164 protein-coding genes, 10 tRNA genes, 2 riboswitches and 1 other annotated feature (1 of these 177 only partly in view) are annotated in these 164,603 nt (G+C 46.9%); of the genes, 89 read left to right on the top strand and 85 right to left on the bottom strand.

Translation table 11 applies throughout. The features are described 5' to 3' along the window. From N179_RS11095 to N179_RS11110, 4 genes are all read left to right on the top strand, one after another. Positions 1 to 124, top strand: the final stretch of a protein-coding gene (locus N179_RS11095) for a DUF975 family protein (RefSeq protein ID WP_023469784.1). 515 nt of this gene lie to the left of the window's left edge; only the last 124 of its 639 coding nucleotides appear in the window; its start codon lies beyond the left edge, outside the window; its stop codon occupies positions 122 to 124. A 113-nt stretch (positions 125 to 237) separates the two neighbouring features. Next, positions 238 to 340, top strand: a riboswitch (SAM riboswitch). Between the two features lie 74 nt (positions 341 to 414). After that, positions 415 to 1,473: an LLM class flavin-dependent oxidoreductase gene (locus N179_RS11100; protein ID WP_023469783.1), complete on the top strand. Its 1,059-nt coding sequence runs from the start codon at positions 415 to 417 to the stop codon at positions 1,471 to 1,473. Next, positions 1,470 to 2,417, top strand: a complete 948-nt coding sequence (locus N179_RS11105) for an ATP-grasp domain-containing protein (RefSeq protein ID WP_023469782.1) — start codon at positions 1,470 to 1,472, stop codon at positions 2,415 to 2,417. Before N179_RS11100 ends, N179_RS11105 begins: the two co-directional genes overlap by 4 nt. Positions 2,418 to 2,494: 77 nt before the next feature. Continuing rightward, entirely contained in the window at positions 2,495 to 2,962 is a 468-nt protein-coding gene (locus N179_RS11110; protein WP_023469781.1) for an SRPBCC family protein, read from the top strand. A 40-nt stretch (positions 2,963 to 3,002) separates the two neighbouring features. Here the strand turns inward: N179_RS11110 and N179_RS11115 are convergent, their stop codons facing one another. The 3 genes from N179_RS11115 to N179_RS11125 form a co-directional block, all read right to left on the bottom strand. Beyond that, positions 3,003 to 4,883, bottom strand: coding sequence for a PhoX family protein (locus N179_RS11115; protein WP_035395534.1), 1,881 nt, complete (start codon positions 4,881 to 4,883; stop codon positions 3,003 to 3,005). 114 nt (positions 4,884 to 4,997) lie between these two features. Further along, positions 4,998 to 5,378 (bottom strand): NUDIX domain-containing protein, encoded by a 381-nt coding sequence (locus N179_RS11120; RefSeq protein ID WP_075642888.1) that lies wholly within the window; start codon positions 5,376 to 5,378, stop codon positions 4,998 to 5,000. A 64-nt stretch (positions 5,379 to 5,442) separates the two neighbouring features. Next, positions 5,443 to 7,065 carry an ABC-F family ATP-binding cassette domain-containing protein gene (locus tag N179_RS11125; protein ID WP_023469778.1) on the bottom strand — a complete coding sequence of 541 codons (1,623 nt, stop codon included), beginning with the start codon at positions 7,063 to 7,065 and terminating at the stop codon, positions 5,443 to 5,445. Between the two features lie 299 nt (positions 7,066 to 7,364). On the opposite strand from N179_RS11125, the gene N179_RS11130 reads away from it, so the two are divergent. From N179_RS11130 to N179_RS11145, 4 genes are all read left to right on the top strand, one after another. After that, positions 7,365 to 8,234, top strand: coding sequence for a prohibitin family protein (locus N179_RS11130; protein ID WP_035395536.1), 870 nt, complete (start codon positions 7,365 to 7,367; stop codon positions 8,232 to 8,234). A gap of 220 nt (positions 8,235 to 8,454) precedes the next feature. Continuing rightward, complete coding sequence (locus tag N179_RS11135; RefSeq protein WP_075642889.1) at positions 8,455 to 9,987, top strand: hypothetical protein; 1,533 nt, start codon at positions 8,455 to 8,457, stop codon at positions 9,985 to 9,987. Positions 9,988 to 10,003: 16 nt separating this feature from the next. After that, complete coding sequence (locus tag N179_RS11140; protein WP_023469774.1) at positions 10,004 to 10,699, top strand: WxL domain-containing protein; 696 nt, start codon at positions 10,004 to 10,006, stop codon at positions 10,697 to 10,699. A 21-nt stretch (positions 10,700 to 10,720) separates the two neighbouring features. After that, a complete protein-coding gene (locus tag N179_RS11145) occupies positions 10,721 to 11,740 on the top strand; it encodes a WxLIP family cell surface protein (RefSeq protein WP_023469773.1) in 1,020 nt (339 codons plus the stop codon). A gap of 38 nt (positions 11,741 to 11,778) precedes the next feature. Here the strand turns inward: N179_RS11145 and pepT are convergent, their stop codons facing one another. Next, positions 11,779 to 13,014 carry a peptidase T gene (pepT, locus tag N179_RS11150; protein ID WP_075642890.1) on the bottom strand — a complete coding sequence of 412 codons (1,236 nt, stop codon included), beginning with the start codon at positions 13,012 to 13,014 and terminating at the stop codon, positions 11,779 to 11,781. A gap of 109 nt (positions 13,015 to 13,123) precedes the next feature. On the opposite strand from pepT, the gene N179_RS11155 reads away from it, so the two are divergent. Continuing rightward, on the top strand, positions 13,124 to 14,122 hold the full coding sequence (locus N179_RS11155; protein ID WP_023469771.1) for a zinc-binding dehydrogenase: 999 nt from the start codon (positions 13,124 to 13,126) through the stop codon (positions 14,120 to 14,122). Positions 14,123 to 14,206: 84 nt separating this feature from the next. Here the strand turns inward: N179_RS11155 and N179_RS11160 are convergent, their stop codons facing one another. Further along, positions 14,207 to 15,391 (bottom strand): class I SAM-dependent rRNA methyltransferase, encoded by a 1,185-nt coding sequence (locus N179_RS11160; protein ID WP_075642891.1) that lies wholly within the window; start codon positions 15,389 to 15,391, stop codon positions 14,207 to 14,209. 183 nt (positions 15,392 to 15,574) lie between these two features. Here N179_RS11160 and mutT point away from each other — a divergent pair, with 183 nt between their 5' ends. Next, positions 15,575 to 15,979, top strand: a complete 405-nt coding sequence (gene mutT / locus N179_RS11165; RefSeq protein WP_023469769.1) for an 8-oxo-dGTP diphosphatase MutT — start codon at positions 15,575 to 15,577, stop codon at positions 15,977 to 15,979. On the opposite strand, the gene N179_RS11170 is transcribed toward mutT, so the two are convergent. The 5 genes from N179_RS11170 to N179_RS11190 all read right to left on the bottom strand — a co-directional run bounded on the left by N179_RS11170 (position 15,954) and on the right by N179_RS11190 (position 22,186). Beyond that, entirely contained in the window at positions 15,954 to 19,118 is a 3,165-nt protein-coding gene (locus tag N179_RS11170) for a DEAD/DEAH box helicase (protein WP_075642892.1), read from the bottom strand. The two genes, mutT and N179_RS11170, sit on opposite strands and share 26 nt — an antisense overlap. Before the next feature lie 126 nt (positions 19,119 to 19,244). Next, positions 19,245 to 19,694 carry an OsmC family protein gene (locus tag N179_RS11175; protein ID WP_075642893.1) on the bottom strand — a complete coding sequence of 150 codons (450 nt, stop codon included), beginning with the start codon at positions 19,692 to 19,694 and terminating at the stop codon, positions 19,245 to 19,247. Between the two features lie 83 nt (positions 19,695 to 19,777). After that, the gene (locus tag N179_RS11180) at positions 19,778 to 20,710 is read right to left on the bottom strand and encodes an aldo/keto reductase (RefSeq protein ID WP_023469766.1); all 933 of its coding nucleotides are present in this window, start codon (positions 20,708 to 20,710) and stop codon (positions 19,778 to 19,780) included. A gap of 13 nt (positions 20,711 to 20,723) precedes the next feature. Continuing rightward, positions 20,724 to 21,614, bottom strand: a complete 891-nt coding sequence (locus N179_RS11185; protein WP_075642894.1) for an aldo/keto reductase — start codon at positions 21,612 to 21,614, stop codon at positions 20,724 to 20,726. Between the two features lie 86 nt (positions 21,615 to 21,700). Then, positions 21,701 to 22,186 carry a cupin domain-containing protein gene (locus N179_RS11190; RefSeq protein ID WP_023469764.1) on the bottom strand — a complete coding sequence of 162 codons (486 nt, stop codon included), beginning with the start codon at positions 22,184 to 22,186 and terminating at the stop codon, positions 21,701 to 21,703. Between the two features lie 156 nt (positions 22,187 to 22,342). Between N179_RS11190 and N179_RS11195 the strand changes: the two genes are divergently transcribed. The 3 genes from N179_RS11195 to N179_RS11205 all read left to right on the top strand — a co-directional run bounded on the left by N179_RS11195 (position 22,343) and on the right by N179_RS11205 (position 25,168). Next, on the top strand, positions 22,343 to 22,624 hold the full coding sequence (locus tag N179_RS11195) for a putative quinol monooxygenase (protein ID WP_023469763.1): 282 nt from the start codon (positions 22,343 to 22,345) through the stop codon (positions 22,622 to 22,624). A 219-nt stretch (positions 22,625 to 22,843) separates the two neighbouring features. Next, a complete protein-coding gene (locus tag N179_RS11200; RefSeq protein WP_075642895.1) occupies positions 22,844 to 24,247 on the top strand; it encodes a YfcC family protein in 1,404 nt (467 codons plus the stop codon). Positions 24,248 to 24,346: 99 nt separating this feature from the next. Then, a complete protein-coding gene (locus N179_RS11205; RefSeq protein ID WP_023469761.1) occupies positions 24,347 to 25,168 on the top strand; it encodes a DUF1028 domain-containing protein in 822 nt (273 codons plus the stop codon). A 40-nt stretch (positions 25,169 to 25,208) separates the two neighbouring features. Here the strand turns inward: N179_RS11205 and N179_RS11210 are convergent, their stop codons facing one another. Continuing rightward, the gene (locus N179_RS11210; protein WP_075642896.1) at positions 25,209 to 26,846 is read right to left on the bottom strand and encodes a glycosyl hydrolase family 28-related protein; all 1,638 of its coding nucleotides are present in this window, start codon (positions 26,844 to 26,846) and stop codon (positions 25,209 to 25,211) included. 141 nt (positions 26,847 to 26,987) lie between these two features. Here N179_RS11210 and N179_RS11215 point away from each other — a divergent pair, with 141 nt between their 5' ends. The 3 genes from N179_RS11215 (at position 26,988) to N179_RS11225 (ending at position 29,802) form a co-directional block, all read left to right on the top strand. Next, complete coding sequence (locus N179_RS11215; RefSeq protein ID WP_075642897.1) at positions 26,988 to 27,755, top strand: hypothetical protein; 768 nt, start codon at positions 26,988 to 26,990, stop codon at positions 27,753 to 27,755. A gap of 128 nt (positions 27,756 to 27,883) precedes the next feature. Further along, positions 27,884 to 28,867, top strand: a complete 984-nt coding sequence (locus tag N179_RS11220) for a YhdH/YhfP family quinone oxidoreductase (RefSeq protein WP_075642898.1) — start codon at positions 27,884 to 27,886, stop codon at positions 28,865 to 28,867. Positions 28,868 to 28,935: 68 nt separating this feature from the next. Next, entirely contained in the window at positions 28,936 to 29,802 is an 867-nt protein-coding gene (locus tag N179_RS11225; protein WP_035395562.1) for an SH3 domain-containing protein, read from the top strand. Positions 29,803 to 29,907: 105 nt separating this feature from the next. Here the strand turns inward: N179_RS11225 and N179_RS11230 are convergent, their stop codons facing one another. The 3 genes from N179_RS11230 to N179_RS11240 form a co-directional block, all read right to left on the bottom strand. Continuing rightward, the gene (locus N179_RS11230) at positions 29,908 to 31,404 is read right to left on the bottom strand and encodes a M4 family metallopeptidase (RefSeq protein WP_023469756.1); all 1,497 of its coding nucleotides are present in this window, start codon (positions 31,402 to 31,404) and stop codon (positions 29,908 to 29,910) included. 173 nt (positions 31,405 to 31,577) lie between these two features. After that, positions 31,578 to 32,009, bottom strand: a complete 432-nt coding sequence (locus N179_RS11235; RefSeq protein WP_023469755.1) for a GyrI-like domain-containing protein — start codon at positions 32,007 to 32,009, stop codon at positions 31,578 to 31,580. A gap of 19 nt (positions 32,010 to 32,028) precedes the next feature. Continuing rightward, the gene (locus tag N179_RS11240) at positions 32,029 to 33,516 is read right to left on the bottom strand and encodes an HD-GYP domain-containing protein (protein ID WP_055969624.1); all 1,488 of its coding nucleotides are present in this window, start codon (positions 33,514 to 33,516) and stop codon (positions 32,029 to 32,031) included. Positions 33,517 to 33,772: 256 nt separating this feature from the next. Here N179_RS11240 and N179_RS11245 point away from each other — a divergent pair, with 256 nt between their 5' ends. The 5 genes from N179_RS11245 to N179_RS11265 all read left to right on the top strand — a co-directional run bounded on the left by N179_RS11245 (position 33,773) and on the right by N179_RS11265 (position 39,437). Next, complete coding sequence (locus tag N179_RS11245) at positions 33,773 to 36,163, top strand: immune inhibitor A domain-containing protein (protein WP_035395567.1); 2,391 nt, start codon at positions 33,773 to 33,775, stop codon at positions 36,161 to 36,163. Between the two features lie 273 nt (positions 36,164 to 36,436). Next, positions 36,437 to 36,637: a cold-shock protein gene (locus tag N179_RS11250; RefSeq protein ID WP_023469752.1), complete on the top strand. Its 201-nt coding sequence runs from the start codon at positions 36,437 to 36,439 to the stop codon at positions 36,635 to 36,637. A 119-nt stretch (positions 36,638 to 36,756) separates the two neighbouring features. Then, on the top strand, positions 36,757 to 37,722 hold the full coding sequence (locus N179_RS11255) for a ring-cleaving dioxygenase (RefSeq protein WP_023469751.1): 966 nt from the start codon (positions 36,757 to 36,759) through the stop codon (positions 37,720 to 37,722). A gap of 78 nt (positions 37,723 to 37,800) precedes the next feature. After that, positions 37,801 to 38,100 (top strand): DUF3817 domain-containing protein, encoded by a 300-nt coding sequence (locus tag N179_RS11260; protein WP_023469750.1) that lies wholly within the window; start codon positions 37,801 to 37,803, stop codon positions 38,098 to 38,100. A 104-nt stretch (positions 38,101 to 38,204) separates the two neighbouring features. After that, complete coding sequence (locus tag N179_RS11265; RefSeq protein WP_023469749.1) at positions 38,205 to 39,437, top strand: DEAD/DEAH box helicase; 1,233 nt, start codon at positions 38,205 to 38,207, stop codon at positions 39,435 to 39,437. A gap of 66 nt (positions 39,438 to 39,503) precedes the next feature. Here the strand turns inward: N179_RS11265 and N179_RS11270 are convergent, their stop codons facing one another. The 3 genes from N179_RS11270 to N179_RS11280 all read right to left on the bottom strand — a co-directional run bounded on the left by N179_RS11270 (position 39,504) and on the right by N179_RS11280 (position 41,836). Then, positions 39,504 to 39,917: a DUF2231 domain-containing protein gene (locus N179_RS11270; RefSeq protein WP_023469748.1), complete on the bottom strand. Its 414-nt coding sequence runs from the start codon at positions 39,915 to 39,917 to the stop codon at positions 39,504 to 39,506. Between the two features lie 79 nt (positions 39,918 to 39,996). Beyond that, positions 39,997 to 41,166 (bottom strand): sensor histidine kinase, encoded by a 1,170-nt coding sequence (locus N179_RS11275; protein ID WP_075642899.1) that lies wholly within the window; start codon positions 41,164 to 41,166, stop codon positions 39,997 to 39,999. Further along, on the bottom strand, positions 41,159 to 41,836 hold the full coding sequence (locus tag N179_RS11280; RefSeq protein ID WP_075642900.1) for a response regulator transcription factor: 678 nt from the start codon (positions 41,834 to 41,836) through the stop codon (positions 41,159 to 41,161). Before N179_RS11280 ends, N179_RS11275 begins: the two co-directional genes overlap by 8 nt. 101 nt (positions 41,837 to 41,937) lie before the next feature. Between N179_RS11280 and N179_RS11285 the strand changes: the two genes are divergently transcribed. Genes N179_RS11285 through N179_RS11295 form a run of 3 tightly spaced genes read left to right on the top strand, consistent with a single transcriptional unit; the run spans position 41,938 to position 43,714 of the window. Further along, positions 41,938 to 42,246 (top strand): hypothetical protein, encoded by a 309-nt coding sequence (locus N179_RS11285; RefSeq protein ID WP_075642901.1) that lies wholly within the window; start codon positions 41,938 to 41,940, stop codon positions 42,244 to 42,246. Between the two features lie 11 nt (positions 42,247 to 42,257). After that, positions 42,258 to 43,148, top strand: coding sequence for an FAD:protein FMN transferase (locus N179_RS11290; protein WP_035395574.1), 891 nt, complete (start codon positions 42,258 to 42,260; stop codon positions 43,146 to 43,148). Continuing rightward, positions 43,136 to 43,714 carry a ferric reductase-like transmembrane domain-containing protein gene (locus N179_RS11295; RefSeq protein ID WP_075642902.1) on the top strand — a complete coding sequence of 193 codons (579 nt, stop codon included), beginning with the start codon at positions 43,136 to 43,138 and terminating at the stop codon, positions 43,712 to 43,714. Before N179_RS11290 ends, N179_RS11295 begins: the two co-directional genes overlap by 13 nt. A 9-nt stretch (positions 43,715 to 43,723) precedes the next feature. On the opposite strand, the gene N179_RS11300 is transcribed toward N179_RS11295, so the two are convergent. The 4 genes from N179_RS11300 to N179_RS11310 all read right to left on the bottom strand — a co-directional run bounded on the left by N179_RS11300 (position 43,724) and on the right by N179_RS11310 (position 46,933). Further along, the gene (locus tag N179_RS11300) at positions 43,724 to 44,509 is read right to left on the bottom strand and encodes an alpha/beta hydrolase family protein (protein WP_035395579.1); all 786 of its coding nucleotides are present in this window, start codon (positions 44,507 to 44,509) and stop codon (positions 43,724 to 43,726) included. A 132-nt stretch (positions 44,510 to 44,641) separates the two neighbouring features. After that, complete coding sequence (locus tag N179_RS11305) at positions 44,642 to 46,198, bottom strand: ABC-F family ATP-binding cassette domain-containing protein (RefSeq protein ID WP_023469741.1); 1,557 nt, start codon at positions 46,196 to 46,198, stop codon at positions 44,642 to 44,644. A 31-nt stretch (positions 46,199 to 46,229) separates the two neighbouring features. Then, the gene (locus N179_RS17055; RefSeq protein WP_023469740.1) at positions 46,230 to 46,403 is read right to left on the bottom strand and encodes a hypothetical protein; all 174 of its coding nucleotides are present in this window, start codon (positions 46,401 to 46,403) and stop codon (positions 46,230 to 46,232) included. An 86-nt stretch (positions 46,404 to 46,489) separates the two neighbouring features. Then, positions 46,490 to 46,933 carry a hypothetical protein gene (locus tag N179_RS11310; protein ID WP_023469739.1) on the bottom strand — a complete coding sequence of 148 codons (444 nt, stop codon included), beginning with the start codon at positions 46,931 to 46,933 and terminating at the stop codon, positions 46,490 to 46,492. A gap of 147 nt (positions 46,934 to 47,080) precedes the next feature. Here N179_RS11310 and N179_RS11315 point away from each other — a divergent pair, with 147 nt between their 5' ends. The 4 genes from N179_RS11315 (at position 47,081) to N179_RS11330 (ending at position 50,995) form a co-directional block, all read left to right on the top strand. Next, positions 47,081 to 47,410: a hypothetical protein gene (locus tag N179_RS11315; protein ID WP_035395686.1), complete on the top strand. Its 330-nt coding sequence runs from the start codon at positions 47,081 to 47,083 to the stop codon at positions 47,408 to 47,410. Continuing rightward, positions 47,407 to 48,630, top strand: coding sequence for a glutathionylspermidine synthase family protein (locus N179_RS11320; RefSeq protein WP_075642903.1), 1,224 nt, complete (start codon positions 47,407 to 47,409; stop codon positions 48,628 to 48,630). Before N179_RS11315 ends, N179_RS11320 begins: the two co-directional genes overlap by 4 nt. Then, positions 48,627 to 49,262, top strand: coding sequence for a Rossmann-fold NAD(P)-binding domain-containing protein (locus N179_RS11325; RefSeq protein ID WP_023469736.1), 636 nt, complete (start codon positions 48,627 to 48,629; stop codon positions 49,260 to 49,262). Before N179_RS11320 ends, N179_RS11325 begins: the two co-directional genes overlap by 4 nt. A 239-nt stretch (positions 49,263 to 49,501) precedes the next feature. Beyond that, on the top strand, positions 49,502 to 50,995 hold the full coding sequence (locus N179_RS11330) for a peptide MFS transporter (RefSeq protein WP_023469735.1): 1,494 nt from the start codon (positions 49,502 to 49,504) through the stop codon (positions 50,993 to 50,995). Between the two features lie 44 nt (positions 50,996 to 51,039). On the opposite strand, the gene N179_RS11335 is transcribed toward N179_RS11330, so the two are convergent. Next, on the bottom strand, positions 51,040 to 52,311 hold the full coding sequence (locus N179_RS11335) for a purine/pyrimidine permease (protein WP_023469734.1): 1,272 nt from the start codon (positions 52,309 to 52,311) through the stop codon (positions 51,040 to 51,042). 158 nt (positions 52,312 to 52,469) lie between these two features. Between N179_RS11335 and N179_RS11340 the strand changes: the two genes are divergently transcribed. Further along, entirely contained in the window at positions 52,470 to 53,165 is a 696-nt protein-coding gene (locus N179_RS11340; RefSeq protein WP_023469733.1) for an alpha/beta hydrolase, read from the top strand. 107 nt (positions 53,166 to 53,272) lie between these two features. Here N179_RS11340 and N179_RS11345 read toward each other — a convergent pair whose 3' ends face one another. The 5 genes from N179_RS11345 to N179_RS11365 all read right to left on the bottom strand — a co-directional run bounded on the left by N179_RS11345 (position 53,273) and on the right by N179_RS11365 (position 59,247). Next, entirely contained in the window at positions 53,273 to 54,208 is a 936-nt protein-coding gene (locus N179_RS11345; RefSeq protein ID WP_035395581.1) for a carbohydrate kinase family protein, read from the bottom strand. Further along, positions 54,195 to 55,088 (bottom strand): PRD domain-containing protein, encoded by an 894-nt coding sequence (locus N179_RS11350; RefSeq protein ID WP_323679827.1) that lies wholly within the window; start codon positions 55,086 to 55,088, stop codon positions 54,195 to 54,197. Before N179_RS11350 ends, N179_RS11345 begins: the two co-directional genes overlap by 14 nt. A 76-nt stretch (positions 55,089 to 55,164) precedes the next feature. After that, positions 55,165 to 56,577: a sucrose-specific PTS transporter subunit IIBC gene (locus N179_RS11355; RefSeq protein WP_023469730.1), complete on the bottom strand. Its 1,413-nt coding sequence runs from the start codon at positions 56,575 to 56,577 to the stop codon at positions 55,165 to 55,167. 169 nt (positions 56,578 to 56,746) lie between these two features. Beyond that, the gene (locus N179_RS11360; protein ID WP_035395584.1) at positions 56,747 to 57,550 is read right to left on the bottom strand and encodes an endonuclease/exonuclease/phosphatase family protein; all 804 of its coding nucleotides are present in this window, start codon (positions 57,548 to 57,550) and stop codon (positions 56,747 to 56,749) included. 86 nt (positions 57,551 to 57,636) lie between these two features. Then, positions 57,637 to 59,247, bottom strand: coding sequence for a PTS transporter subunit IIBC (locus N179_RS11365; RefSeq protein WP_244150235.1), 1,611 nt, complete (start codon positions 59,245 to 59,247; stop codon positions 57,637 to 57,639). Positions 59,248 to 59,561: 314 nt separating this feature from the next. Between N179_RS11365 and N179_RS11370 the strand changes: the two genes are divergently transcribed. Next, entirely contained in the window at positions 59,562 to 59,843 is a 282-nt protein-coding gene (locus N179_RS11370) for a helix-turn-helix domain-containing protein (protein WP_075642904.1), read from the top strand. A 434-nt stretch (positions 59,844 to 60,277) separates the two neighbouring features. On the opposite strand, the gene queF is transcribed toward N179_RS11370, so the two are convergent. The 9 genes from queF to N179_RS11415 all read right to left on the bottom strand — a co-directional run bounded on the left by queF (position 60,278) and on the right by N179_RS11415 (position 66,435). Continuing rightward, entirely contained in the window at positions 60,278 to 60,766 is a 489-nt protein-coding gene (gene queF / locus N179_RS11375; protein WP_023469726.1) for a preQ(1) synthase, read from the bottom strand. 13 nt (positions 60,767 to 60,779) lie between these two features. Continuing rightward, complete coding sequence (gene queE, locus N179_RS11380; protein WP_023469725.1) at positions 60,780 to 61,496, bottom strand: 7-carboxy-7-deazaguanine synthase QueE; 717 nt, start codon at positions 61,494 to 61,496, stop codon at positions 60,780 to 60,782. After that, positions 61,493 to 61,948, bottom strand: a complete 456-nt coding sequence (gene queD, locus N179_RS11385) for a 6-carboxytetrahydropterin synthase QueD (protein ID WP_023469724.1) — start codon at positions 61,946 to 61,948, stop codon at positions 61,493 to 61,495. The genes queE and queD overlap by 4 nt, the downstream gene beginning before the upstream one ends. Next, a complete protein-coding gene (gene queC / locus N179_RS11390) occupies positions 61,945 to 62,601 on the bottom strand; it encodes a 7-cyano-7-deazaguanine synthase QueC (RefSeq protein WP_023469723.1) in 657 nt (218 codons plus the stop codon). Before queC ends, queD begins: the two co-directional genes overlap by 4 nt. 171 nt (positions 62,602 to 62,772) lie before the next feature. Next, positions 62,773 to 63,423, bottom strand: a complete 651-nt coding sequence (gene bshB2 / locus N179_RS11395) for a bacillithiol biosynthesis deacetylase BshB2 (RefSeq protein ID WP_075642905.1) — start codon at positions 63,421 to 63,423, stop codon at positions 62,773 to 62,775. Next, positions 63,420 to 63,788 carry a YojF family protein gene (locus N179_RS11400; protein ID WP_023469721.1) on the bottom strand — a complete coding sequence of 123 codons (369 nt, stop codon included), beginning with the start codon at positions 63,786 to 63,788 and terminating at the stop codon, positions 63,420 to 63,422. The genes bshB2 and N179_RS11400 overlap by 4 nt, the downstream gene beginning before the upstream one ends. Before the next feature lie 61 nt (positions 63,789 to 63,849). Continuing rightward, on the bottom strand, positions 63,850 to 64,665 hold the full coding sequence (gene pdxK, locus N179_RS11405; protein ID WP_023469720.1) for a pyridoxine/pyridoxal/pyridoxamine kinase: 816 nt from the start codon (positions 64,663 to 64,665) through the stop codon (positions 63,850 to 63,852). A gap of 131 nt (positions 64,666 to 64,796) precedes the next feature. Then, positions 64,797 to 65,801 carry an inorganic phosphate transporter gene (locus tag N179_RS11410; RefSeq protein WP_023469719.1) on the bottom strand — a complete coding sequence of 335 codons (1,005 nt, stop codon included), beginning with the start codon at positions 65,799 to 65,801 and terminating at the stop codon, positions 64,797 to 64,799. A 16-nt stretch (positions 65,802 to 65,817) separates the two neighbouring features. Further along, complete coding sequence (locus N179_RS11415) at positions 65,818 to 66,435, bottom strand: DUF47 domain-containing protein (RefSeq protein ID WP_023469718.1); 618 nt, start codon at positions 66,433 to 66,435, stop codon at positions 65,818 to 65,820. A 341-nt stretch (positions 66,436 to 66,776) separates the two neighbouring features. Between N179_RS11415 and cbpA the strand changes: the two genes are divergently transcribed. The 5 genes from cbpA to N179_RS11440 all read left to right on the top strand — a co-directional run bounded on the left by cbpA (position 66,777) and on the right by N179_RS11440 (position 73,143). Further along, positions 66,777 to 67,415, top strand: coding sequence for a cyclic di-AMP binding protein CbpA (gene cbpA, locus N179_RS11420; protein ID WP_023469717.1), 639 nt, complete (start codon positions 66,777 to 66,779; stop codon positions 67,413 to 67,415). Positions 67,416 to 67,475: 60 nt separating this feature from the next. After that, positions 67,476 to 68,246, top strand: a complete 771-nt coding sequence (locus N179_RS11425) for a pyrroline-5-carboxylate reductase family protein (RefSeq protein WP_023469716.1) — start codon at positions 67,476 to 67,478, stop codon at positions 68,244 to 68,246. A 209-nt stretch (positions 68,247 to 68,455) separates the two neighbouring features. Then, positions 68,456 to 69,013: a TetR/AcrR family transcriptional regulator gene (locus N179_RS11430; protein ID WP_075642906.1), complete on the top strand. Its 558-nt coding sequence runs from the start codon at positions 68,456 to 68,458 to the stop codon at positions 69,011 to 69,013. Between the two features lie 14 nt (positions 69,014 to 69,027). Further along, positions 69,028 to 72,270 carry an efflux RND transporter permease subunit gene (locus tag N179_RS11435; RefSeq protein ID WP_075642907.1) on the top strand — a complete coding sequence of 1,081 codons (3,243 nt, stop codon included), beginning with the start codon at positions 69,028 to 69,030 and terminating at the stop codon, positions 72,268 to 72,270. A 219-nt stretch (positions 72,271 to 72,489) separates the two neighbouring features. Next, the gene (locus tag N179_RS11440) at positions 72,490 to 73,143 is read left to right on the top strand and encodes a C40 family peptidase (RefSeq protein ID WP_050678422.1); all 654 of its coding nucleotides are present in this window, start codon (positions 72,490 to 72,492) and stop codon (positions 73,141 to 73,143) included. A gap of 54 nt (positions 73,144 to 73,197) precedes the next feature. Here N179_RS11440 and N179_RS11445 read toward each other — a convergent pair whose 3' ends face one another. Next, positions 73,198 to 74,151 carry a LacI family DNA-binding transcriptional regulator gene (locus tag N179_RS11445; RefSeq protein ID WP_075642908.1) on the bottom strand — a complete coding sequence of 318 codons (954 nt, stop codon included), beginning with the start codon at positions 74,149 to 74,151 and terminating at the stop codon, positions 73,198 to 73,200. Between the two features lie 17 nt (positions 74,152 to 74,168). Further along, positions 74,169 to 74,429 carry a hypothetical protein gene (locus N179_RS11450; RefSeq protein WP_023469711.1) on the bottom strand — a complete coding sequence of 87 codons (261 nt, stop codon included), beginning with the start codon at positions 74,427 to 74,429 and terminating at the stop codon, positions 74,169 to 74,171. 171 nt (positions 74,430 to 74,600) lie between these two features. On the opposite strand from N179_RS11450, the gene N179_RS11455 reads away from it, so the two are divergent. Continuing rightward, positions 74,601 to 75,059, top strand: coding sequence for a MarR family winged helix-turn-helix transcriptional regulator (locus N179_RS11455; RefSeq protein WP_023469710.1), 459 nt, complete (start codon positions 74,601 to 74,603; stop codon positions 75,057 to 75,059). A gap of 145 nt (positions 75,060 to 75,204) precedes the next feature. Further along, positions 75,205 to 75,837 carry an NAD(P)H-dependent oxidoreductase gene (locus tag N179_RS11460; protein ID WP_023469709.1) on the top strand — a complete coding sequence of 211 codons (633 nt, stop codon included), beginning with the start codon at positions 75,205 to 75,207 and terminating at the stop codon, positions 75,835 to 75,837. Between the two features lie 403 nt (positions 75,838 to 76,240). Here the strand turns inward: N179_RS11460 and N179_RS11465 are convergent, their stop codons facing one another. Further along, a complete protein-coding gene (locus N179_RS11465) occupies positions 76,241 to 76,966 on the bottom strand; it encodes a WecB/TagA/CpsF family glycosyltransferase (protein ID WP_075642909.1) in 726 nt (241 codons plus the stop codon). An 80-nt stretch (positions 76,967 to 77,046) separates the two neighbouring features. Here N179_RS11465 and N179_RS11470 point away from each other — a divergent pair, with 80 nt between their 5' ends. Then, on the top strand, positions 77,047 to 77,706 hold the full coding sequence (locus N179_RS11470) for a uracil-DNA glycosylase (RefSeq protein ID WP_174316705.1): 660 nt from the start codon (positions 77,047 to 77,049) through the stop codon (positions 77,704 to 77,706). 50 nt (positions 77,707 to 77,756) lie between these two features. Here the strand turns inward: N179_RS11470 and N179_RS11475 are convergent, their stop codons facing one another. Further along, positions 77,757 to 78,587: a Cof-type HAD-IIB family hydrolase gene (locus N179_RS11475; protein WP_058265670.1), complete on the bottom strand. Its 831-nt coding sequence runs from the start codon at positions 78,585 to 78,587 to the stop codon at positions 77,757 to 77,759. A gap of 124 nt (positions 78,588 to 78,711) precedes the next feature. On the opposite strand from N179_RS11475, the gene N179_RS11480 reads away from it, so the two are divergent. The 6 genes from N179_RS11480 (at position 78,712) to N179_RS11505 (ending at position 84,498) form a co-directional block, all read left to right on the top strand. Continuing rightward, complete coding sequence (locus N179_RS11480) at positions 78,712 to 79,971, top strand: hypothetical protein (RefSeq protein ID WP_244150233.1); 1,260 nt, start codon at positions 78,712 to 78,714, stop codon at positions 79,969 to 79,971. Between the two features lie 20 nt (positions 79,972 to 79,991). After that, positions 79,992 to 80,684 carry a response regulator transcription factor gene (locus N179_RS11485; protein WP_075642911.1) on the top strand — a complete coding sequence of 231 codons (693 nt, stop codon included), beginning with the start codon at positions 79,992 to 79,994 and terminating at the stop codon, positions 80,682 to 80,684. Beyond that, positions 80,681 to 82,066 (top strand): sensor histidine kinase, encoded by a 1,386-nt coding sequence (locus tag N179_RS11490; protein ID WP_023469703.1) that lies wholly within the window; start codon positions 80,681 to 80,683, stop codon positions 82,064 to 82,066. The genes N179_RS11485 and N179_RS11490 overlap by 4 nt, the downstream gene beginning before the upstream one ends. 93 nt (positions 82,067 to 82,159) lie before the next feature. Next, positions 82,160 to 82,537 (top strand): DUF1499 domain-containing protein, encoded by a 378-nt coding sequence (locus N179_RS11495; RefSeq protein WP_023469702.1) that lies wholly within the window; start codon positions 82,160 to 82,162, stop codon positions 82,535 to 82,537. Continuing rightward, the gene (locus N179_RS11500; RefSeq protein WP_029342906.1) at positions 82,534 to 83,961 is read left to right on the top strand and encodes a dihydrolipoyl dehydrogenase family protein; all 1,428 of its coding nucleotides are present in this window, start codon (positions 82,534 to 82,536) and stop codon (positions 83,959 to 83,961) included. The genes N179_RS11495 and N179_RS11500 overlap by 4 nt, the downstream gene beginning before the upstream one ends. A 3-nt stretch (positions 83,962 to 83,964) precedes the next feature. Then, positions 83,965 to 84,498, top strand: coding sequence for a DUF420 domain-containing protein (locus N179_RS11505; RefSeq protein ID WP_075642912.1), 534 nt, complete (start codon positions 83,965 to 83,967; stop codon positions 84,496 to 84,498). A gap of 42 nt (positions 84,499 to 84,540) precedes the next feature. Here N179_RS11505 and motB read toward each other — a convergent pair whose 3' ends face one another. From motB to N179_RS11520, 3 genes are all read right to left on the bottom strand, one after another. Continuing rightward, positions 84,541 to 85,308 (bottom strand): flagellar motor protein MotB, encoded by a 768-nt coding sequence (gene motB / locus N179_RS11510; RefSeq protein ID WP_075642913.1) that lies wholly within the window; start codon positions 85,306 to 85,308, stop codon positions 84,541 to 84,543. Next, on the bottom strand, positions 85,283 to 86,068 hold the full coding sequence (motA, locus tag N179_RS11515; protein ID WP_023469698.1) for a flagellar motor stator protein MotA: 786 nt from the start codon (positions 86,066 to 86,068) through the stop codon (positions 85,283 to 85,285). Before motA ends, motB begins: the two co-directional genes overlap by 26 nt. A 98-nt stretch (positions 86,069 to 86,166) precedes the next feature. Continuing rightward, positions 86,167 to 86,406, bottom strand: a complete 240-nt coding sequence (locus N179_RS11520; protein WP_023469697.1) for a hypothetical protein — start codon at positions 86,404 to 86,406, stop codon at positions 86,167 to 86,169. A 160-nt stretch (positions 86,407 to 86,566) separates the two neighbouring features. Here N179_RS11520 and N179_RS11525 point away from each other — a divergent pair, with 160 nt between their 5' ends. After that, positions 86,567 to 87,958: a TrkH family potassium uptake protein gene (locus N179_RS11525; RefSeq protein ID WP_035395598.1), complete on the top strand. Its 1,392-nt coding sequence runs from the start codon at positions 86,567 to 86,569 to the stop codon at positions 87,956 to 87,958. Positions 87,959 to 88,010: 52 nt separating this feature from the next. On the opposite strand, the gene N179_RS11530 is transcribed toward N179_RS11525, so the two are convergent. Then, positions 88,011 to 89,075, bottom strand: coding sequence for an SDR family oxidoreductase (locus N179_RS11530; protein WP_075642914.1), 1,065 nt, complete (start codon positions 89,073 to 89,075; stop codon positions 88,011 to 88,013). Then, the gene (locus tag N179_RS11535; protein ID WP_058265673.1) at positions 89,075 to 91,210 is read right to left on the bottom strand and encodes an ATP-binding protein; all 2,136 of its coding nucleotides are present in this window, start codon (positions 91,208 to 91,210) and stop codon (positions 89,075 to 89,077) included. Before N179_RS11535 ends, N179_RS11530 begins: the two co-directional genes overlap by 1 nt. A gap of 159 nt (positions 91,211 to 91,369) precedes the next feature. Between N179_RS11535 and N179_RS11540 the strand changes: the two genes are divergently transcribed. Continuing rightward, a complete protein-coding gene (locus N179_RS11540) occupies positions 91,370 to 91,897 on the top strand; it encodes a restriction endonuclease (RefSeq protein WP_023469692.1) in 528 nt (175 codons plus the stop codon). A gap of 171 nt (positions 91,898 to 92,068) precedes the next feature. Further along, positions 92,069 to 92,545 carry an LURP-one-related family protein gene (locus N179_RS11545; RefSeq protein WP_023469691.1) on the top strand — a complete coding sequence of 159 codons (477 nt, stop codon included), beginning with the start codon at positions 92,069 to 92,071 and terminating at the stop codon, positions 92,543 to 92,545. 45 nt (positions 92,546 to 92,590) lie between these two features. On the opposite strand, the gene N179_RS11550 is transcribed toward N179_RS11545, so the two are convergent. Then, positions 92,591 to 93,214, bottom strand: coding sequence for a DUF1836 domain-containing protein (locus N179_RS11550; RefSeq protein ID WP_023469690.1), 624 nt, complete (start codon positions 93,212 to 93,214; stop codon positions 92,591 to 92,593). Positions 93,215 to 93,329: 115 nt separating this feature from the next. On the opposite strand from N179_RS11550, the gene N179_RS11555 reads away from it, so the two are divergent. Continuing rightward, positions 93,330 to 93,977, top strand: coding sequence for a diacylglycerol/polyprenol kinase family protein (locus N179_RS11555; protein WP_075642915.1), 648 nt, complete (start codon positions 93,330 to 93,332; stop codon positions 93,975 to 93,977). 3 nt (positions 93,978 to 93,980) lie between these two features. Here the strand turns inward: N179_RS11555 and N179_RS11560 are convergent, their stop codons facing one another. From N179_RS11560 to N179_RS11570, 3 genes are all read right to left on the bottom strand, one after another. Next, positions 93,981 to 94,841 (bottom strand): tetratricopeptide repeat protein, encoded by an 861-nt coding sequence (locus N179_RS11560; protein ID WP_075642916.1) that lies wholly within the window; start codon positions 94,839 to 94,841, stop codon positions 93,981 to 93,983. A gap of 141 nt (positions 94,842 to 94,982) precedes the next feature. After that, on the bottom strand, positions 94,983 to 96,107 hold the full coding sequence (gene ald, locus N179_RS11565) for an alanine dehydrogenase (RefSeq protein ID WP_029342897.1): 1,125 nt from the start codon (positions 96,105 to 96,107) through the stop codon (positions 94,983 to 94,985). A gap of 121 nt (positions 96,108 to 96,228) precedes the next feature. Continuing rightward, the gene (locus tag N179_RS11570) at positions 96,229 to 97,446 is read right to left on the bottom strand and encodes a PucR family transcriptional regulator (RefSeq protein ID WP_035395605.1); all 1,218 of its coding nucleotides are present in this window, start codon (positions 97,444 to 97,446) and stop codon (positions 96,229 to 96,231) included. 144 nt (positions 97,447 to 97,590) lie between these two features. Between N179_RS11570 and N179_RS11575 the strand changes: the two genes are divergently transcribed. Continuing rightward, positions 97,591 to 98,967 (top strand): alanine/glycine:cation symporter family protein, encoded by a 1,377-nt coding sequence (locus tag N179_RS11575; RefSeq protein ID WP_075642917.1) that lies wholly within the window; start codon positions 97,591 to 97,593, stop codon positions 98,965 to 98,967. A gap of 268 nt (positions 98,968 to 99,235) precedes the next feature. On the opposite strand, the gene N179_RS11580 is transcribed toward N179_RS11575, so the two are convergent. The 4 genes from N179_RS11580 to N179_RS11595 form a co-directional block, all read right to left on the bottom strand. After that, positions 99,236 to 100,093 (bottom strand): sulfite exporter TauE/SafE family protein, encoded by an 858-nt coding sequence (locus N179_RS11580; protein ID WP_075642918.1) that lies wholly within the window; start codon positions 100,091 to 100,093, stop codon positions 99,236 to 99,238. A gap of 114 nt (positions 100,094 to 100,207) precedes the next feature. Then, the gene (locus N179_RS11585) at positions 100,208 to 101,764 is read right to left on the bottom strand and encodes a solute symporter family protein (protein ID WP_075642919.1); all 1,557 of its coding nucleotides are present in this window, start codon (positions 101,762 to 101,764) and stop codon (positions 100,208 to 100,210) included. Continuing rightward, the gene (locus N179_RS11590) at positions 101,761 to 102,087 is read right to left on the bottom strand and encodes a DUF485 domain-containing protein (RefSeq protein WP_023469682.1); all 327 of its coding nucleotides are present in this window, start codon (positions 102,085 to 102,087) and stop codon (positions 101,761 to 101,763) included. Before N179_RS11590 ends, N179_RS11585 begins: the two co-directional genes overlap by 4 nt. Positions 102,088 to 102,350: 263 nt before the next feature. Next, positions 102,351 to 102,998: a TVP38/TMEM64 family protein gene (locus N179_RS11595; protein WP_023469681.1), complete on the bottom strand. Its 648-nt coding sequence runs from the start codon at positions 102,996 to 102,998 to the stop codon at positions 102,351 to 102,353. A gap of 238 nt (positions 102,999 to 103,236) precedes the next feature. Between N179_RS11595 and trhO the strand changes: the two genes are divergently transcribed. Then, positions 103,237 to 104,151: an oxygen-dependent tRNA uridine(34) hydroxylase TrhO gene (gene trhO, locus N179_RS11600; protein WP_082663183.1), complete on the top strand. Its 915-nt coding sequence runs from the start codon at positions 103,237 to 103,239 to the stop codon at positions 104,149 to 104,151. 58 nt (positions 104,152 to 104,209) lie between these two features. Here trhO and N179_RS11605 read toward each other — a convergent pair whose 3' ends face one another. Together N179_RS11605 and N179_RS11610 are read right to left on the bottom strand one after the other, a co-directional pair. Then, positions 104,210 to 104,992: an alpha/beta hydrolase gene (locus N179_RS11605; protein ID WP_075642920.1), complete on the bottom strand. Its 783-nt coding sequence runs from the start codon at positions 104,990 to 104,992 to the stop codon at positions 104,210 to 104,212. A 15-nt stretch (positions 104,993 to 105,007) separates the two neighbouring features. After that, positions 105,008 to 106,684: a GGDEF domain-containing protein gene (locus tag N179_RS11610; protein WP_075642921.1), complete on the bottom strand. Its 1,677-nt coding sequence runs from the start codon at positions 106,682 to 106,684 to the stop codon at positions 105,008 to 105,010. 129 nt (positions 106,685 to 106,813) lie between these two features. Beyond that, positions 106,814 to 107,032 (top strand) — a binding site (T-box leader). Positions 107,033 to 107,092: 60 nt separating this feature from the next. Here N179_RS11610 and argS point away from each other — a divergent pair. Both argS and N179_RS11620 read left to right on the top strand, forming a co-directional pair. Beyond that, on the top strand, positions 107,093 to 108,775 hold the full coding sequence (gene argS / locus N179_RS11615) for an arginine--tRNA ligase (protein ID WP_075642922.1): 1,683 nt from the start codon (positions 107,093 to 107,095) through the stop codon (positions 108,773 to 108,775). A gap of 30 nt (positions 108,776 to 108,805) precedes the next feature. Then, complete coding sequence (locus N179_RS11620) at positions 108,806 to 109,411, top strand: hypothetical protein (protein WP_050678446.1); 606 nt, start codon at positions 108,806 to 108,808, stop codon at positions 109,409 to 109,411. A 62-nt stretch (positions 109,412 to 109,473) separates the two neighbouring features. Here N179_RS11620 and N179_RS11625 read toward each other — a convergent pair whose 3' ends face one another. The 3 genes from N179_RS11625 to N179_RS11635 all read right to left on the bottom strand — a co-directional run bounded on the left by N179_RS11625 (position 109,474) and on the right by N179_RS11635 (position 111,527). Beyond that, positions 109,474 to 110,067, bottom strand: coding sequence for a metallophosphoesterase family protein (locus N179_RS11625; RefSeq protein WP_058713925.1), 594 nt, complete (start codon positions 110,065 to 110,067; stop codon positions 109,474 to 109,476). Between the two features lie 76 nt (positions 110,068 to 110,143). Continuing rightward, positions 110,144 to 110,557, bottom strand: coding sequence for a carboxymuconolactone decarboxylase family protein (locus N179_RS11630; RefSeq protein ID WP_023469674.1), 414 nt, complete (start codon positions 110,555 to 110,557; stop codon positions 110,144 to 110,146). A 91-nt stretch (positions 110,558 to 110,648) separates the two neighbouring features. After that, complete coding sequence (locus tag N179_RS11635) at positions 110,649 to 111,527, bottom strand: LysR family transcriptional regulator (protein WP_058713924.1); 879 nt, start codon at positions 111,525 to 111,527, stop codon at positions 110,649 to 110,651. Positions 111,528 to 111,648: 121 nt separating this feature from the next. Between N179_RS11635 and N179_RS11640 the strand changes: the two genes are divergently transcribed. Beyond that, positions 111,649 to 112,434 (top strand): 3-hydroxybutyrate dehydrogenase, encoded by a 786-nt coding sequence (locus tag N179_RS11640; protein WP_023469672.1) that lies wholly within the window; start codon positions 111,649 to 111,651, stop codon positions 112,432 to 112,434. Between the two features lie 109 nt (positions 112,435 to 112,543). On the opposite strand, the gene N179_RS11645 is transcribed toward N179_RS11640, so the two are convergent. Beyond that, a complete protein-coding gene (locus N179_RS11645; protein ID WP_023469671.1) occupies positions 112,544 to 113,038 on the bottom strand; it encodes a YajQ family cyclic di-GMP-binding protein in 495 nt (164 codons plus the stop codon). Positions 113,039 to 113,149: 111 nt separating this feature from the next. Between N179_RS11645 and pulA the strand changes: the two genes are divergently transcribed. Together pulA and N179_RS11655 are read left to right on the top strand one after the other, a co-directional pair. After that, on the top strand, positions 113,150 to 115,156 hold the full coding sequence (pulA, locus tag N179_RS11650) for a type I pullulanase (protein ID WP_244150234.1): 2,007 nt from the start codon (positions 113,150 to 113,152) through the stop codon (positions 115,154 to 115,156). 180 nt (positions 115,157 to 115,336) lie between these two features. Continuing rightward, complete coding sequence (locus N179_RS11655; RefSeq protein WP_058265683.1) at positions 115,337 to 115,819, top strand: site-2 protease family protein; 483 nt, start codon at positions 115,337 to 115,339, stop codon at positions 115,817 to 115,819. 46 nt (positions 115,820 to 115,865) lie between these two features. Here N179_RS11655 and N179_RS11660 read toward each other — a convergent pair whose 3' ends face one another. Further along, a complete protein-coding gene (locus N179_RS11660; protein ID WP_075642923.1) occupies positions 115,866 to 116,039 on the bottom strand; it encodes a YycC family protein in 174 nt (57 codons plus the stop codon). A 115-nt stretch (positions 116,040 to 116,154) separates the two neighbouring features. On the opposite strand from N179_RS11660, the gene N179_RS11665 reads away from it, so the two are divergent. The 3 genes from N179_RS11665 (at position 116,155) to N179_RS11675 (ending at position 120,317) form a co-directional block, all read left to right on the top strand. Beyond that, the gene (locus tag N179_RS11665; protein ID WP_082663182.1) at positions 116,155 to 116,949 is read left to right on the top strand and encodes a hypothetical protein; all 795 of its coding nucleotides are present in this window, start codon (positions 116,155 to 116,157) and stop codon (positions 116,947 to 116,949) included. Positions 116,950 to 117,018: 69 nt separating this feature from the next. Continuing rightward, a complete protein-coding gene (locus N179_RS11670) occupies positions 117,019 to 119,109 on the top strand; it encodes an MMPL family transporter (protein ID WP_075642924.1) in 2,091 nt (696 codons plus the stop codon). 92 nt (positions 119,110 to 119,201) lie between these two features. Continuing rightward, positions 119,202 to 120,317 (top strand): NADH-dependent flavin oxidoreductase, encoded by a 1,116-nt coding sequence (locus N179_RS11675; protein WP_023469665.1) that lies wholly within the window; start codon positions 119,202 to 119,204, stop codon positions 120,315 to 120,317. Between the two features lie 419 nt (positions 120,318 to 120,736). Here the strand turns inward: N179_RS11675 and N179_RS11680 are convergent, their stop codons facing one another. From N179_RS11680 to N179_RS11715, 8 genes are all read right to left on the bottom strand, one after another. Beyond that, positions 120,737 to 121,303, bottom strand: a complete 567-nt coding sequence (locus N179_RS11680) for a 3'-5' exonuclease (RefSeq protein WP_035395622.1) — start codon at positions 121,301 to 121,303, stop codon at positions 120,737 to 120,739. Positions 121,304 to 121,411: 108 nt separating this feature from the next. Continuing rightward, the gene (locus N179_RS11685; protein ID WP_058265687.1) at positions 121,412 to 122,800 is read right to left on the bottom strand and encodes an MATE family efflux transporter; all 1,389 of its coding nucleotides are present in this window, start codon (positions 122,798 to 122,800) and stop codon (positions 121,412 to 121,414) included. Between the two features lie 150 nt (positions 122,801 to 122,950). Then, positions 122,951 to 124,024: a site-2 protease family protein gene (locus tag N179_RS11690; RefSeq protein ID WP_075642925.1), complete on the bottom strand. Its 1,074-nt coding sequence runs from the start codon at positions 124,022 to 124,024 to the stop codon at positions 122,951 to 122,953. Positions 124,025 to 124,091: 67 nt separating this feature from the next. Continuing rightward, entirely contained in the window at positions 124,092 to 125,363 is a 1,272-nt protein-coding gene (locus N179_RS11695; protein WP_035395628.1) for a sensor histidine kinase, read from the bottom strand. Next, positions 125,360 to 126,043, bottom strand: a complete 684-nt coding sequence (locus N179_RS11700) for a response regulator transcription factor (protein ID WP_035395630.1) — start codon at positions 126,041 to 126,043, stop codon at positions 125,360 to 125,362. Before N179_RS11700 ends, N179_RS11695 begins: the two co-directional genes overlap by 4 nt. A 19-nt stretch (positions 126,044 to 126,062) precedes the next feature. Then, positions 126,063 to 126,947 (bottom strand): hypothetical protein, encoded by an 885-nt coding sequence (locus N179_RS11705; RefSeq protein ID WP_035395632.1) that lies wholly within the window; start codon positions 126,945 to 126,947, stop codon positions 126,063 to 126,065. A gap of 97 nt (positions 126,948 to 127,044) precedes the next feature. Next, positions 127,045 to 127,596 carry a maltose acetyltransferase domain-containing protein gene (locus N179_RS11710; RefSeq protein ID WP_035395634.1) on the bottom strand — a complete coding sequence of 184 codons (552 nt, stop codon included), beginning with the start codon at positions 127,594 to 127,596 and terminating at the stop codon, positions 127,045 to 127,047. A 122-nt stretch (positions 127,597 to 127,718) separates the two neighbouring features. After that, the gene (locus N179_RS11715) at positions 127,719 to 128,603 is read right to left on the bottom strand and encodes an SDR family oxidoreductase (RefSeq protein WP_055969577.1); all 885 of its coding nucleotides are present in this window, start codon (positions 128,601 to 128,603) and stop codon (positions 127,719 to 127,721) included. A gap of 131 nt (positions 128,604 to 128,734) precedes the next feature. Here N179_RS11715 and N179_RS11720 point away from each other — a divergent pair, with 131 nt between their 5' ends. After that, on the top strand, positions 128,735 to 129,217 hold the full coding sequence (locus tag N179_RS11720; RefSeq protein WP_055969574.1) for a VOC family protein: 483 nt from the start codon (positions 128,735 to 128,737) through the stop codon (positions 129,215 to 129,217). A gap of 210 nt (positions 129,218 to 129,427) precedes the next feature. Here the strand turns inward: N179_RS11720 and N179_RS11725 are convergent, their stop codons facing one another. Further along, entirely contained in the window at positions 129,428 to 130,777 is a 1,350-nt protein-coding gene (locus N179_RS11725) for an FAD-dependent oxidoreductase (RefSeq protein WP_075642926.1), read from the bottom strand. Positions 130,778 to 131,187: 410 nt separating this feature from the next. Here N179_RS11725 and N179_RS11730 point away from each other — a divergent pair, with 410 nt between their 5' ends. After that, positions 131,188 to 131,805, top strand: coding sequence for a YitT family protein (locus N179_RS11730; RefSeq protein WP_058265694.1), 618 nt, complete (start codon positions 131,188 to 131,190; stop codon positions 131,803 to 131,805). A 99-nt stretch (positions 131,806 to 131,904) separates the two neighbouring features. Further along, positions 131,905 to 132,471, top strand: a complete 567-nt coding sequence (locus N179_RS11735) for a GNAT family N-acetyltransferase (RefSeq protein ID WP_058713916.1) — start codon at positions 131,905 to 131,907, stop codon at positions 132,469 to 132,471. Positions 132,472 to 132,543: 72 nt separating this feature from the next. Here the strand turns inward: N179_RS11735 and N179_RS11740 are convergent, their stop codons facing one another. From N179_RS11740 to N179_RS11780, 9 genes are all read right to left on the bottom strand, one after another. Continuing rightward, positions 132,544 to 133,920: a hypothetical protein gene (locus N179_RS11740; protein ID WP_075642927.1), complete on the bottom strand. Its 1,377-nt coding sequence runs from the start codon at positions 133,918 to 133,920 to the stop codon at positions 132,544 to 132,546. Next, complete coding sequence (locus tag N179_RS11745) at positions 133,917 to 134,834, bottom strand: FTR1 family iron permease (protein WP_075642928.1); 918 nt, start codon at positions 134,832 to 134,834, stop codon at positions 133,917 to 133,919. The genes N179_RS11740 and N179_RS11745 overlap by 4 nt, the downstream gene beginning before the upstream one ends. Positions 134,835 to 134,846: 12 nt before the next feature. Further along, a complete protein-coding gene (locus N179_RS11750; protein WP_235515952.1) occupies positions 134,847 to 135,581 on the bottom strand; it encodes a hypothetical protein in 735 nt (244 codons plus the stop codon). After that, positions 135,578 to 136,306, bottom strand: coding sequence for a glycosyltransferase family 2 protein (locus tag N179_RS11755; RefSeq protein WP_075642929.1), 729 nt, complete (start codon positions 136,304 to 136,306; stop codon positions 135,578 to 135,580). The genes N179_RS11750 and N179_RS11755 overlap by 4 nt, the downstream gene beginning before the upstream one ends. Continuing rightward, on the bottom strand, positions 136,303 to 137,739 hold the full coding sequence (locus tag N179_RS11760) for an alkaline phosphatase family protein (RefSeq protein ID WP_075642930.1): 1,437 nt from the start codon (positions 137,737 to 137,739) through the stop codon (positions 136,303 to 136,305). The genes N179_RS11755 and N179_RS11760 overlap by 4 nt, the downstream gene beginning before the upstream one ends. Next, positions 137,736 to 138,590: a lysylphosphatidylglycerol synthase transmembrane domain-containing protein gene (locus N179_RS11765; RefSeq protein WP_058265699.1), complete on the bottom strand. Its 855-nt coding sequence runs from the start codon at positions 138,588 to 138,590 to the stop codon at positions 137,736 to 137,738. Before N179_RS11765 ends, N179_RS11760 begins: the two co-directional genes overlap by 4 nt. Next, complete coding sequence (locus tag N179_RS11770) at positions 138,572 to 139,483, bottom strand: NAD-dependent epimerase/dehydratase family protein (protein WP_075642931.1); 912 nt, start codon at positions 139,481 to 139,483, stop codon at positions 138,572 to 138,574. Before N179_RS11770 ends, N179_RS11765 begins: the two co-directional genes overlap by 19 nt. 26 nt (positions 139,484 to 139,509) lie before the next feature. Beyond that, the gene (locus N179_RS11775) at positions 139,510 to 140,694 is read right to left on the bottom strand and encodes a hypothetical protein (protein WP_035395649.1); all 1,185 of its coding nucleotides are present in this window, start codon (positions 140,692 to 140,694) and stop codon (positions 139,510 to 139,512) included. Positions 140,695 to 140,850: 156 nt separating this feature from the next. Then, positions 140,851 to 141,378 carry a type III secretion system chaperone family protein gene (locus N179_RS11780; protein ID WP_023469644.1) on the bottom strand — a complete coding sequence of 176 codons (528 nt, stop codon included), beginning with the start codon at positions 141,376 to 141,378 and terminating at the stop codon, positions 140,851 to 140,853. Positions 141,379 to 141,578: 200 nt separating this feature from the next. On the opposite strand from N179_RS11780, the gene N179_RS11785 reads away from it, so the two are divergent. From N179_RS11785 to N179_RS11795, 3 genes are all read left to right on the top strand, one after another. Then, positions 141,579 to 144,032: a CoA-disulfide reductase gene (locus N179_RS11785; RefSeq protein ID WP_075642932.1), complete on the top strand. Its 2,454-nt coding sequence runs from the start codon at positions 141,579 to 141,581 to the stop codon at positions 144,030 to 144,032. A 181-nt stretch (positions 144,033 to 144,213) separates the two neighbouring features. Further along, the gene (locus N179_RS11790; protein ID WP_023469642.1) at positions 144,214 to 145,659 is read left to right on the top strand and encodes an alanine/glycine:cation symporter family protein; all 1,446 of its coding nucleotides are present in this window, start codon (positions 144,214 to 144,216) and stop codon (positions 145,657 to 145,659) included. 85 nt (positions 145,660 to 145,744) lie between these two features. Continuing rightward, positions 145,745 to 146,206 carry a hypothetical protein gene (locus N179_RS11795; protein WP_023469641.1) on the top strand — a complete coding sequence of 154 codons (462 nt, stop codon included), beginning with the start codon at positions 145,745 to 145,747 and terminating at the stop codon, positions 146,204 to 146,206. 124 nt (positions 146,207 to 146,330) lie between these two features. On the opposite strand, the gene N179_RS11800 is transcribed toward N179_RS11795, so the two are convergent. The 3 genes from N179_RS11800 to N179_RS11815 form a co-directional block, all read right to left on the bottom strand. Further along, positions 146,331 to 147,143, bottom strand: a complete 813-nt coding sequence (locus tag N179_RS11800) for an aldo/keto reductase (protein ID WP_029342855.1) — start codon at positions 147,141 to 147,143, stop codon at positions 146,331 to 146,333. Between the two features lie 402 nt (positions 147,144 to 147,545). Continuing rightward, positions 147,546 to 148,856 carry a Na+/H+ antiporter NhaC family protein gene (locus N179_RS11810; RefSeq protein WP_075642934.1) on the bottom strand — a complete coding sequence of 437 codons (1,311 nt, stop codon included), beginning with the start codon at positions 148,854 to 148,856 and terminating at the stop codon, positions 147,546 to 147,548. A gap of 81 nt (positions 148,857 to 148,937) precedes the next feature. Continuing rightward, positions 148,938 to 149,042, bottom strand: a riboswitch (SAM riboswitch). 69 nt (positions 149,043 to 149,111) lie between these two features. Next, on the bottom strand, positions 149,112 to 150,125 hold the full coding sequence (locus N179_RS11815; protein ID WP_075642935.1) for a metal ABC transporter solute-binding protein, Zn/Mn family: 1,014 nt from the start codon (positions 150,123 to 150,125) through the stop codon (positions 149,112 to 149,114). Positions 150,126 to 150,295: 170 nt separating this feature from the next. Here N179_RS11815 and N179_RS11820 point away from each other — a divergent pair, with 170 nt between their 5' ends. Together N179_RS11820 and N179_RS11825 are read left to right on the top strand one after the other, a co-directional pair. After that, the gene (locus N179_RS11820) at positions 150,296 to 151,285 is read left to right on the top strand and encodes an alpha/beta hydrolase (protein ID WP_051353637.1); all 990 of its coding nucleotides are present in this window, start codon (positions 150,296 to 150,298) and stop codon (positions 151,283 to 151,285) included. Between the two features lie 17 nt (positions 151,286 to 151,302). Then, a complete protein-coding gene (locus N179_RS11825) occupies positions 151,303 to 151,893 on the top strand; it encodes a histidine phosphatase family protein (RefSeq protein WP_075642936.1) in 591 nt (196 codons plus the stop codon). On the opposite strand, the gene N179_RS11830 is transcribed toward N179_RS11825, so the two are convergent. Continuing rightward, positions 151,890 to 152,381: a YwpF family protein gene (locus N179_RS11830; RefSeq protein WP_023469634.1), complete on the bottom strand. Its 492-nt coding sequence runs from the start codon at positions 152,379 to 152,381 to the stop codon at positions 151,890 to 151,892. The two genes, N179_RS11825 and N179_RS11830, sit on opposite strands and share 4 nt — an antisense overlap. Before the next feature lie 142 nt (positions 152,382 to 152,523). Here N179_RS11830 and N179_RS11835 point away from each other — a divergent pair, with 142 nt between their 5' ends. Further along, positions 152,524 to 152,850: a hypothetical protein gene (locus N179_RS11835; RefSeq protein ID WP_029342848.1), complete on the top strand. Its 327-nt coding sequence runs from the start codon at positions 152,524 to 152,526 to the stop codon at positions 152,848 to 152,850. Between the two features lie 49 nt (positions 152,851 to 152,899). Here N179_RS11835 and N179_RS11840 read toward each other — a convergent pair whose 3' ends face one another. Both N179_RS11840 and N179_RS11845 read right to left on the bottom strand, forming a co-directional pair. Continuing rightward, positions 152,900 to 154,351, bottom strand: a complete 1,452-nt coding sequence (locus N179_RS11840) for a nicotinate phosphoribosyltransferase (protein WP_029342847.1) — start codon at positions 154,349 to 154,351, stop codon at positions 152,900 to 152,902. A 17-nt stretch (positions 154,352 to 154,368) separates the two neighbouring features. Next, complete coding sequence (locus N179_RS11845; protein WP_064300647.1) at positions 154,369 to 154,902, bottom strand: cysteine hydrolase family protein; 534 nt, start codon at positions 154,900 to 154,902, stop codon at positions 154,369 to 154,371. A 163-nt stretch (positions 154,903 to 155,065) separates the two neighbouring features. Here N179_RS11845 and N179_RS11850 point away from each other — a divergent pair, with 163 nt between their 5' ends. From N179_RS11850 to N179_RS11860, 3 genes are read left to right on the top strand one after another with little or no spacing between them, the layout of a single operon-like run. Next, positions 155,066 to 155,341, top strand: a complete 276-nt coding sequence (locus N179_RS11850) for a 4a-hydroxytetrahydrobiopterin dehydratase (protein ID WP_023469630.1) — start codon at positions 155,066 to 155,068, stop codon at positions 155,339 to 155,341. After that, positions 155,331 to 155,831, top strand: a complete 501-nt coding sequence (locus N179_RS11855) for a hypothetical protein (protein WP_023469629.1) — start codon at positions 155,331 to 155,333, stop codon at positions 155,829 to 155,831. The genes N179_RS11850 and N179_RS11855 overlap by 11 nt, the downstream gene beginning before the upstream one ends. Before the next feature lie 19 nt (positions 155,832 to 155,850). Further along, positions 155,851 to 156,114 (top strand): hypothetical protein, encoded by a 264-nt coding sequence (locus N179_RS11860; RefSeq protein WP_023469628.1) that lies wholly within the window; start codon positions 155,851 to 155,853, stop codon positions 156,112 to 156,114. 48 nt (positions 156,115 to 156,162) lie between these two features. Here N179_RS11860 and N179_RS11865 read toward each other — a convergent pair whose 3' ends face one another. After that, on the bottom strand, positions 156,163 to 156,903 hold the full coding sequence (locus N179_RS11865) for a rhomboid family intramembrane serine protease (protein ID WP_023469627.1): 741 nt from the start codon (positions 156,901 to 156,903) through the stop codon (positions 156,163 to 156,165). 68 nt (positions 156,904 to 156,971) lie between these two features. Between N179_RS11865 and acpS the strand changes: the two genes are divergently transcribed. From acpS to N179_RS11960, 19 genes are all read left to right on the top strand, one after another. Beyond that, the gene (gene acpS, locus N179_RS11870) at positions 156,972 to 157,352 is read left to right on the top strand and encodes a holo-ACP synthase (protein WP_055969547.1); all 381 of its coding nucleotides are present in this window, start codon (positions 156,972 to 156,974) and stop codon (positions 157,350 to 157,352) included. Then, positions 157,330 to 158,403, top strand: coding sequence for an alanine racemase (gene alr, locus N179_RS11875; protein ID WP_058713905.1), 1,074 nt, complete (start codon positions 157,330 to 157,332; stop codon positions 158,401 to 158,403). The genes acpS and alr overlap by 23 nt, the downstream gene beginning before the upstream one ends. Before the next feature lie 139 nt (positions 158,404 to 158,542). Beyond that, positions 158,543 to 158,767 (top strand): hypothetical protein, encoded by a 225-nt coding sequence (locus tag N179_RS11880; RefSeq protein ID WP_023469624.1) that lies wholly within the window; start codon positions 158,543 to 158,545, stop codon positions 158,765 to 158,767. A 3-nt stretch (positions 158,768 to 158,770) separates the two neighbouring features. After that, positions 158,771 to 159,121 (top strand): type II toxin-antitoxin system PemK/MazF family toxin, encoded by a 351-nt coding sequence (locus N179_RS11885; protein WP_023469623.1) that lies wholly within the window; start codon positions 158,771 to 158,773, stop codon positions 159,119 to 159,121. 194 nt (positions 159,122 to 159,315) lie between these two features. Beyond that, positions 159,316 to 159,642 carry an STAS domain-containing protein gene (locus N179_RS11890; RefSeq protein ID WP_023469622.1) on the top strand — a complete coding sequence of 109 codons (327 nt, stop codon included), beginning with the start codon at positions 159,316 to 159,318 and terminating at the stop codon, positions 159,640 to 159,642. After that, the gene (gene rsbW / locus N179_RS11895; protein WP_023469621.1) at positions 159,639 to 160,121 is read left to right on the top strand and encodes an anti-sigma B factor RsbW; all 483 of its coding nucleotides are present in this window, start codon (positions 159,639 to 159,641) and stop codon (positions 160,119 to 160,121) included. The genes N179_RS11890 and rsbW overlap by 4 nt, the downstream gene beginning before the upstream one ends. Beyond that, positions 160,087 to 160,884: an RNA polymerase sigma factor SigB gene (gene sigB, locus N179_RS11900; protein ID WP_023469620.1), complete on the top strand. Its 798-nt coding sequence runs from the start codon at positions 160,087 to 160,089 to the stop codon at positions 160,882 to 160,884. Before rsbW ends, sigB begins: the two co-directional genes overlap by 35 nt. Positions 160,885 to 160,947: 63 nt before the next feature. Then, on the top strand, positions 160,948 to 163,068 hold the full coding sequence (locus N179_RS11905; protein WP_058713904.1) for a Tex family protein: 2,121 nt from the start codon (positions 160,948 to 160,950) through the stop codon (positions 163,066 to 163,068). Then, positions 163,065 to 163,505: a SprT family protein gene (locus N179_RS11910; protein ID WP_023469618.1), complete on the top strand. Its 441-nt coding sequence runs from the start codon at positions 163,065 to 163,067 to the stop codon at positions 163,503 to 163,505. Before N179_RS11905 ends, N179_RS11910 begins: the two co-directional genes overlap by 4 nt. A gap of 149 nt (positions 163,506 to 163,654) precedes the next feature. Next, a tRNA-Asn gene (locus N179_RS11915) sits at positions 163,655 to 163,729 on the top strand. A 7-nt stretch (positions 163,730 to 163,736) separates the two neighbouring features. After that, positions 163,737 to 163,828: transfer RNA gene (locus N179_RS11920), tRNA-Ser, on the top strand. A 49-nt stretch (positions 163,829 to 163,877) separates the two neighbouring features. Then, positions 163,878 to 163,952, top strand: a tRNA-Glu gene (locus tag N179_RS11925). Positions 163,953 to 163,955: 3 nt separating this feature from the next. Next, positions 163,956 to 164,031: transfer RNA gene (locus N179_RS11930), tRNA-Val, on the top strand. Positions 164,032 to 164,067: 36 nt separating this feature from the next. Continuing rightward, a tRNA-Asp gene (locus N179_RS11935) sits at positions 164,068 to 164,143 on the top strand. A 4-nt stretch (positions 164,144 to 164,147) separates the two neighbouring features. Continuing rightward, positions 164,148 to 164,219 (top strand) — tRNA-Gln (locus tag N179_RS11940). A 7-nt stretch (positions 164,220 to 164,226) separates the two neighbouring features. Then, positions 164,227 to 164,302, top strand: a tRNA-Lys gene (locus N179_RS11945). Positions 164,303 to 164,319: 17 nt separating this feature from the next. Then, positions 164,320 to 164,406 (top strand) — tRNA-Leu (locus N179_RS11950). A 4-nt stretch (positions 164,407 to 164,410) separates the two neighbouring features. After that, positions 164,411 to 164,487, top strand: a tRNA-Arg gene (locus tag N179_RS11955). 18 nt (positions 164,488 to 164,505) lie between these two features. Continuing rightward, positions 164,506 to 164,582, top strand: a tRNA-Ile gene (locus N179_RS11960). The last annotated feature ends 21 nt before the right edge of the window (positions 164,583 to 164,603 follow it).

The following is a 164,603-nucleotide window of genomic DNA, read 5'->3' on the forward strand; positions in this document are numbered from 1 at the left end:
TACCCTCGGCCTAGCATTCTTGTGGATTACACCATATTTCAGTGTTACCTTTGCAAAATTTTATGATCGTGTTCGTGGTGAACAAACGCCAGAGCCAACATCAGATTTCGTCGCACCATATTAATACCGGATCCCGACACTACGTCGGGATTTTTTTATGTGTGAAATAATTCCGATGGGAAAAGACGGTTTAATAGTTGCTTTAGTTCAGTGAATTTTGTACGATGAATGCAACACATCTTATCTAGAGAAGTCGAGGGACTGGCCCGAAGACACTTCAGCAACCCCGCCGTGGCGGAAGGTGCTACTTCCAGGAAGGGATACCTTCCGAAGATAAGAGCGGACAGGACAAGATACCGTCGCTCTTTTCGAACTTCGAAAAGAGCGTTTTTTTATGATAAGGGGGACGATGGAGTGGAGTATGGTTTTTGGTTACCGATTTTTGGGGGATGGTTACGTAATGTCGAGGATGAACAGATGCCACCGACCTTCGATTATGCGAAACAAGTCGCACAAACAGCAGAACGGATCGGCTTCTCGACGACGTTGATCGCGGAACTGAACTTGAACGATATTAAAGGCATCAAGGAACCGAGTCTTGAGGCATGGACGACGGCAGCAGCGATTGCTGCAACGACGGAACGCCTTGAGATCATGACAGCGGTTCGTCCCGGGTTCCATAATCCAGCGACGACAGCGAAGATGGCGGCAAACATCGATCAGTTGAGTGGTGGACGCTTTACGCTCAACGTCGTTTCAGCGTGGTGGGCAGAGGAAGCGAAACAATACAACGGTATCTTCACAGCGCACGATGAACGCTATGCTCGGACGGAAGAGTTCGTCACGGTCATGAAAGGACTATGGGCAGATGCGTCACCGTATAGCTTCTCCGGTCATCACTACACGATCGAGCAGGCGGAACTCCATCCGAAGCCAGTCCAGCGTCCAGGCATCAAGCTCTACGCTGGTGGAGAGAGTGAAGCTGGAAAACGAACGATCGTCGAACACTGTGATGCTTATGTCATGCATGGGGGTACTGTTGAAGAAGTAGCCCATAAAATCAATGATATGAAAGTACGCCGGGAAACGACGGGACAAACGCCGCTCGAGAGCTTCGGTCTTGCGGCCTACATCATTTGTCGGGATACGGAAGAAGAAGCACTTCTTGAATGGCAACGCATCACGGACGTTAAGGAAGACAGCGCCGGTTATGCCGGTTATCAGGATTTCATCAGTAAATCGCAACTGGAGCAACAGGTCGAACGAAACGATTATTCCGTCTCGAACCGTGGTCTACGTCCGAATTTAATCGGAACACCAGAACAAATCGCTGAACGGATTCTAGCATTCGAAGCTGTTGGTGTCACGTTACTCTTATTACAATTCTCACCACAACTCGAAGAAATGGAACGCTTTGCTCGTGACGTAATGCCACTGGTCGAAGCGAAACGAAAGGTAGGTCAACAATCATGACAAAAATTCATATTCTCCACGAAAATCAAGAATGGACGGACCATCTCATCAAACGTCTCGAAGAACTCGAGTTACCGTATGAAGAGTGGCACTTGAATGAAGGGATCGTTCCGCTGGACGAACTGCCGCCAGAAGGCGTCTTTTACAGCCGCATGAGTGCCTCTTCGCATACGCGGGGGCATCGTTACGCGCCGGAGTTGACGGAAGGGGTCCTCGCTTGGTTAGAAGAGCATGACCGGACTGTCTTTAATGGAACGCGTGCGCTTCGTTTAGAAGTCAGCAAAGTCAATCAATACACGGCGTTGCGTAAGGCTGGGATTCGTGTACCGAAGACGACGGCTGCCGTCGGACGCGATCAAATCGTACAAGCAGCAAAAGAAATTGGCGTTTCGTCATTCATCACGAAACATAACCGGGCTGGGAAAGGTCTCGGCGTCCAGCTGTTCCACTCGATTGAAGCACTTGAAGCTTATCTCGACGGTCCGACATTCGACGAACCAGTCGATGGCATCACGTTGATTCAAGAGTATATTCAAGCACCAGAACCGTACATCACACGTTGTGAGTTCGTAGGTGGAAAGTTCGTCTACGCGGTTCGAGTCGATACATCAGAAGGTTTTGAGCTTTGCCCAGCGGATGCATGTGTAATCGACGACTTGTTCTGCCCAGTTGGTGAAGAAGCACCGCAAACACCGATGAAGTTCCAAATCGTTGAAGGCTTCGATGACCCAATCATTGAAAAATATGAAGCATTCCTCCAAGCGAACCAAATCGCGGTCGCCGGTATCGAGTTCATTAAGGATACGTCAGGTACGATCTATACGTATGACGTCAATACGAATACGAACTATAATTCGGATGCTGAGGCAGCTGCAGGACGCTACGGTATGCTCGAACTAGCGAAGTTCCTCGGTGCAGCCCTTGAAACAAGCACAGTAAAATAAGAATCTGCTCTCGCCCTGTCGCCGGACGTTACAAGACCGGATGACAGGGTATTTCTATAGAAAAAGGGGGCAGGTGTATGATTACGTGGAGAGAAGAACGACAGCTCGATATTCCGATTGAAGAAGCATGGCACTTGTTTGATCACACGCGACTGCAGCGTTTGATTCCAAATGTCGTCCAGCACGAGGTGATTGAACGAAAACCGGGTGTCGTCGGTTCGACCTATCGCCAAACGTATATGCAGGGCAATCGACTCGAAACCTATATCGTGACCGATTTAGCCTATACGAACGAGCCGGACTTCAAGCAAAATACGATTGGATTCACATTGGCTAAAATATTCAAGATCGAGATGACCTTTACGCTCAAACCGATCGACCATGATCGCTGTCTGTTGATCTATACGGGAAAAAATGAGGGGGCGAACTTTGTTGGAAAAAGTCTCTTGTCACTCGGTGGCGAGCGGGAGAACGAGAAAATCGTTCATGGACTGCTGCAACGTGTGGAAGAAGAGGCAGCAAAACAAAAGAAGAACAACGCATAAAAAAACGGATTCCCGCGCTTGGGAATCCGTTTTTAGTATCTTATCGATGCGTATACGATTTATGACCGCTCGGTAAACCAGAGAGGTAACCGACACCACCTGTTTTTTGAATCCCGATGCCGTCTTTCATCGCTTGTTCGAGCGCTTTTGGATCGACGGCCGTGATTTGTTTCCCTGTCAATGCTTCACCTGGGTGCTGGTAGTTGCTCAAGAGATAGCTATACCCACCAACATGATCGAGTGAACGGAGACCAGTTGCTTCCGCTCCGACTGGAACGGACAGAATCCGTGAAAGCTTCTTCGTCTTCAGATTATAGGCCCAAACGAAGTTATTCGTATGCAAGGAGCTATCTTCACCGATAAAGAGCGTATTAGATGTCGCGGAATAAGCGAGGTTATCTGGATTCGCGACGAGATCCGGATTCGCTGTGTTGCCGTAAGCATCCGGCTTCTTCAAATCTTCACCAATGACGAGTGCCTGCATATTCGTTGGTACGTAACGGCTGTCGATGCCTGTTGCACGGCCAAGATCGATTTCGAATGTTGCACCCGATTCGCGTTTTTCAAGCTGGATGTCGTCTTGGACAGCACCTTCTTGTTTTTCGGTACTGCCTGACACATAAGACAAGGCGATGTAGGCTTTTTTGTCTTGCTCGTTGACCGTGATGCCTTCCATCTTGTTGAATTCTGATGTTGCGCCAAGCAACGCACCATAACGGCGTGATTCAAGGAAGGCAGCTTCTTTTTCCTTACCAGGCTTGAGCTTCAAGTATTCGACTTTTTTGCTAGCAGCTGTTTTGACCGCTTTAAAGCCCGGAGTTGGCGCATCGGCTGTCTCAAAGATGTCGCTGAACTTCGTCCCTTTATCAATCAAGCGTTTGACTTCTTTATCGGAAGCATGACCAAGCTTGATCCATTCGATATCACCCGCTCCGCCTTCTGTTGCGCGTGTTTGTTTGAACTTCGCCGCGTAAAGTGTTCCTTTTGAGAAATCACGTTTTTTGTCCGCGACGTACATGAACATCATCGTATTGTTTCCGTCGTCACCGAAGATCGCTGTCTTTTGATCCGGCAGAATCTGCATCATCTCGTGCGAGAAACGACCTGTACTGTAGTGTTTGACTGCTGTCGCTTTCCCTTTTCGGTCGACCGAGATTTCCGGTGTGAAGCCGTAGAAGTAAGGATTTGCTTTTTCGGTCGTTCCGAAATAGTGCTCAGCGAAGGCATTTACTTCTTTATAAGCAGCTGACGTTTTGTCTGACTCAAACGCACGAGCATCTGGTTCATATTCCTCTGACCCAAGGTGCGTTCCCCATGGCGTCGTCGAACCGTTACATGGTGTCCAGAGTCCATTGACGTTCTCAAAATCAATCTTGCTGGCTTTTTTGACAGCAAGTTTCCCTGTCTTTTTATCTTGTACGACTTCTGTTAATGTCATCGATGCTGGAAGTCCCTTGACTTCATTACCAGCGTTGTCGATCGAGTCATACTCGAAGTGAGAAACCATGTATTTTTTTCCGTGGACTTCAAGCAGACTGTTCGAGTCGGGTGCATCTGAGACGAAAGCTTCCGGTTTGTCCGGTACACTGCGGTCGATGATCGGATTACCTTTAGCATCGATTGGTGTACCTGCTGCAATCATCTCTCCTTTGTTTTCGACGATTTTATCTTGCGACAGGAACAGTTGATTATAGTTCAACGGTTTCACTTCTGTTTTACCATTCGTATACGTGACTTTAACTTTTGCTTCTGTATAGGTTTTTACCATCTGATCGATTTTCGTCGGTGCATCCATCGACAAGAATTCGACCTTCTTAATGTTGCGTGTACTATGAGAAGAACTATGGGCATCCGCGAACATCGGGACCATACTTGATGACAAGACCGCTGCTGATAGACCAACCATGAGTGTTCGTTTCATTTTTGTTTCCCCCAAATGAGTTTGTGTTGTTACTACATTTCCATTTAATCAGTCGATTATGTAGAGGGTGTAAAGAAACCTAGTCAGTTATATCTCAGTTAGTTAATCTTTCCTTTACAGTAAGGTCAGCAAACGAGCAATCTGTGGATCATCGTGAAGTTCCTTTAATGGTCGGAAACGGACGGTTCGTAATTCTTGTTGGTCAAATGGGAGTTCGGGATTAATCCCGAGTCGAGGTGCAGAACTGCCTAAGGCACGTCGGACGAGAAAGCATGTCTCTGTTCCTTGATCAATTGAAATCTCGTAGAGTTGTCGTTCAATCGTGACGTGAAGGTTTGTCTCCTCTAATACTTCCCGCATGACGGCTTGTTCTTTTGTTTCGCCACTCTCGACACCTCCGCCCGGTAACGTCCAAAATGTCCGGGAAGGCGTGTGTAATTCGACCATTAGGATCTGTTTCTCTTCGATCAACGCAGCGCATACGCGGTGCCTCATGTCGCATTCCTCCTTCAACGTGTTCAAAAAAGAGACCGAAACGACAGTTCCGGTCTCCTCAAAATCATTGCGCGTATAACGCTGTTAGTTGCTGTTGGATCGTATCATTGTTCAAGTACTCATCGTATGTCGTTTCTTTATCGACGATACCGTTCGGCGTCAACTCGATGATCCGGTTCGCGATTGTTTCGACGAACTGATGGTCATGCGAGCTGAAGAGCATCGCGCCTTTGTAAGCAATCAAGCCATCGTTGAGTGCTGTGATCGATTCGAGATCCAAGTGGTTCGTTGGATCGTCGAGGACGAGGACGTTAGCACCACTGAGCATTGCTTTTGAAAGCATACAACGGACTTTTTCGCCCCCAGATAAGACAGAAGCTTTTTTCATGACTTCTTCTCCTGAGAAGAGCATCCGACCGAGGAATCCACGGAGGAACGTATCGCTCTCATCTGCCGGTGAGTACTGACGGAGCCAATCGAGGATCGTCTTGTCCGAGCCTTCGAAGAATTCCGAGTTATCTTTTGGCAAGTACGACTGCGAAGTTGTTACGCCCCATTTGAACGTACCGCTATCCGGTTCCATCTCACCCATAAGGATCTTGAAGAGAGTCGTGATTGCGATATCGCTCTGACTGATGAACGCGACTTTATCCGTCTTGTTCAACGAGAAGCGGACGTTATCAAGGACTTTGACACCATCGATCGTCTTCGAGATGCCGTCGACCATCAAGAGGTCATTTCCGATTTCACGTTCCGGTGTGAAACCAACGAACGGATAACGGCGTGACGATGGACGAATGTCGTCGAGTGTGATTTTATCAAGCAATTTCTTCCGCGACGTCGCTTGTTTCGCTTTTGAAGCGTTTGAGCTGAAACGCGCGATGAAGGCTTGAAGTTCTTTGATTTTCTCTTCTTTTTTCTTGTTTTGGTCACTTGCCATACGCGAAGCAAGCTGACTTGACTCGTACCAGAAATCGTAGTTTCCGATATACAGTTGAATCTTACCGTAATCGAGATCCGCCATGTGCGTACAGACGTTGTTCAAGAAGTGACGGTCGTGGGAAATGACAATGACCGTGTTCTCGAATCCGATCAAGAATTCTTCGAGCCATTTGACGGCTTTCAAATCAAGTCCGTTCGTCGGCTCATCGAGTAAGAGAATGTCTGGTTTACCGAACAACGCTTGCGCAAGCAAAACTTTGACCTTTTCCGATCCTGTCAGCTCAGCCATCGTCTTCGAGTGAAGGTCTTCCTTGATGCCGAGTCCTTGAAGAAGCATTGCGGCTTCCGACTCCGCTTCCCAACCATTCATCTCAGCGAATTCACCTTCGAGTTCAGCAGCACGCATGCCGTCTTCGTCCGAGAAATCTTCTTTCATATAGATGGCATCTTTTTCTTTCATGACTTCATAGAGACGTTTGTGTCCCATCATGACCGTTTCGATGACTTGGAATTCTTCGTATTCGTAATGGTTCTGACGGAGAACGCCTAAACGTTCGCCTGGTGTGATGATGACATCGCCTTGTTGTGCTTCGATGTCACCAGCGAGAATTTTCAAGAATGTCGATTTACCAGCGCCATTTGCACCGATCAGACCGTAACAGTTACCTGGTGTGAACTTAATGTTGACGTCTTCGAATAATTTTCGATCTGCAAAGCGAAGACCGACGTTTTGTACTGTAATCATATAGAGATGAACCCTCGTTTCTAGTAAGTGATGTGCTCATTCGAGTGTACCACAAATCGTGATCTGTCGTAGAGCAGGCAAAGTTCCCTCCATATTAGGACAGAAATTAAAAATAAGCAACCGGACATTTAAAAAAATGAAACATTTTCCAGATGGATACGTAGAACAAAGTAAGGAATTCGTTAGAGGAGGGGTTAGATGGCCATCTTTTTCACATTATTGTTTTTCGCCCTCATCGTTTTGCTTGGCATGGAACTCTACCGCTATATCCAAGAAAAGATCGATAAAGGAGATTCAGAATGAGAGAAATCAAACCGAAGAAAAAAATTCGCCCATCGATGATCATCGCAGGTGTGCTCGTACTAGCGTTGCTCGCTACGACGCCATTCATCGTCGAACAAATCGAACCTGGACAAGTCGGTGTCGTCTATACACCGTCAAGCGGTGTCAAAGATGAGACGTTATCGCAAGGTTGGCATGTCGTTTCACCGATCACACGGGTGACAGAGTATCCGATTCGGACACAGACAAAAGCGCTTGAGAACATGACGCTTGCGACCAAGGACGGAAAGAACATCGTCGTCGACTTTACATACAGCTTCTCCGTCTCACCGGATAAGGTGACGAAAGTCTTCAATAAGTTCGGACCGATCGAAATCGATGAGATCGCAAAAGGATATCTGAAACAACGTCTCTATGATGCATCGCGTGAGCAAATCTCGAAAGTCACCGTCCTTGAACTATTCGGTGAAAAATCAGGGAATGTCTCAACGAGCATTCAAACGCAGTTTGCAGAAGACGTCAAGGACATCGGTTTCATCATCGAGGATGTCGCACTCGGTGCACCGAAACCAGATGAAAAGACACAGGAAGCGATCGATGCGCGTGTCAAAGCGTCGCAGGAACTCGATAAAAAGAAGACGGATCTTGAAATCGCTAAAGCAGAAGCAGAGCGTCTTCGCGTAGAAGCAAAAGGAGCAGCTGATGCCCGTTTGATCGAAGCTCAAGGGTTGGCAAAAGCTCAAAAAGAACTACAGAAGACATTGACGGAAGAAATGATTCAATACGAAGCCGTCAAGAAGTGGGATGGGAAGTCACCACTCGTCAGTGGATCGGGGAGTATGGTTCAATTACCGATTCCAGATGCTACAACAGAAGAAAAGAAATAAAGTAGACCTAATTTATAGGTCTATTTTTTATGCTGTAATAATAAATCAGTAGATTAAAGATAGATGTATTATTTAATTTTAGTATAGAGATAAAAAAACTTTTATTTTATATCTTTTAAATGTAAAATTTATAGTTTAATTCCCTTATTTAGAAGGGAAACGAACGTAAAAGAGGATTATTCAATTGAAAATAAGTATCAAAAAATAGGGGGGATAATTTTTGTATAAAAATCGATCACCAAATACATTTATTATCTTCATGATTCTATTTGCGCCAAGTTTTTCGATTCCGCACAGTCATGCGACGACCGACGAGCTAGAAATACCAGACCCTTTGACGTCATCGTTTTGTGAAGAGACGTTGAATGATCCAACGAAAGAGGACTTGCTAAAAAAAGAAGAACGGATACAATGCGAAGAACTCTTGGAACTAGAGCAGACAACCCCACCTGAGAGCGAAAATCCACTAACATCCGAGACAACCCCACCTGAGAGCGAAAATCCACTAACATCCGAGACAACCCCACCTGAGAGCGAAAATCCACTAACATCCGAGACAACCCCACCTGAGAGCGAAAATCCACTAACATCCGAGACAACCCTACCTGAGAGCGAAAATCCACTAACATCCGAGACAACTCCCCCTGAGAGTGAAGACCCACCAACATCCGAGACAACCCCACCTGAGAGTGAAGATCCACCGACATCTGAGACAACCCCACCTGAGAGTGAAGATCCACCGACATCTGAGACTTCGTCAACTGAAGAAGATGAAACAATAGTAATTGAGCAACCTCAGTCAGATGATAACGAAGAAAGTACACCTAATTCTGAAACATCGAAGTCAGACAAAGGAAAAAATACAGCAGTTCCTAACTTACTTTCCATAAGCTTATTAGGTACTTCAAGCTTAAGTGCAAGTTATCAAGAGGTTCAAATTGAAAATGACGGTACTAGAAAAACGATTGAATTAACGAATCGATTTTCCGCATTTCTAGGATTGGGGCTTTCTAATAAACAATATATTGTTTTTATCATTCCACCAAGTATCATGGATAAAATTAAAGCAGAGAGTGTTTATTTAGAATATTCCAAGTCGGGAAATATTGTTAAAAAGGAAAGTGTTACCATTGATAAAACAAATAATTTGATTTATTGGAATACGTCTTCGATTATTTCAGTAGGGTTGCTAGGGTTATTAAACAATATCGAATATAAACTTGTTTTCGAAATAAATAATTTACCTATCAATTCTACAAATCAATACACTTTCAAAAGTGCTGTCATCGATGAAGCGATTGATTTAAATATTTTAAGTAATAGTACAGCATCAGCAGATTTAATGATTGGCTCAACACTTCGTTTGACGACTCCGACCACTCTTGATTTTGGTAGTCATGAGTTGACGGGGCGAGAGAAGATTATTCCTCGTGTATCCCCAATGACGATTGCGATTTCTCACGAAAATGCCACAGGATATAACTGGAAGTTACAAGCGAGTCTCAGTCGCCCTTTGACGAGTACGACAGGTGATGTCTTAACCGATGTTCTTTATTTTAAGACCGCTTCGAAAACCCAATTACTGCAAACAACCGCAATTGAAGTGGCTACGGGAACGATGTCGGCGAGTTCAAATCAGACACCGTTGACGTACGCTGAAAATGAAGGCATCGTTCTCGATTTAACAGGAAAATATCCGAAACCTTTATCGTATAGCGCAGACATTCAATGGAGTTTAGTCGATGCACCGTGAAAAGGGGAGAACAAAGATGAAAAAACGCTTTGCTTTTTCAACGATCTTGATAAGTACTGCTTTAATATTAGGAACGACCTCTGCGTGGGCTGCGAATACCTCAACGGGAACATCCAAGGCTGAAATCACATTTACGACGAATGCAGCACCGATCATCGTCGATCCAGACTCACCTAATCCGAATACTCCCTATAGACCTCAGGATAACGGAGGAAATACGCCAACCGGAAACACTGGACCACTCACACTCGATTATGCACCTAACTTCAATTTTGGCTCGAACGAAGTACTTGTTAATAAAGCACTCTTCAAAGCAAAAGATCAAAAGCCCTTTTTACAAGTAACGGATCGACGTATTCTCCCTACGAAATGGGATGTTAAAGTAAAACTCAGTACCTTTAAAGATAGCGGTGGGAAAGATTCCTTGGCTGGATCCACGTTGACGATCGATGCGGGTGATGTACAAACCTTGATTGGATTACCAATTAATGCAGCACCTACGACAGGAAATGTTACCTTAACACCTGGAAATCCGGGAGATGCAAAAGTTATTTTAGCATCAGCTGCTGGAACGTTTTCAACGTGGCAAATTTATTGGAAGGGAAACGGGACAGATAACGATCGCATTACGCTGAACGTTCCTGTCGGTGTTCAAGTCGAAGGAAAACATACCGCTACGCTCGATTGGACGCTCTCTGACGTCGTGAATTGATGAGAAAATGGGGGGAGAGAGATGAAACGATGGGGAGTCGGTTGTCTAATCGTTTTGCTTTATGGATTACTTGTCTGGATGACACCTTCAGACAGTTTTGCAGAAGATCGTGTTAATTTTTCGGTCGAAGCGGTTCCGAATGCGTATCAGGTCGATTCCGGTGTAACCTATTTCGATTTAAGGATGCCAGCGCAACAAAAGACGAATCTTCAAGTTCGAATCTATAATCACGGACCCGCTGATCATACGTTTTTAACTTCAATCCGAAATGCCACAACGAATAATAACGGTTTGATCGTCTATGATCAGAAAAAATCCGTTCCATTAGCGTCGACTTCGTTGACGGATCTCATTAAACCGAATACGCAATCAACATTCATTAAAGGCGGAGAGTCGAAAATCGTTTCTTTACCACTTGAAGTGTCAAATGAGTTGGATGGGACATTGCTTGCCGGTATTCGGATTGAGAGCAAGCCGGAAGGTGAAACGACTAACGACAATACCATCGGCATTCAAAATCGTCATGCCTACGTCATTGGATTAAAAGTTCGTTCTTCAATCAAAGAGACTGCACCCGTCATCACATATGAGGGGGTGCAGGCAAAGTCCTCTTTTTCAAGACCTACTGTTTTCGTTAAATTAGCAAATCAAGCACCGACCATTAGTAAAACGATGAAATTCGAAGCGATCGTCACGAAAGGAAAAAAAGTCGTGGTTCGAAAACAAATGGACGTTCGATTCGCACCATCGATTTATATGAAAACACCGATTGAAACGACAGGAATCTTAGAACCCGGCACGTATCACATTAAGATCCGCGTTAAGGGAGAAGGCAAGACGTGGAAGTGGAAAGACAGCTTTAAGATTACGAAGCGTCAAGCGAATCAGATGAAAGAGCAGATACCCAATCGGGATATCGAAAAAAATTCGAACTCCTTTGTCGGAGAATGGTCAAAGGAACTTATGATGGCATCGACCTTAATCATCTTTTTATTAATCGGTTATATCTACCGTTTGAAAAAACAGCAACGCCAAGCATAAAAAAAGCAGATTCTCAGCGCTGAGAATCTGCTTTTTGATTAGCGAGCGGCTTGTTCAAACCCTTGAACAATAGCGATGATGACTTGCGTCGCTTTTACCATGTTATCAACGGAGATGAATTCAAACTTGCCGTGATAGTTCTCGCCACCTGTAAAGATGTTCGGTGTCGGAAGACCCATGTACGAAAGTTGTGATCCATCCGTTCCACCACGGATCGGCTTAATGATTGGCTGGATATCAAGAGATTCCATCGCGGCATGAGCGATATCAACGATGTGCATGTGAGGTTCGATTTTTTCACGCATGTTGTAGTACTGGTCATGCAAGTCGATTTCAACGCTGCCTGCTCCATACTTTTTGTTCCACTCCTCAACGAGAGCAGATAAGAAGTGTTTCCGTCCTTCAAATGCTTCACGATCGAAATCACGAATGATGTAGTCGAGCGTCGTTTTTTCAACAGAACCGTCAAACGAAATCAGATGGAAGAATCCTTCAAAACCATCTGTGAATTCAGGAGACTCTTCTCCAGGAAGACGATCGTGAAATGCCATCGCATGTTTCTGCGAATTGACCATCTTGTCTTTTGCTGTTCCCGGGTGAACGTTCGTTCCGTGGAAAACGATTTTAGCAGCCGCTGCATTGAAACTCTCGTATTCGAGTTCACCCAGCGGACCGCCGTCGACTGTATAAGCATACGTTGCATCGAATGCTTCGACATTGAAGTGATGTGGTCCACGACCAATTTCTTCATCTGGCGTAAAGGCAACACGAATGCGACCATGTTTGATTTCCGGATGCGAAATCAAATGGTGCATGGCTGTCATGATTTCTGCGATTCCGGCTTTATTGTCGGCACCGAGTAATGTCGCACCATCCGTCGTCATCAATGTGTGACCGACATAGTTGTGAAGTGCAGGAAAATCAGTAGGCGATAGGATGACAGACGGTGCTTCACGCAACGTGATCGGATTTCCGTCATATGCTTCCACGAGTTGCGGACGGACATTCGTGCCCGTGAAATCCGTCGCTGTATCCAGGTGAGCAAGGAAACCAATTGTCGGAATGTCTGCATCTGTATTAGCAGGTAACGTCGCCATGACATACCCATTGTCATCGACTGTGACTTCCTCCATACCGATTGCATTTAATTCTTCTACGAGCAAACGAGCCAGTGTCCATTGTCCTTCAGTTGTTGGAACAGTCGTACTCTCGTAGTTCGATTGTGTATCGATTTTCACGTATGTAGTTAGACGATCAATCAATTCTTGTTTCAAATCAAAAACGTCCCTTCTCGTCATAAGATACCTTCATCATAGCATGAAGACCTAATGTGAGAGAATTCTGAATCATGATAGACTAATAATGAAAAAGGGGGAATTCTTCATGAGAGCATTCGTAGTCGATCAATACGGAAAAGACGCATCACTTATAGAAAAAGACGTCACACCTGAAAAAGCGGGGAAGTACGAATTACGCATTCAAGTCGAGGGGTCGAGCATCAATCCACTTGATACGAAGATGTTCTTCGGACACGTGGCAGCAGCATCGACGACTGGAATTCTCCAGGGCGATGTAACAGGGAGAGTCATTGAAATCGGCGAGGGTGTGACGTCTTTTTCTATCGGCGATCGCATCGTCGCATTCGGCGGTGGGCTTGGAACACGTGCCGGTGCGCTAGCGGAGGAAATGCTTGTGCCCGAACAGATGGCAGTCTTACGACCAAAAGAGGTCTCAGCTGAGATTGCTGGTTGTTTACCGGTGATCGGGTTAACGGCGATGGAGATTTTAAAAGAACGGATCGTAATTACACCAGGAATCCGTGTGTATGTAGCAGGTGGAACGGGCGGAGTGGGACACCTGACTGTTCAACTCGCGCGTCATTATGGGTGCGACGTCACAGCGAGCGCCTCTTCGGACGAGAAGGCAGCTTGGTTAGAAGCGAGAGGGATTCGCGTTCATCGGTATAAGGAAGAATCAGCTGAAGCATTGCTCAAACGACTGGATTTTGACGGATTCGATGTCATCATTGATACGGTGGGTGGCGATCATTTACAAGAATCGTTCATACTCGCTAAAGAACGCGGACGCATCATTTCGATCGCGACACGGACGACACAAGATTTAACGATGATGCATAGTAAAGCCTTATCACTTGAGGCTGTGTTCGTCGCACTTCCTTTGCTAAAAGGAAAAGTAGATGAGATGAAGCGACAGCAACATCACTTAGCAGAACTTATTCATTTAGTGAAAGAAGGCACAATCGAGATTCGGATCGAAGAGCAGATTCCTTATGAGCGCGATGTGTTAAATGATCTCTACCAACGATTTGATCAAACATCACATTTTGGTAAAGTGAGTGTGCGTCCAAGTCTTAAAAAATGATTCTTCATTTATTTTACATTTCCTGTTAAAAACATAAAAAATCCGCTACTGAAATTTTCGGTAGCGGATTTTTTAGATAACAGATCATTTACGGCGAACAAGAATACTTTTTTGAGCGAGTTGCGGCATAGAAGGAGGAGTCGGGAAATCTTTCTGCTCCGGTTGCTCCCATACGACTTCAAATTTTTGACGCAATTTGTTGAAGGCCTGCTCGATAGCTTTTTTCAATTGTGACGCATCAAGAGCAGGACTATCTGTCGTAATCGCAAGCAATCCTCCGCGATTCGTCAGATGAATGACTTTTTGGATCCAAGGAGAAAGATCCTGTTCCGTTCGAAACTGACGCGTCCGTGTATTCACTTGTACGGGCGGATGGAACAAGACAACGTCAAAACGAGTCTTCTTATCCGCTTGTTCGATATAGTCGAACGCATCTTGAACCAAAAGTATCTGTTCTTCAGGAGTAAAATGGTTCAACGTAAGATTATCTGTCGTCTTATTTCGACTACGTGTCGAGAAATCAACGCTCGTCGTGTGAGTAGCATGACCATGAAGTGCAGATACTGTCAAAGTTCCTGTATCAGAAAAGAGATTCAGTACGTTCTTTTCTTTAACTGAATCCATCAGAACTTTACGAAGTGCGCGTTGCGCGATATCGAAGCCAGTCCGCATGCCAGCGTCAAGGTCGTATGCATACCGTGCACCATGTTCCTGCAGCATTTCTGGAAAATCACCGCGTTCACCCATTAAAAAATCGTCGCCTTTGACGGGTTGAAGATCGATAAGAAAATCTCGTTTTTCATAAATGCTCTTATAGTGAACGAGCGATTCAAGCGCCTCGAGAATCATCGGGCGAAAAGTATAGATGCCTTCATTTTCGAAGAGGATGAGGTAATGATGGTCATAACAATCAATCGTCAGTCCACCAATACCATCACCTGCACCATTAAAAATACGGAAAGCTTCGGACTCTTCTTCAAAAAAGTCGTTTCTTTTGTCTAGAGCTTGTTCGAAAAGGCGTTTGAAGAAAGCAACATCGATCGTGTCTTGTTCATCCATCGAGAGTGTCCAACCGACACCCTTTTCTTGCTTGCCAAAATAGCCAGTTGCAAGGTATTCTTTATGTTCTGTCATCAGATGAAGCAGTCCACCTGCTTCTTTAATATGTTGCAAGGATTCAAACATTTCTTTACGTAACGCGGGATAACCGCTTCGAATCAATTCAATCCATTCGGATTTGACGACGATCGGATAGAGTTCACGGGGCATCTAATTTCCTCATTTCTACTTGTGGATAAGTGTGATTAGTATATCATAAACAGAGTTATCCACATGTGGATAACTTGATACAAATAAAACCGTTAATCCTTATGTAAGTAAAAGGACTAACGGTTTTTGTTATGATAAGCAAAGAACTGAAAAATCTACAGTGATTTGGAGTGAAACATAAAAATGAAAAAACATATTCAAGTCGTAGGGGCTGTCATTCGCAATGATCATAATGAAATATTGTGTGCACTTCGTAGTAGCCAAATGTCATTGCCCAACTTATGGGAGTTTCCTGGGGGGAAAATTGAGCTACATGAAACGCCTTCACAGTCTTTAGTTCGCGAGATCAATGAAGAATTAAAATGTAACATTAAGGTCAAACAACCAATCGAAAAAACGACGTACGAGTACGATGCTATTATTGTTACACTGCATACGTTTGAAGCTGAAATCGTAACAGGAGAACCGATTGCCGTAGAACATGCAGAGCTTCGCTGGGTATCTGTTTCAGACCTTGATCAGCTTGAATGGGCTCCTGCTGATATTCCTGCAGTTGAGTACATTAAGAAAGAGTTTGCCACTCCTTAAACAGTTCAATTGATAGTGGAGAATGAAGTGACCAAGTCACACTAATCGGTTTAGAACCTGTACTTTGAAGATGCTTTAACTGGCCAAAGTATGTGAACGGTAGCGCTCTTCCTTGTTCTTTATCTGCTTTGCGCATGAACAAATGAATACGAATTCCTTCGCTCTCATGGTTTTGATATAAAGTACCCGCTTTACCTGTAGCGGTTGCATTGCTTTGAGACTGCCAGTGGAAACGATATTGATCTAAGAAATAATCGTTATATTTTAGTTGCTCATCAATGGCTTCATCTTTGTGTAAATTCACGAATAAAATGTAGTCGTCACCAGCTTGAGCTACGCCTTCACGCCAAGAACCTTCCTGACTTGATGAACATAGGAGACGTTGGATAACAGAACGATTGTATGTTTGATGTAATAGAAACGCCTGATCTTCGATCAACCAATTAATTCGATCTGGTAGTTGGTGAAATGCAAGTAGACCTGCTTGGATAAAATGCATCATATATGAACGTAATTCAGTTAATTGTTGAAGTGCTTGAACGACTGTATTTGAAAAGCGATAGCGTTCTTCTGATACAGCATCTAGCAATTGAATACGATCATTTTTAAACGCAGTAGACCAGCGTTTAAAAAGATGATGAATAATTGGTCGCTTTGAAAAAGAGTGATTCGGTGATAAGGCGAATTCTTTGAAAACTTCTTGTTCAATATCTTGTACTGAAGCAGAGGGGTGATGCAGTAAATGTTTTAAAATTAGTAAGCTGAAGGGCTCACGAATTGGAAATAGTCCTTCGAGCTGTTCAACAATTTTGCGTGTAGTGTCATCGAGCAATAAACGTAGTTCTTCATCGGTAGCATGTTTTTCAAGTTGTTTAAGACGTAATGTACTTCTCCATTGCTGAACAATACTTTCAACAGCTGGCGCCTCTTTATGTGCAACTAAATCATTTAAACTCGGAGGATTTCCGATCATGCGTGTCAGCCTTTGATAACTTTCACGGAGCTGTTTGCTAGCTGAAAACTCTATTTTTTTCATTTGTTCAATAATAAATCTTTCTGTAATTGAATCTAGAATGGCTAAAGAACCTTCCGGTAAAATCGGAAAATGCTGTTTTACAGCAGTAGCAATTTTATAACGATCAATAGAATGAAACGATTGTTGACCAGACAACACAAGCGGTGCAACAAAAGCCTTTTGACTATTTCCGATAAAATCTAAAATCGTAACAAATTCTTTTGAGCTATGTTTACGTAAGCCTCTCCCCAATTGTTGAATAAAAATTGTAGGAGACTCCGTTGGACGTAAAAATAGCATTAGATTGACTTTTGGAATATCGACTCCTTCGTTAAACAAGTCAACTGTAAAAATATATTGCAGTGGATCTTGATCGTCCTCTAGTCGGCGAATGGCCTCTTCGCGTTCATCTTCGGACTGTTTACTTGTAACGGCCATTGCTTCAATCTGATGTCGTTTAAATTCTTGCTCCATAAACTCTGCATGATTGATATTGACGCAGAATCCTAATCCAACAGCCTGATTACCACTAAACCCAAATTTACGAATCATTTCAACAATATAATCTGTTCGTGTTGATCGTTCGAGTGCAACAACAAGATCTTGTTCTACATAAAAGCCGTTTTGCTGAGGAATAAGAGAATAATCAATCGATTCATCATCTTGAATCCCAAAATAATGGAATGGTGAAAGTAAATCTTGTGCTAAGGCATCATACAGACGAACTTCGTAAGCGACATTATAGTCAACAAGCTGGAAGATATTTTGACCATCCATTCGTTCTGGTGTTGCCGTTACGCCAAGCAAAAATTGAGGTGTAAAATAGTTAAGAATGTTTTGGTAAGAAGCAGATGAAGCGTGATGGAATTCATCAATAATGATGTAGTCAAACGTATCCTGTAAAAATTGATTAAGATGAACCTCTTTTGAAAGTGTTTGAACGGTAGCGAAGGTAAATTGTGCATCTTGAATTTGTTGTGATCCTGAATATCTACCAAATGTATAACTTTCATTTGAAAAAACTTGCCTAAATGTATGCTCAGCTTGTGATAGTAGCTTTCCACGATGTGCAACAAATAATACTTTTTTAGCGTGAGCTTGACGGACATCAAATGCTGCTAAATACGTTTTCCCTGTTCCTGTTGCCGCAATGACCATTGCTTTTGTTTCTTTTCGCTCGCGCAAACGATTCAGTTCTTCTAAAGCTGGAATCTGCATGAGGTTTGGTTCAATAACGGTGTAATCGACAGCGGGTTCGGCAACTGTATCGCGGATAGAAAATGATCTTATAGGTGGTGTTTCTTGTTGGTACTGTTCGTATTGAACTAATAATTCTTCTGTACATATAGTCGCTTCGTGGCTGTTCCAAAGCTGTTCAAATAAGTTTTTCGCTTGAGTGACTAATGTTGTGACGGGTGTAGAAGGTATACGAATATTCCATTCCATGCCGTTCGTTAAAGCTGATTTTGATAAATTAGAAGATCCAACAATAGCACTATCCAACTGATCAGGACGAGAAAATAAATAGGCTTTCGGATGAAACGCATGATTTTTTTTAATCGGTTCATAAATTTTTACTTCGATATTGCTGAATTCCATCAACTGTCGGATAGCCTTCGCTTCTGTAATATTCATATAGAATGAAGTCAATATACGAATTGGTTTGTTTTGAGCTTCTGCTTCTTTTAAGGCTGGGACAAGCGTCTGAATTCCAGAATGTCGTGTAAAACTCACCATCCAATCAGCAGCAGATGCTGTCCATAATTCTTGATTGATGTGATGCAATAACTGTTCTTGTTCAAGTTGGCCAGGAGCAATGAGTTCCCAAGCACGCAAAGAATTTTTATATTGTGTAGGTAAAGCATGAGTTGTGCTAGTAGTGAGTTCACGATGAAGCGGCGAGTCGATCGGAGGTTGATTTAAATGCAGGAGCCATTCATTGACCGTTTCAACCATTTGATCAGGTTTATCTTGTTTTTGTAAATGGTCTAAAGATTGATATAGTACTTGATTAAGGTGCGTAAGTAATTCTGTTGTGTAGTCATGTGCTGGTACAGAGACACTTGTTGTATCGGATTGTGAGTTAGCTTCAGTTGAAGAACGTAGTGTTTCATAATAAGACATGGTTATCCTCCGAATGATATTAAATGGTATTTATAATAAGTAAATCATCAATAATATACCAATAAATAGCTAAATAAAGTAAAAAATCATCATTTAACTAAAAAGTTAAACGATGATTTTAGTTTGTTAATTTGAGACTCGCTCCACAACAGCCTCAAGCGATACTTTAACATTACCAGCCAGTGCCCGCGTAATCATACACGAACTTTCCGCTTTTTCAGCAAGACGTTGCACCTTCTCCAGATCACGATCCGACAGATCGGATGGCAATAAGAGTTTCGGACGATGAATGATCGCGTCGTATGTGAAGACACCGTTCGTGACATCGACGATGCCTTCAGATTCCATCGTTAACGAGACTTTTGGAATGTGACTACGCTCAAGCATCGCGGCGAGCGTGATGATATAGCACGTAGCAGCAGCCCCAAGTAACATCTCATCTGGGTTCGTACCAACCCCTGGACCATCCATGGCGTCCGGAATTGAGATTTTTGTTTTTAGTTCACCTGTCTCGATTTGACCGACATCATTGCGATTGCCCGGCCAGTCTGCGGTTAAATGAAAATGGTGCTTCATGATCAATCGCCTCCATGCTTCCATCATACGAAGTTCAGCATGATTTTTCGCCTATTCTGCTCATGTACATACGAAGAGAACAATTAGCTAAAAATCTGGTCGATTTTTTCGATATCCTCTTGTGACAACTGAACATCTAACGTACGCAACGTATCCGTCACCTGATCCGGTCGTTTCGCACCAGGGATGATGGCATCGATGCCGTCTTGTGCCAAATACCACGCGAGTACGATGTGTGCGACTTCCGCATCATGTGCTTCTGCGATCGGACGTAGTTGATCGACTTTTGCGAGGTTTTCCTCGAAGACATCTTTTTGGAACAAAGGATCGTTTTTTCGTAAATCATCAAACGTCGTCTCTTTTGTATATTTCCCTGCCAATAATCCAGCAGCGAGTGGGAAGTACGGGACGAACGACATGCCGTTCTCAACGATATACGGGAGTAATTCTTTTTCCGCATCCCGTTTGAATAGGTTGTATTCCCCTTGATAGACGTCGACATGTCCGTCTTTGTTCGCTTCCTTCAGTTGTTCAAGTGAGAAATTCGAGACACCGATTGCGCGAATCTTTCCTTCTTTCTTCAGTTCTGCGAGTGCTGCGACGGCTTCATCCTTTGGTGTTGATTCATCCGGAAAATGAATGTAATACAAATCGATATAGTCTGTCTGAAGACGTTTTAAACTCTCTTCGACCGATTGACGGAGAAAGTCTGGTGAATTGTTCATGACGACATTTCCGTCAACGAACTGATGCGCACCTTTCGTCGCGAGGACGACATCTTCTCGAGCGACCGTATCGTTCCAGACCTCACCGACGAGTTCCTCCGAACGTTCTGGTCCGTAGATAAAAGCTGTGTCGAGGAAATTGATTCCTTGCTTCAAAGCGACACGAACGAGATCGCGTCCGGCTTGCTCATCGAGATTCGGATACAAGTTGTGTCCACCGACAGCATTCGTACCGAGACCGATTGGGTGAACGAATAAGTTAGATTGACCGAGTTGAACATGTTTTGTCATGAAAATGACCTCCTTAAACGATATCGAGCGGTTCTTTTTTTGTTGGTGCTGGGAACGCTTGATCAAGTGCAGCGAGCTCTTCCTCTGTTAAATTCAGAAGCGCAGCGCGACCATTGGCTTCGACATGATGTGCCTGACCAGCCTTAGGAATCGCGATGACATCACCTTCACGAATCGCCCATGCAAGTAGAATCTGTGCCGGATCCACACCGTGTGTCTCAGCGAGTTCTTCGACAGTCGGATGATTCAGAAGTTGATCGCGTAATGAACCACCTTCTGCTAGTGGGCAATACGCCATCACTGGAATATTATGCTCACGTAGTAACGGTAATAGTTCATACTCGATTCCGCGTGATCCAAGATGATAGAGTACCTGATTGACAGCGCATTGATCACCACCTGGCAGTGCTAACAGTTCCTTCATGTCTGATACGTCAAAGTTCGATACACCCCAACGGCGAATCTTGCCTTCTTGTTTTAAAGCTTCCAGCCCTTCGACCGTTTCTTTGAGTGGAATATCACCACGCCAGTGAAGGAGGTACAAATCGAGATAATCGGTGCCGAGGCGTTCAAGTGTGTTGGAACAAGCCTGCTTTAATGCTTCTCCGCCAGCATGATGCGGATACACTTTCGAGACGAGAAAGACTTCCTCTCGTCGATCTGCAATCGCGTCGCGAATCAATTCTTCAGAAGCACCTTCCCCGTACATCTCTGCCGTATCGATGAGCTCCATTCCACTATCGAGACCTACACGGAGTGCTTCGATTTCTGCTTCGTGCTTTTCCGACTCTTCTCCCATTCGCCATGTGCCTTGTCCGAGTGCCCGAACATGCGTCTGATCGGGAAACGTCACCGTTTTTTGCTTTAATGCAGCAAGTATCAACGTCTTTTCTGTTGCGTTCATCGTTCTTCCTCCTTTAGTAGAGAGACAATAGTAGGGTTTACCACGCGAACTCCGAACAAAAACGTCTTCTTCAATAGAAGGAGACGTCACCAATGCTCAAACAAAGGACCGTGATCACCGAATACAGGATCTTGAGTTGGGCGCATCACCTGACGAATACGTTGAAGATTTTCCGGGCGTTCACTTGTTTGACCTGTCAGCGTATCGTAGTCTTGACCATCCGGATAGGCACCGATCACTCGAAAGTGTCGACTTGTATCAAGTGCTTTATGTCCCGTACCTGCAGGAAGTAAAAGAATATCTCCGCTCGTCAAAGTGAAGGTCTTACCGAGCGGACCACCCAGCTGAACGGTTGCATGCCCTTCAAGAATCCCGATCACTTCATGAGCGATACTATGATAATGATGAAAGTCAAAAATCCCATCCACCCAGCTGTTACGCCAGTCATGTGCATGGAAGGTCTGTTCGATGTGTGATGGCTCTGCAAATGCGTGCCGATAAATCAACACGGGGAATGTCGGGTTGTTCGGAATGTGCCCGTCATCCTCAAAATAAAATACCTCAACGCGCATCTTCGTTGCTCCTTTCTCTGGTGTGGCACAAAGTAATAATTACATCTGTAATTACCCGTAATTAAATATCATCAATCGTCCGAGCATCTTTATGGCGTAACGAATTCGGAGGTGCTAAGATGCTTAAGTTAACGAAATTACAGAGGAGGCTTTCCGATGATCGCCATCGAAGCAAAATTAGAAGTACAACCCGCAAAACGAGAAGAATTTTTAGCAGCAACTAAAACACTAGTGGCAGGATCACGTGCTGAAGCAGGAAACATCAGCTATGACTTGTTCCAAAGCACAGAAGACGAAAATGTCTTCATGATGATTGAAAAATGGGAAGACCAAGCTGCAATCGAAGCACACAACACAAGTGCTCATTTCGGACAGTTCGTTGCGTTTGCACAAACGGCTCTCGCTAAACCATTAGACGTTCAATCGTTCCAAGCATAATCATAAGCGATTGACATGACACATAAGGAAGGTATTCTAGGTTCATGACCTAGCATATCTTCCTTTTTTGTTTCATGCGATATGATCGATTAAAGCCTCTATTTAAGTTAGAAGTATTCCACTTTTCTTTTACAATCGTATGACATTTCATTGAAACTGTTAGTTTTTCCCTGATTAGGGCATTATTCTTATAATGACACAAAAAAGGAGGCCTTTATCATGAATGAACGAACGAATGCACCAGAGTCGAAGCGATCATTCTTCAAGATGCCTCATACATATGCCATCATCATGGCGATTCTCATCATCTCAGTCATCTTGACGTATACACTTCCAGCAGGGCAATTCGACCGTGAAAAACAAGACGGACAAACCGTCGTCATCGATGGCACATATCGCGCGGTAGAGTCTGCACCTGTCAATCTCTTTGGTTTATTTGAAGCAATCCCGCAAGGCATGGAAGCGGGTGCTGCGATCATCTTCTATATCTTTCTTGTCGGTGGTGTCTTCGGCATCATTCGTCAAACCGGCGCCATTGAAGCAGGAATCAATCAATTGATTCGCCGATTCGGTCAAAAAGGGCACATCATGATTCCGATGACGATGTTCGTCTTTTCGATTGCCGGGGCGACGATCGGGATGGCAGAGGAAACGATCATCTTCGTGCCGATTGGGATCATGTTAGCGCGTGCCCTTGGATATGATGCGATGACAGGAGCCGCGATCGTCAGTCTAGGGGCGGCGGTTGGTTTTGCCGGCGGGATGTTGAATCCGTTTACGGTAGGTGTCGCTCAATCAATTGCGGAAGTACCGCTCTTTAGTGGTCTTGGGTACCGAACGGCTGTGTATATCGTATTTTTAGCAGTGACGATTCTTTATGTCATGAACTACGCACGGAAAGTCAAACATGATCCGGCGCGCAGTCTGGTTTATGATCTTGAACAACGTCGCTCGGAAGAAGCAGCGACGACGATTTCACGCTTTTCGAAACGTCATGCTTTCGTCTTACTGGTTTTAATCGGTGGAATTACGCTCAATGTAATCGGAATCTTTGAATGGGGATGGTATTTGACGGAATTAACCGCATCCTTCTTGATCATCGGGATGATTGCGGGAATCGTTACGCTTGGTGTAAACGGAACGTTCGAGAGTTTGATTGACGGTGCGAAAGCTGTGACGTTCGGCGCCTTGATTGTTGGGTTTGCTCGAGCAATCGTCGTCATTCTCGAAGAAGGACGTGTTATCGATACGGTCATTTACGGCTTATCGAATGCCGTAGGACATTTACCGACGTTCTTTGCTGTCATCGGGATGTACGCCGTGCAATTGATTACGAATTTCTTCATTCCATCCGGGAGTGGACAAGCGGCAACGACGATGCCCATCATGGCACCATTGTCCGATTTATTAGGGATCGAGCGTCAGGTGGCTGTCTTAGCATTCCAATATGGAGATGGACTGACGAACATGATTTTCCCGACGAGCGCGCATTTGATGGCATTTCTCGCAATTGCAGGCATTCCGTATGAGCAATGGTTACGCTTCGTCTGGAAACTCTTCGCGATCTGGATTGCCTTGGCATGTGCTGCCTTATTACTCGCTGTGACACTTGGTATTCAATGAAGTCGACCTTCCGGACAGGTGTCCGGAAGGTTTTTCAGTTGCAGGAATCGGGAAGCGTTATCACGAACGGAATAGGTAATGACTAAAGGGGGAACTGAAGTGACATATTCAATCGTTGGGTATTGTGAAAAAGAACAAGCATGGGGCGTTGCCGTTCAGTCGAAGTTTTTAGCGGTCGGGAGTGCTGTTCCGTTTGCGAAGGCAGGAGTGGGTGCGGTAGCGACACAGTCGTTTGCAAACACGACGTATGGTCCTGAAGGATTGCGGATGATCGAACAAGGCGCTTCAGCGGACGAAGTAATACGTCGATTAACGGAAGCAGATGAAGGACGAGCGGATCGCCAGGTCGGTATTATCGATGCGAATGGCAAGAGTGCGACATTCACGGGTGAGGGATGTAACGACTGGGCAGGCGGTATTGCCGGTAAACACTTTGCAGCGCAAGGGAATATTCTTGTAGACGGCAATACGGTGAAAGAGATGGCACGCGTCTTTGAATCGACGCAAGGTCCGCTTGCAGAACGTTTGTTGCGTGCGTTAGCAGCTGGTCAAGCAGCAGGCGGGGACTCACGCGGAATGCAATCAGCGGCACTGCTCGTCGTCAAGGAGGGTGGCGGATACGGTGGATTCAACGACCGCTATATTGATTTACGCGTTGACGATCATCCGAGTCCGATTGAGGAGCTCGAACGTATCTATCAACTGCATACACTGTATCTGCAACCGAGTAAGCCGGAAGAAATCAAGCCGATTGATGATGTCTTAGAGTCAGAGTTGATGGATAAATTATTAGCGCTCGGCTACCGGGGTGATTTCGAAGACGCGTTCCGGACATATCTGCATACGGAAAACTTCGAGATGCGCGAACAAGCGGATCGTGCGATTGATACACGTGTTCTCGCGTATATTCGATCCCAATGAAAAATGACAGGATGGACCGCGGTCCATCCTGTCATTTTGTTCATACTTGTGTCGACTGGGCGCGAATCGGTACTTTGAATCCGGTCGCGATGAATCGTTCCATTTCCGGTTCCGATTTAGCGTTTAAGCCAACTGTTCCGTCTCCTTTTAATGCCACGTTCGTCAGCTTGACATGCGTGATGTCTGGACCGATCGTAATTCCGTGTTTAGCGGAATCCTCGATCCGAATATCACGAAGGCGTATATCCTCAGCCCCGTTTTCTCCACCAAAGATTTGGATGTCCGTTTTCGCTTGACGGAATCCGCTCATCTTCAACTGACTGAGCGTGACGTTTCGTGCCTTATATTGAATTCCGATCATCGGTTGTTCTTGATAGTCATAATACGGATCACCGAGCACCGTAAAATCATGTATGACGACGTTACGGTAAGCGGAAACGACGAGTGCGCGCGGTTTTGAATTCGCATATAACTCCGTATACTGAGGAGTTTGAGCGATCAAGCGCGTTGCGATGATATTGTAAGCCGTCTGAGACGTCGGATCACTTGCTTGATGGTGTCCGATATGTCGGAAGTTAAAGGCACGATGATCATCAATCGATAGGTGACCGACGATTTTGACGGTTGAGGCAGCAGAAGAGGTCGCATGTGCCTTGATTTCGAGTCCACCGAAACACCGACTTGTTGCGTTGTTGAACAACCAGACGTCGCGTGATCCGTCATCGATCTCGATTCCATTTGAATTGGAGAAGCCTTCTGCATGGGCACGTCCACTTGGGTCATGCATGAAGCAGTTCGAGATGAAAAGATGGTCACTGTGGTGCGTCGTGATTCCGTCATCGCCGAATCCGGAACCGGTCAATCCGTCGAACCAGATGAATGAACTACTTAAGTTCGCGCGGGCGCCGTCCCCGTTGTAATTGTAATAGGGCGTCGAGATATCGAAACAGTGAAGCCCCGGGTTGACGGCCTCGACATCAAAGACCCAGGCATAGGTGACATGCGCATATGTGAGACAACTGGAGTGGTTGCCCCATGTGCTACTTTTTTTCGCGTCACCGATGCGTTTGATGTTCCAATCGAGCGTCATTTTCTCGACAAGAAGATGATGATTGCCGAGAAGATAATTTTGATTCGTCACGAGACGACGGCCTTTTGGTGCCTTATCGTGCATCTTTAAGATTGTCTTCCCTTTGCCTGCCCCCGTTAAGATCGTGTAACTAGGTAAGCGAATCCCCTGAACGACGTACGTACCGACCGGGACATGGACTTGTCGATGTCCATCACCAAGCGCGTCGATGAACGCTTGTGTATCATCCGTCTGTCCATCACCGACTGCGCCAAAAGCAGTAACATCGACGGTTTCGACATCGCTGATCAAACGTTCGAACTCATGATTGAGACGACCGAACCAACTTGGTCGAACCTCATCGCTTGGTGTTACGAAAGCGGGTGTCAGCGGTAGAATATGTTTATCACGGTTCGTCAAAAATAATGGTGAAATCATCGAACGAAGCGTTCGACTGAGGTTAGGATTGCGTCGTGGTGCAATGAATGCACTATCGTGTAGCAGTTGCTCCGCTTGTCGAACTGCTTGTTCGTTGGTTGACGTTTCAACGTATTCCTGAATCAACGCCGCATTTTGATACGGATCATGCGTGTGATCGAGTTTTAACATGAAATGGTTCCCCTCTCTGAATAGGTCTGTCTACCTTTTCCCCTCTCCTTACACAATCATTCCTCGTTTCAAGACATCCATAAAAATACACAAAAATTTTTAATATGGATTATAATGGTATTTAAAAGAGGGGGTCTTCTGATGTCACTTCGAAAACGACTCGTAATTGGTATCGGACTGATTTTGCTAATCTTAGGAATCGGTAAGCCACTGACAGAAGCGGCTTTTCAAGCAATGAAGCCAAAAGCGGTTCAGACGTCTGGAATCGAAATGAATAGATCATGTAAACCGAACTGCAATAAAAATGGAAAATTGTTAAACATTCCTTTTCTTTCGTGGTTGCCGAAAAAGAAGATAAAAAATGATGAAGATTTGCGTGTTTGGGACACGAACGAAAAGCCGAAAAAGCAGAAAGATCTTAAACCGAAAAAGAGTAAGGTGGTCGTTGTAGGGGTTAAAAATGCTAAGAGAGGTATGAATGGAAAAGGGGGAGCGCCCTCATCGATGTTACTGGTGAGCTTGCTTGTTCTCCCTCTATTCATCATAAGCTATATCGTTTGGCGGAAACGTCGAAAGACCAAGAAGCACAATGAAGAACTGATAAAAACTGACCTCCAAGTACAGCCTCCCCATAATGACTTTATTTTGACAGAGGAACAAATCGATCTACCAGATGCCTGGATTCGCAAACAGCTCATCCAGTTCAATCAGATCCTACCGGTCCGTTTACAGCGGCATGATACAGAGACGTTTCAGGAATGGTTCCTGCGTATCGGATTTCAACCTTCTCATCTCTTAATAAAAGCCTATCTCTTAGAACGATACACAGAAAAAGCTACTACGTTATCGGAGAGGGACAAGCAAACGATTCAGGGAGAATTCGGAGCATTTATGCATCAGTTTGATTGAAAACGCTCGAGACTTGCTGTTGTATATGATCCTCAATCCCTGTCGCTTCTTTGAAAAACGGCAGGGATTTTTAGTGTGTCGATGGAAACAACAGGGTATAGAGAAGCACAAGCGAAAGGAGAGAGATCATGGAACACACTTTTTCAGCATTCGTCGTCCGAGAAGTCGACGGATCGTATGAGGGGAACATCGAGACAAAGAACGTCGATGATTTACCAGAAGGAGACGTCCTGATTCGTGTCACGCACTCATGCGTCAACTATAAGGATGCTTTATCGATGTCGGGTAATCGTGGGGTGACGAAATCCTATCCGCATACACCGGGCGTTGACGCAGCAGGATACATCGAACAAACGACAGATGAACGATTTCAAACCGGTCAAGCCGTCGTCGTCAATGGCTTTGATTTCGGGATGAACACTTCGGGCGGATTTCAAGAATACATACGTGTACCAGCCGATTGGGTGACGCGACTTCCAGAATCCATTCATCCATTAGAAGCGATGCAATATGGAACGGCTGGATTGACGGCAGCGCAATCGGTTGATGAATTATCGCGAATCGTCTCGAAGGATGCAGGACCGATCCTCGTGACGGGAGCGACGGGTGGCGTTAGTACGATTGCGATTGCTTTACTGATTCGCTTAGGGTACACGGTACATGCCGTGACCGGAAAACGAGTAGAACAAGAACGGTTGCTTGAAAAGGGAGTGGCTGAGGTACTAGATCGTGCTACGTTCCTAGAAGAAACCGATCGTCCTCTAAAAAAGGGGCTTTATGCCGGTGTCATTGATACGGTAGGGGGACCATTGCTCGCGTCCGTCATTCGCTTCGTACAATATGGTGGTGTCGTCACGACGTGTGGGAACGTCGGTGGGGCAGAAATGACGTTGACAGTTTATCCTTTCATCCTACGTGGCGTCCGCTTGATCGGAATCGATGCGGTGCAAACACCAATTACCTATCGCGAAGAGCTATGGCAACGTTTAGCGAGTGACTGGCAGGTCGATCTTGCGTCAGAAGTCGACGTCAAAACACTAAACGACTTACCTGAAGTCGCAGAAGCCTTGCTGACTTCACGTCATCGTGGTCGAACTGTCATCGAAATTTAAATATTTCGAGTAAACATTGGTGGTATAGTGGGGAAAAACTGTGTCGACTTTTTCAGGAGGAACCATACATGAGTGAACACCAACAAGAACAAGAACGACAGTCGCGTCGAGAAAGACGGAAACAAAAACGAAATCGTCGAGGGATTGCCTTTGGTGGTATTCTCGCGACGGTATTCATCGTCGGTGGTTGGTTATATATGTTGACGAACAACGACGCCTCTCAAGCAACATCGACGCTCGAGAAGCCGAAAACGACCGATCAAGCAACGAAAAACGATGAGTCGAAGAAAGAAACAGCAGCGTCGAAAGATAAAAAAGAAGCGAAAAAAGAAAAGAAAAAATCAAAGAAAAAAGCAGCAGAGTATGCGCAAGCGGCTTGGGTGACACGTCCGTTCGCGAATGTCTATAGCGATGCGAGTCGTAGTAGTGTCATCTACAAAGCAGATTTAGGTGATGTCTATGAGGTGTTAGATGCGAAGGACGGCATGGTTCATCTCAAACTCAATGACAGTATCGAAGGGTACTTACCGGAAAGTGAAGTTCGTTTAGAAGCACCAAAAGGGACATCAGACAAAGCCGTTCTTGCGGCGCTCTCACAAGCAGTCGCCAACCAACCGATCGACAAGCCGGAGCAGTATCTCGGAAAACCGATCGCTGAATTCGAAAAGAAGTACGGTGCCGTCGGTAATACACAAAAGGATGCCGTCAATACGTACTACTTCTCGAATGCTGGATATCTGCTCGTTGTCTCGGACGGAATCATTGAAGCAATCGACTGGACGAATGCGTCGACTGGTGGATTATCGACACTAGGTGAACCCGTCGTCGATACGAGCTATGGTACATGGTACGAGGGAGAATCCTTACAACTAAAAGTGTTCCCGGACAACGGCAAGATGCGTCTACGTCTTGCGCGTGATCCTGGACAAGAATGAATGAACGGCGGATTCGCTTCAAGCGAATCCGTCTTTTTTGCGCAAAAAACCTCCCGAGTCCGACACTCGGGAGGAAATATGAAAATCCTTTGGGAGGAGATTTTCTTAGTAGACGCCTACTGCATCAAATGATTTCGCTGCAGCTGTTGCTTCCGCACTTGTTGAACCGTAGAGGTCTTTTGCCGATTGAATGACTGCTGCACGGAGTGAGCTGAAGTTCGAGTTCGGAGTCAAGTACGTGTTGAGGGCACGGTAGTAGATCGCACCGAGTTTCGGTACACCGATTCCTGTGACAGATACGTTGTAGAACGTTCCACCGTTACCGAGGAGGTAAGCAGCTTTGTTGATGATACCAGAGTTGATATGGACACCACCGTTATCTTGTGTACCTGTGTAACGTTTTGAGTAGTGATCAGGATCGCCGTAAGCAGCTGGGTTCGACATCGAACGGAGTGCGTCACCGCTAACTCCAGGTGTGTAGATGTCTTCTCCTACGAGCCAGTCGAAGTTCGATCCGACTGTATACTCAGCTACTGTACCCATGATATCTGAAACGGCTTCGTTGATCGCACCAGATTCGTTTTGGTACACGAGACCAGCTGTGTATTCTGTGACAGCGTGTGTCAATTCGTGAGCGACGACGTCAAGTGCGCCCGAGAGTGCGACGAATGTCGTGCCATCTCCGTCACCATAGACCATCTTCGTGCCATCCCAGAATGCGTTGTTGTAGTTCGTTGAATAGTGAACTGTTGAGTTCAAGCGTGCACCAGCGTTGTCGTAACTGTTACGACCATATGTGTTTTTATAGAAATCATATGTTTTTGCAGCGTTGACGTGTGCACTGACAGCAGCGCGGTCATATGTCGCGTTAAAGACGTTATCTGCATCTGCCCAGAGTGTTCCTGGGAGTGATGTCCGGTTTTTCGCGTCGTATGTGTAGACACCTTTACCACGCGTCGTATCTTGAAGATAGTACGTTGAACCGCTCAACGTCGTATTGAATGTTGCGCTTGTACCAAGTACTGTCGTACCTGTTGCGTGAGCGAGTTGGTCAAACTTGTTAAGTACTTTACCTGAGTTCGCATCGATGAAGTATGTCCAACGTGATGGCTCTTTGCCCGCGAGGACAGTCGATGTGACTTTGTATGCATACACAGCATCATCTTTTACTGGATAGATGACGAGTTCTGCTTTTGGAGCGACTTCGAATTTAGAAGCCTTGATTGCTTTTTGATAAAGCTTGATCGCTTTCTTTTCAGAGAGCGTTGCTTTTTTCGCGAGACCTGGTTTTCCTTTAACGTTGATCGCATCGTTTACGACTGCTTTCAAAGTACCGTCTTTCGCGACGTTCCCGACGACGACACTACCAAAGACAGGGACGCCATCCACTTCTTGTTGGAGACGTACGATCTGTGAAGATCCGTCTTTTTCGACGTTCTGAACAGCAAAGTCACCTTTTTTGTTCACGAAATCTTTAACGATCGTTGCAGCTGGTTCTGACGAAGCTTTCGTGAGTTTACCAGACTGAAGACCTTCTGCACCTACGACTGTAGGAACAACAAGTACACTTGCGACAAGCGATGTAGCGAGAAACTTTTTCAAAATAAATCGCCTCCTTGTTTGGGTTGAGTCTAACTATGCCAAAGAATGAAGAAAGCGAGAATAAGTCATTCGAATTAAATCGAATTTTCTGAATATAGTCCGTAGTACCTGGACTGAATTATTAACTGTAAAAGATATTTCAAGACGAAAAAAGAACCATTCAAGAGAATGGTTCAGCGAATGCGTTGGTAGAGATGGTGGACGTCATCTCGGGTCTCATCAATTTTAAAATCATGTGGATCAAGCTCGATTCCTTGCTTTGAAGCAAAGCGTTGGATTTTCTCGAATGATTTCCAAATTTCGATATCCGGTCCTTCGTGCTTCCAGAAGACATAACGCGCAGCTGGAATCCGGTGACCTTTCATTCCTTTTGGGATGCCATCGAGTGAGGAGACGGGATACCCGACACATTGGGAGTATTTGGTTCCATTTCGTTCGAGTGAGATATCAAGCGGATAGCTATCTGGCTTTGCAGGAATCTCATGTGAACGTCTTGAAAATTCACGCCAGAGTTCCGGCATCAACGTATGCAGTTCGTTTTCTTCGCAAGTCAGTCCAAGACCAACAAAATAAAATTCATGACGTTCCACGATTTTCGGATGCATGAGAATCTCCTTTCCGTATTTATGACACGTCTTTGATTAGCGAACGTTTCAAGTCTAGAAAAAGACGCGTAAAGGTAGCATCCCATTGTGTACCCATGCCTTCTTCTAAGATAGATAAAGCTTTCTCAACAGGCATTCCCTTACGATAGGGACGATCGGATGTCATCGCATCGTAGGCATCGGCAATGGCCATGATTCGACCGAACAGTGGAATGTCTTCTCCTACGAGACCTTCCGGATACCCCTTTCCGTCGTAGCGTTCGTGATGGTACTTTACCCCAGGAAGAATCGGTTGTAACGTCTTTGGGAGCTGAACTTGCGATAGAATGTGCACACCGATGACAGGATGTTGTTGGATGATCTGAAATTCTTCGTCAGTCAAGCGTCCTTCTTTCAACAACACATCATCTCGAATCCCAATCTTTCCGATATCATGTAATAGCGCTGATTTACGTAACAACTCGATTTGTTCGTGCGGCAGGTTTGCAGCAGTAGCGATTTCGACGGAATAGGCAGCAACGCGAAGCGAGTGTCCGGCCGTGTAAGGATCCCGGGCATCGAGTGTTGCCGCAAATAACGTAAACAGACTATCGAGCAATTGCTCATTTTGTTCATCGCGTTTTTTGATTCCTTCCATCATCAGGTTAAAGCCGGAGACGAGATGAGAAAATTCATCAGAATAGGGATTCGGTAACGAGATGAGTCGATTATTTTCGACATCTTGAATCCCTTGCTGGAGAATCGCAATCGGCTTTCGGATGTTTTCATAAAGAAGAAGACTACAAAACGTCGCGACGGACAAGATGACGACTAAGATGAGTGTCGCCCAACTCCAGTAGGAACGAAGGCTCTCATTTTCCGTTAGTTGTACAGCTGAGGCGAGAACGAACAGCATGACCGGAAAAACGCCGATGATCAAGGTGCTGATGAGCATCTTGTGTCTTAACGTGACAACCGTCGTTTTTTTCGGAACATCGAATCTGCGATCAAGAGCATGTTTCTCTAAAGTAAGTAGCATCTGCTCCGTGACACGATAAGTCAGAAAAAACTCGATCAAAGCGTGGAGAATTGCGACGAGGACAGCACCAAAACAGGCGAGACCGATCAAATAGTACGGCATTCGTAACCATCCTTGAGAGATCGCGAGTGCCGTTAAAAGTGACGAAGGAACCGAGAGACCTAAGAAGTGTGGTCCCATGATTCGCTGAACTGTCAGAACCGGAAACCGATGCGCTGTCCGATAAGCATTTTGAAAAGAAGACAGCGAAGGAAAGTCAGTTTGAAAGAAGTATCGTAAAGAGCGAACATGCTTTGAGTAGACGAGATATTCTAATAAAACCATTAAACTAACAGAAAAAAACATGATACCAATTAGAATGAGTTGTTCTGTACCGGTAAAAGTCAGTGTCTCAAAAATAAATAGACATCCGACGCCGAACACAGCGACAAATGAACCAATTAAATAGTTTCTAAGCAAATGACGTTCAAAACGTTTTATAGCGCTCATTGTATCCTCCTTATGTAATCATCAGAGTGATTTCAGCGTACCGTGAAACAAAAGAAGAAATCCGGTCATTTTTACAAAAAAGGAGAGTGATTTTTAAAATAACCGATTAATTTAAATTCCAAAAAATAGGTATGGTCGAAAAGAACTAATTATCTTAAAAGCGATTGATTAACGAAATAAAATAACCTATGATTTGAATATTCAGAAAAGTATAGTAATCACATGCTTTTCACTACTACATAGGGGGTCAATTCACGTGGGGAAAAAGAAACAGCTTAGTCTAGCCGTTCTATCTGGAATTACGGCAGCTGCTTTTGCTGTTGGTCCGGTGTTACCTGGTGGGCAGGTAACGTCCGTACAAGCAGCCGAAAAAGTAGCACCTGGTGCACCGATGGATTTAAACACGGTCGATCAGGATCGATTAGCAAAAGTGCTTGAAAAACGTGGGGTCATTTCAAAAGCAGCTTCAACAGAAGCAAAACAACAAGCCGTTCAAAAGTATCTGGACAAAAAGGCGAACGGAAAACCGGCTGCTGATCACGATCATGATCATGAATCCAGTAAAGAAGCAGCATTTGATAAGAAGACAAAAGACTTCTTAACAAAGCAAAAGGAAAAACTTGCTAAACAATTGAAGAAAAAACACGGAAACTACAAAAAAGGCAATCCAAACGGCTTCGTCAAAGTAGATAAAGCGAAACAGGCAGCCTATAACGGTGCAACACGGACGGATAAAGTCCTTGTCCTCCTCGTCGAGTACAGCGACTTCAAGCACAACAACGTCGTTCAAGAACCTGGATATATGTACTCAGATGACTTCAATCAAAAACATTACCAAGATTTAATGTTTGGTGATAAAGAATTCGAACTTTTCAATGGTGACAAAGTAAAGACGTTCAAACAATACTATGAAGAACAATCAGGTGGTAGTTATTCAGTCGATGGTACGGTATCGAACTGGTTGACGGTTCCTGGTACAGCGAAGGATTACGGTTCAGATAATCCTGCTGGTGGAAACGATAACTTACCGGGATCAAAAGGACCACGTGGTCTCGTCAAGGATTCGTTAGCGGCAGCTGTTAAAGCTGGCATTAACTTAGCAGATTACGATAAGTTCGACCAGTACGATATGGATGGAGACGGTGACTTGAACGAACCAGATGGTCTCGTCGATCACTTGATGATCATTCATGCGGGTACGGGACAAGAAGCAGGTGGCGGTACTCTTGGTGACGATGCAATCTGGTCACACCGCTGGACGTTAGATGGTGTTCATCCGGTAGCAAATACGACAGCAAGTGTTGATTACTGGGGTGGAAAAATGGCTGCTTATGATTACACGGTGCAGCCTGAAGATGGTGCGGTTGGTGTCTTCGCGCACGAATTTGGTCATGATCTTGGACTTCCTGATGAGTACGATACGAAGTACACGGGTCAAGGTGAACCAGTCGCTTCATGGTCCATCATGAGTGGTGGTAGCTGGAACGGAAATATCGCCGGAACAGAACCAACAAGTTTCTCACCACAAAACAAAGAGTTCTTCCAAAATGTGATGGGTGGAAACTGGGCGAATATCCAACAAGTTGATTTTGATTCCTTAGATAAGCTAGGAACAGCTTCGTACCTCGATCAGAGCGTCACGAAATCGAAAAATCCAGGAATCATCAAAGTCAACTTACCGAAAAAACCGGTAAAAGGCATCGCACCGGCATTTGGTAAAAAGTATTACTACAGCACAAAAGGGAACGACTTGCATACATCCATGACATCCCCGGAGTTTGATTTGACGAATGCGAAAGAAGCGAAGTTCGACTTCAAAACATTGTATGATATTGAATATAACTACGACTTCTTGACTGTTACAGCGACGGCGGATGGACAATCAAAAGTCATCGATACAATCGGTGATGAAGATACAGATGGAGATCAGCGCGCTGATTCTACTAAAGGAGCATGGGTAGATAAATCGTACGATCTCAGCGAATTCGCGGGTAAAAAAGTGACATTGAAATTTGATTACGTCGGAGACGCTGGTCTTGCGCTAGATGGATTCGCACTTGATAACGCGAAGCTAACGGTTGACGGTAAAGTCGTCTTTGAAGATGATGCAGAAGGTACGCCGAAATTCACGCTTGACGGTTTCGTCGCATCAGACGGTTTCTCTTACGCAGATAACGCATACTACCTCGAATGGCGTAACTATGCAGGCTCGGATAAAGCACTCGAGCATGCACGCGGCGTGAAGTATAACACAGGGCTTGTCGTCTGGTACGGTGATTCGAGCTTTGACGATAACTGGGTAGGTGTTCACCCAGGTGAAGGATTCCTTGGAGTCGTTGACTCACATCCTGAAGCAATTGTCGGAACACTCAATGGTAAACCGGTCACGACAGGAAGCACACGTTACCAAATCGCAGATGCTGCGTTTAGCTTTGATAAAGCACCTGCATGGTTGATTGATTCGCCATCACGTGGAACATACGATTATAAAGGTCTCCCAGGTGTGACAAAGTTCGATGATTCGAAATCGTATATCAACCAGTTGATTCCGGATGCAGGGAAACTACTCCCGAACAATGGTTTGAAGATTGAAGTCATCGGTGAAGCAAAAGATAACTCTGCTGGAGCTGTCTGGATCCACCGTTAAAACAGAAGAACAGGTTCAGTTTCGGCTGAACCTGTTTTTTGTTTTAGTTATGTAGAAGAAGTGGAATCAATTGGAAAAACATTGGTCTGACAACTTGACTTTTAAAGCGCATCCATTCTATACTTACGTTAGCTTAATATTGTTATTGTCATTACGGATTCACATCGTGTCACGAACAATCTTTTCGTTGCTCCATGTATTTCGGGACAATAATGAATTCTTTTCATATGCCCAGCATATGTATTAAGTAATTTATTTTTGGAGGTTGTTCCCATGAACACAGGTAAAGTAAAATGGTTTAACGCAGAAAAAGGTTTCGGTTTCATCGAAGTTGAAGGCGGAGAAGACGTATTCGTACATTTCTCAGCAATCACTGGTGAAGGCTTCAAAACTCTTGACGAAGGTCAAGAAGTTGAGTTCGAAATCACTGAAGGCGCACGTGGAGCACAAGCTGCTAACGTCGTAAAACTTTAATTTCAACTATTCAATCGTCCCTTTTCGGAGGGGCGGTTTTTTATTAGACTAATATCTTGAATTCAAGATAAATGTGAGATATACTCCAATTACCAAATCATTGACAAGGAGTGAGGAAGATGGAATTACTCGGAATTCATCATGTATCGATCTTAACAGGCATGGCGGAACGCAATTATCAATTCTACACACAAATACTTGGCATGCGTCTGATCAAAAAGACTGTCAATCAAGATGACACGACATCGTATCATTTGTTTTATGGAGATGCGGAAGGGAATCCAGGAACGGACTTGACGTTTTTTGATATTCCGCATCTTGGAACGGGCGTACCGGGGGCATCGAGTATCTCTTCGACATCGCTTCGTGTCAAAACAACGGCTGCACTTCATTTTTGGAAACAACGTTTTGAAGCGAAAGGTGTGGATCACGATGAAATCGTCGAGCGAGCAGGGCGTCGAACACTCGCCTTTCGTGATCAGGAAGGAACACGTTTGATTCTCGTCGCAGAAGATGGTGAGGTAGGTGTCACAGGTGGTGTACCATGGCCGCAAGAAGAAATTCCATCGGAGCATGCAATCGTTGGACTAGGAGCCGTCACATTGACGGTCAACGATCCGACGTTGACGATCCGTGTACTGACGGAAGTCATGGGATTCCGAAAAGTAGGTTCTTATCCATCTTTAGCAGGTGACTTTGCACCGATTGAAGTCTATGCAACGGGAGAAGGTGGTATCGGAGCAGAGGTTCATATCGAGGCACGTCCAGATCTCGACCGAGAACGTCTTGGTCGTGGTGGCGTCCATCACGTCGCGTTCCGAGTACCGAACAGTGATGAATATGAAAAGTGGGTCGAACGCCTGAATGCCTATCACTTACCGAACTCTGGTAAAGTCGATCGTCACTATTTCCAAGCTCTTTACTTCCGGGAACCGAACCATATCTTATTCGAACTCTCGACAGATACACCGGGATTCGCGACGGATGAGTCGGTTGAAACGTTAGGGGAGACGCTTGCGTTACCACCATTTCTTGAACCAAAGCGAGCTGCCATCGAAGCGCGGTTACGTCCACTTGAAATCTGACAATCCTGTGACACAGGTCACAGAAGGATCGTCCATCCCGTATACTAAGAACAGGAATCAAGAAAAAGGAGTGACGGGATGTTAAGAACTACGCTTGGGCAATTCCGAATGATTGCGATACTAGAAGGAATCTCGTTTTTAGTCTTACTGTTGATTGCGATGCCGTTGAAGTATATGGCGGATATTCCGCAAGCTGTTTCGGTCGTGGGTGCACTTCACGGTGTCTTGTTCGTCATGTATGCACTCTGGCTCGCGGTCGTGAAATTCAAATACGATTGGTCGATCGTCAAAGCGGGGATTGCGTTCATCGCATCATTCATCCCGTTTGGTACGTTCGTGCTCGACTGGAAGCTAAAACAGGAAGCAACAAACGCGTAAATTGTGTATACTGAATAGAGCACGGCTGTGGATAACTGTTTTTGTCTATGCGAAGCAGGTTATCCACAGCTTTTTTCTGTGGATAATTTTTAGGAGGATATATCATGTCAACATTTGAAACATTACACATCAGTGACCTGTGGATAAAAAAATTACAAAAACAAGGCATCAAGGAACCAACACCGATTCAAGAACAGGCGATTCCGTCATTACTCGACGGACGCGACTTGATTGGTCAAGCGCAAACGGGAACAGGGAAGACATTAGCGTTTCTCTTGCCAATCCTTGAGCAAATCGATGTCGAATCACAAACAGTACAAGCATTGATCGTCGCACCGACACGCGAACTTGCGCGTCAAATTGCCGATGAGACGCATAAACTGATTCGGAACACGGAACAGTACCGTGCGCTTGCTGTATACGGTGGACAAGACGTCTTTAAACAGATTCAACGCCTCGGTCGGATGCCACAAATCATCATCGGGACACCAGGACGAATTCTTGACCACGTCGGTCGCGGTACACTTGATTTAAGTGAATTACGGACGCTTGTCTTGGATGAGGCGGACCAAATGCTGCAAATCGGTTTCTTGCCAGAAATTGAAGACATCATCGAAGCAGCACCGGTTGATCGTCAATTCGTCATGTTATCTGCAACGATGCCACCGAAAGTAGAGGAACTGGCGAAAACGTATTTGCGTAATCCAGTCGAAGTACAGGTGGAGGCGGAAAGCATTACTGTTGAAGCGATCGAACAGTTCGTCGTCGAAACAACGGATCGCCGCAAGCAAGCGACACTGCGGACGATGCTTGACGAGATGCGTCCGTACGCAGCCATTATTTTCTGCCGTACACAACGTCGCGTTAGTAAATTGAACGAAGAAATGCAGATGCAAGGGTATCCGACGGATGAATTGCACGGTGGACTAACGCAAGGGAAACGTGAAAAAGCGATGGCGAAGTTCTATCAAGGAAAAACACAATTCCTGATCGCAACAGATGTTGCTTCGCGTGGACTTGATGTGACAGGTGTGACACACGTCTTTAACTATGATTTACCGGATGATGCGGAAAGCTACGTTCACCGGATTGGTCGGACAGGACGTGCTGGGAACGACGGAATTGCCGTTTCCATCGTAACACCAAAAGATGGTCGGACGTTCCGTGATATGGAACGGGAATTGAACATCTCGGTCACGCCGATCGTCGTCGAATTGTCTGAAGAAGCGATTCGCGCACAGCACGATCAAAGTAAAGGATCACGGAAGACGACAGAAGGACGTGGAAACACACGTCGTTCGAATAACCGTCGCCCGGGACGTGCACATCGTAAATAAACAGAAACAAGATAAAAAAGCCGGTCTACTTCTCTTATCAAAAGAGAAAATAGACCGGCTCTTGTTTTATTTGGCGTAGACCATCTGACCACCGAGATGACCAGTATAAGCAAGTAGTCCGCTACCGACGATGGCAACAACGAAACTGAGTAATAAAAACATTTTTTTGTTCGAGCGGTAACCTAACAAAAGAAATAACAGCGAGACACCAAAGGCAACAAGACTGAACAGTGCAAAATGCTCATGATTTTCGATGGCAGCATGGGTAACGCTGCTTAAATTCGCTTCCGCATACTCTTCTGCTCCGTCTCCAGACAAATAGGCAGCGACTCCGGAAATCAGACCGACGACTAACGTAAAAAGGGCAAACAGTTTGAATTGTGTCCACTTCAGACTGATGAGTAATAGGATCGTCGCAAATAATAAAAGTGCAATCGGTGCATGGACAAGAAGTGGATGAAGCGGTACGTTCCCCAACATATCAAAAACCTCCTTGGATAAGTATGGTAAAGCATAATTTCACTTTACCCTGCTTATCTGACAGTTAACTGACACCGTTTTAAAGAGTTGGGAAATGAATGATGAACCGTGTACCTTCACCTAATGTGGAATCAATGGAAATCGTTCCGCCATGTTGCTCCGCAATGGATTGAGCGATTGATAACCCAAGACCGGTTCCTGTTCCGTGACGCGAATGGTCCCCCCGGTAAAAACGCTCGAATATTTTAGTTTGTTGATTGGAAGCGATACCGATTCCGCGGTCCTGTATCGTCAACTGGCGTTCTGTAGTAGTTTCTTCGAGAGAGACATCAATGACGTCATCGCTGTAGACAAGAGCATTCTCAAGAAAGACCGTCAATAAGCGGTTCAATTGATGGGTATCTCCCTTCATGCGTAAGTCAGGCATTATCGAAGCGTGGATGACGCGATTCGAGTAGGCGTGCTGAAAACGTTCGACGGTCTTTTGAACGAGCGAACTAAGGTCAACTTCCTGTTTCGGTGAAGGTTGTCCTTCTCGCGCAAGCAATAATAAATCAGAGACTAAATACTGCATGCCTGCCGTTTCTGCTTTAACGTCCTCTAGAATCGTACGCCCTTCATTCGAAAGTGATTCCGCTTCTAGCAATTCAATCCCGCTGTAGACGATTGTCAGAGGTGTCCGTAGTTCATGTGAAGCATCGGACGTAAAACGACGTTGACGATCGAATGCTTGTTGCACCGGAATGACGGCTCGACCAGCAAGGATATATCCGACTAGCGTCAGGACAATCGTTGCGAGCACCGCGATCCCCGCCAGAACGGCAATCAATCGCTGTAAGGTGTCTTCGGTCGGAGAGATGTCCTTCATCAGTAGTAGCCGTCCTTCTTCGGTACTCCGTTGATACAGCAAGAAGTGTCGATCATCCCATTCCACTTGTTGCGTCGTATCATTCGAGCTTAAAAAACGGCGCAGTGTTTTGGACTCGACGTCTGGCGGCAGACTTGCATAGCGTTCGTTTCCTGAACCATCGAGTAACTGGAAGTAGATCGGATTTCGAATGAAGTGATCCTCCCCATGCTCGATCCGTTCGAAGATATCTCGATCAGATACGCTCTTCAATTGATTCAATTCCATTCGATTCAGCAATTGAGCGTTCGTGACATACACACCAATCAGGATAAGGACTAGTACAAGAAAAAACGAGCCACTGAATAACAAGGTCAGTCGTTTTCGAATCGATTCAAGCATGCGGATCACCTAAACGATAACCGAATCCGCGAACTGTCCGAATCAAATTAGGAGCACCGACCGCATCTAATTTTTTTCGAACGAGTCGGACGAGCGCATCGAGCGCGTTATCCGTAATATCCGCCCTGATCCCCCACACGACTTCGATGATCAATTCACGACTCATCACCTGTTCAGGTCGTCTTAACAGTAAGGAAAGGAATTCAAATTCACGTCGTGTTAAATCGATTGGATGTCGCTCGTAAGAAATCGTTTGTGAGGACAGATCGAGGAGTAGTCCATTGAAAGAAACCGTCGACACGAATGCCTTTTGTTGACGACGACTGAGCGCGCGCAGTCGTGCCAGTAATTCATTCGATTGAAACGGTTTAACGAGATAGTCATCGGCTCCACTATCGAGACCATGAACGAGATCGATTTCCGTATCGCGAGCAGTCAGCATCAAGATGCCGCCTTCAAACTGTTCTTGCCGTAAGGTAGCGGCGACTTCGACTCCGCTCTTACGAGGCATCATCCAATCGAGAACGAGTAAGTCATAGCGATACGTCTGACATTGGAGGAGCGCTTCCACTCCATCCTGCGCAACATCTACCTGATATCCTGCCCGCTCCAAATGGAGGCGTAACATCTTCGCAAGACGCTGATCATCTTCTGCTACCAAAACGCGCATGCACATCGCTCCTCTTTTTTTCTCATTATCCCATAGTTGCCGTCAGTTAGTTGTCAGTTTTTTTCGATACAGTAAACGTAACAAGAAGGGAGAGGAAACAGATGAAACCAAAACCATTTGCGAAATGGCTCGTCGGGCTTAGTAGTTCCGTCTTCATCGGACTTGCGATTGGTCAGTTGAGTGTCAGTTCGAACGATTCCTCTACGACACCTGTTTCGACAGGCGATACGTATTCGAACGATACGACGCTACCATCTCAAGGGAATCAGTATAGCGATGATGATGGCGAATACGAAGGGGATGATGGATATTACGAAGATGACGATGATGATCAATGGCAAGGTGATGAATCGTCTGGCTTCAGTCAACCCGGTGGATCAAGTGACGGTCAGTCTAGCCATTCGAGGTAAGGAGGAGGAAGATGGAGCGACAATTGTATGCGATGCATAATCAGGTGCGGTTCGTGACGGATCAGCCGATCGATGAAGCAGAATGGGAGGAACTTGTCCGATTCTTTCATTATGTGGATCGGCAGTGGTCACGCTTTGATAAGCAAAGTGAAGTCAGTCGATTGAATCGCTTACGGATCGGCGACACGTTATCTGTGTCCTTACCGTTAGCCCGCTTACTGGCCCGCGCCACGCGATACTTCGAGCAGACCGAACGTTATTTTTCCCCATTCCTGCTGGCGCAACAACAAGCCAATGGCTATCGCCAATCATTTCCCTTCACACAAGCTGTCGCTTATGAAGAGGTTGCTCCACCAGAGATCGCCCCGTTCATCATTGAAGGATGTGACGTGACGCGAGTCGGAGGCGGTTTTATCGACCTAGGTGGAATCGGAAAAGGAGCTGCCGCGATGATCGCAGCGCAGCGACTACGAAAAAGCTGGAGTCGTGGATTGATTGAAGCGGGAGGTGACGTCATCGTCTGGTCCGAGGAGGAACCATGGAATATCACGATCACGCATCCCGAGACCGAACAACGCGTCGCTGACATGCAATTACGACAAGGTGCGATTGCGACATCGAACCGTGTCTATCGATCGTGGAAGACGGACGGACAGACGCATCATCATTTGTTAGATGGACGAACAGGACGTCCGACGAGAAGTCCGATTCTTCAAGTGACGGCATCTGCGCCACAACTCTATGAAGCCGAAGTCATGACGAAGCTTGCCTTTCAGATGACAGAGACAGAACGTCAAGAAAAGCTGTTTCGTTGGTTTCCAAAAGGACGATTATTGATTTTGGATACTGCTGGGGAATGGCGAAGTGAACAGAAGGGAGTGAGTGAGACATGGACTGGATGAAATGGTTGTTCTCAACATGGACGATGATCCGGTTGAGTGGATTAAGTGGGCACTTCTTCATGACGATTTCTGTCTTAGCGGGATTGCTCGGTTCCTACCCGGCACTCAAAAAACAAAAAGCACGACTGCATCACGTGCACTTATATAGTGGCTGGGCAGGTTTGCTCGCAATCGTCCTTCATGCGACGCTCATCATCGTCGATTCATACGCACCACTGACGATCTTTGAAGTCCTGATTCCGGGCCAAGCTTCTTATGAACCACTCTGGAATGCGCTAGGAACGATCAGTCTCTACTTATTCGGATTCGTTCTCGTGACTTCGGATTTCTTAAAGGAGACGTTAGGCAAGACGCTTTGGAAATTGACACACTGGCTGGTCTTACCTGCTTGGCTATTAATGACGGCACATGGTCTTTTCATCGGTACGGATACCGGAACCCTGTTCACGACGATCTGGTACGCTATCTCAACACTGACGATGTTTACGCTCGTCCTTTATCGGATACGGATCCGTCCTGTGCAACGGACTCGAACTTCAGCAAAAGAGCGCTCAGTCATACGCTGAGCGCTCTTTTCATTGTCGGGCGAGCCAAGCTGTCCATTCGTTAAAGGCAGCGTCCCGATTCTCGATATAGTTGTGATCACTATCGACAATCGCTTCCTCGAACGGACTGTCGGATAGCAATAAGTCATGATGGAGTGCTTTGATCGATGTTTCGTCCCTTTCTGACGTCATAAGCAACATCGAGCGATCGGCTAGACGTTCTTTTAGCGTCAGTAAATTCCAAGTCGTATGATGGTGCTTCAACTCATCGAGTAACGCGTCAGCAACGGCACCATTTAGGAAACCAGCTCCTCGTTCGAGTACACCGTGTAGCGCAGCTTCGTATTCCGGATGTTCGAGGACGAGCTGACCGACGAGACCAAAATTAAACGGAGAGATTCCGACATAATGTGCAGCCTCTGGTGTCTCAGCAAAAGCATGTAGACCGGCGAAACCGCCCATGCTATGACCAACGACGGTAATCTGATCCGCCTTGATGCCATGTTCGGCAGTGAAAGACTCTGAGCAGACGTGCTGTAGTGTCGCGGTCGCGTCTTCCAAAACATGTTGGAATCGGAAGGTTCCAGGGCTCCCGATCGTTCCACGATACGACGTGACGAGTACATGGTACCCTGCACTTTGAAGTTGAACTGCCCAGTCCATGTTCAACTGTTTCCCGGGAAATCCGTGGAAGAGGACAATCAGTGGAGCATTCGCTGTATGTTCAGGTGAATAGAGACGGGCAATCAACTGTTCTGAACCACCGCTTGGAACATGGAGATAGGATAGTGTTGCCTTTTTCGTGATCGTTTCCAAAAAAACACGCTCCTTCATAATCATTTTCTAAGTCTTAGTGTGCGTGAAGATGCACGATCATGCAATGATTAAGTGTATGAACTAAAAAGATGGGATACCCTTCTGGGCATCCCATCTTTTGTATGGTGTAGCTTAGAATACTTTTGTCGTCCATGATTCACAGTTCCATAAGTCTGTCGCAACAGCTTCATAGAATTCTGGTTCGTGTGAGATCAACAGGACGGTTCCTTTGTACTCTTGTAACGCACGTTTTAATTCTTCTTTGGCTTCGACGTCCAAGTGGTTCGTCGGCTCATCGAGTACGAGGATGTTCGATTCCGTATTCATCAATTTACAAAGACGGACTTTCGCTTTTTCCCCACCGCTGAGCACTTCGATTTTCGATTCGATGTGTTTCGTCATCAAACCACACTTCGCGAGCATAGCACGGACTTGTTGTTGTGTCAGAGACGGGAACGTATTCCAAATCTCTTCGATACACGTATTCGAGTTCTTCTCTTTAACTTCTTGTTCGAAGTACCCGATATGCAAGTTCTCGCCTCGCTCAACGACACCCGAGACAGCTGGAATTTCACCGAGCAAACTCTTGAGCAACGTCGATTTCCCGATTCCGTTCGCACCGTGCAACGCAATCTTCTGCCCACGTTCGATCGTCAGATCAAGAGGGCGCGAAAGTGGCTCATCGTATCCGATGACGAGACCTTTTGCTTCGAACATCAATTTACTTGGTGTCCGTGCTTGGAGGAAGTGGAACTCTGGTTTTGGACGCTCTTGCGCAAGTTCGATGACATCCATCTTATCGAGCTTCTTCTGACGCGACATCGCCATGTTCCGTGTCGAGACACGGGCTTTGTTCCGGGCAACGAAGTCCTTCAACTCAGAGATTTCCTGCTGTTGACGCTTGAACGCGGACTCGAGTTGCTTTTTCTTCGCTTCATGGATCGTGACGAAGTTGTCGTAATCACCGACATAACGATTCAATTCTTGATTTTCCATATGATAAATCAAGTTGATGACGCTATTGAGGAATGGAATATCGTGCGAAATCAAGATGAACGCATTCTCATATTCATTCAAGTAGCGTTTCAACCATTCGATATGCTGGACATCGAGATAGTTGGTCGGCTCATCAAGTAAGAGAATGTCCGGTTTTTCAAGAAGGAGTTTGGCGAGCAGGATTTTCGTCCGCTGTCCACCACTGAGCTCTTGTACATCCCGGTCGAGTCCGATCTCATCGAGCCCAAGACCGCGCGCGATTTCTTCGACTTTTGCATCGATCGTATAGAAGTCGTTATTCGTCAGAATGTCCTGCAAGACGCCGACTTCTTCGAGCATCTTTTCCAGTTCTTCTGGCTCGACTTCGCCCATTTTACCGTACAAATCATTGATTTCCTGTTCGATGTCGAACATGTACTGGAATGCACCTTTAAGTGCATCGCGGATGGTTAATCCTTTTTCAAGGACAGCGTGCTGATCCAAATAACCAACGCGTACATGCTTCGCCCATTCGACTTTTCCTTCATCCGGCTCAAGTTGCGACGTAATGATGTTCATGAACGTCGATTTTCCTTCACCGTTCGCACCGACGAGACCGATGTGCTCGCCTTTTAACAGGCGGAAGGAGACATTTTCGAAAATGGCGCGGTCACCGAATCCGTGACTTAAGTTAGATACCGTTAAAATACTCATAATTACTCCTTATTTCATGAATTCCTGTGACTTAGACGCCTGTCCGTTTTTTCTGGTTGTTTGCTTTTTTCGTCTGTTGGCTCGTCAATTGTTTCGTTTGTGTTCCTTGTAAGCCAGTCGGACGTTTTGTTTGCGCTTGTTTTTTTGCTTTCAAGCGTTCGATCATTGCCTCTTGCAATGATAGTTTTTTTGGTTGTTCACTCATGTTCGTTCACCTCGATTGATTCGTTCTTACTTTCTAGTATGCCAAAAAAAACGTCTCTTGGAAATGAAGAGACCTGATTTTACATCTCAAAGTGTATCGGCAAGATAGACGACGTAACAATTTCGGTCGATATCGATTTCACAGCTGTCACGCTCAAACACACCGTGTCCTTCGACTTCAATTTTGTCCTTGATCAAAAAACGCATCGCTTGGACGTGATTCGGAACCGTTGATGTCTTTAAGAGCGGTTGCGCGCTGTCAGATAAATATTCTCTGAACTCGATATGAATTTGATGCGGTGGATAAACGCGTTCTTCTGTCGCACGCGGTGATGCCTTGATATGATCGACAATCAATTGATCGTAATCACCTGCCATCTCATTGGAACGAAGCTCGTATTGATGTCCTTCGATGATATGAAATTCGCAGAGTTGGTGGGCGATGATCTCTTCCGGTTCAATCGCATAACGATCATATTGATAGATCGGATGGAATTCACCATTTTCTTCAACGTAGTAGGCAAGTGACATGCGTAAATCCTCCTTTTCGTTCTATAGATACTATTACCACATTGAAGGAAAAAAAGTTCCGACAGAACAAAGAAACTTTTCTCTCCAAAAAAGCGTATACTATCCATAACGAGAGTCAAAGGAAAGGGGACTGAGACGGTGAATTGGATGAAACAAGCGACACTAGCTGCAACACTGTTGATCGGAACGACACTGAGTGGGTGTGGATCGGATGATGCACGAGCGGAACGACCAGATGATCCGGATTGTGATGACTATGAGTATGATAATGATGAAGGCGTTTGGTACTGTGATGATAGTTCATCAACCCATTCAGGATACTATTACTGGGGTGGTAGTTATTTCGCATCACGTGCCTTGATGCATAGTGCGATGCGAACGAAAGGGTATACGCCGAAATCAAAAGAAGTAAAGAGTTATAACACGAAGACAAAGGGATTCGGAACAGGCTCATCTTCCGGCTTTTTCGGCGGATGAATAGACGACAAACCTTTTACGGAGACATCGATCGTTTTTGGGATGTGCTAGACGGGGAACCGTACGCTGTGACGGAAATCATGCCCATCTCGGAAGAACGAATCGACCAACTGCATATCGCGGCGCAAGAAGTTTACAAGATATTTGAAAAAGTACTTCCGATTCTTCGATCGATGGATGATGAGGCACTGCTCGAGCTGGGCTTTCCAGTTGAAAGTCTCGCTTTTTTACGACTCGAGACGATGCGACCGTTGACCGTCATCGGACGCTTTGATTTCATTGCGACGGCAGATCGTATCTCACTCATGGAATGGAACGCGGATACGCCGACTTTCATTAAAGAAGTATTTGAAGTCAATGATGTCGTAGCGGAAAAACAAGGTTTTGAACGGGTCAACGATGGGGAAAACAAATGGCTGAAGGCAACTGTCCGTCGTGCGATCGAAGCCGCGATACATCGGACGAAACAGCATCCGCATGTCGTCTTCACCTCACATGGTGACCACATCGAGGATCGATTGACAGCTGAGTATTTGCAGTCGTTTTGGAGTGATGCGACCTATTGTCCACTTCATGCATTAGAGATTCGTCCGGAAGAAGGTCTGTACGATGAGGCTGGTAAAAGAATCGATATCTTATATCGTCAAACCTTTCCGATTGAGATGGCCTTACTTGACCGGGATGAGGACGGAAAAAATTTAGGACAATTACTCCTGCAACTCGTCGAGACGGGTCGACTCGAAATCATCAATCCACCGTCTGCCTTTTTAATGCAAGCTAAGTCGGTTCTTGCATTGATCTGGATGTTGCATGAAGCCAATCATCCGTACTTGAGCGAAACGGACCATATGACGATTACGCGTTACTTTTTACCGACGTACTTATCCGCTGATCCATTCATTTCAAGCCAGAGATCATTCGTTAAAAAACCAATCTTCGGGCGTGAAGGAGATACCGTGACGGTCCATGATGGACAAGGACATATCATGCTAAAGAATGAACAGCATACGTTTCGTGATCAACCGGCTGTTTATCAAGCGTATCAAGAATTACCGACGTACTCACTTCAGGAAGAGGGAGAAGTCGCGTATATGTATGGTGTCTTTATTTTAGGAGGAAGACCAAGTGCGATTGGTGTACGTGCCGGAGAACGGATTACCGGAAACCGTTCCTATTTCGTACCAATTGGTCGACAGCATGAAGGAGGGAGAAACGTATGAGAGCAGCAATTTTAGGAGCATCTGGTCTAGTCGGACAAGAACTCGTCGATCGTTTGTTGGCAGAAGATGCGTATAGCGAGGTACATGTTCTCGTTCGCCGCCCGATGCGCCGTTTTCATCCGAAATTGGAAGAATGGGTGATTGATTTTGATCGTGTGACAGAAATTGAACTACCTGTCGTCGACCATGTCTATTGTGCACTGGGCACGACGATCAAACAAGCAGGATCGCAAGAGGCATTTCGTCAGGTTGACTACACATATCCGATTGAACTTGGTCGTGAATTGTTAGACCTCGGGGCGACACGATTTGCCTTGATTTCGGCGCTCGGTGCCCATCCGAATGCGAAAACCTTCTACAATCGCGTAAAAGGGGACACGGAAAACGGATTACGTGTACTCGGATATGACGCGTTATTGATTTTTAGACCGTCATTGTTGCTAGGGGATCGAGATGAATTCCGCTTAGGCGAACAAGCGGCTGCGAAAATTTCGACGGTTTTACGCCCCTTGTTGAAGCGGAGTGCCATTGCTCCGATCGAAGCTGGTCAAGTCGCTGCGGCGATGATCCGTGAAACGTTACATGCACCGCCTGGAATTACAATCATTGAATCGAAACAGATGCAATCCTGAGCAGTCGAGTAGTCGACTGCTCTTTTTGTTATTCTTGTAACGTAAATAATATTTGACTCGTCAAATGATTTGCGGTTGAATGGTAAAGTGCTGTCTCATATATAAAAAAAGAAGTGAGACAATTCAGGCAAAACAGTGTATTCGTATCCTATCTGTTTCGTCACGCTTATCGTTTGGGGAAAGCGGGAAAAGATGATGGATTATGCACTTATTTAGGATTGATGAAAGGAGCCGATCATATGGCAGAGTTTGATCGCGATCAGGTCTACAAGACCGTTCCGCAAAAAGGATTCTTCGGGAATCCGAAAGGGTTGTTCACCCTCTTCTTCACTGAGTTTTGGGAGCGTTTCTCCTACTATGGCATGCGTGCCATCCTTATCTTCTACATGTACGATTCAGTTGCCAACGGTGGTCTAGGTATCGATAAGACGACAGCTGCGTCAATCATGGCAGTTTATGGTTCGCTCGTCTACATGTCAGGGATCATTGGGGGATGGGTAGCTGACCGTTTACTCGGTACGTCACGCACCGTCTTCTATGGTGGTATCTTGATCATGCTAGGGCATATCGTCCTTGCTTTACCAGCAGGCATTACAGCCCTCTTCATCTCGATGGGACTTATCGTCATCGGTACTGGTTTCTTGAAACCGAACGTATCGAATATCGTCGGTGATTTGTACAGCAAGACGGATAACCGCCGCGATGCTGGTTTTAGTATCTTCTACATGGGGATCAACGCTGGGGCATTCCTCTCACCACTCGTCGTCGGTGAAGTGGCTGACCGCGGTGGATATCATGCTGGTTTCGCACTCGCTGCCATCGGGATGTTCGCAGGACTTGTCGTCTTCGTCTTGACGAAAAAGAAAAACCTTGGTCAAGCGGGTACGTATGTCTTGAACCCATTAAAAGGGGACGAGAAAAAACGCTTCATCACGATCGCATCAATCGTTGTCGTCGTCGTTGCGGTACTCGGTGTCGTTGCATCGATGACAGGACTGTTGACGATTTCTCGTTTTACTTTAATGGTCACGATTCTCGGGATCTTGATTCCGATTGCTTACTTCACAGTCATGCTTCGTAGTCCAAAGATCACGGATGATGAGCGCTCACGTTTGATTGCGTATATTCCGTTGTTCATCGCAGCAGCGATTTTCTGGGCAATCCAAGAACAAGGTTCATACGTCCTCTCGATCTTCGCAAGTGAACGGACGAACCTTTCATTCTTAGGATTTGAGATTCAACCGGCATTCTTCCAATCGTTGAATCCGCTCTTCATCATCGTATTAGCACCTGTTTTTGCGAGCTTCTGGGTCAAACTCGGTGACCGTCAACCAACGACGATGCAAAAGTTCTCGTTTGGTCTTCTGTTCGCTGGACTTTCGTTCATCGTCATGACACTACCAGGTATCCTGTTCGGTGTGGAGACGTCAGTTAGTCCACTCTGGCTTGCACTGAGCTTCTTCCTCGTCGTCATCGGTGAGCTCTTCTTGTCACCAGTCGGTCTATCGGCAACAACAAAACTGGCGCCGGCAGCCTTCTCAGCGCAAACGATGAGTCTGTGGTTCTTGACGAATGCAACAGGTCAAGCGGTCAACGCACAAATCGTTAAATACTACACGAATGATACGGAGATTTTGTACTTCGGTATCACAGGTATCGTTGCCGTCATCTTCGGATTACTCTTGTTCGCTTTCGCACCAAAACTTCAAAAATACATGCGCGGTATTCGCTGATGCATGAAAAAAGACGCTTTCTCAATCGAGAAAGCGTCTTTTTATTAATCGTTCGTCCGAATATGGCGTAACCCTTCTGCGAGCAAGGCGACCAATGTTCCGAGGACGAGACCGTTTGACATCAGGGTCGTCACGAGTGGCGGTAAATCGGCCGTTGCCCCTTTCGGTAGTAACAACGCACCGATGCCGACGAGGACCGGGAGACCGACCGTGATCATCGCCGTTTGACGATTCAAGTCGCGGGCTGCTTCCGTGACGCCGATGATTGCCATTCCGGCAACGATCGGTGCGACCATCGCATAACCGACGGCGACGGGGATTTTAGCAATCAACCCGACGAATGGTGTCACGATACTGAGGAAGAGGCACGTGATGTTCGCATAGACGAACGCTTTGCGGTCCGTGTTATCTGTTGAGGCAATGAACCCAGCCGTTCCGGAAATGGCGACAGGACCGACCGTACCGAACAGACCAGCGAAGAGTTGTCCGATACCAGCCGTGATACCAGCTGTTCCGACTTGTCCTTTGACGGTTTCACCACGCTTGGCACTGATGATCCGTTCGATGACTTTGATGTTTGCTAAGACGTTTGTCATTAACAACAACGAGATGATGAGAGCTGTCGGTAATAAGCTCCAGTCGACATGAATACCGCCGAACGGCAACAAGCTCGGTAAAGTGAACAGTGGACCGTCGAAGCTTGGCATCTCGGCACGACCAATCAATGCAAACATGCTCCAACCGACGAGTAACGTGATTAATAAAGCGTACTGGCGTAAGCGATCGCTTCGTTCTAAATAAAGTGAGATCAAGACCGTCAGAATCGAGATGACGGCAGGTAATACTTGAATTCGTCCATCCTCGATATTGAGTAATCCTTTCATGACGGATCCGGACAGCTGTGCCGACAGCAACAGCATGTAGACTCCGATGACTTGCGGTGTAAAAAGGGGGACTAAGCGCCGTAAGACACCCGTCATCGTCAAGACGATACAGATGATACCGCTGAGTAGGAGTAAGAATCCAAGCGACTGTAATGTGTTTGAATAACTGCCGTACAATGTGACACCAATCGACGAATAAAGAGCAAATACACCCCACCAAATTCCAGCAGGACCTTCCATGATCGGTAGACGGTGTCCGAGCAGGACTTGAAAGAGACTTAAGATGGCAAATACGAATAGACAACGAGATAAGAAGGAAAGCGTCTCGGCACCCGAGAGTTCAAACGATGCTGCGATGGCAAGGGGCGGGGCAATGTTAGTACAGATGATGAATAAAAACCATTGAATCGTAGACACAAGGGTACGCGGCAAAACGTGAATCTCCTTTCGAAAAAACAATATTGGTTTCATCTTAAACCAATTCATGAAAAAGCGATAGGGATGCTTACAATGACTGAAAATTCTAATATTTGTTTTCATATGTGATTTAACACATAATATGGGGTATAACGGTAACGGGAGGGAATGAAATGAAAAAATGGAGTATAAGAATCATTGGAACGATTGCTGCGCTGTTGGCACTGCTCGTATTTGCCTTCATGATCTGGGCGCAGTTCGATTATGATGCATCTCCCCAAGCGATATCTTACGTGGAGACAGCTACACCACGTGAAGTGACATTTGGAAAAAAGACGAGTGACGTTGGATTCATCTTTTATCAAGGGGCAAAAGTTGATGCAGCGGCCTACAGTTATTACGGCAAGCAACTAGCGAAAGACGGGCACTTCGTCGTCATCCCAAAGCTACCGTTTCGGATTGCGTTGCTTGACTCAAGCGAAGGACTCGATATCATCGAGGATTATCCCCAAGTCAAAAAATGGTATCTGATCGGGCATTCGCTCGGTGGAAGCGCAGCTTCGACGATCGTCGAACAACATCCGAAAATTAAGGGGATCGTTTTCCTCGCGTCCTATCCGATTGATTCGATTGATGTGCCCTCGTTGACGATTTATGGTGGACGAGATGGTGTCTTACCAGTCGCTGATATCGAAAAAAGTAAACAGGACGTTCGAAAAGATGCGGTATTCCATGAAATTAAGCAAGGGAACCATGCGAACTTTGGTATGTACGGTCGACAAAAAGGGGATAACAGCAGCCCATTAACGCCAAAAGAACAACAGGACGAGTCGTTAGATGAAATCAAACGATTTATCGATACACCTTAATCAATTCTCTTAGTGAATAAACGACTCATCAATCAAATGAAAAGGATGGAGAGATTCTGGCACTGGGTCCGGAATCTCTCCATCCTTATTTCTACTGAGTTATCGATTCAACTCAAGCGATGAGCGACTTCGTCGAGCGTTGGCAAAGCAGCCATCGCTCCTTTGACGGAAGCAGCAAGTCCGCCTGAAATCGCTGCGAATCGACCGATGTCGCGAAGTTCATCTTCAGACCAATCAAACGAAAAATCGCGTAACGCACACTGGTAGAGTAAACCGGACATGAAGGCATCTCCAGCTCCTGTCGTATCGATTGCGTCGACCGTAATCGCATCGATGACAGCCATCGCACGATCCGTATAGAGAATCGATCCTTCACTTCCTCGCGTGATGGCAAGAAGACGAATCGGATATTCAGCTAACAATTCAGCAGCCCCGTCATCAAGATTCGTTTGTCCAGTTAGAAACGTCAATTCTTCCTCAGCAAGTTTGACGATTTGTGCATCCGGTAGGACAGACCGGATCGTCGTCCGCGCTTCGTCAAGATTCGGCCATAACGACTCTCGTAAGTTCGGATCGTAAGAGACTGGTACTTGGTGCGCTTTTGCACGTGCGATGGCTTTTCGTGTCGCGTTGACGGATTCTCCAGTAATCAAAGAGATCGAACCGATGTGTAATAAATCGACGGACGTGAAATCCTCCGGTACATGTGTTTCGTGGAATTGCATATCAGCGCGCTCCGCATTGATGAACTCGAACGACCGCTCTCCATCCTGACCGTTTGTAACGAGCACAAGTCCTGTTTTTTGCGTCGAATCGTGGACGAGATGATCGGTACGAACACCATAATGATGTAACGTATCTTTCAAGAAGTGTCCCATCGAATCATCACCGACAGCTCCAAGAAAATAACTATCAGCGCCTAATCGAGCGAGTCCGACAGAGACATTGGCAGGAGCACCTCCAGGATTTTTTTGAAACGTCATGTTTTCAGCATCAAGAGGAATCAAATCAATCAATGCTTCCCCTAAACTAAAGATTTTCATACGTAGAACTCCTTTCAAGATCCGGACGAATCCGTTCGATGTGTAAAGCCATATAGCCGATTTCTGATTCAGGTACACGTGTATCGAGTTCGACAGTCAACCAATTGCCCATTTGACTCGCACAGGCATAAGCCTCAGCATAACGTGTTTTGACGGCAGATAAAATCACATCATCCATGTCGTGTAAGGTTTCTCCTTGTTCAATCCGGGCGAGGACCAATTTCATGTGCGTAAAGAAACGATAATACGTCATCGATGAGGTCTCGATCGTTTGTCCAAAAAAGACTTCGATCTGTTCACGTAGTTCATTGAGTAACGTAACCGTCTGCAACGCAGTGGCCATATTCGGATGCGTTTGGCGTGCATTGTATAAGTGAAGCGCGATGTTCGCAGCTTCTTCTTTCGGTAGCGTGACCTGTAAGGCACGCTCGATCTCAAGAACTGCCCATTCTCCAATCGCATACTCCGGTCCATACAAAAGGCGAATCTCTTCTGCCAATCGATTATGCACGACGAGTTGTTCACGTGCTAATCGTACGGCATGAGCAAGGTGGTCCGTCAGACTGACGTGAATATAGTCATGAAACGGCGTTTGGAGCTCACCTTCTGCATGTGAGATGATGCGTTCCGATAAATCAATGATCTCAAGTGGTGTCGTTGTCAGAATCTCTTTGAACTGTTCTGCATTTTCAAATGAAGGGATGAACATTTTTTCGATCTTCGTCGCTTGAATCGGATCTTTTTTCTTTTTTCCAAAAGCAATGCCTGGTCCCATGACGATGCGTTCCTGTCCATTTTCTTTGACGACAACAGCGTTGTTATTGAGGATCTTATGAATAATCAGCCTGACGTCCTCCTTTCCGATCTTTTCTTTTATTATAAAGCGAACTTCAGCGCTTTGCGAACCGACAAATGCGACCACCGAGCCCGAGGACTCGGTTTGGTCGCATGAAGGATTAAGCAGCAACGTCCGTTTCTTTTTGTTTCCGTGCATCGAGACGCATTAAGACGACAGTCGAGATGAAAGCAGTGACGACTGCAATGGCGAACCCGACGAGATAGTTGATCAAGTTTGACGCACCGAGTGGCGCGACGATCGCAATCATCGGAATTCCAGTTAATCCATAAGCGTTCGCAGCGACTTGTGTCAAGACGACATAACCGCCACCGATCGCACCACCAATGGCACCACCGATGAATGGTTTTCCAAGACGTAAGTTGACACCGTAGATGACGGGTTCTGTGATTCCGAGAAATGCTGAGAACGCAGACGGTAGGGCGAGTGCTTTGAGTTTAACGTTCTTCGTCAAGAAGTAAACGGCAAGTCCGGCACCACCTTGAGCGACATTCGCCATCGACCAAATCGGTAAGAGGAAGTTCTTTCCGATACTCTTATCTGCAAGTAATCCTGCTTCAATAGCATGGAAACTATGGTGCATCCCTGTGATGACGATTGTCGAATAAAGTCCACCGAAGAGAAGACCGGCGACGACTGAGAACTGTTCATAGAAGAAGACGAGTACGAATGAAATGCCTTTTCCGAGTAACGTTCCGATCGGACCAATGACGATCAATGCCAGGAATCCAGTGACGAGAACCGTAACGAACGGTGTCACGAGTAAGTCAAGCGTTTCGGGTGTCCGTTTCCGGACTTGTTGTTCAATCTTTGCCATGACCCAAACGGTTAAGAGAACCGGGAAGACCGTTCCTTGATAACCGATCAACTCGATGTTCATTCCGAGGAACTTCATGACTTCCGGATCGCTATTACCGAGCGTCCAAGGGTTTAAGAGGGACGGGTGTGTCATGATCCCCCCGATGACGGCACCGAGGTACGGGTTCGCACCGAATTCACGGGCTGCCGAGAAACCGATCAGGATCGGTAGGATGATGAAGGCAGAAGACGAGAACATATCCAGTAGTTGGACGATCGGTGAATCACCGTCAACCCAACCGAAGGCCTTGATCATACCGAGTAATCCCATCAAGAGACCGGCTGCGACGATTGCCGGAATGAGTGGAACGAAGACGTTCGAGAGCGAGCGGGCAAGACGGGCGAACGGATTTAATTTTTGCGATGCAGCCTTTTTAACGTCAAGTGGTTCTTCTCCATCGACCTTTACACCGGCAAGTGGTGCAAACGCAGCAAATACCTTGTTGACGGTACCGGTTCCAAAGATGATTTGGTATTGACCAGAACTTGAGAAGGCGCCGCTGACACCATCTAAGTCTTCAAGTGCTGCTTGATCGACCTTTGATTCATCATGCAAGACAAGACGTAAACGCGTCGCGCAATGAGCAGCAGTGATGATGTTCTCGCGTCCGCCGACGAGTTCAAGCACACGTTTAGCAGTTTGTTGATAATCCATCGGAAAAGTCCTCCTTTTTCATGAAACGTGCTGAATGAGACAAAAAAAGGCAAGACCGAACAACACCTCTCCTAAGGAGGTGTCATTTCGGTCTTGCCAGCCGTACTGTCACAATCCGCACTATTGATTTGATTTCATCTTAAAGGAGGAAAGAAAGCGTTGTCAATACTTAATGTTCATTTTTTTGAATCTGAATATCGACCTCAACACCGTAGTGGTCTGAAACGACGGGACCGTGAATCCCATCAAACACGACACCGACGCGTTCAACGTCAATTTTCCGATTCGATAAGACGAGATCGATCCGCAATCCTTGTTGATTGTCTTCCCATCCATCGATGTTGCCATTGATCGTCTCAATTCCGACCGTTTCCTTAGCTAGCAGGAAGACGTCGTGTAATCCCCGTTGCATCATATAGTCATAACCTGTATTTCGTTCTAAGGCATCGTTGTTGAAATCACCGAGGAAGAATGTCCATTCGAGTGGATCCATCCGAGCCATCAAATGATTGAATTGTTCCTGGAACGGTTCGACTTCATCTGCCCACCAGCCAAGATGGCATGTATTGAACGTAATCGGTGTACCGTCGACTTGGATTGTCGCACGGACGATTTTTCGCGATTTCCAATCGAATGTATCTTGACTGCGGCTGACATAATAACTGTCCGATTTTAAGATTGGATGTTTCGTCAAAAGAGCGAGTCCTTCTTCATACTTATCATAGCCGATATGAGCAAAATCCCAGACGAGGGAGTAGGTTTGACCTTGTTCTTTTAACGCTTGCTGGATCAAATAGGCAAAGTTATCGTTGCGCACATCGTCATAGACGATCGGTGTGTCCATCAATTGACTCACTTCCTGCAACGCAATGACATCATAATCTTGAGCAAGAATTTGTTGAACGATCTGGTTTAATTTTTCGAGTGGCTGTTCTTCCTGCCATGAATGACAGTTTAGTGTGAGTAGACGCATGAGTGGTCCTCCTGATTTTTCAAATAAGAAAGGTGAAACTCTTATAAAAGAGCTTCACCTTTAGGTAGTTCCCTAATCTCGCAGGTTTATGCGCCGATCCGGTCTTGGATATCTGATTTTAAGATATCGGCTTTTGGACCGTAGATGGCTTGCACGCCATTGTTCTTAAGGATCAGACCAAGTGCACCGTTTGCTTTCCAGTCTGCTTCTTTTGCAACAAGCGCTGGATCTTTGACAGTGACACGAAGACGCGTCATGCAGGCATCGACGTCCTCGATGTTTTGCTGTCCACCAAGCAAATCGATGATTTGTGAAGCTTGCGAACCGTCGGCAGGAGCTGATGTCGCAGCAGCCTCACCTGAAGCTTCAGTTGTAGATACGTTGATATCGTCCAGATAGTTCCCGTTACGACCTGGTGTCGCATAGTTGAACTTCTTGATGACGAAACGGAACGTGAAGAAGTTCAAGAAGAAGAAGAACACACAGACACCGATGAAACGAATTAAATCACCAATTAATCCAGCTTTTGCAATCAATGGAATCCGCGTCAAGAGTTCGATCGCACCGAATGCGTGAATCCGAAGATGCATGACATCTGCTAGTGCGAAAGCAACACCCGTGAGCACAGCATAGATGACGTAAAGAACAGGAGCGATGAACATGAACATGAATTCGATTGGCTCCGTGACACCTGTCAAGAAAACTGCAAGTCCAGCAGATAAGAAGACAGGTTTGTATGCTTTCTTCTTATCTTCATCAACTGACATGTACATTGCGACAGCGATACCGATCAATGAAGCAAGTGATGTGACGACTTGTCCTTCTTTAAAACGAGCAGGAACGACACTGTTGATTAAGTCATTGTATCCTTGTGTGTTACCGGCTTGTTTTAAATTAACGAGGTCAGTGATCCAAGCTAACCAAAGCGGATCTTGACCAGCAACCGTCGATCCTTGAGCAGCACCTGTCAGGATTTTGTACGTTCCACCGAGTTCCGTGTAGTTCATCGGGACAGTCAACATGTGATGAAGACCGAACGGAAGTAATAGACGCTCGAGTGTACCGTATACGAACGGTGCAATGATCGGTGCAGAATCACGTGAAGAGGCAATCCAGCGACCGAAGTCATTCAATAAGCCTTGAACGAACGGCCAAACGAGTGATAAGGCGAATGCTGCAACGACTGATCCACCAATGACGACGAATGGTACAAAACGTTTTCCGTTGAAGAATGCAAGCGCATCTGGCAATTTACTGAAGTTATAAAATTTATTAAAGAGAACGGCACCAAGGAAACCAGAGATGATTCCGACGAATACTCCCATGTTGAGAGCAGGTGCCCCTAAAACTGAAGTGAAATAATCTTTTACGATGAGCTCAGAACCAAGCAATGAATCGACCGTTGCTTTTGGGTCCGCGATCATGTCAGCGTTGACACCGAAGATAGCTCCTGTGACACGGTTGATCAAAATGAAGGCGAGTAACGCTGCGAACGCACCACCAGCACGTTCTTTTGCCCATGACCCACCAATCGCGACGGCGAATAAGACATGAAGGTTCGTAATGATGGCCCAACCTAAATCTTCAACGATTCGAGCAATCGTTTGCATTAACGCGATATCGCCTCCATACATGCCGATCAGTTTCCCGACCGAAATCATGATTCCTGCAGCAGGCATAACCGCGATGACGACCATCAAGGCTTTACCGAGTTTTTGCCAAAAATCGAACGAAATAGCATTTTTCAAGATCATTCACTCCTTTTGTATCTCTTTTTCTCTAATATGTGTGTAAGAACAGTGCAATAATGTAAGCGATTAATGCAACCGTTTGCATATAGAATTGTAAGCGATAACTTTTTAAAAAGCTAGTGTTTTATAAGAAAAATATTTGAAATTTTATTTTGATTAAAAATTGATAGTTCGGAAAGGTATTCAGATTTAAAAAAAGTGGGAATAAGACTACAGTGAACGTTGTCTAGTTTTAAAAGAAGAAAGGATGTTTGAAGCGGATGAAAGAAGGGATTCAACCGATCGGACAGTACGGACAGCGGATTCGTACGTTACGAGAACGTCATCAGTTAGATCAAAATACATTAGCAGAGTTAACTGAGACGACACCTGAGATGATCCAGCGTATAGAAAGTAGCATTGCCCATCCCTCATTTTCAATGATTGAGCGACTGGCCCGTGTCTTACATGTCCCTTCGGATCACTTAATTCGGCATATCTGGCCACCTGAGGTCATCCGTCAGCAGGATAGCACGTCCTTGATCGACCTTCCATCTAGTTGATGGGCATCAAAAAGGAGGAACAAAGGGATTTCTTCTTGTAGATTGTAAACAAATGGGCTGACTCAAAAAATGACGCGTCTTTTCACGCCCTTTCCTCAGGCGAGACACAAGCCAGTTTTCCCACTCTATTCGAGCAGAAAAACGGGTCTTGTTTGTCTCTGACAGCGCAAAATCGCGCTTTTCCTGTAGGAGTGGCGTGTAACGCGTCATTTTTTTATATCGAAAGAACAATCAGAGTAGCGCTTTGTTCACTCGGCATCGATTCCTTGGGAAAAACAAGCAAGAGCGACCCTGCAGCGAATTGAAGCGGCGCGATGCTTGTCCCAGGAAAACGATTCGAGACGAACAAAAAAGCGCAATCCTTCTCGTTAGAGAAAAATTGCACTTTGTCTTCAGTCTCAAAGGGATTTCCCCTTGTTCCTCTTTTAGTCGTCTTAACGATTATCGATCGTTTCAGGATAGAGATCGTGATTGAATAGACGGTGCTCTGCCATTTGTTCGTATTTTGTACCAGGCTTGCCGTAATTGTAGTATGGATCAATCGAGATTCCACCGCGTGGCGTGAATTTCCCCCATACTTCAAGGTAGCGAGGTTCCATCAATTTCACGAGATCTTTTCCGATGACGTTGATGCAGTTCTCATGAAAATCACCATGGTTACGGAAGCTGAATAAGTACAACTTCAGTGATTTTGATTCGACGAGTTTTTCGTCTGGGATGTACGAGATGTAAATCGTCGCGAAGTCCGGTTGATTCGTGATCGGACAAAGACTCGTGAACTCTGGTGCATTAAATTTCACGAAGTAATCATTTTCCGGGTGACGGTTCGGGAATGCTTCGAGTACTTCGGGTTGGTATTCAAAAATGTATGGAACGGCTTTTTGGCCGAGTAACGATAAGTCGTTTAAATCTTCAGGGCGCATAAATCATTTCTCCTTAGACGCCACGATCGTTCGCGAAAACGAGGGCGTGTAGTTGTGGTAGGACGCGCGCATGATTGAAGCGTTCATCACGGGCGACGCGTTCCCAAAGTGTTTTTAAATCGTGTAGCATGCGTGGAGCGATCGTTCCTTCTTCGTGCGGATCAGGATTACCGAGCGATAGATAAAGCGTCTTTAGCGCATATCGTTCTGAAATCATCGCCGCGAAGTCGAGGTCTTCCTCATTAAAGATGACGATTTTAACGGCACGCTGTTGTTCCGGTAAACGTTTAAAAAAGACATCCAAGCGATCGAAATCAATCTTCATCCCACTTGAAGGTGGTTTAGGGCTAAGTGTGACGTCATCGATATCAAGCAACCAATTTTGCCAGTAGGAGCCTTGTGTCTCGACGGACATCGTGATGTTTCGTTCTTTTAGTGCCGCAACCAGTGTGCCGATTGAAGCATGAAGTAACGGGTTCCCACCAGAAATCGTGACATGTCCGTAAGAGCCGAGTGCATCAAGACGTTCTATGATCGTCTCTGCCGTCAAGAGTTCAGGTTTTTCAGAACCATCCCATGTGAAGGCGGAGTCACACCACGAACAGGAGTAGTCGCAACCGCCGGTCCGGACAAACATCGTCTTTTGACCAATCGATCGTCCTTCTCCTTGAAATGTTGGTCCGAAAATCTCGAGAACCGGAATTTTTGGTGTTTTCGTTAAAGCACTCATGCTTCGTTCATCCACTCACGACGGACTTCAGCAAAAGCAGTCGGTGTCTCATAGAGCTTGACGAATTCGACACGAAGTCCACGCTCATCCGGAAGGTGTTGTCCGAGCGTCTCGAAAATCCAAGCCGCCATGTTTTCAGCTGTCGTATTCATGTATGGTAACGATTCATTCAGGTAGCGGTGATCCAATAGTGGTTCGAGATGTGTTTTGAAGATTTTTTTGAGATCACCAAAATCGAGTGTCATACCGCGGTGATCCAGAAAACCACTGATCCCCATATCGACATGGTACGTATGACCGTGAAGGGCACGGCATTTTCCATCATAATCATATAGGTGGTGTGCTGCGTCGAACGTTAATTTTTTTACGATCATAACGCGGGATTTCGTATAGATAAGCGAGTCGCCAGTCGGGCGCTCGACCGTTTCAGGTGCTTCGTAATTGAATGTCATGTGTGTTGAACCTCCTTGATGTATGCATCTAAGCCATTTTTCCGTAATTCACAGGCCGGGCATTCGCCACAACCATCTCCAATGACGCCGTTGTAACACGTCAACGTGCGATTTCGAACGAAATCAAACGCACCGAGCGAATCGGCAAGCGCCCACGTCTCTTTTTTGTCGAGCCACATGAGTGGCGTGTGAAGTACGAATGGATAGTCCATCGCAAGGTTCAATGTCACGTTGAGTGACTTGATGAAGGCATCACGGCAGTCAGGGTAACCGGAAAAGTCCGTTTCACATACGCCAGTGACGATATGACGGATTCCGCGTCCTTTCGCAAGGACGGCTGCGAACGAAAGAAACAGGTGATTTCGTCCATCTACGAAAGTAGAAGGAAGACCATCTTCATTCGTCGTGATGGTTTGGCTGTGGTCAGTCAAGGCGTTACTCGTCAGTTGACTGAGAAGAGAGAGATCAAGCTCATGGTGTTTGACACCAAGCTCAGAGGCGATGTCGCGTGCGACTTCGAGTTCTTGTGCATGACGTTGTCCGTAATTAAACGTCACGACTTCGACTTCTTCGTATTGTTTCAATGCCTGAAACAAACAAGTCGTTGAGTCTTGGCCGCCACTAAAGACGACAAGAGCACGTTCGTTTTTCATAATGTACACTTCCATTCCTAGTTTTTGTAACGGAGGAGGTTACGAACTCCGGAGACATAGTCTCAACTATTCACACTAGCAGAAGCCATTGAAAAAGTCGACGTTTTCTGATGAAGACAAAAAAAGAGATGCGTATCGTCGATCGGACGGTACGCATCTCGTGTAAGAAGATTAAAGTGGATAGTGATAGTAGCGTTCTTTGACGAGTAGATCTCGAATGTTCGAATCTTCCGAGATGACTTTCATCAGACCACCTGTTTGTGAAGCGTGCGCTTCGAGTGCCTTGATCTTTTGATCCGTATAGGCACTGACATCATGAATGAACGTTCCTTCCCCGAGCTCTTCTTTCGTATTGTTCGCAAAAGCGACCGCAAGGAACTCTGGACGATCAGCAGGATCCATCATCCGAAGGGCACGAACGACGGCACGAGCTGTCGCTTCATGATCGGGATGGACCGCGTAACCCGGATAGAACGAAATCAAACGAGTTGGTCGTGTCTGTTGAATCAAGGTAAGAATACGGTCGGCAAGTGCCGCTTCATCCTCAAATTCAACAGTCTTATCACGAAGTCCCCACATTTGGAGATCCGAAATCTTCATTTTTGCAGCAGCATCAATCAACTCGCGTTTACGAATCGTTGCGAGCTGTTCCCGGTTCGTAAAGACAGGACGTCCCATGTTACGTCCCATCTCACCAAGTGTCAGACAAGCGTACGTGACAGGACCACGGTTTTCAGCGTGTTCGATGATCGTACCGGCAGAACTGAAAGCTTCGTCATCCGGGTGAGGGAAGACGACGAGTAAATGATCTTCGTGTGTCATGCGTCTACCTCCTCTGCACCTTGAGCGAATGGTGTCGGGCTAAGTTCAAAAGCAATTGCAAGACGTCCTTCGATATCGTGACCGGCAATCAACAATTGTTCCCCAGCAAATTCGAAGTCAGTCAATCCTTCACCGTATAACCAGCCGTGAGCAAGTTTCAAACCGATCCGGTAAGGTCCGTTTCCTGTGATCAGACCACGTTCGTAAGTGATTTCCGCATTACGGAAAAACATCCCTGCGCTATGGAAAGTTGGATCTTGGTGCGTCGCGTAAGCACCGTTCGTCGTCTCGACGTGTACATATAACGGTGTATTCGCATGTTCGTCGATATAACGCTGTATTTCTTGTACATCAATGGCTTGCATAAACTTTTCTCCTCTCCTATACAGAAAGAAGTCCGCGGATATCGCGGACTTCTTAAGCGGATCAAGACTGGACTGTACGATGTGCAGCGTGATCAGTTGGTCCGACGTATTCATTCAAACGGAATGAATGACGAATCGCGGAAGTGATGAAAGATTTTGCTGTACGGACAGCAGCTTCTACTGATGCACCTTTTGCGAGTTCGGCCGTGATTGCTGCAGAGTACGTGCAGCCAGCACCGTGCGTGTACGGTGTCTCGATTCGTTCGTCCTCAATCAGGATAAACTCTTTTCCGTCATAAAGCACGTCAACTGCTTGTGGATGGTCAATCTTGCTGCCACCTTTGACAAGAACGTATTGCGCACCTTTTTCATGAATCCGCGCTGCTGCAAGTTTCATCTCGTCGATCGTTGCTGGTGTTTTACCAAGACCCGACAGTTGTCCGGCTTCGAAGACGTTCGGTGTGACGACCGTCGCAAGTGGTGTCAAGACATCACGAAGTGCGTTTGCTGTATCAGGGTTCAGCACTTCGTCTTCGCCTTTACAGACCATGACAGGATCGATCACGACGTTTTGAACGCCGGATGATTTGATTTTCTCAGCAACGGCTTCAATGATTTCGACAGTCGGGAGCATACCCGTCTTCATCGCATCAACACCAATACCTCCAAGGACCGTGTGGATTTGTGTCCGGACGAGTTCTGTGTCGATTGGGTAAACCGCATGGTGCCAAGAGTGATCAGGGTCTTGGGCGACGATGACCGTCAAAGCATTCATTCCATAGACACCAAGTTCTTGGAATGTTTTCAAATCAGCTTGAATACCAGCTCCACCGCTCGTGTCGGAACCAGCAATCGTTAAGGCTTTACGTTTTGTCATGGGGCATTCCTCCTAAAGAAATAGACAATCCTTCTTGTTCTTCATCATAGCGAATTATGGGAAAAACAACAACTATCGACGCTTCTGACGTACACAAAACCCCACCTGTTTTGAGTAGGCGGGGCAAGTACTTATTTAATGAATAAGAAGTCGAGAATATAGTAGATCAAGGCAGCGAAAGCCATCGAAATTGGCAATGTGATGACCCATGTAATGAGCATGCGCTGTGCTGTTCCCCACTTTACACCTTTCTTACGGTGTGATGTACCTACACCCAAGATGGCAGAAGAGATGACGTGTGTCGTCGAAACCGGAAGATGAATCGCTGTCGCTCCAAAGATGATCGCTGCTGATGTTAAGTCAGCTGCAACCCCGTTGACCGGACGGATTTTCATGATTTGACCACCGACGGTCTTGATGATCCGCCATCCACCTACAGATGTTCCGAGACCCATTGCGATCGCACATGAGAGTTTAACCCAAGTCGCAACTTCGTGATCTGTTTGATAACCAGATGAGATCAAAGCAAGCGTGATGATCCCCATCGCTTTTTGTGCGTCGTTCGTACCGTGTGTATACGACTGCAAAGCAGCGGTTGCAATTTGAACATGACGGAAGCGACGATTCGTCTTCGCCAAGTTTCCTTTTTTGAAGATGACTTTAAAGATTGCATAAACGATGAAACCGAGTGTGAATGCGAGCACTGGTGAAATGAGCAAGGCTTGAACGATTTTCAAGAAGCCTTTTGCTTCGATTCCTCCGAATCCGACAGAGGCAACAGCAGCACCAGCAATCGAACCGATCAGTGTATGCGAAGAACTTGACGGAATACCGAAGTACCAAGTCAAAAGGTTCCAGGCAATGGCTGAAATCAAGGCAGCGATAACGACGTAGCTACCATGTTCAAGTGTTGACGGGTCAACGATGTCACCAGAGATCGTTTTTGCGACTCCAGTGAACGTGATTGCACCTAGGAAGTTCATCGATGCAGCCAAGATGATGGCATGACGTGGTTTCAACGCACGAGTCGACACCGAAGTCGCGATCGAGTTCGCTGTATCGTGGAAACCGTTGATGAAGTCGAAGCTAAGTGCGAGAATCACGATTATGGCGGTGATGATAAACAGGCTATCCATCTCGTTAGCTCCTCACTTAAGCGTTTTTCATGATGATCGTTTCAATGACGTTAGCTGCATCTTGGCAGTAGTCCGCGATTGATTCGAGCGATTCATAGATTTCTTTATATTGGATGATTTTAATTGGATCTGTTTCTGTTGCGAACAATGCTTTGATCGATTTACGGCGTAGGTTATCACAAATCGTCTCTTGTTCTTTGATTTTGATGACGTGTTCACGCATCGGTTGCAATTTACGTGCAACAAGAAGATCCATTGACATCGCGAGTTCTGTGACAGCGATGTTGATTTCATCGACGAACTTGATCATGTGCTCGTCTGCTTGAACGATATTGTAGATTTCGAAGATCGCTGAACATTCTTCAAAACCGTCTAAGACGTCATCAAGTGCGTTAGCAAGTGCGAGTAAGTCTTCACGGTCGATCGGCGTGATGAACGCATTGTTCAAGTCGATGATCAACTGGTGCATCAAATCGTCCCCAGCTGTTTCGAAGTCTTTTACTTTATGTGCAAATTCTTTTACATCCGCGATGCCGTTGATTTTAAAGTCAACGAAGAATTGCGAAGTCGTTTTTAAGTGTCCTGCGATTTCGGATAATTTCACTGCGAATGGATCTTGTTTTTTACTAAACATTTCTTCTGCCTCCATATTAAGAACAAGAATAGAATAGTGAAGTAACTTCACGAGTTCGATTGTAGCAGACGGTATTGTAAAAGAATACATTTATGAAGCGTCTTTACGAAATCTTAATAAATCTTAATACGTAAGTGATTGTAGATTTAATAAATTGTCTGACAATGGTAAAAGTGAAGTGTACTTGATTGAAATGAGTTGGATTACGTTGTGATTGCAAGAGGTTGTCTTGTGATTGTAAGAATAAAAGCGCATCAGAAGTGGGAAAAGAGGATATGGCGCATGAAAATCGAATGATATGATTAAGTCTGCGTAATTAGGTAAAAGAGGAGGATTTTATTATGCTCGTACAAAGTTTATGTATTCCGAAGCATCAATGTGTCACGATTTCCGAGACAGCGACGATTCGTGAAGCACTCGACACACTTGAAAAAACCGGATACCGCTGTGTCCCGGTCCTTGACCAATCAGGACAGGACTTTAAAGGGAACATCTATAAGATGCACATCTATCGGCATGGGATGAATGGTGGCAGCTTAGACGACAACGTCATGTCGCTGATTAAGAATACATCCAAATACATCTATACAGGAAGTAATTTCTTTGAAGTCTTCTTCTCAATCAAGGAATTACCGTATATCGCGGTCTTAAATGATGACGGTCATTTCTTCGGTATCCTGCCACACGGAAAAATGCTTGGAATGCTTGAAGAAGCATGGAACCGTGATTCTGGAAGTTACGTCCTGACAGTAGCCCTAAGTGAACAAAAAGGGGCACTTGAGAAGATCTCGAAGATCGTCAACAAATATTCAACGGTCGCGAGTCTGATGACACTCGATGCGAAGAGTAGCGTCATGCGTCGTGTATTGATTACATTACCGACGGATTGTGACGAGAAGACAAAGAAAAAAATCGTTAAGAAACTTGACGATAAGGGACTTCGAGTCGTTGCTGTCGAAGATTTAGCCGTTCGTGTATAATGGACCCGCACAAGACCAGTTCATGACTGGTCTTTTTTTGAGGGAAAGGAAGGATAGATGATGAAACTATTAATAGTAGGAGCCGGTGCGATGAGTGAGGCACTCGTTCAAGGATGGGTCGCTTCTGGATTTGCACGAGAAGATATCACGATGACGAATCGGAGTGGCGGGATACGCTTGACAGAAGTCGCAGCGCGACACGGCGTTCAAACGGTCGAGCAGGAGGACGTCTCCTTATACGATCTCGTCATGCTGGGCATGCAACCCGATGGTGTACTCGACTATGTAGCGAATCAACAATGGACGAATCAGACGATCGTTTCGATTGCTGCACATATTACACCATATGAAATCGAACAGTTGGCAAAACGTCCGACAGTTGCTGCCATGCCAAATACCCCAGTCGCACACCGTTTAGGAATGACTGGACTATGGTTCGGCTCACGCGTGAATGAAGAGATCCGAAGTGTAGTCGAGGCATTATTTGGACGTGTCGGAGAAATTGCGGAAGCAAATGAATCGACGATGCCTGCATTCATGGCGGCAGCTGGATGTAGTCCTGCTTTCTTCTATGAAGTCGTAGCTGGTATGGTGCCGGTTTTGACGGATGCTGGTTTTGAAGAAGGAAATGCACGTCGAATCGTTGCTCAAGCGATGAAAGGTTCAGCTGAAATTCTCATGCGCTCCGACGCAAGTACGGATCGTCTGATTGCCGATGTTGCGGCACCTGGTGGACCGACGGATCGTGGCGTCCAAGTGCTACGAGAGCGTCACTTATTCGATACGATGCAAGCGGCACTACGAGAGAGTTCACGCGAAGCAGACGAATAATGGATTCAAAAGAGGCTGACTCAAAAAGAATGACGCGTCTTTTCACGTCCTTATCTTTGTAGAGACTGACATTTGAGTCAGTCTTTTTTCGTTCACGAAAGTTTCACGTGAAACATAAACAAAGCGATTGCATCTTCAAATAAGAATTCGTACACTGTAAAAAGAAACCGTCCAGACGGTACAGTAAATATGAGGGAAGGGGGAGACTATTGGCCAGTGCAAAAGCGCAAGAGACTCGTCGTCGGATTCTTGAAGCCACGACGACGATCATTTTGCAACAAGGATTCACCCAATTGACGCTTGAAGAAGTAGCGAAACAAGCAAATGTCTCAAAAGGTGGACTATTGTATCATTTCGCTTCGAAGGAAGCTTTATTAATGGGGGTCATCGAGGCGCAAGAAGCACGACAATTTAAACTATATGAACAGCATCAGTTGACGATGGGACCGATGGAAGCGTTCGTGACGTTGCAAATCCAGCAACAAGAGGAGTTCCATCTCGACATGGATGCGCTTCTTTACTTGTTGTCCTTATTAAAGGATCATGCGACGTTCGTCGAGGAACGAAAGCGACAAGCGGAGCAGTTCTTTCGCCAACTGACAGAACAGATGGATCCGGTTGAAGTATTGTCGATTCGCTTTACATTAGACGGTTTGAAATTGTCGGAGCATTTTCAGTTCGGTGCACCGTCTCCAAATGTGCGACAAAGATTAATTCTGCAATTAATAGAACGTGCACGACGACTAGATAAACAAATTGAAGAGTGAGGGAGAACCATACGATGAAAAAGATCATCCAATTTTCGGTGAACAATAAGTTTGCCCTCTGGCTCATGACGATCATCATCACGGTTGCTGGTATTTATGCGGGAACATCGATGAAGCTCGAGACATTGCCAGACATCACGACACCGACCGTGTCGGTGACGACGATTTATCCAGGTGCTACACCAGAACAAGTTCTAGATGAAGTCAGTCGAGAACTTGAAAGTAAGGTCGAAAATTTATCAGGAGTCGATACTGTACGCTCGACGTCCTTCCAAAATGCATCGAACCTACAAATCGACTATAACTTCAGTACGGATATGGAAGAAGCCGAGCAAAAAGTAAAAGAAGCTCTTTCAAACGTCGAATTACCGGAAGGTGTTCAGGAACCACAAGTATCACGGATTTCCTTTGATGCATTCCCGGTCATCGGTTTTGCCGTTTCGGATAAGGAGCGTTCCCTGTCTGAGTTGACGAAACTCGTTGAAAACGAACTTCAACCGAAGCTTGAAGGAATCGAAGGGGCGCAGACGGTTCAAGTCGCGGGTCAAGAGATTCGCCGGATCGAAATTCGCTTCGATGAGAAAAAACTCGAACGTTACGGTTTAACCGAAGAGAATGCGAAACAATTGATTCAAGCTAATGATTCCCGTTTAGCGCTTGGCTTATACGAGTTGGGGGATAAGGAACAAGCAGTCGTATTAGATGGGAAAGCAACGACGGTCAAGGAATTAAAAGATCTTCGTCTTCCCTATACGCCACCAGCATCGAATACTCCTGAAGCAGGACAAGCAGGACAAGCAGGACAAGCAGGACAAGCAGGACAAGCAGGACAAGCAGGACAAGCAGGACAAGCAGGACAAGCAGGACAAGCAGGACAAGCTCCATCGTCAGCCCCTGCAGCATCCCAAACGACACCATCGACAAGTGCGGCGTCAGATCAGGCAACACAGACGGCACCAACGCAAGTACCAACTGTCACGTTGTCACAAGTCGCGACGATTGAAGATAAAGGGATCGAGGAATCGATCTCGCGTTCGAATGGTGAACGATCGATTGGGGTTCAAGTAACGAAGTCGCAAGATGCGAATACAGTCGATGTCGTCAATGCAGTCAAGCAGACAATCAAAGACTTTGAAAAAGAAAACGGTTCGGTCAATGCATCTGTGACACTTGATCAAGGAAAACCAATTGAGGAATCTGTTTCGACGATGATCAGTAAAGCATTGATTGGTGCGTTATTTGCGATCGTCATCATCTTGCTGTTCTTACGAAACATTAAATCAACGATCATCGCTGTTATTTCGATTCCATTATCGCTTCTGATGGCCATTCTTGTGTTGAAGCAGATGGATATTTCCTTAAACATCATGACACTCGGAGCGATGACGGTCGCGATTGGTCGAGTCGTTGATGATTCCATCGTCGTCATCGAAAATATTTATCGCCGTTTGACGGATCCGACGGAAAAGTTAAAAGGAAAAGAACTGATCATCAGTGCAACACGAGAGGTATTCATTCCCATCGCTTCGTCGACAGTCGTTACGATCGCGGTCTTCTTACCACTCGGGTTCGTTACGGGATTCGTTGGTGAGCTCTTCTTACCATTCGCTTTGACAGTCGTCTTTGCACTGTTCGCGTCCTTGATCGTTGCGGTTACGGTCGTTCCGATGTTCGCTGATTCGCTCTTTAAGCGTGGTAAAGCACCAAAACCGGAAAAAGAAGAGGGCGGAAAGTTGGCGAATGGATATCGTCGTATGCTGAATTGGTCTCTCAACCATAAACTCATCGTCTTTGGTCTTTCAGTCTTGCTTTTAATCGGTAGTTTTGCTCTCGTACCAACGATTGGTGTCAACTTCTTGAATCAAGAAGGAGAAAAGACACTCTACGTCACGTACAATCCAAAACCAGGTCAAACGTTGGATGATTCGTTAAAAGCAGCTGATCAAGCAGAAGATTATTTCAACAAACAAAAAAATATCGATAATCTTCAGTTTACCGTCGGTGGAGAAAATCCATTGAATCCAGGGAATACGAAACAAGGGGTCTTCATCGTCCAATACGATCCAGACACGGAAGATTTTGCAGATGTTAAACAGACAGCCATCAAACAGCTGAATGCTGACATTCCGACAGGAGAATGGAAAGAGCAAGATTTTAGTGGTGGCGCAGCTTCGTCAGGTGTCTCGTATTCAATCTTTGCGAATAATATTGAAGATTTAGAAGCAGTAACACCGAAATTCGTCGATGCGATCGAAGGTGAATCGAAGTATGTTCGAAAAGTAACGACAGATTTAAAAGAAGCGTATACGCAATATACGTTCGAAGTCGATCAGCAAAAAGCGGCTGAATTCGGCGTTTCAACAGCACAACTTGCGCAGGGCATTGCTAATGTCCAAGGAGAAGAAAAACCACTTTCTACTATTAAGGTAGATGGGAAGGAACTCGATGTCATCGTTCCAAACGAACAAACGACATACGATTCCGTTCAAGATTTGGAAGAGACAGATGTCGTGACACCGCTTGGAGTGCGCAAACTGTCCGATTTCGTTGAAGTGAAGAAAGGAACGACTCCTGATTCGCTCAACGAACGTGATGGAAAACTCGTCGCTACCGTTACAGCAGAACTAAAAACGGATAAAGCAACCGAGGCTTCTCAAGCGATTGAAAAGTCCGTCAAAAACATTGATCGTCCGACAGGCGTCTCTTATGAGCAAGGCGGAGTCACAGAGCAGATCCAAGAGTCGTTCACACAACTTGGTCTAGCAATGGCAGCAGCTGTAGCGATCGTCTATCTTGTCCTCGTCATTACGTTTGGAGGAGCATTGACACCACTCGTCATCTTGTTCTCACTTCCATTCGCCATCATCGGTGGACTGGTTGCCCTGTTGATTACAGGAGAGACGATTTCTGTGTCATCCTTGATTGGTGCGTTGATGTTGATCGGAATCGTCGTGACGAATGCGATCGTCTTGATCGACCGTGTCATTCATAAAGAAGCGGAAGGTTTATCGACGCGTGAAGCACTACTCGATGCAGCAGGTACACGTTTACGTCCGATCTTGATGACGGCACTTGCGACGATTGGTGCACTTGCACCACTTGCGCTTGGACTCGAAGGTGGCGCATTGATTTCAAAAGGGTTAGGTGTGACGGTCATCGGTGGACTGACGAGTTCGACGTTGTTGACACTCCTCATCGTGCCAATCGTCTATGAATTCTTAGCACGTTTCCGTAAAAAGAAGTCAATTGATTCTTGAAAAAACGATTAAATGACTCAAACTGACAGGTATGTAGAAATGGCTATCCTAAGCCGTTCTACAGCCTGTTTTTTTATTTTGTTACAAAAGTATTACGAAAAAGAATTAGCGTTAAAGAACTGTAACATGATGAAAATCTGGAACATGATAGGATAAATACAGAAATTATCTGACAATTCAGACGTAAAAAACATTCATACATAAGAGGAGAATGAATCGATGAAAGCTGTCACTCGTGTTTTGTTAACCTTAACGTTACTCATCAGTAGTTGGACACTCGTCCCAGCATCAACGCAAGCTGCAACAAGTAAAAAAGTAGTGGTGTCAGTGGATGTGCTAAATATTCGTGCAAAAGCTGCTGTATCGAGTAAACGAGTCGGGCAATTGAAACTTGGACAAGCTGTAACCGTCGTAGGTCAGGTCAAAGAATGGTATCAAATCCGTCATCAAGGAAAATCAGCATATATCGCTTCTACATACACGAAAGCATATAACGCTAAAGCGACGAAAGGTCTTAGTAAAACAGGATCAACGATCGTTTCGGTAGCAGAAGGTCTCAAAGGACGTCCTTATGTTTTTGGTGCGACAGGTCCTGTTAGCTTTGATTGCTCTGGATTTACACGCTACGTTTATCAAGCACTAGGAAAATCACTCCCACGTACGGCAGCGGCTCAATACTCAGCAACAAAACGTACGGCACCAGGCGCTGGTGATCTCGTCTTCTTTACACATGGAAGTGGGATTCAACACGTTGGAATCGCTGTCGATGGTGGTACGATGATCAATGCGAACTCGTATTATGGAAGAGTCGTCAAAGAATCGTTCCGTGGTGGCTACTGGGGATCACGGTATGTAGCGGCAGGAACTCTTTAAACAAAACGAAGCGACGAATTCAAATCGATGAACTCGTCGCTTTTTTATATGGATTCAAGTGTGAGGAAGAACAGTCGTTCCAGCAATGAATGTCGAGGGTACTTCGATTTGTGGACGAGCAACGAGATCTTCGCGGACGGTTAATTGAAAAGCATGTCGCCCGATCGTGGCATAAGGGATCGCGATCGTCGTCATCGCTAAGACTTCAGCGAGTTCACTTCCATCAAAACCAATGACAGACAGGTCTCCAGGAACCTGATAGCCTTGTTTTCGGAGTTCTAAGATGAGACCAGCTGCCACGTGATCACTTGCGGTCAAGATAGCGGTCGGTCGTTGTTTTTGTTGCATCCAGCGTCTTGCGACGGTCGCACCGTCTTCAATCGTCAAGGTCTGTTCATAGACGAATTCGTCACGTACGACCTCTTGATACGCATGTTTACGCGCCAAGCTATTCGTACTGTCCGGTCGTCCGAGACAGATGCCGATGCTCGTATGTCCCTGTTGTCGTAGATGTGCAAGTCCTTGTTGAAAGGCCGTATAGTGATCGATATAGACGGCAGCGACATCTTCATGATGTTCACAAAAGACGATCGGACCATATTGTTCATACGATAAAATCGCTGATAAGGGAAGACTGTGCGACACGACGATGAGTGCGTCGATTTCCTGTTGCGCCAGCGCATCCAGTGCCAGTTGCTCATGCGTTTCCACATAATTCGTTTGCCACGTCAAGAACCGATAGCTCGCGTCAAAGGCGGCTTGCGCGATGCCTTGAAGAATGGCAGCGTGATATGGATGATCAACGAACGGAAGCATGACTCCGACCGTTTTTGTCATACCCGTCGATAGATGGACAGCTGTCTGATTACGGATATATCCGAGTTTTTCGATAGCTTCTCGAACAGTTTGTCGCTTCTCGTTCGCAACGTAAGGATGATCATTTAGTACACGTGAGACTGTCGTAACGGACACGTTGGCTTCACGTGCCAAGTCTCGGATGTTCGTCATCGCGCATCCCTCCTGGATTACATCTTACGAGATAATCGTCGTTCAAGTCGGCGCCAATCCTGTCGAGAGACGGGAGCCGAGAATGGAGCTGTCTGCTCAGCCAATTCATTGATTTTTGAGAGCAGTCTTATTTTTTCTTGAGGAGACAAATCAGGGTATTGATCGACCAACGTGTGCTGACACAAATAATAGCCTGCTGGTGTATGCAATTGTTCGATGGCCCACTCAAAAGCAACATTTCGTTTAAACAGTTGTGTTAACCGTGTATGAATCGACATGATGATTACCTCCTTTTTAGTGTATATCAAGACGATAGGCTATGAAACGCGTTTCACGGCAAGAACTATTTTTGAGCAGTGGATCGATTGGAAAAATTCAGCAAGAATTGACCAGTTAGACAAAGAAGTCTATGATTGTGACGATACAACACAAAGAGGGGCGAACGTAAAATGGAATCGACAGACTCGAAGCTGGCATTAAAAATGCTCGTTGTTCTATCTCGGACGATGCATGCGGTGACGGAGCAAGTGAAGGCAGACATCAAAACACATCAGTTGAATTTATCAGAATTCGGAGTTCTTGAATTGCTGTACCACAAAGGGGACACGCCTCTACAACAAATTGGCGATAAGATTCTATTAACGAGCGGAAGTGTGACGTATGTCGTGGATAAACTTGAAAAGCGTGGGTTGATTGCGCGAAAATCATGTGCGACGGATCGTCGTGTCACGTTTGGGACATTAACGGAAGCTGGACGCGAACTAATGGAAGAGACATTCCCGAAACATGAAGCCTTTTTAGCAGACTTATTTAACGATTTGTCGGTTTCTGAAAAGGAACAGTTGATTGATCAGTTGAAACGAATCGGTTTACGAGCCGAACATTATACGCCGCTCGAAAATGTGTAAGAATTAGCACTCATAAGATCAAGAAAGCTCAGGTCACGGACTTGAGCTTTTTTTATTCGTTTGGAAGTCAAACTAATTGACAAACGAAAAGGTGGTTGGTATGTTTAGTTACAGAATTTACTTTAAATAAAAGGGAGAAATAATAATGACTAAATTACTTTATGTAACTGTTAACCCGAAAGCTACAGAACACTCTTTCAGCCTTCAAGTCGGTGAAGCATTCCTCGAAAGCTACAAAGCAGCGAATCCTTCAGCTGAAGTAGAAGTTCTTGATCTATATAACGAAACAGTCCAAGAAATCGATACAGATGTTCTAAGCGCATGGGGCAAATTCGCAACAGGCGAAGAGTTAACAGAAGTGGAGATCGCAAAAGTCGGTACGATGACAAAACATCTCGAGCAATACATGGAAGCAGATGAGTATGTCTTCGTCACACCAATGTGGAACTTCTCTTTCCCAGCGCGTCTCAAAATGTACATCGACAGCGTTCTTCTTGCAGGTAAAACATTCGCTTATACTGCAGAAGGTCCAAAAGGCTTGATGGAAGGCAAAAAAGCACTCCACATCCAAGCAACAGGTGGCGTCTACACAGGATCTGGTCTCAACTTCGGTGATGACTACCTCCGTCAAGCGCTTGCTTTCACTGGTGTAACAGACTACGATGCACTCTTCATCGAAGGTATGGCAATGAACCCAGAAAAAGCAGAAGAAATCAAAGAAGCAGCAATCGCTAAAGCGAAAGAACTCGGTCGTTCATTCTCGACTGTCAACGCATAAGATAAGCGTCAAAAAGGCTCCCGCCGTGTCGGGAGCCTTGAGACTGAAGACAAAGCGTAATTTTTCTCTTAACGAGAAAGATTGCGCTTTTTTGTTCATCTCGCATCGTTTTCCTGGAACAAGCATCGCGCCGCTTCACTTCGTTGCAGGGTCGCTCTTGCTTGTTTTCCCTAGGAAGCGATGTCGAGTGAACAAAACGATTCTCTGATTATCCTTTTTCCAGAGATAAAAAGAATGACACGTCATACGCCACTCCTACAGGAAAAGCGCGATTTTGCGCTGTCAGAGACAAACAAGACCCGTTTTTCTGCTTGAATGAAGCGGAAAAACTGGCTTGTGTCTCGCCTGAGGAAAGGGCGTGAAAGGACGCGTCATTTTTTAAGTCAGCCCTTTTTGTGTGCACTCAAGAGAGCGTTGATTTTTTGCGAAGTACAAGCGTTACGAAGAACAACAAGTCTTTAAGTTTCTCAAAACCACGAGGATGCGTCGAGATGCGATACAGCCACTCTAGCTTCAGTCGACGAAATAATTTAGGCGCACGTTTACTGTGTCCTGACCAAACGTCGAACGCACCACCGACACCGATGAAGATGCCATGATCGACGTGATCATAGACGGAAGCGATCCATTCTTCTTGTTTCGGTGCACCGAGTGCGACGAGAACAAGATCAGCGTCTGCTTCTGTAATGGCTTGCGTTGCTTCTTCTGTCTTTCCAAAACCATGAAACGTTCCTACGAAGTGGATATTCGGAAACCGAATCGATAACTGACGAATCAACGATTTCATGACTTCCGGACGTCCACCGAGTAAAAAGACACGCTTCTCGAGTGCGTCTGCCGTCCGCAATAGTTCACGTGCGGTCTCGATTCCTGGCAATGTCGCAGTGAGCGGTGCGCCCATCCGTTTACTGGCAGCCGTCACACCGATTCCGTCTGGTGTAATGAACGTCGCCCGTCGTAAGATGGCATCGTAAGAAGGTTCGCGCAATGCACGCAACACGAGCTCTGGGTTCGCCGTGACAAGAAAGGCTTTTCCACGTTCGTGTAAGATTGTTTTAATATGGCTATACCATTGCGAAGGTGTCGCATCGACGAATGGTAGTCCGAATACTTGTTTTGTCTGAATCATAGTTTTCCACCTCATCATCCATCATAGCAGAATCAAGACGGACGAACAGCGACTTGAGACTGAAAAAGGAGCGGATTCACGTGCATCCATCTTGGCAAACCGTGTTAAAAGAAGAAAAGGAAAAACCCTATTTTCAAGAATTGTGGGCTTTTTTGAAGGAAGCCTATCAAACGACGACCGTCTATCCTCCGAAAGAGCGGATTTTTCATGCGTTCGATGCGGTCGCTCCAGAAGATGTCCGGTGCGTCATCTTAGGGCAAGATCCCTACCATGGTCCACGTCAGGCGAATGGACTCAGCTTTTCCGTGCATGACGGAGTGCCGATTCCTCCATCCCTTCGAAACATGTATAAGGAACTCGTCTCGGATATCGGTTGTCCGACTCCGACATCCGGTAATCTCGAAGCATGGTCACGACAAGGAGTCTTCTTACTCAATACGTCGCTTACGGTTGAAGAAGGGAAAGCGGGATCCCATGCTAAAAAAGGTTGGGCACCGTTTACCGATCGGGTCATCGAAGTATTAGGAACACAGACACAACCAATCGTATTCATCCTCTGGGGAAATCATGCGAAGAGTAAAAAAACGCTGATCGATACGGATCGTCATCTTGTTCTTGAAGCTGTCCATCCGAGTCCCTTATCCGCAAGTCGTGGATTTTTCGGTAGTAAACCGTATTCGCAAACGAATGCTTGGCTGAAAGAGCAGGGAAGAGAGCCGATCGACTGGTGTTTGTCGTAAATTAAAAGCGTGTGTCCCGTTGAATGCGGAACACACGCTTTTTGAGTTACTTAGCGGCTTGAGATCGCCGGTTCCTCATCCATCATGAATTTTTCGACGACGAGAGCAACACCATCTTCATCGTTCGAAGCGGTCATATACTGTGCTTTTTCTTTGACGGTATCGGCTGCATTCGCCATCGCGACACCAAGACCTGCCCATTCAATCATCGATAGATCGTTGTTACCGTCTCCACAAGCAATGACTTCTTCTTGAGAGATTCCTAGTTTTTCAGACAGTAAGGCAAGGCTTGTGCCTTTTGTGACACCATCTTCTGTGAATTCAAGGAAAAATGGCTTCGAGCGAGCTACCGCGAGTTCACCCGCAAGTTCCTGTTGAAGGGTCTGTTCGACACGCGCGAGGTGCGTCTCTTCTGCCATCATTAAACACTTAACGACAGGTGTTTGAATCGCTGCCTTAAAATCAGCGACAGGGATGACTTCCATGCCTGTCAGTTGTCCTTCAAGCGTCGTATACTCGTTTGGTTGTTCTGTCAGGATTTCATCTCCGATATACGTGTGGATGTAGACACCTTCCCGTTTACTTAAATCATCGAGGCGGTGGACCGTCTCTGGGGAAAGCGTGCTGAGGAAGAGCGACTCGTTCGTTTTACAATCGATGATCGAAGCGCCATTGAAGCTCAGGATGTAACTGCCGTAGCGTGCAAGTTCCAGTTCTTTTGCGAGGTCGAGCATGGCAAAAGTCGGACGACCGCTAGCGAGCACGACCTTCTTCCCGCGTCGCTGCGCAGCGAGTAAAGCTTCTTTCGTACGTGGTGAAATCGTATGGTCACTTGTCAACAAGGTATCATCTAAATCGAGAACAATCATTTTATACGTCATACATTCAAACCCCTTTCAATTATCTGTATATCGTAACAACTTGTGTCCCATTCGACAATATACTCTCCTCGAAGAGAGTATGATAAAGTGGAAACAGAGCCCGTACGGAAAGGATTCCAACTTTATGAAATATCTCTTCATGATCATATCAAGTCTATTATTAGCAGGATGCAGTACGATGTTTCCGCATCCTGCCTCTCTACTCGAACATCCGTCCCTTCCGGCATGGGAGCAGTCGTTGAAAGAACGGATTGACCGCGATTTGCCGAAACAGGCAGAGATCGTGGCGCCACGAAATCAAGCGGTATCCCGCCTATACGAACTCGTCGACTTAGATCGAAACGGTAAAGATGAAGCGATCACCTTCTACCGTAGCGAGCAGGACGGGCGCTTCACGATTCATCTGCTCGTCCATGAACGACAAGGCGAAAAATGGCGACTCGTGGCGCGACAGACGGTAGCTGACGGTCGAGCCATCGATCGACTCGAAGTCATAACTGACGCACGACATAAACAAAACCATCTGGTCATCGGGATTACCAGTTATGGTGAAAATACGTTATACATCATTGAGCAGTTACTATCGAAGCAACGAGACGTCACGAAAGTCGATCGGTATGATCGTCTGTCGGTAGCTGATTTAAATCAAGATCGAGAGCGGGATATGGTGCTTCTGCAAAAGGGCAGTCCGTCTCGTTTGATCTATTATAAAGACATCCTGTCGAAAGAGCACCAAGAGACGACACTTTCAACGCAGGATGGCGATTTATTCGCAGAACATGATTTATTTGAAGTCGATACGATCAATGCCGCTCGAAATAAAGGCTTGATCGTATCGTATACACGAGATGCGAAAATGCACATCGCATTATTCCGTTTAGCGAACGATACATTGGAACAGGTTCGTTTCGGTCAGGTCGATGAGATCGTCGAACCGATGTATACCTTCCCGAAAGATGTCGATCAAGACGGAATCGTCGAGTTTGGTCATCAGTATACGCCAGAAGGCAGTAAAGGGCGTGAGGGTGAACCAAAACCACGCATCACGGCATACTACACATGGAATGGATCAGATAATCCGCCATTTCTCGAGAGTGGGTTCGAATTGCGAGAAGAGCAGTACATCGATCAAGAATACAATTTCGTCATGCGGTTCCCTGCCAACTGGGCGACGCGTGAAACGATCGAGAAACGCGAAAATCGTGTTCGGTTCATCAATCGAGAAACGAAGCAGATTGATTTCGAATTAGAGGTCATTCCGAAGAATCAATACATTGCTAGTGATCAAAAACGAAAAATCAAAGAAGGTATCGATTATGTCTATGTGATTGATGCGACGAAGGAATATGAAGTGTTCGTCAATCGTGTCACACTCGTGGAATAAAGAATCAGGGGGAGAAAAGAATGACCAAAATACTAGTAGCCGAAGATGAACATGCGATTCGCAGTTTCATCGTCATTAATTTGAAACGAGCAGGCTATGATGTCATCGAGGCGGAAAATGGGAAAGAAGCGCTTGCGCGGTTTGATCAACAAACCTTCGACATTCTGTTACTCGATATCATGATGCCAGAAGTCGACGGTTTTGCCGTCTGTGAACAGGCGCGGGCAAAGGATGAAGTCGTCGGGATCATCATGCTGACGGCACGGACACGAGAAGAGGATAAAGTCATGGGACTGAGCGTAGGAGCGGACGATTATATCGCGAAGCCATTCAGTCCAGCAGAGCTACTCGCGCGCATCCAGTCGCTCCTGCGACGGGTAGAGACATTACGTCGCAGAAAACAGCCACGTGAACTCGTCTCTGGACCGTTTCGGATTGATTTAGGCGCGAAGCGCGTCCAAAAAGAAGGTGTCGACGTCGAAGTGACACCAACTGAATACGATTTACTTTGCCACTTCATTAAAAACGAAGATCAAGTCATGTCGCGAGATGAATTACTCGATGCGGTATGGGGTGAGAATTACTTTGGTGATCGGAAGACGGTTGATGTCAACATTCGCCGTCTTCGTCAAAAAATCGAAGAAAATCCAGCGGAACCGAAGTTCATCGAGACATTGTGGGGACATGGATACAAGTGGCGTAACGAAGAATGAAGCGCCAGATATTAATGCGGTTCATGACGATTATCACGGTGACAGTCTTACTCGTCATCGGGATCCTCTCGTTCGTGACCTATAACTATTACTACGTGACGGCGACGGATGTCTTGAAACGTCATGCGAATGCGAGTGCTGTCTTATTTGCGAATAGTGGCCTTGCTTATGATTACGCCGATTCAGAAGCGACGATCCATGACGTACTTGATTCTTACGCTTATCCAGACGCTGAGATCGAAGTGTTGGATGCGACAGGGATTCCGCGTTACTCTTCGACCGGATTCATCTCGGAACGTAAGTTGACGCGAGCGGCGATCAATCAAGTAAGAGCGGGGCAGACTGTCACGAAACGATATGACGATGAGGCGACGGGAGAACATTTACTGGAAGTAACAGAACCTGTCGTGTCGTTCGGTCAGACGACGGGAGCGCTTCGTTATACGACGTCGCTTGAGCGAATCGATCGACGTGTGATCGAAATTTGTTTAGCGATCGTCCTCCTGGGTACAGTAATTTGGGGACTTGCCTTCATCTATTCCTCACGTCTCGTCTCGTCGATCGTCCGACCGATTCAAGAAGTCATCGGTGCATCGGATCAAATCGCGAAACAGCATTACGACGTCAAGGTGAACGAGGAATACTCGTTCGAGCTTGGAGAACTAGCGCGGACGATCAATTATATGGGACAACAGATTAAACAGCAGGAAACGTTGAAAGATGAATTCATTTCTGGTATCTCCCATGAATTACGGACACCGCTGACATCAATCAAAGGCTGGAGTGAAACGTTACTCGTCGAACAGGATCAGTTGCCGGAAGAGGCGTCGCTTGGGATGGGCATCATTCATTCGGAGACGGAGCGTTTGATTTCGCTCGTTGAGCAGCTACTCGATTTCTCGAAACTCGAGACGAGTCGGCTCGTCTTATACCGTCAGGAAGTCAACTTGACGGAAATCATCGAGACCGTGACGGCGCAACTGCGTCAAAAGCTGGAAGAAAAAAATGTCCAGATCGTACAGAAGTTACCGGCACAAGTCGTCGGTCTATACGACGAAAACCGATTGAAACAAGTCTTCTTGAACCTGCTTGATAATGCGATCCGCTTTTCTCCAGTCGGTGGCACGATCACCATTCGACTCGTTCGTTCAGAGCGTGTATTGTTCCTCTCCTTCAGTGATGAAGGTCCCGGGATTCCGAAAGAGCACTTACGTCACGTCACAGAAAAATTCTATCAAGTGCAAAAAGGAAAGGGTGGAACAGGGCTCGGCCTATCGATTTGTCGAGAACTCGTCGAAGCACATGAAGGCAAGCTATTCATTGATAATCAGCCGGAAGGCGGCGTCATTGCGACGATTCTGCTACCTGTCACGAAAGCGTAAACACTGAGACGGGCAGAGTGAAACAGAAACTGGTAAAGTTAAGTGGATTATAGTACGAAATGGATCAGATGATAGGAAACGGAGGAATCAGTCATGGCACTTGGTGTTTCAAATGGTACGCTTCAACCGCTCTCTGGAAAACCGAACGCGGTATCTACTCAAACCGATCTACAGGATATGAAAATGCGTCCGCTCCCGTTCAAAGGAACGCTTGCAGATTCGAAGTTCCAACTCTTACGTATCCTACAAAGCCTCGACCGCGTCAAAGTCGTCAAGGAGGAAGGGGCATACATCCATGCCATCTTCACGAGTAAAGTCTTTCGCTTCAAGGATGACGTCGAATTTTACTTCGATGAAGCCGCACAAGTGATTCATTTCCGTTCGGCATCGCGTGTCGGATACTCCGACTGGGGCGTCAACCGTAAACGGATGGAAGACATCACACGTCGTTACGAGGAGGGCTTGCGATGAAGACCTATCAATTAGTTGTCATTGGTGGTGGGGCAGCCGGAATGACGATTGCTGCTGGTGCAGCAAGTCTTGGCGCGCACGTCGCACTGATCGAACGGCATACGCACCTAGGCGGAGATTGTCTCCACTATGGTTGTGTTCCTTCAAAGGCGTTGATCGAAGCGGCGCACGATGTCCATGTCATGAAGCGAACGGCTGAAAAATATAACGTGACGCTGAACGGGGATGCGGTCTATTCGAAAACGAAAGCAAGCGTCGATCGAGCACGTAACATCATTCAATCACATGATGGCACGAAACGGTTCGAAGACCTTGGTGTCGATGTCTATATCGGAGAAGCGACATTCCTCAGTGCTCATGAAGTGGAAGTGGCGGGACAGCTTGTCGTAGGTGAGAAGTTTGCGATCTCGACGGGATCTCAACCCATCATTCCACCGATTGATGGACTCGATACGATTGATTATTTAACGAACGAGACGATCTTCGAATTAACGGAGCGTCCGGAGCGACTGCTCGTTATCGGTGGTGGAGCGATTGGTCTTGAGTTATCGCAAGCATATGCGCATCTTGGAACAGAAGTCACGGTCATCGAGGGAATGAAGACGTTACTCGGAAAAGAAGACCGTGACATGGTCGAAGTCATTCAACGTCAGCTCGAACAAGAATTGACGTTACATCTCGATACGAAGGTCACGCACGTCCGCAAGTCGGCCGGGGGCATCGAAGTGACGGTTGAAGCAAACGGCGAATCACGTGTCATTGAAACGGATGCCGTGCTTGTCGCAGTCGGTCGTAAGCCACGCATCGAAGCACTACGTCTCGACCGAGCTGGTGTACACGTCGAGAAAGGATTCGTCCAAGTCGATGGTTCACTTCGAACAAGTCAGCGACACATCTTTGCGGTTGGAGATACGATCAACTCGCTCCCATTTACGCACGTCGCAGGACTTGAAGGAAAAACGGTCGTTACGAATGCTTTATTCGGTCTACGGACGAAGCCGGATTATCGAGCGGTTCCGTGGGTCACATTCACGACGCCTGAATTATTCCATCTCGGATTGACGGAAGACGAGGCACGCAAGAAACATGGAGAGATCAAGGTCTATCAGACCGGTCTCGATGAAGTCGATCGTTTCGTCATCAATGGTCAGACGGAAGGGCGCGTCAAGCTCATCGCCGATAAGCGTGGAAAACTGATTGGAGCACATGCAATCGGAGAACAAGCAGGTGAGTGGATGCAAGAAGTCGTCTATGCGATGGCACGTAAAGATAAGGTCGGTCAATTGTCGCGTGTCGTCCATCCGTATCCGATCCGTGGTGCTGCGGTTCAGCGTGCTGCTGATGTCTACTGGCGTGAACGTCTATTCGCTGGTCCGATCCCAAAATGGTTGAAACGTTATTTCGACTGGAAACAAGGAGAATGATACATGCAACAACCTGCTACTAAACGGAATTTCGTCCCACTCGTCATCCTGTTGACGCTTGTCATCAATCTGCTCGTGGCGCTTTTATTCTTTGCACCACCTGTACAAGTTGATTCAGGATTCGATTGGACGTTTCTTCCTTTTTTGAATGCCATCTTCAATAGTTTTACCTTCATGCTGTTGCTCGGTGCTTGGGTTTCCATTCGTCGTGGCAATCGGGTGAATCATCGTCGCTTCATTGGTGGTGCGATGACGACGACGACTTTATTCTTAATTTCGTACGTCACGTATCATGCCGTCAGTGAATCGACGAAATTCGGAGGCGAAGGTTTCGTTCGCCCTGTCTATTTCTTCATTCTGATTACGCACATTATTCTAGCTGCAGTCATCGTCCCACTCGTCTTGATGTCACTCGCGCACGCTGTGAATCAAAACTTCGAGAAGCATAAAAAGTGGACACGCTTTACGATGCCGCTTTGGTTATACGTCAGCTTAACGGGCGTCATCGTCTATATCATGATTCGTCCGTATTATTAAAAAGACTCCTTCGTGTCTACCACGAAGGAGTCTTTTTAATGGTCAGGATTTAACTTTTGTTTCGTCAAGTACATTCGCTTTTAAGTCGATCAATGGTCGAATTAACACTTCGACACGGCGATTTTTGCTACGACCGGCTTCCGTTTGATTGGACGCAATCGGTTGGAATTCTCCGTAACCGCTGACGGTGAAGCGTTTTGGTTCAAGCTTTGGGTTCCGTTGTAAGGCACGCATGAAACTGATCGCTCGGTCCGCGCTCAGTTCCCAGTTCGACGGATACTGTGCTGTATTAATTGGGATGTTATCCGTATGACCAGAGACTTGGATTTGACGTTGCCCTGCTTTGACGAGCAGTGCACTCATGCCTTCTGCGATTTGAAGCGAGCGTCCTTTTACTTCTGCTTGAGCTGGTGAGAACAACGCGCGATCACGAATCGTAAAGACAAGTCCTTCGTTCGTGATTTCGACCTTGATGTCTTTCTCAAGTTGTTCATTTTTGATGTATTGATTGGCTTCTTCCTTAATCTTTTCGAGTTCTGCGATTTCATAACTTTGTGCTTTTGTCCGTGCATCGAGCTTTTTCGAATCCTCTTCTTCTTGAGTAGAGAGTGAGCTATTCGTAATCATCCCTGAACCACCGTTGAAGACGGAGCTAAACGACTGGGACATTGCTTTTAACTTGACGGCATCGACATTACTCGAAGCAAACAGAACGATGAAGAGCGCGAGAAGCAAGGTCAATAAGTCGGCGTAGGGAATTAACCAGCCTTCGGAGATATGTTCGTCATGCGGCTTCTTTTTCCGCTTCATAGTTCGCACGCTCCTTCGGTGTCAGGTACACGAGTAGCTTATCTTCTAAGTTCTTCGGGGATTCACCGTTTTGAATCGAGAGAATCCCTTCAATCATCATTTCATACAGCTGAATCTCGCTTGCTGATTTTTGCTTCAGCTTCGTTGCGAACGGGAACCATAGGACGTATCCGGTGAAAATCCCGAATAACGTCGCAATGAAGGCACCTGAAATCGCGTGACCTAATTTTTCGATATCCGATAAATCGGATAGGGCGGCAACAAGACCGACAACGGCACCGAGAACCCCAAGCGTTGGAGCATAGGTTCCAGCTTGCGTGAAAATGTTCGCATTTGCATGATGGCGTTCCGTCATGTTTTCGAGGTCGCGTGTCATGACGTCCTCGACATATTCGGATGGTTGTCCATCGATGACCATCATGACGCCACGCTTCATGAAGGCATTATCGACTTCTTCAAGTGCTGATTCGAGAGATAACAGACCTTCTTTACGTGCTTGCGTCGAGAGTGTCAGAAATTGTCCGAGCAACACTTGTTTCGTCATCAGCTTTTGTTCAAATAAGATGACTTTAAACAAGGCAGGTAAGACTTTCAATCGTTCCTTCGGGAAGGAAATCATGATGGCAGCTGCTGTCCCGACGAAGATGATGACGAGGGCTGCTGGGTTAAGCAAAGCGACGGGAGGAGCACCTTTTAAGATCATACCTCCGACTAGTGTGATGAGACCAAGAATGATCCCGATGATCGACACGATATCCATGATTGATGTGTGCCACCTTTCTGTATGTAATCCGTATAGGAACGAAAAATAAAAGAGCAGAAGACACTTCTTCTGCTCGGAAATCCAAAAACCGAGAATCAAGCGCCGTTTTCGTCGATTAGCATTTGAATGCTTTCGTTTCGTTCGTCACGCTCTATATCGGTCAGTACGTCGTATTTTTTTAACACTTGATACAATTCATTTAGAATCGGTTGCTCCAAATGTAATGATAAGAGTTCCTCGAATTGATAATACAATTGCGCAGGCATCCATTGTGATTGTCGTTCCAGCCTTCGCCAGACATCCTCAATCGAATGATCAGCCGTCTTAGGGTCCACTGTTTCCCTCAACCTCCTTTAATGATTACACGTCCACTTTTATCTAGTTTACCAAAAAAATACGAAAACGTTTAGTCGATTGCATATTTCGATAGAACTTCTTAATTCGAGGGAGTATGATAAAGACAATTCTGTCTGAAAACAATCTAGGGGGAGTAAGATGTTCTCGCATAAAAGACGTTCACGACTCGCACGCTTCGGGCGTTTAGGTGAATTGATGTATCATCAGCTATTCGATAAACCAGCACGTTTCATCGCAACGGGCTTCACATTGACGATTTTACTGGGTGGTTTTTTATTGTGGCTTCCGATCTCACAACAAGAGGGGCAAGATGTATCATTCATCGATTGCCTATTCGTTGCGACATCGGCAGGAACCGTCACAGGACTGTCACCGATTAATATTGCCGAATCCTATAATTTACTCGGTCAAATCATCATGATGCTCTTAATTCAGGTCGGTGGACTTGGATTCATGACGATCGCGCTCGTCTTGCTCAGCGTCACGGGACGAAAAATCGGGATTCGTCAGCGGATCATTATCCAAGAGATGTTTAATCTCGATAGTCCGGGCGGAACGATTCGTCTCGTTCGTAATATCATCGTCACGACGGTCCTCGTTGAGATCGTCGGCATGTTTTTGATTGCGCTTGATTTGTTCATTCAATACAAATACAGCTTCGGAAAAGCACTCTATTACGGTTTGTTCCACGCCGTATCTGCCTTCAACAATGCAGGATTCGCACTATGGGGTGATAATCTAATCGGTTTCCAACAAGATACGACATTCATTCTGACGATTGCAGCGCTCTTGATGATTGGTGGTCTTGGTTTTACGGTCATCGCGGATATCGCTGGTAAACGAAACTTCAAGAAAATTTCGCTCCATTCTAAATTGATGGTGCTATCACTACTCGTCATCAATGGACTAGGTGTTTTAGCAATGATGCTCTACGAATGGGTTTCGAACTTGGGTTCATTAAAAGATGAATCGTTCTTCAGTGCGCTCCATATCGTGTTCTTCCAAGTCGTCACGACACGAACGGCTGGTTTCCAGACGATCGATTTAACGACGATGGTGCCGCTCTCGATCGGTTTGATGATGGTTTTGATGTACATCGGGGCAGGTTCCGCATCAACAGGTTCCGGGATCAAGGTCACGACGGCAGCGGTCATCTTGAAGAATGTCTGGACGTATATACGCGGACAGCGTGAAACGGTTTTGATGCGTCGGACCGTTCAGACGCAGGCGATTCAAAAGGCATATGCGATTGCTGTCTTCAGTTTATTGTTCATCGCTTTGATCACGACGTTCCTGGCATTGACCCAGCCGAATATTTCCTTTATTGGTCTATTCTTTGAGACCGTTTCGGCATTTGGAACAGTTGGTCTTTCTTTGAACGTAACAGCTGAGCTCAATAGCTTTGGTAAGTTTTTGATCATGTTCATGATGCTACTCGGACGTGTCGGCTCCTTGACGATTCTGTTCACGTTCGCGACGCAACGAGACCGGACGATTCGTTATCCAAAAGAAAATATGTTGATCGGGTAACCGATTTAAAAAGTCCAATCGACTTCCCTTGTGGAAGAACGATTGGACTTTTTTAGTGTGTTGCGTGTGTTTGGTAATACTGGACGAGTCGAGGCATCGTTTCTGCAAGGTCTGGACAAATAATACCAGTGTCCCGTAAGTCACGTAAGGCATGTGTCGTGTCATATTGAACGGGATGAATGAAGTAGTCAAGTGTCTGCCGTTGCATCTGAAGTCGTTTCGCGACAGCTGGAGTCAATGCCGTGCTAACGAGTCGAAACGGAACGATTCCGCGCGGATAACGTCCATAATAGGCGACGTGTAACATCTCAAAAATCGCGCGTGCGCCATGTGGGAATGGATCCGTCAGATGATAGGTCTTATTTCTTCCGACCGGTGCATGGCTGAGATAAGCAGTCGCTTCAATGACGTAATCATAGGGCACGAGATTGACGAGTGCATTTGCTCGACCTGGGTATGGAAGAGGAGCGAAGGATTGCAGGAGACGCATTACGTTCAAAACGAAATACACCCCGTCCCATTTCGGTGTTTCGCCCGTTTCGGAATGACCGACGACGATTCCAGGACGGATGATCGTATAGGGGATCGTTCCGATTTCTTTACGGAAACGTACCTCTGCTAAATATTTCGTTTCTTCATAAGCATTTTTAAAGGTACTTGCTTGTAACTCATCTTCTAGAACCATTCCAGAACGAAGACCCGAGACATACGCTGTACTGAAGTAAATGTAACGCTCTAAGGTTCGACACGTATGAGCAAACTGTGTCACGTTCGCGGTACCGATCACATTGATCCGAAAGGCGGGTTCATATGCTGTTGCTAAATCATATAGCGCCGCGAGATGAAAGATGTGTGTGACGTCTTGTTGCAACATCATCCGCGCCTCTGATGATAAAGCAAGCTGTTCGACCGTGATATCGCCTTCGTGCAATACAAGTTGCTCCGATCGTAAGGATGTACGTTCTAGAAGATCCTGGCGTCGCTTAACAGCTGCGTTTCGCTCTGACGGTAAATGAAGCAAATGAAAACAAGCGATTTGATCCGGTACACGTGCCAGTTGTTCGATCAGTTTGGTCGCTAAAAAACCGGGGAAACCCGTCATGAAGTAGGTCCGCATCAATTCCATTCCTTTCTTGGATCACGTTCGAGTACAACGGTGAACGTCGAACCATCATTGATTTCTGATTCAACGGAAATCGCACCTCCGTGTGATTCGATGATTTCCTTACAGATGGCAAGTCCGAGTCCGGTTCCGCCGATTTTCCGGATGTCTGAGTTATCGACCCGGTAAAATTTCGTAAAGAGCTTTTCAAAAGCATTTTGTGGAATGCCGAGTCCATGATCTGTCACAGAGAACGTTGCTTGTTCCGGATTGGCTGAAAGAATGACTCGAATATGATCCGCCTGTGGAGAATATTTAATGGCGTTCGAAAGCAAGTTCAAGATCACCTGCTTGATTTTGTGCTCGTCCGCAAAAATCAGAACAGGATCCTCTGGTAGTTCTAGATCAATTCGATGCGTCTCGACGGTCTCACCATAGGCATCGACGGTTGATGCGAGAAGATCGCGTAACGAGAACGACGTGAAGGTATACTCCTGTTTTCCACCTTCTAGACGCTGAATGTCTAAAAACTCATTTAATAGCGTCGTCAATCGTTTCGTCTCTTCGTGAACGATCTCAACATACCGTTCGATTCGATCAGCCGATTGTTTTTTATATCGTAGTAATTCCATATAGCCAAGAATGGAGGACAGTGGCGTGCGCAACTCATGCGATACTGTACTGACGAGTTCGTCTTTTACTTGATCCATCTTCGCTTCCTCTGTCCGGTCACGGAAAACAAATAGGAAGCCATGACGAGAAATGCGGCTCTTCTCCTTTTTGATCGCAGTCGCATAAAATTCGAAATAAAGTGGACTGGACTCATTTGGTCGCTGTAACGTGAAACGAAACGATAGTTCAGAATGTTTTCCGGCGAGTAATTCTTCTACTTGTCGGAGCATCTCGAATCGAGTGTTCAAATCGAGATTCGGAATCAGACTGATTCGTTCTTGAATCTTACTTGGTGCAATGCCTGGGACATCGAGTAATTTGCGTGCTTTGACGTTCATGAAGATGAAACTTCCATCCTCTTCTGTCAGTAGGAAACCTTCATTGGATGCTTGAAGAATCGATTGTGTGATATCACGCTGACGCATGATGGCATTTTTTTCGCGTTCAAGCATTTTCTCAATCTTTTTTCGTTCGGTAATATCACGAACGACGGCGACACGCATCCGGATATTGTTGTAGATGATTTCACGCGGGAAGACTTCGATTTCGACAGAGGTTCCGTCGGCACGTTGACCGAGAACTTCGTATGGTTCTTCTCGATGCTCCTCGATGCGTTGCAAGACACGCGCGTGATGATCCGGATGAATCAATTCAAGCGTCGTCTTGCCTTTCATTTTCTCGAGTTTCGTCCGGAAAATGACTTCTGCTGCGCGATTGGCATCGATGATGATTCCGTGGTCATGAAAGATGACGGCTTCAACGACGGATTCCGAGAAGAGTCGGAAGCGGCGTTCGCTTTTCGTCAGATGCCATTCGATTTGTTTTTGCGGTGTGATGTCCTGAATGAGCAGGAAGTAAGTATCGTTTGGTAACCGTGTCATATAAAGGCGTCCATGGAACGTTGAGCCATCCAAACGATGATAGGTCCATTCATTTTCGGCTTCCCGTCCATGCAGTAAAAAAAGTTGCGCGTCCGATAAGTCTTTTAAGTTCAATTGTTCGAGATGTTGACGGCGGGTAGTGATTTCCTTCGCATCATGTAGAACCGTCGCTTGGAGACCCATGATGTCTTCGGCATGCTCGAAACGAAATAAGGTGCTTGCCACCTCGTTACAGGTTTGAATCCGAAACTCGGAGTCGGTGATGAATAGAGCAGTATCTAGTGTTGAATTGAATAAGTCCTCGATTTTCAGGGGAGCGACATGGACAAGAAAATAGTCCGTCGCTTCAATCGCTGTGACTGTTAATTGATATGTCGTTGAAATGACGGCTTCCTTCTGTAATGGAAAGAAATCATCCGTGATGGGAAACAGCTCCTGAATGGTTTCGATATTCGGAGCGTTCATGAACTGGTGTTGAAACGCGTCATTATGAAATTGAATCTTTCCATTTGCATCGACTAGAAGAACGGGGTCTTTCATAGCACGTATCGTCGCGTGAATGATTCGTATCGATGAAGGGGATGAATGTTCTGCCATGAGCTACCTCCTGACTGGTCTTCGACCATGGATTTTAAGACAGTCTTTCCTCAGCTTACTTCTGCAAGATGAGGCGTGTTTCCTGTTGAAGGAAGCAACCGACGAAGAATTTTAGTATAGTGAAAAAAAGGTCACGACGAAGTAGAGGAGAAAAGCACGATGAAACGATTGAAACGAAAACGATTGTTACTAGCAGCTTTGTTTGCAATGATAGGAATTTTCGGAACTTATTTTTTTTCGAGTTCTTGGGAACCTTTAATCTTAATCATCAGTATAGTAGGGTGTATCCTTTTTCTTCTTTTGTCCATTTTAACGCCGTCGCTTGAAAAACGACTCGATCGAATGGAAGGACGAGAATTTGAAGAATGGCTTGCCGATTTATTTGAAACAGCAGGATATCGAGTCGAGTTGACACCTGCTTCACGCGACTTCGGAGCAGATTTGTTGATAGAGGATGAACGAGGGTATAAGATTGCCATCCAGGCAAAGCGATATAGTGCGGCTGTAGGGCTCGAAGCGGTTCAACAGGTCGCTGCCTCGGTTCCATTCTATGGGATGGACGAGGGGTGGGTCGTTACGAATTCGACCTTTACGGAAGCTGCATATCAGCTAGCGGAACCAAATCAGGTTCGCCTCATTGATCGGGAAGAATTGCTCGCATTTGCAAAGGAGATGAACCTGCATTGAACATGTCGAATGATTGTCGACAAAAGGGGGTTGTCAATTTGGAGAAACGGTGCAATAATCATTTTCGTTAACGAAATATCATACAGATAAAGAAAGTTAAACTATACAGGATGTCTAAATAAACTGGGGACGAAAAACCAGCACGTTTTAGCAGTGAGAGGAGAATTTCTGTTGCGCAAAGTTGTCTATGTGCAGGGTTGCGTTTTTTCGCAAGGTCATGCCGCGATTTATGATGAAGCGCACCAAATGATCGGTGCGGTTCAACACGACGAGAATGGTCGTGTTCAAGTAATGAATGGTGAAGGTAGAGGGGTAGCGTTTGGTAAGTTCATTCCGACGTGTAAGAAGTGGGTCGTGATGAACCATGATGGACAAGAGGTAGGTCAAATGCGTGAGAAGTTTTCGCTCTTCTCGAAGAAATGTGAGTACAACGTGTATGAGCGTGGTACATTCACGATTTCCTTCGACCTGACAAAAGGAAAATTCTCCGTACGGAGTGCAGCTGGAGAAGTCGTTGCTGAATTGTTGCAAGACGGTGATGAGTACCGTCTCGTCAAGGATGCTGACAAACTCTCGATGTACGAACTACTCTCTGTCTTGAAAAGTCTGACGAACAACGTCCACTATAAATCACTGACAGCCGTCTAAATAAAAAAAGATGCCTTCCATGACATGGATGGCATCTTTTTTTCATCATGTCGTTTGCAGAACATGATGGAGACGTTGTTTCGCTTCGTGTGTTAAATGCGATACACGACGGGCATAGAGACACAGTTGGAGAACGTGGACAGTTTCAGGGCGGTAAGCGTTAATGCGCTCGAGCGAGCGTCTGAGACGCTTCTCCGTCAATTCGATCGGACCACTTGTCTCCGCGTGTTGCGTATAGACGAGGTAAAAATTAAGCGGACTGATTAAATCATCCTCATCAATATTCGGATTCTTAAAGACGATCGTCAGTAGTTCTCGTGTTTCTTCTAACGAGAAGAGGTGTTTCAAATCATCCAGTAGATAGATGATCGAAGCTTGATTGATCGAGTACTTCTTTCCGCGATGCGGTACGCCGATGATGTCCCGGACTTCACGTTTCGTCCAGTTCTGGATCGTCGTCGCTGACATATGTTCGCCGATCAGGGCATTTGCCAAATGAACGATTTCATTGATAGATAGACCATTTTTTAATGGATCGAATTGCTTCAAGCGATTGATGACCTTCGGCAATTCTGTGCCTTCCGTTGCGACGAGGGGTTCGATTCCTTTTCCTTCGTTCAAGCGTTGCAGACAACTTGATAATGTTTGGACTGCTTGAGCATCATACATTTCCAAAACTTCCTCTCTAGGACGTCATTTGACCTTATGTTATCAAATGAAGGTTCAATAGGGCAAATGACAACTGAAACAACGTACAATAATAGGAAAGAAAGGGGGAATGACGATGGAATGGATAGCTGCTCTTGGCACGATTGGAATCGTCGGGCTAGTTCTCGTCATCCTGGAGGTCATTGGACGCCGTTTCGGCTTTTCTCCCGAGACGGTTCGGAAATGGATTCATATTGCTGTCGGTCACTGGGTATTTCTTGCGCTGCTCTGGCTCGATCACTGGTACGTTGCGATCGTACCGCTGTTATTCTTTGCTGTCGTAAATCTAGTGACACTACGAAAAGGAATCGGTCAGATGCACGATGTCGATCGTCCTTCTTACGGAACGGTCTATTATCCACTCGCTCTAGCGGGACTCGTCCTGTTCTTCTTCGAGCGACAACCGATGGCGCTTGTTGCGGGAAGCATGGTGCTTGCTTGGGGCGACGGTCTCGCGGCTCTCGTCGGAAAACGCTTCGGGAAGACGTTTTACGTCCGTGGTGAGACGAAGCGATCCTTTGAAGGAAGTATCGCCCTGTTTTTGGCGTCATTCCTCGTGTTGACCGTGACGTTCTTGTTTTATGGACAACCGGTTTGGCTCGCTGTCAGTTATGGCTTCTTGCTTGCGAACATCGCAGCCTTGATCGAAGCCATCTCATATCGCGATCTCGACAACTTGATCTTGCCATGGACGATCGCGGCACTCGTCGCGTTTGCTTTTTAACGTTCAGTCGCGTAACAACAATTGTTTGAAATAGAGAAAGCGTAATCGAATATAGTCCGGATACGCACGCCAACCTGCATGACGGATTGTCATATCCCGACACATCTCCTGAAAGACATGGCGATAGATCTTTTCTTCGGAATCGTCATAAACAGCTGCGAACAAGCCATGCTCGAGCATGTTGGAAAGGCATTCGTCGAGCTGAGCGTAGAGGGTCTCGTCGCTGTCTTCGCGCAATGTAGCATGCAACTTCTCATATTGAATGCTTTGATTGACAGAAGCTGTCGCATGAAAGACGCTGGTTTTGTCGAGATGGGATACGCCAAGGATTAATGTATAGAGTGCTTCCAACATGTCGATTGAATGACCGTCTAATTGTTGGATGGAATCAATGGCCATCAGCGTATCGATTCCAGATGCGCCAACCTTCTTTAAATATGTAAACGCATGAACAGCGGACTCCCCATAAAATTGACGATGATTGTAATGGACGGCAAGGAAACGATGTCCTGCTGGCTCTTCAGGGAACCGTGTGATGGCTGAAAGGAAAAACTGTTCTGCTTCGTGCATATACCCTTCCTCTTCACTGATGATACCGAGGAGTATGTATCCTTGCACATGTTCGCCGAGTTGCTGATGTGTCTCTTCGATCAGTTGGCGCGCTTGAGTGTGTTCGTTCTTGAAGTAAAGGGAATGAGCTGTAGCAATGTTGAGCAATGGATGAGATGGGACGAAAACACGTAAGCGCTCGGTTGCGGCAATACGTACGCTCTCTTCTGTATCGGATGTCAGTGTTTCGAGTAACGCGACTTCAGCGACGTGGCTCTGGAGTTCATGAGAATGGGCGGTTATGGTTTGTGTCATGTAATGAGATCCCCTCTACTAGTTCAAAATCATAAGTCTTCGTTTCTCATCATATGACAAGCCGAGTGTTGCCTCAAGAAGTAATAAAAAATAGTCGATGGTTCCTCAAAAAGGAATCATCGACTATTTCTACTTTCAAGATTATGCGTGTAGGTGAAGCACATCTTCAACGGATTTGTACGTGTATCCGAGATCGCGTGCGACGGCTTCGTACGTGACGAATCCTTGTGCGACGTTTAATCCTTTTTCAAGAGCATCGTTTTCAGCAAGCGCACGGTGTGTGCCTTTGTTCGCGAGCTCAAGGACATACGGAAGCGTTGCGTTCGTCAACGCTAGTGTAGACGTACGTGGAACAGCACCTGGCATGTTCGCGACTGCGTAATGAACGACACCGAATTTTTCATATGTTGGGTCATCATGCGTCGAGATACGGTCGACCGTCTCGAAGATACCACCTTGGTCGATGGCAACGTCAACGATGACAGCGCCCGGCTTCATGCGTTTGACCATATCGGCAGTGACGAGTTTCGGTGCTTTTGCACCTGGAATCAAGACGGCACCGATGACGAGATCACTTTCAGCGACCGCTTCAGCAATCGTGTACGGGTTGGAGATCAACGTGTTGATCGAGTTACCGAAGATATCATCGAGCTGACGAAGGCGCTCTGGGCTGACATCGATGATCGTGACATCCGCACCGAGACCAACTGCGAGTTTCGCAGCGTTCGTTCCGACGACACCACCACCGATGACTGTGACTTTTCCACGACGAACCCCAGGAACACCTGCAAGCAGGATGCCCATACCACCGTGTGGTTTTTCTAAGAACTGTGCACCGATTTGTGATGCCATACGTCCTGCGACTTCACTCATTGGTGTTAACAATGGAAGTGTGCGGTTCTTCTCAACCGTCTCATAAGCGATTGCTGTGATGTTTGAATCAACGAGTGCACGTGTCAATTCTGGCTCAGCCGCTAGGTGAAGATACGTGAACAATGTTAGATCCGGACGGAAGTATTGGTACTCTGAAGCGATCGGCTCTTTAACTTTTAAAGCAAGTTCGGCTGTTGCCCAGACTTCAGCAGCAGTCGCGATGATTTCAGCACCTGCTTTGACGTACTCTTCGTTCGTGAAGCCACTCCCCATACCTGCCATCGATTCAATGATGACACGATGTCCTTGTGCATGTAACGCTGCTACCCCGGCAGGTGTTAATGCAACACGGTTTTCGTTGTTTTTGATTTCCTTTAATACTCCAATGATCATGTGAACGCGATCCCCTTTCGCAAATAAACAAATCAATTTCTCTTCATCTTCAGTATACGAGAAATGAAAGCGTTCTACTTTATCGGCGTTTTCAAAAATAACCGATATCCTTTGTGAAAAATCACAAAGGATATCGGTCTGCTTTTAGGTACAAATAAAGTAAGGAACGTTCAGGTAAAGATTCCATTCGAATGCCCGCTTCCTCCTCGATTCGTCGCATCCGATAGAGGATCGTATTCGGGTGGACATGGAGATGGGAGGCGACTTGTTTGACGTTCCCATCATAATGAAGGAACCATTCTAACGTCTCACATAAGGAGGAGGCATGTTTCACATCATAAGCGCGCAACCGTTCGATTTCTTCCAAGCGAACCGTCCGCCGTCGCAAACGCTCTGAGAAAATCGGTAAGAGCTGGAATAGACCGAGGCGTTCGTAACGGGTCACGTTCTTCAGCTCGAATGGAAAGGCGTCTTTCAGACGCAAGACGATGCCCGCTTCTTCATAGCGCTCGGGAATGGCTTGGACGCCGGTGAAGACTTCACTACTTGCTGCGACGAAGTCCGTATAATCGAACCGCTCCGCGAGTAATTGTCGAAACGACTGGATGAAGGCGTCGAACTGCAGACGTTCTTGTTCTGCGTCGCGGTCGTTTGTGCTGATCCACAAGATAAAATCCGTCTCGTCATATGCATAAAGTAACGGACGAACCGTCTGCTGAATCGTCAATAAATAGCGCAGGCGATCGGCGAGACGCGGTGTGATTGCCTCTGAAAAACGAATGACCGTCAAGCGACTGATGCCGGGTGGTGCGACATGGAGTTTAGAGAACATTTTCAGAATCTCCGACTCGGATAGTTCTTCATGTAATAACTCGAAGAAGAACTGTTCCGTTTGCTCTTCCTTCCGTTTTTTCTGCATGTCAATCGCCAGTAACTGACGTTGAGCAAGTAGAGCTCCTTTCTTTAAGTCCGCTAGTTCCGAAGGAGTAAACGGCGTGCTTCGAGCAATCGACCAAATATAGCCGAGAATTTCTGAATCTTGCTTGATCGCAATGGCGACACGGTCATTCAGTCCGACATCCGTGCGTGCAGAAATAATGAGTGGATCATCTTGTGTAGCAAGGCTCTGGATGACTTCATCTTTCCAGAGTTGGTCGATGACCGATTCCGGTACCCGGCGACCAATGATCGTTGCGACACGGGCAGGGTCGGTATCAGCTGTATGTGTACTATACGCAAGAAGGCGGTGATTGCGATCTTCAATCGTAATCGGGGCATTCAAGGCAATACCGATTGCTTCCGCTAAGTCGTCTAAGGAATGATATGAAGCTTCTAACATGGGATTTCCCTTCTTTCTCTTTCACTCGATAGTTTTAGTATATCTTCTATTGTGTAAAATCACAAAAAATATTCTTTTGTATTGTAAGAAAACACAACTACATGCTACGGTAAGCCTCGGAAATGAGAGAGAGGATGAAATGGCATGGAAGTATTACGTCTGATATCGGCTTGGGTCTGGGGGATTCCGAGTATGGTGTTGTTGGTAGGAACAGGAGTGTACTTTACGATCCGCTTACGTGGTCTTCAGTTTCGGCGCTTAAAACAAGCGTTTCAATTATCTGTTCAAAAATCAGGGCAAGGTGAAGGTGAAATCAGTAGCTTTCAGATGTTGATGACGTCCCTCGCGGCGACGATCGGAAACGGAAACATCGCAGGGATCGCAGTCGCCTTGACGATGGGCGGACCGGGCGCAGTCTTTTGGATGTGGGTCATCGGTTTAATTGGAATGGCGACGAAATATGCAGAAAGCCTCCTTGCCATTCTCTTTAGAAGTCGAAACGAACGCGGCGAAGCCGTCAGTGGACCGATGTATTATATCGAAAAGGGACTAGGACCTAAATTTAAATTCCTCGCCATCCTGTTTGCAGTATTTGGTTTGATCGCATCATTTGGTGTTGGGAATACGGTGCAAGCGAATGCGATGGCAACGGTGCTTGAGCAATCGTTCCGTATGCCGCTGCTAGTGTTCGGCATTCTGCTCGCAATTGCGGTTTATGTATCGATTCGTGGTGGGCTCGAACGCGTCAGTGCAATCTCGACGATCTTCGTTCCGATCATGAGCTTACTCTATATCGGTGCCGCTTGTGTCCTTTTAGTATTGAAGGCAGATCAGATTCTACCAGCCTTTGGTTTAATCTTTGAGTACGCCTTCCAGCCGCTTGCGCCTGCGGGAGCCTTCACCGGTGTATCGATCATGATGGCAATGCAAGTTGGTGTAGCGCGGGGAATTTTTACGAACGAAGCAGGACTTGGGACTGCAGCCTTGATTGCTGGATCTGCCAAAAGTGAGCGTCCGGCCGAACAAGGATTGATTTCGATGACGAGTACCTTCATCGTGACCTTGATCGTCTGTACGATGACGGCACTTGTCCTTCTGACGACAGGTTTTTGGGATCCATCAGGTGGGCTACATTCAGGTATGATGCATGATGCGAATCTTTCCGGGGCAGCACTGACAGCAACCGCCTTTGCGAGTGTTCTTGGATCATTTGGAGAATGGACTGTCGCTTTCTCCGTCTTCTTCTTCGGTTATTCAACAATCATTGGGTGGTATGTCTATGGAGAGAAGTGCTTGGAGTACTTGAGCGGTACGACACGCTTCAACGAAGGATACCGCGTGTTCTTTGCGCTCGCAGCCTGTTATGGTGCTGTCGCGCAATTAGAACCGTTGTGGCTGGTCGCAGATATTGCAAATGGATTAATGATGATTCCGAACTTGATTGGAATGTTGTTCTTGTCGCACTTAGTCATTGAACAAACGAGAGACTATGAACGAGCCGGTCACAAACGAGTGGCTTAACGGAAAAAAGCGGCTGACTCAAAAAAAGAATGACGCGTCTTTTCACGCCCTTTCCTCAGGCGAGACACAAGCCAGTTTTCCTGCTTCATTCAAGCAGGAAAGCGGGTCTTGTTTGTCTCTGACAGCGCATAATGCGCTTGTTCCTGTAGGAGTGGCATGTGACGCGCCATTCTTTTTTTTACGAGATAAGGGTGGCAGATCATCATTCTGCCACCCTTATTTTTGTAGAGATTGACTTTTGAGTCAGCCCCTTTTCTGGTGAGACGATTCATCCATTCGTTCGACGACGACTGTAGATGAGGAGTGTTAGCAGGAAAATTAAACTAAGCGCAACGAGTACAGAGAGTGAAGCGACGTTCCAGCCGATGACTTCGAGTAGAACACTGACCGCAACTGTCAAATAGAAGATACCGAGATACTTTTTGACGAACGGACTTTCGAAATGCGTCAACTGCTTCGCGCCAATCGGTGCTCCGAGCAAGGCGCCGACAATCAGCATGATTCCAACGAGGATATCGATATTCGTGCTCGCGACCGTATAGTTGACGAGTCCCGATAGGACGATCAGTAACGCGGAGGCAATACTCGTTCCAACCGCACGTTTCAACTCATAGCCAACAATCCCGACGAGTAACGGTGTGATGATGAATCCACCGCTGACACCGAGAAGCGAAGAGATGAATCCAGCGAACAGACCAGTAAAGGCAAGGGCAAGATATCGATTTTTCCAACCTGTCTGTTCTCCGGTCGTTGCTTTCGGACGTAAGAACTTATTCGCGAAGTAGAGTAGGAGTCCGATATAAACGATCGAGATGACGAGATGAGCACCGTTGACTTCCTCTAAACGAAGGACAAGTGGTGTCGCGATCGTCGAACCGATGATTCCAACGCCCCCGACGACAAGGCTATCGCGCCAGACGACATTTTTAAGGCGTAAGTGAGAGAGCGTACCTGAAACCGTTGATCCGAGAGTCAACATGAGACTGGTCGCGATCGCAACGCTTGGAGCATATCCTAAAATGAGTAGTAGGGGCGTCAAGATGATACCGCCACCGATTCCGAAAAAGCCGGAGATGATTCCAATGAAAAATCCGAGGATTAAGAAATAATAAAAAGCGAGATCCATGTACAGTCTTCCTTTCCTTTTCTTCTCTATTCTTCACTTAGTATGGCAATGAATGAGAAGAATGTAAAAGGGGACGGCTCCTTCAAGGGGGTTGAAGGAGCCGTTAAGGGGAACTTATTCTTTTGACGCGGCGACTTCTGCGGCTGCATCGATACCGGTATTGGCCTTGACTACGATACGTTCGAAGTTACCGGCAACTTCGTTCGATTTCGTCAACAATGTTCCGACGATGGCTCCGAGGAAGCCAAGCGGGATGGAGACGATTCCTGGATTCGTCAGCGGGAAGAGGGCTTCCCCGACGAACAAGGCTGAACCGTCGACTGCCCAAAGGTTTGGACTGAGTGCGACGAGAATCAGTGAAGAGAATAACCCGACGACCATACCTGTGACAGCTCCGCCAGTATTGAAACGGCGCCAGAAGATCGTCAAGAGAATAACTGGCAAGTTGGCACTTGCCGCGACAGCAAAGGCAAGCGAAACGAGGAACGCGACGTTCATCGTTTGCGCGAACAATGCCAGTACCATCGAAATCAAGGCGACGGCGATGGAAGCGAGTCGTGCTGCCGTCATCTGTTCTTTTTCCGTTGCTTGTCCTTTGCGAAGAATATGACTATAGAAATCATGGGCAAAGGCGGATGCTGCGGATAAGACGAGTCCCGCAACAACGGCGAGGATCGTCGCAAAGGCGACTGCAGCGACGAACGCGAAGAGTAAATCGCCACCGAGTGCTTGGGCAAGAAGTGGTGCCGCCATGTTACCAGCAGCATTGGCAGCAATGATATCTTCAGAACCGACGAAAGCAGCGGCACCAAAGCCGAGGAAGATCGTCAAGATATAAAAGGCACCGATGATCCACGTCGCATATACGACGGATTTACGAGCAGTCGGAGCATCCTTAACAGTAAAGAAACGAATCAAGATATGTGGTAATCCAGCCGTTCCGAGAACGAGTGCGAGATTCAATGAAATCGTATCGAGCGGTAATTTGAACTTGTTTCCGGGATTCAAGAATGAATCACCGAGCGGTGTCGCTTGTTTGACTTCTGAAAACATCTTGAAGATCGAAAAATCGAACTTGGCGAAGACCATGAACGAAATGACAGCTGTTCCTGCCATCAAGAGAATCGCTTTGATGATTTGGACCCATGAGGTCGCCGTCATACCACCGAAGACAACGTAGACGGTCATCAAGATACCGACGATGATGACACTTGTCGTGTAAGGAATTCCTAATAACAGTTCAATCAAGGCACCCGCACCAACGAGTTGCGCAATCATATAGAAAATCGAGATCGCGATTGAGTTCATGGCAGCGACTCCTCGAACTTTTGAAGCATTGAAACGAGCGGCAATCATATCCGCCATCGTGTACTTCCCAAGGTTCCGAAGTGGTTCGGCAACGAGGTACAAGACAACCAGATAGGCAACGAGGAAGCCGATCGAGTAGAAGAATCCGTCGAATCCGGCTAAAGCGATCATTCCAGCAATTCCGAGGAACGAGGCAGCAGACATATAGTCGCCGGCAATCGCCATCCCGTTTTGTGCACCAGTGAGTCCACCATCCGCTGTATAAAAGTCGTTAGCAGTTTTTGTTTTACGAGCAGCAAAGTATGTAATGACGAGCGTCAAACCGACGATCGCCGCAAATAAGGCAACGGCAGTATAATTCATTTCGACTCCTCCTTGATCTGTTCGACGAGTCGATCAAAGGCACGTGCTTTTTTGCTGTACATCATGCAGAACGTCCACGTCATGATGAACTGAGCAAAAGCGAAGATCCAAGCACCTGTAATATCACCGAACACCGGCTGATTTAAAATCGTGAAGTAGCTTGTTAAAATCGGAAGCGTAAAATAAAAAATAAGACAGAAACTGATGGCTGGAAGAATGAAGCCATTCTTTTGACGCATCAATTGTTGAAAAGTAGCGCTCTCGACGATTGCTGGAGCGGATTGAGTCGCTTCATTTTTTTGAACTTCGGACACTTGATGCATGAGGACGCCTCCTTTAAGGAATGAATGTAAATTCATTATAAGGATGTCGTTTCTGGAAAAGCTATCCTAATTTTTAAGAAGAAAAGCTCATTATTATATTAATATTGGTCATACCAATTTAATGTAAGCGTTTGCAATATTGAACATTGTTTGAACGTTATTTTTATATATTAATTATATCGAAAAATGATTCAAAAGACCTAGTACCCGGAAAATGAGAACAACTTAAAAAGCCTGCCTATGGAAGCATAGACAGGCTTGAGTCATTTTTCAGATGGACGTTCGATCTTATCTTCGATTTCCCGTAAATGATCCGCACGTTTTGAGAGCGCACGACGCTTCAGCCATTCTTCCGTACCGCGACTGACTCCCCAGATGGCGAGTAAAATCAAAAATAGAAGGACAAGACGCATCGGACGTTCAAGGAACGTGGACCATTCCTTTCCGATTAGCGAGAAGATGATGACGACGATCAGACGACCGGCACCAGCAGCGATCAAATACGTCCGCAGCGATAGTTGAATCATGGCGGAAATGGACGTGATGATGAACGCAGGCATGAAAGGAAGTGAAAAAAAGAATCCGAGTGAGATGGGACTCATGTGACGAACACGTTCGATCCACTGTTGTGCGGCATGGTGTTTTTCAAGCCAACGCGTAACCGGACGACGAAATAGATATCGAATACAAGCGAAGACGACGAGTGATCCAAGCATGCTCCCGACCCATGATACGAGAACACCCATACCAAAACCATAGGTTGCCGCATTCGCGGAAATGATCAGGACGAGTGGCAGGAAAGGAAATAGAGACTCAAGAAACGGGGCAATCAAACCGGTGGCAGCTCCTCCAGGTAAGTCTTGGAGAAAGAAAATCATCTGCTCGATCCAGTCACGAAGTGTATGGAGCATTCGGAATCCTCCTTGCGAGATGTACTACTGTGTTTTATTTTACCTCTTTCTGATTCAGAAAGGGAATGAAATTCCTTGAAAGGGATTCAGGAATTGTAGATTGTACATTCGAAAGGGAGTTGGTATTATACTTAAATGGGTGCGTTTTGCAGGCGTTCCCAGCTAGTCAATAGCTAGACGCTTCGTTTGCCAACGTTCGTTTTACTGCAAAAAACTGACATGGGGGCTAATGAGGAATATGAAACCTTATCGCGTACTATTATTTTATAAGTATGTTCCGATCGAAAATGCGGAACAGCTAACGAAAGAGCATCTTGCTTACTGTAAAGAGCTCGGTATTAAAGGTCGGATTTTGATCGCACCAGAAGGAATCAACGGCACACTCTCTGGAACGGTCGAACAAACGGAACAATACATGAAGGACTTGACGGCGGATCCACGATTCGCTGACATCGAATTCAAAATCGATGAAGTCGAAGAGCACGCCTTCAAAAAGACGTTCGTCCGTTACAAAAAAGAACTCGTCACATGGCGTTTTGAGGATGAATTCAACGTACCAGAAGAACACGCTGCGTATCTTGAACCAGCAGAGTGGAAAGAAATGATGAAACAAGATGATGTCGTCATTCTCGATGTACGCAACAACTATGAATACGACCTCGGACACTTCAAGAATGCTGTAAAAGTCGATGTCGAGGCTTCACGGGAATTCCCGGAGTGGCTTGACGAGAACGAGCATTTGTTTGAAGGAAAAAAGGTTCTCACATACTGTACGGGTGGTGTTCGTTGTGAAAAATTCACGGCGTACTTCCGTAAACGGCAACAGAGTGATGATATCTTCCACCTAAAAGGCGGAGTCGTCATGTACGGAAAAGATGAACAGACGCAAGGAGAAGACTGGGAAGGCGAACTATACGTCTTTGATGAGCGTGTACAAGTTCCTGTCAATGCCGTCAATCCTTCTGTCGTCTCAGAATGTTACTACTGTGGAAAACCGGAGACGCGCTACGTTAATTGTGCAAACCCGGAATGTAATCGACAGCACTTCTGCTGTGAAGAATGCGAACCAAAAGTCATGCGTTCGTGTTCCGATGAATGCCGGGAGCATCCGCGTAACCGTTATGAAAAAGAGCAACAAGAAGAATTAGTATAAGGCACGCGTAAAAAGCCGGAGGATTTCTTTAGTAGAAATCGCCCGGCTTTTTGTGTATTCACGAGGAAGGAAACAAGTAACGCAAAACATCCGGTAAACGCTCGGCCCAGGCCGTTTCATGATGAATCGCTTCCGGGATGATCGTATAGCGACTTTGAGTAAGTTTCTGTTCGACCGCGCGTGCTAAGACATCATTTGTGTGTAAATAATCCGTTTCGGTCATCGGACCACTCACTTCTTTTGTCCCGACATCCATATAACAGCGATGGGCAGTAGACAGCGATGGACTGCGCTCGATGAATTCAAGGAGTGAGGAGAAGTTTGCCCATCCGGCAGTCGACAGGGCAGCGACGCGCGTGATGACTTCCGGATACGCGAACAATCCATAGAGCGAGATGACGCCACCCATCGAGCTGCCAATCATCGTCGTATCGTCAGGGCGTGTCGCGTAGTTGGCATCAATGTATGGTTTTAGCTCGCGGATGATCCAGTCCATGTAGACCTTACCGTTTCCCCCGATCGACTTCCGGTGCGAAGGATAAGCGGTCCGCATCAATAAAGCTTCATCACTCCAAGGAGCGTAGTCGTCGTAACGATCCATTCCGTCTTCTGGACTGTCGATCGCGACGACCATTGCCGGAATCTGTGTTTGTTGTAGCGCAAGATGAATCTCCCAGCCTTTTCCGAACGAGGCGGTTTCTCCACTGAAGACGTTTTGTCCATCGTGCATATAAATCACCGGTAACGCTTCAGAAGGATCTAAATGGGGCGGACGATGAATCCGAATCGTCCGGAGAGCTTGTGATGTCGGTAGCGTCATTTCAATTTCCGTAATCGACAATAGAGTCACGACCTTTCAAAGATTTGCGTAATGCGCGGTACAATTGCGTCCGTTGTGTTTTCCGCCGACATAGAGTGCATGGTCGGCTTGACGGAGTGATTCTTCGAACGTTCGTTGATATCTTTCCTCCACTGTGTCAATTCCGAGGCTGACGGTTAAGGACAGTCGGTGACCATCGACGAGGAAGGGACGATCCATGACCGCATGGCGGACCGTCTCGGCAATCTGGATAGCAGCCTCTTGACTACCATTTCGCAACAGTAGCACGAATTCCTCCCCGCCATAACGAGCAGCAAAGACATCATCATATTGCAATTGGATCGCCTGGATACGTCGACCGAGTTCACGAAGGACGAGATCGCCCACTTTATGACCGTACGTATCATTGACACGTTTGAAATGATCGATATCGAACAGGATCAAGGAGAGCGGATAGCAGTCAGCGGCAAATTCCTGCCGACCGTGTTCATAAAAAGCCCGACTATTCGGTAACTCGGTCAAGGCATCGGTCCGACTTTCCGTATAGAGTTGGACCGTTTCACGTGAGCGTTCTAAGACGCGACAAAAGATACGGAGCAAACGAGATAATTCGTCGGCATTCGTCGCATCATAGGCGTCTGCGACTTGATGGAACAGGATGATCGAAACATCGACCTCACCGCTCGTAATCGAAGGAATCGCTAACATCGAGTGACGATCGACAGGCAATCCGATTTGAATATCGTTTCCCCAGTCGCAACGCAGCCCATAGATGATCGGGGTATGCAAATCGTCGGCTGACAAGGAATGAAACAGTGGTAACACGTCGATTGGTTGTTTCGTCCGGATGTTATAGATGACTTGTTTCCGCTGTTGTTGAATTGAGATCCAACCTTCAGAAAACGGCAACAGATGTGGTAAATCGAGGAGCAGTGAATCGATCGTCTCGCGTTCGAAGCGGGAAATCAACAAGTGTTCCTTCGCATCATCGAATCGCTTCGCATTATCGTTTGCTTCAAGGGAGTCGCCACGCTCTTGCAACAGACGTTTGAACAAAAAGAGAATCAAGGCGGAAACTGTAGCCGCGACGAGCGGACTTTCATCGTAGAACCAGATTCCGAGTAGAGCACTTAACATGCTGATTCCATAGACGAGGGACTGAAGCTTTACGAGACGTTGCCAATCGTATTTCAAGTAGAGGAAGCGATTGACGAACAGACATTGGAAGTAAGAGACAAGGAAGACGGTGATCAAAAAGCCGGTGAAAGGGAGCAAGGCTTTCGTATACGTAAAGTTTGAGCCGATCGGTCCGCCGAGCGCATAATACGCAAAGGCCGGAAGCGAAATGTAGACTAAATCGAATAAGGCATTGATCGGGTAAAGATAAACGAAACGTTTCCAACGAATCGCTTTTCGATGGGACATGAATTGAAAGACGAGAATACCGATTTGGCTTAAAATCAAGGCGTACGTTAAACCGTAATTGAGGAATAAAAATAAGATAATTCCTTCTTGGAATGTATAGTAAATGCCACCACGACGGACATTATCGAACTGAAACAGGAGAACGAGTCCGAATAAATAAAGGGTGTTGATGATGGAGACAGAAGGATGGAAGGTTGGTGGATGAACGATGCCGATCACTAATAATGTCAAGGCGACGAGACCGAAGACGATCCAGCTCGTCCGGGCTACATGTTGGTAGTAGCGCATGAAACATCCCTCCCCCTGAGAAGTATCTTTTATTCCTATACCCGAATTGTGGAAATTTTGATAAGCCATTTACCAAAAAAATAAGGTTGAGAGAAAAGAAAGAATTGCGTATAATGTGAAAGATATCGAATACAGTCGATGATGAAGAGAGTAACGGTTGATATTCGTCAACTAGCGAATCAGGGAATGGTGGAAGCCTGAGGACGAACCGGTCGTGAAACGCACTTCTGAGACGCTACCCGATTCCTGATGGAAAAGGCGTAGCCGGGGGAACCCCGTTATCCCCGAACAAGGTGGGTGTCGAAATGACACCAAGAAGAGTGGTACCGCGGTCATTCCGTCTCTTTGCGCGTGGCGCAAGGGGCGTTTTTTATTGCCAAAAAATCAGTGAATCAGGAGGAAATAAAGATGAGTTATAAAGCGCAGTATGCAGAAGTATTACATCACGTCATGGAAGGTGCCTTATCGGTTGAACAAATCGAACAACTGATCGAGCAACCGAAACATGAAGATCATGGAGATCTGGCATTCCCATGTTTCATGCTCGCGAAAGCATTCCGTAAAGCACCGAACATGATTGCTTCGGAGCTCGCAGAGAAAATTGACGCGCCGTTGTTCTCGAACGTTCAAGCTGTTGGTCCTTACATCAACGTCTTCTTGAACCGGGAAGTCGTCTCGCAAGAAATCGTCAACCAAGTCTTGACGGAGCAAGAGGCGTTCGGATCAAGTGAAGCGAATGGAAAAACGATCGTCACGGACTTCTCAGCGCCAAACATCGCGAAACCTTTCTCGATGGGTCACTTGCGTTCGACAGTCATCGGGAACGCGCTCAACCAAATCTCACGTAAAAAAGGGTACGACGTCGTCGGGATCAACCATCTAGGGGACTGGGGAACACAGTTCGGGAAATTGATGGTGGCTTACACGATGTGGGGTGAGGAAGAGGCAGTTCGTGCAGAACCAATCAAGGAATTATTGAAATTATACGTCCGGTTCCACGAAGAAGCGGAAACGAACCCAGCTCTTGAAGATGAAGGACGTCTCTGGTTCAAAAAACTCGAGCAAGGTGATGAGCAGGCGACGACGCTTTGGACGTGGTTCCGTGAAGTTTCACTCGTCGAGTTCAACCGTGTCTATGAGATTCTCGGTGTTAAATTCGATAGCTTGAACGGAGAAGCTTTCTACAACGACAAGATGCAACACGTCATCGATTTGCTCGAAGAAAAAGATCTCCTCGTCGAATCAGAAGGGGCAATGGTCGTCGACCTCGAAGCAGAGGGTATGCCACCTGCCTTGATTAAAAAGAAAGATGGCGCAACGCTTTATGCGACACGTGACTTAGCAGCTGCTGTCTATCGTCTCGAAACGTACCGCTTTGAGCAAGCGTTCTACGTCGTCGGTGGGGAACAAGCGCTTCACTTCAAGCAATTGTTCGCAGTCTTGAAGAAACTTGGATTTGAGAACGTCGACGGAATGCACCATGTGCCGTTCGGTCTGATCATGAAGGACGGAAAGAAAATGTCGACGCGTAAAGGTCGGATCGTCTTACTTGAAGAAGTACTACAAGAAGCGATCGACGTCGCGAAGCAAAACATCGCGGAAAAAAATCCGAACTTAGCGAATGCCGAAGCAACGGCTCGTCAAGTAGGTGTCGGCGCCGTCATCTTCCACGACTTGAAGAACGAACGGATGAACAACATCGAGTTCGATCTTGAGCAGATGTTGAAATTCGAAGGCGAAACAGGACCGTATGTCCAGTACACGAATGCCCGTGCGCACTCGTTGCTCCGTAAAGGTGGCTATGATGGCACACCATTCGCTGGTAGTGCCGATGATCATGCATGGGGTGTCGTCTCGATGCTAAACCAATTCTCGACGGTCATCGATCGCGCGTTCACACGTCGCGAGCCATCAATCATCAGCCGTTACGTCTTAGATCTTGCACAAAGCTTCAATAAATACTACGGACACGTCCGTGTTCTCGAAGATGACGCAGCAAAACAATCGCGTCTTGCACTCGTCAAGTCGGTCACGATCGTCTTGACAGAGGGTCTTCGTTTGCTTGGTGTCGGCGCTCCAGAAGAAATGTAAGACCAATCCACGAATAAGAAGAGGTAGATTATGAAGACTGAGACGAAAGAACGATTACAGCAAGCTGCTTCACAGATGAAGCAGGAGCCTTTGGCAGAAACGGTCGCCTTTATGGCTGATTTTCACGGGAAAGTCGCTGCTTGGTTACCGGGAGAGTCTGTCGATTTCGTTCACGATTTCGTGACGGCGCCGGAAGCCGATTTGATTGCTCCGATTGAAGGAGACGCATTACGGACGAAAGATAATTTTGAATTCTTCATGCGTAAGAAACAGACACGAAAAAAACTGGGTGAACTGTTGACGCTTTGGAAGTCGGCACGTACGACAGAGACGTTGAGTCAAATCGATGCGATCGGATTGAAAAAATGGCTCGCTCGTAATGAATTCCGTTCGGAAGACAAACCATGGGATTATTTGAACCGTCTGCATGTTCTCCTATTCCTTGATTTGATGACGACGATCATCGATGATCATCGATTGACGAGTCTGCATGAGCAACTTGTCGGTACGACACCAGTCCCGACGAGCTTCGTACGTCGTCAAGGGGATGTCCGTCAAGTCATCGAAACATTCGCGGAAGAGACGAACTTCACACAAGTGGATGTCGTCAAGGCATCGCTTGTCCGTTATCTCTGATCAATAAGATGCACGAACAAAAGCCGTCGAGCCCTGTGCCCGACGGCTTTTGTCGTATCTTCTTACTTCGCCTGATAGAATACGATCGTTTGTTGCTCTGAATCGTAAAGACACCATTCTCGTTCGAACATGACGGGACCTAGATTGACGGCATACCGTCCTCCTTTGATGGATAAAGTTTGACCTAGTGGGCTCGGTTTGGCGATGCCATTTCGAAACAAACCTCTGATATGACTATGACCAAAAAAGAGTAACGGTTCGCGTTGTTGTGACAGGTCGGGTAGAAAATCCCGCGACCAACTGAGTTGGTCTCCATGAATCAACAATGCCCCCTCGATGCGTTGTTTTCGAGGGCAATCGCGTAATGCATCGATGACAGGAGATAGATGTGGTGGAACGAGCGACAGGATGCGCTCTTCTTGATTACCAAGTAACGTCTTAAAATCAATCAGCTCTAAAAAATCATCATCGAGCGTCACGACGAGGGAGAGCGATTCGAAAGAATAGCGCTTCGCTCGCTTTTTACCGACATGGCATTCATGAACATCACCGAGACAAAACAAATGCGCATCGGGAGCGATCCGCCGTATGTCAGCTAGGACAGCCGCTGTGTCGGCTACTGAACTGTGAAGATCCGCAAAAAGGGCATAACGCATGATCGACCACTCCTTTGTTAAGGAGATACCCGAAAATGCGTCATGCCCATCTTTTTTCAATCAAGTCATGCGTATCTTATTCTGTTTCGACTGTGACGCCACGTTCTGCGAAGACGACTTTTGCGACTTCGAGTGCGTTCAAGACACGTGGGAATCCAGTGTAAGGAACAAGATGCATGATAGCTTCGACGATTTCGTTTCCTGTCAAACCAGCTGTCAATCCAGTATTGATGTGGAGAGCGAGCTGTGGTTCTGTACCTTGTGTGACGAGGGAAGCAATCGTCACGATTGCGCGGTCACGATTGACGAGACCATCACGGCTGTAAACTTCACCGTATGCGAAATCCGTGATCCACTCACCGACTGCTGGAGCGATATCTTTCAGGGATTCAGAGATTTTGTCATGCGTCGATTGTGCAGCGTTTGCGTCTGTGAATTCGCTGAGTTTTTTAACGCCTGTTTCGTGACGTGATTCAAAATGAGTTGCCATGGTAAAGGACTTCCTTTCTTTTTTAACGATGTTCTCATCGTAAAGGAAGAATTTCCATTCTACAAATACATGGTTTTTATGAAAGGTATGCTTATTTGGAATACATATCGCTGACGAATTGAATCCATTTCCGCGTCACGTACGATTGGTAGCGACCGGTTGGAACGGCGATTCCTAAGTGCCACGGGACTCGTGTTTCAAGTGGGATCGTTTTGACGCCACGAATCGAAAAGCGATCCGCGATCGAACGCGGAAGGACGGTCACGGTATTTCCTTCTGCGACAAGTAAACATAAGAAGTCCCACTGCGAGCTCACCCGAGACACGTTAGGCGTAAATCCGGCATCTTGGCAGGCGTTCAAGACAACATCGTGGAGCGAGAACGTTTCATTGAACAAGACGAACGGCATGTCGGAAACTTCTTCTAACGCAATCATCGACCGATCAGCGAGTGGATGATCATTCGGTAAGAATAAATGGAGTTCTTCTTCAATGAAGGGGTGTGTCGTTAAATGCTCATCCGAAGGCAGCACCGTTGCGATCAAATCGACTTCACCGGCGACGACCGCTTTTTCTAACGCATGTCCACCGGCTTCGATTAATTCGATTTGAATCATCGGATACATCTCTTCGAAGCGACGCAGTAGACCTGGGAAAAACAGCGAACCAATTAGTGGGGGTACGCCGAGACGAATCGTTCCCTTCGTCAGATGCATGACATCATAGAGATGAGAAGGCAGATCAGATAACTGTCGCAGAATCTTTTCACCTTCAATCAATAAGGTCTCGCCGGCATCCGTCAGGACGATTTGTCGTTTGCTCCGGTCGAACAATTCCATCTCAAGTTCTTCTTCTAAGTGACGGACCATTTTACTAAGCGTCGGTTGCGTGACGTGGAGATGTTCAGCGGCACGAGTGAAGCTTTTGAAGCGTGCCACTTCCGTAAAGTATTCCAGTTGGCGGAAATCCATTAGTATTCTCCTATTCTTTTGAGTTATAGATGTCATAACAAGTATTCATTTTTATTATTCTTTCAATCAGCGTACAGTAAAGAGACCGAACACGTAAAGATAAAGAAAGAAGGAATCCATCATGATGAAACAACTCGAAGGAAAAGTCGCGTTAATTACAGGAGCAGCAAGCGGAATCGGTCTTGAGATCGCTGAAGAATTCGCTCAAGAAGGTGCGAAGGTCGTCATCGTCGATCTTCAGGAAGAAGCTGCAAAACGCTCTGCTGAAACGCTTCGTGAAAAAGGCTTCGATGCGTTTGCTGTCGCAGGTGATGTGACAAGTGAAGAGGCAATCAAATCAAGTATCGATCAGACGGTCGCACATTACGGAACGATTGATATCGTCATCAACAACGCGGGAATGCAACACGTCTCACCAATCGAAGAGTTCTCGACTGAGAAATTCGACTTGCTTCAAAGCATCATGCTTCGTGCACCATTCCTCTATACGAAATATGTCTTCCCGATCATGAAAAAACAAGGCTCTGGACGGATCTTGAACATGTCATCGATCAACGGATTGATTGGTTTTGCAGGGAAAGCTGCTTATAACAGTGCGAAACACGGCGTCATCGGTTTAACGAAAGTCGCAGCATTAGAAGGGGCAACTTCGGGTATCACGGTCAACGCGATTTGCCCAGGATATGTCGATACACCACTCGTCCAAAACCAATTGTCTTCGCTCGCTGAAACACGGAATGTACCACTCGAACGTGTATTAGAAGAAGTCATCTATCCACTTGTTCCGCAACAACGGTTACTCCAAGTCAAAGAAATCGCGGATTACGCTATTTTCCTTGCAAGTGACAAAGCAGCAGGTGTCACGGGTCAAGCTGTCGTTCTCGATGGTGGTTATACAGCGCAGTAAGCAACGATATAAATGAAGGGAGGTACTTTTTGGATACAATCCAGAAAGCACCTCCCTTTTTTGTTTGATGGACTGAACAAAAACGTTCAGCTAATTTGACGTGAGTGGATTAACGGAAGTTAATGAACTGAACATCGACCGATAACGGAAGTTCACGAACGATTTGCATGACTTGTTGTAGGTCGTCACGTGATTTACCTGTGACACGGATTTGATCATCTTGGATTTGTGTCTTCACTTTTAATTTCGATTCCTTGACGGCATTGTTGATCTTTTTCGCATCGTCACGATCAATTCCGCTCTTAAGGATGACACGTTGGCGAACCGTATTCCCAGCAGCCTGCTCGACTTTTTCGTACTGCAGGTTTTTGGTCGGGACTTCGCGCTTGATCAATTTTGCTGTTAAGACATCTTTGACTTGATCGAGTTTGAAATCGTCATCTGAGATTAGAATCAAATCCTCTTTTTCGAGCTTCATGTCGCTCTTTGAACCTTTGAAGTCGAAGCGGTTCGTGATTTCCTTCAATGCGATCTGGACGGCGTTCTTGACTTCCTCGATGTTGATTTGTGACACGATATCAAATGAATTATCTTTTGCTGCCATGTTAATCTCCCCTTTCATTCCACTCTCTATTTTAGAGAGGAATACCGGAAGCGTCCACTGCTTTGAAATTTTGTTATAATAAAAACCATGAAATGAAAGGGGTGCTTAGCTTTGAAACAAACAGCAGACATGTTGACGCTCACACCGCAAGAACTGGATGAGCGATTTGCCTATAGTGGAAATGATTTAGGAGCGACCTTCTCAGAGACGGCGATTCGCGTGCGCTTATGGGCGCCGACGGCAGAACGTGTCGTGATTCGTCTCTACAAGACACTACGCGCACGAAAAGTCGAAGAGGTCGAGATGATGGCAGGCGAACGGGGAACGTACGTCGTTGAACTCGATCGAGCAGCATATGAAGGTTATTTCTATACGTTTCAAGCGAGCATCAACGGACAAAAAGTCGAGGCGGTCGATCCGTATGCGAAAGCCGTCGGAACGAACGGAAAACGCGGTGCGTTAATTGACCCGACAAGTGTGACACCAGAACGATGGATCGAAGAACGCCCACTGTTCCATTCTTCGCAAGACGCAGTTGTGTATGAATTACATGTACGCGATGCAACGAGTCATCCGGCTAGTGGTGTCGTCGCACGTGGTACGTTCGCTGGGCTGACGGAAGCAGGGACACGGACACCAAATGGCGGATTGACAGGACTTGATTATTTAGCGGATCTTGGTGTGACGCATGTCCAGTTACTGCCGATCTATGATTTTGGCTCAGTCAATGAGACAGCGCCGAACGACCCGGATAACTATAACTGGGGGTATGATCCGGTGAATTACTTTGCGCCGGAAGGTTCGTACTCATCGAATCCGGATGATCCACGAACGCGGATCCTTGAGTTAAAGCAATTAGTACAAGCGTTACATGATCGCGGGATCCGTGTCATCATGGACGTCGTCTTCAATCATACGTATGATGCAGCAATGGTTCCGCTCGGTCAATTCGTTCCTGGCTACTTCTATCGTCAAGAGGCGGATGGTAGCTTGTCAAACGGTAGTTTCTGTGGGAATGATACCGCATCTGAACGTCTGATGATGCGGAAGTTCATTCTCGATTGTGTGACGTACTGGGCGAAAGAGTACCATCTGGATGGTTTCCGATTCGATTTGATGGGACTGCATGATGTCGAGACGATGAATCAGGTACGTCATGCACTTGATCGGATCGATCCATCGATTCTAATCATCGGTGAAGGCTGGGATCTCGATACGCCACTTGATCCGGAAGAAAAAGCGAACTATTTCAACGCACCGAAGATGCCAGGAATCGCTCATTTCAATAACGGTTTACGGGACGGGGTCAAAGGCGACGTCCAAACGCCGGAAGACCGCGGTTTCATCAGTGGCGCATTCGACCGGACGAGTGAAGTCAAACGGGGAATCGCCGGCAACGTCTCTTCGCAAGGATTTGCCGATGAACCGAATCAGGTCGTCTCGTATGTCGAAGCGCACGATGATTTGACGATTTGGGATAAATTAACGGTGTCTCGCCCTGAGGATACGGAAGAGATTCGTCGGAAACGGCAAATGCTCGCGAATGCCATCATCTTGACGGGACAAGGGATTCCGTTCCTCCATGCCGGACAAGAGTTCTTCCGGACGAAGGACGGAATTCGTGACAGCTTCAATGCCGGAGAGGTCGTCAATCGTCTTGACTATGAACGGGCGGAAACAGAGCGTCCGGCAGTCGAGTACGTCAAAGGATTGATTGCCCTCCGTCGTCAGTATCCGATGTTCCGTCTCGCAAACGCAGCGATGATCAAAAAACATCTGCGTTTCCTCGAAGAAGGGGAAGGTGTCATTGCCTTTGAACTGAAACGAACATATGAAGGATACGTCGAACGGCAGCGTGTCTATCATAATGCGACGGAAGAGGATATCACGATTGAATTGCCAAACGGTGAATTCGAGGTGTTGGTGGAGTCGGGTGCCGTTAAGTTGCACGCACCACGACTGCATGAAGAGAAACAGTTGGTCGTCCAAGCATTGACGACGACGGTCATCGCCGAACGAAAAGCGGATTACAAGAAATATGCGGTAGCAGGCGGTGCAGCACTGACGATTATCGGATTGTTGTACGCAGCGAACAAACGTCGTAAGAAAACCGATTAAATCAAAAAGGACGAAGCGCTATAAGGCTTCGTCCTTTTTTGCGTGGATGACAGTCCGATGTCAGTCTGTCATGCAATTGACTTGCGAAAATCATCGAAACATTGTTTGAAGATACATCTTTCGGGAAAAATTATATGTAGTATTTAAGATGTTGTTTTGAAGTGAGAGGGTGTACGTTGTATGTTCGGTTTCGGTGATTTATGGAAATTCTTTTTATCGTTCTTTTTACTGCTGCCTATCGTGACATTGATTCATGAGATGGGTCATTACTTTTTCGCCCGATTGTTCGGTGGAAACATGGAAATCAATATTGGTTCAGGCAAATCATTGCTTCGTGTTGGTCCAATTCGACTGAATCGTGTTTATTTTTGGGATGGATGGTGTCAATATGAGGCGCTGCGTCATGAAACGAAGTTTGCTAATATCATGGTCTATGCTGGTGGATCGATCGCGAACTTGGTGAGTATCTTAGTCGTAAATGGTCTTATTTATGCCGGCGTGTTCGAGGCATCGATTTTTACGTACCAATTTGCGTATTTCTCGTTTTATTTCGTCTTTTTCTCCCTCTTCCCGATCGATCATCCGAATGGTTATCCGAGTGACGGAAAAGCAATCATCAATGTCTTCCGTTACGGTAAATCCGACTATCATCCACAATCTTAAACGAAGATTAAAGCCTCTTTCCGTCATTGGAATAGAGGCTTTTTACTCAAGATTCCGATTCCCTAGACGAATCAGATTCTGTTTTCGCTTGTTCCTGCTCGAGTTCGACGAGCTTTTGAATCAAGATATGGCGCGGCATATGCATCAGTTGTTCAAGTGGTACGTTCAGACGTTTTGCGAGTTCGACAGCCGTCTCTGCTGATAATTGTAAAGGTTTCATCGTGTTCGTCCTCCTTTTTCCATGAAGTTAGTATAACAGGAGGTGCAAGCCGAGCGCATCAATAGTAGCGAGAAACTGAGAAGGTTGATACCGTATGAAGTAGGAAGTGATGCATATGTATAAACCTGCTGCAGAGCTGTTACTCCATGAATCCGTCTCACTGTTTGATCGAATCGGGGAGGATTTGCTTCTTTTTCGAGATCGCCACGGATTTATGAAATGTGATGCGGATTTAAGACCACTATGGGAAACAGCATGTGCGTATGTTCCATTCTCCTGGTACATTGAGCCAGGCGGTGGACGATTGTTCATCGTATTTGAAGAGTCAGCTTATTTTGGTTTACTAGATTTAGAGCAAGGGCATTTAGATTATATCAAGCGACCCGCTGCTTTTTCCGAGGCATGGTTCAGTAATTTATTCTTGTGGCAAGATGATGAGATCTTCCTGTACACGGCAGAAACAGACGTCGTCTGTGTGAACGTTCAAACAGGGGACTGGCGGTACTCAAATTATGAAGAGGCGCCACTGTTCGGACGCTTAGTGGAGCGAGGATATGATACACGTTTGACGTTCGAACGATTCATCGCACCTACGACGATCATTTCTTATGATGATCTAAAAGAACGGTATGTGATTTGGGACGCTGCGACGAATCAGGAATCGATCATTCCTTTTTCGGATTACGCGGAGTACTCGCTCGTTGATCACCGGCACCAATTGTTTTCGATCACCGATTCATCTCGTTTTTACTTGTATGAGAAGAGTCAGCTGAAATATAAGTTCGAGGGATGTCATTCCTCCGTTTTACTCAAAAGTGTGTTACTCGATGAAGAGGCGCGACGTCTTGCGATCGTATCGACATCGGCGACATTCGGCAACACATGGGTTCAAATTTTTCAAAAGACGTAATGAAACATCCTTTTCGCTTTTCAGCAAGAAGGATGTTTTTTGTACGTTTATACAGAAAGGGGACGCATCATGCAACGGCTTGGTCATCTGATGAGTACGTATTTTCGAGGAGTGTTGATTGTTTGGGCAATCCTGCTCGTCGTGCTTGGATATTTCGCTTATCAACTACCCGATCGGCTAGAAGGAAACGGATTTACGCGTGACGGTGATTTTCAACGCGTCGAGACAGTACTCGATCAAGACTTCGGTCAGGATCCGCATACGATCATCGTTCTATTTGAAAATCAAGAGAATCTACGACAAACGATGGTGGAACATGTCGAGCGCTTCCGTGATATCAAAGGTGTCGGGAACGTCACTGGTCCCGTCGAAAATCCGCGAGCGATTCGGAACGATAAGGGATACGTGACGGTCGGGGTACCGACACTTGATGCGAAATGGGCAGCTGCGGTCACACGTCAACTGGATGATACCGGAACGATTCGACTAACGGGTGAACCAGTCGTCGTCGATGATTTGAATACAGCGTCGAAAAATGATCTCATCCGGGCTGAGTTGATTGGAATTCCAGCAGCGTTGATCGTCTTGCTACTCGTTTTCGGTACTCCGGTTGCCGCCATCCTACCGTTGATCATGGGACTCGTTACTTTTGTCTTTGGTGCCGGTGTTCTTTATTTCGTCGCCGGGCAACAAGAGTTATCAATCTTCGTCTTGAATGCGGTCGCGATGATTTCGCTGGCGCTCGGAATTGATTTTTCGCTGTTATACGTCAATCGATTTCGCGAAGAACGGCAGGACGGACAAGATATTCGGAAGGCAGCGATCCGTTCGGTCGAGACGGCAGGGCGTTCAATTTTATTTTCCGGAATCTGTGTATTCGTCGGACTTGCCGGGCTATTGCTGATTGATGTGGATGTCTTCCGCGCTGTTGCGATCGGGACGCTCGTTTCGGTCCTTGGGGCAGTCGTCAGTGCATTAACGTTACTACCGGCACTATTGATCGTTTTCGGGAAGGTGTTAGAGAAAGGACGACTCTTCCGGCAGCGAGCAGGTCGTAGTGAAGATCGTTGGCGTCGTCTCGCTCGTTTCGTCATGAAGCGCCCGGTCGCAGTGACGATTTTGTCCTTATTGCTGTTGTTACCTTGTTTATTGCCGTTACGTGACTTGACGTTGAACATTCCGCAAGCGACCGCTTTACCGGAATCCTATCCGTCACGTCTCGCCTTTGAGTCGTGGGAAAAAACATTCGGAAACGATGGAACGGACGCCGTCCTCATCTTATCTGCTGATGCTTCCTCAGAGGTGGGACGAGAAAAAATCGAAGACGTGACGATTCGACTCGAGTCGGATCCCGATGTACGTTCCGTCGTATCCGCCGCAACGATTGCCGAACAGCAACAAGTGCCGCTCGAGCAGTTAGTCGCTGTTCCGGCCGGGCGCGAAGCTTTGACGGCATTTCTATCAGAGAACGACCAAGCACGAATTGATGTTAACTTAAAAGGAGATCCCGGGGATGCTGCTTCGCAAGACTGGGTGCGAAAGATGCAAGCGGACGGTTATCTTGTCGGGGGACCGGCAGCCTTCAATCAGGAAATTTATGATGCCATTGAATCGAAACTCCCACTAGCAGTCGGTGTCGTCGTCTTGGCGACATTCATCATCCTGCTGATTGCGTTCCGGTCCATCTTGATCCCAATCAAGGCGATTCTGATGAATTTGCTTAGTCTAGGAGCGACATTCGGATTACTCGTCATCTTGTTCGAGTCCGGCGCAGTTCTTCCGCAGGAGACGATCGGCATTCTGACACCGGTCTTCATCTTCTCACTCGTCTTTGGTTTATCGATGGATTATGAAGTGTTCCTCGTCTCGCGAATGGAAGAATATTATGACGAGACGGGTGATAACGATTATGCGACCGAGATGGGGCTTGCGAAGACGAGTAAGATCATTACGTCTGCTACCTTAATTATGATCGTCGTCACAGGGGCGTTTGCCTTCACGGGCGTCAGTCCAATTAAACAACTTGGCGTCGGTATCGCGCTTGCGATTTTTATTGATGCCACAATCGTCCGGATGCTACTCGTCCCCGCACTGATGAAACTATTTGGTCACTGGAACTGGTGGTGGCCGGGTGGTCGTCGTAAAGCGATTCGCAAGTGACACATCGCGTAAGCACATCAGTAGCTATTCGGAGGAAGACGAGCGTATACTGTCGATATTCAATTCAAGAAATTAGAGGAGGCACTTCACTCATGGCAACTCAAGCAATGTTTGAACCATTTACATTACCAAACGGTGTGACGCTGAAAAACCGCGTCTTGATGGCACCGATGACGAACTATGCAGCACAAGAGAACGGCGAAGTATCGGATGCGGAACTCGCGTACTATGCAGAACGTTCAGGCGGCGTCAGTGCGGTCATTACAGCATGTGCGAATGTCACAGCAGACGGTCAAGGATTCCCGAATGAGTTCGGTGCGCATCGTGACGATCTCGTTCCAAGTCTGAAGCGACTCGCAAAAACGATTCAAGATAAAGGCGCAAAAGCGATCTTACAAATTTTCCACGCTGGTCGTATGGCACCACCAGAACTCGTCGGTGGGCAAACAGTCAGTGCAAGTGCTGTCGCACCTGTACGTGAAGGAGCAATGACACCTCGTGCGCTAGAGGCGGAAGAAGTTGAAGCAATCATTGAAGCATTCGGTCAGGCGACACGTCGTGCGATGGAAGCTGGATTTGACGGTGTTGAGATTCATGGTGCGAACACGTACTTGATTCAACAATTCTTCTCACCACACTCAAACCGTCGCGAAGACAAATGGGGCGGTAGCTTAGAAAAACGTCTCGCCTTCCCATTAGCGGTCGTGGATGCAGTCGAAGCTGTCGCGAAACAGGATCCTTCGTTCATCGTCGGATACCGTTTCTCTCCAGAAGAGATCGAAAATCCAGGAATCACACTCGATGATACGATGCGCCTCGTCGATGAGCTGGCGAAAAAAGACCTCGATTACTTGCACGTTTCCGTGATGGACTTCTTCGCAGGTTCGATTCGTGACGAAAATGCAACGACATCACCAATCACGCTCGTCCAAGAACGTGTTGGCGAACAAGTACCTGTCATCGGTGTCGGATCGCTGCACACAGCGGACGAAGTCGAACAAGGTTTGGCTGTCGTTCCAATGATCGCTCTCGGTCGTGAACTGATCATGGAACCGAAGTGGGTTGAGAAAGTCGAAGCGGGTGACCTTGCGTCAATCCGGACAGAACTTGATCCAGAAGCACAAGCAGAACTCGTCGTTCCAGATGCATTATGGGCAGGCATCACAAGTCGTCCAGGCTGGTTCCCGATCAAACAAACAAGCAAATAATAGAATAGTATCAAAAAACACTCTAGATCTCGTGTCTAGAGTGCTTTGAGACTGAAGGTAAAGTGCAATTTTTCTCTAACGAGAAGGATTGCGCTTTTTTGTTCGTCTCGCATCGTTTTCCTGGGACAAGCATCGCGCCGCTTCGCTTCGCTGCAGGGTCGCTCTTGCTTGTTTTTCCCTAGGAAGCGATGTCGAGTGAACAAAACGCGTCTCGGATCCTTCTTCTAGATAAAAAAGAATAACGCGTTACACGCCACTCCTACAGGAAAAAGCGCATTTATGCGCTGTCAGAGACAAACGAGACCCGTTTCCTGCTCGAATAGAGCGGGAAAACTGGCTTGTGTCTCGCCTGAGGAAAGGGCGTGAAAAGATGCGTCATTTTTTGGAGTCAGCCCTGTTGTCTACAATTTTTTTGTTTATTAATAGGCAACCTGTCCCATCCGAACGCCACAAAACGTATGCAAGGAGACCGGATCCTGTAGATTCGTTCGTTCCAACATATCGTTTAGGAGCAAGGCACAGACGTAGGCATCCTCTTTCGCGTCATGGTGCTGGAAAGAGACGTTGAGGAATTCAGCCATCGTATTCAATCGATGGTTCGGCAACCACGGATACAGTTTGCGGGATAATTTGACCGTGCAGCCGTAGGTGAAAGCGGGCATCTGGTACATATCGTATTTTTGAATCGCTTTTTGGAGCGCCCCCATATCAAATGATGCATTGTGGGCAACGACCAGTTGAGCACCTGCGATTAAATCGTATAAGCCCTGTGCTTCCATCGCTTCAGGTAACGTCGGTGCATCGAAGACATCACTCGGACGAATTCCATGGACCCGGATGTTTCCAGCATCGAAGTTCTCTTCTGGATTGATTAAGACCTGTTTACTCTCCGTGACGCGACCGTTGGAGAGAACGGACCAACCAAACGCACAAATGCTTCGGCTATTCCGATTTGCCGTTTCAAAGTCAATCGCTAATGTATACATGCAGCAGACTCCTTTCTGTCATTCACTAGTAACAGAATACATGTTCGTATTATAGAAGTCCATTAAAAAAGACCATCTGCAAGGCAGATGATCTGATATCCATTCCAGTCACTTCGCGGTGGCGACTTTTTGTTCCTCTGCGACGTACTCCTCCGGTTTAAATAATAGAACGCGATCTTTATAGGCGAAGACAAGGGCCGTCAAGACAGCCATCGCATCAGCGATCGGGAAAGCGAACCAGACACCATTGACACCGAAGAACAGGGGTAAGATCAAAACGAGTGGAATCGTGTATAACGTTTGGCGTGACAAGGACAAGAATAAAGCGACTTTCGCTTTGGCGAGCGATTGATACATCCCGTTGACAATCATTTGAATCCCATAGACGAACGATAAAGCGAATAAGATGCGCATCGCACTCGAGCCTTCCTGCAGCAGTGCTGCTTCTTCCGTGAACAAGCCGACCCAGAAGCGAGGGAACAATTGAATCAGTAACCACAAGCTGATCGATAACGATAAGCCGTAACGGATTGCCAACTTGATGGCAAGCGACATCCGGCTAAATTGCCGAGAACCGAAATTATACCCGACGATCGGTTGCATCCCTTGCACGATCCCCATGATTGGCATACCGACGAGCGCCATGAACTTATTGATGACCGCAAACGTCGCTAGTTCCGTCGTACCACCGTACCGGACGAGCATGTGGTTGACGGTGATGAACAAAATCGATTGGGAGACTTGCATGATGAACGACGATGATCCGATTTGCATCATCCGAAACGTTAAACGGAAATCGGGTTTGAAAGCATTCCGATCGAGTGTTAACCCCGTTTGCCGACGTTTCGTAAAGAAGAATCGGAAAACAAGTGCAGCACCGACGATTTGCGCAACGACTGTTCCGAGTGCAGCACCTTGGATGCCCCAATCAAGACCAAAGATGAACAGAGGTGTCAGGACGATGTTGATGGCAACCGTCGTCAGCATGATGCGCATCTGATAGTTCGCGCGTCCTTCTGCGCGTAACATTGCACTCGACGCCATCGTCAACATGAAGAAAGGAGATCCGATCAAGAGGACGCGTAAGAAATCGATGCTATACGGCATGATTTCATCTGTCGCTCCAAAGAGACGAAGTAACGGTTCGACGAAGATGAAAGCACTGATGATGGCGAGCATACTGATGAAGAAAACTGCTATCAAGACGTTCGCATAAGCACGACTGGCACCATCCGTCTGTTTTTGACCAAGCCGTTGTGACGCAATCGCAGCCCCCCCGATCCCAATCGAGTTGGCGATTGCCATCAACACGAGCTGGACGGGGAAAGCGATTCCGACAGCGGCAACGGCAGCCGTACCGATGCCTTGAGCGACGAAAATCGTATCGACGATATTATAGAGTGCCGTGACGAGCATCCCGACCATTGCCGGCAAGGAGAGACTAAGTAAGAGCTGGTTGATAGGTGCTTCACCCAAACGGGCAGTGTTTTTATTCATGGAAGGAGAGCCTCCTTTTTTAGACAAGTGGTAAGTAGGGTTTTACTCAGAGTAGTCGCTTCTATGAAGAGATGCAAGAAATCACTCTAGTCAATGTGTTCGTCTTATAAAAAAAGGATGCGCCATGAAGCGCATCCGATGGAACTCGTTCTAAGATGGTGTAGGCAAGTACCCTTTCGAGTACTCGAAAGCAATGAATAAAATGGCACCGAGCGCCAAGTAAGCGAGTAAGGTGATCGTTTGTTGTTTTTTCGGCATCTGGTGATACTGGACCGACTCTTCAGCGAGTCGGAGCGGTTCGATCCGCTGATCGATTCGTCGCAACAACGCATCGTAGTCGTTCGCAGCATCATATTGATACCGTAACAGGTCGTCCGCTTCCTGACGTGCCTCTTCCGGACTCGCTTGTCGCAAATCTTGTAAATCGAGACGAAGCGACCAAGCGATCGGGTCGTACGTACTTTCGACCGTTTGCTCTTCCTCCACTTCCGGTGCAAGAGCGACTTCCGCGTTTGCACGTTCTTGTTCCGCCTTTGCGCGTAAGACGCGTTCGCGTGCAGCACGGTATAACATCAAGGTCGATCGGTTCTCTTCATATTGTTTTGCGAACTTATACCGTTTCCAGACAGCACTGCCGCCGAAGAAAGCGATCAAGAGCAGAATCAGGCTGAAGTTCGTGATGCCGTAAGCAATCAAGGCAGCAAGACCCGCAACCCAAACGATGATCGGAAGTCCCGCAAGAATCCGTCCGCCGTCAAGCGGACTGACGGGAAGTAGGTTGAAGAGATTCAACAAGGCCCCGAGGTGGAAGATGACGAGCCAAAAGTCATTTCCCGTCACAGCGTATCCAATCGCAAGCGGAATCAGGGACACAAGACCCGCGAGTGGTCCACCGTACGCAAGAATCGCTTCTTGTTTTGGTGTCCGGAACGTATCTTTGATCCCGATGACGGCTCCCATGAACGGTACGAAAATCGCGGGACCCGTTTTAAAACCGAGTCGTTTCGCAGCGAGTAGATGTCCCATCTCATGAATGAATAGGAGATAGAGTAATCCGACCCCGAACCAGACACCGAATACTTGAGCGTAAAAGAGAAGCGAAACTCCGAACGAAATCAGAGTGCCTCCAAACTTCGAAAATTTTAATAAGGCAAGGATGACCTTTCCTTTCGTTAAGAGAAAGGCGCCGGCAACAGTAAGTCCACCCCAACGTTTTTTAGCCATCGTGAAATTCCTTCTTTCATCATGTGACGTTCTTCCTTAAGTGTACGACACAAATGTAGAAAAAGTTTCATTTAGACTGCTCGGGAATCAGATAGAAACAACTGCCATCTGGTTGACGGGCTTCACTACCGACCTGAAAATGATGCGTCGTCGCTAGAGCTGCAGCAATCGACAATCCGAGTCCACTTCCTGAACGATCGCGTGCTGCATCAAGTCGGTAAAACCGGTCAAATAACCGGGTACGTTCTTCGTTCGTTAGAGATGTTCCTCGATCAAGAACAGCGAGTCGCTCCTTGCGCAGATGCAATTCAGGAGAAGTGGCATATTTCAGGGCATTATCGATATAAATCGTCAAGATGCGTAGCACCGCTTCGCGATTCGCCAGGATCGTTCCAGAGGCATCAACAGGGATGATCGTCCCTGTCGCGTGATACATCCGATCAGCGAGTTCGCTCCCAAGCTCGGCTAAGTCAATCTCTTCGACAGACGTTTCTTCATAACCGAGACGAGACAGTTCGAGCATGGGCTCGATCAAGGTCGTCCGCATCGCATGCGTCTCCTGTAAGATATTTTCAATCGATTCATCGAGGACGTCCGGCTTCGTTTTGCCCCATCGCTTCAATAATTGCGCATACCCTTCGATGACGGTCAGCGGTGTCTTCATCTCATGCGAGACATCGGCGACGAACTGCCGTTGTTGTTCCATCGTCTGATCGACACGCCCAATCATCTGATTGAAGACGCGACCGAGGCGACCGATCTCATCATCACGTTCAGTCTGCACGGTCTCAAGCGTTCCAGAAGACGAGATCCGTTGCATCGTATCATTCAGTTGCCTGAGCGGGCGGAGCGTCTGATACGCAATCCAGAAGCTACTGATGAACGCGATGACGATTCCAACGACCAACACGATGGTGAAGGTCAAGACGAGTGTCGAGACCGTATCATCGACGCTTTCATCTTCGAATAAATAGGCTTGATCCTGATAGACGATACCGAACCAATCACCAGATTTGAAAGGTTCGTTCGAACGCGGGATACCGGGTAGGTCACTTGCTTGTACGTCTCCGTTAACGGTAGACGAGTCGTCGTCATCTTCATCATTTGAAATGACCCATCGTCCATCTTCGTTCGATAAGACGACGGAATCCTCATGAAGCGTCAACAATGCCCGGACCGATGAATCATCCTCCATCAATTCCTCCGCCTGTTCCAGTTGGGTATAACGCGATTCAATCAAATGATTGCGGACGACGAAGGTCACGACGATGAACGAAAGCAACAATAAAAGTGTCGTAAAGGCGGTGACGGATAAAGCAAGTTTCGTTCGAAGCTTCATGGGTTCGCCTCCCTCAGTACATAACCAACCCCACGAACGGTCTGGATCAAAGCAGGAGGGTGAGCATCGACTTTTTTTCGAAGGTAACGGATGTAGACGTCGACGATATTCGTCTCGCCGAAGTAATCGTATCCCCAGACGCGATTTAAGATTTGTTCGCGTGTCAGGACATGTTCTTTGTTTTCCAGTAAATACGTCAGGAGTTCGAACTCCCGTGGTGTCAAATCGAGTCGCAATTCATCGCGAAATGCTTCATGTCGATCAAGATCGAGTACAAGATCTGCGAACTGTAACGTGCGCGATGCGTTACTAGTTGAAGTCGGAGTGCGTAGTAACGCACGGATCCGGGCAAGGAGTTCCTCCATCTCGAACGGTTTCGTCACATAATCATTCGCACCAAGATCGAGTCCTGCGACCTTATCGTAAACTTCCCCACGTGCTGTTAGCATAATGACGGGGATATGAATACCTTTTCCACGGAGCCTGCGCAACACCTCGAAGCCGCTCAGCTCCGGCATCATCACGTCGAGTAAGACGAGATCAACCGAATGCTCAGCGGCAGCGAGACCATCTTTTCCGTTGGGGGCGACACGTGTCGCGTACCCGGCATATTGGAGTTCGAGTTCAAGGAGGCGTGCGATTTTCGCATCGTCCTCAACGATTAAGATGGTAGTTGGCATAAACATCCTCCTTTAATGATCATTCATCGATTTCTTTCACTTCGTCTGACGCGTTTAACTCAAGTTTAACGGAACCACCGACTCGGATGTCATCATCTTGTTCCATGTTTGATGCACGAGAGTACGATTTTTGCGTACCATTCTGTTCGATGATGATTTCTTGATTCGTTATTTTAGCGAGCGTGCCGCGGACTTCTTGTTCCCGTGCATCGTCACCGTCTTCGTCGCGTGTAGCATTACGATTCTCGTCGTCATCTTCGCGGTCGATTTCACGGACTTGACCGTCTGCATTCAATTCGATTTTCACGATATCCCCAGATTTCGCAGCGTCGCGTTCCGCACGATCCGCAATCGCGTAGACCGTCTCTTGTCCATCTTGTTCGAGTGTCAATTCACTTTGTGATAGGGCACGAAGGATGCCGTACCGTTCATTCGCATCGTCTGATGAATCATCTGAGCGATTGCCATCGTCCTCTCGGTCATTCCGATCGTCTTGATCTTCTCGCTCCAGTTCCGTGATTTGCTGATTCGCATTCAGATCGATTTTGACCCAATCGCCTTCTTGCACGGCTTCGCGTTCGACTGACGAAGCAAAGTCATACGTCTGAGTGTCACCGTTGACGTCGATCGTCATTGAACGATCCGATAGTTTTTGTAATGTGCCTTCGATTTCTTGATCGTCACGCATCGAAGCAGGAAGCTTTTGTTCGACTTGGCGCGAAGCAGCTTCGACTTTTTGCTCTGCCTGCTGTGAAGTGGTGACCGTCGAGTTGACGAGAGAGTGTCCCGGACCTGTGAAGAGTAGGAACGCACCGGCTCCTGTTAAGACTGTACCCGTTACGGCAAGTGTAGCGATTCCTTTTTTGAAACGTTTATTCCCTTTATCTGTTCGTTTTTCAGTCATGATGATGTCCTCCTTTAGTAGTGGCTGTTGTTCTTATACATAGAATAACCAGACCATGTGAAAGGAAGCTGAGGAACAGATTAGAATTTGATGAGAATTAGATTGTTTTGATGACTCGGGCTGGATTTCCACCGACGACGCTGTTTGCCGGTACATCCTTGACGACGACACTACCTGAGGCGATGACAGCATTATCTCCGATCGTCACACCGGGATTGATGACCGCGCGTCCACCGATCCAGACGTTATTCCCGATGACGACCGGTTTCCCGAATTCATAACCGCTGTTGCGCTCGACAGGATCGAGTGGATGGGTCGCAGTATAGATATGTACTCCTGGAGCAAGCATGCAGTTGTCACCAATCGTGATCGGACAAATATCGAGCAAGACACAGTCGTAGTTGGCATAAAAGCGAGCCCCTAACGTAATGTTGTAGCCATAGTCACATTTAAAGGTTGGTTCAATGTAAAAGTCGGCTTGCTCCGTCTGGAATAATTGTTGAAGAAGTGCCTTCCGTTTAGTCCCATCATGAACACTCAATTGATTGAACTCATAACAGAGCGATTGTGCCCGGATACGGTCAGCTACGAGTTCCGGATCTTGTGCTAAGTAGAGTTCCCCTTGAATCATCTTTTCTTTTTCAGTCATCTGATTCACTCCTTCATCGTTATTACTCTCATTAGACTAAATGGTGCCTCGTGATGCAACTGATATCCCGTTAAGACACATGAAAACAGGATAGCCGAAGCTATCCTGTCGAGATTCAATCCTTATGCCAATTCGATTCCGCCTGTGACACCATAGATTTGCGCCGTAACATAGCTCGCAGCGTCTGAAGCGAGGAAGACATACACATCCGACAGTTCGACCGGTTGACCACTTCGTTTCAGTGGTGTTTCCTGCCCGAACTCTGGAATGTTCTCGCTTGGCTGACCACCCGAGATTTGAAGCGGTGTCCAAATCGGACCAGGTGCGACGGAGTTGACACGGATTCCTTTTGGCGCGACTTGTTTAGCGAGTCCACGCGTGAACCCGTTGATGGCAAACTTCGTCGATGCATAATCCAAGAGGTTCGCGCTTGGGTTGTATCCTTGAACGGATGTCGTCGTAATGATCGAAGCCCCTTCTTTCAAGAGTGGCAAGGCTGCTTTGACGACCCAGAAAAGGGAGAAGACATTGATTTCGTATGTCTTACGTAATTGCTCCGTTGACAGGTCGAGAATATCTTCGACGGCTTGTTGTTTACCTGCGACAAGTGCCAAAATGTCGAGTCCACCGAGCGATTCGTGTGCTTCTTTAATGAGTTGCTGACAGAACGCTTCATCACTTAAATCACCAGGTAAGAGATATGCTTTTTGTCCCGCTGCTTCAACGAGTGCTTTGACTTCTTCCGCATCCTGTTGTTCTTCCGGTAAGTAGTTGAGCACGATGTCAGCCCCTTCACGAGCATAGGCAATGGCTGCTGCTCGGCCGATGCCGGAGTCGCCACCCGTAATCAGTGCTTTTTTGCCGATCAATTTGCCAGAGCCTTTATAACTCTCTTCGCCACAATCGGGAACAGGTTCCATTTTTGCTTGAACTGCTGGTGCGTCCTGATATTGTTTTGGGAAATCGTCATTGAAGTATTGGGTTAACGGATTTTTCGATGCAGCCATGTAAACATTCCTCCTGAAAGTTGGTTTTGGTATAGGGTGTATGTTCCCTCAACAGGTCGGATTAAACGTTTCTGATCGTAGTAAATTTGGAAATTGATGGTTTACACTAGAAAAAGAGGAGTGTGAAGAAGATGATTACTGGATTGTATGAAGCTCATTTACCGGTCAAAGAACTCGAACGATCAATTGCCTTTTATGAAAAATTGGGACTTGCATGTGCGTTCCAAAATGAACGCGTCGCTTTCTTTTGGATCGAGCACGGCAAGAGTTGGTTAGGTTTATGGAAAGCCGGTCAAGCCGAGTTACCGTATCATCCATCGATTCGACATGTGGCGTTTCGAATGGAGCAAGAAAATATCGATAAAGCACAGGACTGGTTAAAGGAGATGGGCATTATCGTCCGATCCGCCTTTGGTGTAGCGGCAGCCGATCAACCGCTCGTTCTCGATAACCATCCACATGCGCACGCGGCGATCTACTTCGAGGATCCAGATGGAAATTCACTCGAGTTGATTGCACCGTTACGCTTTGACATGGAGACGGTGAACGGCACAATGCCGTATCAGGACTGGCAGCATCTATTTGAGACTGAATCGGAGAAAAAGACGACATAACTGGGGTTTTCATTCGAAATCGCTTCCTAGGAAAAAACAAGCAGGAGCGACCCTGCAGTGAAGCGAAGCGGCGCGATGCTTGTCCCAGGAAAACGATTCGAGACGAACAAAAAAGCGCAATCCTTCTCGTTAGAGAAAAATTGCGCTTTGTCTTCAGTCTAAAACAAGCAACGGTGATCCGTTGCTTGTTTGATTTATCGTGTAATGCGCTTAGACACGAGCGGATTGACGCTCATTCATTGCTTGCAGAGCTGCTTGGTTCAGCAAGTTCCACGGTTTGTTGTAGTGCGGTTGGAAAAAGAAGTCGACGAAAGCGAGCTCTTCAAGTGTCATATCGTTTTGAATCGCGACAGACAGTGTGTTCATCGCTTGTGTCAAATCAATTTTTGAGATGATTTGTGCACCGACGACACGATGGGTTGCTGTCTCGAAGACGAGCTTCAATTGGACGTCTTCTGCTGTTGGCATGAACTCTGGGCGATACGCATCTGTGACTGTCGTGCTACTCACTTCGAGTCCGAACAAGGGTGCCGCTTCTTCTGTCAAACCAGTCGATGCGATATTCAAATCATATAGGCGAAGACCAGATGTGCCTTGTGTTCCTTGGTAACGAATCTTTGGTGCGCGCAAGTTTTTACCGATCAATGTTCCCATCCGGACAGCATTCGTTGCGAGTGGAATATAGGCATGTGTCCGAGCTGGATTGTAATAGACGGCACAGCTGTCACCAGCAGCAAAGATGTTCGGGTTGCTTGTGCGCATATAATCGTCAACGATGATAGCACCGTTCGGTAGCATGTCGACCTGTCCTTTTAAGAGTTCCGTACTTGGGCGGAAACCGACACAGAGAATGACGAGATCCGTTTCAAACGTTCCTTTGTCTGTGACGACGTGTGTCACGGCGCCGTTTTCCCCTTTGAAGCTTTGGACGGTTTGTCCGAGTTCGAGGCGAATACCACGGTCTGTCAATTCACGTTCGATGACGTCAGTGAACGAGCGGTCGAGGTATTTGTTGAGAATGCGATCCGCACTATCGATGAACGTGACGTCTTTTCCGTATGCTTCAAACGCTTCGACGAGTTCAGCACCGATATACCCTGCACCAACGACTGTGATCCGCTCTGCATCTGTTGCTTTTTCAATGATTGTTTGAGCGTGGTGATAGTTTTTACAGAGCTCGATCTGATTCAATTCGATGCCGGGAAGCATCGGAATGATTGGCCATGATCCAGTCGTCATGATGAGTTTATCGTACATATCGTGAACGACTTCACCAGTCATGAGGTTTTTTGCAACGATCGTTTGGCGTTCACTATCGATTTCAAGTACATCATGTTTCAGACGCATCTCAGCGCCGAGTTCAGCGAGTTCACTTGGTGATGAGTAGAAAAGCGATTCCGCATGTTTGACGACACCACCGACGTGAAGCGCAATTCCACAAGAGAGAAACGATACATTGTCATTCCGCTCATAAACGGTGATCTCGACGTCTTGTTGTGAAGCGAGTTCTTTGACTGCTGCTGTTCCTGCGTGTGTACATCCGATGACTGCTACTTTCATGGGTAAAGTCTCCTTTGTGTTTTGTTTGTGATAAATATCACATTCATTTGATATACTTAGTGTAATCCTTCACAAGGTTGTTTTCAAGTAGTTTGTTCAATGTTGAGCATAATCTTGTCTAAATTGTGAATGAGTGAGCAAAAGTGTTTGGATTATGTGAAGAATGCGTAAAACTGTTTTAGTTACTGAAATTCGGGTTATAATGAATGTAGATTTTTAATGAAGGGGTGGAAACCGATGGATACCGAGAGGACCAATCATCTATTCAGCTTACCTGATTTTTAGCAGTACCGGTCATAACGAACAGACGGTAATGGCTTATAAAAATCAGGGAGAGCGAAAATAGATGAATACCCAAACGGGACGTATAAAACCTCTCCCGCGATGTAAACGGGAGAGGACAATAAAACATGAAACGAATCGCAACCATCTTAACCGGAACGCTAATCATGGCGTTCGGTTACTACACATTGAATGAACAGTTCGGATTAGCAGAAGGCGGCTTCATCGGATTGTCGTTGCTCGGTCGATACTTTTTTGATATCAATCCTTCGATTTCAATGATCGTGCTCGATATTCCATTTTTCATTGGTGCCTTGTACTTCAAAGGAAAACGTTTCGTCAGCGAAGCGTTACTCTCAGCAGGTGCATTATCAGTTTTTTATGAGATGTGGCACCGACTCGATTTGTTCCACTTTCCAGAACAGGCTTGGCCAGCGACGCTCATCGCAGCGATCGCTAGCGGAATCGTGACCGGATATGGTCTCGGACTTGTTTTGAAAAGTGGAGCGGCAACAGGTGGAGACGATTTGCTATCGATGGGACTAAGTAAACTGACAGGTCTATCGATCGGAACGATCTTGTTCGGACTCGATGCCATCGTGTTAATCATCTCACTCGTCTATCTGCCGCTCAGCTTAACGTTATATACGTTACTGGCTGTAGCGATCGCTGGACGTGTCGTGGCTGTCATGACACGGGAGCCTGTCATCGTACCGGCACCTGTCGTACAAAAAGTCACGCAGTGAGACAGATGAATGTCTAAAAAAATCATGTATCGGATTCGACATCGTCGAGTCCGATTTTTCAGGTTCATGGATTAGAAAAAACGAAAGGAGAAGGATGAGATGATTCGACAAGCACATGCTTCTGAAGCACAACAGATTGCCCCGTTGATTGAGCAGGCGATTCATGAGATTGCTGAGACACTGACGGGTACGACAAAGCGGGAGGAAGTTTTAGAGCGACTCGCGTACTTCGTCGCTGAAACAGGAAACCGATTGAGTCATGAAAACATCCTCGTGAAAATCATCGAGGGTGAAGTAGCAGGTATCGTCATTGCATATGCCGGGACGGATGCGGAACAACTCGACGAACCGATCAAAGCACAACTGAAACGTTGGACGGGTCAAGACGTCCGGATCGACGTCGAGACGGAAGGACCGGTCTATTACTTGGATACTTTATCGGTTGACGCGCGTCATGGTGGAAAAGGAATTGGAACGGAACTATTGCAGGCAGCAGCGGAAGAAGGGGAAAAACGAGGACTACAAGCGTTCACCTTAAACGCTGATCAAACGAATGCAGGAGCACAGCGACTGTATCGTCGTCTCGGCTTCGAACCAGTCCGGACGATTGAAATCAGCGGCGGTACCTTTGATTATATGGAACGTCGTTACGATACGCAGCAATGAAAAAAACCATATCGATTTCCACGGTGGTATTCGGGAATCGACATGGTTTTTCGTATGGGTGTAGTCGTGTCGTCAAGGCGTTAATTGATACAGCATCGCTTGCGCGTCTTCTGGTTCGTAGCGGGCATCACTCGTGAAGCGGACGACTTGTTTGACGTTTGGTCGTACGCCTTGAGCGTGAAGACGCTCGAGCAATCGACCGGTCACGTAACTCTGGTCGGATTTTGGTTCTGCGTTCCATTTACTGATCGATCCGATCGGAACGATCGCGGCATCCGGTTGTTCAGACTGGAATTGGCGAGCTTCCTCGTCGGTAAAGACTGTCGCGCCGATTGGAAGAGTCGCTACGTAACGCGCTAGTTCAATCGTTGCCGGAGGACGCGTTGCTTGCTCGTTTAACGCGAGGCTACCGATCGTCAATTGAATGACTAAAAACGGCAGATACATCCGCAACGGAAGCTGACGGATCAACCAGATGAGTAGCAATAGGACAAGCGGTAAGACATGACGGGGTTTATCGATATTTTGTCCGAGCCAGACCCAGACGAAATAGAGTCCAGCCGTCGCTCCCCAAGCGACATCGACCGTCCAACGTCTGCGTAAGAATAGGAGCAGTCCAGACACTAGTCCGATCCATGTGCCATAGCCGATTCCATGCCAGAAGAGTTGCTGAAGCGTCTGAACAAATCGTTGAACGATAGAAGCATCATCGGTCTGAGCAGAACCACCCCAATCGGAAAAATGACCGCTGATGAAGCGGAGTGATAATTGAAGAAACGAATAGGGTCCACCGACAGAAAAAGCGACCGGGAGCAACCAAGCAAGCTGTGCCAGAACAAGAAGGGCGCACTCGGATAAGAGTTGCCAGTAATCCTTTCGTACCTGCCACAGCAGGACAAGCAACATGAAACCAAACGGCGCGTAGGACAATCGAGTCGCCATCAGTAAACCGAACAGAAGATACGGAAGCCAGCGACGAATCTGATGCCGTGCGCGTTCGATGCTCCAGCCGTACCAGACGAGTAGTCCGAGGGCGAGCCCATCCGACATCCCTGTCGCAGCGAACGTCACGAGTGAGGCAGTGGAGAGAACGGTAAAGGCAGCGATCAGCCGAGCCGTATCATAGGCATGACGGCGAAAGAGCGAGTAAAGTGGCAAGAGCGCACTTGCCAGTCCTAGTGTAGAGACGAGTCCGAGCGCTTTGACAGGTATCATCAGCGGCAGAAACAGATTGGCAAATAAGATGAAAAAGGGATAACCCGGAAAGTGCGGACGTAAATCAGCCAGATCATAATCGGTCACAGCTAACGTGAAGTTCGCAATATCGTAGCTCGCGATGAAGGGACTGACGTAACTGATCCGTAAACCAATCCAGCCACCGATGAATAGCAGCGTGATCCAAAAAAGCGATCTTCCACGCGGACGTGAACGATCGCTTCGGACGGTCAAGAAACCTCCTGTAAGGACTTTGATGACTTCGATGGTTTGTTTTGACGGAGCAACATCCAACCGGCAAAGGCGAAGTAGCCCCACCAAGCGACGACTTGTTCGAGCGATGGGTTATGGCTGTATCCGAACATCGCACCCATGAACGTTCCGATCTGTCCACTGATCAATGTTGAATTTCCTGTATCACGCAAGTATTGCACCTGATCGATGTAGTGCTCCGGCATGAAGCCGACGATATTGTATACAGCAGCTGGTGTGCCGTCAGCATTCATCAAAAGACTACCGAGCAAACCAAGATCTTGGAAGCGTCCAATCGTTTGGACGAGCATGCCGGCTGCGATGAATAGAATGAGTACGCCCGTCACTTGGAAGAAGCGTTTGACGGGAATCTTCATAGAGCCGGAAACGAATAAGTATCCGAAAATCAAGGCGAGTAACAGACCGGAAACCGCGCCATAACTCGTTAGTACTTTTTCGATTTCCCCACCTGAGATGGCAGCGAAGAAGAAGACGGTCTCAATTCCTTCTCGAACGATGACGAGGAAGGAGTGGATGATCATCGTGATGGCACTACCCGTCGAGACGGCAGCGGCGACCTTCGCTTGGGAGGCTTGTTGATTCTCTTTCGCTTCCTTTCCCATCCAGAGGACCATGTGTGTCAAGAGCAGGACGGAGACCATCATGATGCCGAGACGGAGATACGTATCGCTTCCGAAGCTCGCAAAACTCGTAAAGACGACTTGGAACAGGAACGCGACACCAAGGCTAGCGAGAAGTGCCAACCCGACACCTGCGTAGACCCACTTTTTATATTGTGGAGCGTTCAATCGATCGAGATAACCTAAGATCAACCCAACGATGAGAACAGCCTCGAGACACTCCCGAAGCGTAATCAAAAACGCTTGAAAATCCATCTGTCTTCCTCCTTATGAGCGGCGTTTCTTCTTCCATTGACCAATGACGACGATGACGATGAGGACGATGACGAGTCCGAGCGCAATCAATTTCCAAATCGCGTCCGTTCCGAACGTTTGACCGAGGAAGGAGTCTTCTTCCGTGAAGACGCCTGTTTTTTCTTCACCCGGCAAAACGAAGAGAGGTGTTAACGTATCTTCGATCATCGTAATGTTTTTCTTGAAGGATTCCTCATCACTCGCTTTTTTCCCGACCCCAAACAGACCAGGATTTCCGAGTGCTTTTAAGGATTCATCAAATGCAGTATACACGTCATCGGATGTTTGTGCATCCTTGCTTTCCTTGACGTAAGGCGCGAGCACATCGTATGTTCCGCGGGCTTTCGCAAGTAAGAGCTTCGCTTGACCGAAGTCCTCGAACTGCTCTTCAGCAAAGTGCAGACGACGTTCAATATTTTGACGGAGAGCGACGCGGTATGCTTGTTTAGCAGCCTCTGCATCTTCTTGTTCAAGCGCCGTGTCGATCTTCGCTTTCGCTTCAGGGAAATACAGTTTGAATTCTTTATCATAGGCGGCAAGGGTTTCTTTCGCAAGCGCGTAATCCTTGGCATCAAGCTGTTCTTCAAATTGTTTATACGCTTCCGCAAAAGCTTCCTTTCCTGGGTCTCCATAACTATAAGCGGAAACCGTGGAAGTGCTCACGAACAGTGAGAGCAGGAGGAGCGGTAGCAAAAGAAGGCGTTTCATCCGAGGTGCTCCTTTCGTTCCATGCGTTCTTCAACGCTAAGCTGTGTGATCGGTCGTCGCCATTCCCGGTAAATCGCTGGGAGGACACGTTGGACATAATTCAGACGGATAAAAGACTTTCCTGCTTCCCGGACCCGATAACGAATCGGGACTTCGTGCAGGCGGAAGCCTTTTCGGACGAGATTGAGAGTTAAGACTTGGGCATAGTTATAATCGTGAATGATCTCAGCATGGTGACACGCTGCGCGTGAAAAAGCACGCATTCCACTTTGACCATCATGGATTTTACGTTTCAATAAAAGGCATTGCAACCACGTGAAGACATGATTCCCGATATAGCGATAGAGTCGCATCCCGTCGACGGTACCGAGAAAGCGGGAACCGAATACGTAGTCGGCCTGATCGTGTAAGATCGGTCGCACGATATCCGGGATTTGATCGGCCGGATATTCGTTATCCGCATCGATCATGACAGCAACATCCGCGTCAAGTTCGTAGGATTGGCGGAGTCCTTCCCGGACTGCAGCGCCGAGTCCTTGATTTTGTTCGAACCGATAGACATGTGCGCCGTGTTGACGCGCGATCGTACTCGTCTCATCAGTCGAACCATCATCGATGACGAGGGTCTCGACCGGAATACCGTCGATCATGTCCGGGATCCGTTTTAAGACGAGCGGGAGCGACACTTCCTCGTTGTGTGCCGGTAAAAAGACGATAATCTTCATGTGTACCTCGCCTCCTTGAACGCTTCTGTCAACAGCACCCCGCGGCTATCGTGCGGGATGTCTGCCCCTAGTACTTTTGTGATCGTCGGTCCGAGTGACAAGATATGATGGTGCGTATCGACTTTTAGACCGGCATGAATGTTCTTACCGTACATCCAGAACGGAACGAACCGTTCGCCTTCATCCAAGTGACCGTGTCCGCCAATTCCATCCGCTTGACCGTGATCTGCCATGACGATGAGTGTCGCATCCTCGAGTTTACCGAGACGATCGAGCTCCTCACAAAATTCAGCGAGTAATGCATCCGCTTCTTCGATTTTTTGAACATACTCGGAATAGAGGGTGCCCCGACTGTGTCCCGTTTGATCCGTTCCGATCAACTGAATCGCGAGCAGATCCGGATCCTCTTCATGGACGATTTGTTTGGCACGTTCAACGATATTTCGATCTGCAACATCGTTATGCATGACTGCCGTGACGGTCCGTACATCGGTTGAACCGAACGCATCGACAAGGTGCGCGATACCAAGAATTTTTCCTGATTTATCGACGGCACGGAGACGATCGAAGACGGTATCCGTTTTAACGCCGGTCGTATTCCAGACCATGTTCGAATGAATGCCATGATCTTCTGGGCGAGCACCGGTGAACATCGAACTGAAGCAGACGACGGTCCGGGCAGGGTAAACCGTCTCCATATTCGTATATTCCGTTCCTTCCTGACGCAATCGTTCGAGGAACGGTGTGTTTGCTGCCATGTAGCGATCTTTACGCATTCCGTCGACAATCAGGACATAGACTTTTTCTGAAGTCGGAAGATCGGCATCTACCGTCATTGCCTCGGGCAACTTCGGTTTCCAGTCGAACAGGTAGTGATGCAGGATCCATGCAAAGACGAATAGACCAATTGGGAACCAGACGAACGTCATGTCGAGTGTCGGCGCGTCGCTTGCCGTCCACCAGTACATGAGTAACAAGGCAACCTTAGGCAGTTGCTCCTGCGCGTTACCACTTGTCGAATCACTATTCTTCAGAACGAGTTTCCAAAAGCGCGTGAAGTTCGTCCAGCGCGTTCCAATCCGGAGATGATAATAGATCGTCCCCCAGAAAAAAATCGTGAAGAAGAAATAGAGACCTGCGCCATAGGCGAACAAAGGTAAATAATCTGCATTCGTACCCCGAAGGAACAGCCAAACGATGACCGGAATCCAAAGGTAATTTCGTAAAAATAACGGAAAATCATAACGCCAAAGCAAGATGAACAAAGGAAGCGTCACGATGAAACCAAGACCAGCTTCTGCGAGAGGCATCTGCGTCCATAAGGCGTACGTCAAGAAGACGCCGATCGTAAAAATGGGTGTGAAGGGTTTTCCTTCATTGAGTAAGTTCCAGGCGCGTGCTGCGACTTTTTCAAAGCGAGAAGCGCTTTTCATCGTCTTCCTCCTTTCCAATCAGTGTATTTGAGCTGACGAACCAACAACCGAAGTGTAGCCGGATGCCGAATGAGAACGTACAGCGGGATAAGAAAAGCAAAGGCATATTTAAAGAAGTGCGTCATCAAGGCAACGTCGTATGCATGAGCAACACCGGCTTGCCGTAACACCGTACCCATCGCGAGTTCGTACGTACCGAGTCCACCCGGCGTGAATTGAATCACACCGGACAGGACACCGGCACTCATCGCAATCAATGTCGTCGGAAAGGACACATCGACACCAGCTCCATGTAAGAGGAGGAAGACGGCGAGTGCCTCGACTGCCCAAGCGAGCGTTCCGAACAGAACGAGCGATGGGAGATGCGGGACATGTCGGCGTAACACGAGCAATAACGCGGTCGCAAGGAGCGCGACGAGCAAGACGATTGGGTGAAACAACCAACCGATCAGAATGAAGGTACACAGAACGATCAAGTCAATACTTCGTTGTAAGACGAAGATCGCGCTCGTCTGTTTCCATGGACTTCCGACGGCTCTCGCCGTCACGAGTCGGATCATCTCTCCCAGTTTGACCGGTGAGAGATGATTGATCGTCAGTCCGAGATACAGGCTCGACAGGTATACAGCAGTCGGTGCACGTTTGGCATCGGCGCGGCGCCAGGCGACCGCGCGTAAATAAAAGGCGATCGCATACGTCAAGGTCGCAAGGATCGTCCAGGGACTCTTGAATAAAGCTTCAATGTACCGATACGAGACCGGTAACTCCAGGAAAAAACGGAGCAGTAAAAAGATGACAAGCCCGGTAAGCGTCAGATACAGAAACGTTCGAATCAGCGGTTTTGATGCCACGCGATCACCTGCTCCAGTCCAACATCGATCTCGATTGACGGTTGGTAACCGAATGCTTCTTTTGCAGCCGTCGTATCACTCCATGTCATCGTCACGTCCCCACGTCGTGCAGTTTGAGTTTGCACGGGCACATCAAACCGTTGACCGATCCGTTCAGCTAGCGTGCGGACGGAGACCGGCTGATTCGCGCCGAGGTTATACGTACCTACTGCACGAGCCAGCAACGCCTGTTCCATTCCACGGGTGATGTCATCGATATACGTGAAGTCACGGATCGGATCACCGAAGACGGTGAGTGCCTCTCCGCGTAATGCCTGTTCGATGAATCGAAACAGCGCCATATCAGGACGACCCGAAGGACCATAGACCGTAAAGAAGCGAAACAGCGTCACGTTTACATCATATAAATGAGCATAAGCATGACAAAAGCTTTCGGCACTATACTTGGCTGCCGCATAAGGACTGGCGACGTGTCCCGTTGCCTGATCTTCTTTCAGCAGACCCGTCTGTTCCCCGTAAACGGAAGAAGAAGACGCGAAAAAGACATGCGGCATGCCATGTCTTTTTGCGGCTTCTAACAAGGTCACCGTCATATCGATGTCCTCACGAATATAGTGATGCGGTTCCTCGAGCGAACGCGGAACACCTGGAAGAGCTGCGAGATGAAAGACGGCGTCGAACGATGTCTCCATCCAGGCGTCGAGATCGTGATGAACGTCACCCGTCGTAACGGTAACACCGGCACGTCTTAATGCAGCTGCTCGTTCTTCTTTTAACTGAACATCATAGTAGTCCGTGAAAGCATCAAGTACATGGACGGTATGGTGCTGCTGGAGCCGGAGGGCGAGGGCGGCGCCAATGAAGCCGGCACCTCCTGTGATTCCGATATTCATCTTATCCCTCCGTTTCCATTTCCTTCTTAGTTAAGTGGTTCGAGTGCGTCTGTGATCCGTTCACCTGTCGTTTCAGCCTTGACGTCGCCTTTTTCGACGAGTGCGAACCATTCGTTTGCATCTTTTGCGACTTGCGCTGCTTTGTCCTTGCCGAGACGATTCTCAAGCGTCGGTTTCATCGCAACGACGAACATGTTCGCTTCCATTGCTTCTGCACGTGCTGTATCGACGTCTTTCTTCTCGATCGCTTCTTGTGCCTCTTCATGATACCCGTCGACTTTTTCAGTCAACGCTTTTGCGAACAATCCTTCGATTTCTTTGTAAGAAACGTCAGCTGGCTTTGTTTTTGAGAAATCATAGCGCTCTTTCAGTGTTTTGACAGCCTCTTCGTCTCCGCCCGCTAATGATTCTTCGATCGCGAGGAGGAAGCCATATCCTTCTGCTTGTTCCATTTGTAATTCTTTTTCGTCCGTACCGGCTTTGACGCCATCCTCGATTTTTTGTGCATAACCGAGTGCAGCTAAATAGAAGGAACGATAAATCGATTTATCCGTCACTTGTTTCGCAACATTGAAGTCACCGATTTCTTTCGCGTCGATGGCTTCTTGCTGAGCTGCAAGACCTGATGTGATCGCTTGAGCGATGGCGTCTTCGTTTTTGAAGCCGTAGCTCGCGTCCCGTTTTTCAGCTGTCGGAATGAAGACGGTCTTCGCCATCGCTTCCACGTCCTTGAGTGCTTCCGTTGCAGCTTCCGGTTTACCAGCTACGAGTGCTTCTTCAGCTTTTGCTTGTGTTGCTTTTTGTAATTTATAGAAATACGATTGTAGACCTTTATCCACGAGTTGACGCGCGATGTTCTCATCGAGATCCTTCGCTTCCACACCTGCTAAAGCAGACTGGATGACTTGTTCGATTTCTGGTGCTGTCGTCTCGACACCACCTTTTAGTTTCGATTCATAACTTGTCGTGACCATCTTCCAATCAATCGCTTGTCCTTCTTTTGCTTTGTCGAGTTCTGTTTTGATTGAGCTGAAGATCGTCAATTCATCTGTCAGTGTCGTTGCAGCGATCCCCGCATCTGCTGATTTAGTTTCGGTCGACTGTTCCGTTTTCTCTTTTTTCGGTGCAGTCGTATCCGTTTCATTCGAACCGCAGGCAGCTAAGATACCGGCTACCATGAAGATAGAAGCTACTTTTAAACGTTTTTTCATAATCGTGATTCCCCCAGAAGAATTAATAAGACGTTTTCCGTCATGTAGTCGTTTTCACAAATCTAACTATAGCGAGAATAATTCTCATTGTCAATTGAACTTTAAAGAAAAAAACGGCTTCGGAGCAGGGCTCCAAAGCCGTTTTAAAATGAGAAATTAGAACTGTTCGTACAGTTTTGTCAAATACGTGTAGACTTCGTCTGATGCTTGGAACATCATGACAGAATGTCCGAAGATCGCAGCTGGGTTGAAGCCATGATCAAGATCGATCGTTGATGCGATCGTGACATCACGGTCGCTGTCGAGAACGACGCGGAAGTATTTGAACTCTTGGTTGAAGTCATTGATGGCGTTCAGAATCGGGAGATCCTCGACACCGTCTGGTACGTGTGTCACCGTACGAGCGAATAATTCGACATCTGTCGTCGTCTTACTGAAGACGATCATCATCATCGGTTCTGCTCCTGCAGGTGTTTTTTCTTGTGTCATAAAGAAGACGTGTGTCTCATTCTCACGTGCTTCCATTGGAATGCCTTTTTCAACGAGGAAAGCTTGGAATGCTTCCAAGTGTTGTTGCTGTTGTGGCGCGATTCCTTGTTCGTTTGTTTCGGGTTGACGATCTTGGTGAATCGGTGTCACTTTATTGTTCTCGTTTGATTCGTTCGAGTTACGTTCCTGGTCCATTGCAAAATCCCCCTTTATATACTATAAATTCAGTTTCAAGCATTTCAGAAGGAATTGCAACTAATGTCCGTTAAGATAGGAAGAAAATACAAAAGAGCAGAGATATGTCTTGTTTGTGAATCTACGAGCAATTGACTTGAAATGACATACCTAACAGGGTATATTAGGTGACAGATAGAAATTCAAGGAGGAATCATCAGATGAAAACGATCATCGTAGGCGGCGTCGCTGGTGGCGCTACGGCTGCAGCACGACTGCGTCGGATTGACGAAACGGCAGAAATCATTTTGCTTGAACGAGGAAAAGAGATTTCGTTCGCGAACTGTGGACTGCCTTACTATATCGGAGATGTCATCAAAGATCGCAATAAATTACTCGTCCAAACGCCAGAAGGCATGCACGCGCGGTTTAATTTAGATGTCCGTAACTTGTCGGAAGCGATTCGGATCAACCGTGAAGCGAAGACGGTCACGATCCGCAATGTCGAAACGGGTGAAGAATACGATGAATCGTACGACCATCTGATTCTTTCTCCAGGTGCAAAACCAATTCGTCCAAACATTCCAGGACTTGAAGATGCAACAAACGTCTTTACATTACGGAACATTCCGGATACGGACCGGATGCGGGAATACGTCGATACGACGCGTCCAGAGCGGGCAGTCGTCATCGGTGGAGGATTCATCGGTCTCGAAATGGCAGAAAACCTCGTCGAACGTGGGGCGCACGTCACCCTCGTCGAGATGGCGGATCAAGTCATGGCTCCGGTCGACCCGGAAATGGCAGCAATCGTTCATGAACATCTGCGTGCGAAAGGCGTCGAGTTGATTCTAGAAGATGGCGTCGCTCGTTTTGAAGAGGCAGGTCGCCGCGTCGTCCTGACAAGTGGACGCGTAATCGAAACCGAGATGAACATCCTATCGATTGGTGTTGCACCGGAGAGCACGCTCGCAGCAGATGCTGGTTTAACACTTGGCATCAAACAGACGATTCAAGTCGACGATCAACTGCGGACATCTGATCCATCGATCTTTGCGATTGGTGACGCGATTGAAGTCAAAGACTATATCACGAAGGAAGCGACACATGTTCCACTCGCGTGGCCGGCAAACCGTCAAGGACGCCTCGTTGCTGACATCATCGCCGGACGCGACGTCCGGTATAGCGGCACACTCGGAACAGCGGTAGCAAAAGTCTTTGATTTGACGGTCGCTTCGACCGGTAACAATGAAAAACGGTTGCGTCAACTTGGTCTTCGTTATGAAGCCGTGCATCTCCACCCGGGATCGCATGCGGGATACTACCCAGGGGCGAGTCCGATTTCGATGAAGTTACTATTTGATCCAATCGAAGGAACGATCTACGGAGCGCAGGCAATCGGCATGACAGGTGTCGAGAAACGGATTGATGTTCTCGCGACAGCGATCAAAGGTGGATTGACAGTGCTTGATCTACCAGATCTTGAACTATCATATGCACCGCCGTATAGTTCAGCGAAAGATCCGGTCAACATGGCAGGGTATATCGCGTCGAACATCGTGCTTGGTGACAGTGCGAACGTTCATTGGCACGAAATTGACGCGATCGTCGCCAACGGTGGCTTATTACTCGATGTCCGTGAACCATCGGAAAACGAGTTAGGCGCGATTCCAGGGTCGGTCAATATCTCGTTACCGACGTTACGTGAGAAGTTGACTGATCTGCCGAAGGATCAAACGATCTATGTGACATGCCAAGTCGGATTACGTGGATATATTGCGAGTCAACTGTTGCAACAATACGGTTATGATGTGAAAAACTTAAGCGGCGGATACAAAACATGGTCGGTCGTGCATCGTGATCAAGAAGCACGAAGCCAAGCGAAGGAGGAGACTGCTGTGACGGTAACGAAACGTGAGCCAACAACGAAGACTGCACCAGAACAAGTGGCGCTGCTCGATACGTGCGGTTTACAGTGCCCAGGTCCAATCTTAGAGCTGAAAACAAAAATCGATCAGATGACGGACGGCGAGCAAATTTTCGTCAAGGCGTCAGACCCAGGATTCTTGCCAGACGTTCAAGCATGGGCGAAAAAACTAGGTCACACGGTCCATTCAGCGGAGATGAATCAGGGAGTCGTCGAGGTCTTGCTTGAAAAAGGGCAAGGGGAGACACCTGCTGCAGCATCGGTTCAAGTCAATCCGGCAGATGATGCGACGATGGTCGTCTTCAGTGGTGATCTTGATAAAGCACTTGCCTCTTTCGTCATTGCGCAAGGTGCACAAGCGATGGGGAAACAAGTGACGATGTTCTTTACGTTCTGGGGCTTGAACATCATTCGAAAATCAGACGCACCGGCAGTTGAGAAAGCCGGTATTGAACGGATGATGGGCATGATGATGCCGAAACATGCCGGGGAGTTGCCGCTCTCGAACATGAACATGGCAGGCGCCGGTCAAAAAATGATGAAAAAAGTCATGAAGGATAAACAAGTCGATGCACTCGAGACGATGATGGCAAAAGCGCAAGCAGCGGGTGTCCGTATGATCGCCTGCACGATGTCGATGGATATCATGGGCATTAAGAAGGAAGAACTCCTCGATGGCATTGATTACGGTGGTGTCGCGAGTTACCTTGGTGCAACGGACGGTGCCAATCTGAATCTGTTCATCTAATCTAAAAACTGTTTATGTGAACGTGTCAAACCTGACATCTGATGTGAGGTTTGACACTTTTTTTACGTCCTAAGGTATAGATGAGTTTGATTTTTCAAAAAAAATTGCGTATGATAAATCACATGTGAAAAAAACTTACATACAAATAGAGAGAAAAGATGGATGGAAGTGAGGAGATTTGATGGAAAAAGAAGTGATGAAACTAGTAAATCGAGCAAATGATTACTTATGGACAAATGTATTGATTATTTTACTCGTTGGATTAGGCATTTATTTTACATTCCGGATGCGGTTCGTTCAATTCCGGATGATCCCGGAGATGATTCGCTTATTGTTCCAAGGAACGGATAAAGGGAAAGATGGCGTATCGCCATTCCAAGCATTTGCGATCAGTACGGCAGCACGTGTCGGTACCGGAAACATCGCGGGTGTGGCGGCTGCAATCGCACTCGGCGGTCCGGGTGCAGTCTTCTGGATGTGGTTAATTGCCTTGATTGGATCGGCGTCAGCATTCGTCGAAAGTACGCTTGCTCAGATTTACAAGGTACGTGACGGAAAAGAATGGCGTGGTGGTCCAGCCTATTACATGGAAAAAGCGCTTGGACAACGGTGGTTAGGAATTGTCTTTAGTGTTCTGATCACAATCTCATTTGGTTTTGTCTTTAACTCTGTCCAATCGAATACGATCTCGCTTTCTCTACAAAGTCAATATGGCGTGGATAAGATATGGATTACGGTCGGATTAGTCGTCTTGACGGCACTGATCATTTTTGGTGGTGTCCGCAGTATTGCGACAGTCGCTTCATTCATGGTTCCGATCATGGCAGGTGGTTATATCTTAATCGCCCTCTATATCATGGTGACGAATCTTGAAGTATTACCAAGTGTCTTTAAATTGATTTTCCAAGAAGGATTATTCGAGTTTAAGACATTAGCAGGGGGAGCAATCGGGGCGGCCGTTCTGAATGGTATTCGTCGCGGTTTGTTCTCGAACGAAGCCGGTATGGGTTCGGCACCGAACGCAGCAGCAACAGCGGAAGTCTCTCACCCGGTCAAACAAGGCTTGATTCAATCATTCGCGGTCTTCGTCGATACATTGATGGTCTGCTCGGCGACAGCGATGATCGTTCTCGTCAGTGGAGTTCCGACAAAAGATGCGAATGGAGATGCCTTAGCTGGTATTGATTTAGCACAGGGCGCACTTGCATCACAAGTTGGATCATTTGCAACAGGATTCATGGCACTCGCCATCTTCCTATTTGCGTTTAGTTCCGTCGTCGGAAACTACTACTACGGTGAATCGAACATCAACTTCATCCGTGAAAATAAACAAGTCATGATGGCATACCGCGTACTCGTCCTCGTCATGATCGTCTTCGGTTCACTTGTCGAGTCGGCTAGTCTCGTGTGGGCGTTAGCGGACATCTTCATGGGATTAATGGCGATTGTCAATCTGTATGCGATTTTCCGTCTTGCAAAGATAGCGAAGCTGGCTCTCGATGATTACATGACACAACGAAAAGCAGGGAAAGAGCCGCGATTCTATGCGGACTCGATTCCGAACTTGCCGGGGAAAGATACGCTTGAAGCATGGCAGGAATCAAAAGAAGATGAAAAAGCGATCTAAGGAAAGGGAGTCAGAGAAATCTGGCTCTTTTTTTGTATAGAACGAATTTAAAAAGGGAATACAGAGTACAGAAGGGAGGGGAAGAATGGAAAACGTACATTTCGTCCGCGTCACGGATGCGGTCTGGGAGTCGTTCGGAAACGATCCCCACATCATCATGGACTGGATTTTATTCATTCATGAGACACAACCCGATCACGAACAATTATTCGCTCTCGAACAGACGAACGCCATCTATCATTTGATGAATCAAATCGATATCTATATTGATCAAGACACACATTACAACCTGGGACGAGCAATCGTTGGCGAAGAGTTGATCGTCAATGAAGAAAAAGCGGCGATTGTCGGTATTCTTCCCTTGCCACTCCTCATCATCTCAGCTGAGGTGATGCGGAATTTTGATCAACGGGCACTCGCTTCGATTCATGATGAAGCCGGAACACCAGGCGAATTCGAGGATGTCTGGGAACAGTTCGCCGATTTACGCGCCTATTTTCAAAAGGCAGAAGAAGCGGAAGATACGATTTTAATTTATTATGTCTGATCAGCTTCAATCATAAAAAAAGAGACCCGCTTCCAAGTCATAGATTGGAAACGGGTCTCTCATCGTTCAGATGAAGCAAGACGTCTTCATATGGAAGATGTTCTCTTTTACGTGAATCGCCAGATTAAAAATCGATTTCGTCCGGATCCGGTCCGAGGCGGACATCCGTTGCAATACGATCAATTTTCTCAAGATCATCAGCATCGAGTTGGAAATCAAAGACGTCGAAGTTTTCCGCAATGCGTGCTGGTGTAACGGATTTTGGAAGAGCGACGATGCCGTTGTCGAGATGCCAACGTAAGACAACTTGTGAAGGTGTCTTGCCATGTTTCTCTGCGATTTCCTTGAAATCGTTGATTTCGAGGAATTTCCCTTGCATGAGTGGGCTCCATGCTTCGACTTGAATGTTGTGATCTTGCAAGTATTCGTGCAGTTCGTGTTGCGGTAATTGTGGATGCAACTCGACTTGGTTGATCATTGGTGCCATCAAGCCCTCTTCTGCCAATGTATCGAGGTGATGTTCTTTGAAGTTCGAGACACCGATCGCTTTGATCTTGCCTGCTTCATACAGTTCAACCATTGCTTTCCACGCTTCGATATAGCCTTCGACCGGCCAGTGGATAAGATAAAGGTCAAGATAATCTGTTTCGAGACGTTCGAGCGATTCTGCGAATGCTTCCTTCGTCCGACCGGCACGAATATCATCGTTCCAGACTTTTGACGTTAAGAAGAGATCCTCACGTTTCACGCCGCTTTCCTTGATTCCTTTTGCGACACCGCGCTCGTTTTTGTAGACAGCAGCCGTATCGATATGACGATAGCCGACACGTAATGCTTCAGCGACAGCAGCAGGTGCTTCTGTCTCTTCATCTACTTGCCAGACACCGAATCCGATTTGGGGAATCGTAATACCGTTTGAAAGTTTTGCGTATTGCATGTGTTACTCCTCCTCATAAAACGTAGTTTAGATTTGCTCGTTTAGTTTAGCATGAACGAACGAAGACGTCCGTTTCCATGCTCATGGAGGAATGAAATAAGGTAAAATAGAAAAGAATCGTGAGATTTAATCGTGTGTTAAAAGAGGGGGAGAAAAGATGGTTCAAAAGAATAAACAGCTATCCAAATGTACGTGGCTTAGCATTGGCGCCTTGTTAGTAACGCAGGCAGTGGGTCTGTTTCTTAGTGCGCGAAAGTCAGGACGTAATCCATGGGTGTGGGGAGGTGCTGGACTCCTTCAGTTTCCACTTCCGGCAATCGCCTATTTGATCTTAGAAAGACAAGCAAAGCATAAAAAATAACAAAACAGGTCTGATCATAGCGATCGGACCTGTTTTTATGATTAGGAAGAAATTTTTTCTTGCTTCGTCGCTGTCTTCTTCATGCGTGGTAAGCCGAAGAAGATGGCAATTGATCCACAGACGAAGAGGAGGAACGGATAGAACAGATACGGAATCAGTTCTGGTGAAGCCGTTTTCGTCAATTCTGCTGCGATCAAAAGTTGTGCCCCGTACGGAATGATGCCTTGAATACCACAAGAGAAGATATCAAGGATACTCGCCGATTTTTTGCGATCGACTTCATACGTATCGGCGATTTCAGCTGCCAGTGGTCCAGCGACGAGAATCGAGATCGTATTGTTTGCAGTCGCGAGATTCGTTGCGCTGACGAGTGCCGCCATACTGAATTCGGCACCACGACGCTGTGAAATCTTGCGTGTCAGCGTCTCTTTTAAGAAGGCGATTCCACCGTTGAACGTAATCAAGCTGACGAGACCACCCATGAGGAGCGTCAAAATGGAGATCTCCGCCATGCCCATCATTCCTTCAGACATCGAGAGGACGAAGCCACTCAAGCCGAAACTACCATCAATCATACCGATGATGCCGGTGAGTAACGTACCACCAATTAAGACAAGAATGACATTGACGCCAAATAGTGCAAGGACGATGACAGCGAGATATGGAATCAACTTGTAGAATTCAAATGCTTTTGCTTCGACGACGTCACCAGAACCAGAAACGAATGCGAGTAGGATGACCGTCAAAATAGCAGCCGGTAGGACGATCATGAAGTTCGTCCGGAATTTATCGCGCATGTTCGTTTTTTGGGTCCGGACGGCGGCAATCGTCGTATCCGAGATGAACGACAAGTTATCGCCGAACATCGATCCACCAACGACAGCAGCCGCTGCGATCGCAACGTTGATGCCTGTCGCTTCATGAATTCCAAAGGCGATCGGCGCGAGTGCAGCAATCGTTCCAGTCGATGTCCCCATTGCCATCGAGATGAAGGCAGCGATGATGAACAGACCACTCATGAGGAGCGACGGAGGTAGGAACGTCAAAGCAGCATTAACGGTCGCATCGATGGCGCCGATTGCTTCTGCCGTTCCAGAAAACGTACCGGCTAGTAAGAAGATGAAGACCATGATCATGATATCAGGATTTCCGGCACCCGTTGCGATTCGTTCGACCGTTTGATTGATGGATCCTTTCGTCGTGATTGCAGCAAAGATCAAAGCGATCAGTGCGGCGATAAGGATCGGAAATTTGTAAAAGTCGTCATAGAAGATCCCGGCTCCGATGAAGAGAACTAGGAATACGACGAGGGGAAGCAGTGCCCATTTGTTAGGCGTGATCGTTTCATTCATTGTTGACACCTCGTTTCTCAAAGATACAAAAAAAGACCCCTTCGCAAGAAAGAAGGAGGTCTTTATGAAATAAAGACGCTCTTCTTATCTCTCAAGCTTTCGCTTGCTGGATTTGGCACAGTACGAATCAAATCGTCCGCTGCCGAAACATCATTGGGCCAGTCCCTCCGTTTCTCGCGATAAAAAGAAGTCATTCAATTGTTGTAAAACACGTTTCTTACCGTACCGCATTGAGTAACGCGTGTCAACTGTACTTTACTGAAGTGCCTTTTTCAATGTTTGGACGTTTTCTTCCATCAACTTGAAATAAGAGCTGTTTTGTTGCGCTTTCGTGACCGACTCTAGATTATGAATCGTCACGGATTCAGCTCCGATTTCTTTTTGGATGACACGTGCGACCTTCGGTGAGACCGTCTCTTCGAACGCGACGTATTTCAAATCATGCATCCGTGCTTCTTTCACTAAAGCGGCCAGTTGCTTTTGTGACGGTTCATCGGAAGGAGAAATTCCCGCAATCGGCAGTTGTGTGAAACCATATCGTTCTGCGAGGTAACCATAAGCGGCATGCGTAACGAGAAGTTCTTTTTTCGATCCATCAGCGACGGCTTGTTTAAATTGTTCGTCCAATTCATCAGCTTGCTGATCGAACGTTTTCAAGTTTTTTTCGAACGTTGCTTTGTCTTTTGGAGCTTCTTTTGATAAAGCAGTTGTGATCGAACGTGCCATTGCTTTTGCGTTGACAGGGTCGAGCCAGACGTGTGGATCGTATTTTCCGTGGTCATGACCCTCTTCTTCATGCGCATGTTCGTCCGTTGCGTGATCATCGTGCCCTTCTTCTTCGTGAGCATGTTCGTCTTCTGTATGCCCCTCTTCTTCATGTGCATGAAGCGTAGCATCCGATTCTAGCAAGTTGACGTCTTTACTCGTCTCAATGAAGCGGACGTCCGTGCCTTTTAAGCTCTCTTGGATTTTTTTCGAATACGGCTCGAGTGTCGTACCTGTCAAAAGGAACAAGTCTCCTTTAGCGATCTCTGTGAGTTGCTTCGATGTCGGTTCGTAAGAGTGGGGATCTGCTCCAGGTGGAACGATCATCTTGACGTTGACTTGATCCCCTCCGATTTCGCGGGCAATAGCAGCCGTCGCGAACGTTGACGCGTAGACTTCTGTCTGTTTGTTCTCTGAAGTTGATGAATCGGTATTTGATCCGCAAGCCGCGAGGACACTCGCACTCGCAAATGCGACTGTTAAAGCAGGAATGATTTTTTTCATTATATGATACCCCCATTATTAAAACGTAACTATTCCGATTTGGACTTTCTCACTATAGCGGAACGTTGATGAAGCGTCAAGTAGGGATACCAAGACGTTCGACATCTTTTAAAACGGGGTAGAAGGATAATAAAGTGAAGAAACTGGCACGTCTTTTTGGAGGTGATCAAGTGAAACGTGAAACTGCATGGCTAATGGGGGGAGCTGCATTATTGACGACAGCAGCAGCGGGAGCGAGTATTTGGAACAATTATGGTGCACTACTTCGATGGACCGAACCCGCCTTGCCACTCACAGAAAAACAACTTGCACCGCGGACACTCATCTATAAACAGGTGGGGGACCGCACCTTACAGCTCGATCTCTATTATCCGCCGGGGGAAGGACCGTTTCCAGTTGCCATCTATGCACACGGTGGTGCATTCGTTCGTGGGGAGCGTGATGACATATTCTGCTTTAGTCCAATCGTTGACCGCCTACTTGAACTCGGAGTTGCCGTCTGTAGTATTGAGTATCGTTTGTTCGAAGAGGGCAGTTATTTTCCGGATAACCTCGAGGATGTACGGGATGCGTTATGTTTTTTGAACAAGGAAGCAGAGGACCTTCGCATTCTAAGAGGACGGATGATGGTATGGGGAGACTCAGCCGGAGCTGCACTCATGCTGACGACGGCACTTGCCCCATCTGCTTTCGTCGGTGAGCGTGATGAGCGGCACATGCCATTGATCAGTGGTGTGATCGCTTTATATCCACCGACGAACTTTTTGTTGTTTAATTTCATTCAAACTTGGATTGCCCACATTAAGTTCTACAAGGGGGGGCGAGAAGAATGGCGCAAGCTGATGACGCACGTCTCACCCGTCACACATTTATCGTCAGATGCCCCACCAATCATGCTTTTGCACGGTAAAAAAGATCCGATTGTTCCGTTTTCTCAAGCCTTGCATTTCGTTGAGAAAGGAGCAGATGTCGGAGCCGATGTTCGGTTATTTTCCTTTCCGAATGGTACGCACTCACTAGCTAGTTTCGCTCAGACGGAAAATCCGTTAAAGATCGAGCGATTACTTGAACGAATTGAACATTTCACCTGTCAGGTACTACTGTTGCCACCGCGACAACTTCCGAATGGAAAACATGATACAATCAGTCATATTTCTTAAATGAGGGAGACAGAGACATGACTGAAATTTGTTTAGTGCGGCATGGTCAGACGGATTGGAACTTAAACGAACGGATTCAAGGAAGAGAAGATATCCCGTTAAATGCAACAGGAAGAAGACAAGCGGAACTCAGCGCCGCTTATCTATCGAATGAAAAGTGGGATGTCTTGTTAGCAAGTCCCCTGTCGCGTGCCGTTGAGACAGCGGAAATCATCGGTCGTGCTGTTGGTTTAACGATCACGGGGACAGATGAGCGACTTGTCGAACGCGAATTCGGAGCCGCTTCCGGTGAACCGGTCGCAGCGATTTACGAAGCCGTTCAAGCGAACGATACGACGCTTGTGCCGGGTCTTGAAACGGAACAAGCCATCCAGGATCGCGTGTTCGAGGCGCTACAGGAAGTGACACGCACGTATGAAGGGAAACGAATTCTAATCGTCTGTCACTCGCATACGATCAAGGCAGCATTATCATCGATTGACGCGACATTCAGTTACCGGACACCTTTGAAAAACGCGTGTGCGAATTATATCTATCATACGGATCGCTATACGATTGACCGCATCAACGTAGCGGACCACATCACGGACGAGGTCGAAAAACCTTAAGAGACGGGTGTGTTCGGATGCTCTGTCAAATATTGTTTGAACGTTTCTTTAGCGATACTTGTGATATGGGCACCACGTTTTGAACGACGATCCTTATACTCCTGAACGAGTTCTTCGCCAGCGAATCCATCTTCGACGACTTCGCGTAAGATCGATTCAGATAAATCATTTTTCATCATGACCATCTTACCCGTGAAGACATACGAGACGTTTTCGCTTAAGACAGTCCGTTCAAGAGGCGTGACGATCATCGCGGCAGGGTCATTATCAGGTCGTGAGATCGTGATTTCAATCAAAGCACGTAAATGTTTTGTGAACAATTCATCGACGATCGGCTGATCCGTCGGAGGAACGACGATTTCTGCAACCCACTGTGCCGTCTGTTCGGTACTGACCGTCAATCCGTCCTGAATGGCGACGGGAATCGTCGTATCACGTCCTGACTCATCCATTAAAATGCGTAATGTGCATAACTTAAAGGTTTTCATGAAAAAATGCCCTCCCTTGATCGCTTACGATTTTCCTACAGTATACCGTGAGGAATGTAAGACGGGAAACTTTTCCTGACGAAATTCGTATGAACTATGTTTAAATAAGACTAGATACTACTAAACAGGAGGATCGTTCATTATGCCGCAAGTACTCATTGGAATATTAGGAATCCTGGGTATCGTTCTACTTGCCCACCATATCATCATGTATTGGCATGCTGAACCGACAGACCGCCCGACGCTTGCATATCGCATTGCGCTCCTGATTGCCTGTTTGCTACTCATTAGTGGAAGTGATCATTTAATCAGTATTTTCTACGCGGATTCCTTAGCTGAATTCGGTCAACGCATCACGTATATCGTCTTCATCGGAGGTGCACTTGGCTTCGCATGGTACTTTCGTAAGAAGATGGAACAAGCGCCAACAGAAATGACACCTGTCGGAAACGAAGCAGGATTAACATGAGAAAAAGCGCAGTTCATCCCGATGGAGGAAGAACTGCGCTTTTTGTGTCTTATTTTAACCCACTTGCCAGTCGAGTGTCCCGAATCATGTCGAGTTTGAGCTTCCAGAGACGATCGCTGAATGTGACAGCATAAATCTCTGGCAACCGCAGCCGTTTGTACTCTTCCCACAGACGACCGATCTGTGTTTCGTGGAAGTGGCGACTTTCTTCAATCGTTGGGACCGTATAGACCAGTTCTCCATCTTTGAAGATTGGTTCAAGTAACCGCTCGACCTTGAACTGTTCGATGCGATTTCGGAACGATGGGTCTCGGACGTCGATGAGATCGACAGCTTCAAGTGTCGACGGATCTTCGTCCATCAACGTCACGTAATCGCCTTTGAACTTATCCGTCACCGGATCGATGATGCGATAGACTTCTTTGATGTGAGGTGTCGTCGTCTTGGCTTTTGACGAGGATACTTTGATGACGGGTGCGAGCTCGCCATCTACTTCACGTGCGACCAGTTTATAGACCATCCCAAGAGCCGGTTGTTCGTAAGCTGTAATACCACGTGTTCCGACGAGGAATGTATTGGCTTGGGCACCTTGGATGCGTAAGTCCTGAATGACGTACTCATCGAGGTCCCCTGACAAGACGATGTCGACTTCCGGGAAGCCAGCTTCGTCAAGCATGTTACGGGCACGTTTTGACAAGTAAGATAAGTCGCCAGAATCGATCCGGATGCCACGCAGTTTATGCCCTTTGGCTTGGAGCTCCTTCGCAACCGTGATCGCATTCGGAAGACCACTCTTGAGCGTATCGTACGTATCGACGAGTAATGTCGCCTGATCCGGATAATGAGAAGCGAATGTCCGGAATGCCGTCAATTCGTCATCGTGGAATTGAATGTCAGCATGTTCCATCGTTCCACCACACGGAATGCCGAAGTCGCGTCCTGCTGAAGCAAGGCTTGTGACGTCAAAACCAGCCAGGTACGAAGCACGCGTTCCGAAGTAAGCGGCATCGATGCCTTGCGCGCGACGGGCACCAGCTTCGAGGAACTTCGCACGGGGAGCCGATTGACGAATACGTGCGTACTTCGTCGCGATGAGCGATTCGTGGTTCGCGATGTTCAGAATCGCGGTCTGTAAGAGCTTCGCTTCAAAGATGCGTGCCTCGATCCGAATCAATGGTTCGTTCGGGAAGACGATTTCGCCTTCTTTGACACTTGAAATCGAGCCATTGAACTTGAACTGACGCAGTTCATCCTTGAACTCATCCGGGAAGCCAATCATCTCTTGCAAGTACGTGATATCTTCTTCCGTGAAACGGAGTGTTTGAATGTACTCGATGATATTTTCGAGACCCGCAAAGACGACATAGCCTCCTGCGAACGGATTCGAACGGTAGTAAACATCAAAGACGGCGCGTTCATTATGACGTCCTTCTTTCCAATAGATATACATCCACCGTGGTAAGTACAGATCGGTATGGAGTGCAAGATTACGTTGTAACATGACGGACAGATCCCTTCTTATTCGCCGACGACTTCAGCGCCGATCGATTGTTTAAAGTGTGTAAGCGCCCACTCGTGACCAGTCGCGTTAAAGCTTGCGACCGCATCGGCATGGACGACGATACGATACCCGAGATTGTAGGCATCGACAGCTGTATGAAGGACACAAATGTCCGTACAGACACCGACGAGGTGGACTTCGCGGATACCGCGTTCACGCAAGCGTAAATCGAGGTCCGTCCCGGCGAACGCACTATAACGCGTCTTGTCGATGACGTGATCGGCGACCCGTGCCATGGCTGCGACTTTTCCGAACAAATCACGTCCATGTGTTCCGCGGATATTATGTGGCGGGAAGAGGACGGTTTCCGGGTGGAACGTATCGCCTTCTTCGTGAATATCGTTGGCGATGACGACGTAGTCTTCCGTTGAAAATTCCTCCATCAACGTAGCAATTCGATCTTCAATCGCTTGTCCTGGTTTTCCACAAGTCAGCTTTCCTTCGTCAGCAACGAAATCGATCGTGTAATCAATGACAATCAGAGCGCGCATATGCGTAAGCCCCTTTCCGATTTTGAATTAGTGTTCTCTTTCACATTGTACTCTATCTCACACAGAAGGCAAAAGGAAGAAATCGGATACAAACAGGTATAGAGAAGTAAAAGAATGGGGTATAAGGTATAGGACGAAAATGATAGTAGAGGAGGAGAAAGGGATGGCTAGGTTGAATGAGTATGAAGTGGAAGAGCGTCTTGAGCGGTTGCAGGATTGGAGTGTCGTGGATGATGAAATCGTCCGGACTTATACACTTGCATCGTTTCCTGCGGCACTGGATTTCGTACAGGAAGTCGGAAGTATCGCTGAAAACTTGAATCATCATCCACGAATCGTGATCGACTATAAAAACGTCACACTTGCAGCGACGACTCATGATGAAAACGGATTGACGGAAAAAGACTTTCAACTTGCGGAGGCCTGTGATGCCATCTAAACTTTCGATTACATTCGGTAGCGGTTCGTTCGTTGAACAAATTCGTTCCCGTGATGCTCATATTCGTGTCGCTAGCGGAAGCGGCGATGCCATCCTCTGGATGGAGACGGACTCGAAATCACCTTTTCAAAGTGGCAATACCTATACGTTGCTCGAATCACGTGGCAATTTTTCGGACGAAGGCAGTCTCTTCTACTGGTCGATTCCGGCAGATCAAAATAGCGGGGATCTATTCGTACATCAAGTGATGTCGAATCCGAAAGTCATCGGAGCAGAATATGGTGGCTTCCAGGCATTTCGGATTGGACGTGTCGAGAAGGGAACGGATCTTGCCTTATTGATTCAGTTCCAAGAGACAGGGGACGGAGCTCGTTATGCAAAATCAGTTGAACGTCTTACGGTAGACCAGTATGCTGAAGAGGCAGGGAAGTCGTTCGCGCCTTCTCCCGTCATGAAACGGTATCAAATCGTACCACCAACAAATGAGTGAGATGCAGGGGGACTAACAGATGAAGAAGAACTATTTTGTCGTAGCAACACTTGGTGGCGCACTTGTCGGCGCTACTTTATCACTACTGCATAAAGATACGCGCCAAGCGCAGTTTGCAGCAGTGAAACGGACATTCAGCGGCGCAGGAACACAATTGTCTGCTGTCAAACAAGATCCAAAAGGGCGCTTTGAAGAACTAAAAGCACTCTATACGGATAATCAGGAGACAATCCATAATCTGATTGACGACGTGAAGGACTTAGCAGAAGTACTTCGCAAATAAGCAAAAAAAGGACTCGCGCGTGTAGCGGAGTCCTTTTTTTATGCCATTTTACAAGTAGCGGAAGAATAATCCGAGTACGGCAAACGCGATGATGATATAGAAGAAGATCCGACCGAGTTGACCAGAACCGCTTACGAAGACAGGTCCACCGCTCGATCGACGACCGGTTTGGAACGGACGTGTGAATGGAACGGCACGATTACCAAAGACGAATCCGAAGAGGAATCCGAGGACGAAACCGTACAAGTGACCGAATACAGCGACATTTGAGCCAAGTAACGTAAAGACTGCCGTGACCGCAGTAAAGATATACACAAGACGTGTATCGTCTGCTAGGATGACTGTCCGCTTGAATCGGCTCAAGTAGACATAAAACCCAAGCAAACCAAGAATGGCACCCGATGCTCCAGCTTGACCGTAAAACGGTTCATTGATTTTCGTGAAGTACGTCAAGATGTTCGCGAGCGTACCGACGAGCAAGTAAAAAGCGGCAAATCGAGCATGTCCGATCATCCGCTCGAGCGGTGGAGCGAAGATGACGAGAGCAAACGTATTGAACGCAATGTGCCAAAAATCATAATGCAAGAACGTGGCCGTGACGACACGCCACCATTCACCTTGTCCAATTAAGAGATTGATTGCTGCGCCTGCACTTAAAGGAGAGAACGTCAGATTAAGGAGTGCACCTAACTGTTCGATGACAAACAGGGCGACTTGGATTAAAATGAACAACGAAACGACCGGATAAGAACGTGTGAACGTTTGTAGGTTTTCCGTTCGACTAAACATGACAACACCTCGCTTCATCTTCATTCTATATGAAGATGGCGAAGAATAGAACTGTGGAGGCGTCTCGGATGATTTATGGAATTGGCATCGATTTGGTGGAACTGGATCGAATCGAGCAAACGCTTGAGCGGCAGCCACGTTTTGCCGGAAGAATCTTAACGCAGATAGAGCAGGAACGCTATCAATCGCTCTCAGGACACCGTCGCATCGAGTACCTCGCTGGACGTTTCGCTGCAAAGGAAGCGTTCGTCAAAGCATTCGGAACCGGCGTCGGAAAAGAAGTTTCCTGGCAAGACGTTGAAATTTTAAACGATGAGACAGGGCGACCGATCATGAGTGGACCATTCGATGGCGTCATCCACGTCTCGATCACACATTCAGAGCATTATGCATCTGCGCAAGTCTTATTAGAGAAGAGGGAATGGGATGTACCGACCAACTTGGATTGAAATCGATCGGGAAGCGATCGCACATAATATACGCGAAATCAAAACACGGATGGGCGAACAACAGGTGATGGCGGTCGTCAAGGCGGACGGCTATGGTCACGGGGCAGTGACGGTCGCTGAGATCGCTCTTGAGAACGGAGCAGACTTACTGGCTGTCGCGCTCCTCGAAGAAGCGATTGAGTTACGCGAAGCGGGCATCCAAGCACCGATTCTGATGCTTGAAGCCTTACTACCGGAACATGCACCAGTCGCTTCGAATTATGATGTCGCCGTTCCTGTCTTTTCAGCTGATTGGCTTCAGGAAGCGAAACGTCATTTGACAGAAATCGATCATCTTCGTCTGCATATCAAGGTCGATACCGGAATGGGACGACTCGGACTGCAACATGTCGATGAGTTGAAGCGAATTCTTGCTGAATGTGATGACGATCTCGTTGAACTCGAAGGCATCTATACGCATTTCGCAACTGCTGACGAGTTGAACAGCCGATTGTTCGAACGCCAACTTGAAACGTTTTTATCGTATGTCGCACTAGTACCGGATATCCGTTACATCCACTGTGCCAATTCGGCGGCAGCGATTCGTCTAGCAGGTCAAGCGCCGTTTAACGTCGTTCGAGTCGGTATCGCTTTATATGGGGCGATGCCGTCGGATGAGATGGCAGGACATTACGAGTTCTTAAAACCGGCGTTTTCACTGAAAAGTCGTCTGATGCAGGTCAAACAAGTCGAGCCTGGTCAAACGATCAGTTACGGGGCGACCTATACGGCACCGACGGATGAATGGATCGGTACTGTTCCGATCGGTTACGCGGATGGCTGGTCACGCAAGTTCCAAGGCTACTCATTGATTGTGGACGGTCTACCGTGTGAAATCGTTGGTCGAGTCTGCATGGACCGGCTCATGATTCGATTACCAAGGGAATATCCAATCGGAACGGAAGTCATTCTGATTGGAAAAGGGGCACCGATCGAGGAAGCAGCCCATTGGCTCGGGACAATCAACTATGAAGTTCTCTGTCAATTCTCGAAGCGCGTGCCGCGTCAATGATTCGTACAAGACATCAATAAGATGGCAAAAATATGTTATTTGTTTGAATTTTGATTGTATTTTCTGAATTCGACTGATATATTGAAGTAGAAAGTGAGTCGTTCGTTAAGGTTTCAGTGAATCTGGAGGTGCCATTATCTTGGTCCAACAACGGGAAATGCAGTTTGTTGAGCGAAATGTAGCGAAGGAGACGATTGGGATGAAGTCGAACCATACGACCGAAGAACGCAAGCGTCAGCTACGTGAGGAATTGAAACGTGGTTACGAAGAAATGGCAGCAATCAATTTATCGATCGTTGGCGAAATGTTCCAGATTGAAACGGAGGCGGAGTTCTCACTCCTACGTCAAGTAAGCGGGGTGTAAGCTTTGATAGTCAAACGTGGCGACGTGTTTTATGCAAATTTGTCACCTGTGGTCGGATCGGAACAAGGGGGAGTTCGTCCCGTGCTTGTTCTACAAAATGATATTGGTAACCGATTCAGCCCGACAGTCATCGTGGCTGCGATCACGGCACAGATCGACAAAGCCAAACTACCGACCCATGTGGAAGTATATCGAGAGCGACACGGATTAGAACGTGATTCGGTCATCTTACTTGAGCAAATCCGTACAATTGATAAACGCCGTCTAACGGATAAAGTCACACATCTAGATCCAGACACGATGATGAAAGTAAATAGTGCCGTCGCAATCAGCTTAGGCTTGGTTGATTTTTAGGCACTTACATAGAAGCGCAACACAAGAAGAGTCGATACTAGCGTATGCGACTTTTTTTGACCTCTTTTTTTATAAAATGGGTTTTAAAGTTTTCTTTACGGGGAAACATACCCAAGTGACCTTTTTATAAAGGGATGAGGTAGGATGAATAGCAAGACCACATAGACAGATTTTCCTTGAGGAGGAACTTGAAGATGGATTTAACAATTAAAACAGAGCAGCTTGACGGTCAGACGCATCTTTATATCGCAGGTGAGATTGATACGTATACAGCACCAAAGCTTCGCCAAGAACTAGTCCCGGCAGTTGAAACAAACGATGTCGTCGTCCATTTGGATGAAGTACACTACATGGATTCGACAGGTCTCGGCGTGTTCGTCGGAGCACTCAAAGCGGCGAAAAAGAACGGTACATCGTTCACGCTCGTCGGCGTTTCTGAACGCATCCGTCGTCTATTCGAAATTACAGGTCTTTCAAGCATCATTACAATCGATAGTGGTGTAAGAGGTGGAACGCAATGAAGAACGAACAACTAAACATGACATTACCGGCAAAACCGGAATATGTAGCCATTGCCCGTCTGACGGTTTCAGGTGTCGCCAACCGGATGGGATACACGTATGATGACATCGAAGATATCAAGATCGCTGTCTCAGAAGCATGTGCGAACGCTGTTCAACATGCGTACGAAGGAAAAGAAGATGGTAGCATCGCCTTGACATGTAACGTCTATCCGGATGATCGTCTCGAGATTGTCGTCAAGGATAACGGCATTACGTTCGATAAAGATGAGGTCAAACGCCAAAGTGAACCGATTACGGATGCACACGATCTCGATTCCTTGCATGAAGGAGGACTCGGTATCTTGATGATCGAAGCATTGATGGATCAAGTAACGATCGAGAAAGCGAACGGCGTCACTGTCCATATGACAAAATATATGAATAGAGATGAGGTGGGTCAAAGTGCCAGCAAAGTCTCAACAACGCCATCACAGTGATGATGAAGTACTTCGACTGATTGATTTGTATCAGCAGGACGACCAAGATGAGGAAGTGCATGCGGCATTACTCGAGCGTTATTCAGACTTGGTAGAAGCTTTGGCCCGAAAGTTCTCGCGTGGTCGACCGATTCATGACGATCTTGTTCAGGTCGGCATGATTGGGTTGCTTGCAGCGCTTCGTCGCTTCGATAAGGAATTCGGTCGCAGTTTTGAGTCGTTTGCTGTTCCGACGATCATCGGTGAAATCAAACGTTTCATCCGCGATAAGACATGGAGCGTTCACGTTCCACGTCGCATCAAGGAACTCGGACCGAAAATTAAGAAGGCAGTCGAGGAGTTGACGACGGAGTTGCAACGCTCTCCGCGCATCGATGAGATTGCTGCTCGTCTTGAAGTATCAGAAGAGGAAGTCCTCGAAACACTTGAAATGGGTAAAAGCTATCAAGCGTTATCCGTTGATAGCTCGATTGAGGCAGATCAGGAAGGTAGTACCGTTACGTTACTCGATCTTGTCGGGAATCAAGAAAACGGCTATGACTCCGTCGATCAGCGTTTGATTCTTGAAAAGGCATTTGCTGTCTTAACGGACCGCGAACGTTCGATTCTCGAATGTGCCTACTACCGTAATATGAGTCAAAAAGAAACGGGCGAACTACTCGGCATTTCGCAAATGCACGTTTCCCGTCTCCAACGACGCGCTTTACAGAAGTTACGTGAAGCGATCAAAGTCGAACCAAATGAAGTATTCTCAAAAGACTGACCTCGTGTCAGTCTTTTTTCTTTTCCATGCGTTCTTCGGTATAATGAATGAGAGGTGAAGCAGATGGAAATGAGAATCGCAAGTGAATTGAATGTACGTCCTGCGCAAGTGAAGGCAGTCTTACAATTGACGGAAGAAGGCGGTACGATTCCGTTCATCGCCCGCTACCGGAAAGAACAGACAGGTGAACTCGATGAGGTCGCGATCAAAGCGATTCTCGATCGACATAAACAATTAACGCAACTTGAAAGTAGACGGAGTGACGTCCTTGAAAAAATCGAGGAGCAAGGTGCATTGACGCCGGAACTCCGTCGAACGCTCGAAGAAGCGACGACGTTACAACAAGTTGAAGATATCTATTTACCGTTTCGACCAAAACGTCGGACAAAGGCGGAAATTGCACGGGAAGCAGGGCTTGCACCACTTGCCGACTGGTTCCGCGACAAGTCTGCTTATGATGAAGCGACATTCCATCGCTTGAGCAATGGGCTGGATCCGGAAGAAGCGCTTACTGGGGCACAATCGATCATTTCCGAGGAGTGGGGCGAACAAGCGACGGTGCGTGAGTTCATTCGTAAGCAAATGCGCCGTTCAGCAGAAATCGTCACGAAACAGAAAAAGGATGCAGTCGATGAAAAAGGTGTCTTTGCACAGTATTATGCCTACAGTGAGCGTATCCAACAGATCGTTCCGCACCGGATTCTTGCGATTAACCGTGCGGAAGCATTGAAAATCGTCTCTGTGAAAGTCGTGTTAGAGGAACAACAGGTTTTACCGACATTATTTCGTTCCTACGCACAACTGGCGCCAAAGAAACGTGATATCGTCGAAGCAGCGATCACGACGGGCTATAAAAAATCGGTCTTTCCTGCCATCGAACGAGAAATTCGAAATGAACTGACGGAAAAGGCAGAGTTCCAAGCGATTGACGTCTTTGGTAAGAATCTCCGTCAACTCTACATGCAACCACCGATGAAAGGGAAAGTCATGTTGGGACTGGATCCGGCCTACCGGACAGGATGTAAGTGGGCAGTCATTGATCCGACAGGTGAAATGAAGGAAGTCGGCGTCATTTACGTGACGATGTCAGAGCAAAAAGCAAAAGAAGCACGTCAAACCCTTTCGCAGCTCGTTGATACATATGGAATCGAGTTGATTGCGATCGGGAACGGAACTGCTTCACGGGAAACAGAAGCATTTGTTGCGGACTGGATGAAGGGGCAAACAGATATCGCCTTTACAATCGTCGACGAGGCAGGGGCGAGTATTTATTCCGCTTCAGAGATTGCCCGGACGGAGTTTCCAGAGCTTCAGGTCGAACAACGATCCGCGATTTCGATTGCGCGTCGCCTGCAGGATCCACTCGCTGAACTTGTCAAAGTCGACCCGCAGTCTGTCGGAGTCGGTCAATATCAACATGATGTCTCGCAAACAAAACTGAAGGAGACGCTTGATTTTGTCGTCGAGACGGTCGTCAACCAAGTCGGAGTCGATGTTAATACAGCGTCAGAACCGCTATTGAGTTATGTCGCAGGAATCACGAAGGCGACGGCGAAAAAAATCGTTGAACGCCGCTCGGAACTTGGGACGTTTAAGACACGCCAGGAATTATTGAAAGTTCCTCGTCTTGGTGCAAAAGCCTACGAACAGGCAGCAGGATTCCTGCGAATTCTAGAAGGTACGCATCCGCTCGACCGGACGCCGATTCATCCGGAACAGTACAAAACAGTCGAGAAGTTATTTAAGACACTAGGCTTAACGCTGGATCAAGTTGGAACGGATGCGGTGCGGGAACAATTGTCTACATTGTCATTACCGGAGATGGCACAGACGCTCGAGATCGGAGAGCCGACATTACGTGATATCATCGAAGCGTTACAACGTCCGGGTCGTGACCCTCGGGAAGCGCTCGATAAACCGTTGCTCCGCCAAGATGTTCTATCGATGGATATGATCCAAGTCGGGATGGAGTTCCAAGGGACGGTTCGGAATGTTCTTGATTTTGGTGCGTTCGTTGATATCGGAGTGAAAGAGAATGGTTTAATTCATATCTCGAAGCTCAGTCGTAAACGTGTCAAGCATCCACTTGATGTCGTCGCTGTCGGGGATATCGTGACAGTATGGGTGACGAATGTTGAACCAGAGCGGGGACGGATTGGTTTGACACTGGTTCCGCCGAAATGACGAATGAACAATTACAACGATACGTCGAGCAACTGTCGCTCGACGTATTTTCCTTACCGTTTCGACATAAAGCTTATTTTAATCCACGGCTGAAGACGACAGGTGGTCGCTATTTCTTAGGCGATCATCATTTAGACTTCAATAAACGATATATCGATGACATGAAAGTCTTCCGCGGAATCGTGATTCATGAACTGTGTCACTACCATTTACATCTAGCAGGAATGGGACACCGTCATCAAGATCAAGACTTCAAGGAATGGTTAGAGCGCTACGATGGGCTTCGATACAGTCCGAGAAGACAAGAAGACGAAAAAAAATCCTATCTTTATGAATGTGAGAAATGCAGCACATTATATAGAAGGAAAAGACGCATGAATACGGAAAGATATCGATGTGGTCGATGTCGTGGAAAGATTTTTTACAAAAGTAGTTGACGTTCATTTCGGAGCATGATAAATTATAGAAGTCGTCAAAACGACAGCAACTAAACAACTTATCGTCGCTAAAAACTTTTTTAAAAAAGCATTGACGGAAAGAAAAAAAGTTGCTACTATATAAAAGTGTTCCGAACAGAACGTAACGTTCCGCAATAGCTCAGCGGTAGAGCAACCGGCTGTTAACCGGTAGGTCGTAGGTTCAAATCCTACTTGCGGAGCCATTCTTTTGGAGATGTACCCAAGTGGCTATAAGGGGCGCCCCTGCTAAGGGTGTAGGCCGGGAAACTGGTGCGAGGGTTCGAATCCCTCCATCTCCGCCAGACCTCTTATGTGAAAATGTTTCTTGAGAATAATTATTAATTACGATATGGCCCGTTGGTCAAGCGGTTAAGACACCGCCCTTTCACGGCGGTAACACGGGTTCGAATCCCGTACGGGTCACCATATGGAGGATTAGCTCAGCTGGGAGAGCACCTGCCTTACAAGCAGGGGGTCGGCGGTTCGATCCCGTCATCCTCCACCATTTCTTTTTAAAGAGTTGTTTACAACTTCAAATTGCGGTCCTGTGGTGTAGCGGTTAACATGCCTGCCTGTCACGCAGGAGATCGCGGGTTCGAATCCCGTCAGGACCGCCATTTTTGGGCTGTAGCCAAGTGGTAAGGCACTGGATTTTGATTCCAGCACGCGAAGGTTCGATCCCTTCCAGCCCAGTTTTTATGTGTCATTAGCTCAGTTGGTAGAGCATCTGACTTTTAATCAGAGGGTCGCAGGTTCGAATCCTGCATGACACACCATTTTTAATTTCATATTTGCGGTCGTGGCGGAATCGGTAGACGCGCTAGGTTGAGGGCCTAGTGGTGGCAACATCGTGGAGGTTCAAGTCCTCTCGACCGCACCATATCGCACCCTTAGCTCAGCTGGATAGAGTACTTGACTACGAATCAAGGGGTCGGGAGTTCGAATCTCTCAGGGTGCACCATATTTTGTTTGCTTTGACGGGCCTATAGCTCAGCTGGTTAGAGCGCACGCCTGATAAGCGTGAGGTCGGTGGTTCGAGTCCACTTAGGCCCACCATTTTCAAAACAAACAATGACG

The organism is Exiguobacterium indicum HHS 31 (genome assembly GCF_001939065.1).
Classification (GTDB): Bacteria; Bacillota; Bacilli; order Exiguobacteriales; family Exiguobacteriaceae; genus Exiguobacterium_A; species Exiguobacterium_A indicum.

Excerpts from the sequence above, each read along its gene's own strand:
- N179_RS11295 (WP_075642902.1), top strand. The coding sequence starts at position 43,136 with ATGGACTGGATGAAATGGTTGTTCTCAACATGGACGATGATCCGGTTG.
- motA (WP_023469698.1), bottom strand. The coding sequence starts at position 86,068 with ATGGATATCGTGTCGATCATCGGGATCATTCTTGGTCTCATCACACTA.
- N179_RS11825 (WP_075642936.1), top strand. The coding sequence starts at position 151,303 with ATGACTGAAATTTGTTTAGTGCGGCATGGTCAGACGGATTGGAACTTA.
- pdxK (WP_023469720.1), bottom strand. The coding sequence starts at position 64,665 with ATGACAAAACGTAAAGCCTTAACGATTGCTGGTTCCGACACGAGCGGT.
- N179_RS11750 (WP_235515952.1), bottom strand. The coding sequence starts at position 135,581 with ATGAAACGCCTTCTTTTGCTACCGCTCCTCCTGCTCTCACTGTTCGTG.
- N179_RS11630 (WP_023469674.1), bottom strand. The coding sequence starts at position 110,557 with ATGGCAACTCATTTTGAATCACGTCACGAAACAGGCGTTAAAAAACTC.
- N179_RS11400 (WP_023469721.1), bottom strand. The coding sequence starts at position 63,788 with ATGCAAGCCATTGATGTACAAGAAATACAGCGTTATATCGACGAACAT.
- N179_RS11550 (WP_023469690.1), bottom strand. The coding sequence starts at position 93,214 with ATGTATGATGCTCAAGCAGTCCAAACATTATCAAGTTGTCTGCAACGC.
- N179_RS11725 (WP_075642926.1), bottom strand. The coding sequence starts at position 130,777 with ATGAAAGTAGCAGTCATCGGATGTACACACGCAGGAACAGCAGCAGTC.
- N179_RS11795 (WP_023469641.1), top strand. The coding sequence starts at position 145,745 with ATGGAAAACGTACATTTCGTCCGCGTCACGGATGCGGTCTGGGAGTCG.
- N179_RS11365 (WP_244150235.1), bottom strand. The coding sequence starts at position 59,247 with ATGGTCGTCATCGCGGTTATGCCTGCTGCAGGAATCATGATTTCGGTC.
- N179_RS11635 (WP_058713924.1), bottom strand. The coding sequence starts at position 111,527 with ATGGATTTCCGCCAACTGGAATACTTTACGGAAGTGGCACGCTTCAAA.
- N179_RS17055 (WP_023469740.1), bottom strand. The coding sequence starts at position 46,403 with ATGAGTGAACAACCAAAAAAACTATCATTGCAAGAGGCAATGATCGAA.
- N179_RS11555 (WP_075642915.1), top strand. The coding sequence starts at position 93,330 with ATGGAATGGATAGCTGCTCTTGGCACGATTGGAATCGTCGGGCTAGTT.
- N179_RS11315 (WP_035395686.1), top strand. The coding sequence starts at position 47,081 with ATGAAACAAGCGACACTAGCTGCAACACTGTTGATCGGAACGACACTG.
- N179_RS11145 (WP_023469773.1), top strand. The coding sequence starts at position 10,721 with ATGAAACGATGGGGAGTCGGTTGTCTAATCGTTTTGCTTTATGGATTA.
- N179_RS11620 (WP_050678446.1), top strand. The coding sequence starts at position 108,806 with ATGAAGACTGAGACGAAAGAACGATTACAGCAAGCTGCTTCACAGATG.
- N179_RS11495 (WP_023469702.1), top strand. The coding sequence starts at position 82,160 with ATGGCACTTGGTGTTTCAAATGGTACGCTTCAACCGCTCTCTGGAAAA.
- N179_RS11130 (WP_035395536.1), top strand. The coding sequence starts at position 7,365 with ATGAGAGAAATCAAACCGAAGAAAAAAATTCGCCCATCGATGATCATC.
- trhO (WP_082663183.1), top strand. The coding sequence starts at position 103,237 with ATGAAACCTTATCGCGTACTATTATTTTATAAGTATGTTCCGATCGAA.
- N179_RS11265 (WP_023469749.1), top strand. The coding sequence starts at position 38,205 with ATGTCAACATTTGAAACATTACACATCAGTGACCTGTGGATAAAAAAA.
- N179_RS11415 (WP_023469718.1), bottom strand. The coding sequence starts at position 66,435 with ATGTTTAGTAAAAAACAAGATCCATTCGCAGTGAAATTATCCGAAATC.
- N179_RS11890 (WP_023469622.1), top strand. The coding sequence starts at position 159,316 with ATGGATTTAACAATTAAAACAGAGCAGCTTGACGGTCAGACGCATCTT.
- N179_RS11715 (WP_055969577.1), bottom strand. The coding sequence starts at position 128,603 with ATGGCTGCATCGAAAAATCCGTTAACCCAATACTTCAATGACGATTTC.
- N179_RS11680 (WP_035395622.1), bottom strand. The coding sequence starts at position 121,303 with ATGTATACATTAGCGATTGACTTTGAAACGGCAAATCGGAATAGCCGA.
- N179_RS11730 (WP_058265694.1), top strand. The coding sequence starts at position 131,188 with ATGAAACGAATCGCAACCATCTTAACCGGAACGCTAATCATGGCGTTC.
- N179_RS11450 (WP_023469711.1), bottom strand. The coding sequence starts at position 74,429 with ATGTCGATTCATACACGGTTAACACAACTGTTTAAACGAAATGTTGCT.
- N179_RS11685 (WP_058265687.1), bottom strand. The coding sequence starts at position 122,800 with ATGAATAAAAACACTGCCCGTTTGGGTGAAGCACCTATCAACCAGCTC.
- alr (WP_058713905.1), top strand. The coding sequence starts at position 157,330 with ATGTACCGACCAACTTGGATTGAAATCGATCGGGAAGCGATCGCACAT.
- argS (WP_075642922.1), top strand. The coding sequence starts at position 107,093 with ATGAGTTATAAAGCGCAGTATGCAGAAGTATTACATCACGTCATGGAA.
- N179_RS11200 (WP_075642895.1), top strand. The coding sequence starts at position 22,844 with ATGAATGAACGAACGAATGCACCAGAGTCGAAGCGATCATTCTTCAAG.
- N179_RS11655 (WP_058265683.1), top strand. The coding sequence starts at position 115,337 with ATGTTCGGTTTCGGTGATTTATGGAAATTCTTTTTATCGTTCTTTTTA.
- N179_RS11770 (WP_075642931.1), bottom strand. The coding sequence starts at position 139,483 with ATGAATATCGGAATCACAGGAGGTGCCGGCTTCATTGGCGCCGCCCTC.
- N179_RS11850 (WP_023469630.1), top strand. The coding sequence starts at position 155,066 with ATGGCTAGGTTGAATGAGTATGAAGTGGAAGAGCGTCTTGAGCGGTTG.
- N179_RS11410 (WP_023469719.1), bottom strand. The coding sequence starts at position 65,801 with ATGGATAGCCTGTTTATCATCACCGCCATAATCGTGATTCTCGCACTT.
- N179_RS11560 (WP_075642916.1), bottom strand. The coding sequence starts at position 94,841 with ATGACACAAACCATAACCGCCCATTCTCATGAACTCCAGAGCCACGTC.
- N179_RS11175 (WP_075642893.1), bottom strand. The coding sequence starts at position 19,694 with ATGAAGCACCATTTTCATTTAACCGCAGACTGGCCGGGCAATCGCAAT.
- N179_RS11800 (WP_029342855.1), bottom strand. The coding sequence starts at position 147,143 with ATGCAATACGCAAAACTTTCAAACGGTATTACGATTCCCCAAATCGGA.
- N179_RS11125 (WP_023469778.1), bottom strand. The coding sequence starts at position 7,065 with ATGATTACAGTACAAAACGTCGGTCTTCGCTTTGCAGATCGAAAATTA.
- N179_RS11830 (WP_023469634.1), bottom strand. The coding sequence starts at position 152,381 with ATGAAAACCTTTAAGTTATGCACATTACGCATTTTAATGGATGAGTCA.
- N179_RS11195 (WP_023469763.1), top strand. The coding sequence starts at position 22,343 with ATGATCGCCATCGAAGCAAAATTAGAAGTACAACCCGCAAAACGAGAA.
- N179_RS11580 (WP_075642918.1), bottom strand. The coding sequence starts at position 100,093 with ATGGATCTCGCTTTTTATTATTTCTTAATCCTCGGATTTTTCATTGGA.
- N179_RS11480 (WP_244150233.1), top strand. The coding sequence starts at position 78,712 with ATGAAATATCTCTTCATGATCATATCAAGTCTATTATTAGCAGGATGC.
- N179_RS11670 (WP_075642924.1), top strand. The coding sequence starts at position 117,019 with ATGCAACGGCTTGGTCATCTGATGAGTACGTATTTTCGAGGAGTGTTG.
- N179_RS11160 (WP_075642891.1), bottom strand. The coding sequence starts at position 15,391 with ATGCCCCGTGAACTCTATCCGATCGTCGTCAAATCCGAATGGATTGAA.
- rsbW (WP_023469621.1), top strand. The coding sequence starts at position 159,639 with ATGAAGAACGAACAACTAAACATGACATTACCGGCAAAACCGGAATAT.
- N179_RS11675 (WP_023469665.1), top strand. The coding sequence starts at position 119,202 with ATGGCAACTCAAGCAATGTTTGAACCATTTACATTACCAAACGGTGTG.
- N179_RS11255 (WP_023469751.1), top strand. The coding sequence starts at position 36,757 with ATGGAATTACTCGGAATTCATCATGTATCGATCTTAACAGGCATGGCG.
- N179_RS11490 (WP_023469703.1), top strand. The coding sequence starts at position 80,681 with ATGAAGCGCCAGATATTAATGCGGTTCATGACGATTATCACGGTGACA.
- N179_RS11710 (WP_035395634.1), bottom strand. The coding sequence starts at position 127,596 with ATGACTGAAAAAGAAAAGATGATTCAAGGGGAACTCTACTTAGCACAA.
- N179_RS11445 (WP_075642908.1), bottom strand. The coding sequence starts at position 74,151 with ATGACGAACATCCGAGACTTGGCACGTGAAGCCAACGTGTCCGTTACG.
- N179_RS11440 (WP_050678422.1), top strand. The coding sequence starts at position 72,490 with ATGAAAGCTGTCACTCGTGTTTTGTTAACCTTAACGTTACTCATCAGT.
- N179_RS11815 (WP_075642935.1), bottom strand. The coding sequence starts at position 150,125 with ATGAAAAAAATCATTCCTGCTTTAACAGTCGCATTTGCGAGTGCGAGT.
- N179_RS11745 (WP_075642928.1), bottom strand. The coding sequence starts at position 134,834 with ATGGATTTTCAAGCGTTTTTGATTACGCTTCGGGAGTGTCTCGAGGCT.
- bshB2 (WP_075642905.1), bottom strand. The coding sequence starts at position 63,423 with ATGACACACGAAGATCATTTACTCGTCGTCTTCCCTCACCCGGATGAC.
- N179_RS11325 (WP_023469736.1), top strand. The coding sequence starts at position 48,627 with ATGAGAGCAGCAATTTTAGGAGCATCTGGTCTAGTCGGACAAGAACTC.
- N179_RS11280 (WP_075642900.1), bottom strand. The coding sequence starts at position 41,836 with ATGCGCGTTTTGGTAGCAGAAGATGATCAGCGTCTTGCGAAGATGTTA.
- N179_RS11260 (WP_023469750.1), top strand. The coding sequence starts at position 37,801 with ATGTTAAGAACTACGCTTGGGCAATTCCGAATGATTGCGATACTAGAA.
- N179_RS11840 (WP_029342847.1), bottom strand. The coding sequence starts at position 154,351 with ATGTTACAACGTAATCTTGCACTCCATACCGATCTGTACTTACCACGG.
- N179_RS11845 (WP_064300647.1), bottom strand. The coding sequence starts at position 154,902 with ATGCGCGCTCTGATTGTCATTGATTACACGATCGATTTCGTTGCTGAC.
- N179_RS11855 (WP_023469629.1), top strand. The coding sequence starts at position 155,331 with ATGCCATCTAAACTTTCGATTACATTCGGTAGCGGTTCGTTCGTTGAA.
- N179_RS11110 (WP_023469781.1), top strand. The coding sequence starts at position 2,495 with ATGATTACGTGGAGAGAAGAACGACAGCTCGATATTCCGATTGAAGAA.
- N179_RS11575 (WP_075642917.1), top strand. The coding sequence starts at position 97,591 with ATGGAAGTATTACGTCTGATATCGGCTTGGGTCTGGGGGATTCCGAGT.
- mutT (WP_023469769.1), top strand. The coding sequence starts at position 15,575 with ATGAAAAAACATATTCAAGTCGTAGGGGCTGTCATTCGCAATGATCAT.
- N179_RS11530 (WP_075642914.1), bottom strand. The coding sequence starts at position 89,075 with ATGCGGACCTACTTCATGACGGGTTTCCCCGGTTTTTTAGCGACCAAA.
- N179_RS11760 (WP_075642930.1), bottom strand. The coding sequence starts at position 137,739 with ATGAAAAGCGCTTCTCGCTTTGAAAAAGTCGCAGCACGCGCCTGGAAC.
- N179_RS11460 (WP_023469709.1), top strand. The coding sequence starts at position 75,205 with ATGACTAAATTACTTTATGTAACTGTTAACCCGAAAGCTACAGAACAC.
- cbpA (WP_023469717.1), top strand. The coding sequence starts at position 66,777 with ATGCTCGTACAAAGTTTATGTATTCCGAAGCATCAATGTGTCACGATT.
- N179_RS11310 (WP_023469739.1), bottom strand. The coding sequence starts at position 46,933 with ATGTCACTTGCCTACTACGTTGAAGAAAATGGTGAATTCCATCCGATC.
- N179_RS11170 (WP_075642892.1), bottom strand. The coding sequence starts at position 19,118 with ATGTCTTATTATGAAACACTACGTTCTTCAACTGAAGCTAACTCACAA.
- N179_RS11370 (WP_075642904.1), top strand. The coding sequence starts at position 59,562 with ATGAAAGAAGGGATTCAACCGATCGGACAGTACGGACAGCGGATTCGT.
- N179_RS11425 (WP_023469716.1), top strand. The coding sequence starts at position 67,476 with ATGAAACTATTAATAGTAGGAGCCGGTGCGATGAGTGAGGCACTCGTT.
- N179_RS11155 (WP_023469771.1), top strand. The coding sequence starts at position 13,124 with ATGAGAGCATTCGTAGTCGATCAATACGGAAAAGACGCATCACTTATA.
- N179_RS11115 (WP_035395534.1), bottom strand. The coding sequence starts at position 4,883 with ATGAAACGAACACTCATGGTTGGTCTATCAGCAGCGGTCTTGTCATCA.
- N179_RS11810 (WP_075642934.1), bottom strand. The coding sequence starts at position 148,856 with ATGAATGAAACGATCACGCCTAACAAATGGGCACTGCTTCCCCTCGTC.
- queE (WP_023469725.1), bottom strand. The coding sequence starts at position 61,496 with ATGAGTGCTTTAACGAAAACACCAAAAATTCCGGTTCTCGAGATTTTC.
- N179_RS11485 (WP_075642911.1), top strand. The coding sequence starts at position 79,992 with ATGACCAAAATACTAGTAGCCGAAGATGAACATGCGATTCGCAGTTTC.
- N179_RS11695 (WP_035395628.1), bottom strand. The coding sequence starts at position 125,363 with ATGAAGCTTCGAACGAAACTTGCTTTATCCGTCACCGCCTTTACGACA.
- N179_RS11690 (WP_075642925.1), bottom strand. The coding sequence starts at position 124,024 with ATGGCTAAAAAACGTTGGGGTGGACTTACTGTTGCCGGCGCCTTTCTC.
- N179_RS11595 (WP_023469681.1), bottom strand. The coding sequence starts at position 102,998 with ATGCTCCATACACTTCGTGACTGGATCGAGCAGATGATTTTCTTTCTC.
- N179_RS11865 (WP_023469627.1), bottom strand. The coding sequence starts at position 156,903 with ATGTTTAGTCGAACGGAAAACCTACAAACGTTCACACGTTCTTATCCG.
- N179_RS11665 (WP_082663182.1), top strand. The coding sequence starts at position 116,155 with ATGTATAAACCTGCTGCAGAGCTGTTACTCCATGAATCCGTCTCACTG.
- N179_RS11190 (WP_023469764.1), bottom strand. The coding sequence starts at position 22,186 with ATGCGCGTTGAGGTATTTTATTTTGAGGATGACGGGCACATTCCGAAC.
- N179_RS11585 (WP_075642919.1), bottom strand. The coding sequence starts at position 101,764 with ATGAATTATACTGCCGTTGCCTTATTTGCGGCGATCGTCGGTTTGACG.
- N179_RS11525 (WP_035395598.1), top strand. The coding sequence starts at position 86,567 with ATGTTCTCGCATAAAAGACGTTCACGACTCGCACGCTTCGGGCGTTTA.
- N179_RS11790 (WP_023469642.1), top strand. The coding sequence starts at position 144,214 with ATGGAAAAAGAAGTGATGAAACTAGTAAATCGAGCAAATGATTACTTA.
- N179_RS11240 (WP_055969624.1), bottom strand. The coding sequence starts at position 33,516 with ATGAGCGCTATAAAACGTTTTGAACGTCATTTGCTTAGAAACTATTTA.
- N179_RS11285 (WP_075642901.1), top strand. The coding sequence starts at position 41,938 with ATGAAACCAAAACCATTTGCGAAATGGCTCGTCGGGCTTAGTAGTTCC.
- N179_RS11700 (WP_035395630.1), bottom strand. The coding sequence starts at position 126,043 with ATGCCAACTACCATCTTAATCGTTGAGGACGATGCGAAAATCGCACGC.
- N179_RS11475 (WP_058265670.1), bottom strand. The coding sequence starts at position 78,587 with ATGACGTATAAAATGATTGTTCTCGATTTAGATGATACCTTGTTGACA.
- N179_RS11660 (WP_075642923.1), bottom strand. The coding sequence starts at position 116,039 with ATGAAACCTTTACAATTATCAGCAGAGACGGCTGTCGAACTCGCAAAA.
- N179_RS11735 (WP_058713916.1), top strand. The coding sequence starts at position 131,905 with ATGATTCGACAAGCACATGCTTCTGAAGCACAACAGATTGCCCCGTTG.
- N179_RS11360 (WP_035395584.1), bottom strand. The coding sequence starts at position 57,550 with ATGCGTCTACTCACACTAAACTGTCATTCATGGCAGGAAGAACAGCCA.
- N179_RS11905 (WP_058713904.1), top strand. The coding sequence starts at position 160,948 with ATGGAAATGAGAATCGCAAGTGAATTGAATGTACGTCCTGCGCAAGTG.
- N179_RS11465 (WP_075642909.1), bottom strand. The coding sequence starts at position 76,966 with ATGATTCAGACAAAACAAGTATTCGGACTACCATTCGTCGATGCGACA.
- N179_RS11505 (WP_075642912.1), top strand. The coding sequence starts at position 83,965 with ATGCAACAACCTGCTACTAAACGGAATTTCGTCCCACTCGTCATCCTG.
- queD (WP_023469724.1), bottom strand. The coding sequence starts at position 61,948 with ATGACATTCAATTACGAAGCACCTGAAACGGTCGAGCGCCCGACTGGC.
- N179_RS11775 (WP_035395649.1), bottom strand. The coding sequence starts at position 140,694 with ATGAAAAAACGTTTAAAAGTAGCTTCTATCTTCATGGTAGCCGGTATC.
- N179_RS11540 (WP_023469692.1), top strand. The coding sequence starts at position 91,370 with ATGAAACGATTGAAACGAAAACGATTGTTACTAGCAGCTTTGTTTGCA.
- N179_RS11780 (WP_023469644.1), bottom strand. The coding sequence starts at position 141,378 with ATGGACCAGGAACGTAACTCGAACGAATCAAACGAGAACAATAAAGTG.
- N179_RS11330 (WP_023469735.1), top strand. The coding sequence starts at position 49,502 with ATGGCAGAGTTTGATCGCGATCAGGTCTACAAGACCGTTCCGCAAAAA.
- N179_RS11185 (WP_075642894.1), bottom strand. The coding sequence starts at position 21,614 with ATGAACGCAACAGAAAAGACGTTGATACTTGCTGCATTAAAGCAAAAA.
- N179_RS11785 (WP_075642932.1), top strand. The coding sequence starts at position 141,579 with ATGAAAACGATCATCGTAGGCGGCGTCGCTGGTGGCGCTACGGCTGCA.
- N179_RS11225 (WP_035395562.1), top strand. The coding sequence starts at position 28,936 with ATGAGTGAACACCAACAAGAACAAGAACGACAGTCGCGTCGAGAAAGA.
- N179_RS11640 (WP_023469672.1), top strand. The coding sequence starts at position 111,649 with ATGATGAAACAACTCGAAGGAAAAGTCGCGTTAATTACAGGAGCAGCA.
- N179_RS11270 (WP_023469748.1), bottom strand. The coding sequence starts at position 39,917 with ATGTTGGGGAACGTACCGCTTCATCCACTTCTTGTCCATGCACCGATT.
- N179_RS11535 (WP_058265673.1), bottom strand. The coding sequence starts at position 91,210 with ATGGCAGAACATTCATCCCCTTCATCGATACGAATCATTCACGCGACG.
- N179_RS11140 (WP_023469774.1), top strand. The coding sequence starts at position 10,004 with ATGAAAAAACGCTTTGCTTTTTCAACGATCTTGATAAGTACTGCTTTA.
- N179_RS11275 (WP_075642899.1), bottom strand. The coding sequence starts at position 41,166 with ATGCTTGAATCGATTCGAAAACGACTGACCTTGTTATTCAGTGGCTCG.
- N179_RS11835 (WP_029342848.1), top strand. The coding sequence starts at position 152,524 with ATGCCGCAAGTACTCATTGGAATATTAGGAATCCTGGGTATCGTTCTA.
- N179_RS11455 (WP_023469710.1), top strand. The coding sequence starts at position 74,601 with ATGGAATCGACAGACTCGAAGCTGGCATTAAAAATGCTCGTTGTTCTA.
- acpS (WP_055969547.1), top strand. The coding sequence starts at position 156,972 with ATGATTTATGGAATTGGCATCGATTTGGTGGAACTGGATCGAATCGAG.
- N179_RS11355 (WP_023469730.1), bottom strand. The coding sequence starts at position 56,577 with ATGGATTATCAACAAACTGCTAAACGTGTGCTTGAACTCGTCGGCGGA.
- N179_RS11590 (WP_023469682.1), bottom strand. The coding sequence starts at position 102,087 with ATGCATCAAGTGTCCGAAGTTCAAAAAAATGAAGCGACTCAATCCGCT.
- N179_RS11105 (WP_023469782.1), top strand. The coding sequence starts at position 1,470 with ATGACAAAAATTCATATTCTCCACGAAAATCAAGAATGGACGGACCAT.
- N179_RS11290 (WP_035395574.1), top strand. The coding sequence starts at position 42,258 with ATGGAGCGACAATTGTATGCGATGCATAATCAGGTGCGGTTCGTGACG.
- N179_RS11220 (WP_075642898.1), top strand. The coding sequence starts at position 27,884 with ATGGAACACACTTTTTCAGCATTCGTCGTCCGAGAAGTCGACGGATCG.
- N179_RS11340 (WP_023469733.1), top strand. The coding sequence starts at position 52,470 with ATGAAAAAATGGAGTATAAGAATCATTGGAACGATTGCTGCGCTGTTG.
- N179_RS11215 (WP_075642897.1), top strand. The coding sequence starts at position 26,988 with ATGTCACTTCGAAAACGACTCGTAATTGGTATCGGACTGATTTTGCTA.
- N179_RS11610 (WP_075642921.1), bottom strand. The coding sequence starts at position 106,684 with ATGCGCTACTACCAACATGTAGCCCGGACGAGCTGGATCGTCTTCGGT.
- N179_RS11645 (WP_023469671.1), bottom strand. The coding sequence starts at position 113,038 with ATGGCAGCAAAAGATAATTCATTTGATATCGTGTCACAAATCAACATC.
- motB (WP_075642913.1), bottom strand. The coding sequence starts at position 85,308 with ATGAAGCGGAAAAAGAAGCCGCATGACGAACATATCTCCGAAGGCTGG.
- N179_RS11705 (WP_035395632.1), bottom strand. The coding sequence starts at position 126,947 with ATGACTGAAAAACGAACAGATAAAGGGAATAAACGTTTCAAAAAAGGA.
- N179_RS11120 (WP_075642888.1), bottom strand. The coding sequence starts at position 5,378 with ATGAGGCACCGCGTATGCGCTGCGTTGATCGAAGAGAAACAGATCCTA.
- queC (WP_023469723.1), bottom strand. The coding sequence starts at position 62,601 with ATGAAAAACGAACGTGCTCTTGTCGTCTTTAGTGGCGGCCAAGACTCA.
- N179_RS11755 (WP_075642929.1), bottom strand. The coding sequence starts at position 136,306 with ATGAAGATTATCGTCTTTTTACCGGCACACAACGAGGAAGTGTCGCTC.
- N179_RS11500 (WP_029342906.1), top strand. The coding sequence starts at position 82,534 with ATGAAGACCTATCAATTAGTTGTCATTGGTGGTGGGGCAGCCGGAATG.
- N179_RS11250 (WP_023469752.1), top strand. The coding sequence starts at position 36,437 with ATGAACACAGGTAAAGTAAAATGGTTTAACGCAGAAAAAGGTTTCGGT.
- N179_RS11570 (WP_035395605.1), bottom strand. The coding sequence starts at position 97,446 with ATGTTAGAAGCTTCATATCATTCCTTAGACGACTTAGCGGAAGCAATC.
- N179_RS11180 (WP_023469766.1), bottom strand. The coding sequence starts at position 20,710 with ATGACAAAACATGTTCAACTCGGTCAATCTAACTTATTCGTTCACCCA.
- N179_RS11345 (WP_035395581.1), bottom strand. The coding sequence starts at position 54,208 with ATGAAAATCTTTAGTTTAGGGGAAGCATTGATTGATTTGATTCCTCTT.
- N179_RS11625 (WP_058713925.1), bottom strand. The coding sequence starts at position 110,067 with ATGCGTTATGCCCTTTTTGCGGATCTTCACAGTTCAGTAGCCGACACA.
- queF (WP_023469726.1), bottom strand. The coding sequence starts at position 60,766 with ATGCGCCCTGAAGATTTAAACGACTTATCGTTACTCGGCCAAAAAGCC.
- N179_RS11305 (WP_023469741.1), bottom strand. The coding sequence starts at position 46,198 with ATGAGTATTTTAACGGTATCTAACTTAAGTCACGGATTCGGTGACCGC.
- N179_RS11320 (WP_075642903.1), top strand. The coding sequence starts at position 47,407 with ATGAATAGACGACAAACCTTTTACGGAGACATCGATCGTTTTTGGGAT.
- N179_RS11720 (WP_055969574.1), top strand. The coding sequence starts at position 128,735 with ATGATTACTGGATTGTATGAAGCTCATTTACCGGTCAAAGAACTCGAA.
- N179_RS11910 (WP_023469618.1), top strand. The coding sequence starts at position 163,065 with ATGACGAATGAACAATTACAACGATACGTCGAGCAACTGTCGCTCGAC.
- N179_RS11435 (WP_075642907.1), top strand. The coding sequence starts at position 69,028 with ATGAAAAAGATCATCCAATTTTCGGTGAACAATAAGTTTGCCCTCTGG.
- ald (WP_029342897.1), bottom strand. The coding sequence starts at position 96,107 with ATGATCATTGGAGTATTAAAGGAAATCAAAAACAACGAAAACCGTGTT.
- N179_RS11860 (WP_023469628.1), top strand. The coding sequence starts at position 155,851 with ATGAAGAAGAACTATTTTGTCGTAGCAACACTTGGTGGCGCACTTGTC.
- N179_RS11210 (WP_075642896.1), bottom strand. The coding sequence starts at position 26,846 with ATGTTAAAACTCGATCACACGCATGATCCGTATCAAAATGCGGCGTTG.
- N179_RS11235 (WP_023469755.1), bottom strand. The coding sequence starts at position 32,009 with ATGCATCCGAAAATCGTGGAACGTCATGAATTTTATTTTGTTGGTCTT.